At 64.3% G+C, this 225,562-nt stretch carries 209 protein-coding genes, 5 tRNA genes, 1 other RNA gene and 1 pseudogene (1 of these 216 cut by a window edge); 105 read left to right on the top strand and 111 right to left on the bottom strand.

The annotated features are described in order from the left end of the window. Positions 1–484, top strand: the 3' portion of a protein-coding gene (locus A6723_RS18730; protein ID WP_054910529.1) for an SDR family oxidoreductase. 407 nt of this gene lie to the left of the window's left edge; only the last 484 of its 891 coding nucleotides appear in the window; its start codon lies off the left edge, out of view; its stop codon occupies positions 482–484. 163 nt (positions 485–647) lie between these two features. Continuing rightward, entirely contained in the window at positions 648–1,187 is a 540-nt protein-coding gene (locus A6723_RS18725; protein WP_054910538.1) for a CbrC family protein, read from the top strand. Between the two features lie 13 nt (positions 1,188–1,200). On the opposite strand, the gene A6723_RS18720 is transcribed toward A6723_RS18725, so the two are convergent. Continuing rightward, positions 1,201–2,349, bottom strand: a complete 1,149-nt coding sequence (locus A6723_RS18720; protein WP_054910530.1) for an acyl-CoA dehydrogenase family protein — start codon at positions 2,347–2,349, stop codon at positions 1,201–1,203. Between the two features lie 75 nt (positions 2,350–2,424). Continuing rightward, positions 2,425–3,393, bottom strand: coding sequence for a transcriptional regulator FtrA (gene ftrA / locus A6723_RS18715; RefSeq protein WP_054910531.1), 969 nt, complete (start codon positions 3,391–3,393; stop codon positions 2,425–2,427). Positions 3,394–3,486: 93 nt separating this feature from the next. Between ftrA and A6723_RS18710 the strand changes: the two genes are divergently transcribed. After that, entirely contained in the window at positions 3,487–3,930 is a 444-nt protein-coding gene (locus tag A6723_RS18710; protein WP_054910532.1) for a rhodanese-like domain-containing protein, read from the top strand. Positions 3,931–3,977: 47 nt separating this feature from the next. Here A6723_RS18710 and recR read toward each other — a convergent pair whose 3' ends face one another. The 3 genes from recR to dnaX all read right to left on the bottom strand — a co-directional run bounded on the left by recR (position 3,978) and on the right by dnaX (position 7,367). Beyond that, complete coding sequence (recR, locus tag A6723_RS18705) at positions 3,978–4,577, bottom strand: recombination mediator RecR (RefSeq protein ID WP_024763918.1); 600 nt, start codon at positions 4,575–4,577, stop codon at positions 3,978–3,980. Between the two features lie 251 nt (positions 4,578–4,828). Further along, positions 4,829–5,155 carry a YbaB/EbfC family nucleoid-associated protein gene (locus tag A6723_RS18700; protein ID WP_017516839.1) on the bottom strand — a complete coding sequence of 109 codons (327 nt, stop codon included), beginning with the start codon at positions 5,153–5,155 and terminating at the stop codon, positions 4,829–4,831. A gap of 37 nt (positions 5,156–5,192) precedes the next feature. Next, entirely contained in the window at positions 5,193–7,367 is a 2,175-nt protein-coding gene (gene dnaX / locus A6723_RS18695; protein WP_054910533.1) for a DNA polymerase III subunit gamma/tau, read from the bottom strand. A 152-nt stretch (positions 7,368–7,519) separates the two neighbouring features. Between dnaX and A6723_RS18690 the strand changes: the two genes are divergently transcribed. The 3 genes from A6723_RS18690 to A6723_RS31370 all read left to right on the top strand — a co-directional run bounded on the left by A6723_RS18690 (position 7,520) and on the right by A6723_RS31370 (position 11,682). Further along, the gene (locus tag A6723_RS18690) at positions 7,520–8,242 is read left to right on the top strand and encodes an ABC transporter substrate-binding protein (RefSeq protein ID WP_054910534.1); all 723 of its coding nucleotides are present in this window, start codon (positions 7,520–7,522) and stop codon (positions 8,240–8,242) included. Positions 8,243–8,508: 266 nt separating this feature from the next. Continuing rightward, on the top strand, positions 8,509–9,879 hold the full coding sequence (locus A6723_RS18685; RefSeq protein ID WP_064979840.1) for a site-specific integrase: 1,371 nt from the start codon (positions 8,509–8,511) through the stop codon (positions 9,877–9,879). 306 nt (positions 9,880–10,185) lie between these two features. Beyond that, positions 10,186–11,682, top strand: a complete 1,497-nt coding sequence (locus tag A6723_RS31370) for a helix-turn-helix domain-containing protein (protein ID WP_175405562.1) — start codon at positions 10,186–10,188, stop codon at positions 11,680–11,682. Between the two features lie 475 nt (positions 11,683–12,157). Here A6723_RS31370 and A6723_RS31815 read toward each other — a convergent pair whose 3' ends face one another. Further along, on the bottom strand, positions 12,158–12,778 hold the full coding sequence (locus A6723_RS31815; RefSeq protein WP_054910409.1) for a zinc ribbon domain-containing protein: 621 nt from the start codon (positions 12,776–12,778) through the stop codon (positions 12,158–12,160). A gap of 210 nt (positions 12,779–12,988) precedes the next feature. Between A6723_RS31815 and A6723_RS32445 the strand changes: the two genes are divergently transcribed. The 3 genes from A6723_RS32445 to A6723_RS18660 all read left to right on the top strand — a co-directional run bounded on the left by A6723_RS32445 (position 12,989) and on the right by A6723_RS18660 (position 15,209). Then, on the top strand, positions 12,989–13,501 hold the full coding sequence (locus A6723_RS32445; protein ID WP_256235106.1) for a helix-turn-helix domain-containing protein: 513 nt from the start codon (positions 12,989–12,991) through the stop codon (positions 13,499–13,501). Between the two features lie 187 nt (positions 13,502–13,688). After that, on the top strand, positions 13,689–14,111 hold the full coding sequence (locus tag A6723_RS18665; protein ID WP_054910408.1) for a hypothetical protein: 423 nt from the start codon (positions 13,689–13,691) through the stop codon (positions 14,109–14,111). Between the two features lie 477 nt (positions 14,112–14,588). Continuing rightward, on the top strand, positions 14,589–15,209 hold the full coding sequence (locus A6723_RS18660; RefSeq protein WP_054910410.1) for a recombinase family protein: 621 nt from the start codon (positions 14,589–14,591) through the stop codon (positions 15,207–15,209). Positions 15,210–15,769: 560 nt separating this feature from the next. Here the strand turns inward: A6723_RS18660 and drt3b are convergent. From drt3b to ffs, 4 genes are all read right to left on the bottom strand, one after another. Next, positions 15,770–17,761, bottom strand: a complete 1,992-nt coding sequence (drt3b, locus tag A6723_RS31360; protein WP_139093014.1) for an antiviral reverse transcriptase Drt3b — start codon at positions 17,759–17,761, stop codon at positions 15,770–15,772. Further along, on the bottom strand, positions 17,746–19,029 hold the full coding sequence (gene drt3a / locus A6723_RS31355) for an antiviral reverse transcriptase Drt3a (RefSeq protein ID WP_175405561.1): 1,284 nt from the start codon (positions 19,027–19,029) through the stop codon (positions 17,746–17,748). Before drt3a ends, drt3b begins: the two co-directional genes overlap by 16 nt. Positions 19,030–19,458: 429 nt before the next feature. Further along, positions 19,459–20,541 carry a type I restriction endonuclease gene (locus A6723_RS18650; protein ID WP_054910406.1) on the bottom strand — a complete coding sequence of 361 codons (1,083 nt, stop codon included), beginning with the start codon at positions 20,539–20,541 and terminating at the stop codon, positions 19,459–19,461. Between the two features lie 293 nt (positions 20,542–20,834). Beyond that, positions 20,835–20,931, bottom strand: an RNA gene (gene ffs, locus A6723_RS18645) — signal recognition particle sRNA small type. Positions 20,932–21,172: 241 nt separating this feature from the next. Between ffs and A6723_RS18640 the strand changes: the two genes are divergently transcribed. Beyond that, the gene (locus A6723_RS18640) at positions 21,173–21,541 is read left to right on the top strand and encodes a hypothetical protein (protein ID WP_054910405.1); all 369 of its coding nucleotides are present in this window, start codon (positions 21,173–21,175) and stop codon (positions 21,539–21,541) included. 6 nt (positions 21,542–21,547) lie between these two features. Here the strand turns inward: A6723_RS18640 and A6723_RS18635 are convergent, their stop codons facing one another. The 6 genes from A6723_RS18635 to A6723_RS18610 all read right to left on the bottom strand — a co-directional run bounded on the left by A6723_RS18635 (position 21,548) and on the right by A6723_RS18610 (position 30,179). After that, positions 21,548–21,925 carry a hypothetical protein gene (locus tag A6723_RS18635; protein ID WP_054910404.1) on the bottom strand — a complete coding sequence of 126 codons (378 nt, stop codon included), beginning with the start codon at positions 21,923–21,925 and terminating at the stop codon, positions 21,548–21,550. A 75-nt stretch (positions 21,926–22,000) separates the two neighbouring features. Beyond that, positions 22,001–22,303 carry an HU family DNA-binding protein gene (locus A6723_RS18630; RefSeq protein ID WP_226046604.1) on the bottom strand — a complete coding sequence of 101 codons (303 nt, stop codon included), beginning with the start codon at positions 22,301–22,303 and terminating at the stop codon, positions 22,001–22,003. Positions 22,304–22,332: 29 nt separating this feature from the next. Beyond that, positions 22,333–24,720 (bottom strand): NAD-dependent DNA ligase LigA, encoded by a 2,388-nt coding sequence (gene ligA / locus A6723_RS18625; RefSeq protein WP_054910403.1) that lies wholly within the window; start codon positions 24,718–24,720, stop codon positions 22,333–22,335. A gap of 87 nt (positions 24,721–24,807) precedes the next feature. After that, positions 24,808–25,698 carry a cell division protein ZipA gene (zipA, locus tag A6723_RS18620; RefSeq protein WP_024763911.1) on the bottom strand — a complete coding sequence of 297 codons (891 nt, stop codon included), beginning with the start codon at positions 25,696–25,698 and terminating at the stop codon, positions 24,808–24,810. Positions 25,699–25,997: 299 nt separating this feature from the next. Continuing rightward, positions 25,998–29,486 carry a chromosome segregation protein SMC gene (gene smc, locus A6723_RS18615; protein ID WP_054910402.1) on the bottom strand — a complete coding sequence of 1,163 codons (3,489 nt, stop codon included), beginning with the start codon at positions 29,484–29,486 and terminating at the stop codon, positions 25,998–26,000. Between the two features lie 33 nt (positions 29,487–29,519). Then, entirely contained in the window at positions 29,520–30,179 is a 660-nt protein-coding gene (locus tag A6723_RS18610; protein WP_054910401.1) for a GntR family transcriptional regulator, read from the bottom strand. 183 nt (positions 30,180–30,362) lie between these two features. Between A6723_RS18610 and A6723_RS18605 the strand changes: the two genes are divergently transcribed. The 5 genes from A6723_RS18605 (at position 30,363) to guaD (ending at position 38,230) form a co-directional block, all read left to right on the top strand. Continuing rightward, a complete protein-coding gene (locus A6723_RS18605) occupies positions 30,363–31,499 on the top strand; it encodes an alkane 1-monooxygenase (RefSeq protein WP_054910400.1) in 1,137 nt (378 codons plus the stop codon). Positions 31,500–31,870: 371 nt separating this feature from the next. Next, positions 31,871–33,334, top strand: a complete 1,464-nt coding sequence (gene xdhA, locus A6723_RS18600) for a xanthine dehydrogenase small subunit (RefSeq protein ID WP_054910399.1) — start codon at positions 31,871–31,873, stop codon at positions 33,332–33,334. After that, a complete protein-coding gene (gene xdhB / locus A6723_RS18595; protein WP_045209061.1) occupies positions 33,327–35,717 on the top strand; it encodes a xanthine dehydrogenase molybdopterin binding subunit in 2,391 nt (796 codons plus the stop codon). Before xdhA ends, xdhB begins: the two co-directional genes overlap by 8 nt. A 192-nt stretch (positions 35,718–35,909) precedes the next feature. Next, a complete protein-coding gene (gene xdhC, locus A6723_RS18590) occupies positions 35,910–36,761 on the top strand; it encodes a xanthine dehydrogenase accessory protein XdhC (RefSeq protein WP_054910398.1) in 852 nt (283 codons plus the stop codon). Between the two features lie 164 nt (positions 36,762–36,925). Continuing rightward, a complete protein-coding gene (guaD, locus tag A6723_RS18585; protein ID WP_054910397.1) occupies positions 36,926–38,230 on the top strand; it encodes a guanine deaminase in 1,305 nt (434 codons plus the stop codon). Positions 38,231–38,488: 258 nt separating this feature from the next. On the opposite strand, the gene A6723_RS18580 is transcribed toward guaD, so the two are convergent. Beyond that, the gene (locus A6723_RS18580) at positions 38,489–38,911 is read right to left on the bottom strand and encodes a universal stress protein (RefSeq protein WP_054910396.1); all 423 of its coding nucleotides are present in this window, start codon (positions 38,909–38,911) and stop codon (positions 38,489–38,491) included. A 164-nt stretch (positions 38,912–39,075) separates the two neighbouring features. Between A6723_RS18580 and A6723_RS18575 the strand changes: the two genes are divergently transcribed. The 4 genes from A6723_RS18575 (at position 39,076) to A6723_RS18560 (ending at position 44,264) form a co-directional block, all read left to right on the top strand. Beyond that, positions 39,076–39,999, top strand: a complete 924-nt coding sequence (locus A6723_RS18575; RefSeq protein ID WP_037017040.1) for a LysR family transcriptional regulator — start codon at positions 39,076–39,078, stop codon at positions 39,997–39,999. A 163-nt stretch (positions 40,000–40,162) separates the two neighbouring features. Then, a complete protein-coding gene (locus A6723_RS18570) occupies positions 40,163–41,746 on the top strand; it encodes an MFS transporter (RefSeq protein WP_054910395.1) in 1,584 nt (527 codons plus the stop codon). Between the two features lie 11 nt (positions 41,747–41,757). Beyond that, positions 41,758–42,825 carry an HlyD family secretion protein gene (locus A6723_RS18565; protein WP_054910394.1) on the top strand — a complete coding sequence of 356 codons (1,068 nt, stop codon included), beginning with the start codon at positions 41,758–41,760 and terminating at the stop codon, positions 42,823–42,825. Further along, entirely contained in the window at positions 42,822–44,264 is a 1,443-nt protein-coding gene (locus A6723_RS18560; protein WP_054910393.1) for an efflux transporter outer membrane subunit, read from the top strand. The genes A6723_RS18565 and A6723_RS18560 overlap by 4 nt, the downstream gene beginning before the upstream one ends. A gap of 154 nt (positions 44,265–44,418) precedes the next feature. Here the strand turns inward: A6723_RS18560 and A6723_RS18555 are convergent, their stop codons facing one another. Next, complete coding sequence (locus A6723_RS18555; protein ID WP_054910392.1) at positions 44,419–45,195, bottom strand: GntR family transcriptional regulator; 777 nt, start codon at positions 45,193–45,195, stop codon at positions 44,419–44,421. Between the two features lie 394 nt (positions 45,196–45,589). Between A6723_RS18555 and A6723_RS18550 the strand changes: the two genes are divergently transcribed. Next, on the top strand, positions 45,590–46,936 hold the full coding sequence (locus A6723_RS18550) for an NCS2 family permease (protein ID WP_054910391.1): 1,347 nt from the start codon (positions 45,590–45,592) through the stop codon (positions 46,934–46,936). Between the two features lie 111 nt (positions 46,937–47,047). On the opposite strand, the gene A6723_RS18545 is transcribed toward A6723_RS18550, so the two are convergent. Continuing rightward, positions 47,048–48,844, bottom strand: a complete 1,797-nt coding sequence (locus A6723_RS18545; protein WP_054910390.1) for an ATP-binding protein — start codon at positions 48,842–48,844, stop codon at positions 47,048–47,050. 163 nt (positions 48,845–49,007) lie between these two features. Then, a complete protein-coding gene (gene uraH / locus A6723_RS18540) occupies positions 49,008–49,361 on the bottom strand; it encodes a hydroxyisourate hydrolase (protein WP_024763899.1) in 354 nt (117 codons plus the stop codon). Between the two features lie 408 nt (positions 49,362–49,769). Between uraH and puuE the strand changes: the two genes are divergently transcribed. From puuE to A6723_RS18515, 5 genes are all read left to right on the top strand, one after another. Beyond that, positions 49,770–50,705 carry an allantoinase PuuE gene (gene puuE / locus A6723_RS18535; protein WP_054910389.1) on the top strand — a complete coding sequence of 312 codons (936 nt, stop codon included), beginning with the start codon at positions 49,770–49,772 and terminating at the stop codon, positions 50,703–50,705. Next, positions 50,702–51,217: a 2-oxo-4-hydroxy-4-carboxy-5-ureidoimidazoline decarboxylase gene (gene uraD / locus A6723_RS18530; protein WP_054910388.1), complete on the top strand. Its 516-nt coding sequence runs from the start codon at positions 50,702–50,704 to the stop codon at positions 51,215–51,217. The genes puuE and uraD overlap by 4 nt, the downstream gene beginning before the upstream one ends. Before the next feature lie 69 nt (positions 51,218–51,286). Next, complete coding sequence (locus A6723_RS18525) at positions 51,287–51,793, top strand: ureidoglycolate lyase (protein ID WP_045209032.1); 507 nt, start codon at positions 51,287–51,289, stop codon at positions 51,791–51,793. 52 nt (positions 51,794–51,845) lie between these two features. Beyond that, the gene (locus tag A6723_RS18520) at positions 51,846–53,186 is read left to right on the top strand and encodes a urate hydroxylase PuuD (protein ID WP_054910387.1); all 1,341 of its coding nucleotides are present in this window, start codon (positions 51,846–51,848) and stop codon (positions 53,184–53,186) included. Between the two features lie 441 nt (positions 53,187–53,627). Next, the gene (locus A6723_RS18515) at positions 53,628–54,974 is read left to right on the top strand and encodes a nucleobase:cation symporter-2 family protein (protein WP_054910386.1); all 1,347 of its coding nucleotides are present in this window, start codon (positions 53,628–53,630) and stop codon (positions 54,972–54,974) included. 91 nt (positions 54,975–55,065) lie between these two features. Here the strand turns inward: A6723_RS18515 and A6723_RS18510 are convergent, their stop codons facing one another. Both A6723_RS18510 and A6723_RS18505 read right to left on the bottom strand, forming a co-directional pair. After that, complete coding sequence (locus A6723_RS18510; RefSeq protein WP_371914063.1) at positions 55,066–56,283, bottom strand: methyl-accepting chemotaxis protein; 1,218 nt, start codon at positions 56,281–56,283, stop codon at positions 55,066–55,068. A gap of 490 nt (positions 56,284–56,773) precedes the next feature. Next, positions 56,774–57,115: a hypothetical protein gene (locus tag A6723_RS18505; protein ID WP_054910384.1), complete on the bottom strand. Its 342-nt coding sequence runs from the start codon at positions 57,113–57,115 to the stop codon at positions 56,774–56,776. A 191-nt stretch (positions 57,116–57,306) separates the two neighbouring features. Here A6723_RS18505 and dusA point away from each other — a divergent pair, with 191 nt between their 5' ends. Together dusA and tal are read left to right on the top strand one after the other, a co-directional pair. Then, positions 57,307–58,311, top strand: a complete 1,005-nt coding sequence (dusA, locus tag A6723_RS18500; protein ID WP_054910383.1) for a tRNA dihydrouridine(20/20a) synthase DusA — start codon at positions 57,307–57,309, stop codon at positions 58,309–58,311. Between the two features lie 62 nt (positions 58,312–58,373). Continuing rightward, positions 58,374–59,294, top strand: a complete 921-nt coding sequence (tal, locus tag A6723_RS18495) for a transaldolase (protein WP_054910382.1) — start codon at positions 58,374–58,376, stop codon at positions 59,292–59,294. A gap of 64 nt (positions 59,295–59,358) precedes the next feature. Here the strand turns inward: tal and rssC are convergent, their stop codons facing one another. The 4 genes from rssC to A6723_RS18475 form a co-directional block, all read right to left on the bottom strand. Further along, positions 59,359–59,841 carry an anti-sigma factor antagonist RssC gene (gene rssC / locus A6723_RS18490; protein ID WP_017517513.1) on the bottom strand — a complete coding sequence of 161 codons (483 nt, stop codon included), beginning with the start codon at positions 59,839–59,841 and terminating at the stop codon, positions 59,359–59,361. Further along, positions 59,838–61,022, bottom strand: a complete 1,185-nt coding sequence (gene rssB, locus A6723_RS18485; protein ID WP_024763890.1) for a two-component system response regulator RssB — start codon at positions 61,020–61,022, stop codon at positions 59,838–59,840. The genes rssC and rssB overlap by 4 nt, the downstream gene beginning before the upstream one ends. A gap of 181 nt (positions 61,023–61,203) precedes the next feature. Further along, positions 61,204–61,908 carry a VacJ family lipoprotein gene (locus tag A6723_RS18480; RefSeq protein ID WP_054911029.1) on the bottom strand — a complete coding sequence of 235 codons (705 nt, stop codon included), beginning with the start codon at positions 61,906–61,908 and terminating at the stop codon, positions 61,204–61,206. Positions 61,909–62,077: 169 nt separating this feature from the next. Next, positions 62,078–62,794 carry a UTRA domain-containing protein gene (locus A6723_RS18475; RefSeq protein WP_054911028.1) on the bottom strand — a complete coding sequence of 239 codons (717 nt, stop codon included), beginning with the start codon at positions 62,792–62,794 and terminating at the stop codon, positions 62,078–62,080. Between the two features lie 112 nt (positions 62,795–62,906). Between A6723_RS18475 and A6723_RS18470 the strand changes: the two genes are divergently transcribed. The 3 genes from A6723_RS18470 (at position 62,907) to A6723_RS18460 (ending at position 64,570) form a co-directional block, all read left to right on the top strand. Next, positions 62,907–63,650 carry a phosphatase gene (locus A6723_RS18470; RefSeq protein WP_054911027.1) on the top strand — a complete coding sequence of 248 codons (744 nt, stop codon included), beginning with the start codon at positions 62,907–62,909 and terminating at the stop codon, positions 63,648–63,650. After that, the gene (locus A6723_RS18465; RefSeq protein WP_054911026.1) at positions 63,647–64,228 is read left to right on the top strand and encodes a phosphonate degradation HD-domain oxygenase; all 582 of its coding nucleotides are present in this window, start codon (positions 63,647–63,649) and stop codon (positions 64,226–64,228) included. Before A6723_RS18470 ends, A6723_RS18465 begins: the two co-directional genes overlap by 4 nt. 78 nt (positions 64,229–64,306) lie before the next feature. Next, positions 64,307–64,570 carry a DUF4404 family protein gene (locus tag A6723_RS18460; RefSeq protein WP_024763885.1) on the top strand — a complete coding sequence of 88 codons (264 nt, stop codon included), beginning with the start codon at positions 64,307–64,309 and terminating at the stop codon, positions 64,568–64,570. Between the two features lie 70 nt (positions 64,571–64,640). On the opposite strand, the gene queF is transcribed toward A6723_RS18460, so the two are convergent. From queF to A6723_RS18440, 4 genes are all read right to left on the bottom strand, one after another. Next, positions 64,641–65,471, bottom strand: a complete 831-nt coding sequence (gene queF, locus A6723_RS18455) for an NADPH-dependent 7-cyano-7-deazaguanine reductase QueF (protein ID WP_054911025.1) — start codon at positions 65,469–65,471, stop codon at positions 64,641–64,643. A 170-nt stretch (positions 65,472–65,641) separates the two neighbouring features. Next, positions 65,642–66,349, bottom strand: coding sequence for a copper resistance protein B (locus A6723_RS18450; RefSeq protein ID WP_054911024.1), 708 nt, complete (start codon positions 66,347–66,349; stop codon positions 65,642–65,644). A gap of 9 nt (positions 66,350–66,358) precedes the next feature. Next, positions 66,359–68,014 (bottom strand): copper resistance system multicopper oxidase, encoded by a 1,656-nt coding sequence (locus A6723_RS18445; protein WP_054911023.1) that lies wholly within the window; start codon positions 68,012–68,014, stop codon positions 66,359–66,361. Positions 68,015–68,029: 15 nt separating this feature from the next. Then, entirely contained in the window at positions 68,030–68,566 is a 537-nt protein-coding gene (locus tag A6723_RS18440) for a plastocyanin/azurin family copper-binding protein (RefSeq protein WP_054911022.1), read from the bottom strand. A 178-nt stretch (positions 68,567–68,744) separates the two neighbouring features. Between A6723_RS18440 and A6723_RS18435 the strand changes: the two genes are divergently transcribed. After that, positions 68,745–69,425: a heavy metal response regulator transcription factor gene (locus A6723_RS18435; RefSeq protein ID WP_024763880.1), complete on the top strand. Its 681-nt coding sequence runs from the start codon at positions 68,745–68,747 to the stop codon at positions 69,423–69,425. Next, positions 69,422–70,741, top strand: coding sequence for a heavy metal sensor histidine kinase (locus tag A6723_RS18430; RefSeq protein ID WP_054911021.1), 1,320 nt, complete (start codon positions 69,422–69,424; stop codon positions 70,739–70,741). Before A6723_RS18435 ends, A6723_RS18430 begins: the two co-directional genes overlap by 4 nt. Before the next feature lie 179 nt (positions 70,742–70,920). Here the strand turns inward: A6723_RS18430 and A6723_RS18425 are convergent, their stop codons facing one another. The 4 genes from A6723_RS18425 to A6723_RS18410 all read right to left on the bottom strand — a co-directional run bounded on the left by A6723_RS18425 (position 70,921) and on the right by A6723_RS18410 (position 74,161). Then, on the bottom strand, positions 70,921–71,700 hold the full coding sequence (locus A6723_RS18425) for an ABC transporter permease (protein WP_024763878.1): 780 nt from the start codon (positions 71,698–71,700) through the stop codon (positions 70,921–70,923). Beyond that, positions 71,697–72,629 (bottom strand): ABC transporter ATP-binding protein, encoded by a 933-nt coding sequence (locus tag A6723_RS18420; protein ID WP_054911020.1) that lies wholly within the window; start codon positions 72,627–72,629, stop codon positions 71,697–71,699. The genes A6723_RS18425 and A6723_RS18420 overlap by 4 nt, the downstream gene beginning before the upstream one ends. A 108-nt stretch (positions 72,630–72,737) precedes the next feature. Continuing rightward, positions 72,738–73,355, bottom strand: coding sequence for a glutathione S-transferase family protein (locus A6723_RS18415; RefSeq protein WP_054911019.1), 618 nt, complete (start codon positions 73,353–73,355; stop codon positions 72,738–72,740). A gap of 116 nt (positions 73,356–73,471) precedes the next feature. After that, the gene (locus tag A6723_RS18410; protein WP_054911018.1) at positions 73,472–74,161 is read right to left on the bottom strand and encodes a transglutaminase family protein; all 690 of its coding nucleotides are present in this window, start codon (positions 74,159–74,161) and stop codon (positions 73,472–73,474) included. Between the two features lie 233 nt (positions 74,162–74,394). Between A6723_RS18410 and A6723_RS18405 the strand changes: the two genes are divergently transcribed. From A6723_RS18405 to A6723_RS18390, 4 genes are all read left to right on the top strand, one after another. Next, entirely contained in the window at positions 74,395–76,887 is a 2,493-nt protein-coding gene (locus tag A6723_RS18405) for an acyl-CoA dehydrogenase (protein ID WP_054911017.1), read from the top strand. A 119-nt stretch (positions 76,888–77,006) separates the two neighbouring features. Beyond that, a complete protein-coding gene (locus tag A6723_RS18400; protein ID WP_054911016.1) occupies positions 77,007–77,423 on the top strand; it encodes a PA2816 family glutamine-rich protein in 417 nt (138 codons plus the stop codon). Positions 77,424–77,497: 74 nt separating this feature from the next. Further along, complete coding sequence (locus A6723_RS18395; protein WP_024763871.1) at positions 77,498–77,908, top strand: PA2817 family protein; 411 nt, start codon at positions 77,498–77,500, stop codon at positions 77,906–77,908. Positions 77,909–78,051: 143 nt separating this feature from the next. After that, positions 78,052–78,573, top strand: coding sequence for a DUF3592 domain-containing protein (locus A6723_RS18390; protein WP_054911015.1), 522 nt, complete (start codon positions 78,052–78,054; stop codon positions 78,571–78,573). Between the two features lie 55 nt (positions 78,574–78,628). Here the strand turns inward: A6723_RS18390 and A6723_RS18385 are convergent, their stop codons facing one another. The 6 genes from A6723_RS18385 to A6723_RS18360 all read right to left on the bottom strand — a co-directional run bounded on the left by A6723_RS18385 (position 78,629) and on the right by A6723_RS18360 (position 81,238). After that, positions 78,629–79,669: a TerC/Alx family metal homeostasis membrane protein gene (locus A6723_RS18385; protein WP_054911014.1), complete on the bottom strand. Its 1,041-nt coding sequence runs from the start codon at positions 79,667–79,669 to the stop codon at positions 78,629–78,631. Between the two features lie 55 nt (positions 79,670–79,724). Continuing rightward, on the bottom strand, positions 79,725–80,420 hold the full coding sequence (locus A6723_RS18380; RefSeq protein WP_082450919.1) for an HAD-IB family phosphatase: 696 nt from the start codon (positions 80,418–80,420) through the stop codon (positions 79,725–79,727). Between the two features lie 353 nt (positions 80,421–80,773). Continuing rightward, positions 80,774–80,849: transfer RNA gene (locus A6723_RS18375), tRNA-Gly, on the bottom strand. A gap of 74 nt (positions 80,850–80,923) precedes the next feature. Next, positions 80,924–80,999, bottom strand: a tRNA-Gly gene (locus tag A6723_RS18370). Positions 81,000–81,084: 85 nt separating this feature from the next. Next, positions 81,085–81,160 (bottom strand) — tRNA-Gly (locus A6723_RS18365). A gap of 2 nt (positions 81,161–81,162) precedes the next feature. Then, positions 81,163–81,238, bottom strand: a tRNA-Glu gene (locus A6723_RS18360). A gap of 215 nt (positions 81,239–81,453) precedes the next feature. Here A6723_RS18360 and A6723_RS18355 point away from each other — a divergent pair. Both A6723_RS18355 and A6723_RS18350 read left to right on the top strand, forming a co-directional pair. Then, positions 81,454–82,224, top strand: coding sequence for a hypothetical protein (locus A6723_RS18355; RefSeq protein WP_054911013.1), 771 nt, complete (start codon positions 81,454–81,456; stop codon positions 82,222–82,224). A gap of 39 nt (positions 82,225–82,263) precedes the next feature. Continuing rightward, a complete protein-coding gene (locus tag A6723_RS18350) occupies positions 82,264–82,926 on the top strand; it encodes a glutathione S-transferase family protein (protein WP_054911012.1) in 663 nt (220 codons plus the stop codon). A gap of 57 nt (positions 82,927–82,983) precedes the next feature. On the opposite strand, the gene A6723_RS18345 is transcribed toward A6723_RS18350, so the two are convergent. Continuing rightward, the gene (locus A6723_RS18345; RefSeq protein ID WP_054911011.1) at positions 82,984–83,466 is read right to left on the bottom strand and encodes a GAF domain-containing protein; all 483 of its coding nucleotides are present in this window, start codon (positions 83,464–83,466) and stop codon (positions 82,984–82,986) included. Further along, the gene (locus A6723_RS18340) at positions 83,463–84,359 is read right to left on the bottom strand and encodes an ATP-binding protein (protein WP_064979843.1); all 897 of its coding nucleotides are present in this window, start codon (positions 84,357–84,359) and stop codon (positions 83,463–83,465) included. Before A6723_RS18340 ends, A6723_RS18345 begins: the two co-directional genes overlap by 4 nt. A gap of 93 nt (positions 84,360–84,452) precedes the next feature. Here A6723_RS18340 and A6723_RS18335 point away from each other — a divergent pair, with 93 nt between their 5' ends. Beyond that, positions 84,453–86,819, top strand: a complete 2,367-nt coding sequence (locus A6723_RS18335; protein ID WP_054909670.1) for an ATP-binding protein — start codon at positions 84,453–84,455, stop codon at positions 86,817–86,819. Between the two features lies 1 nt (position 86,820). On the opposite strand, the gene A6723_RS18330 is transcribed toward A6723_RS18335, so the two are convergent. The 3 genes from A6723_RS18330 to msrB form a co-directional block, all read right to left on the bottom strand. Further along, positions 86,821–87,291 (bottom strand): MarR family winged helix-turn-helix transcriptional regulator, encoded by a 471-nt coding sequence (locus A6723_RS18330; RefSeq protein ID WP_054909671.1) that lies wholly within the window; start codon positions 87,289–87,291, stop codon positions 86,821–86,823. Next, a complete protein-coding gene (locus A6723_RS18325; RefSeq protein ID WP_017516977.1) occupies positions 87,291–87,773 on the bottom strand; it encodes a glutathione peroxidase in 483 nt (160 codons plus the stop codon). Before A6723_RS18325 ends, A6723_RS18330 begins: the two co-directional genes overlap by 1 nt. 223 nt (positions 87,774–87,996) lie before the next feature. Next, on the bottom strand, positions 87,997–88,392 hold the full coding sequence (msrB, locus tag A6723_RS18320) for a peptide-methionine (R)-S-oxide reductase MsrB (protein WP_037014221.1): 396 nt from the start codon (positions 88,390–88,392) through the stop codon (positions 87,997–87,999). 291 nt (positions 88,393–88,683) lie between these two features. On the opposite strand from msrB, the gene A6723_RS18315 reads away from it, so the two are divergent. The 3 genes from A6723_RS18315 to htpX all read left to right on the top strand — a co-directional run bounded on the left by A6723_RS18315 (position 88,684) and on the right by htpX (position 91,400). Further along, complete coding sequence (locus tag A6723_RS18315) at positions 88,684–89,895, top strand: pyridoxal phosphate-dependent aminotransferase (protein WP_024766955.1); 1,212 nt, start codon at positions 88,684–88,686, stop codon at positions 89,893–89,895. A gap of 18 nt (positions 89,896–89,913) precedes the next feature. Next, positions 89,914–90,354 carry a hypothetical protein gene (locus tag A6723_RS18310; RefSeq protein WP_054909672.1) on the top strand — a complete coding sequence of 147 codons (441 nt, stop codon included), beginning with the start codon at positions 89,914–89,916 and terminating at the stop codon, positions 90,352–90,354. 170 nt (positions 90,355–90,524) lie between these two features. Continuing rightward, positions 90,525–91,400, top strand: a complete 876-nt coding sequence (htpX, locus tag A6723_RS18305; RefSeq protein ID WP_054909673.1) for a protease HtpX — start codon at positions 90,525–90,527, stop codon at positions 91,398–91,400. A gap of 56 nt (positions 91,401–91,456) precedes the next feature. Here the strand turns inward: htpX and A6723_RS18300 are convergent, their stop codons facing one another. Next, positions 91,457–92,113, bottom strand: a complete 657-nt coding sequence (locus A6723_RS18300; RefSeq protein ID WP_054909674.1) for a thiopurine S-methyltransferase — start codon at positions 92,111–92,113, stop codon at positions 91,457–91,459. 11 nt (positions 92,114–92,124) lie between these two features. Further along, positions 92,125–92,295: a hypothetical protein gene (locus A6723_RS32160; RefSeq protein WP_157837676.1), complete on the bottom strand. Its 171-nt coding sequence runs from the start codon at positions 92,293–92,295 to the stop codon at positions 92,125–92,127. A gap of 274 nt (positions 92,296–92,569) precedes the next feature. Here A6723_RS32160 and A6723_RS18290 point away from each other — a divergent pair, with 274 nt between their 5' ends. Continuing rightward, positions 92,570–93,340 carry a class III extradiol ring-cleavage dioxygenase gene (locus A6723_RS18290; protein WP_054909675.1) on the top strand — a complete coding sequence of 257 codons (771 nt, stop codon included), beginning with the start codon at positions 92,570–92,572 and terminating at the stop codon, positions 93,338–93,340. Between the two features lie 157 nt (positions 93,341–93,497). On the opposite strand, the pseudogene A6723_RS18285 reads toward A6723_RS18290, so the two are convergent. After that, positions 93,498–95,233, bottom strand: a pseudogene (locus A6723_RS18285) (DEAD/DEAH box helicase). Between the two features lie 303 nt (positions 95,234–95,536). On the opposite strand from A6723_RS18285, the gene A6723_RS18280 reads away from it, so the two are divergent. From A6723_RS18280 to A6723_RS18270, 3 genes are all read left to right on the top strand, one after another. Then, positions 95,537–96,328, top strand: a complete 792-nt coding sequence (locus A6723_RS18280) for a crotonase/enoyl-CoA hydratase family protein (RefSeq protein WP_054909677.1) — start codon at positions 95,537–95,539, stop codon at positions 96,326–96,328. A 257-nt stretch (positions 96,329–96,585) separates the two neighbouring features. Then, positions 96,586–98,130 (top strand): collagen-like triple helix repeat-containing protein, encoded by a 1,545-nt coding sequence (locus A6723_RS18275; protein WP_064979838.1) that lies wholly within the window; start codon positions 96,586–96,588, stop codon positions 98,128–98,130. A gap of 87 nt (positions 98,131–98,217) precedes the next feature. Then, positions 98,218–99,885 (top strand): ShlB/FhaC/HecB family hemolysin secretion/activation protein, encoded by a 1,668-nt coding sequence (locus A6723_RS18270; protein ID WP_054909679.1) that lies wholly within the window; start codon positions 98,218–98,220, stop codon positions 99,883–99,885. A gap of 19 nt (positions 99,886–99,904) precedes the next feature. Here the strand turns inward: A6723_RS18270 and A6723_RS18265 are convergent, their stop codons facing one another. Further along, positions 99,905–100,666, bottom strand: a complete 762-nt coding sequence (locus tag A6723_RS18265; RefSeq protein WP_054909680.1) for a spermidine synthase — start codon at positions 100,664–100,666, stop codon at positions 99,905–99,907. 410 nt (positions 100,667–101,076) lie between these two features. Between A6723_RS18265 and A6723_RS18260 the strand changes: the two genes are divergently transcribed. Both A6723_RS18260 and A6723_RS18255 read left to right on the top strand, forming a co-directional pair. Next, positions 101,077–102,423 (top strand): class II 3-deoxy-7-phosphoheptulonate synthase, encoded by a 1,347-nt coding sequence (locus tag A6723_RS18260; protein WP_054909681.1) that lies wholly within the window; start codon positions 101,077–101,079, stop codon positions 102,421–102,423. A 130-nt stretch (positions 102,424–102,553) separates the two neighbouring features. After that, positions 102,554–103,315, top strand: a complete 762-nt coding sequence (locus A6723_RS18255; RefSeq protein WP_054909682.1) for a M48 family metalloprotease — start codon at positions 102,554–102,556, stop codon at positions 103,313–103,315. A gap of 34 nt (positions 103,316–103,349) precedes the next feature. Here A6723_RS18255 and A6723_RS18250 read toward each other — a convergent pair whose 3' ends face one another. The 3 genes from A6723_RS18250 to A6723_RS18240 all read right to left on the bottom strand — a co-directional run bounded on the left by A6723_RS18250 (position 103,350) and on the right by A6723_RS18240 (position 105,407). Next, positions 103,350–104,570, bottom strand: coding sequence for a winged helix-turn-helix domain-containing protein (locus A6723_RS18250; protein ID WP_054909683.1), 1,221 nt, complete (start codon positions 104,568–104,570; stop codon positions 103,350–103,352). A gap of 60 nt (positions 104,571–104,630) precedes the next feature. Then, positions 104,631–105,101 (bottom strand): DUF3291 domain-containing protein, encoded by a 471-nt coding sequence (locus tag A6723_RS18245; protein WP_054909684.1) that lies wholly within the window; start codon positions 105,099–105,101, stop codon positions 104,631–104,633. Positions 105,102–105,176: 75 nt separating this feature from the next. Next, on the bottom strand, positions 105,177–105,407 hold the full coding sequence (locus tag A6723_RS18240) for a DUF1127 domain-containing protein (protein ID WP_054909685.1): 231 nt from the start codon (positions 105,405–105,407) through the stop codon (positions 105,177–105,179). A 96-nt stretch (positions 105,408–105,503) separates the two neighbouring features. Here A6723_RS18240 and A6723_RS18235 point away from each other — a divergent pair, with 96 nt between their 5' ends. Further along, positions 105,504–106,355 (top strand): LysR family transcriptional regulator, encoded by an 852-nt coding sequence (locus A6723_RS18235; protein ID WP_024764539.1) that lies wholly within the window; start codon positions 105,504–105,506, stop codon positions 106,353–106,355. An 18-nt stretch (positions 106,356–106,373) separates the two neighbouring features. On the opposite strand, the gene A6723_RS18230 is transcribed toward A6723_RS18235, so the two are convergent. Beyond that, entirely contained in the window at positions 106,374–107,120 is a 747-nt protein-coding gene (locus A6723_RS18230; RefSeq protein ID WP_054909686.1) for a sulfite exporter TauE/SafE family protein, read from the bottom strand. 105 nt (positions 107,121–107,225) lie between these two features. Between A6723_RS18230 and A6723_RS18225 the strand changes: the two genes are divergently transcribed. From A6723_RS18225 to A6723_RS18215, 3 genes are all read left to right on the top strand, one after another. After that, positions 107,226–108,182 carry a LysR family transcriptional regulator gene (locus A6723_RS18225; protein ID WP_054909687.1) on the top strand — a complete coding sequence of 319 codons (957 nt, stop codon included), beginning with the start codon at positions 107,226–107,228 and terminating at the stop codon, positions 108,180–108,182. Positions 108,183–108,244: 62 nt separating this feature from the next. Next, positions 108,245–108,694, top strand: a complete 450-nt coding sequence (locus A6723_RS18220; RefSeq protein ID WP_054909688.1) for a MarR family winged helix-turn-helix transcriptional regulator — start codon at positions 108,245–108,247, stop codon at positions 108,692–108,694. Positions 108,695–108,866: 172 nt separating this feature from the next. Next, positions 108,867–109,295 carry an organic hydroperoxide resistance protein gene (locus A6723_RS18215; RefSeq protein ID WP_054909689.1) on the top strand — a complete coding sequence of 143 codons (429 nt, stop codon included), beginning with the start codon at positions 108,867–108,869 and terminating at the stop codon, positions 109,293–109,295. Between the two features lie 78 nt (positions 109,296–109,373). Here the strand turns inward: A6723_RS18215 and efp are convergent, their stop codons facing one another. Continuing rightward, positions 109,374–109,940: an elongation factor P gene (gene efp / locus A6723_RS18210; protein WP_045211459.1), complete on the bottom strand. Its 567-nt coding sequence runs from the start codon at positions 109,938–109,940 to the stop codon at positions 109,374–109,376. A gap of 42 nt (positions 109,941–109,982) precedes the next feature. Then, positions 109,983–111,110, bottom strand: a complete 1,128-nt coding sequence (gene earP / locus A6723_RS18205) for an elongation factor P maturation arginine rhamnosyltransferase EarP (RefSeq protein ID WP_054909690.1) — start codon at positions 111,108–111,110, stop codon at positions 109,983–109,985. Positions 111,111–111,271: 161 nt separating this feature from the next. Between earP and A6723_RS18200 the strand changes: the two genes are divergently transcribed. Beyond that, positions 111,272–111,361: transfer RNA gene (locus tag A6723_RS18200), tRNA-Ser, on the top strand. A gap of 412 nt (positions 111,362–111,773) precedes the next feature. Beyond that, entirely contained in the window at positions 111,774–112,025 is a 252-nt protein-coding gene (oprI, locus tag A6723_RS18195) for an outer membrane lipoprotei OprI (RefSeq protein WP_017517003.1), read from the top strand. 119 nt (positions 112,026–112,144) lie between these two features. Here the strand turns inward: oprI and A6723_RS18190 are convergent, their stop codons facing one another. The 3 genes from A6723_RS18190 to A6723_RS18180 form a co-directional block, all read right to left on the bottom strand. Next, positions 112,145–113,128, bottom strand: coding sequence for a L,D-transpeptidase family protein (locus tag A6723_RS18190; protein ID WP_024764534.1), 984 nt, complete (start codon positions 113,126–113,128; stop codon positions 112,145–112,147). Positions 113,129–113,201: 73 nt separating this feature from the next. Beyond that, a complete protein-coding gene (locus A6723_RS18185; RefSeq protein ID WP_054909691.1) occupies positions 113,202–113,480 on the bottom strand; it encodes a hypothetical protein in 279 nt (92 codons plus the stop codon). 87 nt (positions 113,481–113,567) lie between these two features. Next, entirely contained in the window at positions 113,568–114,173 is a 606-nt protein-coding gene (locus A6723_RS18180; protein WP_054909692.1) for an arylesterase, read from the bottom strand. Positions 114,174–114,183: 10 nt separating this feature from the next. Here A6723_RS18180 and A6723_RS18175 point away from each other — a divergent pair, with 10 nt between their 5' ends. From A6723_RS18175 to greB, 3 genes are read left to right on the top strand one after another with little or no spacing between them, the layout of a single operon-like run. Further along, positions 114,184–114,867 (top strand): ABC transporter ATP-binding protein, encoded by a 684-nt coding sequence (locus A6723_RS18175; protein WP_054909693.1) that lies wholly within the window; start codon positions 114,184–114,186, stop codon positions 114,865–114,867. Positions 114,868–114,880: 13 nt separating this feature from the next. After that, positions 114,881–117,382, top strand: coding sequence for an ABC transporter permease (locus A6723_RS18170; protein WP_054909694.1), 2,502 nt, complete (start codon positions 114,881–114,883; stop codon positions 117,380–117,382). 41 nt (positions 117,383–117,423) lie between these two features. After that, positions 117,424–117,921 carry a transcription elongation factor GreB gene (gene greB, locus A6723_RS18165; RefSeq protein WP_054909695.1) on the top strand — a complete coding sequence of 166 codons (498 nt, stop codon included), beginning with the start codon at positions 117,424–117,426 and terminating at the stop codon, positions 117,919–117,921. 114 nt (positions 117,922–118,035) lie between these two features. Here greB and A6723_RS18160 read toward each other — a convergent pair whose 3' ends face one another. Then, the gene (locus A6723_RS18160; RefSeq protein WP_054909696.1) at positions 118,036–118,356 is read right to left on the bottom strand and encodes a hypothetical protein; all 321 of its coding nucleotides are present in this window, start codon (positions 118,354–118,356) and stop codon (positions 118,036–118,038) included. Positions 118,357–118,538: 182 nt separating this feature from the next. On the opposite strand from A6723_RS18160, the gene thpR reads away from it, so the two are divergent. After that, complete coding sequence (gene thpR, locus A6723_RS18155; RefSeq protein WP_054909697.1) at positions 118,539–119,057, top strand: RNA 2',3'-cyclic phosphodiesterase; 519 nt, start codon at positions 118,539–118,541, stop codon at positions 119,055–119,057. On the opposite strand, the gene A6723_RS18150 is transcribed toward thpR, so the two are convergent. Further along, positions 119,043–119,960 (bottom strand): LysR family transcriptional regulator, encoded by a 918-nt coding sequence (locus tag A6723_RS18150; RefSeq protein ID WP_256234203.1) that lies wholly within the window; start codon positions 119,958–119,960, stop codon positions 119,043–119,045. The genes thpR and A6723_RS18150 overlap by 15 nt on opposite strands. A 75-nt stretch (positions 119,961–120,035) precedes the next feature. Between A6723_RS18150 and A6723_RS18145 the strand changes: the two genes are divergently transcribed. Further along, positions 120,036–121,064, top strand: a complete 1,029-nt coding sequence (locus tag A6723_RS18145; RefSeq protein ID WP_054909698.1) for a YeiH family protein — start codon at positions 120,036–120,038, stop codon at positions 121,062–121,064. A 67-nt stretch (positions 121,065–121,131) separates the two neighbouring features. Here A6723_RS18145 and A6723_RS18140 read toward each other — a convergent pair whose 3' ends face one another. Both A6723_RS18140 and A6723_RS18135 read right to left on the bottom strand, forming a co-directional pair. Next, positions 121,132–121,566, bottom strand: coding sequence for a DoxX family protein (locus A6723_RS18140; RefSeq protein WP_017517576.1), 435 nt, complete (start codon positions 121,564–121,566; stop codon positions 121,132–121,134). A gap of 142 nt (positions 121,567–121,708) precedes the next feature. Then, positions 121,709–123,133 (bottom strand): transglycosylase SLT domain-containing protein, encoded by a 1,425-nt coding sequence (locus A6723_RS18135; RefSeq protein WP_054909699.1) that lies wholly within the window; start codon positions 123,131–123,133, stop codon positions 121,709–121,711. Positions 123,134–123,357: 224 nt separating this feature from the next. Between A6723_RS18135 and A6723_RS18130 the strand changes: the two genes are divergently transcribed. The 5 genes from A6723_RS18130 (at position 123,358) to A6723_RS18110 (ending at position 128,420) form a co-directional block, all read left to right on the top strand. After that, a complete protein-coding gene (locus A6723_RS18130; RefSeq protein ID WP_054909700.1) occupies positions 123,358–124,158 on the top strand; it encodes a TatD family hydrolase in 801 nt (266 codons plus the stop codon). Positions 124,159–124,295: 137 nt separating this feature from the next. Next, positions 124,296–125,774: a methyl-accepting chemotaxis protein gene (locus tag A6723_RS18125; RefSeq protein ID WP_054909701.1), complete on the top strand. Its 1,479-nt coding sequence runs from the start codon at positions 124,296–124,298 to the stop codon at positions 125,772–125,774. Positions 125,775–125,889: 115 nt separating this feature from the next. Beyond that, positions 125,890–126,249 (top strand): Mpo1-like protein, encoded by a 360-nt coding sequence (locus tag A6723_RS18120; protein WP_054909702.1) that lies wholly within the window; start codon positions 125,890–125,892, stop codon positions 126,247–126,249. Between the two features lie 189 nt (positions 126,250–126,438). Further along, on the top strand, positions 126,439–126,843 hold the full coding sequence (locus A6723_RS18115; protein ID WP_054909731.1) for a molybdopterin-dependent oxidoreductase: 405 nt from the start codon (positions 126,439–126,441) through the stop codon (positions 126,841–126,843). Then, on the top strand, positions 126,843–128,420 hold the full coding sequence (locus tag A6723_RS18110; protein ID WP_054909732.1) for a diguanylate cyclase: 1,578 nt from the start codon (positions 126,843–126,845) through the stop codon (positions 128,418–128,420). The genes A6723_RS18115 and A6723_RS18110 overlap by 1 nt, the downstream gene beginning before the upstream one ends. Positions 128,421–128,431: 11 nt before the next feature. Here A6723_RS18110 and A6723_RS18105 read toward each other — a convergent pair whose 3' ends face one another. The 6 genes from A6723_RS18105 to A6723_RS18080 all read right to left on the bottom strand — a co-directional run bounded on the left by A6723_RS18105 (position 128,432) and on the right by A6723_RS18080 (position 135,038). After that, complete coding sequence (locus A6723_RS18105) at positions 128,432–129,232, bottom strand: acyl-CoA thioesterase II (protein ID WP_054909703.1); 801 nt, start codon at positions 129,230–129,232, stop codon at positions 128,432–128,434. Positions 129,233–129,344: 112 nt separating this feature from the next. After that, on the bottom strand, positions 129,345–130,115 hold the full coding sequence (locus A6723_RS18100; RefSeq protein WP_054909704.1) for a CHAD domain-containing protein: 771 nt from the start codon (positions 130,113–130,115) through the stop codon (positions 129,345–129,347). 69 nt (positions 130,116–130,184) lie between these two features. Then, positions 130,185–132,200, bottom strand: coding sequence for a DUF3488 and transglutaminase-like domain-containing protein (locus A6723_RS18095; RefSeq protein WP_054909705.1), 2,016 nt, complete (start codon positions 132,198–132,200; stop codon positions 130,185–130,187). Further along, positions 132,197–133,150 (bottom strand): DUF58 domain-containing protein, encoded by a 954-nt coding sequence (locus A6723_RS18090; RefSeq protein ID WP_054909706.1) that lies wholly within the window; start codon positions 133,148–133,150, stop codon positions 132,197–132,199. Before A6723_RS18090 ends, A6723_RS18095 begins: the two co-directional genes overlap by 4 nt. Before the next feature lie 10 nt (positions 133,151–133,160). Next, a complete protein-coding gene (locus A6723_RS18085) occupies positions 133,161–134,078 on the bottom strand; it encodes a MoxR family ATPase (protein ID WP_054909707.1) in 918 nt (305 codons plus the stop codon). A 99-nt stretch (positions 134,079–134,177) separates the two neighbouring features. Further along, entirely contained in the window at positions 134,178–135,038 is an 861-nt protein-coding gene (locus A6723_RS18080) for a LysR family transcriptional regulator (protein WP_054909708.1), read from the bottom strand. Positions 135,039–135,160: 122 nt separating this feature from the next. On the opposite strand from A6723_RS18080, the gene A6723_RS18075 reads away from it, so the two are divergent. Beyond that, a complete protein-coding gene (locus A6723_RS18075) occupies positions 135,161–135,610 on the top strand; it encodes a multidrug/biocide efflux PACE transporter (RefSeq protein ID WP_054909709.1) in 450 nt (149 codons plus the stop codon). Positions 135,611–135,766: 156 nt separating this feature from the next. Here A6723_RS18075 and pyrF read toward each other — a convergent pair whose 3' ends face one another. From pyrF to A6723_RS18060, 3 genes are all read right to left on the bottom strand, one after another. Next, the gene (gene pyrF / locus A6723_RS18070; RefSeq protein ID WP_024764511.1) at positions 135,767–136,465 is read right to left on the bottom strand and encodes an orotidine-5'-phosphate decarboxylase; all 699 of its coding nucleotides are present in this window, start codon (positions 136,463–136,465) and stop codon (positions 135,767–135,769) included. Positions 136,466–136,565: 100 nt separating this feature from the next. Then, the gene (locus A6723_RS18065) at positions 136,566–137,489 is read right to left on the bottom strand and encodes a response regulator (RefSeq protein WP_054909710.1); all 924 of its coding nucleotides are present in this window, start codon (positions 137,487–137,489) and stop codon (positions 136,566–136,568) included. A 2-nt stretch (positions 137,490–137,491) separates the two neighbouring features. Next, on the bottom strand, positions 137,492–138,793 hold the full coding sequence (locus A6723_RS18060; protein WP_054909711.1) for a sensor histidine kinase: 1,302 nt from the start codon (positions 138,791–138,793) through the stop codon (positions 137,492–137,494). A 317-nt stretch (positions 138,794–139,110) separates the two neighbouring features. Between A6723_RS18060 and eat the strand changes: the two genes are divergently transcribed. The 5 genes from eat to A6723_RS18035 all read left to right on the top strand — a co-directional run bounded on the left by eat (position 139,111) and on the right by A6723_RS18035 (position 143,779). Beyond that, the gene (eat, locus tag A6723_RS18055) at positions 139,111–140,475 is read left to right on the top strand and encodes an ethanolamine permease (protein WP_064979837.1); all 1,365 of its coding nucleotides are present in this window, start codon (positions 139,111–139,113) and stop codon (positions 140,473–140,475) included. 54 nt (positions 140,476–140,529) lie between these two features. Then, positions 140,530–141,909, top strand: a complete 1,380-nt coding sequence (locus A6723_RS18050; protein ID WP_064979835.1) for an ethanolamine ammonia-lyase subunit EutB — start codon at positions 140,530–140,532, stop codon at positions 141,907–141,909. A 6-nt stretch (positions 141,910–141,915) separates the two neighbouring features. Continuing rightward, complete coding sequence (eutC, locus tag A6723_RS18045; RefSeq protein WP_054909713.1) at positions 141,916–142,695, top strand: ethanolamine ammonia-lyase subunit EutC; 780 nt, start codon at positions 141,916–141,918, stop codon at positions 142,693–142,695. Positions 142,696–142,742: 47 nt separating this feature from the next. After that, positions 142,743–142,913 (top strand): DUF2897 family protein, encoded by a 171-nt coding sequence (locus A6723_RS18040; protein ID WP_064979833.1) that lies wholly within the window; start codon positions 142,743–142,745, stop codon positions 142,911–142,913. Between the two features lie 101 nt (positions 142,914–143,014). Then, positions 143,015–143,779: a CPBP family intramembrane glutamic endopeptidase gene (locus A6723_RS18035; RefSeq protein ID WP_054909714.1), complete on the top strand. Its 765-nt coding sequence runs from the start codon at positions 143,015–143,017 to the stop codon at positions 143,777–143,779. Between the two features lie 191 nt (positions 143,780–143,970). On the opposite strand, the gene A6723_RS18030 is transcribed toward A6723_RS18035, so the two are convergent. Beyond that, a complete protein-coding gene (locus tag A6723_RS18030; RefSeq protein ID WP_205896244.1) occupies positions 143,971–144,591 on the bottom strand; it encodes a TetR/AcrR family transcriptional regulator in 621 nt (206 codons plus the stop codon). A gap of 219 nt (positions 144,592–144,810) precedes the next feature. Between A6723_RS18030 and A6723_RS18025 the strand changes: the two genes are divergently transcribed. The 8 genes from A6723_RS18025 to A6723_RS17990 all read left to right on the top strand — a co-directional run bounded on the left by A6723_RS18025 (position 144,811) and on the right by A6723_RS17990 (position 156,654). Further along, the gene (locus A6723_RS18025; RefSeq protein ID WP_054909715.1) at positions 144,811–146,616 is read left to right on the top strand and encodes an acyclic terpene utilization AtuA family protein; all 1,806 of its coding nucleotides are present in this window, start codon (positions 144,811–144,813) and stop codon (positions 146,614–146,616) included. A gap of 97 nt (positions 146,617–146,713) precedes the next feature. Beyond that, positions 146,714–147,589, top strand: coding sequence for an SDR family oxidoreductase (locus A6723_RS18020; RefSeq protein ID WP_054909716.1), 876 nt, complete (start codon positions 146,714–146,716; stop codon positions 147,587–147,589). A 3-nt stretch (positions 147,590–147,592) separates the two neighbouring features. Further along, positions 147,593–149,209, top strand: coding sequence for a geranyl-CoA carboxylase subunit beta (atuC, locus tag A6723_RS18015; protein ID WP_054909717.1), 1,617 nt, complete (start codon positions 147,593–147,595; stop codon positions 149,207–149,209). Between the two features lie 191 nt (positions 149,210–149,400). Beyond that, a complete protein-coding gene (gene atuD / locus A6723_RS18010; RefSeq protein WP_038803742.1) occupies positions 149,401–150,561 on the top strand; it encodes a citronellyl-CoA dehydrogenase in 1,161 nt (386 codons plus the stop codon). Positions 150,562–150,687: 126 nt separating this feature from the next. After that, positions 150,688–151,485, top strand: coding sequence for an isohexenylglutaconyl-CoA hydratase (atuE, locus tag A6723_RS18005; RefSeq protein WP_054909718.1), 798 nt, complete (start codon positions 150,688–150,690; stop codon positions 151,483–151,485). Between the two features lie 68 nt (positions 151,486–151,553). Continuing rightward, a complete protein-coding gene (atuF, locus tag A6723_RS18000; RefSeq protein WP_054909719.1) occupies positions 151,554–153,542 on the top strand; it encodes a geranyl-CoA carboxylase subunit apha in 1,989 nt (662 codons plus the stop codon). A gap of 139 nt (positions 153,543–153,681) precedes the next feature. Further along, on the top strand, positions 153,682–154,503 hold the full coding sequence (locus A6723_RS17995; RefSeq protein ID WP_054909720.1) for an NAD(P)-dependent oxidoreductase: 822 nt from the start codon (positions 153,682–153,684) through the stop codon (positions 154,501–154,503). Positions 154,504–154,836: 333 nt separating this feature from the next. Further along, positions 154,837–156,654: a long-chain-acyl-CoA synthetase gene (locus tag A6723_RS17990; RefSeq protein ID WP_054909721.1), complete on the top strand. Its 1,818-nt coding sequence runs from the start codon at positions 154,837–154,839 to the stop codon at positions 156,652–156,654. Positions 156,655–156,792: 138 nt separating this feature from the next. Here the strand turns inward: A6723_RS17990 and A6723_RS17985 are convergent, their stop codons facing one another. From A6723_RS17985 to A6723_RS17950, 8 genes are all read right to left on the bottom strand, one after another. Next, the gene (locus A6723_RS17985; RefSeq protein WP_054909722.1) at positions 156,793–157,353 is read right to left on the bottom strand and encodes a hypothetical protein; all 561 of its coding nucleotides are present in this window, start codon (positions 157,351–157,353) and stop codon (positions 156,793–156,795) included. 126 nt (positions 157,354–157,479) lie between these two features. Beyond that, positions 157,480–158,187, bottom strand: coding sequence for a hypothetical protein (locus A6723_RS17980; protein WP_054909723.1), 708 nt, complete (start codon positions 158,185–158,187; stop codon positions 157,480–157,482). Next, complete coding sequence (locus tag A6723_RS17975; RefSeq protein WP_024764500.1) at positions 158,184–158,777, bottom strand: RNA polymerase sigma factor; 594 nt, start codon at positions 158,775–158,777, stop codon at positions 158,184–158,186. The genes A6723_RS17980 and A6723_RS17975 overlap by 4 nt, the downstream gene beginning before the upstream one ends. Positions 158,778–159,065: 288 nt before the next feature. Continuing rightward, positions 159,066–160,505, bottom strand: coding sequence for a PLP-dependent aminotransferase family protein (locus A6723_RS17970; protein WP_024764499.1), 1,440 nt, complete (start codon positions 160,503–160,505; stop codon positions 159,066–159,068). A 106-nt stretch (positions 160,506–160,611) separates the two neighbouring features. After that, positions 160,612–161,247 (bottom strand): response regulator transcription factor, encoded by a 636-nt coding sequence (locus A6723_RS17965; protein WP_054909724.1) that lies wholly within the window; start codon positions 161,245–161,247, stop codon positions 160,612–160,614. Positions 161,248–161,400: 153 nt separating this feature from the next. Continuing rightward, entirely contained in the window at positions 161,401–162,213 is an 813-nt protein-coding gene (locus A6723_RS17960) for an OmpA family protein (RefSeq protein WP_054909725.1), read from the bottom strand. Next, on the bottom strand, positions 162,210–162,554 hold the full coding sequence (locus A6723_RS17955; RefSeq protein ID WP_054909726.1) for a DUF4398 domain-containing protein: 345 nt from the start codon (positions 162,552–162,554) through the stop codon (positions 162,210–162,212). The genes A6723_RS17960 and A6723_RS17955 overlap by 4 nt, the downstream gene beginning before the upstream one ends. Positions 162,555–162,582: 28 nt before the next feature. Next, a complete protein-coding gene (locus A6723_RS17950; protein ID WP_054909727.1) occupies positions 162,583–163,410 on the bottom strand; it encodes an ABC transporter substrate-binding protein in 828 nt (275 codons plus the stop codon). 97 nt (positions 163,411–163,507) lie between these two features. Between A6723_RS17950 and A6723_RS17945 the strand changes: the two genes are divergently transcribed. After that, positions 163,508–164,458 (top strand): alpha/beta fold hydrolase, encoded by a 951-nt coding sequence (locus A6723_RS17945; protein WP_054909728.1) that lies wholly within the window; start codon positions 163,508–163,510, stop codon positions 164,456–164,458. 55 nt (positions 164,459–164,513) lie between these two features. Here the strand turns inward: A6723_RS17945 and fabV are convergent, their stop codons facing one another. The 7 genes from fabV to A6723_RS17910 form a co-directional block, all read right to left on the bottom strand. Then, positions 164,514–165,710 (bottom strand): enoyl-ACP reductase FabV, encoded by a 1,197-nt coding sequence (gene fabV / locus A6723_RS17940; RefSeq protein WP_054909729.1) that lies wholly within the window; start codon positions 165,708–165,710, stop codon positions 164,514–164,516. Positions 165,711–165,924: 214 nt separating this feature from the next. Next, positions 165,925–166,854 carry an electron transfer flavoprotein subunit alpha/FixB family protein gene (locus A6723_RS17935; RefSeq protein ID WP_064979831.1) on the bottom strand — a complete coding sequence of 310 codons (930 nt, stop codon included), beginning with the start codon at positions 166,852–166,854 and terminating at the stop codon, positions 165,925–165,927. Beyond that, positions 166,854–167,603, bottom strand: coding sequence for an electron transfer flavoprotein subunit beta/FixA family protein (locus A6723_RS17930; RefSeq protein ID WP_064979830.1), 750 nt, complete (start codon positions 167,601–167,603; stop codon positions 166,854–166,856). Before A6723_RS17930 ends, A6723_RS17935 begins: the two co-directional genes overlap by 1 nt. Positions 167,604–167,744: 141 nt before the next feature. Continuing rightward, positions 167,745–168,983, bottom strand: coding sequence for a CaiB/BaiF CoA-transferase family protein (locus A6723_RS17925; RefSeq protein ID WP_054909214.1), 1,239 nt, complete (start codon positions 168,981–168,983; stop codon positions 167,745–167,747). Positions 168,984–169,003: 20 nt separating this feature from the next. After that, positions 169,004–170,206, bottom strand: a complete 1,203-nt coding sequence (locus A6723_RS17920) for a 3-oxoadipyl-CoA thiolase (protein ID WP_054909215.1) — start codon at positions 170,204–170,206, stop codon at positions 169,004–169,006. 32 nt (positions 170,207–170,238) lie between these two features. Continuing rightward, positions 170,239–171,780 (bottom strand): 3-hydroxyacyl-CoA dehydrogenase, encoded by a 1,542-nt coding sequence (locus A6723_RS17915; RefSeq protein WP_054909216.1) that lies wholly within the window; start codon positions 171,778–171,780, stop codon positions 170,239–170,241. Beyond that, positions 171,777–172,553 carry an enoyl-CoA hydratase gene (locus tag A6723_RS17910; protein ID WP_023102390.1) on the bottom strand — a complete coding sequence of 259 codons (777 nt, stop codon included), beginning with the start codon at positions 172,551–172,553 and terminating at the stop codon, positions 171,777–171,779. The genes A6723_RS17915 and A6723_RS17910 overlap by 4 nt, the downstream gene beginning before the upstream one ends. Before the next feature lie 243 nt (positions 172,554–172,796). Between A6723_RS17910 and A6723_RS17905 the strand changes: the two genes are divergently transcribed. The 3 genes from A6723_RS17905 to A6723_RS17895 all read left to right on the top strand — a co-directional run bounded on the left by A6723_RS17905 (position 172,797) and on the right by A6723_RS17895 (position 176,272). After that, positions 172,797–173,663: an IclR family transcriptional regulator gene (locus A6723_RS17905; protein ID WP_064979828.1), complete on the top strand. Its 867-nt coding sequence runs from the start codon at positions 172,797–172,799 to the stop codon at positions 173,661–173,663. Between the two features lie 59 nt (positions 173,664–173,722). Further along, entirely contained in the window at positions 173,723–174,877 is a 1,155-nt protein-coding gene (locus A6723_RS17900; RefSeq protein WP_054909218.1) for an acyl-CoA dehydrogenase family protein, read from the top strand. Positions 174,878–174,994: 117 nt separating this feature from the next. Continuing rightward, complete coding sequence (locus A6723_RS17895; protein WP_054909219.1) at positions 174,995–176,272, top strand: MFS transporter; 1,278 nt, start codon at positions 174,995–174,997, stop codon at positions 176,270–176,272. A gap of 165 nt (positions 176,273–176,437) precedes the next feature. Here the strand turns inward: A6723_RS17895 and A6723_RS17890 are convergent, their stop codons facing one another. Further along, entirely contained in the window at positions 176,438–176,647 is a 210-nt protein-coding gene (locus tag A6723_RS17890; RefSeq protein ID WP_017518411.1) for a cold-shock protein, read from the bottom strand. Positions 176,648–176,938: 291 nt separating this feature from the next. Here A6723_RS17890 and A6723_RS32155 point away from each other — a divergent pair, with 291 nt between their 5' ends. Continuing rightward, on the top strand, positions 176,939–177,106 hold the full coding sequence (locus A6723_RS32155) for a hypothetical protein (protein WP_175405560.1): 168 nt from the start codon (positions 176,939–176,941) through the stop codon (positions 177,104–177,106). Between the two features lie 53 nt (positions 177,107–177,159). Here A6723_RS32155 and otsA read toward each other — a convergent pair whose 3' ends face one another. The 3 genes from otsA to otsB are packed head-to-tail and all read right to left on the bottom strand — an operon-like array spanning position 177,160 to position 181,159. Continuing rightward, on the bottom strand, positions 177,160–178,569 hold the full coding sequence (otsA, locus tag A6723_RS17885; protein WP_054909220.1) for an alpha,alpha-trehalose-phosphate synthase (UDP-forming): 1,410 nt from the start codon (positions 178,567–178,569) through the stop codon (positions 177,160–177,162). Continuing rightward, positions 178,551–180,350 carry a glycoside hydrolase family 15 protein gene (locus tag A6723_RS17880; protein ID WP_054909221.1) on the bottom strand — a complete coding sequence of 600 codons (1,800 nt, stop codon included), beginning with the start codon at positions 180,348–180,350 and terminating at the stop codon, positions 178,551–178,553. Before A6723_RS17880 ends, otsA begins: the two co-directional genes overlap by 19 nt. Further along, positions 180,347–181,159: a trehalose-phosphatase gene (gene otsB, locus A6723_RS17875; RefSeq protein ID WP_256233821.1), complete on the bottom strand. Its 813-nt coding sequence runs from the start codon at positions 181,157–181,159 to the stop codon at positions 180,347–180,349. The genes A6723_RS17880 and otsB overlap by 4 nt, the downstream gene beginning before the upstream one ends. Positions 181,160–181,592: 433 nt before the next feature. Here otsB and A6723_RS17870 point away from each other — a divergent pair, with 433 nt between their 5' ends. Together A6723_RS17870 and A6723_RS17865 are read left to right on the top strand one after the other, a co-directional pair. Then, positions 181,593–182,819, top strand: a complete 1,227-nt coding sequence (locus tag A6723_RS17870) for an EAL domain-containing protein (RefSeq protein WP_054909223.1) — start codon at positions 181,593–181,595, stop codon at positions 182,817–182,819. A gap of 395 nt (positions 182,820–183,214) precedes the next feature. Beyond that, a complete protein-coding gene (locus tag A6723_RS17865) occupies positions 183,215–184,087 on the top strand; it encodes a hypothetical protein (protein ID WP_054909224.1) in 873 nt (290 codons plus the stop codon). Between the two features lie 27 nt (positions 184,088–184,114). Here the strand turns inward: A6723_RS17865 and A6723_RS17860 are convergent, their stop codons facing one another. After that, positions 184,115–185,029, bottom strand: a complete 915-nt coding sequence (locus tag A6723_RS17860) for a LysR family transcriptional regulator (protein WP_054909225.1) — start codon at positions 185,027–185,029, stop codon at positions 184,115–184,117. Between the two features lie 105 nt (positions 185,030–185,134). Here A6723_RS17860 and A6723_RS17855 point away from each other — a divergent pair, with 105 nt between their 5' ends. Both A6723_RS17855 and A6723_RS17850 read left to right on the top strand, forming a co-directional pair. Beyond that, positions 185,135–186,136: a zinc-dependent alcohol dehydrogenase family protein gene (locus tag A6723_RS17855; RefSeq protein WP_054909226.1), complete on the top strand. Its 1,002-nt coding sequence runs from the start codon at positions 185,135–185,137 to the stop codon at positions 186,134–186,136. A 78-nt stretch (positions 186,137–186,214) separates the two neighbouring features. Next, the gene (locus A6723_RS17850; RefSeq protein WP_054909227.1) at positions 186,215–187,108 is read left to right on the top strand and encodes a LysR family transcriptional regulator; all 894 of its coding nucleotides are present in this window, start codon (positions 186,215–186,217) and stop codon (positions 187,106–187,108) included. Positions 187,109–187,141: 33 nt separating this feature from the next. On the opposite strand, the gene A6723_RS17845 is transcribed toward A6723_RS17850, so the two are convergent. Genes A6723_RS17845 through A6723_RS17835 form a run of 3 tightly spaced genes read right to left on the bottom strand, consistent with a single transcriptional unit; the run spans position 187,142 to position 189,551 of the window. Continuing rightward, positions 187,142–188,185, bottom strand: coding sequence for an NAD(P)-dependent alcohol dehydrogenase (locus A6723_RS17845; protein ID WP_054909228.1), 1,044 nt, complete (start codon positions 188,183–188,185; stop codon positions 187,142–187,144). Between the two features lie 21 nt (positions 188,186–188,206). Next, positions 188,207–189,211, bottom strand: coding sequence for an aldo/keto reductase (locus A6723_RS17840; protein ID WP_054909229.1), 1,005 nt, complete (start codon positions 189,209–189,211; stop codon positions 188,207–188,209). 10 nt (positions 189,212–189,221) lie between these two features. After that, positions 189,222–189,551: a carboxymuconolactone decarboxylase family protein gene (locus A6723_RS17835; RefSeq protein WP_054909230.1), complete on the bottom strand. Its 330-nt coding sequence runs from the start codon at positions 189,549–189,551 to the stop codon at positions 189,222–189,224. A gap of 258 nt (positions 189,552–189,809) precedes the next feature. Here A6723_RS17835 and A6723_RS17830 point away from each other — a divergent pair, with 258 nt between their 5' ends. Continuing rightward, entirely contained in the window at positions 189,810–190,793 is a 984-nt protein-coding gene (locus A6723_RS17830; protein ID WP_054909231.1) for an aldo/keto reductase, read from the top strand. Positions 190,794–190,835: 42 nt separating this feature from the next. Here A6723_RS17830 and A6723_RS17825 read toward each other — a convergent pair whose 3' ends face one another. Together A6723_RS17825 and A6723_RS17820 are read right to left on the bottom strand one after the other, a co-directional pair. Continuing rightward, positions 190,836–191,765, bottom strand: coding sequence for a carbon-nitrogen hydrolase family protein (locus A6723_RS17825; protein WP_054909232.1), 930 nt, complete (start codon positions 191,763–191,765; stop codon positions 190,836–190,838). Between the two features lie 29 nt (positions 191,766–191,794). Then, complete coding sequence (locus A6723_RS17820) at positions 191,795–193,039, bottom strand: MFS transporter (RefSeq protein ID WP_256233822.1); 1,245 nt, start codon at positions 193,037–193,039, stop codon at positions 191,795–191,797. A gap of 158 nt (positions 193,040–193,197) precedes the next feature. Here A6723_RS17820 and A6723_RS17815 point away from each other — a divergent pair, with 158 nt between their 5' ends. Then, positions 193,198–194,124, top strand: a complete 927-nt coding sequence (locus A6723_RS17815) for a LysR substrate-binding domain-containing protein (protein ID WP_054909234.1) — start codon at positions 193,198–193,200, stop codon at positions 194,122–194,124. A gap of 90 nt (positions 194,125–194,214) precedes the next feature. Here A6723_RS17815 and A6723_RS17810 read toward each other — a convergent pair whose 3' ends face one another. Continuing rightward, positions 194,215–194,454 carry a hypothetical protein gene (locus A6723_RS17810; protein WP_054909235.1) on the bottom strand — a complete coding sequence of 80 codons (240 nt, stop codon included), beginning with the start codon at positions 194,452–194,454 and terminating at the stop codon, positions 194,215–194,217. Positions 194,455–194,597: 143 nt separating this feature from the next. Between A6723_RS17810 and A6723_RS17805 the strand changes: the two genes are divergently transcribed. Beyond that, positions 194,598–195,296, top strand: a complete 699-nt coding sequence (locus A6723_RS17805; protein WP_054909236.1) for an MOSC domain-containing protein — start codon at positions 194,598–194,600, stop codon at positions 195,294–195,296. A gap of 1 nt (position 195,297) precedes the next feature. Here A6723_RS17805 and A6723_RS17800 read toward each other — a convergent pair whose 3' ends face one another. Next, a complete protein-coding gene (locus A6723_RS17800) occupies positions 195,298–196,248 on the bottom strand; it encodes a DMT family transporter (protein WP_054909237.1) in 951 nt (316 codons plus the stop codon). 137 nt (positions 196,249–196,385) lie between these two features. Between A6723_RS17800 and A6723_RS17795 the strand changes: the two genes are divergently transcribed. Beyond that, the gene (locus tag A6723_RS17795; RefSeq protein ID WP_054909238.1) at positions 196,386–197,300 is read left to right on the top strand and encodes a LysR substrate-binding domain-containing protein; all 915 of its coding nucleotides are present in this window, start codon (positions 196,386–196,388) and stop codon (positions 197,298–197,300) included. On the opposite strand, the gene A6723_RS17790 is transcribed toward A6723_RS17795, so the two are convergent. The 4 genes from A6723_RS17790 to A6723_RS17775 form a co-directional block, all read right to left on the bottom strand. Beyond that, positions 197,271–197,762 carry an HIT family protein gene (locus A6723_RS17790; RefSeq protein WP_054909239.1) on the bottom strand — a complete coding sequence of 164 codons (492 nt, stop codon included), beginning with the start codon at positions 197,760–197,762 and terminating at the stop codon, positions 197,271–197,273. The two genes, A6723_RS17795 and A6723_RS17790, sit on opposite strands and share 30 nt — an antisense overlap. 59 nt (positions 197,763–197,821) lie before the next feature. After that, positions 197,822–198,493, bottom strand: a complete 672-nt coding sequence (locus tag A6723_RS17785) for a class I SAM-dependent methyltransferase (RefSeq protein ID WP_054909282.1) — start codon at positions 198,491–198,493, stop codon at positions 197,822–197,824. 35 nt (positions 198,494–198,528) lie between these two features. After that, entirely contained in the window at positions 198,529–198,915 is a 387-nt protein-coding gene (locus A6723_RS17780) for a hypothetical protein (protein ID WP_054909240.1), read from the bottom strand. A 104-nt stretch (positions 198,916–199,019) separates the two neighbouring features. After that, positions 199,020–199,451, bottom strand: coding sequence for an Rrf2 family transcriptional regulator (locus A6723_RS17775; RefSeq protein ID WP_064979827.1), 432 nt, complete (start codon positions 199,449–199,451; stop codon positions 199,020–199,022). A 144-nt stretch (positions 199,452–199,595) separates the two neighbouring features. On the opposite strand from A6723_RS17775, the gene A6723_RS17770 reads away from it, so the two are divergent. The 3 genes from A6723_RS17770 to A6723_RS17760 all read left to right on the top strand — a co-directional run bounded on the left by A6723_RS17770 (position 199,596) and on the right by A6723_RS17760 (position 201,231). Further along, the gene (locus A6723_RS17770; protein WP_054909242.1) at positions 199,596–200,099 is read left to right on the top strand and encodes a GNAT family N-acetyltransferase; all 504 of its coding nucleotides are present in this window, start codon (positions 199,596–199,598) and stop codon (positions 200,097–200,099) included. 108 nt (positions 200,100–200,207) lie between these two features. After that, a complete protein-coding gene (locus A6723_RS17765) occupies positions 200,208–200,651 on the top strand; it encodes a nuclear transport factor 2 family protein (protein ID WP_054909243.1) in 444 nt (147 codons plus the stop codon). 67 nt (positions 200,652–200,718) lie between these two features. Continuing rightward, on the top strand, positions 200,719–201,231 hold the full coding sequence (locus A6723_RS17760; protein WP_054909244.1) for a thioredoxin family protein: 513 nt from the start codon (positions 200,719–200,721) through the stop codon (positions 201,229–201,231). A gap of 274 nt (positions 201,232–201,505) precedes the next feature. Here the strand turns inward: A6723_RS17760 and A6723_RS17755 are convergent, their stop codons facing one another. Next, positions 201,506–203,911: a TonB-dependent siderophore receptor gene (locus A6723_RS17755; protein WP_054909245.1), complete on the bottom strand. Its 2,406-nt coding sequence runs from the start codon at positions 203,909–203,911 to the stop codon at positions 201,506–201,508. A gap of 419 nt (positions 203,912–204,330) precedes the next feature. Continuing rightward, positions 204,331–205,239 (bottom strand): LysR family transcriptional regulator, encoded by a 909-nt coding sequence (locus A6723_RS17750; protein ID WP_054909246.1) that lies wholly within the window; start codon positions 205,237–205,239, stop codon positions 204,331–204,333. Positions 205,240–205,370: 131 nt separating this feature from the next. Between A6723_RS17750 and A6723_RS17745 the strand changes: the two genes are divergently transcribed. The 6 genes from A6723_RS17745 (at position 205,371) to A6723_RS17720 (ending at position 210,479) form a co-directional block, all read left to right on the top strand. Further along, entirely contained in the window at positions 205,371–206,105 is a 735-nt protein-coding gene (locus A6723_RS17745) for an SDR family NAD(P)-dependent oxidoreductase (RefSeq protein ID WP_054909247.1), read from the top strand. Positions 206,106–206,136: 31 nt separating this feature from the next. Further along, a complete protein-coding gene (locus tag A6723_RS17740) occupies positions 206,137–206,352 on the top strand; it encodes a 4-oxalocrotonate tautomerase family protein (RefSeq protein WP_045207268.1) in 216 nt (71 codons plus the stop codon). A 110-nt stretch (positions 206,353–206,462) separates the two neighbouring features. After that, positions 206,463–207,659, top strand: a complete 1,197-nt coding sequence (locus A6723_RS17735) for an MFS transporter (protein ID WP_054909248.1) — start codon at positions 206,463–206,465, stop codon at positions 207,657–207,659. 58 nt (positions 207,660–207,717) lie between these two features. Beyond that, positions 207,718–208,230, top strand: a complete 513-nt coding sequence (locus tag A6723_RS17730) for a DUF2938 domain-containing protein (protein WP_054909283.1) — start codon at positions 207,718–207,720, stop codon at positions 208,228–208,230. A gap of 51 nt (positions 208,231–208,281) precedes the next feature. Next, positions 208,282–209,979, top strand: a complete 1,698-nt coding sequence (locus A6723_RS17725; RefSeq protein ID WP_054909249.1) for a response regulator — start codon at positions 208,282–208,284, stop codon at positions 209,977–209,979. Positions 209,980–210,233: 254 nt separating this feature from the next. After that, positions 210,234–210,479 (top strand): hypothetical protein, encoded by a 246-nt coding sequence (locus tag A6723_RS17720; protein ID WP_054909250.1) that lies wholly within the window; start codon positions 210,234–210,236, stop codon positions 210,477–210,479. A gap of 105 nt (positions 210,480–210,584) precedes the next feature. Here the strand turns inward: A6723_RS17720 and A6723_RS17715 are convergent, their stop codons facing one another. Further along, positions 210,585–212,030, bottom strand: coding sequence for a SulP family inorganic anion transporter (locus A6723_RS17715; protein ID WP_054909251.1), 1,446 nt, complete (start codon positions 212,028–212,030; stop codon positions 210,585–210,587). Between the two features lie 100 nt (positions 212,031–212,130). Further along, positions 212,131–212,694, bottom strand: a complete 564-nt coding sequence (locus A6723_RS17710) for a TetR/AcrR family transcriptional regulator (RefSeq protein WP_054909252.1) — start codon at positions 212,692–212,694, stop codon at positions 212,131–212,133. Between the two features lie 170 nt (positions 212,695–212,864). On the opposite strand from A6723_RS17710, the gene A6723_RS17705 reads away from it, so the two are divergent. From A6723_RS17705 to A6723_RS17695, 3 genes are read left to right on the top strand one after another with little or no spacing between them, the layout of a single operon-like run. After that, positions 212,865–214,016 (top strand): MexC family multidrug efflux RND transporter periplasmic adaptor subunit, encoded by a 1,152-nt coding sequence (locus A6723_RS17705; protein WP_054909253.1) that lies wholly within the window; start codon positions 212,865–212,867, stop codon positions 214,014–214,016. Between the two features lie 21 nt (positions 214,017–214,037). Beyond that, the gene (locus A6723_RS17700) at positions 214,038–217,169 is read left to right on the top strand and encodes an efflux RND transporter permease subunit (RefSeq protein WP_054909254.1); all 3,132 of its coding nucleotides are present in this window, start codon (positions 214,038–214,040) and stop codon (positions 217,167–217,169) included. Positions 217,170–217,174: 5 nt separating this feature from the next. Then, positions 217,175–218,584, top strand: coding sequence for an efflux transporter outer membrane subunit (locus A6723_RS17695; RefSeq protein ID WP_139093015.1), 1,410 nt, complete (start codon positions 217,175–217,177; stop codon positions 218,582–218,584). A 154-nt stretch (positions 218,585–218,738) separates the two neighbouring features. Here A6723_RS17695 and A6723_RS17690 read toward each other — a convergent pair whose 3' ends face one another. Further along, on the bottom strand, positions 218,739–219,047 hold the full coding sequence (locus A6723_RS17690; protein WP_054909256.1) for an NIPSNAP family protein: 309 nt from the start codon (positions 219,045–219,047) through the stop codon (positions 218,739–218,741). Positions 219,048–219,362: 315 nt separating this feature from the next. On the opposite strand from A6723_RS17690, the gene A6723_RS17685 reads away from it, so the two are divergent. After that, positions 219,363–220,055 (top strand): MgtC/SapB family protein, encoded by a 693-nt coding sequence (locus A6723_RS17685; RefSeq protein WP_024765777.1) that lies wholly within the window; start codon positions 219,363–219,365, stop codon positions 220,053–220,055. 55 nt (positions 220,056–220,110) lie between these two features. Here A6723_RS17685 and A6723_RS17680 read toward each other — a convergent pair whose 3' ends face one another. Beyond that, the gene (locus A6723_RS17680; RefSeq protein WP_037014773.1) at positions 220,111–220,455 is read right to left on the bottom strand and encodes a cupin domain-containing protein; all 345 of its coding nucleotides are present in this window, start codon (positions 220,453–220,455) and stop codon (positions 220,111–220,113) included. Positions 220,456–220,698: 243 nt separating this feature from the next. On the opposite strand from A6723_RS17680, the gene A6723_RS17675 reads away from it, so the two are divergent. Further along, entirely contained in the window at positions 220,699–222,054 is a 1,356-nt protein-coding gene (locus A6723_RS17675) for an OprD family porin (protein WP_054909257.1), read from the top strand. A gap of 226 nt (positions 222,055–222,280) precedes the next feature. On the opposite strand, the gene A6723_RS17670 is transcribed toward A6723_RS17675, so the two are convergent. Both A6723_RS17670 and A6723_RS17665 read right to left on the bottom strand, forming a co-directional pair. After that, positions 222,281–222,997 carry an SDR family oxidoreductase gene (locus A6723_RS17670; protein WP_054909258.1) on the bottom strand — a complete coding sequence of 239 codons (717 nt, stop codon included), beginning with the start codon at positions 222,995–222,997 and terminating at the stop codon, positions 222,281–222,283. A 749-nt stretch (positions 222,998–223,746) separates the two neighbouring features. Then, positions 223,747–225,562, bottom strand: a 1,816-nt coding sequence (locus A6723_RS17665) for an efflux RND transporter permease subunit (RefSeq protein WP_139093011.1), incomplete at its 5' end; no start/stop codon positions are given.

Raw genomic sequence — 225,562 nt, 5'->3', positions numbered from 1 at the left:
CATCGTCAACGTTTCCAGCGTGTTCGGGCTGTTCTCCCAGCCGGGTATGAGTGCCTACAACGCTACCAAGTTCGCCGTACGCGGCTTCACCGAGTCGCTGCGCCAGGAGCTGGACATGGAGCGCGCAGGCGTTTCGGCCAGCTGTGTTCACCCCGGCGGCATCAAGACCAATATCGCCAAGACCGCGCGGATGAACGACAGCATGGTCAAGGTCACCGGGCAGAACGCCGAGCAGGCCCGCACCCAGTTCAACGACCAGTTGCTGCGCACTACGCCGCAGAAAGCTGCGCAGGTGATCATTCGCGGCGTAGAGCGTGATTCGCGGCGCATCCTGATCGGCCCGGATGCCCACGCCATCGACGTGATGCTGCGCCTGCTGCCGGTCTGGTACCAGAAGGTGGTCACCGGCAGCATGAAGCTGGCCAAGCGCTTCGCTCCGAAACCCAAGCGCAAGCCAGCCGCCGAGGGCTACGAGGCCAAGTAGCGGGCCAATCTCACGAGTCCCTTTTTCCCTGTCGGACCGGCGCCCATCCCCCTTACCCCCGGATGGGCGCCGTTTTTTTCCGTTGCCAGGCCGCCCCGTCATTCGCTTATCGCTGTTTATACTGGCAAGCCGCTGCCAAGGAACAACACCAGGGATGACGACCATGAGCCAGACACTGCCCGCCTTCCGCTACCACCCCGAACCGCTTTCCACCGGTAGCGTGGTTGCCTCGGCAGAAACCTGCCTGTGTTGCGGACAAAAGCGCGGCTACGTCTACACCGCCTCGGTGTACACACGACACGACCTGCCGGAAAACTGCCTGTGTCCCTGGTGCATCGCCGACGGCAGCGCTGCAGAGCGTTTCGAGGCCAGCTTCGCCGATGACTATCCGCTGCTGGACGCCGGAGTCCCTGATGCCGTGGTGCGCGAAGTCTGCGAACGCACGCCGGGGTTCGCCTCCTGGCAGCAAGAGCATTGGCTGAACTGTTGCGGCGACGCCTGCGCCTTCCACGGCGACGCCAGGCGGGAGGACATCATCGCCCTCGGCGCCGCCGAACTGGCCGGGCACTTCGCCGACTTCGGCTGGCCGGAAAAAACCTGGCTACAGGTGATCGAGCACTACGAGCCAGCGGGCAACCCGGCGATCTATCACTTCCGCTGCCTGCATTGCGGCAAGACGCACTACGGGATGGACTTCACCTGAGCCCCAGGGCATCTCAAAGCCCCATCTGCTTGGCGATGATTTCGTTCATGATCTCCCGCGTGCCGCCGCCGATGGAGAGGATGCGGTTGTCGCGGTACAGCCGCTCCACCAGGCTCTCGCGCATGTAGCCCATGCCACCCAGCACCTGCACCGCGTCGTAGGTCACCCGGTCGGCGATGTCGGTAGCGAAGTTCTTGGCCATGGAGATTTCCTTGATCACGCTCTTGCCCACCGCCATCTTCGCCGCCTGCCGATAGGTGAACTCTCGGGACACTTCGACCTGAGTGGCCATTTCCGCCAAGCGATGCTTGAGCACCTGGAACTTACCGATCGGCTTGCCGAACGCCTCGCGCTCGCGGCACCACGCCAGCGCTTCATCCAGGGCGAGCTGCGCAGTCATGTTGGCCATGATCGCCAGCGCCAGGCGCTCGCTCTGGAAGTTCGCCATGATGCAGGCGAAGCCCATGTTTTCGGCGCCGATCAGGTTTTCCGCCGGCACCTTGCAGTCGTCGAAGAACAGTTCGGCGGTGTCCGATGCCCACCAACCCATCTTCTTCAGCTTGCGGCTGACCGTGAAGCCGGGAGTGCCCTTCTCCACCAGCAGCAGGCTGACGCCACCAAAGCCGTCGCCGCCAGTGCGGACGGCCACGGTGTAGTAGTCAGCGCGCACGCCGCTGGTGATGAAGGTCTTGCTGCCGCTCACGCGGTAGTGGTCGCCATCACGCACGGCGCGGGTCTTCAGGCTGGCTACGTCGGAGCCACCGGACGGCTCGGTGACCGCCAGCGCCATGATCTTCTCGCCAGCCAGCACCTGCGGCGCGATGCGTTCACGCAGCTCCGGGCGGCCCCACTTGATCAAGGGCGGCAGGCCGATATCCAGCGAGCCCAGCCCCGCCACCAGCCCACCGGAGCCGCAGCGCATCAGCTCTTCGCTGGCTGCCACCTTGGCGAACAGATCGCCCTCGTGGCTGCCGCCAAGCGCCTCCGGATAGCCGATGCCAAGGATGCCCGCCTCGCCGGCCTTGCGGTAAAGCTCGCGGGGAAACTCCTCGGTCTCCTCCCAGTCAGCGACATGGGGCAGGATTTCCCGCTCGACGAAGCGCCGTACGCTGTCGCGGACCAGGCGGTGGCTGTCATCGAAGTACTCGGTGAACACGGACATGGCAAGGCTCCAGACGGTTTGCGTGAAACTTACCTAGCGCTTGCTTGGTTTACAAGGCGAGACACCCGCCATCGGCTAGGACAGATGCGCCGTCCCGAATCGCTCGCGGTAAATCGATGGTGCCACCCCGGCCGCGCCACGAAAGGCGTTGCGGAAGCTTTCCACGGTGCCGAAGCCGCATTGCTCGGCGATTCGCTCGACGCTGTCGGTGCTGCCTTCCAGCAGTTCACGGGCTCGCGCCATACGCTCGTGCTGCAACCACGCCTTGGGCGTCATGCCAGTGGCTTCGCTGAAGCGGCGCAGGAAAGTGCGTTCGCTCATCGCCACGCGGCTGGCCAGTTCGCCCACCGAGATCGATCGGTCCAGACGCTGGCGGGCCCAATCCAGCAGCCCGGCGAGATCGTGCCGGGGCGCCTGGGCCACGGGCGCGGGGATGAACTGCGCCTGGCCGCCGGCACGTTGCGGCGACATGACCAGCCGGCGGGCCACGTTATTGGCCACCTGTACGCCGAAATCCCGCGCCACCAGATGCAGGCAGGCATCGATGCCCGCTGCACTGCCGGCGGAGGTAATCACCTGTCCGGCATCGACATAGAGCACTTGCGCATCCACATCGATGCCAGGGAAGCGTTCGGCCAGTTCCTCGGCATAGCGCCAGTGCGTGGTGGCACGCTGGCCGTCGAGCAAACCGGTGGCTGCCAGGACGAAGACGCCCGAGCAGATCGACAGCAGCCGTGCGCCCTGGTCGTGGGCCTTGCGCAGCGCCTGTACCAGCTCGGCGGACGGCGCCTCGGCGCGGTCCCGCCAGCCCGGCACGATGATAGTGCCAGCCGTTTCGAGCGCCTCCAGCCCGCCATCGGCCAGCACGTGGATGCCGCCCATGGCGCGCATCGGTCCGGCGTCGACGGCAACGATGCGGTGGCAGTACCAGGGAAAGTCGAATTCCGGGCGCGGCAGGCCGAAGATCTCAACGGCGATGCCGAACTCGAAGGTGCACAGGCCGTCGTAAGCGAGAACGGCCACTGCGAGGGGATCGCGCTGCATTTGGCGGAAAACTTCCGATCACTGTCCAGCCCGCCACTTTAGCCGGCTTTCACGGCTGCATACAGTGGTCCCATCTTCCCCAGGAGCCTTGTCATGCCAAGCCTTGTCAGCCAATTCCCCGCCGCCCTGCCCGCCGACGCCCTTGTCCATTTCAGCCATCGGCTGGCCTTCGAGACCGACTGCTCGGACGTGAACGACGCCCTGCAGAACGGCGAGCAGGATTTCGTCCTGCTCGATGTGCGCAACGCCGCTGCCTTCGCCCGTGGCCATGTACCCGGCGCGCTGAACCTGCCAACACGGGAGATCGACGCACGACGCATGGCGCAGTTTCCGGCGGGTACCCTGTTCGTCGTCTACTGCGCAGGCCCGCACTGCAACGGCGTGCACCGCGCTGCCGCTAAGCTCGCAGCGCTGGGCCTGCCGGTGAAGGAGATGATCGGTGGCGTGACTGGCTGGCTGGACGAGGGGCTGGCGCTGGTTGGCGCAGTGGAGGAATCGCGGCGTGCCGACAGTCATGGCATCAGCTGCGCCTGCTGACTCCGAATGCAACAAGGCCGGAATCTCTCCGGCCTTGTTCGAATCTGTCAGTTGCTGATCGGCCGGCGTCCTGCCAGGGCGTGGGCCAGCGTGCCGCCGTCCACCAGTTCCAGTTCGCCACCCAGCGGCACGCCGTGGGCGATGCGCGACAGCACCAGGTCACCGCCGCCCAGCAACTGGGCGATGTAGTGGGCGGTCGCCTCGCCTTCCACCGTGGGGTTGGTGGCGAGAATGATCTCGCTGAAACTGCCGGCCTTGATTCGCGCCTCAAGCTCAGGAATGCCGATGGCTTCCGGGCCCAGGCCATCCAGCGGCGACAGGTGTCCCTTGAGCACGAAGTAGCGGCCGCGATAACCGGTCTGCTCGACAGCAAACACGTCCAGCGGCCCTTCCACCACGCACAGCAGGCTGTCATCGCGGCGCGGGTCGGTGCACTGCGGGCAGAACTCGTCTTCCGACAGCGTACGGCACTGCTTGCAGTGGCCAACGCCTTCCATCGCCTGGGTCAGCGCCTGCGCCAGGCGCAGGCCGCCGCTGCGATCACGCTCCAACAGCTGCAGCGCCATGCGCTGGGCACTCTTCTGCCCCACTCCGGGCAGGGTGCGCAGGGCGTCGATCAGTTGGCGGATCAGCGGCGTGAAGCTCATGGGGCGGTCTCGAATTTCGGGAGTATTAGAACGAAGGAACGCACGGTTCGCGCTCACATACTTGGCAAGCCGGAAGGCAAGTGCGTTCTCTTTTTGGAAAACAGGAAACGAAGAAGTCAGCCCACGGGCCGCTCAGGCCCAAGCAGGGCAAGGCGCCGTCGGGTGAGGAAGTGGAGTGTGCTGCAGCACATGAGGATTCCGAACCCGACGGCAACGCCGCCATGCACCGGGCATGGGCGGCACGATCAAACTCAGAAAGGCATTTTGAAGCCGGGCGGCAATTGCATGCCAGCGGTCATGCCGGACATCTTCTCCTGGTTGTTCTGCTCGATCTTGCGCACGGCATCGTTCACCGCGGCGGCGATCAGGTCCTCGAGGATTTCCTTGTCTTCCTGCATCAGGCTGTCATCCAGGGAGACGCGCTTGACGTCGTGGCGACCGGTCATCACCACGCTCACCAGGCCGGCGCCGGATTGACCGGTCACTTCGGCGTTGGCCAGCTCTTCCTGCATCTTCTGCATCTTTTCCTGCATCTGCTGGGCCTGCTTCATCAGGCCGGCCATGCCACCTTTCATCATGTCGAGTTCCTCGATTCGTTCAGTCGTCGACCCAGGCTCAAGCCTTGGCCTCCAGGGGTTCGATAGTACCGTCGCGGACGACCGCGGCGAACTGTTGCTTCATCTGTAGCACATAAGGGTCGGCGGCGATCGACGCCTCGGCCTGGCGCTGGCGCTCGGCGCGCTTGCGCGCGGCGGCCTGGGCCGGGGTTTCCTGCTCGGGCTTCTGCTGGGTCACCTGAAGGGTCAGCGTGCGGCCGTGGAACTGGTTCAGCGCATCGTTCAGGCGACGCTGCTGGGTCGCGTTGAACAGCGCGCTCTGGCCCGGATCCAGGTGCAGGTGCCAGGTATCGCCCTCGACGGCGACCAGCGTGCAGTTTGCGCCGATGCTGGCGGTCAGGCCGGCCAGGCCCAGGCGCGGGAACAGGTCCAGCCACTCGGCAGCCAGGCCGGTTGCCGGCATGGCAGCTGGCTCGGGTTCGGGCTCGGCCTGCTCCTGCGGCGCCTCGTTTTCGAGGTAGCCGTAGGACTCCATGTCGACTTCGTAGTAGTCCTCGGCGGGCGGCGGCTCGTCATCGCGGTCGTCGTCCTCGGCCGGAACTTCGGCGATCATCGGGGCCGGCTCTTCGACCTTGGGCGCAGGCGCTTCCGCCGGTGCCGGCGTGGCAACTGCAACTGCAGGTGCAGGTGCAGGTGCAGGTGCAGGTGCAGGTGCAGGTGCAGCAGTCTCGACTGGCGCTGGAACCGCGGCAACCGGTGCGGCAGGTTCGTCCCACGGCAGATCGATCGGCGCCTCGGCGACGGCTTGTTCCGGTTCGGCAACCGGCGCCGTCGGCTCGAGTTGCACGGCGGCTTCCGGCTCCACCGGAGCCGGCTCAGGCACAGGCACAGGTTGGACAACCGGAGTCGACGCAACGACAGGTTCGGCTTGCGCAGCCGGAGCCGGAGCCGGCTGAGGCGCGGCAACAGCAGGCACAACCGCAGCAACCGGCACTACCGGCACTACCGGTGCAGGCGCAACAGCCGGAGCAGCAATGGATGCAACCGGCGCCGCAACGGCGGCGCCGGCCACTGGGTTCTGGTTGGAATCAGCCGTGGCCTTGCTGATCCCCAGGTCCTTTAGTGGTGACCTCGGTGCGCCGTCGGCATCCGCCGGGCGGAACGCCAGCATGCGCAACAGGACCATCTCGAAGCCACCACGGGGATCGGGCGCCAGCGGCAGGTCGCGGCGGCCGATCAGGCCCATCTGGTAGTAGAACTGCACGTCCTCGGCTGGCAAGGCCTGGGCCAGCGCCAGCACACGGTCGCGGTCGCCCTGGCCGTTGTCCACCGCTTCGGGCAGCGCCTGGGCAATGGCCACGCGGTGCAACACGTTGAGTATCTCGGCCAGCACGCCGCCCCAGTCCGGGCCCTGCTCGGCCAGGTGGCGTACCGCCTCCAGCAACGCGCGGGCATCGCCTTCCAGCAGCGCATGAAGCACGCCGTAGACTTGCCCGTGATCCAGGGTGCCGAGCATGGCGCGCACATCGGCGGCCAGCACCTTGCCTTCGCCGAAGGCGATGGCCTGGTCGGTGAGGCTCATGGCGTCACGCATGGAGCCGTCGGCAGCGCGGCCGAGCAGCCACAACGCATCGTCCTCGAACGGCACGTTCTCGGCGCCCAGCACGTGGGTCAGGTGTTCCACCACGCGCTCCGGCGGCATGTTCTTCAGGGAGAACTGCAAGCAGCGCGAGAGGATGGTGACCGGCAGCTTCTGCGGGTCGGTGGTGGCGAGCAGGAACTTCACATGGGGCGGCGGCTCCTCCAGGGTCTTCAACAGGGCGTTGAAGCTGTGGCTGGAGAGCATGTGCACTTCGTCGATCAGGTAGACCTTGTAGCGCCCGCGGCTCGGCGAGTACTGCACGTTGTCGAGCAGCTCGCGGGTATCCTCGACCTTGGTGCGGCTGGCGGCGTCGACTTCGATCAGGTCGACGAAACGGCCCTCATCGATCTCGCGGCACACCGAGCACTGTCCGCACGGAGTGGAGCTGACCCCGGTCTCGCAGTTCAGGCACTTGGCCAGGATGCGCGCGATGGTGGTCTTGCCCACGCCGCGGGTGCCGGTGAATAGGTAGGCGTGGTGCAGGCGCTGATTGTCCAGCGCGTTGATCAGGGCCTTGAGCACATGGGTCTGGCCGACCATTTCGCGGAACGAGCGCGGACGCCATTTGCGGGCAAGAACCTGATAACTCATTGAAATCCATCGCGACAGGTGAGCAGAAGTGCGCTAATCCTAGCGAAGCGGACCGTAAATTGCACTCGATGTCCGCACCGGACGTTGTCGCATCTTGGCAAGGGCCGGGCTACACGGCATTGTGTCGTCGTTCTGCCATCAACGGAGCCTTGATGCGCTTCCTCGCCACCGCCCTGCTGCTGACCGCCACCCTCGCCCAGGCCGACGACCGTCCCCTGCGCTTCTCGGTGGTCGACAGCTGGGCGATGCCGCTGGCGCAGATCGAAAATGGCGAACTGACCGGCGGCATCCTGTTCGAGCTGTTCAACGAGACGGCACACGAGCTTGGACGGACACCAGCGTTCCACATCGTGCCCCGCGCCCGCATCGAACAGGCGCTGCTCACTCACTCCGTGGACGTGCGCTGCTACGTCTCGCGCACCTGGATCGAGCACGAGTTCAAGGACTACCGCTGGACGGCACCATTGATGTTGCAGCGCGACCTGCTGGTGGTCCGCGACGCCCCTGCGGACAACCTCGAAACCCTCCCCAGCCAGTCCATCGGCACGGTGCTGGGCTACCACTACCCACGCCTGCAGCCGCTTTTGGACAGCCACTGGCTGATCCGCGACGACGCGCGCAACCAGGAGCTGGTGCTGAAGAAGCTGCGCATCGGACGTTATCAATATGCGATCAGCAGTGAGTTCGCGCTGAACTGGTTCAACCGTGATCTGCCCGAGGCGGAGCGCCTGAGAACCGCCAGCGTGATCGAGGAGACCCCGCTGTCGTGCATGGTGCTGGACGCGCCCGAAGTCCGCGCCGAGGAGGTGCTCTCGGTGCTGGCGAAGATCAAGGCGTCGGGGAAGATCGAGCAGATCCTGGATCACTACCGCTGAGACGGGCAGCGCTCGACAGGACGCGAGGCGGGCCATTTTCCAGGCCCCGAAATGGAGGCGGCCCCGCCAGCCCTCGGCAGAGTATTTCCCGTTGTATTGGCTGAATATTTCCGATGCCATGTAAATGTGGAGATGCATCGCTGAAAGCCTTGTGGGGCGTGACCTTCAAGACTTTCCCATCCGAAGTTCGCGTAGAGAATCGGTCCTGAAAGCTATGGAGGTGGCTGCACTGTCACACCCTGCTGTACCACTCAGGTGTCATACCCATGGCTTTCATCCTCCGTCGCGGTGCCGTCTATTACCTCAATCTAAGGCTGCCCAAGCACCTACACCGCCAACGCAACACCATTCGAATTAGCCTCGACCTGAGAAGCAGGCGGGAAGCCTTGTTCAAGGCAAGCAGGATAGCCCAACGGGTTTACCTACACCTCGCTGCTAATCCCCTTAGCTCTCCCGAGGAACTGCGTCGATTGTGCATCGAATGGCGAGACGAGGTTCAACAGCACTCGGCCACTTCCGACCAATCGCTCTGCATTCCGCTCCCAATGCAGACCTTTGTACCGATGCCTGATCTGCCACGCCCTGCCACCACCCAAGGGGCACTGAGCGCGCTGTCGAAACTCTATATAAAGGAAGGTGAAACCAGTGGGGCCTGGAGAGAGGCAAACACACTAGACGTGCAAAGGGCGTTGCGAGATTTCTTCGAGCTGATGGATGACATGCCTGTTTCCGCTTTCGGCTCCGAGCATGCAAGGCTCTTAAAGCACCGGCTCAGCAGGCTGCCACAGTATTTCTCTCAACGCCCAGAATTCAAAGGCATGACCTTAAGGCAGATTGTCGATTCGACAATGACTTACCCAACCATCACCGCAGTGACGATCAACAATCGCTTACGGAAGCTCACGGCATTCTTCAACTGGTGCAAGTCCAACGGGTACATCAATCAGAATCCGCTCGCTGGTGTGAAGGTAATGATTGGTGCAGCCAAGGAAGCTCGCCTGTCCTTCGCCTCGTCCGACCTTTTGGTATTGCTGGACCTCAACACACTTCGCCGAGAGGCTAGGAAGCACCCATGGAGGTTCTGGCTTCCCCTACTTGGACGGTTCACGGGAGCCCGCCTAGAGGAAATCTGCCAGCTTCATATCGATGACTTCTGCTCGGTTCAAGGAACCTCTTGCATTCGAATAGATGATCGTCGCGACGGACAGAAGCTCAAGAACCGCAGCAGTCGAAGGATTATTCCTATCCATCCGATGCTCTTGGAGCTGGGCATCCAAACGTATATCGACTCGGTGCGAGCCTCTGGAGCCTCCCGAGTCTTCCCTCAGCTTGAAGCTGTGAGAGGAAAATACGGTTACGGGCCCTCAAAATGGTTTGGCCGGTATCGGAACAAGCTTGGGGTCAACGATCCGAAGAAAACATTCCATAGCTTCCGTCATACATTTGTAGATGACCTACGCGAGGCAGGAGTTCAGGACTCAATCATTAAGCAACTGCTTGGGCATGCTGATGATTCAGTAACGTTTGGGATTTATGGGAGTCGAGTACCAATTAAAGAGATGACTCGTGCAATCAAGAAAATCCCGGGCAGCATGACAAAGAAAGCAGCTCAACCAAGGATTGGCACTCCAAGATAATCACCTCCTGCCGTAGCGCTGGATGGTCATTCTTGATGCCTTGGAGAGCCATCCCGTGCGGCCTAGATAGTCGACGCCTGAGGTACCTTGGAGTTCTTTCAACTCTATTCCTTCCGTTGAGAGCCCCTGGATATTGACATCCAACTAAAACCCGAGTAATTTCGCCCTCCCCTCGATTGGCGGGGGGATAACTAACCGAAATGGTGAAGCGCAGTGAACATCAAAATTAACCAGCAAGCAGGGGGAACCTACAGCAAGCCATGAAGGCTTGAGTCTCCTTGTCTTGCAATGAGCAAGGAGAAAAATTTGAAAATCTGTAGCGCCCTCATCGCTCCTCCCGGGGCAGGTAAATCCCAATGGTTGATTAATCACATCGACCAGCATCGTAACGAACACTCCGTTCTAGCATTCCCTACTCTGCTTCTTTCTGAAGAGATTACTAAACGCCTCAAGTGCCTAGGTATTCCTTTCAATATCATCGACAGTGACAATGTTGAAGGGTCTGTTACTCAGGTGTTGGAAGAAGCATTGTGTAATCAGAATGATAATGTCATTATCTGCACACATGCTGCGTTACTGCTAATCCGACGTGATCTACTGTGCGGATGGAAACTATACGTCGATGAAGTTCCTACCACTTGGAACTGTTCCAGCCCATCCTTCCAAGACCTTCAATTTCAAAAGGTGTTTGATAACAGCATCATCACATTGGAACCTGTAGAAGGGAAGAAACACAAGGTGATGAAGGCAAGGCAAGATAAACTTGCACTAATCGAAACCTTATCAAAGGGCGGAGAAGGTAACGCTCATAGCGACGCAGCCACTTCAGTGCTTGAGAAGCTGCTTGATCCTCGTTATGTGATCGAAGTAGACGCACTTGAAAACAACCTTCAACGCACAGTAAGAATCATTGGTTTTCATGACTATCTATCTGTATTTGAAGCAGCAGATGAAGTTACTATCCTGTGTGCTGAGCTTGAGAAGTCATTGCTTGGTGTAGCCCTAAAAGGCGCAGGCTGGATCACCAACCCTATCGATTACGATCTAAAATTTAGTGGTTATGGTAACCCTGTAACCATCAAACCTTTTCTATCTGATAGAAGGTACTCAAGGACGGCAGCACTGGAGAAGGCAGGCAAGCCACAACTTGAATACACACAAGATTGTAATGCAGACAAGTGGTTGATGAAGGTGTTTAAGGATATTGGACGCCATAAAGCGATCATGGCTTCTCACAAATGGCTAAAAGTTGAGCTACCCCTAGACAGCAAAGGCTTAAGCAATATTTATCCTATCAAAATTGATAGTCGAGGAATTAATGATTATTCAGATCACACTATTGCCATCTGTCTTCAGCACGGCAATATAAATCCTATTGATGGTCGTAGCTTACCGACCCTTGCACATCTACTATCGACAGATGATATAGTAACAGAACAAGACATTAAGGATGCTGTGCAGTACGAAAGATTATATGAATCCACGCTTCAAACTGTATGTAGAACCGCACTCAGAGATAGAAGCAATCAGAACCCTGTTACTTTGTATGTGCAAGATATGCAGGTAGCAGAATTCTTAGCAGAGAAACTTGGTAACGCTGTTATTGATGACTCTCTGGCTATGAATCCTTATCGTGCTGAGACTAATGCCAAAGCTAACAGGAATGAACGTAAGGCTGAAGCCTTGAGGATGTATTCGCAGGGCGTAGCTATCAAAGCGATAGCCCAAGCTATTAGTAAGAGTGAACGAACTGTTAGAGATTGGTTAAAACCATACAGACAGCTTGAGCACGTTGCTGCATAGACACCTTGAAAAGTATGTGTATGGAAAATTTCTCTTAGAGAATTCTCTAAGGGATTTTTTCCACACCCATAGGTTGGCGAAATTTTCCTTAGAATACTCTCTAAGGAATTTTTCGCGTAATCATAGATACCTTACCAACACCTACTAGAACCTAAACTTTTAGAACCCAGAACACGATAATCAATCTGCGCCCAGCTCTTAGCTAAAAGTATCCTCAAGAATCAGCACGATTACACATCAGGATACTGGCGTAGCCAAAGCTTTGATTTTCACCGTGCAGACACGTGAGGCTTCTTGGCTTAGCACGTCAGATTCAGAGTTCTGCTCAAGTATTTTTTACTTGGGGCGTTGATCATCAGCCCCCTTCTCTTTCTGTGCTGAGACTTCGACTCCTCAAAAATAACTTGCAGGTGACAATGCCGTAGGCGCTATCCTGCAATACTCTTTCATATATCGCAAATCATTACCTACACGCTCAACCGTGAAGAGACGTCACTTCAACGCCCTCATCTGGAACTACCCAAAACTCTTCGATATTCCCATGCAAAGAGTTCTGCATGAGCTTCTGCAATATCCTCCCCGCTTCGTCCTTGACAGGGTAAGGCCCAACCCTAAGGAATCTGTCGGTTTCAGAATGGACCGGTATCCCCGTCAGAATCAATCCTTCCTTGACCTTTGCATACTCAGCTTTAGTGCTAAACGGCAATGCTACAACCCAATGCCGAATAAGACCGTCCTTGTTAGGAATCCTATTTAGCGGATCAACATAAATAGGCTCTTCAGCTTTAACCGGCTCAACATCAGAACCACAATGTTTACACTTAATAGCTTGATTTTTAATCAGCTCTGCACAGAAGGGACACTGACGCTCCCCCACGCTGACAGCATTGCTCTGTGACTTTCCTCCAAAGATCGCCATGAGGATGCCAGCTATGAAGAACAGTCCACCCAAAATGGTGTAGTTCTGTCGATCAGCCATCAGGCCAATATTATTGACCCTTCCCCCTCCCCCCGTCGCAACGGACACATCCATACTCAGGGCGGAGATGATCACAATAATCCCCACCACGATTGCAATTATCCCAAACTTGCGCATCACAGCTCCCTTGCAACTAATTAATATTAAGAATAAACCAAACCACTCGCGTCAATTGCCCCTAACCGAACTATAGCCTCTACTGGTCATACAAAGTTTGTAAGCTTCATCCTGCTTATTTTTGATATTCACCCCCTCCAGGAAGGAACCTCGGTAAGCGTAATCGGCTTCTTGAACATTGTTGGCCGTCATGCGGCAGTACGCGTCGTCTTGAGTACGCTCCTCATTTGTCACACCGTTCTTGACCATTTGGTACTGCGGCTGAGCTGCACACCCGGTAAACAGCATAGCAACCCCAGCCAATATCAAACCCCGCATTCCATCCCTCATCTCTGGTCCTTTCTATCATCGGCACAAACAGGCACAGCAGACGCCGCCCCGCACCAGCAGAATGTTGCATCGAATCGTCGAAAATTCCAAGTATACTGTGCAGACCTGAGCAATCGTCCAACCGACAGTTCCCTCTTTCGAAAGGGGATCGGGTTGGAAATTTCAGCGGCGTTCGGGGTAGTGCTTCGACGGAAGCAAAAGGAAGCAGGACTCTCTCAGGAGAAGTTGGCTGAGAAAGCCGATATCCAGCGGAACTACGTCTCGTTGCTCGAACGTGGGGAGTATCAGCCAACCATCGGCGTCATCTTCGCATTGGCAACAGCACTGGAGTGCTCCCCTTCAGCATTAATCATGGAGGTGGAAACAATGATGAAGGCACATCTGGCACAATAAGTCTTTGCTATTAAGCCAGCAACCCTAATAGAGAGCGAATGGATCGTGGAATCTTTTGCATTTGGCTCAGGTGCAGAAGGAATCCCCACGTCAGGTGTAGAACACTCTGCTATGGTGACCTCCTCCAACAGACTTGGAAAAGGGTAGCTTGTACGCAGCCTGCTCTTACCACGCAAGGATGATTAATATGGTCGAACGCACTCAGAGTGACGAATTGCATACGCTATACCTTGAAGCTCAGTCCCGCTTCGATCAATTCGTGATGGGGGCGACGCTGGCTGTATGTGCCTACCTAGCCCAGTCCAACCCCTACGAGAAACTTGGTTGGAATCTTCCAACGCTTTACTTTGCAAGCTTGCTATTGTTCGCTGCTGCTGCCTTGTGCGGCTTCAAACGGATCGAACAAGTTGTGCAAACTCTTCGGCACAACACAGATTTGCTAGAGGCCCAGGAAAAGGGCATCAAGGACAAAGTGAAAGAAGCTCGTGCAGCGAGCCATCGAGCCTCAAAGCAAACCCACTACTTCTACCTGGCTCGTAACACCTTCCTCTTCCTTGGACTTATCACCTACATCGCGGCTAAGGTTTTAGGGCCATACGTCAGCTCGTAATTACAGAAACTGCAATCATGCAGCCAAAAACTCCCACGCGGGCGCTTTCGGAGCTGCTGGAAAGGCTGCATTTACTCAAAGCTTGATCAGATAACTATTCAGTATCAATGGACTTTCCTCGCTCCGGCCTAGCACGCCGGGGCGTTTTTGTATGTGCGTATCTGTGCAAGCCCGCTATGCATCTGGCGTTCCGCAGGGAGGGCCTTAGCCGATAGCCCTTCACACTGATCAAATCCTCATTTCTCGTGGACATTCCCTCAGCCTCACTTCAATCAAGATAACTTCTCACTTCCCTCTGTTATCCAAGCCACCATTTCTGGTTGCTATTGCTCAGAGAAGTTGGGCCTCTCGTTTGAGTCTACTCATACAAGATGCCGATAACTGGTGCGCAAACCCTATCATTCACCAGTTGATAAATAGCCAAACGATAGATTATCATTTGTCTATTAATATCCATGACAAAGGATACAATTCATGATCAACGCCCATCTCTACCTTCGAGCTTCGACGGACGACCAAGACGCCAACCGAGCTAAGCAATCGTTAATCGCCTTCGCTCAAGAAAAGGAAATGGCCGTTGTCGATGTGTATGCAGAGAACATCAGCGGCACCAAGCTGGAACGTCCTGAACTGCTCCGCCTGCTAAACGCTGCTCACGCTTGTGACGTGCTGCTAGTGGAATCCGTAGATAGGTTGTCGCGTCTCTCTCAGGCCGACTGGGAGACTCTGAAGGGCGTTATCAAGTCAAAGGGCCTGCGGTTGGTAGTGCAAGACTTGGGCACGACCCATCAGCTTGTCACCGACCAGGGCATCACCGGGCAAATTATGGATGTGATCAACGGGATGCTGATTGATTTAATGGCAACGATGGCCCGTCTGGATCAAGAGAAACGAGTGGAACGCATCAAGCAGGGCCTTGAGAACAAGCGCCAGCGTGGCGAGAAGGTAGGTGGTAAGGGTAGGAATCAAGAGAAGTGGAACAAGGTTACTGACTTACTCAAGCGTAACGGCAACACGATGGAAGAGATTGCAAAGTTGGCTGATGTGGGCATTGCCACTGTCTACCGGATCAAGAAAGAGCTGTCAGAGGGTAAATGATCCTAGCCCCCCTATGAATCAACGGCACACCCTATAGGACGCTCTCTGTTCAACGCAAAGCGGAGAGCAGCATAACTACGCCATATTTTGAAAATACGCCAAAACGCATAATAAGGCCATCTGCGTTCAGCCTTAACCTCGCCCTACTGATGAGCAATATTTCTATTATCCCTATTAATTTGCCTTATCCCTCTCTAAACTATAGAAAATTTTGATTTTAGAGTTTCGCCCTTAAAACTGCATATTTCCAAACTTTCATAGAAGCAGTGAGAACAATAGCTAACGCGACGCATACAGGCTCCCGCATGCGCACTGCTTATGGTGACGACTAGAAAATTAATTACTAGAAATTTATATAAAAATATCGAACTTAATAGTGCAGGGTGTCCAGCCAGTATAGTGTGTGCGGTTGCCCGCCATTTCTAAACTAGCAAATTATCCCATCCTCTACCCACTGACTCGCTCATCCTGAACTGCAGCAGCAAATAGACTCCGGTTAGCCGACCATCAATGATAGCCGTAAAGCTGGCTGGTACACCCTACTCCTCAATACTACAAAATTAATACCCCTTCAGCAACTCTTTCTTCTCTAGAGCTGTCAGTAAATCTGCATCCTCCCACGAAACAAACCAAGGGTACTTACCCAAAGAAGACGCCAACTCTTCCTTCTGCTGCTCAGATGGCTCAGCCCCATTCATTTGCTTATACAGCTTTGACACAATCCCCTTTTTAATCCCGGAATCTATATATGGACAAGTCATAACATCTAAAAAAAGGTAAAGCCGCTCAGAGTTCATCCTTATGTCAGACAAATCAGAAAGAATCAATCTAACATTCTTCAGAACAAAACTCTTAATCGCCGAATATGACGAGTTATTTCCGATATAGTACAAGAGAACAATAACTTCAAAGTAGGACATTGACCTACCATTAGATATATTAATAATTGACTGAAGAATCTTTCGCGGCACGAGATAATCGTCACCCAACTCCTTTAAAAGGACAAGAAGATTTAGTGCCTCAAGCAGTGCATAGTCATTATTATCCGCAGCCATTTTTATATATTCACTACTTTCAAAAAAATCACGACACGAAACATAAACCTTACTTTTTATAGAATTCAACTCTTCGGGGAGATGCATCTCAAAGAACGAACAGGCAAGTGTGGAGGCGATGAAGATCTTAACCGACGATTTGTGCCCAGGACTTACAGTATAGAGATGGAACAATATATCGATAACTATATGGTAAAAATCAGAATACTCTCTAAGTCCCGCCCCCTCCTCGAACTTCTGCCCTATGCCTTTTTCCGTAACCTTTACTAGCAAATTGCCGAGCACCGATACAAGATACCCACAAACCATACTGTAGGAAGACACATCTTCAATACAAGCAGACTTCACATCATTAAGGAATCCAACAACAATATTTTTTCGATTAAATACGCGCCTCGGCGTGTATTTTTCAGCGTCATCACTTCCACTAGAAACAATTTTTTCAGACAAACGAGAAAACGCACTTTTTATCAGTCGAAGAGATTTCGTCTTCCTCGTTACAAATGGACGAGTCGCCTTGACCGTTTTCGCCTTATTAATATTGAATTTGTACTTTTTGGCGTGCCTTTCGATCACCTTATATATTGAATTGGTCATTTCATCTTTCGTAGAAAAAATGAATATATCATCCACATACCGACGAATTACATAATCCCGCCCAAAAATAATATCTTTACTCTCCAGCTCCTCCTCAACATCACGATCTATCTGCTGAAAAATAACTTCTGCAAATATCCTGCAAACTTCCGGACCAATTACAATCCCTGCCGTCTCATTATAATTTGACGCCTGCATCAATCGATCAAATACTGCCCCAAAAGTATTTTTAACGCTCGCATTAAACTTAGAAAACTCCTTAGACTTCAACGCCCAAGTAATCGAGTGAGTATATATACTATCAAAGAACTTAGAGATATCTAGCGTCCAGAACGAAGCATACTGGCGCTCTAGGCGCAAGAAATCATGAGAATCAAAAAAGCGGTATAGCCTAGTATATCCAGAATATGAAAAAAATGACGGCAAAAATTTATGCCTAGACTCACTTGAAGATATCGATATCGTATCGCTACGATATTTAATTATATTTTCATTTCCACTCTTAACAAAATACTTTCCAGCAACTTTCCCCGGTCGCCTAATGCTATAATTGCTCTTTGAGCAAGACAAGATTATTTGGTCACTGAATTTTTTATAGAACTCAATAAATCCATACTGGGCTCGGGGATGTAGCAACGATAAAGTCCTAAAAGAATCCTCATCTTTCCGAACCTTATACGACATGGGAACTGTATACTCTGAGCTTAAATCCCTGCAAAAAAGATATTCCATAACCTTAGGAAAAAGGCTACGACCAGCTTCATGTTTTTTCAAATGCCAATAGAAGCCCAAATTACTGAAAATAATAGGAACCTCGTATGGGCATGTCTCTGTTAAAACAACTCTGATTGAATCTTCTTTTTTTACCCGACGCATCCCCTTTTTCATTTGCGCCAGCACTCCTTAATCTTCTTCAAGGTGTCGTATTTAAAATAGTGAAATCTCCCATCGACAAACCCTGACTTAAAGCTATAGCCAGCTAGCTCCCTTCTTCTTTGGGCGGATAGAGCCTGTAGAATTTTTCGGGAAAACTTATGATTTGCTGAAAATAATAGACCGCGCAAAAAGACGTCCAACTCGTCCAACGCACAACCACCAACGAAATTTTTATGCACGTAGTTGTAATATATGCCCGTCTTTATCTCGACCCCGGTCATGGGATCAACAATATGATAATTCCCGGTAAGAGCCCTTATCCGATTCTTTAAAAGCATAAAATCCGTTGGGTACTGTAAGCTCGAAAGATAACTTGCGAATGAACTTATCAAACGCCCTTTAATTCTAGCGATCTTCTCTTTCGATATGTCACAGGTGACCCTTCTCCGGAAATGCCCACCTACGCTTTCCGTTGAGTGATCAGTATAAATCCTGACATGATAACCAAGGAAATCAAATCCATACACGTCCGCTACTTTTTCTTGTTCTTCTTGTTTATCATCCTTACTAGCCCTAGCAACTGGGTGAAATACACGCTTTCCAGCACGATGGAACTCCAATCCCTCTGGCAATAGCTCTTCTAGTTCAGCCTCAAACTTTGAACGCGCAATCTCACCAGACGTAACTATAAGGATATCGTCCACAAATCTGGCATAATAAAAAACCCCCGGAGCTGACTTTACTTTCAAATCAAATTCGTTCAAGTAAAACTCAGAAAGAGTCGCACTAATCCCAAGCCCCCTAGGTAGACCGATCACATTACTGGCATCGAGGACTTTAAAAAATTTGCTCAACAACACCAACGTCTGCCAAGAGCACCGTCCATCAGACATTAATTTATCGGAGAGTATTTTTCTATCTACACTTTCATAAAACTTTTTAATATCGAATCGATAAACATGAAAAGGACTACCCTCCTTAAACAGCGTAGTCGAATTCGAAATTATCGTCTGACGATCCGATTGCTTAATATAATAATTTGCTCGTATATTCTTAGAAACAAGTCTAGATACCAAGCTGGAGGATAAGTTATTAAACACATATCCCACATCCTTACCTAGATTTATTTGCCTAAGACACCCATTAAATACTGTACCCGCCTTCAAGAGCCCAAGCGCTGCACTCGCCGCGCTTGCTCTATGCGGCCTATTTTGCAGGAAAGGGTCTTTCATCACATCTTGAAACCCAATGCATTCCTCTAGCTTTTTATTTGTATAGGGTATTTCTATCATCACCATTCGCCATTGGATCACCGAAACTCAAAACGGGGGGCGCGCCACCCCCGGCCCTTCAATTAGCACTTACGAAACACAATATATTTGCAAAGCGAAGCCTGGCACGGCCTTTTCATGCTGAACTTTGATTGCAACGCCAACGACCATAAGTTCAGCACCTTGCACTTCATCTAAAAAATCCTTTAAACAGAAATCTTCAATCACTTCCCTTAAGCCCCATCCACCATATTTTTCATAGATACGATTATCAATGTAGCTTCAATCCTCCTCGGAGCCTTGCTTATTTAGGCCCACCGTGCCACAAGCTCCGTCGAACACGTAGATAACCGTTTCCATTTAACTTTCTCGCCAAATGAACACCAAATCGTTTCAACCAAGTCACCCAATGGCTAAAAAGCCCGCTATTAGCGGGCTTCTATATGCGGGTCATTCGTAGTAGGTGATGGCCCCTTTGAGTTGATCTGCAAAGGTGTAGATGTCATCCAAGGAAGCGATTGGGTGACGAGTTTCGTTCTTCTCTTGATCGAATAGCCCGATGTACTTCTGACTGCGATTAAAATGGAGCCTGCAAATCGGCTTCCGGTTGTTATCGTCCAGCAGCACACCGAAGTAGCTCTGAGTATCGCGATGCACGATACGCTTCGCGTCGACGACAGCCCGGACGATAGCCTTGACGATGTGGAATCCCTCCAACTCTTCCAGCGTGGTATGAACCCGGTCGTCGCCGGCATCACTTTCAGTTTCAGAAGCTGCGGCAGGCTCTGCTGGTGCCATCGTGATCGCTGGCTGAATCGCACCACTCATGGCCGACTTCAAGCGGTCATTGACCTGATCCCCCAGAAATTGAGCCGCAGCCTTTCGGGTCAGGACCCCAAACTGCTCTCGCACCTTCTGCGTGATGATTCCGTCGTAAACACGGGCAGCAAAGAACCTCACGAAGTCGTCGTCAGGCTGATTGAACTGATTGGCCATTTCCCGCTTGATCTGACTCACGTACTTCAGCTCACCAGCCGCACTGATGATCGAATCAACATCGAATGCAGCCTTGGTTAGCTTCTGGAGCTCGGGCAGTACGTGCTCATCAACATCCAGCAGATCAAGCTCCAGGAACGGCTTTTCGTCCATCTTGTTGGGAGCGTCCAGGTCCGTGAAGAACTTGTAGACCTGCCCGTTAGTGAGGATGGAGATTCGAGCACTTGTGACGTGGAAGTAGCGGAAAAGCTGGCTGGCATGATTGATGTGCAAAGGCTCTCCGATCTTCTTGCACTCAATCAGAATCTGAATCTGGCCATCCTTCAGAATGGCGTAATCGATCTTCTCGCCCTTCTTGGTGCCGATGTCGCAGATGTATTCAGGCGTCACCTCGGACGGGTCGAACACGTCGTAGCCAAGCACAGAGTTTATGAAGGGCATCACCAAGGCCGTCTTGGTGCCTTCCTCCGTCTGGATCGCTCCACTTTGCTGCCGAACCTTGGCTGAGAGTGCATTCAGTCGCTCTACGAATTCCATGTCACGCTCCTTGTTGAGAACGCATTCATCGTAGTAACAGGCGTCGATACTGGCAATTGGCAGGCACAGCCCACCAGTTGATCCAGCTCAAAGGCAGCAGCGAAGGCTTCGGAACGTACAGCAGAGCACCAGCTCTACCGCAACTCAGCGGTATGACGACCTAGATCAGAGAAAAGCAGACAGCTAGAATCGCCCTCACGGTGCACCACACAGGTGTACCAAGGCGCTGTCACACTCAGAGATTTTCAGGAGAGGAAGTCCTTTAGAATTAAGGACTTACGAAATGGAGGCGGCCCCGCCAGCCACACCCCGGCACACAATGTCCCCGCCTTGGCTGCTTCCTTCCGGACCTGACCAGGTAAGCGAGTAATCGTTGCGGGGGGACCGACAGGGCCACCATCGCGAGAGCTCGCCAGTCCGGCGAGCCGCGCCATTGTAGCGGCTTTAGCGCAACTTACAAGTACTTCAAGCACTTAGCGACATCCTTCGGGAAATTCCTGAGGCTAGTCACGTATTCGGCTATTCATTAAGAGAATCTGCCTACGAGACATTAAGAAATTTCTAGTTGCGCCGACGCTTATGGGAGAGCCGTCGATTAATGACGGACCCTGACCGAGCGAGGAATGCCCACATGTCCGCTGCCCTGCGATCCACCACTCTGATTGCGCTGCTCTTCTCCAGCCCGCTGATGGCCTACGACGGCATCATTCGCTTCAGCGGCGCCGTTGTCGAACCGACCTGCCAGGTCGGCCTCAGCGAAGTTACCGCCAGCAGCGCACGGGTGCATCTGAGCGGCTGCAGCCAGACCATGACGATGACGCTGAATGAGCCGCGCGGAGCGCTGCCCAGCGTGAGCTATCGCCTCACCGATACCCAGGGGAGATCACTGGGGCAGGAAATCACCGCCAACGGCGATGCCGAAAGCGTCATCCGCGAAATTGCCGAGGGCGGCATTTCCGCGGACAAGCGCAATGTCGTGCTGGTGGCCGAGTACCTGTAACCGGTCTCACTGCGCCTGCAACAGACCCTCGGGCCGGGGCTGGGTAGAAACTTCCAGGTTCGGCCCGATGAACAGGTCCATCTTGCTGTAGCCCGGACGGGTGCTGAAGGTGGAGTAGCGCTCCGCGCCCTGGTGGAACTGGAAGGCAACGCGATATTCCCCGGAACGCCACAGGCGCAGCGGGAAGGTTCGCGCGTCACCAGGCTTGATCTCGCCCGCGAGGGTTTCCTCGCCGTTTTCCTTGTAGCTGTAGCTGACCGCCGGGCCACCCTGCGCCTCGTAATGCAGGACGATCTGCGGGCGCTCGGTCCAGGCCACGTAAGCCCCGAACAACAGCACCAGTGCCCCTACGCCGAGCAGGCGCTGCTTTCTTGCCTTGTCCATCTCGCTCTCCGTCAACCAATGGAATGGCCCGTCCCGTCCTGCATCGCAACGCAGAAGCCGGAACGGGCCTGCCGATCAGTTCAGGCTGTCGACCAGGGCCTTGGCGGGCACCAGGCGCACGGCCTTCTTCGCGGCGATCTCGATGGTCTTGCCGGTCTGCGGGTTGCGGCCGGTACGGGCGGCGCGTTCGCTGACCTTGAGCTTGCCGATACCCGGCAGGGTCAGCTCACCGTCGTTCTCCAGGGCGTCCTGGGCGATCTGCGCCAGTTGCTCGAACACGCCGCGCACGGCGGCCTGGGTCAGGTCGAGGGATTCGGCGATATCGCGAACCAGTTGGTCCTTGGTCATGGGCATGGAATGACTCCTTGATGCGTTGATCTTGATTCTTTGATTGAAAGGAAGGCGTGTCAGGCGCCGATGCCGTGGTCGGCCAGCAGCTTGATCAGCTGCTCTTCGTCCATTACGGCGACGCCAAGTTCCTGGGCCTTGGCCAACTTTGAACCTGCTCCCGGTCCGGCAACGACACAGTGGGTCTTGGCGGAGACGGAGCCGGCCACCTTGGCGCCCAGGCCTTCCAGCTTTTCCTTGGCGACGTCGCGGCTCATGGCCTCCAGCGTGCCGGTGAGCACCCAGGTCTGGCCCGCCAGCGGCAGGCCTTCGACGACCTTGCGCTCGCTGCGCCAGTGCATGCCGAACTCCGCCAGCTGCGCCTCGACGGCCTTGGCCCGCTCGACGCGGGCGGCATCGGCGAAGTATTCGCGCACCGACTGCCTGGCCTTCTCGTTCACTCCTTTCAGGGTGCTGAGGTCCAGCCAGTCCTGGCTGAGGGCAACCAGCGCGTCGAGGCTGCCGGTGCGGTCCGCAAGCTTCTCGGCGCCAGTGGCGGCGATGAAGGGAATGTTCAGCTTGTCGATGAAGCCTGCCAGGGTGGCGACGGCGGCGAACTCGGCCGATACCTCGCCCTCGTCCTGCAGCTGGACGCCACGCTCCAGCAGTTGCTGGATCACGCTGCGGTTGTGCTCGTCATCGAAGAAATTGTGGATCTCATAGGCCACTTCACCGCCCACATCAGGCAGGTAGGTCAGCACCTCCGGCAGCGCCTTCTGGATGCGCGCCAGCGAGCCCAGGGAGCGTGCCAGCAGCTTGGCCGTCTCCTCGCCCACGTCCGGGATACCCAGGGCGAAGACGAAGCGCGCCAGCGCTGGCCTGCGGCTGTCGGCTATGGCAGCGAGCAGATTGCGCGTGGAGACTTCGGCGAAGCCTTCCAGCTCGATGACCTGCTCGAAGGTCAGGGTGTAGAGATCGGCCGGCGACTTCACCAGGCCCTTGTCCACCAGTTGCTCGACGATCTTGTCGCCGAGGCCGTCGATATCCATGGCGCGGCGCGAAACGAAGTGGATGATCGCCTGCTTGAGTTGCGCCTGGCAGAACAGTCGTCCGACGCAACGGTAGATGGCCCCCTCGCTGACCGACTCCTTGCCCTTGCTGCGCTTCACCAGTTGAGTACGTTCGACCTGCGAGCCGCATACCGGGCACTGGGTGGGGATTGCGACCGGGCGCGCGTCTGCCGGGCGGCGCTCGGTGACCACCTGCATGACCTGCGGAATCACGTCGCCGGCCCGGCGGATGATCACAGTGTCACCGATCATCAGGCCCAGGCGCGCGACCTCGTCCATGTTGTGCAGCGTGGCATTGGAAACGGTCACACCGGCCACCTGGACCGGCTTGAGGCGCGCCACGGGCGTTACTGCGCCGGTGCGGCCGACCTGGAATTCCACGTCCAGCAGCTCGGTGAGCTCCTCCCGCGCCGGGAACTTGTGGGCGATGGCCCAGCGCGGCTCGCGGGCGCGGAAGCCCAGCTCGCGCTGGAAATCGGTGCGGTTGACCTTGAACACCACGCCGTCGATTTCGTAGGCGAGACTGTCGCGGCGCGTCCCGATGTCTTCGTAATAGGCGCGGCAACCCTCCACACCCTTGGCCAGCTTCAGCTCGCGGCTGATCGGGATACCCCAGCCCTTCAAGGCCTCAAGGATCTCCACCTGGGTGCCTGGCAGCGTGCCGCCCTCGACCCGGCCAAAGCCGTAGCAGCAGAATTCCAGCGGGCGGCTGGCGGTGATCTTCGAATCCAGCTGGCGCAGGCTACCGGCGGCAGCATTGCGCGGGTTGGCGAAGGTCTTGCCGCCGGCTTCCATCTGCCGCTCGTTGAGCGCCTCGAAGCCGGCCTTGGACATGAACACTTCACCACGCACTTCCAATATCGCCGGCCAGCCCACGCCCTTCAGGCGCAGCGGCACGTTGCGGATGGTGCGCACGTTGACGCTGATGTCTTCGCCGGTGGTGCCATCGCCACGGGTGGCGCCGCGGGTCAGCACGCCATTTTCGTACAGCAGGCTGACCGCCAGGCCATCGAGCTTGGGCTCGCAGCTGTATTCCACCTCGGCTCCGCCGCCGAACAGATCGGAAGAAGGCAGCTGATCGGCCAGGCCCTCGCGCACACGGCGATCGAAATCGTTGAGATCCTGCTCCTCGAAGGCGTTGCCCAGGCTCAGCATCGGCACTTCGTGGCGCACTTCGCCGAAAGCCGAAGCGGCCGCGCCGCCGACGCGCTGGGTTGGCGACTCGGGAGTGATCAGCTGGGGATGCTCAGCTTCCAGCGCCTTCAGTTCGCGGAACAGGCGGTCGTACTCGGCGTCCGGCACGCTAGGCTCGTCGAGCACGTAATAGCGGTAGTTATGGTCGTCGAGTTCGCTGCGCAGCTGGGCGATGCGTTCGGCAGCGGTCTGGGAATCGGTCATGCGGGAATCTCGGCGGCTTTTTCTGCTTGAGGTAGAAATGCGAAGCCCCAAGGGTCGCTTGGGGCTTCTGTGCAGCGTGCTGAAAGCTTAGCGCTTCTGGGTCAGGGCGCGTCGTTCGAAATCGATGATGCGCTGACGGTAGTGCTCGATAGTCTGCGCAGTCATCACGCTGCGCTGCTCGTCCTTCAGCTCGCCATTGAGCTCCTGGGCCAGCTTGCGGGCGGCGGCGATCATCACGTCGAACGCCTGCTTGGGATGGCGCGGACCCGGCAGGCCGAGGAAGAAGCTCACCGCACGGGTGCTGAACTGGTCGATGTTGTCCAGATCGAAGGTGCCCGGCTTGACCGCGTTGGCCATGGAGAACAGCACTTCACCGTTGCCAGCCATGCTCTCGTGGCGATGGAAGATGTCCATCTCGCCGTAGCGCAGGCCGCTTTCCAGGATGTTCTGCAACAGCGCAGGCCCCTTGAAGCCACCCTCGTCACGACTGATGACGTTGATGATCAGCACTTCGTCGATCGGAGCCTGGGCCGCCGAAGAGGCGGCAGCCGGGGCAGCAGGAGCGCTACGCTCCTTGTCCTTCCTGCGCTCTTTCTTCGGCTTTTCCTGGGGCGCTTCGTCCAGCGGGTTCGGGAAATCTTCCTCGTCCAGCGGGCCGAGCAGGTTCGGGGCCGGGTCGTCCAGGTTCAGGTCGCCCTGGCGCGGTTCGCCACGGCGCTTGCCGCGCGACTCCTTGGCGCTGACCTTGGGCAGGTCTTCCTCGTCCAGTTCCGGCTCGCGGTGTTCGACCACCCGGGAAGGCCCGAGCAGTTCAGGAGTGCTTTCATCCCCGTCATCGGGCTGGTTGGCAAACTGGCGATCCAGTTTGAAACGCAACTTGCCCTTGCCACCCCGCATGCGACGCCAGCCGTCGAACAGAATGCCGGCGATCACGATAAGCCCAATGACGATCAGCCATTCGCGCAGACCGATATCCATCTAATCCCGTAGCCCCTGAACAAAAAATGATGATGAAGAAAAGGACATCCTATCCCTTGAAAACGTGGAGCCAACTTCATGTTCTGACTGATGTTTTCCACGCGATACAAAAGTGGGCATTAAGCTAACACGCTCTCACATAACTTTACACTGTCTATGGCGACACTCCGCCGCGCACTTTGCAACTTTTCATAGCGCTTCCCACCTTCGCTTTGAGAATGCGACCTATCCCAATCAAATCAATACCTTAGACACACAACACGGCACCTTGCCAGCATACTGCAAGTTCTGCCGCGCGATCAGGCTTCGGCCAATGCCACCGCCTCTTCCACATCCACCGCCACCAGCCTCGAACAACCCGGTTCGTGCATGGTCACGCCCATCAACTGGTCGGCCATCTCCATGGCGATCTTGTTGTGGGTGATATAGATGAACTGCACTTTCTCCGACATCTCTTTCACCAGTCGCGCATAACGGCCGACGTTGGCATCGTCCAATGGCGCGTCGACCTCGTCGAGCATGCAGAACGGTGCCGGGTTCAGCTGGAAGATCGCAAATACCAGCGCCAGGGCGGTCAGGGCCTTCTCGCCACCGGACAGAAGATGGATGGTGCTGTTCTTCTTGCCCGGCGGTCTCGCCATGATCGCCACCCCGGTATCGAGTAGATCCTCGCCGGTAAGTTCCAGATAGGCGTGACCGCCGCCGAAAACCTTGGGGAACAATGCCTGAAGGCCAGCATTGATCTGGTCGAAGGTTTCCTTGAAGCGGTTGCGGGTTTCCTTGTCGATCTTGCGGATCACGTTTTCCAGGGTGTCCAGCGCTTCCACCAGGTCGTCGTTCTGGTCGTCGAGGTAGCGTTTTCGCTCGGATTGCTGCTGGTATTCCTCGATGGCCGCGAGGTTGATCGGCCCCAGGCGGCCAATGCGCGTGGCCAGTTCTTCCAGGCGGGTTTCCCAGATCTTCTCGGCAGCATCGTGAGGCAGCGTGCCCAGCACGCCGTGCAGGTCGTAACCGTCCTCGTGGAGCTGCTCCTGCAACGACTTGCGCCGCACGCTCAGGGCCTGCCACTCCATGCGCTGCTGTTCCAGCTGGCCGCGTAACAATTGCGACTGCTGCTCGGCCTGGGTCCGGCGCTTCTCGGCGTCGCGCAACTGGCGGTCGGCATCTTCCAGGGCGAGACGCGCGTGCTTGAGTTCGTCCTCCACTGCCATGCGCCGGTCGAGCAGCTCTTCCAGCCGCATGCGTAATTCTTCCAGCGGCGCGGCGCCTTCCTCCAGGTTGAGGTTGAGCTGCTCGCAGCGCTCGACCAGGCGCACCGCCTGGCTGTCCAGGCGCTCCAGCGCCTGGCGGGTGGATTCGTGCTGGGCACGCAGGGAACCAACGCGCACAGCCAACTGATGGGCTTGGTCCTTGTGCTGGCGGGACTCCTGGCGGATGCGGTCGAGTTTCTCGCGCATGCCGTCGCGCTCGGCGAGCAGCGACTCGCGGCGCTCGGTATCCACCGCCATGGCGTCCAGTGCTTCCTGCAGGCTCAGGCGGGCTTCGCCCAGCTGCTCCTGCTCGATGGCGTGCTGTTCGGCCAGCTCGGCCAGTTCTTCGTCAAGACGGCGCCGGCGCAACGTCAACTGCTCGACCTTGGCCTGCTGCGCGGACAGTTGCGCCTTCAATTCACCCTGGCGGCGACCTTCGTCCTGCAGGCGGCGGCGCACCTGGTCACGACCGTCCTCTGCCTGACGCTGCTCGTCGCGCAAGCGCACCAGCTGCTCGTCGATCTCGGCGAGGCGCTGCTCCAGCGTCTCCCGCTCGACATAGAGGCGCTCAAGCTCCTGCCCACGCGCCAGCACGCCACCATCGGCGGATTCGCCACGGCGCACACGCAGGAAGTTGCGGCCGACCCAATAGCCGTCGCGGCTGACCAGGCTCTCGCCGTCGCCCAGCGAAGCGCGTTGGGCCAGCGCCTGGTCCAGGGTTTCAACCGGGCGCACGCGGCCCAGCCAGTAGCTCAGGTCGACGTTCGTCTCGACCTTGTCCAGCAGGCTGCCGGGACGGGAAACGGCGCCCGCGGCCAGATCGAGCAGTCGCAGCTCGCCCTTCTCCAGCGCGTCGAACGGCAGCCCCTTCACATCATCCAGCAGCACGCCATGCAGGTCGGCGCCGAGTACGGTTTCCACCGCCAGCTCCCAGCCCGACTGCACGCGCAGCCCTTCGGCGAGACGCGGGCGCTGTTCCAGGCCCTGTTGGCGCAGCCACTGCGCAGTGCCGTCGCCCGGATCAAGCGCGGCCTGTTGCAAGGCTTCCAGCGAGGCGATCCGGCCATTCAGGCGTTGCAGCTCGCCCTGCGCCTGGTGCTGTGCGGCGGTGCTTTCCTGCAGGGACTGGCGCACGCGCTCCAGGCGCTCGGCCAGCTCCTGCTCTTCGACCTGTGACTCTTCCAGCAGCAACTCGATGGCGGCAACCTGCTCGCCCAAATCGAGGATCGCAGCGTCTTCCGGGTCAGCCGCCAGTTGTGTGCGTTCGTCGTTCAATCGGCGCTGCCGCTCGGCCTGGCGCTCCAGGCTCTGCTCCAGGTGCTGGATGCGCGACTGCTGCACTTCGGCTTCGCGGCGCGGCTCGGCGCTCTGCTGGTTGAAGGCATCCCAGCGCTGCTGCCAGTCGTGCATGCGCTGCTCGGCCTCTTCCAGGCCAACGGTGGCCTCTTCTGCGGCGGCCGCGCTGATTTCCTGCTCCGGGGCCAGGCGCTCCAGCTCTTCGGCCAGGGTGGCCAGCAGCGTGCGGTCGTGCCCCAGGTGGGATTCGGTTTCCTGGCGGGTTTTCTCTGCCTCGCGCAGGTCGTCCTGCAACTGGCGCAGGCGCTGCTGGCCGTGCTGGATGCTCTGCTCGACGCGGGCGATGTCGCCGCCGACAGAATAGAAGCGGCCCTGCACCTGGTTGAAGGTTTCCGACAGCTCGTGGTGGCCGTCGCGCAGGCGCTCGATGCTGGCATCAGCGCTGCGCTGCTCGGCCACCAGCGCCTCGAAGGCCACTTCCTGGTCGCCGATCACCTTTTCCTTCTGCCCGACCTGCTCGTTCAGGTCGCGCCAGCGCAGGGCGCCGAGCTGGGCCTTGAGGGTACGTTCCTCGGCCTTGAACTCCTGGTACTTCTCCGCCGACTGGGCCTGACGGTGCAGACGTTCGAGCTGGCGTTCCAGCTCTTCGCGCAGGTCGGTCAGGCGCGCGAGGTTTTCCTGGGTGCGGCGGATGCGGTTCTCGGTTTCGCGGCGGCGCTCCTTGTACTTGGAGATGCCGGCGGCTTCCTCGATGAAGTTGCGCAGGTCCTCGGGCTTGGCTTCGATCAGCTTGGAGATCATGCCCTGCTCGATGATCGAGTAGCTGCGCGGCCCGAGGCCGGTGCCGAGGAAGATGTCGGTGATGTCGCGGCGCCGGCACTTGGTGCCGTTGAGGAAGTAGGTGTTCTGGCCGTCGCGGGTCACGCGGCGGCGAATGGAAATCTCGGCGTAGCTGGCGTATTCGCCCAGCAGGGTCTGGTCGGAGTTGTCGAAGATCAGCTCGATGGACGCCTGGGTCACCGGCTTGCGGGTGTTGGAGCCATTGAAGATGACGTCGGTCATCGATTCGCCGCGGAGATTCTTCGCCGAACTCTCACCCATCACCCAGCGAACGGCGTCGATGATGTTGGACTTGCCGCAGCCGTTGGGACCAACCACCGCCGCCATGTTGCTCGGAAAATTGACCGTCGTCGGATCGACGAAGGACTTGAAGCCCGCCAGCTTGATGCACTTGAGCCGCATGCGCCCTCCCCCCTTGTTCTTCTAGTAGCGAGCTTATCGTTCAGCCAGAGCGGCCAGGACCAGTTGGCTGTTGTGCCGACCGTAGTCGAGCAGCACCGCGCGGATGCCGGCTTCGTCGCGCCCGACCACCGCGCGCAGCAGGTCTTCGAAGCTGCCGATGAACTGACTCATCTCGCCTTTGCGGCGTTCCAGGGCCAGATGATAAGTGCGGCTGATGGCCGGCAGGAGATTTTCCACGGTTTCCTGCAGGTAGGGGTTGCCAGCGAACGGGAAAGCGGCGCGCATGATGTCGAAGCTGGATTCGACGAAGGCATTGATGTCGCCGCGTTCGAGGTTCTCCAGCAGGCGTTGCTGGATCGCCATGAAGGGCGCCAGGTCAGCCTCCTCGCGCCAGGTCCGGGCCACGCTGCTGGCGAGCATGATGTACAGCTCGATGACCAGCGAATACAGGCTTTCGACGTGCGCCGGGGACAGTTCGGACACCTGTGCGCCGCGCCGCGGCAGGATTACCACCAGGTGACGGCGCTCGAGGATCAGCAGCGCCTCGCGCACCGAGCCGCGGCTGACATTGAGGGTCTGGGTGACCTTCTGTTCCTGGATGCGCTCGCGCTCCTTGAGTTCGCCCCGGATGATGCGTTCGGCAAGGTGATGCGCGATCTGCTCAGCCAGGCTGTCCGGGGCCTTGAACGTCATGGTTGTCCTTAAGAATCGGGGCGCTTTCGAGGGGATGGTGCGGAGGCGAAGTGTAACACAGGGTGTTACCGCACCATCTCCCGTGCCGGGTGGACGACAGAACAAAGGTTGGTGCGTCCAGTGACAGGAACAGGCGCAGGATTGTCCGACAATCCTACACAAGAGACGTATCGGGAGTCGTCCATGTTCGCTTTTTTCCTTTCCCCTGCCTGGATGTTGCGTCTCAAGAAAGCCGGTTACTGGATCTGGCTGGTGCCGGTCTTCGGTATTCCGGTGAGCTACTGGTGGTCCTACGGCAGCAACTATCCCAATGCCTGGGCCTGGCTGGTGATCACCGTGGTGTTCGGGGTGATCCCGCTGCTGGACTTCGTGGTTGGCCGCGACCCGGCCAACCCGGATGAGATCGAGGAAGTCCCGCCCATGGAGCGCGAGGGCTATTACCGCTTCCTCAGCCTGCTGACGGTGCCGCTGCTGCTGGGCATGCTGGTGTACGGCGGCTGGGTGCTGGCCACTTATGACGCCTGGAACTGGGTCGGGCAACTGGGCTGGATTCTCTCGGTGGGCACGGTGATGGGCGCCATCGGCATCACCGTCTCCCACGAACTGATCCACAAGGACCCGGAGCTGGAACAGAACGCCGGCGGCCTGCTGTTGGCGGCGGTGTGCTACGCGGGCTTCAAGGTCGAGCATGTGCGCGGGCACCATGTGCACGTCTCGACACCGGAGGACGCCTCGTCCTCGCGCTACGGCCAGAGCCTCTACGCCTTCCTGCCCCACGCCTACAAGCACAACTTCCTGAATGCCTGGAAGCTCGAGACGGAGCGCCTCAAGCGCAAGGGCCTGCCGGCGCTGCACTGGCGCAACGAGCTGATCTGGTGGTACGTCATCAGCGCGCTGTTCCTGGTCGGTTTCAGCGCCGCCTTCGGCTGGATCGGCGCGGTCTACTTCATTGGCCAATCGGTCATGGCCTTCACCCTGCTGGAGATCGTCAACTACGTCGAGCACTACGGGCTGCACCGGCGCCGCCTCGAAACCGGGCGCTACGAGCGGACCACCCACGAGCACTCCTGGAACAGCAACTTCCTGCTGACCAACCTGTTCCTCTTCCACCTGCAGCGCCACTCCGACCACCACGCCAACGCCAAGCGCCGTTACCAGGTGCTGCGGCACTTCGACGAAAGTCCGCAACTGCCCAATGGCTATGCCGGGATGATCGTCCTGGCGCTGTTCCCGCCGCTCTGGCGCGCGGTGATGGACCGCCGGGTGCGCGCCTATTACGCCGGTGAGGAATACCAGCTGAGCGCTACCCAGCAAGCCTGATCGACGAGTTCCACGCCTTGGCGGCAAGCCCTACCCCGGCTTGCCGCCTTTTTTCTTTCTGCCGCCCTGCATCGGGCCGCTCCTCGTAGGATGGCGTGGAGCGCAGCGATACCCATAATTACCGTGCGAAGACAGCATGGGTATCGCTTAGGCTCCACCCATCCTACCGGCCTGACACGGTGCAGACCGGTCATTGCGGCGGTTCGCGAGCAAGCTCGCTCCTACGAAAAGCGGCTCCCCCATCACCATTCATCATCCCGGAAAAACTTTCTGACTATTCGGACAGAAATTTTATTGACTCAAAAGTCAGCTTTCCATAAATTCGCCATCCAGAGCCCTACCAAAAACAAGAATCAGCCTGGAGGCAAGCCTTGATCAGGTTCCTGCTCAATCGCGAGCTGCGCGTCGAAGACCGCCTCGATCCCAATCTCACCGTGCTCAACTACCTGCGCCAGACCCTGGGCAAGACCGGCACCAAGGAGGGCTGCGCCTCCGGTGACTGCGGCGCCTGCACCGTGGTGGTCGGCGAGCTGGTCGGTGAAGAAGGTGCCGAGCGCATCCGCTACCGCACCCTCAACTCCTGTCTCACCTTCGTTTCCTCGCTGCACGGCAAGCAGCTGATCAGCGTCGACGACCTCAAGCACCGCGGCGAACTGCACGGCGTACAGCAGGCCATGGTCGACTGCCACGGCTCGCAGTGCGGCTTCTGCACCCCCGGCTTCGTCATGTCGCTGTTCGCCCTGCAGAAGAACACCGCGGGCGAAACCGCCGACGAGCGCAAGGCCGAAGCCCATGAAGCGCTGGCCGGCAACCTGTGCCGCTGCACCGGCTACCGCCCGATCCTCGACGCCGCCGAGCAGTCCTGCTGCCAGAAGCAGCCCGACCAGTTCGACGTCGCCCAGCCGGAAATCATCGCCCAGCTCAAAGCCATCGCGCCCAACGAAACCGCCGAGCTCAACAGCGGCGACAAGCGCTGCCTGCTGCCGCTGACCATCGCCGACCTGGCCGACATCTACACCGCCAACCCGCAAGCACGCCTGCTGGCCGGCGGCACCGACCTGGCCCTGGAAGTCACCCAGTTCCACCGCGAACTGCCGGTGATGATCTATGTCGGCCATGTCGAGGAAATGAAGCGCGTCGAGGTTTTCGACGACCGCATCGAGATCGGCGCGGCGACTCCGCTGACCGACTGCTATGAAGCGCTTTCCCGCGACTACCCGGACTTCGGCGAGTTGCTGCACCGCTTCGCCTCGCTGCAGATCCGCAACCAGGGCACCCTGGGCGGCAACATCGGCAACGCCTCGCCCATCGGCGACTCGCCGCCGCTGCTGATCGCCCTCGGCGCGCGCCTGGTGCTGCGCAAGGGCGCCGAACGCCGCGAACTGCCGATCGACGAATACTTCATCGACTACAAGGTCACCGCGCGCCAGGAAGGCGAGTTCATCGAGCAGGTGATCATCCCCCGTCCGCAGGCCAGCCAGGCGTTCCGCGCCTACAAGGTCTCCAAGCGCCTGGACGACGATATTTCCGCCGTGTGCGCCGCCTTCAGCGTCACCGTCGAGAACTGCAAGATCACCGCGGTGCGCACCGGCTTCGGCGGCATGGCGGCGATTCCGAAGCGCGCCAAGGCCTGCGAGGCCGCGCTGCTAGGCCAGACCTTCAACAGCGCCACCTTCGAACGCGCCGCACAAGCCCTGAGCGAGGACTTCGCGCCGCTCACCGACTTCCGTGCGAGCAAGGAATACCGCCTGCTCACCGCGCAGAACCTGCTGCGCAAGTGCTTCCTGGAACTGGAAGCCCCTCAGGCCGTGACCCGGGTGACCCACTATGCATAAGCCCCAGAAGAGCCAGGAAGAACTCACTGCGCTGTTCCGCGCCGACCTGACCACCGGCGTCGGCCGCAGCGTCAAGCACGAGAGCGCGCCCAAACACGTCAGCGGCGAAGCGCAATACATCGACGACCGCCTGGAATTCCCCAACCAGCTGCACGTCTACGCTCGCATGAGCGACCGCGCCCATGCGCGCATCACCAGGCTGGACGTCAGCCCCTGCTACCAGTTCCCCGGCGTCGCCATCGCCATCACCAAGGATGACGTGCCCGGCCAGCTGGACATCGGCCCGGTGGTCGCCGGCGACCCGCTGCTGGCGGACGGCAAGGTCGAGTACGTCGGCCAGATGGTCATCGCCGTCGCCGCCGACAGCCTGGAAACCGCGCGCAAGGCAGCCATGGCCGCGATCATCGAGTACGAGGACCTGGAACCGGTGCTCGACGTGGTCGAGGCGCTGCGCAAGAAGCACTTCGTGCTCGACAGCCACCAGCACAAGATCGGCGATTCCGAGGCCAAGCTGGCCACCGCACCGAACCGCATCCAGGGCACCCTGCACATCGGCGGCCAGGAGCACTTCTACCTGGAGACGCAGATTTCCTCGGTGATGCCCACCGAAGACGGCGGCGTGATCGTCTACACCTCCACGCAGAACCCCACCGAAGTGCAGAAGCTGGTGGCCGAAGTGCTGGGCATCTCCTTCAACAAGGTGGTCATCGACATGCGCCGCATGGGCGGCGGCTTCGGTGGCAAGGAAACCCAGGCCGCTGCACCGGCCTGCCTCTGCGCCGTGATCGCGCGCCTCACCGGCCGCCCGACGAAGATGCGCCTGCCGCGCGTCGAAGACATGCAGATGACCGGCAAGCGCCACCCCTTCTACGTCGAGTACGACGTGGGCTTCGAGGATGACGGCCTGCTGCACGGCATCAACATCGAGCTGGCCGGCAACTGCGGCTACTCGCCGGACCTCTCCGGCTCCATCGTCGACCGCGCGATGTTCCACTCGGACAACGCCTACTTCCTCGGCAACGCCACGGTGAACGGTCACCGCTGCAAGACCAACACCGCGTCGAACACCGCCTACCGCGGCTTCGGCGGCCCGCAGGGCATGGTCGCCATCGAGGAGATCATGGACGCCGTCGCGCGCCATCTGGGCAAGGACCCGCTGGAAGTGCGCAAGCGCAACTACTACGGCAAGGACGAGCGCAACGTCACCCACTACTACCAGCAGGTCGAACACAACCTGTTGGAGGAAATGACCGAGGAACTGGAAGCCAGCGCCGAGTACGCCAAGCGCCGCGCCGAAATCCGCGCCTTCAACGCCAGCAGCCCGGTGCTGAAGAAAGGCCTGTCGCTGACTCCGGTGAAATTCGGCATCAGCTTCACCGCCACCTTCCTCAACCAGGCGGGCGCGCTGATCCACATCTACACCGATGGCAGCATCCACCTGAACCACGGCGGCACCGAGATGGGCCAGGGCCTGAACACCAAGGTCGCCCAGGTGGTCGCCGAGGTCTTCCAGGTCGATATCGACCGCGTGCAGATCACCGCGACCAACACCGACAAGGTCCCCAACACCTCGCCGACCGCCGCGTCCTCCGGTGCCGACCTGAACGGCAAGGCCGCGCAGAACGCCGCCGAAATCCTCAAGCAGCGCCTGGTGGAGTTCGCCGCCAAGCACTGGAAGGTGACCGAGGATGACGTCGAGTTCCGCAATAACCAGGTGCGCGTGCGCGACCTGATCCTGCCCTTCGAGGAGTTGGTACAGCAGGCCTACTTCGGCCAGGTATCGCTCTCCTCCACCGGCTTCTACCGCACGCCGAAGATCTACTACGACCGCAGCCAGGCGCGCGGCCGGCCGTTCTACTACTTCGCCTATGGCGTGTCCTGCTCGGAAGTGATCGTCGACACCCTCACCGGTGAGTACAAGATGCTGCGCAGCGACATCCTCCACGACGTCGGCGCCTCGCTGAACCCGGCCATCGACATCGGCCAGGTGGAAGGCGGCTTCGTCCAGGGCATGGGCTGGCTGACCATGGAAGAGCTGGTCTGGAACGCCAAGGGCAAACTGATGACCAACGGCCCGGCGAGCTACAAGATCCCGGCCATCGCCGACATGCCCATCGACCTGCGGGTGAAGCTGGTAGAAAACCGCAAGAACCCGGAGCAGACGGTGTTCCACTCCAAGGCCGTCGGCGAGCCGCCGTTCATGCTGGGCATCTCGGTGTTCTGCGCGATCAAGGACGCCGTGGCGAGCCTGGCGGACTACCGCGCCCAGCCGCAGATCGACGCCCCTGCCACCCCCGAGCGCGTGCTCTGGGGCGTGGAGCAGATGCGCAAGCTGAAGCTGGCGCAGGCCGAGAAAGCACCGGCTCAGGTCGAGCCGGCGTGATGTGACCATGGGGCACCGCTGGCAGGGAGAGACGTCCCCACTTCCGTCCTCCGCCCTGCCAGCGGCGCCCCACCCTGACTCCGAATTGTAGGAGCGAGCTTGCTCGCGAACCGCCCAGCCACAGAGCTGCCGGGAAACCCGTTCGCGAGCAAGCTCGCTCCTACAGAAAAGCCACCTCCGAGGTTCGATACGATGAACTGGATCAGTGCCCTCGCCGACCTGCAACAGCGCGCCGAAGCCAGCGTGCTGGTGACCATCATCGAAGAACGCGGCTCGACTCCGCGCAACGCCGGCTCGAAGATGGTCGTCAGCGCCGACAAGATCTACGACACCATCGGCGGCGGCCACCTCGAATTCAAGGCCATGGCCATCGCCCGCGAGATGCTGCTGGCCCGTGAGCGCGAGCCGAAGCTGGAGCGCTTCAGCCTCGGCGCCAGCCTCGGCCAGTGCTGCGGCGGCGCCACCGTGCTGCTGTTCGAACCCATGGGCCAACCCCAGGCGCACATCGCCGTGTTCGGCGCCGGCCATGTCGGCCGCGCCCTGGTACCACTGCTTGCCAGCCTGCCGTGCAAGGTGCGCTGGATCGACTCGCGTGAGGTCGAATTCCCCGGCCATATCCCCGAGGGTGTGACCCGAGTGATCAACGAGGATGTGATCGACGAGATCGACGAAATGCCCGCCGGCAGCTACTTCATCGTCATGACCCACAACCACGCCCTGGACCTGGAGCTGACCGCGAAGATCCTCGAGCGCAACGACTTCACCTACTTCGGCCTGATCGGCTCGGACACCAAGCGCGCCAAGTTCGAACACCGCTTGCGCGACCGCGGTTTCGCCGCCGACACCGTGCAGCGCATGCGCTGCCCCATGGGCATCAGCGAAGTGAAGGGCAAGCTGCCGGTGGAGATCGCCGTGTCCATTGCCGGCGAAGTCATCGCCACCTACAACGCCACCTTCGGTCAGGAGACCGGCAAGGGCGAGAACACCGTGGCCAAACTGTTACCCAACAGCCGCCGCGCGCGCACCGCCGAAAGCGGCGCCTGATAGCCCGATTGCCGGCCACGTAGGATGGGTAGCGCTTCGCTCTACCCATCCTACGGAGCGCCAAACAGATTTTCGTGGGATGGGTCGGGCGGCGCTCCGCGAGCGCCAGCGATACCCATCGAATAGCGTCCGACGACGCGTTAATTCCGATTTGCGAGAGATTGATGAGCACTCAAGCCAAAGCCTACCGCGCCAGCATCCTGCACAGCGTCGCCGACCCGGCCGAAGTCGGCGTGGAGGAGTCCTACCAGTATTTCGAGGACGGCATCCTGCTGGTGGAAGACGGCAAGGTCGCCCGCCTCGGCCACGCCGCCGAACTACTGCCGCAACTGGGCGGCGTGGAAGTGGTCGAGTACCGCGATGCGCTGATCACCCCCGGCTTCATCGACACCCACATCCACTACCCGCAGACCGGCATGATCGCCTCCTACGGCGAGCAGCTGCTGGACTGGCTGAACACCTACACCTTCCCCACCGAGAAGCAGTTCGCCGACCCGGCCCACGCCGCCGATGTGGCCGGTATCTTCCTCAAGGAACTGCTGCGCGCCGGCACCACTACCGCGCTGGTGTTCGGCACCGTGCACCCGCAGTCGGTGGACGCGCTGTTCGGCGCTGCGGAAAAGCTCGACCTGCGTCTGATCGCCGGCAAGGTGATGATGGACCGCAACGCCCCGGACTACCTGACCGATACCGCCGAAAGCAGCTACACCGACAGCAAGGCCCTGATCGAGCGCTGGCACGGCAAGGGCCGCCTGCTCTACGCCGTGACCCCGCGCTTCGCCCCCACCAGCACCCCGGAACAGCTCGACGCCGCCGGCCGCCTGCTCAAGGAATTCCCAGGCGTGTACATGCACACGCACCTGTCGGAAAACCTCAAGGAAATCGAGTGGGTCAAGGAGCTGTTCCCGGAGCGCAAGGGCTACCTGGACGTCTACGACCACCACGGCCTGCTCGGCCCGCGCTCGGTGTTCGCCCACGGTGTGCACCTGTGCGACGGCGAGTGTCAGCGCCTGTCGGAAACCGGCTCGGCCGTGGCCTTCTGCCCAACCTCCAACCTGTTCCTCGGCAGCGGCCTGTTCGACCTGGCGAAGCTGGAGAAGTACAAGGTGAAAGTCGGCCTGGGCACCGACGTCGGCGCCGGCACCAGCTTCTCCCAGCTGCAATCGCTGAACGAAGCCTACAAGGTCATGCAGCTGCAGGGCATCAAGCTCGACCCGTTCAAGTCGCTGTACCTGGCCACCCTCGGCGGCGCCCGCGCGCTGGAACTGGAAGACAAGGTCGGCAGCTTCGCCCAGGGCAACGAGGCCGACTTCGTGGTCCTCGACTACAAGGCCACCCCGCTGCTGGACTACCGCCTGCAGCAGGCAAAAACCCTGGAGGAGAAACTCTTCGCACTGGTCATCCTCGGCGACGACCGTACCGTGAAGGAAACCTTCGCGCACGGCCGCAACGTGCATCGCCGCGGTTGACCCCTTACGGCTTCGGCGCCGGGTCCTCGCTCAGGACCAACCCGGCGCCGGGGCCGCTTTTCTTTCTGTTTCGCACGCCCCTCTCCCACAGGGGTGCCGCACTCCCCGGCCAGCGCAGGAGCGGACTCTGTCCGCGATTGGCCTGTCGAGCGCTGCGTTGGGCGGGTTCGCGAGCAAGCTCGCTCCTACAGGTTCGTACTGATGCGCTCTTCGTAGGAGCGAGCTCGCGAACCGCACGGCACAGAGCCAACAGGCACGCTACTCCCGCACCTCGACCAGCACCGGACACGGCGCCCGCTCGATCACCCGCTGCCCCACCGATGGATCGAGCAAGCGCTCGATGCGCCCCAAATGTCGATGGCCGATCACAATCAGGTCGCACTCCAGCCGCTCCGCCTCGCGCAGGATCGCGCGCGCCGGATCTCCGGCCACCACCGCTCCCGTCGCCACACACAGCTGCAACTGCACCACGGCGTCATCCACCAGCGCCTGGGCCTCGTGCTGCTCCTGCTCCGCCGGCGGGTACTCCAGCGCATCCTGGCGCGGCATCGCGAAAGCGCGGTCCACGGCGCATACCACATGCACCACCGCATCACTGCACCGCGCCAGCTCGGCGGCGCTGGCAATGATTCGCGGCGACTGCGCCGCGCCGTCGATGGCCAGAAGAATCCGCTTGAACATGCCTTTCTCCTTCATGAAACGAAATCCGCCGCCATTCTTCGGGCCAGGGCGCGCACCGTAAAGGCACGCAAAACGTAATGAACCATTGCGTCAAACGCACGCTTGCCCATCGAGCCCGTCGCAATGGAACATGAATGGCAACGCGCCAATCCTTCGGAGTCACCATGGCCCTGCCCGATCTCAACCTGCTGGTCGCCCTCAACATCCTGCTCGAAGAAGGCAGCGTGGTCGGCGCCGCGCGGCGCATGCACCTCAGCCCGCCGGCGATGAGCCGCACCCTGTCGCGCATCCGCGAGGCGGTGGGCGACCCGATCATGGTTCGTGCCGGGCGCAACCTGGTGCCGACGCCTCGCGCACTGCAGTTGCGCGAGGAAGTCAGCGACCTGGTGGAACACGCCATGCGCCTGTTCAACGCCAAGGAAAACCTGCGCATGGACCAGCTTGAGCGCTGCTTCGTGCTGCGCTCCAACAACGTGCTGGTGGGCGGCTTTGCCTCGCGCATGCTGGCGGTGATGAAGGAAGAAGCGCCTCGCTGCAGCCTGCGCATTGCCCCGGAAGCGGACTTCGATGATGAAGCACTGCGGCAGAACCGCATCGACCTCTATATCGGCGCCACCTCGACGCTGGAGCCGGAAATCCGCACGCAGACGCTGTTCACCACCAACTTCGTCGGCCTGGCGCGGCGCGACCACCCGATCTTCGACGACGAGATCACCCCGGAGCGCTTCGCTTCCTTCCCGCAGATCAGCGTGTCCCGCCGCGGCCGAGCCATCGGGCCAATCGACGAGGAACTGGCGAACCTCGGCCTGCGCCGCGAGATCCGCCTGACCGCGCCGACCTTCCACTCCTCGATCTTCGCCCTGCTGGAATCCGACCTGGTACTGCCCATCGCCGAGCATTCGCTGTGGCGCCTGGACCGCCTGGGCTTCGCCCTGCGCCAGTTCGACATCCCGCTGCCGCTGAAATCCGTGGTGATCCTCCAGGCCTGGCACCCGCGCTTCGACAACGACCCGGCGCACAGCTGGCTGCGACAGACGGTGAAGCGTGTGTGCATCGAATTGCGCGAGAGCTCCGGCCTGCTGAGCTGATCGTGAGACCAGTGCGTCAAACGCACTGATTAGCTGCAATCATTTCAATTTCCACAGCTATCGACCTTCCCTAGACTCGGTCGCAAATACCCGAGTTGATTCCTATGCCTTGCACCGTACCGCCTACCGGCGGCGGCATCGGCCACCCCCGTGGCGGCCGGCCATGACCGCGCTCGCCCCGATTTCCGCCGCCACTCCGCAACCGGCCAAGCCCGCCACGCCAGCTGCTGCCCAGCCGTTCGGCCTGCGCATCGTGGTCGGCATGCTCGGCGTGCTGATCGCTTCCCTCAGCGCCGGGCTCAACGAGAAGGTCACGGACCTCGCCATGACCGACGTGCGCGGCGCACTGTCCATCGGCCATGACGAAGGCACCTGGCTGCTCGCCCTGTATTCGGCGGCGCAGGTCGCCGCCATGGCCTTTGCGCCCTGGTTCTCGGTCACCGTCTCGCTGCGCCGCTTCACCCTCGGCGCCATCGCCGCCTTTGCCCTGCTGGCACTGCTCTGCCCCTTTGCGCCGAACGTCGAGACGCTCTACCTGCTGCGCCTGCTGCAAGGCTTCGCCGGCGGCTGCATGCCGCCGATGCTGATGACCGTGGCGCTGCGCTTCCTGCCGCCGGGCATCAAGCTCTACGGCCTGGGCGCCTATGCGCTGACCGCCACCTTCGCGCCCAACCTGGGCATGCCCCTGGCGGCGCTATGGACCGAATTCGTCGGCTGGCACTGGGTGTTCTGGCAGGTCATTCCGCTCTGCGCCGTGGCGCTCGCTGCCGTCGCCTGGGGCATCCCGCAGGACCCGCTGCGCCTGGAACGCTTGCGTCAGTTCGACTACGTGGGCCTTTCACTTGGCCTGCCAGGCATCCTCATGCTGGTGATTGGCCTGTTGCAGGGCGAGCGCCTGGACTGGTTCGAGTCGGACCTGATCACCCTGCTGGTGATCGGCGGCGCCGGGCTGCTGGTGGCGTTCTTCGTCAACGAGTGGACACACCCGCTGCCGTTCTTCCGCCTGGACATCCTCAAGCGGCGCAACTTCACCCACTCGCTGATCACCCTCGCCGGCGTGCTGGTGGTGCTCGGAGCCTGCTCCGGCGTGCCGGCGTCGTACCTGGCCTCGGCCCACGGTTATCGCCCGCTGCAATCGGCGCCAATGGCGCTGCTGGTGGCGCTGCCGCAACTGATCTCGCTGCCGCTGGTGGCCGCGCTGTGCAATATCCCACGCGTGGATTGCCGCTGGGTGCTGGCCATCGGCATCAGCCTGTGCGGGCTCTCGGCCTTCGGCATGAGCCAGCTGACCAGCGAGTGGACGCGGGAGAACTTCTACGCCGTGCTGGCGCTGCAGATCATCGGCCAGCCGATGGCCATCGTGCCGCTGCTGATGTCCGCCACCAGCGTGGTTGCGCCCATCGAAGGGCCATTCGCCTCGGCCTGGTTCAACAGCGTGCGCGGCTTCTCCGCAGTGCTGGGCAGCGCCATCGTCTCGTTCCTCATGACCTGGCGCGAGCACTACCACTCCAACCGCCTGGTCGACCACCTGGGCAACGCCTCGCAAGCCCTCGGCCTGCGCCTTGAACAACTGGGCGGCGCCGAGAACGTTGGCCGGCTGGCCGGGCAGGTGCGCGGCCAGGCCGGCGTGCTCGCCGCGTCCGACACCCTGCTGGCGATGTCCTGGCTGGCCGCCGCCCTGCTCGTCCTGATTCCCCTGATGCCGCTGCGGGTCTACCCGCCGCGCTCCGTCGTCCCCACTCATTGATAGGTCTGCCCATGTCGAAACTAAGCTCCCGTCGCGGCAGTCTGGCCCTGGTTGCCGTGCTGCTCCTCGCCCTTGTCGTCTACCTGCTCCTGCGCCTGCTCGGCCCGAGCCGTGAGCAGAGCACGGACGACGCCTACGTCCATGCGGACTTCACCCTGGTGGCGCCGAAGGTCGCCGGATTCATCGAGGAAGTGCTGGTGGACGACAACCAGTCGGTGAAGGCGGGGCAGGTCCTGGCGCGCATCGACGCCCGCGATTACCGCGCTGCGCTGGCCGCTGCCGAAGCCGACGTGCTGGCCGCCGAGGCGCGTCACCACCACGTCGCTGCCGACCTGGAACGCCAGCAGGCAGTGATCGCCCAGACCGCCGCCCAGGTACAAGCCGACCAGGCCGCGCTGACCTTCGCCTTGCAGGAACTCAACCGCTACCAGCACCTCGCCAGCCAAGGCGCCGGCACCTTGCAGAACGCCCAGCAGGCGCGCTCGCACGTCGACTCGACAAAAGCCGTGCTCGACAAGAACAAGGCCGCCGCCCTCGCCGCCCGCAAGCAGCTCGACGTGCTGCTGGCCCAGCAGGCCGAAGCCCTCGGCGCGCTGAAACGTGGACAGGCGCAGTTGCAGCAGGCGCAACTGAACCTGTCGTATACGGAAATCCGTGCGCCCTTCGACGGCATGGTCGGCCGCCGCGCCGTGCGCGTGGGCGCCTACACCACACCGGGTAATGCATTGCTGGCCGTGGTGCCGCTGCAGGACGCCTATGTGGTCGGCAACTTTCAGGAAACCCAGCTCACCGACGTGCAGCCCGGCCAGATGGTCGAGATCAGCATCGACACCTTCCCCGGCAAGAAACTGCGCGGCCACGTCGACAGCATCGCCCCGGCCACCGGCCTGAGCTTTGCGCCGATCGCGCCGGACAACGCCACCGGCAACTTCACCAAGATCGTCCAGCGCATCCCGGTGAAGATCGTCCTCGACGCCGACCAGCCGCTGCGCGACAAGCTGCGCGTGGGTATGTCGGTCATCGCGCGGATCGACACCGGCAAGCACGCCGACGGTGAGCAGAAGGTGGCCGTGCAATGATCGCCGCACGCACGCCTCTCTTTCTGGCTCTGCTCGCACTCGGCGCCTGCAGCGTCGGCCCGGACTTCCAGCGCCCGGACGATGCCGACGCAGTGAACTGGTCTGCGCGGCGTGGTGATGCACCGAGCCAGGCACTCAATGCACCGCTGGAAGCGCAGTGGTGGACGCTGCTGGGCGACCCGCAGCTCAACGACCTGCAACGCCGAGTGGCGGATGCCAACCTCGACCTGCGCGAGGCCGATGCGCGCCTGCAGCAGAGCCGGGCGATCCGCCAGGCACTGGGCGGCGATGCCGTGCCCAACGTCGGCGCGGACCTGGGCTACCAGCGCAAGCGCAACAGCGAAGTCGGCCTGAGCGATCCGTCCGGCAAGGCGGGGAAGGACAACTTCAACCAGCTCGATGGCGGCTTCGATCTGTCCTGGGAGCTGGACTTCTGGGGCCGTGTGCGCCGCGAGCTGGAGGCCGCCGACGCCAACGTGCAGGCGACGGAGGAAAGCCGCCGCGACGTACTGGTCTCGGTGCTCGCCGAAACCGCGCGCAACTACCTGCAACTGCGCGCCGAACAGGACCTGGAAGCGATCACCCGCAGCAATCTCGATATCGCCCAGCGCAGCCTGGAGCTGACCCGCCTGCGCCGCGCAGACGGCGTCGCCACCGAGCTGGACGTGGCCGAAGCACTGACCCAGGTGGCCAGCATCGAGGCACGCCTGCCCGACAGCCAGAAGCGCCAGGCGCGACTGATCAACGCCCTGGGCTACCTGCTCGGCGAAGCGCCCGGCGCGCTGCAAGCTGAGCTCGCCCAAACCAAGCCGCTGCCGCAGCCGCCGCGCGGCGTGCCAGTCGGCCTGCCCTCGGAACTGGCCCAGCGCCGCCCGGATATCCGCCGTGCCGAGGCTACCCTGCACGCCGCCACCGCCAGCATCGGCGTGGCCAAGGCGGACTTCTACCCGCGCATCAGCCTCAATGGCAGCTTCGGTTTCCAGGCGTTGCAGCTGTCGAACTTCGGCGACTGGAACAGCCGCACCTTCGGCATTGGCCCGAGCCTGTCGCTGCCGATATTCGAAGGCGGCCGGCTGAAGGGCATGCTCGCCCTGCGCGAAGCGCAGCAGCAGGAATCGGCCATCGCCTACCGCCGCACGGTGCTCAACGCCTGGCGCGAAGTGGACGACGCGCTCACCGACTACGCCGCCGACCAGCGCCGCCTGGCCAGCCTGGACAGCGCTGCCGAACACGGCCGCACCGCCCTGGCCAACGCCCGCGAGCAATACAAGGCCGGCGCGGTGGACTTCCTCAACGTGCTCAGCGCCCAGCGCGAACTGCTGGCCACCGAGGAGCAGCAGGTGCGCGGCCGCGAAGCCGTGGCAACCACGCTGGTGCTGCTTTACAAGTCCCTGGGTGGCGGATGGCAGCAGGCCGAGGAAAGCGCCCAATCCCTGTAGGAGCGAGCTTGCTCGCTTCACTCTCCGGCGCAAGGCAGGTTCGCGAGCAAGCTCGCTCCTACGAAAAGCGCTTCGCGCCAGAACGAATACGAAAAGCGCCCCGTGCAGAAACGAAAAAGCCCCGCATCTGCGGGGCTTTTTTCTGGCTCGGCGATCAGGCCGCCGAGTCAGCGTCCGCCTTGCTGCGGCGGGGCTTCTTCTTGCCGGCCAGCAAATGCGAGAACACTGCGTGCAGATCGCCGGAGGCGCCGTCCACGTCCAGGTTCAGCTTGTCGTCGATGTGCGCCATGTGGTGCATCATCAGGGTCACGGCCTTTTCCTTGTCGCCCTTCTCGATGGCGTCGAGGATCTCGTTGTGCTCGTCGAACGAGCAGTGCGAGCGGCCGCCACTTTCGTACTGGGCGATGATCAGCGAGGTCTGCGACACCAGGCTGCGCTGGAACACCACCAGCGGGGCGTTCTTCGCCATCTCGGCCAGCTTGAGGTGGAATTCGCCGGAAAGGCGGATGCCCGCGCCACGGTCGCCACGGGCAAAGCTGGATTGCTCCTGCTTCACCATGTCGCGCAGCTCGGCCAGGGTTTCGCCGCTGGCGTTGTCCACGGCCAGCTCGGTGATCGCGCGCTCGACGGTGCGGCGGGCGAAGAGAATTTGCCGGGCTTCGTCGATGCTCGGGCTGGCCACCACGGCGCCACGGTTCGGGCGCAGCAGCACGACCTGCTCGTGGGCCAGGCGCGACAGGGCGCGACGGATGATGGTGCGGCTGACGCCGAAGATTTCGCCCAGGGCTTCTTCGCTCAGCTTGGTGCCGGGAGCCAGGCGCTGCTCGAGGATGGCATCGAAGATATGCGCGTAGACGATCTCGTCCTGAGTGCCGCTGCGCGCCTTGCCATTGCGCGGCTGCTTCCTGATCTGTTGCAACTGGTCGGTCATCGGAGTCGAACCCTGCTCAGCCGGTACGATCCGGCGCGAAATCCGTGGGGCGGGAGTGAAGCTGGCCGCGGGCCAGGCATGGCGCACAGTGTACACAAAGTGGCCACTATCGTGCAGCCGTCATGAGCGACTCGCCGTCAACCCCAAGGCCGCGCGGCGCAGGAGCTTGGCGAAGGTCAGCGTGCGACCATTCCGACGCTTTGCTTGTAAAAATCTTTCGCCAGGACACTAAACATTATTTGAACTTTTTGTACACAACTGCATAATCGCGGCGTGACTTCCTGACCCAAAGGTCAACATTCACACCCTCACAACTCTTTCCGTTAGCGCAAGGGACGCAGGTGAACCAGCCGACGGCAAGGGACCAACAACAAGAGCGTTGAGGAGTACCGCTGTGGAAAGCACCAAACAAGAACAACAAGCCTTTGCATCCAGTCCCCCCGCCACCGGCCTGCTCGAACGCCTGTTCAAGCTGAGCCAGCATGGCACCACCGTGAAGACCGAACTCGCCGCGGGTCTCACGACCTTCATCACCATGGCGTACATCATCTTCGTCAACCCCAACATCATGGCCGACGCCGGCATCGACCACGGCGCCGCCTTCGTGGCTACCTGCCTGGCTGCCGCGCTGGGCTGCTTCCTCATGGGACTGTACGCCAACTGGCCGGTCGGCCTGGCGCCGGGCATGGGCCTCAACGCCTTCTTCACCTACACCGTGGTCAAGACCATGAACTACAGCTGGGAGATCGCACTGGGTGCGGTGTTCATCTCCGGCATCATGTTCATGATCCTGACCTTCTCGCGCATTCGCGAATGGCTGCTCAACAGCATCCCGGTCAGCCTGCGCTTCGCCATGGGCGCCGGTGTCGGCCTGTTCCTTGGGCTGATCGGCCTGAAGACTGCCGGCATCGTGGTTGCCAGCCCCGCCACCCTGGTTCACCTGGGTGACCTGACCAGCCCCGGCCCGCTGCTCGCCGCCATCTGCTTCCTGATGATCGCGGTGCTGGAATACCGCCGCGTGTTCGGCGGCATCCTGATCAGCATCCTCACTGTCACCGTGGCCGGCATCGCCCTGGGCATCGTCAAGTTCGGCGGCGTGTTCTCCATGCCGCCGAGCCTGGCGCCGACCTTCCTGGCAATGGATATCTCCGGCGCGTTCAACGTGACCATGATCAGCGTGATCCTGGCCTTCCTCTTCGTGCACATGTTCGACACCGCCGGCACCCTGATGGGCGTCGCGCAACGGGCGCACCTGGTACGCGAGGACGGTCGCATCGAGAACCTGTCGAAAGCGATGAAGGCCGACAGCACCTCCAGCGCATTCGGCGCCGTGCTCGGCGTGCCGCCGGTGACCAGCTACGTCGAGAGTGCTGCGGGTGTCGCTGCGGGTGGCCGTACCGGCCTGACCGCCGTAGTGGTCGGCGTGCTGTTCGTCGCGGCGATGTTCTTCGCCCCGCTGGCCGGCATGATCCCCGCCTACGCCACCGCCGGCGCGCTGATCTACGTTGCGATGCTGATGATGGGCGGCATGGCCCACATTGACTGGAACGAGCACACCGAGACCATCCCGGCGATCGTCACCGTGATCATGATGCCGCTGACCTTCTCGGTCGCCGACGGTATCGCGCTGGGCTTCGTGACCTACGTGGCGATGAAGGTCTTCACCGGCCGCCACAAGGACGTGACCATCAGCCTGTACGCGCTGTGTGCGATCTTCGTGGCGAAGTTCATCTTCCTCTGAGTAGCCGCTGCGCCTGACAGAAACGAAGGCCCCGGCATCTGCCGGGGCCTTCGACTAAGCGTCTCCTCGAGCATGCCAGCATGCAGCAACCGTGCCCCCTCATCGGTTGCCTCAGGGAGCGGCGTCCGGGGCGATCACGCTGAAACTGATCTCGGTACCGACGCCCAGGCGGCTCTTGACGGATATATCACCGCCCATCAGGGTCACCAGGCTTTTGCACAGGGCCAGCCCGAGGCCCGATCCGCCCCTGCCGATGCGCTGGCCATCCAGATCGTAGGCAAAGGGCTCAAAGAGATATGCCTGCTCAGCGTCGGAGATTCCGACCCCGGTATCGATCACATCCACCTGAATCCGCACCATCCCCTTGCCCTGCCCCCTGGCAAAAAGACGCACGATGATCGAACCGTGCTCAGTGAATTTGACGGCATTCGCCAATAAATTCTGCAGCACCTGCCGCAGGCGCGTCGGATCTCCCCACACGCGCGGCTGTAGTGCCAGGTCGAAGTTCGTCTCCAGTTCGATTCCCTTCGCCACCGCAGACTCTCGCAGCGATTCGACCTGACGGCTGACCAGCGTTTTCAGGTCGATCTCTTCCATCGTTAACTGCAGGCGACCAGTCTTGGCACGATTGAGCGACTGCAGATCGTCCAGAACATGCAACAGGTTGCCGGCCACCAAACGGGCCACCGACAGCGGTTCGCGCTGGCGTCCGGGGTCATCCTGATTCAGTGCCAGGTCAATCATGGCGACAATACTTTGCAGGGGGCCCTGCATCTCGCCGCCCATCCCCGCGAGGAACTGTGTCTTGCCGCGACTGATCGTTTCGATACGAGCGTTGGCATTGCGTAAGGCACGGACCAGGTCATCCTGATCGGTGATATTGATCGCGCCGCAGACAGCGCCCAGCAGCGCGCCATTGCTATCGCGATAGGGGCGCACCCAATGGTGGAAGACCTTTCGGCCCTTGATCGTCCGCACCTCGACATCCGAATCGCGAGACTCGCCATTGGCGATTGCAGAAACCAGACGCTCGTGCATGAGATCAACCTCGGGCGTCTCGGTAAAGATGCCAAGCTCCCCCAACCACTTCCCGACCACCTCCTCCAGAGGGACGCCCAGAATGCGCTGAGCGGTCTGGTTGCAGAACAGAACACGACCATCGAGTGCCCGAATCGTCATGGGATAGGGCAATGCGTCCACCATTTGGCGCAGTTGGTCCAGCTCGCGCCGCTGCTCCATATCAAGTTCTGCTGCTGGAGATGTCTCCACCATCGTGCCGCCGCCATCCACCAGCCCGTGCCGCCGGCCGATATCAATCAGCTCCACCAGCGACTTCGCGTGCAGCTTCTGCATCAGGCGCACCTTGTAGGTGCTCACGGTCTTGTCGCTGATGGCCAACTGGTCGGCGATGGCGATATTGCTCAGGCCCTGGGCCAGCAATCGCAGCACGCTCAGCTCGCGCACCGAGAGGTCCTTGAGCAGGCCGCCATGCCCCGCTTCCTCCGCCGCATTCACGCTACCCAGGGCGTGGCTGGGAAAGTAGCTGTGCCCCTGGGCGATGGCTCGCACCGCTTCGCGCACGGCCTGCGGGTCTTCCTGCTTGCTGACGAAGCCGGCAGCGCCTGCGGTCAGGCAGCGGCCGGCGAAATACTCGGAGTCCTGCGAAGTGAGCACCAGCACCTTGACCGGCGACTCCTGCGCGATCAGGCGCTGCAGCACCTCCAGGCCGCCCAGCCGTGGAATCGACAGTTCGAGGATCATCAGGTCCGGCTTGCACAGGCGCGCCTGGTGCAACGCCTCGGGGCCGTTGTCCGCCTCGCCGACCACCTCGTGCCGGTCCGCCTCCATCATCAGGCGCAGCGCATGGCGAGTAACCGGCTGTTCATCGACGATCAGGATTCTGCTCATGCGACTTCTCACTAATTCGGTACCTCTCCTTCTAGTCCAACTACCACGCTTGCGCCCACAAATTGCATGCAAATTGCTGAATGACGGGCAAAAAAAAGCCCGCAGTGTGGGCGGGCCGAGGAAGACTCCACGAAGAGTCGGGGGGAAGACCTACGGGCGGGGACTAGCTGCCGCGATAGGTGGAATAGCTGTAGGGGGAGATCAGCAGCGGCACATGGTAGTGGTCGCTTTCCGAGGCGATGCCGAAGCGCAGGACGACCTGGTCGAGGAAGGCTGGCTGGGGCAATTCGACGCCGCGGGCACGGTAGTAGTCGCCGGCATTGAACAGCAGCTGGTAGACGCCGGCGCGGAAATCCTCGCCCTGCAGCAGCGGCTCGTCGCAGCGGCCGTCATCATTGGTCACGCGGGTGGCGATCAGCTCGAGCTGCTGGCCCTCGACACGGAACAGTTCGATCTTGATGCCATGGCCCGGGCAGCCGTGGGCGGAATCCAGTACGTGAGTGGTCAAGCGTCCCATGGGCTATCGGTGTCTGGCGGCGGCGCCGGCGGACACCTTCCTCCTCTGTCTTGTTGATCGATATCGGCGCACTGCTCCATTGAACAGCGCGCGGGTGCTTTTGGTCGGACCGAATATACCCAGCGACATGATCAATTGTATACAAAAAAGTGCTTCATCTCTGCAAAAAGCATCTTTTCCAGAACCAGTACCAGCGTGCAGAACCAGCCAGCGACCGGGCGTATGCCGCGCCATTACGCGGCATCCAGTGCATTCAAAGCCACCGCACGTGAGGCGAAGGGATTGAAACGACCGTTGCGCGGATTGTATTTACAGACCGCCTGACATTTTGTATACAATGCACACATCACGGCAGCGCACGGTCTACCGACCCGGCGCCGACCGCCAACCACAAGAAGGAACACTGCAGTGAGCGCTGACTATCCACGCGACCTGATCGGTTACGGCAACAACATTCCCCACCCGCACTGGCCGAACGATGCGCGCATCGCCCTCTCCTTCGTCCTCAACTACGAGGAAGGCGGCGAGCGCAACATCCTGCACGGGGATGCCGAATCCGAAGCCTTCCTTTCCGAGATGGTCGCCGCCCAGCCGCTCAAGGGCGAGCGCAACATGTGCATGGAATCGCTGTACGAGTACGGCAGCCGCGCCGGCGTGTGGCGCCTGCTCAAGCTGTTCAGGAAGTACGACCTGCCGCTGACCGTGTTCGCCGTGGCCATGGCCGCCCAGCGCCACCCGGAAGCGATCCGCCAGATGGTCGCCGACGGCCACGAGATCTGCAGCCACGGCTACCGCTGGATCGACTACCAGTACATGGACGAGGCGCAGGAACGCGAACACATGTTCGAGGCCGTGCGCATCCTCACCGAGCTGACCGGTCAGCGCCCGCAAGGCTGGTACACCGGCCGCCTGGGCCCGAACACCCGCCGCATCGTCCGCGAGGACGGCAACTTCCTCTACGATTCCGACACCTACGACGACGACCTGCCCTACTGGGACCCGGCGAGTACCGCCGAGAAGCCGCACCTGGTGATCCCCTACACCCTGGACACCAACGACATGCGCTTCACCCAGGTGCAGGGCTTCAACAAGGGCGACGACTTCTTCGAATACCTCAAGGACGCCTTCGACGTGCTCTACGCCGAAGGTGCCGAGGGCGCGCCGAAGATGCTCTCCATCGGCATGCACTGCCGCCTGCTGGGCCGTCCGGCGCGTATGGCCTCGCTGGAGCGCTTCATCCAGTACGTTAAAGGTCACGAGAAGGTGTGGATCACCCGCCGCGTCGACATCGCCAAACACTGGCACGAGAACCACCCGTTCAAAGCGCAGGAGAACCCGGCATGAGCCGCTTCCAGACCCTCACCCCGGCCAGCCTCGACCGCGCGGCCTTCGTCGCCGCCTTCGCCGACATCTACGAGCACTCCCCATGGGTCGCCGAGAAGGCCTATGACCTCGGCGTCGACGACAGCCTGAACGACATCGAACTGCTGCAGCAGCGCATGGCCGACATCCTCCTGTCCGCCAGCCACGACGCGCAGTTGGCCCTGATCAACGCGCACCCGGACCTCGCCGGCAAGGCCGCCGTCCGCGGCGAGCTGACCGCCTCCAGCACCGCCGAACAGGCCGGCGCCGGCATTCAGGACTGCACCGCCGAAGAGTTCGCCCGCTTCACCGAACTCAACGACGCCTACAAGGCCAAGTTCGGCTTCCCCTTCATCAAGGCTGTGAAGGGCAGCAACCGCCACCAGATCCTGGCCGCGTTCGAAGAGCGCATCCACAACACGCCGGAGCAGGAATTCCAGACTGCCCTGGCGGAGATCAACAAGATCGCGATGTTCCGCCTGCAGCAGCTCTGAGCCAGCGGACCTTCACTCCCCTTCCCACTGGAAGGGGCCCATGCGAACAACGATATAAGAAGACCAGCCATGCGTACCCTGAAGATCGAGCCGTTGACCAAGGAAGCCTTCGCCCCATTCGGTGATGTCATCGAAACCGAAGGCAGTGATTTCTTCATGATCAACAACGGCTCCACCCGCCGTTATCACAAGCTCGCCACCGTCGAAACGGCGCAGCCCGATGACAAGGCGATCATCAGCATCTTCAGCGCCGAATCACTGGAGATGCCCTTGCGCATCCGCATGCTGGAGCGTCATCCGCAGGGCAGTCAGGCGTTCATTCCGCTGCTCGGCAACCCGTTTCTGATCGTGGTCGCGCCCCTTGGCGATGTACCTGTATCGGGCCTCGTCCGCGCTTTCCTGTCCAACGGCAAGCAGGGCGTCAATTACCACCGCGGCGTCTGGCACCACCCGGTGCTGACGATCGAAAAGCGGGATGACTTCCTGGTGGTCGATCGCAGCGGTTCTGGCAACAACTGCGACGAGCATTTCTTCACCGAGGACGAACAGCTCCTCCTCGACCCCCAAGCGAACTAATAAGAGAGGCCCGCCTGCCGCGACGGCGGCACCCGGGCAAGAGGTAAAAACTGTGGAAGCACATCTCATCGAATGGCTGAACCTGCTGGTCCGCTGGGTCCACATGATTGTGGGCATTGCCTGGATCGGCGCTTCGTTCTACTTCGTCTGGCTGGAGAACAACCTCAATCGCGCCAACCCGCGCGAAGGGCTCTCCGGTGATCTCTGGGCGATCCATGGTGGCGGTATCTACCACCTGGAGAAGTACAAACTCGCTCCGCCGAAAATGCCGGACAACCTGCACTGGTTCAAATGGGAGGCCTACTCCACCTGGATGTCGGGCGTCTGCCTGCTGACCATCGTGTTCTACCTGAACCCGACCCTGTACCTGATCGCACCGGGCAGCGACCTCGCCCCGGCCGCTGCCGTGGCCATCGGCATCGGCTCGCTGATCGCCGGATGGTTCATCTACAGCACCCTGTGCGACTCGCCGCTGGGCAAGAAGCCCGCCCTGCTCGGCGCCATCCTGTTCGGCCTGCTGGTCCTCGCCGCCTACCTGCTGAGCCAGGTGTTCAGCGGTCGCGGTGCCTACCTGCACGTGGGCGCCATCATCGGCACCATCATGGTGGGCAACGTGTTCCGCGTGATCATGCCGGCCCAGCGCGCGCTGGTTAAGGCCATCGAGGAAGGTCGCGAGCCCGATCCGGTGCTGCCGGCCAAGGGCCTGCTGCGCTCGCGCCACAACAACTACTTCACCCTGCCGGTGCTGTTCATCATGATCAGCAACCACTTCCCGAGCACCTACGGCAGCCACTACAACTGGCTGATCCTGACCTGCATCGCGGCGCTGGCGGTGATCGTGCGTCACTATTTCAACACCCGCCACAATGGCAACGGCATGGCCTGGGCCCTGCCCGCCGGCGCCGTCGGCATGATCGCCCTGGCCTTCGTCACCGGCCCGAGCTGGCCGACCAGCGACGCCGCCTCCTCCACCGCGCAAGCTCAGAAGATCGAGTACCAGCCGCTGCCGGAAACCGCCGTTGGCGGCAAGACCCCGGCCGAGCGCGCCAAGGAAGAGGAAGCCGCCAAGGCCGCTGCCGCCCAGCAGGCTCAGGCCGCTCCGGCCCAGGCATCCGCCGCCGCGGGCTCGACCGAAGGCTTCGACAAGGTCCATCACGTCATCCAGGAGCGCTGCGCCGTCTGCCACTCGGCCAAGCCGACCAGCAATCTGTTCAGCACCGCGCCGGCCGGCGTGATGTTCGACACCCCGCAGCAGATCCAGCAGCTCGCCCCGCGCATCCAGGCGCAGGCCGTGGCTTCGCAGGTCATGCCGCTGGGCAACATCACGCAGATGACCCCGGAAGAGCGCAAGCTCGTTGGAGACTGGATCTCCAAGGGTGCCCAGGTTAATTGAGCCTGCGGCACGGCCAGAAGAACCGCACCTTCGGGTGCGGTTTTTTTATACCCACGAAACGCCGACACGCCCCCTGTAGGAGCGAGCTTGCTCGCGAACAGGACATCCGGCGCACCGGAGCGACAGGGAGCGTTTGCATTCGCGAGCAAGCTCGCTCCTACGAAAAGCGCCCCCTGAAACAAAAAATGTAGTCCACTCGACCAATGGCTACAAAAATACCGAGACCAGGAAACACGCGGCCTAGAGCCCTGCAGCACCAGGGAGACAAAACGTGACCGACTAGTTGTATACAAAAAACGATTGAACCCGATACACATCGAAGATATAAAGTCCCGCACCGCTTCACCCGCTCGGCCCCGGGGGTGAGATCGGCCAGTACTTCCCGGTTGTCGTGCCCGTCCGGCAACCAGCGACTGACAACAATAAAAACCGAGGTGTTGCATGTCCGTGGTAACTGAGCGCTCCCATACCGGCTCGCCCGTCGACCAGCGTTTGCCCTTGCTGCAACTGCTGCTGGTCGGCTTCCAGCACGTTCTCCTGATGTATGGCGGCGCCGTCGCCGTCCCGCTGATCGTCGGCCAGGCCGCCGGTCTCTCCCGTGAAGAAATCGCCTTCCTGATCAACGCCGACCTGCTGGTCGCCGGCATCGCCACGCTGGTGCAATCGCTCGGCATCGGCCCGGTAGGCATCCGCATGCCGGTGATGATGGGCGCCAGTTTCGCTGCCGTAGGCAGCATGGTCGCCATGGCCGGAATGCCCGGCGTAGGCATGACCGGCATCTTCGGCGCGACCATCGCCGCTGGCTTCTTCGGCATGCTCATCGCGCCCTTCATGAGCCGCATCGTGCGCTTCTTCCCGCCGCTGGTGACCGGCACCGTGATCACCTCCATCGGCATGTGCCTGTTCCCGGTGGCGATCAACTGGGCCGGCGGCGGCAAGGCAGCCGCCAACTTCGGCGCCATCGAATACCTCGCCCTGTCCTCCTTCGTGCTGGCAGTGATCCTGCTGATCAACCGTTTCCTGAAGGGCTTCTGGGTCAACGTATCGGTGCTGATCGGCATGTTGCTGGGCTACATCATCGGCGCCAGCATGGGCATGGTCAGCCTGGACGGCATCGAGCAGCGCCCGTGGTTCGACATCGTCACGCCGCTGCATTTCGGTGCCCCGGAATTCCACCTGGCTCCGGTGCTTTCGATGTGCCTGGTGGTGGTGATCATCTTCGTCGAGTCCACCGGCATGTTCCTCGCCCTGGGCAAGATCACCGAGACCGAAATCTGCCCCAACCGCCTGCGTCGCGGCCTGCTGTGCGATGCCGGCGCATCCTTCATCGCCGGCTTCATGAATACCTTCACCCATTCCTCGTTCGCCCAGAACATCGGCCTGGTGCAGATGACCGGCGTGCGCAGCCGCTACGTCACCGCCGCCGCCGCGCTGTTCCTGATCGCCCTGTCGCTGCTGCCCAAGGCCGCCTTCCTGGTCGCCTCGATTCCGCCAGCCGTTCTGGGCGGCGCCGGCATCGCCATGTTCGGCATGGTCGCCGCCAGCGGCATCCGCATCCTCCACGAGGCGGACATCGTCGACCGTCGCAACCAGTTGCTGGTGGCGGTGAGCATTGGCATGGGAATGGTGCCGGTAGTGCGTCCGGACTTCTTCGCTGCGCTGCCCCAGTGGATGGAGCCGATCACCCACAGCGGTATCGCGATGACTGCGATCTGGGCCGTGGTGCTGAACATCCTCTTCAATATCCTCGGCGAACAAGGCCGCGACGCCCTCTGCGGGCATCACTGAAACCCTTTCGCGGGCGCCTCCCGGACGCCCGCACCCAAGCCGCGTCCAACTCCTTCGCGGCTTTTTTTCGTCTGCAATCTGGAGCTGAGGTTCAGGCTTCCGGCCGGTAGCCCAAACGCAGGCCACCCCACTGGCGACCGCGCACATAGATCGGCACCGAGAGGTCGTGCATCAGCTCGCCGGTATCACGGCAGTAGGTCTGCAGCAGCATCGGCTGATTGTGGCTGCCACAGCGCACCCCGGTGCGGTCGTTGAACAGGCGCTTGCTGCGGCTCTTGAGCATGTCCACCTGCAAGTCGCCGCTGGGCGGATGGCTGAACGCCTGGTTATGCGTCGGCACATAACCCTCGGCAGTACAGGCGATGGCGAACACCAGCCCTTCATGGCGTTGCAGCAAGTCTTCCTGGATGCGCGGCAAAACTTCATCGGTATAACGGTCGAAACGCGTACGGAATTTCTGCGGTCGAGTGCCCGGCATCGGCTGGTAGTCGCGGTCGAACAGGTCCTCTGGGCCGATGCGGCCCGTGTCGATATCCGCCTCGAAACGCGCGCCGATGGCCTGCGCACCGGCGCGGGCAAGGTCATAGACGCGCTGGTGATAGTCGTCCAGCGCCACTTCGGCCAGGCGCTCGCTGATCATCTCCGCCTGGGTTTCCAACTGCACCGCTGCGTCCGCCAGCCGGTGCGTCTGCTCGTCGCTTGCGCGCAGGTCGCCGCGCACCTGCTCGACGGCGGCGAACAGACTGTCCAGCTGATTGCGGTTGATCTCTGCGCCCTCGGCAATCTCGGTGATCTGGGTTTCCACCGTAGCGGCGAGCCCGGCGATGTCCTGCAACTGCCGGCCAGTGCTTTCCACCTGGCTGACGCCCAGGCCCAGGTCATCGGTGAGCTGGCGAATCTGCTCCACCACCTCGCCGGTCTGGCGCTGGATGTCCTCGATCATCTGCCCGACTTCGTCGGTAGCCTCGGCAGTGCGCCCGGCCAGGCCCCGCACTTCCTCGGCAACCACCGCAAAGCCCCGGCCATGCTCGCCCGCGCGCGCCGCCTCGATGGCGGCATTAAGCGCCAGCAGGTTGGTCTGGCTGGCGATGGACTGGATCACCTGGGTCACGCGCTGGATGTCCTCGCTGCGCGCACTCAGCGTCTCGATCAGTGCGCGGCTGGCACTGGCGCGCTGGCTCAGCTGGCGCATGCAATCGATAGCGGCGTGCAACTCGCTGCGCCCGGCATCACTGCCGGCGCGGGCGAGCGTGGCTGCTTCCTTCGCCTGGCGGGCCAGGTTCGAAGTAGCTCGCTCGGTGTGGATCATCACCTCGGCGCTGCCGACGATCTGCTCCGCCGCCACCACCTGGGACTCCAGCTTCTCCACCAGGCGCTGCACCGAGAAGGACACTCCGGCGGCGGACAGCGCATTGCGACTGGTGCCCTGGGACAGCTCGCGGGTCAGCTCGGCGACATCCGGCAGCACCGCCAGCGCACCAGCCGAGGCCGACCGCTCGGGAACGAACCATGGCCCCCAGAGCAGCACCGCGGCCAGCAGCAGGCACAACGACAACGGCCAGCCGCCCAGCGCCTGGGCGATGAACAGCAGCACCAGGCCGCAAGTCTGCAGGGTAAGAATGAGGACGATACGCGGGCGCGCGATATCCATGGCGGCAGCTCTCTTCTGGCGGGCCCTACCGCTGCACAGCGCAGGCACGCTGCCGGGAGGCCCGATTATTCTTGTCAGAGCCATTAGGCCGCCTGCTGCACACGGCGGCTATCGTTCCTTAGTGGTAGACGAGGCGCTGCTTGAGTCGCTACAGGCAGCTGCGCGCAGCCAGGTTGATCGCATCGTCCGGGCTCGGCGCTTTGTGACGATACAGCACCACGTCGCTACCCTTGTCCGCTGCCGTGGTCTCCAGCAACGCCTCGGGGCTATCGCCCGATGTGGTCGGCATCAGCAGCCGGTAGCCAAAGCGGATTTCCTTCACGGCCGACGACGAGCGGATTGCCTGCCATTTCGGCAACAGGCAGGTCATATAGACCGAGGGCGACTTGCCACTTTCCAGCCGCAATGCCGAAGCATCCCCCTTCAGCTTGCCCGGCGAGGAACAGGCGGCCAACAGGATCAGCGGGAGCGTCAGCAATAGGGGTTTCATCGAATGAGATCCTTCTGTCAGGAACCCAGAGGGTAGCAGTTGCGCCGAGGCTGACCGCTAGGCCAGGTCAAGGCCAAGACAGACCGCCCGCCGGTTTCCGTGCGCAGAGCGGGCAACCCCGGTAAAATCTCCGCCCTTTCCGCGGTGCGAACGATTTCGCGCCCCCAAGCGAAGCCAGATACGAAGCACCGATGACCACTGCCGCTCCGACCGCCACTACCCACCCCGAGCCCTCCCGCCGCTTCTCCGTGGCGCCGATGATGGATTGGACTGACAGACATTGTCGGTTCTTCCTGCGCCAGCTCTCCAGCCACGCCCTGCTCTACACGGAAATGGTCACCACCGGTGCCATCCTGCACGGCGATGCCGCGCGCTTCCTGCGCCACGACGAGTGCGAGCATCCACTCGCACTGCAACTGGGCGGCAGCAATCCGGCAGACTTGGCTGCCGCCGCGAAGATGGCTGAAGAGGCCGGCTACGACGAAGTGAACCTGAACGTCGGCTGCCCCAGCGACCGCGTGCAGAACAACATGATCGGCGCCTGCCTGATGGGCCACCCGGCGCTGGTGGCGGACTGCGTGAAGGCCATGCGCGATGCGGTATCGATCCCGGTGACGGTCAAGCACCGCATCGGCATCAACGGGCGCGACAGCTACGAAGAGCTCTGCGACTTCGTCGGCCAGGTGCGCGACGCCGGCTGCCGCAGCTTCACCGTGCACGCGCGCATCGCCATCCTCGAAGGCCTGTCGCCCAAGGAAAACCGCGAAATCCCGCCGCTGCGCTACGACATCGCCGCGCAGCTCAAGCGCGACTTCTCGGAGCTGGAAATCGTCCTCAACGGCGGCATCAAAACCCTGGAGGAATGCCGCGAGCACCTGCAGGTATTCGATGGCGTGATGCTCGGCCGCGAGGCCTACCACAACCCCTACTTGCTGGCCCAGGTGGACGCCGCACTGTATGGCTCGCCAGAGCCGGCCATCACCCGTGCGCAAGCCCTGGCGCGGATGCGCCCGTACATCGAGCGGCACATTGCCGAAGGCGGCGCGATGCACCACGTGACCCGCCATGTCCTCGGCCTGGCGCAAGGTTTCCCGGGGGCGCGGCGCTTCCGCCAACTGCTCTCGGTGGACGTTCACAAGACCAAGGACTCCCTCGGGCTGCTTGATCAGGCCGGAGAACTTCTCGCCGGTCACTGAGTCCCGTTGAGTGGCGCATCGGCCTCGGGTAAGGTCGATGCACTCTCTACGGAAGACGCGCCATGACCTCCAAGCTGGAACAACTCAAGCAATACACCACGGTTGTCGCCGATACCGGCGATTTCGACGCCATTGCCCGCCTGAAGCCGGTGGATGCCACCACCAACCCTTCATTGCTGCTGAAGGCTGCCGCCCTGCCCCGCTACACCGAGCACCTGGCGCGTGCCACCGAAGGCGCGCAGGGTGACGCCGGCCTCGCCTGTGATCGCTTCGCCGTCGCCGTGGGCAAGGACATCCTGGGTGTGATTCCGGGGCGCATCTCCACCGAAGTGGACGCCCGCCTGTCCTTCGATACCGAAGCCACCCTGCAACGCGCCCACCGCCTGATCGACCTGTATGACCAGCAAGGCATCGGCCGCGACCGCGTGCTGATCAAGATCGCCTCCACCTGGGAAGGCATCCGCGCTGCCGAACAGCTGGAGCGCGAAGGCATCCAGACCAACCTCACCCTGCTGTTCTCCTTCGCCCAGGCCGCCGCCTGCGCCGACGCCGGTGTATTCCTGATCTCGCCCTTCGTCGGGCGTATCTACGACTGGTACAAGAAGGCCAATAACCGCGACTACGTCGGCGCGGAAGACCCAGGCGTGCAGTCCGTTTCGCGCATCTACCGCTACTACAAGGCCAATGGCTACGACACCGTGGTGATGGGCGCCAGCTTCCGCAACCTCGGCCAGATCGAGCAGCTCGCCGGCTGCGACCGCCTGACTATAAGCCCGGACCTGCTGCAGCAATTGGCCGATGCCCAGGGCGAGCTGCCGCGCGCGCTGCAGCCCGGTGGTGGCGAGGCGCGCCAGGTTCTGGACGAGAGCACTTTCCGCTGGCAGATGAACGAAGACGCCATGGGCACCGAGAAGCTGGCCGAAGGCATCCGCCTGTTCGCCCGCGACCAGGAAAAGCTCGAGGCGCTGCTCGCCAACCGCTGAAAACTGCGGACGAGCAAATGCAAACCGGCGCCCAGGGCGCCGGTTTGCATTTCAGCTCATCGAATCAGTGGCGCTCGAGCGCGCTCACCAGATCGTGGAAGGCCTCGCGGTTGGTCTCGTTCAGGCCCATCAGGATACGGTGGGCCTCGAGCACCTTGCCGCGCACTACCTCCTCGGACTGGTCCTGGGGAGGCAGATCGGTCAGGCAGTCCGAACACGGAATCGGGCGATCGACGATGTTGAACACCTGATCGAAGCCCATCGACTGCAGCAACCGGGTGATGTCCGCATTGGTGGTGACCAGCGTGGGCAACAGCCCGACCTTCTGCCGCGAGAGAATCGACAACTTCGCCAGGAGGCCCAGCGTAGTGCTGTCGATGCTCTGGGTTTCCGTGAGATCGATGATGATCGCCGAGAAATTCAACGCGGCGAAGATTTTTTCAATGGTGGCATCCAGCGCCGAACACAGGGTCAGTCGGACTTCGCCCACGAACTTCAGGACGAATGAGCCATCCTGCTCGGCGAACTGGATTTTACCGGTACTCATGCAAGGTTCCTGCTCAACACCAGCAAGGCAATATCATCCGGCATCTCGGACAACTTGGCCAGTCCGAAGACTTGACGCAGGCCATCCAGGGTTCCGCCGGCGGCGACGACCTGCTCGGGCAGGGCCGTCTCCTTTTCTTTCAGCGTAGCTCCCGGAAGGACGTCGAGAATGCCGTCCGAGAACAGGGAAAGGCTGAAGGATTTGGGAAGATCAAGGACATGATCCTCGTAAGTCGCTTCGTCGAACAGCCCTACCGGCAGGCCACGGCCTTCCAGGTAACGGGCTTCACCGTCGACATAGAGCACTGGCAGCGGCAGGTGCCCGCCGATGCTGTAGGTCAGGCGATCGGTATCCAGGTCGATCACGCCGCCGAGCATGGTCACGTGCTTGCCCAGGTTGCAGTTGATCAGCCCGCGGTTGATGTGACCGAGTACGTCCGACGGCTTGAATTCCGGCAGCATGTCGTTGCGCTTGGACTCGTACAGCAGCCGCGTGGTCATGAACTTCAGCAGCACGGTGACAAAGGCAGACGAAGCGCCGTGACCCGAAACGTCGGCGAGATAGAAGCCGATGCGGCGGGCGTCGACACGGAAGTAATCGACAAAGTCACCCGACAGGTACAGCGACGGGATGATCTGGTGGGAAAACGCCAGGCCCTCGGACTCCCACGGAGTCTCCGGCAGCATGTTCATCTGCACCTGGCGGCCAGCGTTCTGGTCTTCCTGGAGCAGGTTCAGGCTGGCCTGCAGCTCGCGGTTGGCGGTTTCCAGCTTTTCGCGATAGCGGCGGTTTTCCGAGCGCAGGAAGGCGCGGTCCAGGGCACGGCGTACCGAGTGTTCCAGGACGGCAAGATCTTCCAGCGGCTTGATCAGGTAGTCGGCGGCGCCCAGGCGCAGGGCCTCGACGGCATCGCTCATCACACCGGCACCGGACAGCACGATCACCGGGGTTTCCACCGCCATCTCGCTGACGCGACGGATCAGCTCGAGGCCGTCCATCTGCGGCATGCGCAGATCGCAGATCACCAGGTCGGGGAGTTGGTGTTCGAAGACCTTCAGGCCTTCCAGGCCGTTGGTGGCCTGTGTGACCTTGAATCCGCTGTCTTCCAGGTAGGCGGCGAGGCTTTCGCGGACGACGTCGTCGTCATCGATAATCAGCAGCGAGGCACTGGCTTTGTGCATGGGTCATCCAGGCAAACGGCGCCGGGGTTGTGGTTTGGCGCTCATTCTAGGGAACAGCGGCGCGGGTCGGTCGCGACAAGGCGCAGACAGTACTCCCATCCGCTCAAGGGTTCAAGCAGGCGCAGCCCGCGCCACGAACGGCGCGGGCTGGAGGACAGGAACGGTCTGCGGGCAAGGTGGATCAGAAGTCGTCTTCGACCTCGCCGTCCTTGACCTTGAACTCGCGGTTCTGCAGGTAGGCGTTGCGGATGAAGGTGTATTTGTCGCCGCTGATCAGCTTCTCGGACTTGAGCAGGTCGGCGCGGGTATCGACCACGTTGACACCACGCAGGCTGTTACGCACCGATACATTGTCGATGTAGGGATACGGGCCGGTATAGGCATCAGGGATCAGCGAAGGCGCATCGCGAAGGGTGCTCGGGCCCAGCAGCGGCAGCATCACGTAAGGGCCGCTGCCCACGCCGTAATGGCCGAGGGTCTGGCCGAAATCTTCGTCGTTGCGGCGCAGGCCCATGTGGGTCGCGACGTCGATGAAGCCGGCCAGGCCGAAGGTGGTGTTGAACAGCAGGCGGCTGGTATCGACGCCGGCATCGCGGAACTTCAGTTGCAGCAGGTCGTTGACCAGGTTGCGCACGTCACCGATGTTGCCGAAGAAGTTGTGCACGCCGTCCTGCACGACATTCGGCGTGACGTACTGGTAGCCCTGGGCCAACGGCTTGAGGGCGTAGGTGTCCAGGGTGTCGTTGAAGGTGAAGATCGGGCGGTTGATGCTTTCCCACGGGTCGTCTTCGCTGGCGGCCTGCGCCAGGAACGGGATCGTGGCCAGGCCGGCGACGGCGAGCAGGCTGAAGCAGCGTTTCGTCCATTGGACGCCTAGTGGGCGCATCGGGAATTCTCCAGTGAATGTCTTTCGGGCCAGCCATGGCGGCCCCGCTATGCGGGCAGATTATATAGAGGCCGAACGGTTTTGCGGACCCGAACCGATCTCAGAGGATTTCGATTCGTGGCCGCGCACTACCGTTTCGCTTGCTTCCAGCCGAAAGCATAGTGCCACTTCAGTCCGGATACCGTGCGTCGATGACAATTTCCAGCGCATCGGAGCGCCAGAACTCCTGGTCCCACTCCACCAGCCGGCCGTCGTCGACAAAGCTTGCGCGCTCCACATGCAGGCCCGGCGCGCCTGGCGCCAGTTGCAGCGGCGTCGCCCACGCAGCCACCAGCGCGGTGGAATGCATGGCAAGTTCGGAACGCGACAGGCTGAGGCCCAGCTCCTCGCGCAATACGCGGGTAAGCGAGGTGTCCAGCCCGTGATCGAGCAGCCCTGGGCACCAACTGGCGTCCAGGGTGATTTCCTCCAGCATTACCGGGCGTTCGTCGACCCAGCGTCGGCGCAGGATATGGAACACCTCGGCCCCTTCATCCAGCCCCATGCGTCGAGCGATAGCGGGCCCGGCGGTACGGCGTTCAGCGGCCAGCACTTCGGTACGCGGCACCCGCCCCTGGGCCTGGACGTAATCCATGAAGCCCGTGGTGCGGGTCGGGTTGTACCGGATGCGCGGCGGCGAGACGAACCAGCCGCGGCGATTCTCGCGGTAGAGCACGCCTTCTGTTTCCAGCTGTTGCAGCGCCTCGCGCAGGGTTACGCGGGTGCAGCCGAAGCGTTCGGCCAGCTCGCGCTCGGCGGGCAGGCGCTCGGTGAGGGTGGCGTTGGCGATGTCCTGCGCCAACTGCTCGCGAATGCGCAGGTAATGGGGCATGGGTTCGACCGGCATGGGTGTCTTCCGCAAAAAGGCGCGGCGATTATAACGGCACGCAAAGGGACTTCATCTGACCGTCACAATGGCCCGCTAGTCTGGCCTAGACCAATTATCAGAAAAGCCCGCCATGCCTGCGACTGCCGACCTTCCGCGCTTCACGACCCTGCTGTTCGGACTGTCCGGTGATCTGGTGGACTTCGGCGCAAGGACGCTGCCGGTTGCCCTGCAACGTATTTGCCCCGACTGTCCGCCGGAGCGCCTGACCTCCGCCCTCGCCCTGCCACCACAGCAGGCCCTGGATCTGGCCCTGGGCCACGATGCCGACGCCCCGGAGCGCGACCTGTTCCAGTCGGCCCTGGACGAAGCCGCCCAGGCCCACGCCGAGGCCACACCCGGCGCACTGGATGCCCTGCAGTCGCTGCACCAGCGCGGCGTTCCCTGTGCCTGGCTGGATGAGTTGCCGAATGCCACCACGCTGCACCTCGCCGCCGCGCTGGACGACCACCTTGCCACCGGGCTGGATATCGCCGGCCGCCAGTGGCCGGCGCCGGATTCCTGCTGGCAGGCACTGATGCAGCTTGGCACTCCATTGCTGGACGGCTGCGTGCTGGTCAGCGGCCAGCCGCGCCTGCTCCAGGCCGGGCTCAACGCCGGCCTGTGGACCATCGGCCTGGCAGCCAGCGGCCCCCTCTGCGGCCGAGCGCCCGGCGACTGGGATGCCCTGGGCAATCTCGACCGCGACCGCCTGCGCGCCCAGGCCACACTCGGCCTGTACCGCCTCGGCGTGCACTCGGTCATCGATCATCTGGGCGAGCTGGATTCCTGCCTGCAGGACATCGCCAGCCGCCGTCTGAAAGGAGAAAAACCATGAAGCACGAGCGCCACCGCTTCCTCGACGAGTTGGCCGAGCGTTTCGCCAGCCACGGCGCCGAGCCTTACGGCGAAGCCGTCAGCCAGGCCGAGCACGCGTTGCAGTGCGCCACGCTGGCCGAGCGCGCCGGTTGTTCCGACAGCCTGGTGATCGCCGCCCTGCTCCACGACATTGGCCACCTCTACGAGAACCCGGAGCTGATCGATGAACAGGACCTGCGCCACGAGGAGTTCGGCGCCAACCTGCTGCGCGAACTGCTGCCCGAATCCGTCTGGCAGCCGATCCGCCTGCACGTAGCCGCCAAGCGCTACCTCTGCGCAGTAGACCCGGCATACCACGCCGGCCTGTCCTGGGCCTCGCGGCAGAGCCTGGCGCTGCAGGGCGGGCCGTTCGATGAGCGCGGCTCCAGTGCCTTCCTCAACGCGCCGTTCTCCCAGGACGCGCTGACGCTGCGCCGCCTGGACGACCTGGGCAAGGACCCGGCCATGCGCACGCCGGAGCTGGAGCACTTCTTCCCACTGCTCGAGCGGCTCCTGCGCGTTGATCGGCATCAGGCAAGGGTGCGCGCGGCGAGTTAAGCTCAAAGGCATGGCGATGGACCTTTTCCCCGTCGGGCGAGGTCCATCTTTGGGTACGTACCGCAGAAGGACACCACCATGCCGACACAACGCCTCCAGGAAGAACTCCAGGCCCTGCGCGACCAGCTGGAGCGCCAGCCGCCGCTGAACGCGGAAGAGCGCGAATCGCTGCAAGCCTTGATCAAGGACATCGAATTGCAGCTGGCCAACGAAGAGGCGCTGGCCGACGAGACCCTGATGGACAACGTCAACCTGGCCGTCGAGCGCTTCGAGGCAAGCCATCCGACCTTGGCCGGCACGCTTCGCTCCATCGTGCAGAGCCTGGCGAACATGGGCATCTGAAGCTTCCAGACATGAAAAACCCGGCCAAGGCCGGGTTTTTTGTATCCGCGATTGACAGGCGCGCCAGCGACTACTGACGCACCAGCCGGCGATTGTCCGGCTGCACGGCTTCGCTGCTGCGGTACGGGTTGATGTCCAGCCCGCCACGGCGCACGTAGCGCGCGTAGACAGTCAGGCGGGTCGGCTGCAGCAGGCGTTGCAGGTCGAGGTAGATACGCTCGACGCACTGTTCGTGGAAATCCTGGTGCTGGCGGAAAGAAACCACGTAGGCCAGCAGGCTCGCGGCATCCAGCGCCGGACCGGCGTACTCGACCACCAGGGTGCCCCAATCCGGCTGGCCAGTGACCGGGCAGTTGGATTTGAGCAGGTGGCTGTAGAGCACTTCGTCGACGCGGCGGGTGTCGTCGCAGCGCAGCAGTTCCGGGCGCGGGTGGTCGTAGCTTTCTACCGCGACGTCCAGATCGTCGATACAGGTGCCCTGGATGACTGCCACGCCCTCGCCCGCCACTTCGTCCAGGCCGCGAACACGTACGCCCACCGGCGCGCCAGCGGCGGCGGACAGATCACGCTCCATCACCGCACGTACGGCTTCGGCATTGTCGAAGGCGGTCTGGTTCAGCGAGTTGAGGTAGAGCTTGAAGGACTTGGACTCGATGATGTTCGGCGACTGCGCCGGGATCGAGAACTCGCCGATGGCCACCACCGGCTTGCCCGACGCGGTCAGCCAGGACAGCTCGTAGCAGTTCCACAGGTCCACGCCCTGGTACGGCAGGGTGTCCGCGGTCAGGCCCAGTTCCGCCCACTTGGTGGTACGGGAGATCGGGAAGAGCAGCTCCGGCGCGTAGGTGGAGACGTATTCGCTGGATTTGCCCAGGGGCGAGTGTTCGGCGGGATGCTGCATGGGGAGGTCCTGCTGGATCGGCGATGCGGGTGGTAACGCGAGGCGGCGAGTGTATACAAATCCGCCGCCCCTTTCAGCAGCCGGCGGACGAGCCGGATATCCCGACGTATCCAGCATGCGCTTTTGTAGGATGGGTGGAGCGGAGCGATACCCACCCTACGCAGAGCCAGTCAGAACCACATCCGCACGCCCGCCACCCAATAGCCCTCCTCGTCGTCCTCGCCTTCGGCGCGGGCGATATCGCCGCTGCGGCCGTAGGTCTTGTTCCAGACGTAGCCGAAGTACGGTGCGAACTCCCGGCGCACTTCGTAGCGCAGGCGCAAGCCCACCTCAAGCTCGCTGCCGCCCGCGCCAACGCCGGCGTCGCGGTCATCGGCCAAGGCCAGGTTGTACTCCAGCGCGGGCTCCAGTATCAGCCGCTGAGTCAGCAGCAGCTCGTATTCGGTTTCCAGGCGCAACGACGGGTCGCCGCGCTCGCTGAGGAACAGGTTGGCGTCCACCTCGAACCACTGCGGCGCCAGCCCCTGGAGGCCGAGAACGGCATAGGTGCGTGACGGCCCCGGTTGATCGTCATGGCGCACGCCCACCTGCCAGTCCCAGAAGTCCGCTACCAGCCGCTGGTAAAGCAGCTGCACTTCGTTGTCGGTGGTAGGGCCGCCGGCGTCGCGCTCGCCCTCCAGCTTCAGGCGCAGCTTCTGGTAGTCGGTGCCGTACCAGCCCTGGGCTTCCCAGCCCAGCGCCTGGTCGTTGCCGTGAAAGCGGCTTTCCAGGCGCTGGATCAGCAGCGAGCCCATGGGCATGTCGTCCATCTCGGCGCTTTCTGCGGGCAAGGCCAAGCCCAGGGTCGCCGCGCAGGCCACCGTTGCAATGCGTTTCATGGCGGTTCCTCAGAGGCTGGCGCTGGCGGGGGCCGGCTCGACGATGACCTTGCGCATCATGCCGGCGGCCATGTGGTAGATCAGGTGGCAATGGAAGGCCCATTCGCCCAGCGCGTCGGCAGGCACGTCGACGTCCAGGGTGCTGCCCGGCGCCACGCTGACCACGTGCTTGAGCGGGTTGAAGCGGCCGTTGCCCTTGTCCAGCTGCATCCACATGCCGTGCAGGTGCATGGGGTGGGTCATCATGGTGTCGTTGACGAAACGGATGCGCACGCGCTCGCCGTAGGTCAGGCGGATCGGCTCGGCCTCGGAGTACTTCTTGCCGTCGATGGACCAGAAGTAGCGCTCCATGTTGCCGGTCAGGCGAAACTCGATGGTGCGATCCGGCGCACGATAGTCGGCGTAGGGACGCATGGCTTTCAGGTCCGCGTAGACCAGCAGGCGGTTGCCCGGCTCCGCCGGTTGCGGCGTCAGGCCGCTGCCGGGGGCGTAGTCGGACTTCGGCGCGGCGGCGCCCATGGCTGAATGATCCATGCCAGCCATCTTGGAGTGATCCATGCCCGCCATGTCCGAACCTTCCGGCTGCGCCATCGCCATGCTGCCGTGGTCCATGCCCTCGTGGCTCATGCCCATATCGGCCATGGTCAGCAACGGCCGCTCGCGCAGCGCCGGCACCTCGGCGACCAGCCCCTCGCGCGGTGTCAGGGTGGCGCGGGCAAAGCCACTGCGGTCCATGGCTTCGGCGAAGAAGGTGTAGGCGCGATCCTCCTGCGGCTGGACGATCACGTCGTAGGTCTCGGCCACGGCGATGCGCAACTCGTCCACCGTCACCGGCTGCACGTCGTTGCCGTCGGCCTGCACCACGGTCATCTTCAGGCCGGGGATGCGCAGGTCGAAGTAGCTCATGCCGGAGCCGTTGATGATGCGCAGACGCACGCGCTCGCCAGGCTTGAACAGGCCGGTCCAGTTCTGCGTGGCGTCCTGGCCGTTGACCAGGAAGCGGAAGCCGGCAATATCGGCAATGTCCGTCGGCGTCATGCGCATACCGCCCCAGTCCAGGCGGTCGCGCAGGGTCGCCAGGAAGCCGTTGGCGCCGGAGTCGGCGATGAAATCCCCCAGGGTTCGCTGGTTGTGGTTGTAGTAGTCGCTCTGCTTCTTCAGGTTGGCGAACACGGTTTCCGGCTCCGTGTCGTGCCAGTCCGCGAGCAGCAGGGTGTACTCGCGGTCATAGCGGTACGGTTCGCGCGCCTTCGGTTCGATCACCAACGGGCCATAGAGCCCCTCGATTTCCTGGAAGTCGCTGTGGGCGTGGTACCAGTAGGTGCCGGACTGCTTCACGGTGAAGCGGTAGGTGAAGGTCTCGCCGGGCTTGATACCCGGGAAGCTGATGCCCGGCACGCCGTCCTGGGTATAGGGCAGGATCAGCCCGTGCCAGTGCAGCGAGGTGTCGCGGTCGAGGGTGTTGGTGACGCGCAGTTCGACGTCCTCGCCCTCCTTGAAACGCAGCTCCGGCGCGGGCGTCCGGCCGTTCACCGTGAGCGCCTTGCGCACGCCATCGGACAGTTTCAACTCGCCCTCGCCAATCGTCAGGTCATACACGCCCGCCTGCACCGCCAACGGTGCCAGCAGCAGCGCCCCCAGAGCCCAATCCCTTGCGCGAATCATCTTGGCGCTCCCGGTTCAGGGCTTGACGGTCAGTTTGCCGACCATGCCGGCCTGGTAGTGCCCCGGAATGTTGCAGGCGAACTCCAGGCTGGTGGCCTTGCTGAAGGTCCAGGTCAGCTCGGCGGTCTTGCCCGGCTCCACCAGCACGCTGTTGGGATCGTCGTGCTTCATCATCTGGCCGTGGCCCATTTTCGAATGATCCATCTGGCTCATGTCGTGCTGCATGCCGGTCGGCGTGAGCATCCCGGCGTCCATCATCTGCTGCATTTCCTTCTGGTGGCCGGCGTGCATGGCGGCGCTGCCCAGGTTGAATTCGTGCAGCAGACTGCCGCTGTTGTGGATGATGAAACGTACGGTCTCGCCCGGCTTCACATCGATGTTCTCCGGCTCGAAGAACATCTCGCCCAGCTTGATCTCCACGGTGCGGGTGGCCTGGGCGGCCTTGGCCGGCTTGCCGAAGTCATAGGCGTGCCCGGCGTCGGCCAGGGCCGGCAGGCTGATGGCGGCGGCGAGGCCGAGGACGGAGGCACGGAACAGGTTGAGCGGGGACATGGCGTTTCCTCGATGGATTCGATTGCTTGCGGCCATGGTCGCCATCTGCGCCTGAGGCTTGCCTGTCGGGAAGATTACAAATGTGTCAGCTTGGCGCTGATCGGCGGCTGTCGCGGTATAAAGCGGCCAGCCACACTGACTGAAATCGGCGCGCACGCCCGAACGGAAGCCCCCGACCATGAAACTCCTGATCGTCGAAGATGAACCCCGCATCGGCCAATACCTGCAGCAGGGCCTGAGCGAGGCCGGCTTCGCCGTCGACCTGACCGCCGACGGCGACGAAGGCCTGCAACTGGCCCTGGCCGCCGAGCACGACCTGCTGATCCTCGATGTGATGCTGCCCGGCCGCGACGGCTGGCAGATACTCCAGGCGGTGCGCCAGGCCGGCAGCGCCGTGCCGGTGCTGTTCCTCACCGCCCGCGACGCCGTGGAAGACCGCGTGCGCGGCCTGGAACTGGGGGCCGACGATTACCTGGTGAAACCCTTCGCCTTCGTCGAACTGCTCGCCCGCGTCCGCACCCTGCTACGCCGCGGCGGCCAGCAGATCCAGGAAACCACCCTGCAACTGGCCGACCTCGAACTCGACCTGCTGCGCCGCCGCGTGCAGCGCGCCGGCAAGCGTATCGACCTGACCGCCAAGGAGTTCGCCCTGCTGGAGTTACTGCTGCGCCGCAGCGGCGAGGTGCTGCCCAAGTCGCTGATCGCCTCCCAGGTGTGGGACATGAATTTCGACAGCGACACCAACGTCATCGAAGTCGCCATCCGCCGCCTGCGCGCCAAGGTCGACGACGACTTCCCGCAGCGCCTGATCCACACCGTGCGCGGCATGGGTTACGTGCTGGAAGAGCGCGAAGCATGAGCGCCCGCCTCTCCCTCGGCCTGCGCCTGAGCCTGCTGTTCGCCGCCTGCACCGCCGCCGTGTCGTTGTTGGCCGGCCTCATTTTCAGCCGCGCCAGCGAGGCGCACTTCATCGAGTTGGACCAGCAGTTGCTGAGGGGCAAGCTGGCGATCTTCCGCGACGTGCTGAATGGTGTCGGCAGCGCTGAACAACTCGCCCCCCACGACGCCGAACTGCGCCGCGAACTGGAGCGCCATCCCGACCTCGGCCTGCGCCTGCAAGGCCCTGACGGCCAACGCTGGTTCTGGCAACTGCCCGCCATGAACATGGCCAGCGACGAAGCCCCCGCCTACCGCGAACTGCAAGCGCCGCTGGATGCCGGGAATCCGCAGGGTGCGCAGCTCACCCTGATCCTCGACATCACCCATCACCAGCACTTCCTGCAGCGCATGCAACGGCTGATCTGGATGACCATGGGCTTCTCCGCCCTGGCCACCGCGCTGCTTGGCGCCTGGGCGGCCCGCGCCAGCCTGCGCCCCTTGCGGCGCATGAGCGAAGTGGCGGCCCAGGTCAGCGCGCACTCGCTAACGACCCGCCTCGACGCCGGACAGATGCCGCAGGAGTTGCGCGGCCTGGCCGGCGAGCTGAACGCGATGCTGGCGCGCCTGGAAGAAGCCTTCCAGCGCCTGTCGGCCTTCTCCGCCGACATCGCCCACGAACTGCGCACGCCCCTGACCGGGCTATTGACCCAGACCCAGGTCGTGCTCTCGCGCTCGCGCGGCCTGGAGGATTACCGCGAAGCGCTGCACGGCAACCTGGAAGAGCTGGAACGGCTCACCGCGATGGTCAATGACATGCTGTTCCTGGCCAAGGCCGACCACGGCCTGCTCGCACCGAACCGCCAGGTTCTTGCCCTGGCCGGCGAAGTGGACGAACTGCTGGAGTTCTATGGGCCGCTGGCCGAGGAAAAATCCATCCGCCTGGAGCGCGACGGCGAGCTGTCGGTGCAGGGCGACCGGCCCCTGCTGCGCCGGGTCCTGGCCAATCTGCTGGACAACGCCCTGCGCTTCACCCCGGACGGCGGGCAGGTTCGCGTACGCCTGGAGCCGGGCCGCCTGAGCGTGGAAAACCCCGGCCGGGAAATTCCCGCCGAGCGCCTGCCGCGCCTGTTCGACCGCTTCTACCGCGCCGACCCGGCTCGCCGCGAAGGCCGGGGTGAGCATGCCGGGTTGGGGTTGGCGATCTGCCGCTCCATCGTGCGGGCCCATGGCGGGGAGATTCGCTGCGAGTCGGCTGGTGGATGGACGCGGTTCGTTATCGAGTTTCCGGACCTGTAGGAGCGAGGGGGACGCCCAGTCCTTGCTCGCGAACAGATTGACCGATAACTCCGGCGTTGGGCGGTTCGCGAGCAAGCTCGTTCCTACAAGATCAAGAGCCCCAGCGGCCATGTACCCAATACCCCGAAAAAGAATAAGGCCCCAACCGGGGCCTTTTCTCAATCATCGCAACGAGCCGCTCACTGCCGCATCCCGCGCCCACTCACCAGCAGGCGCACGCAGAACACGTAGAGCAGCACGGTCGCCACCAGCATGAAGATCACCGCGGTGCCGATGCGGATGTCCGACACGCCGAGGATGCCGTAGCGGAAGGCATTGACCATGTGCAGGATCGGGTTGGCCAGCGACACAGTCTGCCAGAACGGCGGCAGCAGCGTGATCGAGTAGAACACCCCGCCCAGGTAGGTCAGCGGCGTCAGCACGAAGGTCGGGATGATCGATATATCGTCGAAGTTGCGGGCGAATACCGCGTTGACGAAGCCACCCATGGAGAAGATCGCCGCCGTCAGCACCACCACCAGCACGGTGATGCCCAGGTGGTGGATCTGCAGGTCGGTGAAGAACAGCGACAGGATGGTGACGATCACGCCCACCGCCAGCCCGCGCAGCACGCCACCGCAGACGAAGCCGAGGAGAATGGTGTGCGGCGACACCGGCGACACCAGCAGCTCCTCGATGTTGCGCTGGAACTTGCTGCCGAAGAAGCTCGACACCACGTTGCCGTAGGAGTTGGTGATCACCGACATCATGATCAGGCCGGGCACGATGTACTGCATGTAGGTGAAGCCGCCCATGTCGCCGATCTGCCGGCCGATCAGGTTGCCGAAGATGACGAAGTACAGAACCATGGTGATCGCCGGCGGCAGCAGGGTCTGCGGCCAGATGCGCAGGAAGCGGCGGACTTCGCGGTAGACGATGGTGTTGAGGGCGACCCAGTTGGCGCGCAGTTCGTGACTCATACCGCCACCTTCGACAGATTCTTCTCCACCAGCGACACGAACAGCTCCTCCAGCCGGTTGCTCTTGTTGCGCAGGCTCAGGATCTGTACGCCCTGGGCATTGAGCTGGACGAACAGACCGTTGATCCCCAGGGATTTGTCCACCTGCACTTCCAGGGTGTGGTCATCCACCAGCCGCGCCGGATAGCCGTCGAGCCTGGGCGTCTCGCTGAGCGTGCCCTGCAGGTCGAGGTAGAAAGTCTCGACGTGCAGCTTGCTCAGCAGCTTGCGCATGCTGGTGTTCTCCACGATGGTGCCGTGGTCGATGATCGCGATGTTGCGGCACAGCTGCTCAGCCTCCTCCAGGTAGTGCGTGGTGAGGATGATGCTGATGCCTTCGCCGTTCAGCTCGGTGAGGAAGTTCCACATCGAGCGACGCAGTTCGATATCCACGCCAGCGGTGGGTTCGTCGAGGATCAGCAGGCGCGGCTCGTGGACCAGCGCGCGGGCGATCATCAGGCGGCGCTTCATGCCGCCGGACAGTTCGCGGGAGGCGGAATTGCGCTTGTCCCACAGGCCCAGTTGGGTCAGGTACTTCTCGGCTCGGCCCTTGGCGACGCTCATCGGGATGCCGTAATAGCCGGCCTGGGTGACGACGATGTCGAACACCCTCTCGAACTGGTTGAAGTTGAACTCCTGGGGCACCACGCCCAGGCAGCGCTTGAGGCCGTACGGGTCCTTGTCCAGGTCATGGCCAAACACGTTGACCGTGCCGCTGGTCTTGTTCACCAGGGTGGAAAGGATGCCGATGGTGGTGGATTTGCCGGCGCCATTGGGGCCCAGCAGGGCGAAGAAATCGCCTTCGGCGACGTCCAGATCGATGCCCTTGAGGGCCTGGAAGCCGTTGCCGTAAGTCTTCGTCAGTTGACGGATGGACAGCGCGGAACTCATGGGGATTCCCGTTGCAAGTCTTTGGAAGGTCGCAGGTCTTTGCAAAAAAGGCCTGCTTGATACTGGTCCGCCGCACCGATTGCAACCTTCTCGGCGCGCAGGCGGGCCTCAGGTCAGGTCGGTCATCACTGCGTCACGGTAGGCCGGGCGCGCCTTCAGGCGTTCGTACCAGGCCTTGAGATGCGGCTGCGCCGGGCGCTCGATGGGCATTTCGAACCAAGCATAGATGAAGCTGCCCAGCGGAATGTCACCAATGCCCAATTGTTCGCCGGACAGATACGGCTGCCTGGCCAGCGTAGCCTCGGGGATTTCCAGCAGGCGCACGCAGGTATCGATGGCGGCCTGGATGGCGGCGGCGTCGCGCTGCTCCGGCGGGGTGCGCAGAGTACCCCAGAACACGGTGCGGAACGGGCCCGCGAGGGATGAAGTCGTCCAGTCCATCCATTTCTCGGCACTGGCGCGAGCTTGCAGGTCCTGCGGATACAGGCCAGGTGCGTAGCGTGCAGCGAGGTAGCGGACGATGGTATTGGACTCCCAGAGGATGAAACCATCGTCATCCAGAGTCGGCACCACGCCATTGGGGTTCAGCGCGCGGTAAGGCGCATCGTTGACCACGCCGAACGCTCCGCCGGCGTCGATCCGCTCATAGGCAAGGCCCGCCTCCTCCGCACACCAGAGCGCCTTGCGCACGTTGGAGGAGTTCTTCCGGCCCCAGATCTTGAGCATGCTGCGCCTCTCTTGTTGTCGTCATCGGATGAAGGCACGGTCTGAAGGCGTGACTTCGGATGAAGGCACCCTACCGGCTTCGCGGCGAGGAAAAAAGTCGCATGTACTGATGGTGACTATCGATTGTTTTCATGCGGGCGATTGTGTTCATGCCTGGCCGCTTCGCTGCGCATGTCGCCGTCCAGCGGGGCGTCCTCACCGGTGAACAGGTGCGGGTAACACTGCTTGAGATAGCCGAAGAAGAACTCCTCGGGCACATCCGGGAACTGGCCGTGGTCGCGCAGGTACTCCATGTGCCGCTCGCCGTCGCGGTTGAACGGATGGAAGACGCTGTCGGTGCGCCCGTCGAACTCCAACGGCAGCACACCAAAGGCCTCGCACAGGCCGATATCGAAGGCCGGCGTGGCCTTCACCCAGCGGCCTTCAAGGAACAGCTCGGTGTAGCCGTGCATGGCGAATACCTCGCTGCGCAGCAACTCCAGCAGGCGCGGCGTGGCCAGGTGGTTCTTCACATCAGCCAGGCCAATGCGCGCGGGAATCCCGCAGTGCCGGGCGCAAGCGGCCAGCAGCGTGGCCTTGGGCACGCAGTAGGACTGCCCGCTTTCCAGGGCGTGGCTACCCTTGAGGGTCTGCGGGTCGCGGCTGAACACGTAGGGGTTGTAGCGAATCCCGTCGCGCACCGCGTAATAGAGCGCCACCGCCTGCTCCAGCGGCGTACCGCCGTCGCCCCGATGATTTAGAGCGAACTCGATTACCCCGGGGTGGTCACTATCAACGAAGCGGCTGGGCTTGAGGTACTGCTGCATGGCTCTGTCTCCGGGCTGGTCGTCCTTGATGGCGCCACCAGTCTAACCAGCCGGATCGGCTCCCCGACAAGGCGATCCGGCCAAGCTGTCCGGCCATGCGGCCATCGGCCTTCGCTCGGCCAGCTAAGCTTCCGGTGCATTCTGACGGGAGCCCGTCAGGTGCTTGCGCACTGTTCGTCACCAAGCCCGCTGCGACCGCTGTCGCCCTTGCGGGCTGTCATGGAGGAATCCGCATGCTGTTGCTCTGGTTACTCGTCCTGATTCTCGGCGTCGCCTGGCTTGCGCACCGCCGCGCTGCGCCGCTCAAGGCCCTCGGCATCGTCGCCGTGTACCTCGTGCTGATGAGCCTGTTCAGCCACGCCCACGGCTGGATGGTGCTGTTCTGGCTGATCTGGGCCGTGGTCGCGGTGACGATTCTCGCCACCGATCTGCGCCGCAGCCTGTTCACCTCGCGGCTGTTCGCCTGGTTCAAGAAGACCCTGCCGCCGATGTCCGAGACCGAACGCGAGGCTATCGAGGCCGGCACGGTCTGGTGGGACGGCCAGCTGTTCAGCGGACGCCCGGACTGGCATACCCTGCTCGCCTACCCCCGCGCGCAGCTGACCGAGGAGGAGCAGGCCTTCGTCGACGGCCCCACCGAACAGCTCTGCGCGATGATCAACGACTACCAGGTCGGCAAGGACATGGACCTGCCGCCCGAGGCCTGGGCCTTCATCAAGGACCAGGGCTTCTTCGGCCTGATCATTCCCAGGGAATACGGCGGCAAGGGCTTCTCCGCCTTCGCCCACTCCCAGGTGGTGATGAAACTCGCCACCCGCAGCGGCGACCTCGCCTCCACCGTGATGGTGCCCAATTCCCTCGGCCCGGCCGAGCTGCTGCTGCACTACGGCACCGACGCCCAGCGCCAGCGCTACCTGCCGCGCCTGGCCACTGGCGCAGAAATCCCCTGCTTCGCCCTCACCAGCCCGCAGGCCGGCTCCGATGCCGGCGGCATGACTGACATCGGCGTAGTCTGCAAGGGCCAGTGGGAAGGCCAGGAAGTCCTCGGCCTGCGCCTGACCTGGGAAAAGCGCTACATCACCCTCGGCCCCGTCGCCACCCTCCTCGGCCTGGCCTTCAAGTGCCATGACCCGGACCACCTGCTGGGCGAGGAAGAAGACCTCGGCATCACCCTGGCGCTGATCCCCACCGACACCGACGGCGTGCAGATCGGCCGCCGCCACGTGCCGCTGGGCGCCGCCTTCATGAACGGCCCCAACTCCGGCAAGGATGTATTCGTGCCGCTGGACTACATCATCGGCGGCCAGGAAATGATCGGCAAAGGCTGGATGATGCTGATGAACTGCCTGTCCGTGGGCCGCTCGATTTCCCTGCCGGCGGTGGGCACCAGCGCCGCCAAGGCCGGCAGCTACGTCAGCGGTCGCTATGCGCAGGTACGCGAGCAGTTCAACGTGCCGCTGTCGGCCTTCGAGGGTATCCAGGAGGCGCTCGCCCGCATCGGCGGCAACGCCTGGCTGATGGACAGCGCGCGCATCCTCACCGCCAACGCCGTGGACCTGGGCGAGAAGCCCTCGGTGCTCTCGGCCATCCTCAAGTACCACCTGACCGAACGCGGCCGCGAGTGCATCGCCCACGCCATGGACATCCACGGCGGCAAGGGCATCATCCTCGGCCCGAACAACTACCTGGGCCGCTCCTGGCAGGCCGCGCCGATCTTCATCACGGTCGAGGGCGCCAACATCCTCTCGCGCAACCTGATGATCTTCGGCCAGGGCGCCATCCGCTGCCATCCCTACGTCCTGAAGGAAATGGAACTGGCCCGCCGCGAGGACCAGGACCAGGCCGAGCGCGAGTTCGACGAACTGCTGCTCGACCACATCGGCTTCGCCGTCAGCAACGCCGCCAGCAGCCTGCTGCTGGGCCTGGGCTTCGGCAGCTTCGACCAGGTGCCGGGCGACCGCGTCAGCCGCCCGTACTATCGCGCGCTCAACCGTCTCGCCGCCTCCTTTGCCCTGCTTGCCGACTTCAGCATGATGATGCTCGGCGGTGAACTGAAGCGCCGCGAGCGCCTGTCGGCGCGCCTGGGCGATGCGCTGAGCCACCTGTACCTGGGCTCCGCCGCGCTCAAGCGCTACCACGACCTGGATAACCCGGATTACCTCCACCCGCTGCTGCGCTGGTCCATGGAGGAAAACCTGGAGAAGGCCGAAGCGGCGTTGGCCGACCTGATCGACAACTTCCCCAACCGTGCCTTCGCCTGCCTGCTGCGGGTGCTCGTGCTGCCGTTGGGCCGCCGCCACCGTGGCCCTGGCGATGCGCTGGATGCCGAGATCGCCGATATCCTCGGCCGCCCGCTGAGCGACCCGGCGCTGCAGGCGATCCTTGCCGGCACCTACCTGCCCAGCGGGGAGGACGATCCGGTCGCCAAGCTCACCACCGCCTACGACCAGCTCGCCGCCGCCGCACCGCTGCAGAAGAAACTGCACAAGGCCCTCAAGGAACACGGCGTTGATCCCAAGCCAGGCCAATCACCCATCGACGCCGCCCGCGAGGCTGGCGTGCTGGAGGCGACCGAGGCTGAAACCCTGCATGCCGCCGAGCGCGCCCGCCGCGCGGTGATCGATGTGGACGACTTCTCCAAGGAGGAACTGGCCGGGAAGACATCCGCCAGCGAGAAGTCGAACAAGGAGAAACCGGCGAGCAAACCGACCACCACCACAGACTGATCCACAGGCTTCACGCATAGGGCGCCTTCGGGCGCCCTTTTTCTTGTCCGACGCAAAGCAATGCCGAGCGCGATGATCAGGTGCACACTGGGGGCAACCCCGTCATGGAGATACCTCCCATGCGCCGACTCCTCCTTCCGCTGCTGGCGATCTTCCTCGTCGGCGCCGCCCAGGCCGATCCCTGGCTCTATCCCAGCCGCCCGCGCCCGGCCGCCACGCCCAGTCCGGTGATCGACCCCATCCAGCAACAGCAGGACAGCCTGCGCCGACAATCCCAATTAAGACAGAACGAACTGGACCGCCAGCGCCTGAACTACGAGGACCAGCGCCTGCAGATGCAGCAGGACAACCTCAAGCGCCAGCAGGACAGCCAGCGCCGCTGGGACGAGCAACGGCGGCAGAGCGACCAGATGATCCAGCGGCAGAAGAGCGAGCTGCAGCAGGACCAACTGCAACAGCAGCAACGCATCCTCGACCAGCAACGCCAGCAGATCGACAACCAGCGCCGGCAGATCCAGATGCGCCCGATCCGCTGATCATCCCCGGCGGCAGCAGGGGCGAAACCCGATATACTCCGCAGCCGTTTGAATACAGCTCCAGAGGAACTCCCATGGCCAGCGCCTATCTCGACCACCACATTGCCCTGCTCAACCACCTGCGCATGATCCTCGGCGCGCTGGGCGAAGCCGAGCAGGTTCCCGAGGACAACCACGGCCTGTTCTTGGAACGTTTCGACGAACTGATGCTGGAATTGCCGCGCGACCCCGAAGGCGCCCAATACCTGGGCCAGGACCTGATCAGCCAGGTCTTCCACCGTTACCCGCAGATCGCCCACCTGGTGCCGCGCGACCTGCTGTGGTTCTTCGGCGGCGACTGCCTGCACTTCATGCCCGACGAAGAACTGCAGATGTACCAGCAGCTCGACGAGCGCCGCTTCGAAGCAGAAGAAAACGGCGAACCCTTCGACTGGAACCGCGAGAAGCAGGTTCTTGCCCTGCCGGACGACTCGCCCAAGCACTGATCCCCGCCTGGCGCGGCGACTGCCGCCGCGCCACGGACGTTCTGTCCAGCGCCCAACGCGTGCGGTTGACAAACTGACAAGGACACCCGGGGTGCCCCGCCCGTAGCCTTTTGTTACTTATTCAAACAAAGGCAGGGAACGTCATGCTCAGCTTCAAGATCTCGCAAGGGGCCCACGACAAGGTCCGCCGCGTCTCCAGCATCATCTGCACCCTTTTCTCCATCGGCTTCGTCGTGGTGATGTGCCTTACCGCCATCGGCGACCACCTGCGCGCAAAACGCATCCTCGCCGACCATTCCGTGGTCAGCGCGCCGCTGGCGCTGGACGAAGTCACCGAGGAGCGCGGCCGTCGCGGGCGCACCAAGGAGATGTACCACTTCACCTACCAGTTCGAAGTGAAGGGCCAGCCCTATATCGGCCGCTTCGACGTGGCCGGTAGCAACGCCGACAAGTACCCCGAAGGTACCGTGCTGAAGATCGCCTACTCCAACGCCGACCCGGCGCACTTCGACCGCCTGGACCGCCTACAGGACCTCTCCGACACCGGCAGCATGTTCACCCGCCTGGGCGTGGGCCTGCTGGGGGCCGCGCTGATCGGCTTCATCATCCACCTGCTGGCCACCCGCCGCCTGTTCGTCCCCCGCGAGGAGCCAGCAGCAGCCTGAGCCGGCACAACGAGAAAAGCCCGCATTCGCGGGCTTTTTTTCATGCCGGGCAGGATCAGCGTTCGGAAGCTTCCCCCTCGACCTCCTCCTTCTGCGGGAACAGCAGGCTCGCCACACTCCCCAGCGCCAGGACTGCCAGCACGACCACCAGACTGGTGTTGGCATCGATGCTGTAGCCGTGATGGAACAGGGCATCCGTGGCATTCAGGCCCAACTTGGCGGCAATGAAGAACAGCAGCACCACCACCGACTTCTCCAGGTGCACAAGGTAGCGCTTGAGCGCTTCAAGCACGAAATACAGCGTCCGCAGCCCGAGGATGGCGAACAGCATGGCCGAGTAGACGATCAGCGGCTCGCGGCTCACTGCGATCACTGCCGGGACCGAGTCGAAGGCAAACAGCACGTCCGACACCTCGACCACCACCAGGCAGAGGAACAGTGGCGTGGCAAACAGCGCGCCCTTGGCGGCCAGGCTGAGGCCCTTGTGCTCCGGCTTGCACACTTCCACCTCGAGCTGCTTGCGCGCCACGAAGAAACGCCCGCCCAGCAGCTTCGGCCAGACCGGGAACAGCTTGCTGGCGAAGCGATAGGCCAGGTGCCGGGAATAGTCCTCCTCGCCGTCATCGTCACCGCCACCCCTGAGCATCATCACGCCGGTCCAGGCGACGATGGCGGCGAAGACGATCTCCACCCACGGGCCGAACGCCAACAACCCCGTACCGATGGCCACGAAGATGGCGCGGAACACGATGGCGCCGATGATGCCCCAGTACAGGACGCGGTGGCGCAGGCCATCCGGCACCTTGAACCAGGCGAAGATGGCGATGAAGACGAACAGATTGTCGACGCTCAGCACCTTTTCCAGCGCATAGCCGGTAAGGAACAGGCTGGCCACCTGGGAACCATGCTGGACGTAAAGGAACCCGGCGAAGCTCAGGGAAATGGCGACCCAGAAGATTGACCAGCCCGCCGCCCCCGCCAGGGAGATGGGTTTGTTGTCGCGGTGGTTCACCATGTCCAGCAGAAGGGCCGCCAGGGCAAGCCCGACAAAGACCGCCACGGTCAACGGGGGGAAACCAATATGTGTCTGTTCCACGATTGCGACTCTCGATAATGAAATGTCGGCCGGATCGATCCGGCCACCGTTCGGATCAGGTGGCGGGACGGGCTGCGCCGATCTTTCGCCGCCAGCGAGGATGGAAGGCCCGCCAATGCGGGTCCTGTGCGGCGCGCAGCAGCGCGTAGTCGCCCTGGGTGTCGCCCCAGGCGCGCAGCCGATAGGCCGTCAGGGGGCCGTACCTGGCCTGCAGGCGCAGCACCTTGTTTTCGGCGCGGCAATTGCCGCCGGCGATGCGGCCGGTGATACGGCCATCGACCACCTCCAGCTCGGTGCCGATCAGCCCTACGCCCAGGCGCTCGGCGAAAGGTCGCAGCACCAGCTCAGGCGACGCCGAGCAAAGAGTCACTTCAGCCCCGGATGCCAGTTCCGCGGCCACGCCGCGCAAACCTTCCGGACGCAGCAGGTAGCCCCAGATGAATCGGCAGTAGGCTTGCGCACGGTTCGCAAGCCACTGCGCATCGATGCCTCCGAGAAAAACCGCGAGGAGGCGCGCCTTGAGGTCATCACGGCTGATCCGGCCCAAGAGAAAAGCCAGGCTCGGCAGCACCATGGCGGGCAGGCGTCGGGCGAATCCAAGCGTGCCGAACGCGTACCAGAGGAACGGCAGGAAGCTGTCATGGCGGGTCAAGGTGCCGTCGAAATCGAATACCGACAGGACACCGCCTCTGCCCGCGCTCGACTGATGCTCATGGCGGCCAGACTCGGGGCGATCCACTGACTCCGACATCCGCGCATGCACCTCACCTCAACGCCCTGCAATCTCCGTCCTCGCCACCGACAGGCGGCACGAACGAGCCTGCTCCATCGCAAACCGATCGAGCGCAGGCATTCTCGGGTACCTGCCTGAGGCGACAAACGAGAATCCCCCCAGGGCTACGTCGGAATTTTCCTCAATACAGGCGCACGGGCGGATTTGCCGGCAGACAGCGAGAAAGCCGTGGGTTTCGGCAGAGCAATGAACGCGGCAGGTGGGACAGGGCTGGCAGCCAGAATTTAGCCCGTAGAGGGATGGCGTGCGGCGGCGGGAAGATTTTCATCGCGCAAACGAAAACGCCGCCCTGAAGGGCGGCGTTTCGATTCTGGAGCGGGAAACGAGACTCGAACTCGCGACCCCGACCTTGGCAAGGTCGTGCTCTACCAACTGAGCTATTCCCGCATCAACTTGCAGTAACCTTCAGCTTGCGCCGCAGGTTAACGAAAACGCCGCCTTGAAAGGCGGCGTTTCGATTTTGGAGCGGGAAACGAGACTCGAACTCGCGACCCCGACCTTGGCAAGGTCGTGCTCTACCAACTGAGCTATTCCCGCATCAACTTGTTGCAACCTTCAGCTTTCGCCGAAGGGTAACGCCATTTCATCTTTCGGTCACTGCCCGAGGCAATGATCGAGAATCTGGAGCGGGAAACGAGACTCGAACTCGCGACCCCGACCTTGGCAAGGTCGTGCTCTACCAACTGAGCTATTCCCGCAATGGCGTCCCCTAGGGGACTCGAACCCCTGTTACCGCCGTGAAAGGGCGGTGTCCTAGGCCACTAGACGAAGGGGACGCGGCCCGGAACTTAACATCTTTCCGACTTCGTCGCTCCGGCTTATTCAGCGTTTCGCGTCGAAGTGGCGCGCATTCTAGGGAGGCTTTGAAGGGTCGTCAACCCTTCAAAGAAATTATTTTTAAATCAAAGACTTCTGGGTAAAAACCGAGCTGCGGCTATCAGCAGTATCACTAAGACATTACACTCGCGGAAAACATCCGGAGCACTCCACGGTGTCGCCAATCGTCATTACGGTCCTGGTTCTCGTCGGTATCGCCCTGCTGGTCGCCATCGGCTACATCAACCATCTGGTGGAAAACCGCAAGCTGGAGCAGGCGCGCCTGAAGGCCGATCTGGCCGACCGCTGCCGGCGCTGCGCCGATGTTTCCGAGTCCCTGCCCGGCCAGTTCATGTCGCCGGCACTGAAGCTGCTGCTCAGCAGCTTCGAACTGAGCCTCAGCGAACGCCTGCTGGCCGTCGACAAGCAGAACGCGGCACTCAGGCAGCGAATAGATGAGCTGCGCGGCCTGGTGGCCAAGGGCGAGTCCATTCCGGTCAAGAATGCGCCACAACCGATCCTCACCGAGGCCAAGGCCAAGGACGTGCGCTTCCTCTTCGAAGCGCTGCATGCCCAACTGACCCGCTGCGCCCAGGACAACATGCTGCCTCGGGTGGAAGCACAGAAGTGGGTCAAGGAAATCCGCCACCTGCTCACCCTCCTCCATATAGAGTTCTTCGGCAATCTCGGCCAGCAGGCACTCCAGCAGGGCCAGCCCCGGCAGGCACGCCTGGCCTTCGAGCGCGGCGCACAGTACCTGCAGAAGCAACCGGAAATCGGCCGCTACCAGGCACAGCTCAAGCAGATGGAAGCCCAACTGGCCCACGCCAACGCCCTGGTACTGGAAACCTCCCAGCCTGCCGTGGATGAGCAGAGCGAACTGGGCGACGGCCTCAAGGCGCTGGATGAAGACGATATCTGGAAGAAGAAGAACCTTTACGACTGATCGACATCACCCCGGCCACCTTCGCCCTAGGAGCCTTGCATGAGCCTCGTCGTCTTCGGCGCCCCGCTGTCCCCCTTCGTTCGCAAAGTCCGCCTGTTCGCGGCCGAGAAAGGCTTCGACTACCAACTGGAGAACGTCAACCCGTTCAACCAGCCGGACTGGTACCGCGAACTCAACCCGCTGCGCCGCGTACCGGCGATCCGCGACGGTGATTTCACCCTCGCCGACTCCAGCGTCATCTGCCATTACCTGGAAGACCGTGACCCGCAACGCGACCCGCTGTGCGGCGCAGGCGCCGAGTCCCGCGCGCGGATCAACTGGCTGGAGAAGTACGCCGACTACGAGCTGGCGCCGCTGACCACTTTCACCGTGTTCCGCAACCGCCTGCTCAAGCCGCTGATGGGCAAGGTCTGCGATGAAGTGGCGGTGAAAGGCGCCATGCAGGAGAAACTTCCCGAACACTTCGACTACCTGGAGAAGTGCCTGGGCCAGCAGCAATGGTTCGTCGACGACCGTTTCAGCCTCGCCGACATCGCCATCGCCTGTCAGCTGGTAAACCTGCGTCACGGCGAGGAAGAACTGGATGCCCAGCGCTGGCCGAAGCTGGCCGCGCACTTCGAGCGCACCCTGGCCCGCCCTGCCCTCGCCGAGATCGTCCAGGGCGAGTTGCAGATCATCGCCAAGATCATGGCCAAGCGCTGATCTTCCTGCATGAACGAAAAAAGCCCCGCCTAGGCGGGGCTTTTTCATGGGCGCGGATCAGCAGTCGGAGAGACGCAGGAAAATCTCCACCAGGCGTTCGATACCCGCCTGGTCTTCCTCACTGAATCGACCAACGCTCGGGCTGTCCAGGTCCAGCACGCCAATCAGGCGACCGTCCTTCACCAAAGGCACGACCAGCTCGCTGTTGGAGGCGCTGTCACAGGCGATGTGGCCGGGGAATGCGTGCACATCTTCGACACGCTGGGTTTCCCGGGTACGCGCCGCAGCGCCGCACACGCCCTTGCTGAAGGGAATGCGCACGCAGGCGACCTTGCCCTGGAACGGGCCGAGTACCAGTTCCTCGTTGCGGTTCAGGTAGAAGCCGGCCCAGTTCAGGTCCGCCAACTCGTTGAACAGGAACGCGGAAAACTGCGAGGCGTTGGCGATGAAATCGCGCTCGTCGGCGAACAGCGACTCCGCCTGGGCGGCGAGCAGCGCGTAGCCGCCAAGGCCGGCACCGGCCTGTTGCAGATCGATCATGGGGTCTCTCCTTCCAGCAATTGTCTGCCCACCCAGTAGCGAGCGAATTGATAGGCACAGCGGCCATTACGGTTGCCGCGCCCGAGCGCCCAGCGGATGGCTTCCTTCTCCAGCGCCTCGTCCCAGGTCCAGGCAGCGAGCCCGGACTTCTGCGCGAGCACCTCGACCCAGTGGCGCACCACGCTGAGGAAGTGCTCCTGGGTGAAGGGATAGAAGGACAACCACAGGCCGAAACGGTCGGACAGGGCGATCTTGTCTTCGACGGCTTCGTTGGGGTGCAACTCGCCATCGACCATCTTCCAGTTCTCGTTGTCACTCTGTTTCTCCGAGACCAGATGGCGACGGTTGGACGTGGCGTAAAGCAACACGTTGTCCGGCGCCTGCTCCAGCGAGCCGTCGAGCACGCTCTTGAGGACGCGGAAATCGCCTTCGCCGGCGTCGAACGACAGGTCGTCGCAGAACAGCACGAAGCGCTGCGGCAGCCCCTGGATCTGCTCGACCACGCGCGGCAGGTCGGCCAGGTGGTCGCGTTCGATCTCGATCAGGCGCAGCCCTTCGCCAGCCAGCTCCGCCAGCAGCGCGCGGACCAGCGAGGACTTGCCGGTGCCTCGGGCGCCCCACAGCAGCGCATGGTTGGCCGGTTGGCCGGCGACGAACTGCCGGGTGTTGCGCGCGAGCTGCTCGCGCTGCCGGTCGACGCCCAGCAGGTCGTCCAGGCGCAGGTCGAGGCTGACCTTGAGCGGTTGCAGGTAGCCGCTGCGGCCGTCGCGATGCCAGCGCGCCGCCAGGCTATGCTGCCAGTCCAGCGTTTCGCGGACGGCGGGCAGCAATGGCTCCAGGCGCGCCATCAGCGCTTCGGCGCGGGCGAGAAAATCGTTCAGACGGGAATCCACGCGGGTCTCCATATTCTTCGACGCGGCTCTTCGGGTTAGGAGCCGGGAATTTCTTCGCCTTCGGGCTATCCCGACAGACGGTTCCGATGGGCTATGCTACGCCGCAGGAAAGCTTCTGCGAGGCGACGCTCCGCAACCATGGATATTGCGCTCACACATCGCCTCTCGTTCAAGCAGGCCAGCCTGACGGTGCTGGTGGCGTTCATCCTGGGCACCTTGCTGAGCCTCATCCAGGTAGGCGTCGATTATGCCAGCCAGGACGCCTCCATCAACCGCGAAGTGCGCGCCCTGCTGGACGTCAGCCACAACCCCGCCGCCCGCATCGCCTACAACATCGACGCCGAACTAGCCCAGGAGCTGGTCGTGGGCCTGCTGCGCTCGCCTGCGGTGATCCGCGCCGAGATCATCGATAACGCCGGCGTGCCCCTGGCCAGCGCCGACCGACCACCGGCGGAAAGCCACCTGCGAGGCCTGAGCGATTTCCTCTTCGGCCAGCAGCGCACCTACGAAGAACCGCTGTTCGTCGAGCATGCCCCGGCAGAATCGCTCGGCGTGCTGCGCCTGGAGATCGACACCTTCGTCTTCGGCAACGACTTCCTGCGCCGCGCCGGGATGACCTTCATTTCCGGCTTCATCCGCAGCCTGATGCTCTCTCTGATCCTGCTGGTGCTCTTCTACGCGCTGCTGACCAAGCCCCTGGTGAGCCTGATCGAAGCCCTGTCCCGCCACGACCCGCGCTCGCCCTCCCGCCTGCGACTGCCCTGCCCGCGCGGCCATGAGCGCGACGAGATCGGTGTGCTGGTGGAGGTCACCAATCGCCAGCTCAACCGCATCTCGGTGGAGATGGAACAGCGCCGCGAGGCGGAGGACCGCCTGACCCAGTACCTGGAAGAACTGGAAAGCATCGTCGCAGCGCGCACCGCCGAATTGAAGGCAGCCAACGCACGCCTGACCCTGTCCAACCAGGAGTTGGAGCAGGCACGCCAGAACGCCCTGGCCATGGCCCAGGCGCGCGGCAGCTTCCTGGCCAACATGAGCCACGAGATCCGCACGCCGCTCAACGGCTTGCTGGGCATGCTCGGCCTGGCGCTGGACGGCCCGCTCACCGCCGAGCAGCGCCAGCAGCTGTCCATCGCCCATGATTCGGGCAAGGTGCTGGTGGACCTGCTCAACGACGTACTCGACCTGTCCAAGTTCGAGGCCGGCCAACTGGAGCTGGAGCAGATCCCCTTCGACCTCGGCACCCTCGTGGAAGACACCGCCAGCCTGCTATCGCAGAACGCCGGCCCCGCCGTGGAACTCACCTGCCTGATCAGCCCGCAGCTGCCGGCCCTGCTTTCCGGCGACCCGACCCGGGTGCGCCAGGTAGTCAGCAACCTGCTGTCCAATGCCCTCAAGTTCACCCGCTTCGGCCGTGTGGATGTCCGCGTCGATCCTCTGGACCATGGCGTGCGCATCAGCGTCCGCGACACCGGCATCGGCGTGGCGCCCGAGGCCTTGCAGAAAATCTTCCAGCCCTTCACCCAAGCCGACGCCGGCATCGCCCGCCAGTATGGCGGCACCGGGCTGGGCCTGGCGCTGACGCGCAAGCTCTGTGAGGCCATGCAAGGCGAGCTGAGCGTCACCTCCGAACCGGGCCTGGGCAGCGAGTTCGCCGTCACCCTGCCCCTGACGACACTGGAACCCGCACAACCGCTGGCGCAGCTGAACGGCAAGCTGATCGTGCAGTGTGCCGCCAGCAGCGGGCTGGCCGCGCTGCTGCAGAGCTGGCTGCCGGCATGGGGTGTGGACTACCAGCGCCTGGACATCGACGCCAGCCTGGCCGGAGTTGAGCTGGACGCGCTGCTCTCGGATTGCCCGGACTGCCTGATCGGCCTGCGCCAGAACGTCACCAAGCCGGTGTTGCTGGTGACGGCCTACGGTAACTTCCTCGAGCCCGACATGGCCCAACGCCTGACGCCCTTGCGGCAGCTGGCGCGCCCGCTGTCACGCGCCGTGCTCTACCAGGCACTGAAACAGGCTTTCGAGCACCAGCCACTGCCCACGGCAAAAGCGCCGGGCACTGCGGCACCGGAGCAATTCTCCGCCCGCGTACTGCTGGTGGAGGACAACCCGGTCAACCAACTGGTCGCGCGTGGCCTGTTGCAGAAACTGGGGTGCCAGGTGGGCATCGCCAACAATGGCGAGGAGGCGTTGCAGCAGCTCGCCAGCGCCGAATTCGACCTGGTGCTGATGGACTGCAACATGCCGGTGATGGACGGCTATCAGGCCACCCGCGAGATCCGCGAGAGCGGCCGCTGGCCGGGCCTGCCGGTGATCGCCCTGACCGCCAATGCCCTGCCGGACGAGCGCGAACGCTGTCGTGCCGCCGGCATGGACGATTACCTCGCCAAGCCCTTCCACCGCGACGAGCTGGCCGCCATCCTCGAGCGCTGGGCCGGCCCCCGGTCGCGCGGCTGACTCAGGCGTCCAGCTGGGTCAATTGCCGCAGCAGGCCGTCCAACTGCTCGCGCAGGCCATCGGTGACGCTCAGGTCGATCCCACTGCGGCACAGCAGTTCCTCCCGCAGCGGCAGCACCTTCTCGCGCAATGCAGCCCCCTCCGCCGTCAGGCCCAGGTGCACCTCACGCTCGTCATGCTGCGCGCGACGGCGCTGCACCAGGCCCAGTTGCTCCAGGCGCTTGAGCAGCGGCGTGAGGGTGCCGGAGTCAAGCATCAGCCGCTCGCCCAGGGCCTTCACCGAAGGCTGTTCCGGCGGCTCGGCCTGCCACTCCCAGAGCACCAGCATGGCCAGGTACTGCGGGTAGGTCAGGCCGAGCGCTTCGAGCATCGGCCGGTAGCCACGGATCACCGCGCGGGACACGGCGTACAGGCGGAAGCACAGCTGGTTGTCCAGTTGCAGCTCTACGGGCAGCGATACCGCGTCTTTCATCACAGCAGCGCTTCGATCTCGGCGGATAGTTGCTCGGGCTTGGTGGTCGGGGCAAAGCGCTTGATCACCTTGCCATCCTGGCCGATGAGGAACTTGGTGAAGTTCCACTTGATGCCCTGGCTGCCCAGCAGGCCCGGCGCGCGCTTCTTCAGTTGCACATAAAGCGGGTGGGCCTCGGCGCCGTTGACGTCGATCTTCTTGAATAGCGGGAAGCTCACGCCGAAATTCAACTCGCAGAACTGGGTGATTTCCCCTTCGTTACCGGGCTCCTGCTTGCCGAACTGATTGCAGGGGAAACCGAGTACCACCAGGCCCTTGTCCTTGTACTGCCGCCAGAGCTTCTCCAGCCCCTTGTACTGCGGAGTGAAGCCGCACTGGCTGGCGGTATTCACCACCAGCAACGCCTTGCCGCCGAAATCGGCGAGGGTCTTCTGTTCGCCCTTGATGGTGGTCACGGGAATGTTCAGCAGTGCATCGCTCATTGGACATGGCTCCGGGGAAAAGTGGGAAATTCAAGAATAGTGATCAATTAAATTGCGTGCAATTCAATTGATCACGAACCATCCACTGAATGCCCCACCATAACCCTGTAGGAGCGAGCTTGCTCGCGAACGAATGTCCGGCGGCAATCGAACTGGGCGGGTTCGCGAGCAAGCTCGCTCCTACAAGAAGCAAAAAAAGCCCGCTCGGTGGCGGGCCTTGAGGTCACTCTTTAGGCACCAATTTCAACGATGCCGAATTGATGCAGTAGCGCAGCCCGGTCGGCCGCGGGCCGTCGGGGAAGACGTGGCCCAGGTGCGAATCGCACTTGCCGCAGCGTACTTCGATGCGGTGCATGCCATGGCTGAAGTCTTCCAACTCCTTCACCACCTCGCCGTTGACCGGCTGGAAGTAGCTCGGCCAGCCGCTGCCGGAGTCGTACTTGGCGTCGGAATCGAACAGCGCGGTACCGCAGCACACGCAGTGGTAGATGCCGGGTGTCTTGGTGTCGTGGTATTCGCCGGTGAAGGCGCGCTCGGTGCCGCCCAGACGGCAGACATGGAACTGCTCGTCGGTGAGTTCGTCACGCCAGGAATCCAGGGGCTTTTCCAGCTTTTCCATCGATCTGCCTCCATTAATGGAAAAAATGCCCGATGCCTCCTTTTCCGGGAATCGGGCCGCACGTATGATGCGCGTGGTTAACGTCAGGTTCAGAATCTGCCGCACAGAGACATTCTCGCGATAGAAAAGCCTTAAAAACTCTACTTTTTCGAGAAATTCACTGTTTTCCTGTCGATTTTCAGGGTCGATACCAGGGAAAAGCACTTCCGAACCCATCATTTGACGCCAGTCTGTCACCCGCGTTACAGCCTGCCAAGTCGCCGGCCGCGGACTATTTCGGAATCCCAGATCATGCAGGTCACCAAATCGAACAAGCTCGCCAACGTCTGCTACGACATTCGCGGGCCCGTGCTCAAGCACGCCAAACGCCTGGAAGAGGAAGGCCATCGCATCCTCAAGCTGAACATCGGCAACCCGGCGCCGTTCGGTTTCGAGGCGCCGGACGAAATCCTCCAGGACGTCATCCGCAACCTGCCCACCGCCCAGGGCTACAGCGACTCCAAGGGCCTGTTCAGCGCGCGCAAGGCAGTAATGCAGTACTACCAGCAGAAGCAGGTGGAAGGCGTCGGCATCGAGGACATCTACCTGGGCAACGGCGTGTCCGAGCTGATCGTCATGGCCCTGCAGGCGCTACTCAACAACGGTGACGAGGTGCTGATTCCGGCGCCCGACTACCCGCTGTGGACCGCCTCGGTCGCCCTCTCCGGCGGCAAGCCGGTGCACTATCTCTGCGACGAGCAGGCCGGCTGGTTCCCCGACGTCGCCGACATGAAGGCGAAGATCACCAGCAATACCAAGGCCCTGGTGCTGATCAACCCGAACAACCCCACCGGCGCGGTCTACTCGAAGGAAGTGCTGCTGGACATCGTCGAGCTGGCGCGCCAGCACAACCTGGTGATCTTCTCCGACGAGATCTACGACAAGATCCTCTACGACGAGGCCCAGCACATCTCCACCGCGTCGCTGGCGCCGGACGTGCTCTGCCTGACCTTCAACGGCCTGTCCAAGTCCTACCGCGTGGCCGGCTTCCGCTCCGGCTGGATCGCCATCTCCGGCCCCAAGCACAAGGCACAGAGCTATATCGAGGGCCTGGATATCCTCGCCAACATGCGCCTGTGCGCCAACGTGCCGAGCCAGCACGCGATCCAGACGGCGCTGGGCGGCTACCAGAGCATCAATGACCTGGTCTTGCCGGGCGGCCGGCTGCTGGAGCAGCGCAACCGCGCCTGGGAACTGCTCAACGACATTCCCGGCGTCAGCTGCGTGAAACCCATGGGCGCGCTCTACGCGTTCCCGCGCATCGACCCGAAGGTCTGCCCGATCCACAACGACGAGAAGTTCGTCCTCGATCTGCTGCTTTCCGAGAAGTTGCTCATCGTTCAGGGCACCGCCTTCAACTGGCCCTGGCCGGATCACTTCAGGGTCGTTACCCTGCCTCGACTCGATGACCTGGAACAGGCCATCGGACGTATCGGCAACTTCCTGAAAAGCTATCGCCAATAAATCATCGCCAGTGAACTGATGGATCTGCAGATCGACGACTTCTACAAGGACGCAGCCGGCGGCCTGCTGACGCTCTACCAGGCCTTCCCGCGCAAGATCGCCCTCTACGTCGAGGACCTGATCGGCCGGGAAGAGCCCGACGAATTCGGCCTGCCCAGCATCCGCCACCAGAGCTGTCTGGGCGCGCTGCTGTGGTTGGCCGAAGAAGGCTACCTGCGCTTCGAGGCAACCATTCGTTACGAAGCATTGGACCAGGCGGTGCTCAGCGAAAAAGCCTTCCTGCGCCTGACCCGCCTCGTCCCCCATGCCGTGCGCGACGACCAGGAACTGCCGCCCAGCGTGCGCCGCGACCAGGCCACGCTGGCCAACCAGTTGCGTGAAGCACTGGCCAGCCGGCACGGGGAACGCATCGCCCGGCTGACCCGTCTACTCTTCGAGAGCGACCTGGGGCGCCCGTAGCCCGGGCAGGCGACACAAGTTGAAATAGTCCCCGAGTTGAATCGCCTGGGGGCCATCCGTATATACCCCGCATACTATTCAGCGATCCCGAGCGCGTTGCGCCCGGCGATCCGGAAAGCCGCATTCCAAGGCGGCTTTCGCCCCGTCACCGTGAGGAGAAGCTTTACGCCATGATGCGCATCCTGTTGTTCCTGGCCACCAACCTGGCAGTTCTGGTGATCGCCAGCATCACCCTGAAATTGCTCGGCGTGGACCGATTCACCGGCCAGAATTACGGTAGCCTTCTGATTTTCTGTGCCGTCTTCGGCTTCGCCGGCTCCCTGGTTTCGCTGTTCATCTCCAAGTGGATGGCGAAGATGAGTACCGGCACCGAGATCATCAGCCAGCCACGCACCCGTCACGAACAGTGGCTGCTGCAGACCGTGGAAGAGCTGTCCCGCGAAGCCGGCATCAAGATGCCGGAAGTGGGTATCTTCCCCGCCTACGAGGCCAACGCCTTCGCCACCGGCTGGAACCGCAATGACGCGCTGGTCGCGGTCAGCCAGGGCCTGCTGGAGCGCTTCTCGCCTGAGGAAGTGAAAGCCGTACTCGCCCACGAGATCGGCCACGTGGCCAACGGCGACATGGTCACCCTGGCGCTGATCCAGGGTGTGGTGAACACCTTCGTGATGTTCTTCGCGCGCATCTTCGGCAACTTCGTCGACAAGGTGATCCTGAAGAACGAAGACGGCCCGGGCATCGGCTACTTCGTCGCGACCATCTTCGCCGAGCTGGTCCTGGGCATCCTCGCCAGCATCATCGTCATGTGGTTCTCGCGCAAACGCGAATACCGCGCCGACGAAGCCGGCGCCCGCCTCGCCAGCACCGGTGCGATGATCGCCGCCCTGCAACGCCTGCGCGCCGAACAGGGTGTGCCGGTGCAGATGCCCGACTCGCTGCAGGCCTTCGGTATCAACGGCAATCTCAAGCATGGCCTCGCCGGCCTGTTCATGAGCCACCCGCCGCTGGAAGACCGTATCGAAGCCCTGCGCGCCGCCGGCCGCTAAGCTTCGACGCGACAAAAAAGGGCGACCCTCGGGTCGCCCTTTTTCATACCTGCGATTCAGCCCCGACGGAGCGTGAACACCACTTCGTCCAGATGACCGACGCCACGCTTGAGAAACTTCGGGTTCTCCGCCAACACATCGAGGCGCTCCACCTCCGTCACCTCCCAGTCCTCGGCGAAGAGCTCGTGCACTTCCGTCGCCAGCACGGCGAACGGTGGGCCATCCATCTCGGCCTGCGGGTATTCCAGGGTCACCAGCAGCCCGCGCGAGCGAGGCGGCAGGATGCGCTGCAGATGGCCCGCATAGTCGGCACGCAGGCCCGGCGGCAAGGCGATCAGCGCCGCGCGGTCGTACAGCGCGCTGCACCCCGCCACCTGTTCAGCGGTGACATTGAAAAAATCGCCCTGGAGAATCTCCAGGCGCTCGAAGCTGTAGCGGCGCAGCGCGCCATCCTCGGTGACCTGCGGAGTGACACCCAGCTCGGTGAAGAAGTCGACGGCGGCGCGCTCGGCCAGTTCGACTCCCAGCACGCGATATCCCCATTGGGCCAGCCAGAGCATGTCCAGGCTCTTGCCGCATAGCGGCACCAGCACCTGCGACTCCTCGGGCAACCCCAGGCCCGGCCAGTTGCGCTGCAGGCCAGGGTTCACCGACTGCTGATGGAAACCGATTTCATTGCGCGCCCAGCGCGACTGCCAGAACTCATGCTGCATAGATCACCTGCTCAAACACTGCGCAAAGCGCGGGGCAACAGCCAGCGCCACCAGGCGCCGCGCCGCTCGCGCTGACTTTCTCCGGCCTCGAGGATCTTCAGCCGCACCTGATCACCGCGGACCCGCTGCACGCAGATTTCGGTGCCGTCCTCCAGACGGAGGCAGTCGCCGATCTCGAGCATCAGGACTTGTTCGCCTTGCTGCATAGCTGAATTCGCCATCTGTTTCGGAAATTTCCGCAAACTCTAACGCATAGTCCGACTGACATCCCCTCAAAGCGTCTTATGGCGGCTGGCTCCGCCACTCTGCAACCCAGTTGGCACTTTTGCAGCGAGGCATCCAGCGGGAGACACCGAGTTAAACATCGATTTTGGCGATCATTAAATTCAAAAACCTATACTGGATTTCGATCTTTGAGCGCGTGAACATAGAGGCATTCAAGTAGCGAGGTTCGCCATGCTCCCTGCCCTCTTCATCTCCCACGGCTCCCCCATGCTGGCTCTGGACCCCGGCGCCAGCGATGCCCCCCTGAAACGTCTGGCTCGCGAATTGCCGCGCCCCAAGGCCATTCTGGTGGTTTCCGCTCACTGGGAAACGCCCGACCTGCGCATCACCGCTTCGCCCATGCCGGACACCTGGCACGACTTCTACGGCTTTCCGCCCGAGCTCTACGCCGTTCAGTACCCGGCCGCCGGCTCGCCGGAGCTGGCGCAGCGGGTCGCTGAACTGCTGGCCGAGGCTGGCCTGCCTGCCACCCTGGACCCCGAACGCCCGCTGGACCACGGCGCCTGGGTGCCGCTGAGCCTGATGTACCCGGAAGCCGATATCCCCGTCGTGCAATTGTCCCTGCCCAGCCGCCTTGGCGCCCCCATGCAGCACCGGGTCGGCGCTGCCCTGCGCAAACTGCGCGATGAAGGCATCCTGCTGATCGGCTCAGGCAGCATCACCCACAACCTGGGCGAACTGGACTGGCACGCAGGCCCCGAGGTGATCACCCCCTGGGCCAAGGCGTTCCGCGACTGGATGGTGGCGCGGCTGGAAGCCGACGACGAAGCCGCCTTGTTCGACTATCGCCGGCAGGCTCCCTACGCGGTACGCAACCACCCACGCGACGAGCACCTGCTGCCGCTGTACTTCGCCCGTGGCGCCGGCGGTTCGGCGATGACGGTGGAGCACGCCGGCTTCACGCTTGGCGCGCTGGGGATGGATATCTACCGCTTCGACTAAGTCTGCAGCGCCTTTTGTAGGAGCGAGCTTGCTCGCGAACCGCCCAACTCCGAAGCTGCCGCGAGAAGCTCGCTCCTACAGATCTGAACCGGGTAAATACCGGAAACGAAAAAGCCCCGCCAAGGCGGGGCTTTTTCATTCACGAGTGACTGACGAATCAGTCTTCGCGATAACGACGCAGGCGCAGGGCCTTGCCGGCAACGCGGGTGTCCTTGAGCTTGGTCAGCAGACGCTCGAGGTTCTCTTCCGGCAGCTCGATCAGGCTGAAGGTCTCGCGGATCTGGATACGGCCGATGGCCTCGCGGGACAGGCCGCCCTCGTTGAGGATGGCGCCCAGCAGGTTCTTCGCCTGCACGCCATCACGGGCGCCCAGGGCGGTACGGCAGCGGGCCTTGCCTTCCGACGGCGGAGCCATGGTGCGGGGCGCACCGCTACGCTCCGGACGGTCGCCGCGCTCGGGGCGATCGCCACGTTCGCTGCGCTCGTAACGGTCACCGCTGCGCTCGCGCGGGGCGGCCGGGGTCAGCGGCTGTTCGCGGCGGACCGATTCCAGGTCCAGCGCCTTGCCTTCGGTGAGCTTGGCCAGCAGCACGGCGGCCAGGGTGTCCATGTCGGTACCCAGGCGGCGGCACAGCTCGTCGCGCACGGCGCCACGGTTGGCCACGGCGTTGGCCAGCAGCGGTTGCAGGCCGGTGGCCAGGCGATTCAGGCGGGCTTCCAGCACGGTCTCGGCGTCCGGCAGGCGAACTTCGCCGACCTTCTGCCCGGTCACACGCTCGATCACCTGCAGCATGCGGCGCTCGCGCGGAGTCACCAGCAGCAGGGCGCGACCCTCGCGGCCGGCACGGCCGGTACGGCCGATACGGTGCACGTAGGATTCCGGATCGTAGGGCATGTCCACGTTCAGTACGTGGGTGATGCGCGCTACGTCCAGGCCGCGAGCGGCAACGTCGGTGGCGATGACGATGTCCAGCGAGCCATCCTTCAGGGACTCGATCACGCGCTCACGCTGCGCCTGCGGCATATCGCCGTTCAGCGCGGCGGCACGGTAGCCCTGGCGCTCGAGCAGCTCGGCGATATCCAGGGTGGCCTGCTTGGTGCGGACGAAGCCGATCAGGGCGTCGAACTGTTCGACTTCCAGCAGACGCAGGATCGACGCCGGCTTCTGGTCGGCGTGGACCATCAGGTGCACCTGCTCGATGCGGGCGACGGTCTGGGTCTTGGCGGCGATGCGGACGTGCTTGGGTTCTTTCAGGTGGCGTTCGGCGATGCTGCGGATCGAAGCCGGCAGGGTCGCGGAGAACAGCACGCTCTGACGGCTGGACGGCATGGCTTCGAAGATTACTTCGAGGTCATCCATGAAGCCGAGCTTGAGCATTTCGTCCGCTTCGTCGAGGACCAGGCTCTTGACGGTGGACAGCAGATTTTCGTCACGGCGCAGGTGGTCGCACAGGCGGCCCGGGGTGGCGACCACGACCTGGGCGCCCTGGCGCAGGGCCTTGAGCTGCGGGCCCATGGGGGCACCACCGTAGACGGCAATGACGCCGACGCCCGGCATCTGCTTGGAGTAGGTCTCGAAAGCGGTGGCAACCTGCAGGGCCAGTTCGCGAGTCGGAACCAGCACCAGCACCTGCGGGACACGGCGGCTGGGTTCGATCTGCGAAAGCAACGGCAGCGCGAACGCGGCAGTCTTGCCGGTACCGGTCTGGGCCTGGCCGATCATGTCGTGGCCTTCGAGGATCACCGGGATCGACTGGGCCTGGATCGGCGACGGCTCTTCATAACCGACAGCGGCAATGGCAGCGAGAACATTGGGGTGAAGACCGAGCGCGGCGAAGCCGGCGGTTTCCTGGGTCATGGGTTTTGCCTCTAAGTACATCCGCAAAGACCCAATAGCCGAGCTGCGCATGCCCTGTACGACGATAAAGTCACCCAGGCAGCTGGAAGCGGGGATTTGCGAAATGAAGATTGGAAGAATGCGTCAAGGAAGTCCGCACAGCGGACGCACAGCCCGAGCGTGAAAGCTGCGGAAAAATGCGGGATCCGAAACGAGGCCAGCGTTTGGCCGGCGCGTATCATACCGGAAAATCCTGACCGATGTGTTTCTTTTCGGAACACGACCGGCGAACGGTCGTCCCGTGGACAACCCCGTCCCTGCCGGCTATACCGTGCAAGCCACCCGACCGGAGCCCGCCAATGACCGCCAGCAGCGAACCGCGCATCACTGTCGAACGCCATGAGCACGTCCTGCTGCTGGGCCTGAACCGGGTCGAGAAGCGCAACGCCTTCGACCTGGAGATGCTGACCCAACTGGTACTGGCCTTCGGCGAGTACGAGCGCGACGACGATCTGCGCTGCGCGCTGGTGTTCGCCCACGGCGACCACTTCACCGCCGGCCTGGACCTGGCCAGTATCGGCGAGACCTTCCGCACCGGCTGGAGCATGCCGGAAGGCTCGGCCGACCCCTGGGGTACCTTCGGCGGGCGGCGCCTGACCAAGCCTTTGCTGGTCGCCGCGCAGGGCTACTGCTTCACCCTGGGCATCGAATTGATGCTCGCCGCCGACATCAACCTCTGCGCCAGCAACGCGCGCTTCGCCCAACTCGAAGTGCAGCGCGGCATTTTTCCCTTCGGCGGGGCCACTTTGCGCATGCATCAGGTGGCCGGCTGGGGCAACGCGATGCGCTGGCTGCTGACCGGCGACCCCTTCGATGCGCACGAGGCCTATCGCATAGGCCTGGTGCAGGAGGTCACCGCGCCGGAAGAGCTGATGCCCCGCGCCCTCTGGCTGGCCCAGCGCGTTGCCGCCCAGGCACCGCTGGGCATCCGCGCCACCCTGGCCTCGGCTCGGAGAAGCCTCGACGAAGGCGAGGAGGCAGCTGCAAGACTGCTGCCGGCCATGGCCAGCGAACTGCTCTCCACCGAGGACGCGAAAGAGGGTTTGAATGCCATGCTGGAACGCCGCGAGGGTCGATTTCTGGGCAAATGAACGCTCGCGGAAAAAGCAAAACGGAACCATCGTGCGAAAAGCGCTATATCCAAGGTATTAAAATCCCCTGACGGGCGGTCCTAATCCTTTAGTTTTCACTTTGAAATCAGATAGTTAAAAGTCACAAAACGACTATATACAAGTTCCAATTTCGCGCCTGAAAACAAACCTCTAGAACTGACTCCAGAGCAGCTCAGCGACGCGCCGGATACCGACCGGGCAGCCCGCTGACTGACGTTCTCATGGAGGAACTTCTCATGTCAGGCCCGATCCGTGTTTTCGCGCTTTCCCTTCTCGTCGTTGCCCTCTCCCTGCAAGGTTGCAGCAGCAAGGGCGGCAGCAGCCACCACTCTTCCGGCAGCAGTTCCGAGCAACCCGCCGACAGCGGTTCCGGCGGCGATGGTTCCGGTGGCTCTGGCGGCACAGGCGGTACCGACGGCACCGGTGGTACTGGAGGAACCGGTGGCACTGGTGGCACTGGTGGCACCGACGGCACCGGAGGAACTGGCGGTACCGGTGGGACCGGCGGAACTGGCGGTGGCGGCACGGACGGAGGCGGTACCGATGGCGGCGGCACGACCACTCCGCCCGCCAGCAGCACCGGCAACATCCTGACCAACACCGGCGAAGCAGTCTCCAATGTCGGCGGCACCGTGAGCACCGTGGGGGGCGTGGTGAAAACCGTCGACCTGCCGATCCTGGGCAACGGTGTCACGCAGAATGCCGGCAACCTGGTCCAGGAAGTCGGGGCCGGGGTGGACAGCGTCGGCACCGGCGTCACCAATGGCCTCGGCCAACTGGGCAACAACCCCAACGCAGTGGGCACTACCGTGGCTGGCGTAACCGGCCTGGTGAGCCATACCGGCGGCGCCGTGAGCAGCCTGGGCGACACCGTGGCAGCCATCGGCGATGCGCCGGTGTTGGCCAATACCCCGCTCAACGGTCTGACCGGCCAGGTGGGCGGCCTGGTGGATGGTGTCGGCGGCAAGATCACCATGCTCGGTGACTCCCTCAGCGGCGCGGTCACCACCGGCCCGCTGAGCCAACTGACCACCCAGCTCAGCGGCACCACCGCCGGTCTGGTCGGCAACATCGAAGGAACCACTCGCGGCGTGGGCGCCGCCACCGGACTGGGAACGCCGGTGAACAACCTGTTGACCACCGTCGGCGGCGTTGTGACCCAGACAGGCAACCAGGTCGCCAGCCAGAATCCGGCGCTGGCCCCGGTCGGCGGAATCGTCAGCAATGCGGGTCAGGCAGTCAGTGCGGCCGGCGGCCTGGTCAACGGCAGCAACCCGGGCGGCGGTCTGCTCGGCGGTGTCACCGGCTCCCTGGGCGGCGCTACCGGCGGCAGTAATCCGGTGGGCGGCTTGGTCGGCGGTGTGACCGGCGCGGTCGGCGGCATCACYGGCTCCCTCGGCGGCGCTGCCGGCGGCAGCAATCCGGTCGGCGGCCTGGTCGGCGGTGTGACTGGCGCAGTCGGCGGCATCACCGGTTCCCTTGGCGGCGCTGCCGGCGGCAGCAACCCGGTCGGCGGCCTGGTCAACGGCGTGGCCGGAACCGTCGGCGGCCTGACCAGCGGCCTCACCGGTGGCGGCGGCCTGGTCGCCGGGGCAGGCGTGGGCATCGGCAGCAACGCCCAGGGTTCGGGCGTGGCAGTCGGCGCTGGCGCCGGTACGACTGGCGGCACCAGCGGCCAGGGAGGCCTGCTGGGCAATACGCTGGGCGCCGTGGGTGGCGCGCTGGGTGGTGTGACCGGCGGACTGGGCGGTGGATTGGCGATCGGTACGCACAAGCAATAATCCGATTTACGCCCATACTGTACTAACCAGGAGCCGCCCACGGCTCCTGGTCTTTTAATAAGAAGATCGGTCTCATGGAGGAGCCAGATGCGCAGACTCGCTGTCCTTCCCCTGTTGTTGGCTGCACCTTTCGCCTGGGCCGAGCGCCCGATCCAGCTTCCCGGCTCTGATATCGAACAGACCCTTCCCCGCCCCAACCTTCCTGGCGGCGACATTCGCCCCAAGGCCCCCAAGGTCACAACTCCAGAGCCTTCAGCCAGCCAACCCGGCCAGGTTCTCCAGCAGCGCATCCGCATCAAGCGCATCGAACTGGCCGGCGGCAAGCACTACCCCGTCGAGACCTGGAAACCGCTACTGGAACCACTGACCAAGCGCACCATCCAGGTCAGCGAGCTGGTGGCGGCGGCCAAGGCCATCACCCAGCGCTACCAGGATGACGGCTACTTCATCTCCTTCGCCTACGTGCCCAACCAGGACTTCGGTAGCGGCGTCGCGCGGATCGTGCTGGTCGAGGGCCACATCAGCCAGGTCCGTGCTGCGGGCGACCTGGGCGTGCACCAGATGCGCGTGGACCGCTGGATCGAGAAACTGAAAGCGGAAAAACCCCTGACCCGCGAAAGCTTCGAGCGCTTCAGCGTGCTGATGAGCCGGGTGCCCGGCATGCAGATGGCCATGGCGCTCAACCCGCCCACCACCAGCGACGGCGGCGCCGTGCTGGAGCTGGCCGGCAAGCAGAAGCGCTTCGACACCGGCATGAACCTCGACTCCCGCCGGGGCGAGCAGCGCGGGCTGTTCAACGCCGAGGTGATGTCGATGCTCGGCTGGGGCGAGCAACTGCAGTTCAGCTACCTCTACCCGCCGGGAGACGATCACGAGTACTACCGCGCCTGGAACTACAGCCAGCTGCTGGGGGACAACGGCCTGCAACTGCTCGCCGGCTACAGCAAGTACAACTCGCGCCCCGGCGAGAACCTGCGCCTGGCCAGCGGCCTGGAGTTCGAGCGCAAGCGGCAGAACGAGCGGGTCAGCGCCGGCCTGGGGATTCCGCTGGTGCTGCGCCGCGACCTGACCTGGGACCTGAACCTGCGCGGCTATACGGTGAACGACACCAGCCGCTACGACCTGGTCTACCCGGCCATTCCCTTCCGCATCGAGCAGAAGAGCAAGCTGCGCGTGGTGGGGATCGAAACCGTCGTCCAGCAATTCGCCGAGAAGCGCGTGCGAGCCGGCAGCGTGGCGGTTTACCAGGGCCTCAATGGCATGGGCGCGGAGACGCCGGACCCGATCAAGAAGAACTTCACCCGCCTGCTCGGCTACGGCGCCCAGCAGGACCAGTTCGGCTCCAACTGGCAGGGCGTGGTGACCGCCGCCTTCCAGTGGAGCGACGACGTGCTGCCGGACTCCGAGCAAGTCACCTACGGCGGCAGCAACTTCGGCCGCGGCTACCCCGACGACCAGGCCACCGGCGACAAGGGCTGGGGCGCCGCCTACGAGGTGAACTATTCCTTCCTGCGGCAGAGCGTGGTGCTCAACCAGATCCAGCCCTACTTCGTCGTCGACACCGCGCGCACCCGCTACAACCAGGACGGTCTGAACGAAGGCAAGCTCGGCTCCGCGGCGCTGGGCGTGCGCTTCTCCGACCGCAAGCACTACCTGGTGTCGATGGAAGTCGCCAAACCCTTCGGCGACCGGGCCCTGGACAACAACGAGCGCAGCCCGCGGCTGAACTTCGCCTTCAGCTACCAGATTCCCTGATGGATACCCATGCAGAGAGTCACTGCGCCGGGCGCAGTGACTCGATGTAGGCGCGCAGCGAATAGCCCAGCTTCGACTCAAGCTGGCCGACACGCTTCTTCAGGCCGCGCAGGTTCAGTTCCTGATCCAGTTCGGCGGGGACGAAGACGATCACGTTGCCTTCGGGCACCGGGCATTCCCAGTAATGCCGGTTGAAGCGTCCGCGCAGCAACGCGGCACCCAGGGGCCGGCCGTCGTCGGTGCTCCACTGGTTGATCACCAGCCAGCCACCCGGCCGCAGGCGTTCGCGGCAGGCGCCGAGAAAGTCCCAGCCGATGTGCGCCGGCGCAGGTCCGGTATCGGTATAGAGATCGAGGAAGATCAGGTCGGCCGGCTCGCACCCGGCCAGTTCCTGCACGGCATCGCCGATGCGCAGGTTCAGGCGCTCATCGTCCGCCAGGCCGAGGTGCTCGCGGGCCAGGCGCGGAATGGACGGACGCAGTTCGATGGCTTCCACTTCGTCCAGCGGCAGGTACTTCAGGCAGGCCTGGGTCAGGCTGCCGGCACCAAACCCGAGGAAGAGCGCGCGGCGCGGACGCGGATGGCACAGCGCGCCGACCAGCATGGCGCGGGAGTAGTCATACTCCAGCCAGCTCGGATCACCCATCAGCACGCAGCTCTGCTCGACCTCGTCGCCGAACTCCAGGTAGCGGAAGGCACCGCTCTCCACGACACGGATCACGCCGAAATCATCGCGCTCCTCGACGATCAGCAACTCTTCGCTCAACAGTTCCTCGCTCATCACTGGCTCCGGGAGGAAACTGCCATGGCAATGCGGCTCGCCGGATACGGCGAACGGCACGGATTGCCATTGAAATACAGGGGCTCGCGCACGCAATAATCCTTCGAATCAAGACGGCCACCCGCGACCGCCAGGTCGGCAAAGCCGCAAGAATAACAGCCCAAGAGGCACAACCAAGCATGCGCCAGCGTAGCGCCCTTCGCGAGTCCGCCAACCGTCACTGTCTTTCGTCGGTATTCCTGCGTCAGCGCACACCTGTGCGCTGCGCGGGCGGCTGATCGCCCACCAGTGTTCCCCAGGACAAGGATGTCCCTTCTTTTCCAGCGCAAACCGCCACGGCGACCTCGCGCGGGCCATATGCCGAGCTGATACCATGGGCGGATACCGTCCATAGCCGCGAAGACCCGCCAATGAGCCTGCCCTGGAGCCCCGATAGCTGGAGAAGCAAACCGATCCAGCAACAGCCCGCCTACCCCGACGCGAACCGCGTGAGCGAGGTCGAACGCACCCTCGCCAGCTTCCCGCCGCTGGTGTTCGCCGGCGAGGCCCGCGAGCTGCGCCGACAGTTCGCCGAGGTCACCGCTGGCCGCGCCTTCCTGCTGCAGGGCGGCGACTGTGCCGAGAGCTTCGCCGAGTTCTCCGCGGCGAAGATCCGCGACACCTTCAAGGTGCTGCTGCAGATGGCTGTGGTGATGACCTTCGCTGCCGGCTGCCCAGTGGTGAAGGTCGGCCGCATGGCCGGCCAGTTCGCCAAACCGCGCTCCTCCGGCGATGAAACCATCGACGGCGTGACCTTGCCGGCTTACCGCGGCGACATCGTCAACGGCATCGGCTTCGACGAGAAAAGCCGCGTGCCAGACCCGGACCGCCTGCTGCAGGCCTACCACCAGTCCACGGCCTCGCTGAACCTGCTGCGCGCCTTCGCCAATGGCGGCTTCGCCGACCTGCACCAGGTGCACCAGTGGAACCTCGACTTCATTGCCAACTCGGCGTTGTCCGAGCGCTACCAGCAACTGGCCGACCGCATCGACGAAACCCTCGCCTTCATGCGTGCCTGCGGCCTGGATACCGCGCCGCAACTGCGCGAAACCAGCTTCTTCACCGCCCATGAAGCGCTGCTGCTGAACTACGAGGAAGCCTTCATCCGCCGCGACAGCCTCACCGGCGGCTGGTACGACTGCTCCGCGCACATGCTGTGGATCGGCGATCGCACCCGCCAGCTCGACGGCGCCCACGTCGAAATGCTCCGCGGCGTCGGCAACCCCATCGGCGTGAAGGTCGGCCCGAGCATGGACAGCGAGGAGCTGATCCGCCTGATCGACATCCTCAACCCGGACAACGAGCCCGGCCGCCTCAACCTCATCGTGCGCATGGGCGCCGACAAGGTCGGCGACGGCCTGCCGCGCCTGATCCAGACCGTGCAGCGCGAGGGCAAGCAGGTGCTGTGGAGCTCCGACCCCATGCACGGCAACACCATCAAGGCCTCCAGCGGCTACAAGACCCGCGACTTCGCGCGCATCCTCGCCGAGGTCCGGCAGTTCTTCGAAGTACACCGGGCCGAGGGCAGCTACGCCGGCGGCATCCACATCGAGATGACCGGGCAGAACGTCACCGAGTGTATCGGCGGTGCGCGGCCGATCACCGAGGCCGGCCTGAGCGATCGCTACCACACTCACTGCGACCCGCGCCTGAACGCGGACCAGTCGCTGGAGCTGGCCTTCCTCATCGCCGAAACCCTGAAGCAGGTTCGCCGCTGAATCCGACACGGGTCTCAGAGCAGTCCTAAAACAACTTCCTGCAATTGACGGTACAGGGGCGCCTACCTAGAGTGGCGCCCCGCGCGGCAGCCGCCGCGCCATGGAAACCGTCAACCAAGGAAGATTCCCGATGCAACTGCACCGCTCCCTCCTCGCCCTGCTGATCGGCGCCAGCGCCGCGCTCTCCGGCTGCCAGAACATGAACACCGACAGCCTCGTGCAGTCGGGCATGATGGCCATGAAGGCCGCCACCCTCAGCGATGCCGAGATCAAGCAGGTCGCCGACGAAGCCTGTGCCAAGCAGGATGCCGAAGCCCAGATCGCCCCGGCCTCCAGCCCCTACGCGCAGCGCCTGGACAAGATCGCCGCCGCCCTGGGCAACCCGCTGACCGGCACCTCGATCAACTACAAGGTCTACCTCACCGAAGATATCAACGCCTTCGCCATGGCCAACGGCTGCGTACGCGTCTACTCCGGCCTGATGGACCTGATGAACGACAACGAAGTGGAAGGCGTGCTCGGCCACGAGATCGGTCACGTCGCCCTCGGCCACGTGAAGAAGGCCACCCAGACTGCCTACGCAACCGCCGCCGCCCGCGGTGCCGTCGCAGCGTCAGGGAATGCTACCGTCGCCGCCCTGTCGCAATCGCAGCTGGGTGAAATCGGTGAAGCGCTGGTCAACGCGCAGTTCTCCCAGTCCCAGGAGTCGGCGGCCGACGATTACTCCTTCGACCTGCTGAAGAAGCGCGGCATCGACCTCAACGGCCTGGCCAGCGCCTTCGACAAGCTGGCCAAGCTCAGCGGCGGCGAGGAAAGCAGCATGTTCGACTCCCACCCCGGCTCGCAGCAGCGTGCGGACCACATCCGCAAACGCATCGCCAGCGGCAAGTGATCACGGACGGGCCTCTGCAGAGGCCCGTTTCGTTTCAGGCCTGCGCCAGCAGCCCCTGCAGGCGCTCGCCCGAGGGCCGCTGGCAGTTCACCGCCACCCGCTGGAGCCCCAGCCAGCGCGCCATCTCGTTCAATTGCTGCGCCAACGCGGCGAGGCCCTCTTCACCCAATCCCTTTTCCTCTTCGTGGACGGCATGCACCACCAGCTTTCCCGCGGCGCGATCGGAGCGCAGATCGACCCGCGCGCCCAGGTGCTCGTTGAACAGAAAAGGCAGGACGTAGTAGCCGTAAACGCGTTTGTGCTGCGGCGTGTAGATTTCCAGGCGATAACGGAAATCGAACAGCCGCTCAGTGCGGGAGCGCTCCCAGACCAGTGAATCGAATGGCGACAGCAAGGCACTGGCGCGCACCTTGCGCGGAATGACCGGATCCGCCAGGCAATAGGCCGGCGCCTGCCAGCCCTGAACCTGTACGACCAGCAGATCGCCCGCCTCCACCAACTCCGCCAGCCGCGCCTTGCTGTCGGCAGGGTCCAGACGGAAGTAGTCGCGCAAGTCCTTCTCGGTGGCCACGCCCAGAGCCTGGGCGGAATGCAGCAGCAACTGGCGCTGCGCCTCGGCCTCGTCCAACTCGGGCTGCCGGAGCAGATCGAACGGCAGTACGCGCTCCGGCAAGTCGTACAGACGCTCGAAACCGCGCCGCCCGGCGACCGTCACCTCGCCTGCGGCGAACAGCCATTCCAGCGCATGTTTCTCATCGCTCCAGTCCCACCAGGGGCCGGCGCGCTCCTCTCGGGTAGTCAGGCTGCCGGCGCCCAGCGCGCCCTGCTCGCGAACGGCATCGAGCACCCGCTGGATCACCGCCTGCCGCTCACGCCCGAAGCGCGCCAGTTGTTGGTAGATGCCACGCCCTTCGGCCGCGCGGCGCATGCGCCAGCGCATCAGCGGATACAGCTCCAGTGGCAGCAACGAGGCTTCGTGCCCCCAGTATTCGAACAGGCGACGATGCCGCCCGCCGCTCCAGGCCGCCTCTTCCAGCAGCGTCGGCGAGTAGTTGCCCAGGCGCGAGAACAACGGCAGGTAATGCGAACGCACCAGCGCGTTCACCGAATCGATCTGAAGTACACCCAGGCGCTCCAGCAGGCTGCGCACATGGCGACGCTGCACCTCGCCGCCGGGCCTGCGCAGGGCAAAGCCCTGGGCGGCCAGGGCCAGGCGGCGGGCTTGCTTGAGGGACAGGGATTCTACGGTCGGCATCGTGGACTCCAGGACGGGGCAAGCCCTAGAGCCTAACGCCTATTGCCGCGCCTGGCTGCATCAGGCCGGCTCGGCCAACGATCCAGGCACCGGGAATGGTCGGGCGAAAGTGAAGACTTCCGGCGACGGCCCCTCCAGTTGCAGGCGCTCCAGGCGCTCGCGGGCCATAGGCACGTCCGGCAGGTCGCCTGCGGGCAGCCACCAGAGCGCAAGGCTTGGCGCGCCAAGGCGCTCCATCCAGTCACGCTTGTTGCGCAGTACCTGCAGGTGCTCGCCGCTGTAGACGTATTCCTTCAACGCCTCCACGGACTCCCAGACGGACAGGTTGACGATGATCAGCGGGTCGTCGAAGACGCGGATAGAGGTGGCATCGCCCTCCTCCGTCTGCAGCCGCCAGACGAAACCCGCGCTGCGCTCGGCAAGGGCATTGATGTGATCGAACTGGTCAACGAATCCCTTCATCAGGGGATGATCCAGCGGGGCGCGGGCCTTGGCGATGTTGACCTGGGCGAGGTGGTAGTGCGTGGACATGGGCTTCCTTGTCATGACGCTGATCAGACTTGCAAGAGCGGGCGACACGGTGAGGGTCCGTGCCGCCCGGCAGGCTCAACGACGAACATAGTCGGCCCAGAACGGGCGCTCGACTTCCTGCTGGATATCGGCGCGACTCAGGCCGATGTCCTTGAGCGCTTCATCGCTCATGGTCGCCAGCTCACGGCGCTGGCGGGCCAGTTCGTGCCAATGCAGGACACGTTGCACGGCGCGCTTCCACAGCGGTGCGGCCGCGATTTTGTGAACATGGTAGGACGCTGCTACGAAACCGATTTGACCTTTCATCTTGCTTCCTCCCTGTGGGGTTGGATGCAGTTTCCTGCTCGCGCTAAGATCAATCCAACGAATCATTCTTATACGACCCATCTCAGAGATTGATGAATGAGCAGCTTCCCCAGCATCGACAGCGAACTGCTGCGCACCTTCGTCGCCATCGCCGACCACGGCGGCTTCACCCGCGCCGCCGAGATGGTCAACCGCACCCAGTCGGCGGTGAGCATGCAGATGAAGCGCCTGGAGGAGGACGTGCTGGAACGCAGCCTGTTCGAGCGCGATGGCCGCCAGGTGCGCCTGACACCCGAAGGCCAGATCTTGCTGGGTTACGCCCGGCGCATCCTGCGGTTGCAGGGCGAGGTGTTCAACACCTTCCGCCAGCCGCACATGGTCGGCTCGGTGAAGATCGGCACGCCGGACGACTATGTAATGCGCTTCCTGCCCAGCATCCTCTCGCGCTTCGCCGAGGCCTACCCGCTGGTGCAGGTCGAGGTGCATTGCGACTCCTCGGCGCAATTGCTGATGCGCAACGACCTCGACCTGTCCATCGTCACCCGCGAGCCGGGCACCGAGATCGGTCAGTTGCTGCGCCAGGAAGACTTCGTCTGGATGGCCGCCGAGAGCTTCTGCCCGCAGGACCAGCGCCCGCTGCCACTGGCGATGTTCAACACCGCCTGCTTCTGCCGCGCCTGGGCCTGCAACGCCCTGGAGGCGATGGAAGTGGACTACCGCATCGCCTACAGCAGCCCGAGCCTGTCGGCCCTGTTCGCCGTGGCCAACGCCGGACTGGCGGTGACCGCGCAACTGCGCAGCCTGCTGACCGGCAACCTGCGCATCATCGGCGAGGACGAAGGCCTACCGGTGCTGCCCAACGCCAGCATCGTGCTACTGCGTGGGCAGAAGATGACGCCGGTGACCGACAAGCTCGCCGAGTACATAGTCGAGGGCTTCAAGTCCTGACTATCAACACGCTGGGACTCAGCGCACCGCCAGCAGCACCGCACAGACGATCAGGAAGGCACTGAAGGCCATGCGCAGCTGACGTTCTGGCAGCGCGTGGGCCAGCCGCACGCCCCAGGAAATGCTCACCAGGCCGCCCAGCGCCAGCGCGCTGCCCATGCGCCAGTCCACGTGGCCGTGCACCGCGTAGGTTGCCAGCGCCACGCCCGTGCTGGGCGCCGCCAGTGCCAGCGCGAGGCCTTGGGCGATCACTTGGGTCAGGCCGAACACCGAGGTCAGCACCGGCGTCGCCAGAACGCCACCGCCCACACCAAACAGGCCACCCAGCGAACCGGCCCCCAGCCCCAGCACGCCCATCCACGGCAGGCCGTAGCGCGGCGTGCTGCCACCCTGCGGCACACGCTGGAACAGCCGCACCAACAGGTACAGCGCCAACAGCACCAGGAAAACCACGAAGGCAGTGCGCATGCTGCGGGCATCCAGGTTGACGGCAATGCTGGAAGCGAAGAACGCGCAGACCAGGCCGGTCAGCGCCAGCACCCCGGCCTGGGCGAAATCGATGCGATTGCGCTGGTGATAGCGCCAGATTGCCAGCAGCACGTTCGGCACCACCATCACCAGCGCAGTGCCCTGCGCCAGTTGCTGGTCCAGCCCGAACAGCACGCCCAGCGCCGGAATCGCCAGCAGCCCGCCGCCGATACCGAACAGCCCACCCAGGCTGCCCAGCACGACGCCGAGCAGAAAGTCCACGACCAGATCCCACATCACGCACCTCCACAACAGTGCGTCCATGCTAGAAAAGCCCGGCTGGATGGGAAACGCAAAGCGCTGCACAATGGTTTTGCCTTTCTTGCATAGCCAATGAATGCCATGACGCCCTCCAATCTCGAAGATCAGCTCGATCTCTACCTGGACGTACTCGACAACGGCAGCTTTTCCGCTGCCGCCCGCCTGCGCCAGCTCACCCCTTCCGCCGTGGCGCGACGCATGGATTCCCTGGAGCAGGGGCTGGGATCGACCCTGCTCGTGCGCAGCACCCACAACGTGCGCGCCACGCCGGCGGGGCTGGCCTTCGCCGAGCGGGCACGACGGATCGTCAGCGAACTGCGTCAGGCGCGAGCGGAGGCCGTGTCCCTGAGCACCGCGCCGGAAGGCCTGATCCGCATCGACGCCCCGGTACCTTTCGGGCGTCGCCATCTCGCACCGGCGCTGGTCGACTTCCTTACCGCCAACCCCGGCCTGGACGTGCAACTGCGGTTGATCGACAGCTTCACCGACACCCGCGGGGAGAACCTCGGCCAGGTCGACCTGGTCCTGCGCATCGGCACCTTGCCCGACAGCCGCCTGGTCGCCACGCGCCTAGCCTCCATGCGGCGGATCGTCTGCGCCAGCCCCGCCTACCTGCAGCATCACGGCAGGCCTGCCTCCCCCCTGGAATTGCCGGAGCACATCGGCCTCGACTGGGAAGGCCTGGCACCCGCACTGGCGTGGCGCTTCCTCATCGACGGCAGGCTGCAGCAGCTTCGGCCGCGCCGCTTGCGCATGACCGCCAATAATGCGGAAACACTGGTGGAAGGCGCGCTGCAGGGCATCGGCCTGGCGCACCTGCCGACATGGTTGTGCAGTGAGTACCTGATCAGCGGCCAGTTGCTGCCTCTGTTCTGCGAGAACGGCCTCCCCGAGCCTGAGCCCGGCGTCATCCACGCGCTGCGCCTGCAACGCGGTACCCACCCGCGCAGCGAACGCCTGCTGGCGTTCCTGCTGAAACGCTTCGGTTTCCCTCCCCCCTGGGACACGGCACTGGAGGAAGCGCTGTTCAAGAATTAGCCACCGCGCTAAATTAATGCGCAATCACCTCTTCGCCTCGAGCGCTCAGCCGGGAGCACGCCATGACCAAGCCAGACCCGACTTGCGAAGCCCTCAAGCTGGATAACCAGCTGTGCTTCGCCCTCTACTCCACGTCCCTGCAGATGACCAAGGTGTACAAGCCATTGCTGCAGGAACTGGGGCTCACCTACCCGCAGTACATCGCCATGCTGGTGCTCTGGGAAGAAGACGGCATCACCGTGGGCGAGATCAGCTCGCGCATGCTCACCGACCCCGGCTCGCTCACACCGCTGCTCAAGCGGCTGGAAGCCGAAGGGCTGATCACCCGCACCCGCAGCCAGGCAGACGAGCGTGTCGTGCAGTTGCGCCTGACCGCCAAGGGCCGGGAACTGCGCCGACAGGCGGAGCGCATTCCGGCCTGCATCCTGGCCAGCAGCGGTCTAACGTTGGACAGTCTGAAGCGACTCCAGGAGGAGCTCGTGGACCTGCGCGGGCATCTGCAAGCCCCGTAAATCGGGGCTTATGCCCAAGCTGCAAGTTCCTTAGTCAGAAATCTTCCAACAATTATCTTGCGCACTAAATTAAATAGAACTAAATTTCACCTCACGAACTGCTTAGTGCACAAAATATTAAGCAGCAAGACATTCTCAACCAGACTTACCTGACAGCGAACCGGAGACCACCATGCAAACCATCAAAGCCCTCTACACCGCCACCGCTACCGCCACCGGAGGCCGCGACGGCCGTGCCGTTTCCTCGGACGGCATCCTCGACGTGAAACTGACCACCCCGCGTGAGCTGGGCGGCGCCGGCGGCGAAGCGACCAACCCGGAACAGCTGTTCGCCGCTGGCTACTCGGCCTGCTTCATCGGCGCCATCAAGTTCGTCGCCAGCCAGAGCAAGAAGCAGATCCCGGCGGACGCCTCGATCACCGGCAAGGTAGGCATCGGCCAGATCCCCGGTGGGTTCGGCCTGGAAGTCGAGCTGAACATCAACCTGCCGGGCCTTGACCAGGCCGAGGCGGAAGACCTGGTCGCCAAGGCCCACCAGGTCTGCCCCTACTCCAACGCCACCCGCGGCAACATCGACGTGCGCCTGAACGTCAGCGTCTGACTCCAGCGCCGACAATCCAGAACGCCAGAAACGAAAAAGCCCGGCATCAGCCGGGCTTTTTTGTGTCTCGAATCAGGCTCAGGCCTTGACGCGGGACTTGTACTCGCCAGTGCGGGTATCGATTTCGATCGAGTCACCGATTTCGCAGAAGGCGGAAACCTGGACTTCAGCACCGTTCTTCAGGCGAGCAGTCTTCATCACTTTACCGGAGGTGTCGCCACGGACGGCCGGCTCGGTGTAGACGATTTCGCGAACGATGGTGGTCGGCAGTTCAACGGAGATGACTTTCTCGTTGTAGAAGACCGCTTCGCAGACATCGGTCATGCCGTCTTCGATGAAGGTCAGCACGCCTTCCAGATCGCCTTTCTCGATCTCGTACTGGTTGAACTCGGTGTCCATGAAGACATACAGCGGGTCCGCGAAGTAGGAGTAGGTCACTTCCTTGCGATCGAGGATGATCGGCTCCAGCTTGTCGTCGGCCTTGAACACGGTCTCGGTGCCGGCACCGGTCAGCAGGTTCTTCAGCTTCATCTTGACGACCGCGGAGTTACGGCCGGACTTGTTGAACTCGGCCTTCTGGATGACCCAGGGGGCGCCATTGATGTTGGCAACCTGGCCAGCGCGGAACTCTTGTGCGGTTTTCATACGATTATCCGATTGGATTGGAGACAAAAATCAGGGGCCATATCATAGCCAATTTGTATAAAAACGCACCAGCCCCGCAGCAAGATCGGTTTGTTCGGTCAGTCGCCGTTGCCAATTGCCAATCCACGCGGACCACTCCGGCAGCCGGCTTTCCAGCGTCTGCCAGGCTACCCCGGCGTCATCCTGACCATTCCAGGCCATCCAGAACGCCATCAGCTCGGTCCGCAGCGGCTCGTCCATCCCGTCACTGAACAGGGCCAGGAATGCCTGCAATTTCTCCAGGTGAACATCGTCATCCTGCTGATAGATGTGCCAGACGAATGGCCGACCCGCCCACTGCGCCCGCACGAAGGAATCCTCGCCGCGCACCGCATTGACATCGCAACTCCACAGGAGCGGGTCATAGTCCTCTTGGCGGACGAAGGGCAGTACCTGCAGGCGCAGGGCGCCGCGCTGGAACTGCTCCCCTGCTTTCAACGTTCTCTGTGCCCAGCGCTCGACATCGGCCAGGACCCTGCCCTCGGGTACCAGCAACAAAGTGCTGTCGGAGCTGGCAGCCAATGCGTCGAGCCAACTGCCCAGCGCGGCATTTTCATAGGCGAACAGGGAGATGCGCCGCTCATGGGCATGCGGGTGCACGCCAAGACTTTCCAGGAATCGAAGGCTGGCCGCCGGGTCGGCCTGGAAAGCGTCGCGCCGGGCAATCAGATCGCTCTCGCGCAACAGCCCGCCGGTGGCCGGAGTGAAGCCGGGGAAGTAGAAGTACTTCTGCAAACCGCTGGCCTGCATCGATGGCAAGCCATGGCAGGACTCCACCCACGGTTCGGCGCTGAGATATTCCAGGTTCAGCCAGAGTGACGGCTGCCGGCGTTGTTTCATCGCTTCTATATAGGCAGGCGGAATTTCGCAGGCGAAGGCCTCGACCACTACATCCGCCGCGTGAGTGTCCTGCCAGGGCTTCGGCCACAGGCGTACCTCCACACCGGATTGGTGTTGCGATTCGGCCGCGCCATCGGCCGTCGGGCAGATGCGCACGAAGGCCGCCAGATCGTCGACCCATAGCCGAACCTGCTGGCCATGTTCGCCGGCCAGTTGGCGAGCCAGTCTCCAGGTGACGCCGATATCGCCATAGTTGTCGACTACGCTGCAGAAAACGTCCCAGCTGGCCATGCGCCCTCCCGAGGATCAGAAGGCGCCAGTGTACCTGCGATCCCGGCCGCGCTCCTTAAGCCGATGAATCCCTTGGAAAAAATTTTCAAAAAACATTTGCCAAGGAGGAAACCTTTGAGTAAAGTGCGCGCCTCGACAGACACAGCGCTGTCGAGAAATCTGGTGAGGTGTCCGAGCGGTTGAAGGAGCACGCCTGGAAAGTGTGTATACGAGAAATCGTATCGAGGGTTCGAATCCCTCCCTCACCGCCAGATTCATGAAAAAGCCCGGCTAAGCAATTAGCCGGGCTTTTTCGTTTTCCCCTTCACACTTTCTTCACCTGTTGCGACCTAGTTGCAAGTTGTCAGTTGGACAAATGCACAACGGCGATTAAACAGTTGTTCGACCATTGTCGACAGTCATCTGAGAGCTTGGTTCCACAGGCCGGAAAGCGGCCTCGGAGCTTGCCTGACGCACTTTGGAAACACTCCTTTGCCAGATTGGACAGTTTTTGCCCAAATCGGCCTCGCACTACTGCGAAGAGCGACCTAACATGAAAAAAAAGTGCCGTACTTGCGCTTGGTCAGTTTACTTACTACAAGTAATGAGTACTATGTAGTCCGGCTAATTTCCCAGTCATGGGAGATTGCTTTTAATGGAAATGTCCACCTTAAGGGGAACACGATGAACAACGTTCTGAAATTCTCTGCTCTGGCTCTGGCTGCTGTTCTGGCCACCGGTTGCAGCAGCCACTCGAAAGAAACCGAAGCACGTCTGACCGCTACTGAAGACGCCGCTGCTCGCGCTCAAGCCCGTGCCGATGAAGCCTATCGCAAGGCTGACGAAGCTCTGGCCGCCGCTCAGAAAGCCCAGCAGACCGCTGACGAGGCTAACGAGCGCGCACTGCGTATGCTGGACAAAGCCAGCCGCAAGTAATAGATCTTCGGATCTGTTCGAAAAAACCGACCCTCCGGGGTCGGTTTTTTTATGCCCGCAAGAAAGTAGCAGGCAAGAAAAAGCCCGCTCGCGGCGGGCTCTTTCACTGGCGCAGAAAGTTACTGCAGCGGCATCGCATCCTGGTCGACAGTGGCGGCAACCGAACCGCCTTGCTGCACCTGCTGCGGCTGGGCAATGGCAACCGGCAGGCCGTCTTCGGCGGCAACCACTTCACGCACCACGTTCCAGTCCATCTGCATCTGGCTGGCGATGTCTTCGCGCTTGAGCAGGGCGTTGATCACGGCGGTGTGCTTGTCGACGACCGACGGATCACCGTTGTCATCGATCGGCGCATGGGCCTCAAGGTAGATCTTGCCTTCGCTGCGACCGAACTTGTACGGCTCGTTGATGATGCGCACCTTGGTACCCACCGGGATCATCGAGAACAGCTGGGTCACGTCCCAGTTGTACATGCGGAAGCAACCGTGGCTGGTACGAGTACCGATGCCGAACTTCTTGTTCGAGCCATGGATCAAGTAGCCGTGGAAGCCCAGGCTCATCTTGTACGGCCCCAGCGGGTTGTCCGGGCCTGGCGGCACCACGGTCGGCAGCGGATCACCATCGGCGGCATGCTCGGCGCGGATCGACGCCGGCGGATACCAGGCCGGATCCTTGGTCTTGGCGATCACGCTGGTGCTGCCCACCGGCGAACCCCAGCCTTCACGACCGATACCCAGGGCGTAGGTGTAGACGACGTTCTTGTCCTTGGGGAAGTAGTACAGGCGGTATTCGGCGAGGTTGATCACCACGCCCTCGCGCGGGCCGGCCGGCAGGACAAAGCGGGTCGGAATGATGATCTCGGTGCCCACACCCGGCAGCCAGGCATCGACGCCCGGGTTGGCGGCGATCATCTCGGAGTAGCCGAGGCCGTACTTCTCGCCGAGGTCGGCGAAGGTGTCTTCGTACTTGGCCTTGATCACCTGGACCTGGCCGACGATATCGTCGCCCGGTGCCGGCAGCGGCAATTCAATGGCGGAAACAGGGCCGGCCGAGAGCAGCGCGGCGAGGGACAGCGAGCAGGCGGCAATGACGCGCGACAACATCCGAGGATCCTTGACGTGGGCAATGAGCAAAGGGTGATCAGTTTACCACCGCAAGCCCCGTCAACGGGAGATATCAGACGAGCCAGGAACTGCGCGCGCCGCGCTTTTCCTCTTCCAGTTGTTTCAGGCAGGCCGCGCAGATACGCCGGTCGCGCAGCATCGGCCTCTCGGCGCCGCGCCACAGAGGCTGCGCCGGCAGCAGGCTGCCGCACAGGGTGCGGTCGGCCGGGGTTCCCAGCTCCAGTTGGCGCGCAACCAGGTGCACCCGCACTTCGCGGCAGGCGAACAGGTCCAGCTGCTCATCGGGTTCGATCAACTGGTAGGCGAAGAGGGTCCAGGCGGGGCGCGACATAGGGGGTTCCAGAAGGGTGCGCAAACATAGCCGAAAGGCCGGGCGCGGGGAAGCCTCGATTCAGTGGTTTATTACTGCAACCGCCCATCACAGCAAGGGTTTGAGCGTCGGCCACACGTTGTCGAGCAGTTTAGGCTGTGCCGCAACCGCCGGATGAATACCGTCGGCCTGCATCATGTCCTGCACACCGCCGACTCCATCAAGGAAGAACGGTACCAGCGGAACCTTCTGCTCGCTCGCCACGCTGTCGAAGACCTTGGCGAATGCATCGGTATAGCGCTGCCCGTAGTTCGGCGGCAGGCGCATCCCCAGCAGGATGACCTTCGCGCCCGCCTGGCGCGACTGATCCACCATGGAGGCAAGATTCTGTTGCAATTGCGCCGGCGCCATCCCACGCAGGCCATCGTTACCGCCCAGTTCGATCACCACCAGCTTCGGCTTCTGCTCCGAAAGCAGCGCCGGCAGGCGCGCGAGGCCACCTGCCGTGGTATCGCCGGAGATCGACGCATTCACCACCTGGTAGTCGAAACCCTGCTCCTTCAAGCGCTTGTCCAGCAGGCTGACCCAACCCAGGCTGGTATCCAGCCCCAAACCGGCGCTGATACTATCGCCGACGACCAACAGCGTCTGCGCCGCGGCCTGCTGCGTGATCAGAAGCAACGCCAGGCAGCCGCCCATTAGCCATGCACGCATCGGATTCTCCATGAGCGAAAGCATTCTCACCGCGCGGAACCTTAGCAAGGTTGTTTCCAGCGCGGAAGGCAAGCTGACCATCCTCCACGACCTCTCCCTCGACCTCTCCCGCGGCGACAGTCTCGCCATCGTCGGCAGTTCCGGCTCGGGCAAGTCCACCCTCCTCGGCCTGCTGGCCGGGCTCGACCTGCCCAGCGGCGGCGAGATCGTCCTGCTCGGCCACACCCTCGGCAGGCTCGATGAGGACCAGCGCGCCCGCGTGCGTGCCGCTCATGTCGGCTTCGTCTTCCAGTCGTTCCAGCTGCTCGACAGCCTCAATGCGCTGGAGAACGTCATGCTGCCGCTGGAGCTCGATGGCCGGAAGGACGCCGGGCAGCGCGCCCGTGAACTGCTGGAGCGAGTCGGCCTCGGCCAACGCCTCACCCACTACCCGCGCCAGCTCTCCGGTGGCGAGCAGCAGCGCGTCGCCATCGCCCGCGCCTTCGCCGCCGAGCCGGACGTGCTGTTCGCCGACGAGCCCACCGGCAACCTCGACACCCATACCGGCGAGCGCATCAGCGACCTGCTCTTCGAGCTGAACCGCGAGCGCGGTACCACCCTCGTCCTGGTAACCCACGACGAGCGCCTCGCCCACCGCTGCCAGCGTCACATCCGCCTGGAAAGCGGCCACCTGATCGACCACGTCGAACCCTGACGGACGAGAGCCGATGAAGCCACTGTCGCTGCCTAACCTGTTCCGCCTGTCCCTGCGCCAGCTATGGCGCGAAGGGCGCAGCGGCGAACTGCGCGTGCTGTTCTTCGCCCTGCTGGTGGCGGTGGCGGCCAGCTCCGCCATCGGCTACTTCAGCGCTCGCCTGAACGGCGCCATGCTGGTGCGCGCCGCCGAATTCCTCGGCGCCGACCTGGTGCTCACCGGCACCCAGCCCGCGCGCCAGGAGCAGATCGACAGCGGCCTCAAGCTGGGCCTGCAGCACGCACAGAGCGTGGAGTTCTCCAGCGTGGTGGCCACCGACAACGGCATTCAGCTGAGCAGCGTGAAGGCCGTCGGCGACAGCTATCCCTTGCGCGGCGAACTGAAAAGCGCACCCGCGCCATTGCAGCCGGAGGTCGAAGGCGGACGCCCGGCAGCGGGTGATATCTGGGTCGAGTCACGCCTGCTGGCGAGCCTCGACCTGAAGATCGGCGACAGCGTCGACATCGGCCGCAAATCCCTGCGTATCGCCCGTGTACTGACCTATGAACCGGATCGCGCCGGCGACTTCTACAGCCTTACCCCGCGCGTGATGATGAGCCTGCAGGACCTGGGCGCCACCGGCGTGGTGCAGCCCGGCAGCCGGGTGCGCTACCGCGACCTGTGGGGCGGTCCGCACGAAGCCTTGCAGGCCTATCGTCAGGCCACTCGGAACACGCTGGCCGCCAACCAGGAGTTGCAGGACGCGCACCACGGCAACCGACAGATCGGCGATGCCCTGGGCCGCGCCGAGCGCTACCTCAACCTTGCCAGCCTCGCCGCCGTGCTGCTCGCCGGCGTGGCGGTGGCGCTGTCTGCCAACCGCTTCGCCACCCGCCGCTTCGACGCCAGCGCGCTGTTACGCTGCCTGGGACTGTCGCGCCGCGAAGCGCTGCTGCTGTATGGCAGCCAGTTGTTCGTGCTGGGCGTGGTCGCCAGCCTCTTCGGCGCCTTCCTGGGATGGCTGGCACAACTTGGCCTGATGCACCTGCTGGGTAACCTGCTGCCGCCGGAAATCCCCGACGCCGGCATCGTCCCGGCGCTCGCCGGCATGGCTACCGGGCTGGTCGCGCTGGCCGGCTTCGCCCTTCCGCCGCTGGCTGCCCTTGGCCGCGTACCGCCACTGCGGGTGCTGCGCAGCGACCTACTGCCGGTGCCGATGCGCACCTGGATGGCCTACGGCTGTGCGCTGCTCGCCCTCGGCCTGATCATGTGGCGGCTGAGCCTGGACCTGAAACTCACCCTCGCCCTGCTCGGTGGCGGCGCCATCGCCGCAGTGGTCCTCGGCTTTATCCTGCTGCTCGCCCTGCGCGGCCTGCGTAGCGCGCTGCAAGGGGCCAGCCTGCCGTGGCGCCTGGGCCTCGGCCAACTGCTGCGTTACCCGCTGGCAGCCGCCGGGCAGAGCCTCGCCTTCGGCCTGATCCTGCTGGCCATGGCACTGATCGCCCTGCTGCGCGGCGAGTTGCTGGATACCTGGCATTCGCAGTTGCCGCCCAATGCCCCGAACCATTTCGCGCTGAACATCCTGCCGGCCGAGAAAGACGGCTTCGAGCAGCGGGTGAAGTCGCTGTCACCCAATGCCGAAGACCTCTACCCGATGGTGCCCGGCCGCCTGGTGGCGGTGAACGGCAAGCCCGTCCACGCGATGAACGAGGACATCCGCAGCGAGCGCGCCCTGCAACGCGACCTGGGGCTGACCTGGTCCGCACGCCTGCCCGCAGGCAACCAGATAGTCGCCGGCGAGTGGTGGACGGCAGGCGAGAAGAACGAATTACCAGGCGTCTCGGTGGAAGAAAAGCTCGCCGGCAACCTCGGCCTGAAGGTCGGCGACCACCTGAGTTTCACCGTTGCCGGGCAGACCCGCGAGGCGCAGATCCGCAGCCTGCGCTCGGTAAAGTGGGACAACTTCCAGCCCAACTTCTTCATGGTCTTCGAGCCGGGCACCCTGACCGACCTGCCGGTGACCTACCTGACCAGTTTCTATTTGCCGGCCAGCCAGGAGCGCCAGTTGATCGAGCTGGCCCGCGCCTACCCCACCGTCACCCTGCTGCCAGTGGACGCACTGCTTGCGCAGCTGCGCAGCATCCTCGACCAGGTGACGCTGGCCGTGGAGTACGTGCTGGTATTCGTCCTTGCCGCCGGCTTCGTGGTGCTGTTCGCCGGTCTGCAGGCGACGCTCGACGAGCGCCTGCGCCAGGGTGCGCTGCTGCGTGCCCTGGGGGCCGAACGCAGCCTGCTGATGCGCACGCGGCGCAGCGAGTTCGCCCTGCTCGGCGCGGTCAGCGGCCTGCTGGCGGCACTGGGCTGCGAGCTGATCAGCTACCTGCTCTACCGGCTGGTGTTCGACCTGCCGTGGAGCCCGCACCCCTGGTTGCTGGCGCTGCCGTTACTGGGGGCGCTGCTGGTGGGTGGCGCCGGGCTGCTGGGGACGCGCCGCGCGCTCAACGTGAGCCCGTTGCGCCTGCTGCGCGAGAGCTGATCGGGTAGACTCGCCCGACCACTTTCGCCGCCCTGGATGCCATGAGCCGCTATCGCCCGCCCCGCCCCGCCGGTACCCCGCTGATCACTCCCGAAGGCGAAGCGCGCCTGCGCGCTGAACTGCATGAACTGTGGAACGTGCGCCGGCCACAGGTGACCCAGTCGGTCAGCGAGGCCGCCGCGCAAGGTGATCGCTCGGAGAACGCCGAGTACACCTACGGCAAGAAGATGCTGCGGGAGATCGACAGCCGCGTGCGCTTCCTGCGCAAGCGCCTGGAAAACTGCAAGGTGGTCAGCGAGCGCCCGGCCAATCCAAACAAGGTCTACTTCGGCGCCTGGGTCACTCTGGAAGACGAGGACGGCGAGCAGGCCCGTTATCGCATCGTCGGCCCGGACGAACTGGACCTGCGCAACAACCACATCAGCATCGACTCGCCGCTGGCCCGCGCCCTGGTGGGCAAGGAGCTCGACGCCGAGGTGATGGTGCACAGCCCCTCCGGCGAGAAGCTGTGGTTCGTAGTGGAAATCGAGTACCCCTGAGCAACGCAGGCACTGCACTTGTAGGAGCGAGCTTGCTCGCGGACCCGCCCTGCACCGGAGCTGCCGGGAAATCCGTTCGCGAGCACGCTCGCTCCTACAGGCTTAACCTGGAGCTCAGAGCGACGGCGGGCGACGAGTGATCAGACCCTGGCGGGCGACGCGGGTCAGCTCGTGGATGGCCGACTCCAACTGCTCGGCCACTGGCGACTGGACCACCGCGAAGTCAAAGCTGTCGGACGGGAAGCGCGCGAGATCGGCAAAGGTTTCGGCAAACTGGATCAGGAAGGTACGCGAGCCGTTCCAGCGCTTGGGCCAACCATCGAGGTAACGGACGAGGGTGGGCTGGTGATTGCCGCCCAGGAGAATCTTCGGATTGCGCCGAACCAGGCCGGTGGTGATCGGAGCCAGGCGCACATGGGGATTGGGACAGGTCATGGTGTCATGTCTTCCGCCTCTTTGGTCCAGCTGGACGCGGCGAGAGGCACACCGAACCAGCGCTTTAGCGGTATTTCGATGTCAGCCATCGCTGCATCCGCGCCCCGCAAGTTGCTACTTAAATCGGCGCTGTGCGGCATCCTAGAGAAGCCCCGGCAAAGCTGTCAAGGAGACTTCAGTCGATGACTACACCCCCCCTGCGGCTGTTCTTCGCCCTGCCCTGCCCGGCGCCGCTGGCAGCGCAAATCTGCGCCTGGCGCAATGGCCTGCACCTGGACGGCCAGCCCGTTGCCCAGGCCAACCTGCACCTGACCCTGGCTTTTCTCGGCTCCGTCCCGCGCGGCCGCAAGGCGGAATTGCGCGCCATCGGCGAACGCCTGCCGCGCCGGGGCTTCAACCTGGAGCTGGACCATATCGCGCGCTGGAGCAATGGCATCCTGCACCTGGCGCCGAGCAGCGCGCCGGCCGCCCTGCATGAGCTGGTGCATGCATTGCGCGAAGAGTTGCGAACAGGCGGATTCGAAGTCGAGCACCGCCCCTTCCATCCACACATCACCCTCGCGCGCCACGCCCACCAGACACCGGCGGCCACGGCGTCGTTTCTGCTGCCGGCCCAGGCCGTTACGCTGTTCAGCTCGGAGAACAGCCCTGCCGGCGTGCGCTACCGCGCCATCGGCGAGTGGCCGCTAGATAGCGTCTGATCGAGCCGCCCAGTCCTGGGCGTAATCGAGGAAACGTCGCAGGCCAGCCGTGGGGTACTTGTCGATGTGCAGCGCACGGAAAAAGGTGCGCCGCAGCGGCCCCAGCGGATTATCCAACTGCACCAGCTCACCGCGCGCGAGCTCCGCCTGTACGACACGCTGCGACAGGCAACCGATGCCGAAACCGCTCGCAACCAGCTGCTTGATCGCCTCGGCGTTGCTCACCTCCAGGGGCGCATTGACGCTGCCCAGGCGCGGCAGTACCTGCTGCTCGAAAGTCACCCGCGTGCCCGACCCGGATTCCCGCAGTACCCAGCGCGCCGCCGCCAGATCCTGCAAGGTGACGCTCTCGGCCGCCGCCAGGGGATGATCCGGCGCCACGACCAGTAGCAGCTCGTCCGCCATCCAGGGCGTCAGCTGGATCTGCGGATGCTGGATCGGCGCTTCGATGAAGGCCACGTCCAGGCGGAACTCGGCCAGCGCCTCGATCACCCCGCCGCTGTTGGCGACCTGCAACTCCAGGCGGCTCTCGGGCAATTCGCCGAGAAAGCCGGCCATCACCTGCGGCAGCAGGTAGCCACCAATGCTGCGGCTGGCACCAAGGCTCAGTTGCACCGGCGCTGATTCGAACAGGCTCTCCAGCTCGGCACTCTGCGCCAACAGCGCACTGGCCTTGGGATAAAAGGCGCGGCCATTGTCGTTCAGCGCCAGACGCTTGCCACTGCGGTCGAACAGGCGCGTGCCGAGTGCACGCTCCAGCTCCTGCAGCGCCTGGCTGGCGGCGGACTGCGAAAGCGCGATGCGTGCCGCGGCCTGGGTGACATTGCCCAGTTCGGCAATCGCGGTGAAGGTCGCCAACTGGCGAAGGGTGATGCGCGGGCCCATATCGATAAAACCGGTCATCCCAATAAGAACAATCCGTTTTTACACTAAGCGGCACCGCGGCACCATGGCTTCACCTTACACAAGGAGCCTGCAATGAACGCCCTCCGCCGCCTGCCCTACTTCGTCCCCGGCGCCCTGCTCTGCCTGGCCATCGCCTTCGGCTCGCGCCAGCTCATGGAAATTCCCGCACTGCAGCACCTGGGGCTCGGCAGCCTGACCCTGGCAATCCTCATCGGCCTGCTGGCCGGCAATTTGGGGCTCGCGCGCTTCGGCAGCATTCGCCCCGGCATCGACCTCTCTCGCCAGCAACTGCTGCGCCTGGGCGTTGTGCTCTACGGCCTGCGCCTGACCTTCCAGGACATCGCCGCCCTCGGCCCGGCAGCATTGATCATCGACGTGCTGATGGTCGCCAGCACCCTGACCGTCGCCTGGTGGATCGGCGAACGCTGGCTCAAGCTGCCGCGCGAAAGCGCCCTGCTGATCGGCGCCGGCAGCGCCATCTGTGGAGCCGCGGCGGTCATGGCGAGCAGCCCGGTACTCAAGGCGCGTGCCGAGCACACCGCCGTCGCGGTAGCTACCGTGGTGCTCTTCGGCACCCTGGCGATGCTGCTGCATCCGCTGATCTACGCCGCACTGCCCAATCTGTTCGGCAGCGAGCAGGCCTTCGGCGTATTCACCGGCTCGACCATCCATGAGGTCGCCCAGGTGGTTGCCGCCGGCCGCGCCATGGACCCGGCCGCCGCGGACGCCGCGCTGATCAGCAAGATGTTGCGGGTCCTGCTGCTGGCCCCGGCCCTGCTGATCCTCGGCCGTGTCGGTTGCACCGAAGCCGCCGAGCCGGGCGCGCGCCGCAAACTGCACGTTCCCGGTTTCGCCGTGTTCTTCCTGCTGGTGACCGGCCTGCGCTCGCTGGGCTGGGTGCCGGAAAGCTGGCTGGCGCCGCTGCAGCAACTGGATGACGTGATGCTCGGCATGGCGATGGCCGCCCTGGGCCTGGCCACCCGCCTGGGCGACCTGCGCAAGGAAGGCCCCAAGCCGCTGCTGCTGGGCGCCGGGCTGTTCGCCTTCCTGCTGGTGGGCGGCGGCCTGATCAACGGCGGCGTACAGTACCTGTTCCACTGATTCACGCAGGCAAACAAAAAGGGCGGGCACCTTGGGTGCCCGCCCTTTTTCGTTATCGCGTCGGCGATCAGCTGGACAGCTTGCGGTCCAGCGAGAACGGGCCGGCGCCGCTGATCAGCAACGCGACGCTGATCATGATCAGGGTGAAGGCGTATTCGAAGCCGTTGGCGGTGATGAAGAAGCCGTTGGCGAGGTGCACGCTGAACACCGCGACCAGCATGGCGACGATCAGCGGGATGCTGGCCAGGCGCACCAGCAGGCCAAGCACCAGGGCCAGGCCGCCGAAGAATTCGGCGCTGCCGGCCAGGGCAGCCATCAGGTAGCCAGGAGTGACGCCGAGGGATTCCAGCCAGCCCGCCATGCCTTGCAGACCCGGGCCACCGAAGGCGCCGAAGAGCTTCTGCGAGCCGTGAGCCATGAAGGTCAGGCCGGTGGTGATGCGCAGGACAGCGATGCCGGCGCCAGCGTTGGTGGTCAGAATGGATTTGATCAGCGAGTTCATGGTGCGTCCTTATGCGAGCTCTAGTGGGAGCGAAGGGTTGCGTAGGAAGTAGGTGACAACCGTGGTTGCTTGGCGACCAATATAACCAGTTTTTACGATATCAAAAGCGCAAAATCGCGCTGATAACTATCGAACAAACTGATTACTTCTTGATTGCCGCCACGCTCTCACGTGGCTCGAGGCCATCACGTTCCCGCTGATATGCAAGATAGTACTTGTTGACGCTACTGACGTAGTTCACCACGCCCATGCCCAACTGCTCGGCCGCCACGCGCTCGACCTGGAAGAACCACTGGTTGGGGTTCAGGCCCTGGCGCTTGGCCTCCGCACGCAGGCTTTGCACCCGCTCGGGACCGGCATTGTAGGCAGCCAGAACGAAGGCCATGCGGTCCCGTTCATTGATGCGCGAGCTGGAGAAGAAGCGCTTGCGCAGCATGGCCATGTAACGGCTGGCTGCCTGCACGTTGTTCTCCTTCTGGTGCACGGTATCCACGCCCACGGCGCGGGCCGCCGCCGGGGTGATCTGCATCAGCCCGGTGGCGCCGCCGGCGCCGCGCGCGCCGGCATTCAGGTTGGACTCCTTGAAGCCCACGGCGGCCAGGGCCAGCCAGTCGACCTTGCTCTGCTCTCCATAGCGTTGCAGGGTCGGGCGCACGGCTTCCAGGCGCTTGCGGTCGGGAACGAGCAGCGGGTTGCGCACCTGGTAGGCGCGGCGGTACAGGCGCTGGAAGGCTGCGTCCTGGTCCGCCGGGGCGCGATAGTCCTTGAGGAAGCGGTTGACGCTGGCGCGCAGCATTGGCGCGTCACGACGTACGTACCAGGCCATCGGCTCGCTGTTGTCCAGCACCAGATGACGATCGACGCGCAGCTTGGTGAAGACCTTGCTCCAGCGTTCGGCGATGGGCTGCTCGACCACGGTGTAATTGAAGATGCCGGCCTGGACCATCTCCAGCACGTCTTCCACCGCCAGGGAGGAATCGGTCCACTCCAGCACCAGAGGCGCCATGCGCTTCTGCACCAGGCGCTCGTTGACCTTGCGCACGGCCTCACCAGCGGCGCTACCGGCTGGCAGGGTGATGGTGCGGCCGGCCAGCTGCTCCAGGCGCACGAACTTGCGGTTGCCCTGCTTGGTCACCAGCACCAGCGGCACGTCGGCCTTCCACGGCAGGCTGGGGCTGACGTTCTGGCCATCGCGGGCCAGCAGGACTTCCCCGGGCGCGACCAGATCGCCTTCACCGCGCTGCAGCGCGCCGAGCAATTGATCCTTGGCCTTGGGAATGAACTTGATGGTGAGCGGCTTGCGCCCTGGGGCACTGTCGTTGAGGTATTGCTCGAAGGCGCGCAGGCGACGGTATTCGATGCCAATGGGTTCGCCCTTGATCTCACCGGAGCTGTTGCGGCTCTGGTTGACCAGAACCCGCAGGGTGCCGCCGGAGCGGATCGTGGCAAGGTCGCGGGCGTCGGTGTTTTCCTGCTCCCAGTTTTCCGGCTGGGCCGTCAGGCGCGCGGCCGCCGGCAGTGGCGTCAGGGCCACGAGGCACAGCAGTAGCAACAACAGTCGGGTCATCCAGCTCTCCAGGGGCTCGCACTCGGCGGCGGGCCGATTAGAGTGCGGTTTCGGTCGGGGGTTCCCGACCGCCAAGGGCGCGCAAGATTCTCACAGGAGGGGCTCATTACCAACCCGAAACTTCCGATATATCTTCGGAACAATCCGCAACCTGTTGTTTTTTAAGAATTTTCGTCTGAAAAGAGCGTTTTGCTATGCTCCGCATCCAGACAAAGGGAACAAAAATGCAACTGATCGACATCGGCGTCAACCTCACCCATCCAAGCTTCGAGCCGGAACGTGAAGCGGTCCTTGCTCGCGCGATCGAGGCCGGCGTCGCCCAGATGGTGCTCACCGGGACCAGCCTGTCCGACAGCGAACAGGCCCTGGAACTGTGCCGGCAACTGGACGAAGAACAGCGTCTTTACTGCACGGCCGGTGTCCATCCCCATGAAGCCAGCCACTGGGACAGCGGCAGCGCCAGGGCGCTGCGCGGCCTGCTGGCGGAGGACCGGGTAAAGGCCGTGGGCGAATGCGGCCTGGACTTCAACCGCGACTTTTCGCCGCGCCCGCAGCAGGAAAAGGCTTTCGAAGAACAACTGGGCCTCGCCGTGGAACTGCAACTGCCGGTGTTCATCCACGAGCGCGATGCCGGAGAGCGCCTGCTGGCGATCCTCAAGGACTTCCGCGACCGGCTCCCTGCGGCCGTGGTGCATTGCTTCACCGGCGAGCGCCGCACACTTTATTCCTACCTCGACCTCGACCTGCACATCGGCATCACCGGCTGGATCTGCGACGAGCGCCGTGGCACCCATCTGCAGGAGCTGGTGCGGGAAATTCCCGAAGGCCGGCTGATGCTGGAAAGCGACGCACCTTATCTGTTGCCGCGCACGCTGCGGCCCAAGCCCAAGAACGGCCGGAACCAGCCGGCCTACCTGCCCGAAGTGCTGACCTGCGTGGCCCAGCACCGTGGCGAGAGCGCAGAGCGCGTCGCTGCCCATACCACCGAGTGTGCGCGGCGCTTCTTTGACCTCCCGGAAATTTGAACCGGCTCTCAAGAATGCCCTTCCTCGGCCGATAAGTCGGGAGCGGAAGGTGGCTTGATTCCCATCAATGGCCACCTTCATCCCTTTTCACGACAATAATGGCGCCCTGCCACTATTCGACCGACAAGAAGACATCTATGGCCGCCTGGATCCGCGATATTTCCCTCAAGTACAAATTCTGGGCCGTCAACGCGGTCGCCTTCGTCACCACCCTGCTGCTGGTGCTGTTCGCCATGCACCAGGAGCTCGATGGGCGCAACCAGCAGGCACGCCAGGGTGCCGAAGCCCAGGCCCAGATGCTCAAGGGCTGGCCGGCGGGCTCGGCGCTGCCGACTTCGCCGAACCTCGTCAGCTTCGCCAGCGGCAGCGCACCGCAGATCGCTGGTGTTGACGGCTCGGCCCTCGCCCGCGCCAGCGGCTGGGTAGACCTGCAGGGTGCGCAGAACCGCAACGGCGCGCTGGCCGGCGCCTACGTGCAGGACATCGGCAACGGCCAGCGCGTCGCCGTGCTCGCCCCCGGCGCCGACTTCTGGAGCGTCTTCGAGGACCGCGCCCTGCCCTTCGCCGGCGCCGTACTGGTGCTGATGCTGGCCCTGCTGGCCGCCTCGCAATTGCTGATCCGCTTCATCCTCACGCACCTGCTGACCCTGCGCGACGTGATGCTGCACGTGGAAAAGAGCGGCGACCTGTCCGCCCGCGTGCCGCTGGAAAGCCGCGACGAAGTCGGCCAGATGGCCACTGCCTTCAACGCCATGCAGGCCGGCTACCAGCGCGTGGTCGGCACGGTTGCCCAGGCCGCCGGGCGCCTCGACGAAGGCGCGCGCAGCCTTGCCAACAGCATGGGCCAGGTGCGCCAGGGCATGCTCGGCCAGCAGAGCGAGACCGACCAGGCCGCCACCGCCATCAACGAGATGTCCACCACCGTCCACCACATCGCCCAGCACGCCGCCGATACCCGTGACCAGTCGCAGGAGGCCGATCGCCTCGCCGGCAATGGCCAGCAAGTCGTCGGCCGTGTTGGCCAGTCCATCGCCGGGTTGTCCCAGGGCGTGCAGCAGACCGCCGAGATGATCCAGCAGCTGGCCCAGGACAGTCACAAGATCAGCAGCGTGGTCAGCGTGATCCACGGTATCGCCGAACAGACCAACCTGCTGGCTCTCAATGCCGCCATCGAGGCCGCCCGCGCCGGCGAGATGGGTCGCGGTTTCGCCGTGGTGGCCGACGAAGTGCGCAACCTCGCCAAGCGCGTGCAGGACTCCACCGACGAGATCACCCAGATGATCAATGCGCTGCAGTCCGGCACCCGCGACGCCGTGGAATTCATGCAGGAAAGCTCGATCAAGGCCGATGGCTGCGTCGAGGAAGCCCGTGAAGCCGGCGAAGCCCTGGCGGCGATCGCTTCGGCAGTGGCGCTGATGCGCGAAAGCAATACCCAGATCGCCGTGGCCGCCGAGCAGCAGAGCCAGGTCGCCGAGGAAATGACCCGCTCGGTCGTCGGCATCCGCGACGTTACCGAGCACACCGTGCAGCAGACCGTGGACTCGGCCGGCACCAGCCACCAGTTGGCGGACCTCGCCGGCGAGCTCAGCCGCGCCATCCGCCAGTTGCGCCTGTAATCCCTATCGCCCGCATAGCCTGCGCCCATTGGCGCGGGCTTCGGGGCAGCACCTAGACTGCTGATATTCCGCCCGCCTGCGTCCAGGCGGGCTTTTCAGTCTCGGGAGCACCCACATGGGCAAACGTCATCCCAACCTCCTCGCCTGGCAGTGGCAGGGCTACGCCGCCAACCACCGCAACCCGACCAACCTGGCGCTGCACATCATCGCCGTGCCGCTGTTCATCCTCGGCGCCCTGACCCTGCTCAGCGGGCTGTTCGGCCTGAGCCTGTCGGCGATCCTGCTGGGCGTGATCGGCATGGTCGCCTCGCTGGCCATCCAGGGCCGCGGGCACAAGCTTGAAGAGCAGGCGCCCGAACCCTTTACGGACCGCAAGGACGCCGTCAGCCGTCTGCTGGTCGAGCAGTTCGTCACCTTCCCGCGCTTTGTTTTGAGCGGCGCCTGGTGGCGCGCCTGGCGCAATCGCCGGCACTGAGCCGACCATAAAACAGCAGGGCGCGGCATTCCGGCCATTCAAGTACCAGGCAGGTTCGCCGATATAATCGTCGAGATTTCGTCACGAGCTGTTGAGATGTCGGCTTTTCGCCATTTTATTGGCATTTTTACCTGCCTGTTTATTGTCACGACCGTGCACTCAGCCCCGCAACCGGCGGCCGAGCGCACCGTGCTGACCATTGCAGTGAAGGGCCAGCCGCAACTCCAGCGCCACTACAGCCTGCGCGAGCTTGAAGCGCTGCCGCAGAGCGAGCGTCGCTCGATGCTCCCGGACGAAACCCAGGTACATGACTGGCAAGGCGTGCGCCTGAGCACCCTGCTCGCCGGCTTCGAGCGAGGCGACGCCCAGCGCCTGCGGGTCGAGGCACTCAACGACTACTCCGCGCTGATTCCACTGAGCGACCTGGACACCTTCGACCCGATCCTCGCCTACCGCCGCGACGGCCAATCCATCGGTATCGCCGAGCGCGGCCCGCTGTTCGTCATCTACCCGATGCTCGATCACCCGGAGTTGCGGACCCAGGTCTATTTCAACCGCACCGTCTGGCAGGTAAGCCGCATTACCCTGGAGTGATCGCCGTGCCCCCGCAACTTCCCAGGCGGCGCTATCGCCGCCTGACCGTCATCATCCTCAGCGGCCTGATCGCGGCGCTGACCGCCGGCGCCGGCGCTGCACTGCTGATGGTGCACCAGCATGTCCGCCAGTTGGCCCATCCCGCCGCCCACAGCGAGCTGTGGCAGGCCTACCAGCTGCGGGCCGAGCTGGAGCGCTCGTTGAACAGCGCCCGGCAGGTACTCGCCGGAGAGAGCGACAGCGATGCCTTGGCAACGCGCGTCGAAGTGCTCGCCAGCCTCCTGCCGCCGCTGCGCACTACACCGGTCTATGGCTACCTGATGGTGCCTCGCCCGGAAGTGCAGGCGACCCTGGAAAATATCCAGCGCCTGAGTGACGCCTGGCTCAAGCGCGCGCCCTGGGGTAAACCGCAGGCCGCGAAGCTGCTGGCCGGCGAGATGCTGCGCGAGCTGCCGCCCCTGCTCGAACCCACGCACGAACTGGTAGTAGTCACCAATATCGCCCTGACCAATTACATGGACGCCGAGCGCCTGGATCTGCAGCGCGCCTTCAACCTGCTGGCCTGGGTGCTTTTCGGCCTCGGCTTGTGCAGTGTGCTGCTGGCCTTGCGGGTGATCGCCAACTCGCGGCGCAAGCTCCTGCTCACCCAGCGCCTGCACGACCTCAACCAGTCGCTGGAGCAACGCGTCGAACAGCGCACCCAGGAATTGAGCGAGCGCAAGTCGCTGCTGCGCTACATCCTCGACACCAGCCCCAGCGACGTAGCACTGCTCAGCGACGAAGACTCCCGCGCCCATTACGTCAGCCCGCGCTTGTTGCAGCGCACCGGCATCCGCCCGCACGAGCCCTTCACCCTGCATCGGCTGTTCGACGATCCCGACGAGGAAGCCCGCTTCCGCCAGTCCCTGGCTGACAACGGCCAACTCGACAGTTGGGAAACCCGCCTGGCGGGCAACCCCGCCTACTGGGCCATCGTCTGGGCACGGAAGATGGAAATAGACGGCCGACCGGCCTCGCTGGTGTGGAGCTTCGACATCAACCAGCGCAAGACCATGGAGCAGGAACTGCGCCTGCTGGCCACCACCGATCCGCTGACCGGCCTGCAGAACCGCCATGCCTTCGTCAAACGTGGCGTCGCCCTGCTCAAGAGCGCACAGCGCTACGACCGCCAGTGCTCGGCGCTGATGCTCGACATCGACTTCTTCAAGCCGATCAACGATACCCACGGCCACGCCTTCGGCGATGCCGTGCTTCAAGCCGTGGCGAAGGAGCTGACGCAGGGACTGCGCGAAGTGGACCTGCTTGGCCGCCTGGGTGGCGAGGAGTTCGCCGCGATCCTTCCCGAAACCGACTTGCCACAGGCGCTGCAAGTCGCCGAGCGGGTGCGCAACAGCGTGCAGGCGCTGTCCTTCACCAGCGAAGACGGCAGCCGCGTGCGCCTCACCCTGAGTATCGGCGTGGCGGCGCGACGCGAAGGCGAACTGCGCCTGGAAGACCTGCTCGCCCGCGCCGACCGGGCGCTCTACCGGGCCAAGGCCGGCGGCCGCAACCGCACGGAAACCGCACCCGGCATTTAGCGGGGGCAGCCCTAGCCGAAGATGGTCACCGTCTGCCGGCCGATCGCCAGGAGCTGGCCATCGGCCGACCAGGTCTGGGCGGCGATGTGCCCGTAACCGTCACGGGCATGCTCGATGGTCGCCAGGTACTGGCACCAGCCATTCGCGGGCATCGAGGGCAGCGGCTGGACGAACTCCACGGTCCAGGTCAGCGAGCTGGAAGGTGCTGGCGATTTCAGGTGCGGCAGGTTGGCCGGCGGCCAGGCGTCGATCAGCGCCAGCAGGTGGCTGATCTCCATCGGCTCCTCGCCCACGTCGTCGCCACGGAAGCGCATCCAGCCACCCATCTCGCGCTCGCGACTGGCCGAGAACGGCATATGCCCGACCGCCCAGCGCATGGCGATATTCTGGGTGAAGGCCGGCATCAACTTGCGAATGTACGGCAGCTCCTGGCAGTCCTCGATGGCCTTGAACACCGGCGGCGGCAAGCCCTCCATCTGCACAGTGGATTCACGCCCCACACCGAAGCTGCCTTGCGCCAGCAGCACCACCTGCCCGTTCTGCACCGCGCGGCAGAATACCTGGCTGACCGACTTGCCCTCCCGCAGCACTTCGGCCTCGAAGCTCACCGGCACTTCCACCTCGATGGGACCGACAAAAGTGATCGCCAGCGAACGCACCGGTCGTCCGGCCTCGGCCACCGCCGCCATGGCCTCGTAGGCCAGCGCCGCCACCAGGCCGCCGAAACTCGCGCGGCCCTGCGCCCAAGTGGCGGGGATGACAATGGACAGCGGTGCGGCACGCACCGCCCGGAGCATTTCGCTGAAGGACATGATCGGACTTCCCTGAGGCTTCTGGAAAATGGCAGCTGGTTGCGATCTTAGGGGCACCGGCAGCCCCGGCAAACCATCCAAAGCCTTGTCCCTTGCAGGAAATGCCCTGCCATCAATGAGCCCTATGCAACGCTTTCTGCAGGGCCTCCAGACTCTCGTCGGCGAGGCGCTCGGCGAGGTCGTGGCGGGCGTTCCAGTGCGGCTGCAAGGGCATCAGGTCCAACTCGCGCTCGCTGCGGATCAGCCACTGCTCGTAGTCATGCCAGTCGCCCAGCGCCGACTGCGCGTCCTTCAGCGGCGCCAGCAGGCGCTGCGGCACGGCGGACTCCTTCGGATAGGCCTCCAGCGAATAGCGCACCCGCTTGATCAGCAGGCGCAGGCGATGGCGGTCGTGGGTCGGGTCCTTCAGGGCCTCGCGAAGCTTCTGCCACTCCCTCGCCAGGCGCTTCTCCACCTTGCCGTGCAGCCCCTTGAGCACGCCGTGGCGCTCGGAGGTGCGCCACAACTGCGGCCAGCCATCCAGACGCATCATCAGGCGCTCCCACTGCGGACTGGCAAGCAGCGTGGCGTAGCCGGAGATCAGCGCCGGGCGCCGCAGCGCAGCCGCGCGCTCGTAGCCTTCAGCCTCAAGCACCGGCAGCAGCACTTCGAGATCGCGCAACGGGCCGCTGAGCCGGCCCATATCGCCCAACGCCTGCTCCAGTTCGTCGATACCCGGCATGCCCCGCACCGGGTGCAACAGGCTGCGCAGCCGGCGCACGGCGATGCGCAGGTCATGCAGCGCTTCGGGATCGGACTCGGCCTTCAGGCGGGAGGACGCAGAGAACAGCGCAACCTCCTGCTCGATCAGATGGCTTACCAGGTAATCGCAGAAGGAGGTCACGGCAGGCTCCACGCCAGAGGGTGAAATATCAGGTTAGCCCCCACCAGCACAGCGGCAAGGGCCGCGATGTCACGTTCCGTTTCTGCGCGCCGACCACAAGCGCCAGGGCAGTTCGCGACGCAGGCGCGCCAGGTGCGCGCGCAATTCGGTAGGTGCCGTGGCAGCTCCGCCATAGCGCTGCGCTTCGAAGGCTTCCAGGTAACTGCGGATCGCCTGGGCATGGGCCGGGAGGACTTTGCTCGCGCGCCGGCAGAAATCCCGCGCGCCCTCCCCCGGCTCGCGATGCACCCCCAGGGGCGCGAGCATCCTTTCGAAACGCTGGAAGCTCTGCAACTGCAGATCAGTGGAACGCCGCCAGGGCTTGAACAGCACCAGCGCAAGCAAAGCCAGCAACAGCGCGCCGCCGCCCACCAGCAGGGCGCCGATCCACTGCCGGTCCAGCCCGCCGAACCAGTTCTTCAGCATGTCGCCCTGTTGTTCGGCCTGGTAACCCAGCACCCAGCGCTGCCAGCCATAGTTGACGTCGTCCCAGGCCATGCGCAGTTCGTTGAGCAACGCGAAGTTCCGGTAGCGCAGGGGCGAAAACGGATCGGCCTCGAGGAAGCTGCCTTCCTGGCTCATGGACGCCTCCAGTCCTTGCTCGATCCGCTCGGGCGATACGGCGCCCGTGGGATCAACGCGCGTCCATCCGCGGCCCTGCTGCCAATACTCCACCCAGGCATGGGCATCGAACTGGCGGATCGCCAGGTAACCGCCCGATGCGCTGGCCTCGCCCCCCTGGTAGCCGGTGACCACACGGGCCGGAATCCCCGCCGCGCGCAGGACGAAGGTCATGGCACCGGCATAGTGCTCGCAGAAGCCGGCCCGGGTGTCGAACAGGAAGCCGTCGATGCGCTCTGCGCCAACATCCGGCGGACGGAGCGTGTAGCGGAAAGGCTGTTCGCGGAAGTGCCGGAGCATCGCCTGCACCAGCTCGGCCGGCTGTGGGTAGCGTTCGCGCAGTTGCCGCGCCCAGGCACGGGCCTGGGGATTGCCACCCTGCGGCAAGGCGAGGTTGATCCGTTGTGCGCGGGCGGAGTCGTCCGGCTCCAGCACAGCGTCCGGCCAGGAGGTGGCGCGGTAGAGCAGCCCCTGGCGGACCGGCAGGCGCCGCTCCAGGTGGAAGTCGCTCATCATCCGCGCATCGCCCAGGCTGGTCTGCGCCACATCCAGCGCGAACAGCCAGGGCCGACCGTTGGGCTCCATGATCACCTGGTACTGCAAGGGCTGCCCCTGCCGCTGCCACTGCGGCTCACGATCGCCACGCTGGAACACCGCGCTCCAGCGCATGCCGTCGAAGCGCTCCAGGGTCAGGGCGCGCCAGTACAGCTGCGAGCGCGGCGGCGGGCTGCCGTCGAAGCTCACCCGAAAGGCCAGCGCAGGAGACTGGCTCAGTTCCACCATGTCGCCGGGCGCCATGCTGTCGCTCAGCCCGGTCATGGATTTGTCGCCCGGCATTGGCAGTGACCACAGCGGCCCCATGCGCGGAAACAGCAGGAATAGCAGCAGCATCAGCGGCAAGGCTTGCAGCAGCAGACCGCCGGCCAGGCGCAAGGTCGGCATCGGGCGCGCGGCGAAGCCGCTCTGCTGCAGGCCGATGGCCGCCGCCAGCAGCGCCAGCACCGGCAGCACGCTGAAGGCGGCGGCGAGGATGTCGTCCTGGAACAGGTAACTGGTGGTGACCGCGAAGAACCCCAGCAGGATCAGTACCCAGGCATCGCGGCGAGTCTTGAGCTCCACCAGCTTGACCACGAAGGCCGAGATCAGCAGCACCACGCCGGCATCCAGGCCGAGTAGCGAGCCGCGGGAAAACCACACGCCCACCCCGGCCAACGCCACCAGCGCCAGCTTGGCGATGCCACTGGGGTAGTTGGCGCGCATGCGGAACACCTGGATGCGCCAGGCCGCGCAACCCAGCCAGAGGGCGACGATCCACAGCGGCAGGTGTTCCAGGTGCGGAATGATCACCACCGCCTGGGCCACCAGCAGCCAGGTCAGGGCCACCCGTGGAATGGGCTGGGAGGAAGTCGCGGTCGCACTGCTCATCGCTTCGTCCCGTACAACGCCAGTGCGCGCAGGCAGGCATCGCGATGGGCGTCATCCAGGCCGACCGCCAGTTGCGCATCCGGCAGGCGCAGGCCGAAGGGCTGCTGGCGCAGCGTGAGCTGCAGGACCCAGAAGCACAGGCGCGACAGGCGCCCCTCGGTGTCGCCGCCCAGGCTGTCGAACTCCAGCCAGACATTGCGCCCGGCCAGTGCGGAGAAATCCTTCACCAGCAGGCCCTGGCCACGGGAGTAGGCCTTCCAGTGCAAGCGCCGGCGCGAATCGCCCGGCTGGTAGGGCCGCAGGCCCTGGTAATCATCGACGCCGCGCCCGCTGGGCCGCACGCCTTCCTCATCGTTCTCCGCCGCCCCGCTTTCCAGTGGCAGGTCGCCGGGCTGCGGATGCGGGTAGACCAGCACCGACTGGTCCAGGTCAACCCAGCTCCAGGCAACCAGCAAGCCCAGCGGGAAGCGACTCTCCACCCGCAGGCGACCAGGGCGCAACCAGCCACGACGCTCGGCTGGCACGCTCAGCAGCAACTCTTCGGCATGGTCCGCCGTAACATCGGCGAACTGCATGCGCTCGGCTTCCCACCCCAGGCCGATGGCCTGCCGGTTGCGCCCTTCGCCTTCCAGGCGCACCCGGAAAGCTGCCTGCTCGCCGACGAACACTGGCTGCGCGCCGAGCGCCGACAGACGCAGGCCGCCCAGGTTGCGGTAGGTATGGAGGATGGCGACGATGAACAGCGACAGCAGCAGGAAGGTCAGGCCATAGGCCAGGCTGTTCTGGTAGTTGATCGCGGTCAGCAGCATCAGCAACAGCGCAACGCCGAACGCCAGGCCCTGCCGGGTGGGGATGATGAAGATGCGGCGCTGGTTGAGTTGCAGCGAAGGTGACGGCGGTATGCGCCGGGCTATCCAGCTTTGCCACAGCGGCCTGACCTTGACGAGCATGGCGTGCCCCTCAGAGAGCCGGGACTTCGCGCAACAACCATTGCACCAACGCACCGCCGCCATGCCCGGCCGGGTCGGCCTGGTCGCGCAGGCGGTGACCGGCCACCGAGGGCAGCACGGCCTGTACGTCCTCCGGGATGACGTAGTCGCGCCCGGCCAGCAACGCCCAGGCACGGGCCGCTGCCAGCAGCGCCAGGCTGCCCCGCGGTGACAGGCCCAGGGCAAAAGCCGGCTGGGTGCGCGTGGCTTCCACCAGGCGCAGCACGTAGTGCACCAGCGCATCGCTGGCGCGCACCGCCAGTACCTCACCCTGCAGCGCCTGCAGTTCCTGCGGGTTGAGCATCGGCTCCAGGCGCGGCAGCAGGTCGCGGCGAGCTTCGCCCAGCAACAACGCCTTCTCGGCGGCGCGGCCGGGGTAACCCAGGGACAGGCGCATGAGGAAACGATCGAGCTGCGATTCGGGCAGCGCAAAGGTGCCGCCCTGGGTCACCGGGTTCTGCGTGGCGATGACGAAGAAGGGTTCGGGCAGCGGTCGGGTTGCGCCCTCGATGGTCACCTGCCCTTCCTCCATCGCCTCGAGCAGCGCGCTCTGGCTCTTGGGGGTGGCGCGGTTGATCTCGTCGGCCAGCACCAGCTCGGAGAAGATCGGCCCGGGATGGAAGACGAACTGCCCGCTGTCCTTGTCGAACACCGAAGTGCCCAGCACGTCGCCGGGCAACAGGTCGGAAGTGAACTGGATACGCTGGAACCCCAGGCCCAGCACACGCGCCAGGGCATGGCTGAGCGTGGTCTTGCCCATGCCGGGCAAGTCTTCGATGAGAAGGTGACCGCGCGCCAGCAGGCAGGTCAGCGCCAGCCTTACCTGAACCTCCTTGCCGAGCAGGACTTCGTCAACTGCCTTCAGACAATTCTCCAGCTTGGCGCGCATCCTGACCTCACAATCTAGGAAAACTCCGATCCTACTGGTGTCGCGCCGGGCATCAAAGGCCCCGACACATTTAGTCCGGAAACTGTGATGCAGAGCGCCTCAACGGCCCAGCAGACGCTCCGCCAGCCAACTCGCGGCTGGCCCCAGGCGACGCTGTCGCGACCAGATCACGTCCACCGCCACCCGGCGCGGCCAGCCGGCGACCTTCAGCTCCTGCATACGCCCGCCGGCGAAGCGTCCTACCATCCAGCTGGGTAATTCGATCCAGCCAAAGCCCAGCACCGCCATGTCCAGCAGCAGCAGGTAGTTCGGTGCGCTCCAGCAGCGCCCGCCCAGCATCGGCGCGGCGTCGTCCAGGTAGGTATTCAGGCGCAACGCGCGGTAGGCCAGCAGGTCTTCGCGCTCCACCTGTTCGCGGCCAGCCAGCGGGTGGTCGCGGCTGACGAACAGGCCGAACTCCGCCTGTTCGCTCAAGGTCGCCGAGCTGATATCCGGCGCGTAATCCTTTTGAGCGGCAAGCAACCCCAGGCTGGCGCGCCCCTGAACAACCAGATCGAGCACATCGCTGTCCTCGGCGATCAGCCACTCGAACTCCAGGTCCGGGTAGCGCGCATCGATCTCCGCCAGCCGTGCCTCGAATTCGGCGGACTGATAGGTGTCCGACATCGCCAGGGTCACCCGCGACTCCAGTCCCCCAACGAGCTGATGGGCGAGCTGGCCGAGGCGATCGTTGGCCATCAGCACTTCCTCCACCCGCCCGAGCAGCGCGTGGCCGGCTTCAGTCAATTGCGGCTGGCGGCTGCTGCGGTCGAACAGGGTCAGCCCGAGATCGATTTCCAGTCGCGCGATGGCCTCGCTGACGGTCGACTGGCTCTTGCCCAGCTTGCGCGCGGCGGCGCTGAACGAGCCCTGGCATGCGGCCTCGGCGAAGGCCTGCAGGGATTCGGGGGAATATTGCATCGAGCGACACCTCTACCATCGGTTAAGCCGATGGTATCCAACTTATATCCAGCCGGTCGACCGATGATAATGGCGCCAGACCGACGGAGTCGGCCTGCCACTGCCTTATCTGGAGAAACCCCATGAGCCCGACTAAAACCCTAAAGGAACGGATGTTCCACGCCGGACTTTTCGAACTGCTGGCGGTCGTCATCTGCGCGCCGACCCTGGCCTGGCTGATGGACAAACCCCTGGGCCACATGGGCGCCATGACCCTGATGTTCTCGGCCATCGCCACCGTGTGGAACATGCTCTTCAACGCCGCCTTCGACCGCGCGCAGAACCGCATAGGCTTCAGCCGCACCCTGTCGGTGCGCGTGCTGCACGCCTCGCTGTTCGAGCTGGGCCTGATCGTCCTGCTGGTGCCGCTGGCCGCCTGGTGGCTGTCGGTGAGCCTGCTGGAGGCCTTCATCCTCGACATCGGCCTGGTGCTGTTCTTCCTGCCCTACGCACTAGTGTTCAACTGGGTGTACGACGTGCTGCGCGAGCGCTGGTTCGGCCGGACGACGTCAACCGCTCAAGTCCACGGCTGAGCCCTGTAGGAGCGAGCTTGCTCGCGAACCGCCCAGCTCATGTGCTGCCGGTAGATTTGTTCGCGAGCAAGGACTGGGCGCGCCCCTGGCTCCTACAAAAAGCAAAAACAAGAAAGCCCGCAGCGATGCGGGCTTTTTCATGCCTGGAGAAAGGCGTCAGGCCAGGCTGGCAGCGATCTCGGCGAGTGCCTTGGCCGGGTCGGCAGCCTGGCTGATCGGGCGGCCGATCACCAGGTAGTCGGAGCCATTGTCCAGCGCCTGGCGCGGGGTGAGGATGCGGCGCTGGTCGTCCTGGGCGCTGCCGGCCGGGCGGATGCCGGGGGTGACCAATTGCAGTGCCGGATGCGCAGCTTTCAGCGCCGGCGCTTCCTGGGCGGAGCAGACCAGGCCGTCCATGCCGGCCTTCTGCGCCAGCGCAGCCAGGCGCAGTACCTGCTCCTGGGGCTCGACGTCGAGGCCGATGCCGGCGAGGTCCTCGCGCTCCATGCTGGTCAGCACGGTCACGCCGATCAGCAGCGGCGACGGGCCATTGAAAGCGTCCAGGGTCTCGCGGCAGGCACTCATCATGCGCAGGCCGCCGGAGCAGTGCACGTTGACCATCCACACGCCCATCTCGGCGGCGGCGCGCACGGCCATCGCGGTGGTGTTGGGGATGTCGTGGAACTTCAGGTCGAGGAAGACTTCGAAGCCGCGGCTGTTCAGAGTCTCGACGATACCGGCGGCACAACTGGTGAACAGTTCCTTGCCCACCTTCACCCGGCACAGCTTCGGATCGAGCTGGTCAGCCAGCGCCAGCGCGGCTTCGCGGGTGGGGAAATCCAGGGCGACGATGATCGGGGTCTGGCAGGCGGACATGGGCTCTCTCGCGGGTATCGAAAAAATCGGCGCGCATTGTCGCAGAAACGCGCCGACTTCCGTAGCCCGCCCGGCAGGAATGCTCCGTCGCCGACGGCGATCAGGCACTCAGCCGCTCGCGCAGGCGGCCGAGCATGCCCAGCAGGCTGCCCACTTTTTCCCGCTCACGATCCTCGCGCGGCACCTCGGCGATGCGCGCGACCTTCTGCTCCGGCTGGGCGCGCCAGAGCAGCGCCTGCTCGGCGGCGGCCTTCAGGCCCTTCTCGAACAGGCCGCGGCGGATCGGCTTGGGCAGGTAGCGGAAGATCTGCGCCTGGTTGATCAGCGCCAGCAGGTCCTGGGTGTCGCGGAACGGCGTGACGACGATGCTCAGCAGGCGCGGATGAGCCTGGGCCAGGGACTTGAGCAGTGGCGCGGTGTCTTCGCCGGCCAGCTTGAGGTCGCTGACCAGGATATCGATGGGTTCGCTGTTCAGTCGCACGATGGCCTCGGCGAGGTTACGCGCGCGGTGCAGCTGATGGGTACCAGCGCTGCAGAACTCGCCGACACAGGCCAGGGTCTCGGCATCCTCGTCCAGCAGCAGCACGTTGAGCGGCGCAACGACGCGGCTGATCGCCTTGGTATCGATGGGCTCGGCCGGCGCCTGGCGCTGGGCGATTTCGGCCGCCTGGCGCAGGGTGAAGGCCATTTCCTGCGGGTCCCAGGGCTTGGTCAGGTAGCGGAAGATGCCGCCACTGTTTAGCGCATCCACCGCGGCGTCGAGGTCCGAGTAGCCGGTGAGCAGGATGCGCAGGGTGTCCGGGGCGATTTCCTGGGCCTGGGCGAGCAACTCGGCGCCGGTCATCTGCGGCATGCGCTGGTCGCTGACGAGAATATCGATGTGCTCTTCGCGCAGGCGCTGCAGGGCCTTGTGCGGATCGGTTTCCACCAGCACGTCGTAGTGACGGCGGAACTGCATCGCAAGGCTGCGCAGGATGCGTTCCTCGTCGTCGACGAAGAGGATGCGGACAGGCTGCTGACTCATGTTCAGGCGCTCCGTTTCAGTTCGCTGGCCTGCTGGATCGGCAGGCTGATGAGGAATCGTGTGCCGCGTCCGGGTTCGGATGCCACGCGGATGCGGCCGCCGTGGTCCTGAACGATCTTGTAGCTGATCGACAGGCCCAGGCCCGTGCCCTGCCCCACCGGTTTGGTGGTGAAGAAGGGGTCGAAGATGCGCGCGCGCACCTCCTCGTCCATGCCCTTGCCGTTGTCCTGGACCGAGAGGTGCACATGGGTTTCGTCCGCCCAGGATTTCACCTGGATCAGGCCGAACTTCTCCATGGCCTGGGCGGCGTTAGTCAGCAGGTTGAGCAGCACCTGGTTGATCTGGCTGGCGGCGCAGGCAACCTTGGGCAGCGCGCCCAGCTGGGTGGCGACCTCGGCCTTTTCCTTGATGCTGTTGCGGGCGATCAGCAGCGCGCTGCGCACGCAGTCGTTGAGGTCGACCTCTTCGCTGCGGGCGCGGTCCAGGCGGGCGAAGTCCTTCAGTCCGCCGACCAGTTCGCCGATCTGCGCCAGGCCGAAATCTGTGTCGCCGAACAGCTGGTCGAGATCGCCCACCAGTTGTTCCAGCGCCGCTTCTTCGCGGGCCTGTTCGAAGGCAGCGCGGGCGCGGGCCGTTTGCTCGGGGTCGCAGGCCGGGTCGTCCAGGCATTCGTTGAACAGGGCTTGGGCTTCGGTAAGGCCGAGCAGCGGGATCAGAAGCTCGCGCAGCAGTGCGACGTTGTTCTTCACATAGCCCAGCGGCGTGTTCAGCTCATGGGCGACGCCGGCGACCATCTGGCCAAGCGAGGCCATCTTCTCCGACTGCACCAGCTGCGCCTGGGACTCGCGCAGGTCCTGCAGCGTCTTGTTGAGCACGCGGTTGCGCTGGGCGACGCGCTGCTCCATGGCTTTCAGCAGATCGAGCACCGTGCCCAGGCCGAGGTAGAGCCCCTGCTCGTCTACCAGGACGAAGTCCTCGGTGATCGGGTAACTCAGTTGGGCGGTGACCTGTTGCGAGGCTTCTTCGAGGCTCAGGTCGGCGCGCACCTTCAATGGCTGCGCATTCATCACATCGCTGGCCGGGCGGCGGCCCCAGAGGTCGCGGCCGAAGCGCTGCATGAAGATGTCCTGCAGGCTGTTGCGGCTGACCAGTCCCAGCGGCAGCCCGGCCTCGTCCACCACGGGCAGCGAGAGGAAGGCGCGGTGCTCGGCATCGAGGAAGCGATCGGCGACATCGCTGATGCTCAACTCCGGGGCCAAGGGCGCAACCTGGCGCAACAGCTCGTGCAGGGCGCGGGTGGTCATCGGCGAATCTCCGGTCGCTGGAATGGGCGCCAGTAGACCAGCGGCAGATTGCCATCCTGTGACAGCCGTCGCGGCTCCGCGAAGCGTCACGCCGCGGTCATCGCCGTGCAACAAGCGCAGCCCCGCGCACCTGAACGAATCGCCGCGCCCCCATTCGATGCACGCAATGTGCCGCGAATGTTCACGAAACGACGCGAAACCACGCTTTGCGACCTGATTTCCGGGCATGGCACGGCCACTGCACGAATCAGCGGGTCGTGTTTTTCATCCTCGTTCGGACTTTCTCTTCTCTGACTTTCTCTTTCAGGAGACGTCGCATGAGCACGCAACTCAAACCCACCCTCGGTACCCTGCACCTGTGGGGCATCGCCGTGGGCCTGGTGATTTCCGGTGAGTACTTCGGCTGGAGCTATGGCTGGGGCGTGGCCGGCACCCTCGGCTTCCTCGTCACCACGCTGCTGGTGGCAACCATGTACACCTGCTTCATCTTCAGCTTCACCGAACTGACCACGGCGATTCCTCACGCCGGCGGGCCCTTCGCCTACAGCCGCCGCGCCTTTGGCGAAAAAGGCGGACTGGTGGCGGGCCTCGCCACGCTGATCGAGTTCGTCTTCGCCCCGCCGGCCATCGCCATGGCCATCGGTGCCTACCTCAACGTGCAGTTCCCCTCGCTCGACCCGAAGCATGCGGCGGTCGGCGCGTACCTGATCTTCATGACCCTGAACATCCTCGGCGTCAGCATCGCCGCGACCTTCGAGCTGATCGTCACCATCCTAGCTGTGGGCGAGTTGCTGGTGTTCATGGGCGTGGTCGCGCCGGGCTTCAGCTTCAGCAACTTCGTGCTCAACGGCTGGGCCGGCTCCGACAGCTTCGGCGGTGCGGCGATCAGCGGCATCTTCGCGGCGATTCCCTTCGCCATCTGGTTCTTCCTCGCCATCGAGGGCGCGGCCATGGCCGCCGAGGAAGCCAAGGACCCGAAACGCACCATTCCCAAGGCCTACGTCAGCGGCATCCTGACCCTGGTGGTGCTGGCCATCGGCGTGATGCTGTTCGCCGGCGGCGCGGGCGACTGGAAGGCCCTGTCGGGCATCAACGACCCACTGCCGCAGGCGATGAAGATGGTGGTCGGCGAGAACTCCGGCTGGCTGCACATGCTGGTGTGGATCGGCCTGTTCGGCCTCGTCGCCAGCTTCCACGGCATCATCCTCGGCTACTCGCGGCAATTCTTCGCCCTGGCACGCGCCGGCTACCTGCCTCGCGGGCTGGCCAAGCTGTCACGCTTCCAGACCCCGCACCGGGCAATCATCGCCGGCGGCCTGGTAGGCATCGCGGCGATCTACAGTGACGGCCTCATCGCCCTGCAGGGCATGAGCCTGACCGCAGCGATGATCACCATGAGCGTGTTCGGCGCCATCGTCATGTACATCATGAGCATGYTCAGCCTGTTCAAGCTGCGCCGCAGCGAGCCGSACCTGGARCGCAGCTTCCGCGCGCCGGGCTTCCCCGTGGTACCGGGCATCGCCCTGGCGCTGGCCGTGCTGTGCCTGGCGGCGATGGTCTGGTTCAACCTGCAGATCGCCGGGATTTTCCTGGCCTTCATGGCGGCGGGCTTCGTCTACTTCCAGCTCACCGCCGCCCATCGCGCCAGCGCCCCGGCGGACGCTATGCTGACGGGAGCCTGATCGCCATCCGTGCCCTGCCTTCGCGGCGGGGCGCGGGATAACCGGGACGCCCGCATGATCTACCAGACTACCGTCGGCAACCTGACCTACCGCTTTGCCGACCTGAAGACGCTGCTCGCCAAGGCCGGCCCGGCGCGCTCCGGTGATTCGCTGGCGGGCCTCGCCGCGGACAGCTACGAAGAACGCATGGCGGCGAAGATCGCCCTCGCCGACGTGCCGCTCAAGCGCTTCCTCGACGAAGCGCTGATCCCCTACGAAGCAGACGAAATCACCCGGCTGATCATCGACAGCCACGATGCCGCCGCCTTCGCGCCGATCAGCCACCTGACCGTCGGCGACTTCCGTGACTGGCTGCTGCTGGACAGCACCGACAGCGCCACGCTGGCCGCCACGGCGCGCGGCATCACGCCGGAGATGGCCGCCGCGGTGAGCAAGCTGATGCGCAACCAGGACCTGATCCTGGCGGCGAAGAAGTGCCGCGTGATCACCCGCTTCCGCAACACCATCGGCCTGCCCGGCCACCTTTCGGTGCGCCTGCAGCCCAACCACCCCACGGACGACGTGCGCGGCATCGCCGCGAGCATGCTCGACGGCCTGCTCTACGGCTCCGGCGACGCCGTGGTAGGCATCAATCCGGCCAGCGATTCGCAAGCCACGCTGATGCAGCTGTGGCAGATGATGGACGAGCTGCGCCAGCGCTTCGAGATTCCCCTGCAGAGCTGCGTACTCACCCACGTCACCTCGCAGATCCAGGCCATCGAGGCCGGCGCGCCGATCGACCTGGTGTTCCAGTCCATCGCCGGCACGCAGAAGACCAACCAGAGCTTCGGTATCGACCTCGCCCTGCTGCGCGAGGCCCACGAGGCGGCGCTGTCGCTGGGGCGCGGCACCCTGGGCGACAACGTCATGTACTTCGAGACCGGCCAGGGCAGCGCGCTGTCCGCCGGCGGCCACCACGGCGTCGACCAGCAGACCTGCGAGGCCCGCGCCTACGCCGTGGCCCGCGAGTTCCGCCCGCTGCTGACCAACACCGTGGTCGGCTTCATCGGCCCGGAATACCTCTACGACGGCAAGCAGATCATCCGCGCGGGTCTCGAGGAYCAYTTCTGCGCCAAGCTGCTCGGCGTGCCCATGGGCTGCGAYRTCTGCTACACCAACCACGCCGAGGCCGACCAGGACGACATGGACAACCTGCTGACCCTGCTGGGCGCGGCGGGCATCACCTTCATCATGGGCATCCCCGGCGCCGACGACATCATGCTCAACTACCAGAGCACCTCCTTCCACGATGCTCTCTACCTGCGCAGTACCCTGGGCCTGAAGCGCGCACCGGAGTTCGACGCCTGGCTGGCGAAGATGGCGATCACCGATCCCTCCGGACAACTGCGCCAGATCGGCCGTGGCCACGCGCTGCTGCGCGCCGGCAATCTCTGAGGAGCGATGACCATGGACCTGATCCAGAGCGACCCCTGGGACGAACTGCGTGCACACACCTCGGCACGCATCGCGCTGGGGCGCGTCGGCTCCAGCCTGCCAACCCGCGAAGTGCTCAAGTTCGGCCTGGCCCACGCCCAGGCGCGCGACGCGGTGCATCGCCCGCTGGATTTCGAGGCGCTGCAGCAGTCACTGGCGCAGGAGGGTTTTCGCGTGCTCCGCGTTCGCAGCGAAGCGCCGGACCGCCAGACCTACCTGCTGCGCCCGGACCTCGGCCGTGCGCTGCACCCGGACAGCCAGTGGCAGCTCAAGGGTGAGCATGCGGCGGAACTGGCGATCGTGATCGCCGACGGCCTCTCCTCTTTCGCCATCCAGCAGCACGCGCTGCCGCTGCTGACCGCTCTGCGCGAGCGCTTCGCCACTGATTGGCAGCACACGCCCGTGGTGCTCGCCGAGCAGGGCCGCGTGGCCATTGGCGACGGCATCGGCGAGGCGCTGGGGGCGAAGCTCGCGCTGGTGCTGATCGGCGAGCGGCCCGGCCTCAGCTCGCCGGACAGCCTGGGCCTCTACCTCACCTGGCAGCCGCGCGTGGGGCGCATGGACAGCGAACGCAACTGCATCTCCAACGTGCGCCCACAGGGTTTGCCCTACGCGCAGGCCGCCCACAAACTCGCCCACCTGCTGCAACAGTCGCTGCGCCTGCGCGTCAGCGGCGTGAAACTCAAGGATGACAGCGACCTGCCCGAAGCGATCAGTCTGAACCCGCGCGCGCCTGACAAGGTCTGAATCACAGCGTATCGTGATATTCCACTGCCACTGTCGGAGACGGGACCATGCCCTGGTATGCCTGGTTGATCATTGCCCTAGCCCTGGGCTCCATCGTCGGCGCGCTGATGATGCTGCGCGATACGGCGAAAAAGCTCCCGCTCACCCAGGAGCAGCTCAAGCGCATCCACGAGCGCAACGCCGAAATGGACGCCAAGGAAGCCGAGGACAAACGCTGAAAGCCGTCTAACTGACTGACGTTTCAGTCAAAAACTGGCAACAGCGATGGCCAGTGGCAGTCGAAATTGCCTAGACTGCGCCTCCCTGGATGGAGGAAAGAATGCTCAGGAAACTCCTGCCGCTGCTGCCAGTCTTTTTGTTGCTCTGCGGTTTTGCGCTCGGATTCGTCCAGCCAGTGGGGTTGCTGATCGGCGCGTTCTATGTCGCCTGGACTCTCTACGGCGAGACCCGCCTGCCCCACCTGCTGTGGTGGCTGGTCTGCCTCGTGCTCAGTATTGCCCTCGCCGCGCACCTGTTGCCGGGCACTACCTCGTGGACACTCTGGCCAGTGCGCCAGCTCAGCCCCGACGCTCCCGTCTATGCCCTCCACCTGTCCTGGGACAAGGCCCTGGTCGGTGCGACCCTGCTCGCCTGGTGGCTGCGCCGCGAACCGGTGCCCGAGGAAAAGCGCTCGCCGGACTTCGCCGCCATCGTCATCGTCACCACGCTGTTCGCCGTGCCATTGGTTGCTGTGGCCGGCGGCCTGGTGGTGTGGAACCCGAAATGGCCGCCGGGCTTCTGGCTATGGATGCTGGTCAACATCTGTGTGATCTCGCTGACCGAGGAAGCGTTCTTCCGCGGCCTGGTGCAGAGCGAACTGGTGCGCCGGTTCGGCGCCTTTGCCGGCGTGGCGGTCGCCAGCGTGCTGTTCGGCATGGTGCACTGGCCGATCAACCCGTTGTTCGCCGTCGTCGCCGGTATCGCCGGCCTGGGCTACGGCCTGGCCTTCTACTTCAGCGGCCGCCTGGCTGTCCCGGTGCTGCTGCACGCGGCGGTGAACTGCCTGCACCTGCTGTTGTTCAGTTATCCGTTGCGGATTATCTGAACGACACGGATATATCCCTGTAAGGCGCATAACCCGGCGCGGGTTATCCGCCGATGCCATGGCGGCGGATAACGCTGGCGCGTTATTCGCCCTACGCGCTAAGCCAGTAGCAGTCATGTGGGAGCGAGCTTGCTCGCGAACCCACCCGCTGCGGAGTCAGTTCGCGAGCAAGCTCGCTCCTACAAAGAGCCTCAGTCGCGCATCACCAGCAGCAACGCCTGCTCGGCGAGTTCGTCCAGCGTCAGGCTGCCCTCGGGGCGGAACCAGGTGATGGACCAGGACAGCGCCCCGGTGAGGAAGCGCCGCAGAATGAACGGATCGGCCTGAGTGAATCCGGCCACGCGCGCCTCTTCCAGCACTTCCAGCCACATCTGCTCGTAGATATCGCGCAGGCTGAGGATGTAGGCCTGGCCTTCTTCCGACAGCGAGCGCCACTCGTAGACCAGCACTGCCATCGCCTCGCCGGTTCCGCCGGTGATCGACTGCAGCTCGCAGCGGATCAGAGCCAGCAGGCGCTCGCGCAGGGTCGTGGCATCGGCCAGGGCGGCGCGCATCAGGGCGGTGTTGTAGAGGATGGTTTCCTCCATCACCGAGCGCAGGATTTCGTCCTTGCTCTTGAAGTGATGGAAGATGCTGCCGGACTGGATGCCGACCGCGCCGGCCAGGTCGCGCACCGTGGTGCGCTCGTAGCCCTTGCTGCGGAACAGGTGCGCGGCAGTCTGCAGCAACTTGCCACGGGCGCTCTCCGGGTCGGTGATCTGCCCGGTCCCGACCAGCTCCAGCATGACTTCGCGGGCTTTGCGGTCATCCACGCTTTCTCTCCCCATTGGTCCCATCTGGCCACCTTGCTCAGGGCAACTCATCGAATCGCCCCGCAAGTGCTTGTGTTGTCTGACGAAATGTAAGCCCGCGAGTGCCAACCAAGCAAGCGCTTGGCCATCCAATGGTTGGGGTAGCCATCGACTCGGGGCTTTTCAACCAAGCGCTTGCTTGGTAATGTCGATCCATCACTCAGCGTCACGGGCAGAACAATGACTAGAACCGTACGTATCGGCTGCGCCTCCGCCTTCTGGGGCGATACCTCCACCGCCGCCGCTCAACTGGTGCGCGGCGCGCAGCTGGATTACCTGGTGTTCGACTATCTCGCCGAGATCACCATGTCGATCATGGCCAGCGCGCGCCTGAAGAACCCCGAGGCAGGCTACGCCACCGATTTCATCGACGTGATGACGCCGCTGCTGGGCGACATCGCTTCGAAGCAGGTGCGCGTGATCAGCAACGCCGGCGGGGTGAATCCCAGCGCCTGCGCCAGCGCCCTGGCCAGCGCCTGCGAGAAGGTTGGTGTGGCGCTGAAGATCGCCGTGGTGCACGGCGACAACCTGCAGCCACGCCTGGGCGAACTGGCCAAGGCCGGCATCCGCGAGATGTTCAGCGATGCACCGATGCCGCCGATGTGCGTGTCGGTCAACGCCTACCTCGGCGCTCCCGGCATCGTCCAGGCGCTGGAGTCCGGCGCCGACATCGTCATCACCGGTCGCGTGGTGGACAGCGCGGTAGTCAGCGCCGCGCTGGTCCACGAATTCGGCTGGGCCTGGAACGACTACGACAAGCTGGCCCAGGCCGCGCTCGCCGGGCATATCATCGAATGCGGCGCGCAGTGCACCGGCGGCAACTTCACCGACTGGGAAAGCGTGCCGGACTACGAGCACATCGGCTTTCCCATCGTCGAAGTACAGGCCGGCGGCGAATTCGTCGTCACCAAGCCGCAGGGTACCGGCGGGCTGGTCACGCCGCTGTCGGTGGGCGAGCAGATGCTCTACGAGATCGGCGACCCGCGCGCCTACCTGCTGCCCGACGTGATCTGCGATTTCACCCAGGTCCAGCTGGCCCAGGTTGGCGAGAACCGCGTGGCCGTCAGCGGCGCACGTGGCCTGCCGCCGACCGGGCAGTACAAGGTCAGCGCCACTTACCCGGACGGTTTCCGTTGCACCGCCAGTTGCCTGATCGCCGGTATCGACGCGGTGAAGAAAGCCGAGCGGGTCAGCCAGGCGATCATCGCCAAGACCGAGGAAATCCTCATGGAACGCGGCTGGGGGCCGTACCGCGAGGTCAGCATCGAACTGCTCGGCAGCGAAGCCACCTACGGCCCGCACGGGCGCCGCGAGGACAGCCGCGAAATCGTGGTGAAGCTCGCCGTACGCCACAGCCGCAAGGAAGCCCTGGTGTTGTTCTCCCGCGAGATCGCCCAGGCCGCCACCGGCATGGCGCCGGGCCTGACCGGCATCGTCGGCGGCCGCCCGACCGTGTACCCGGTGATCCGCCTGTTCTCCTTCCTGATCGACAAGAACGCCTGTGAGTTGACCGTGGAGATCGACGGCGAGCGCCAGCCAGTCGCCCTGCCCGCCATCGACCACTTCGACCCGGCCGCGCTGGCCGATGACATTGCCGTGCCGGCCGCCGAAGGCCCGGCGCAGGCCAGCGTGCCCCTGGTGAAGCTGGCCGTGGCGCGCTCCGGCGACAAGGGCAACCACAGCAACATCGGCGTGATGGCGCGCCAGCCCGAATACCTGCCGTGGATCGCCGAGGCGCTGAGCGAAGGCTCGGTGGCCGAGTGGATGCAGCACGTGCTCGACCCGCAGGTTGGCCGCGTCAGCCGCTGGCACCTGCCGGGCAGCCACAGCCTGAACTTCCTGCTGGAGAACGCCCTGGGCGGTGGCGGTGTGGCGAGCCTGCGCATCGACCCGCAGGGCAAGGCTTTCGCCCAGCAGTTGCTGGAATTCCCGGTGGCGGTGCCGCAAGCCATCGCCGATGAATTCCTACAAAGAACAGAAACGTAGGGCGCATAACGCCAGCAGCGTTATCCGCCAATCGCAAACGGCGGATGAAGCGTTCCGCTTCATCCGTCCTACGGGATACCTCGGAGTCAGAACAACAATGAGCTACGACTCGATCTTCAAACCCGGCCTGTTCGATGGCCAGACCATCATCGTCACCGGCGGCGGCAGCGGTATCGGTCGCTGCACCGCCCATGAGCTGGCGGCCCTCGGCGCCCACGTGGTGCTGGTCGGGCGCAAGGCCGAGAAGCTGGAAAAGACTGCCGGCGAGATCATCGAGGACGGCGGCAGCGCCAGCTGGCACAGCTGCGACATCCGCGACGAGGAAGCGGTCAAGGCGCTGGTCGCTCAGGTCATCGCCGAGCGCGGTCCGATCCATCACCTGGTCAACAACGCCGGCGGCCAGTACCCCGCGCCGCTGGCCTCGATCAACCTGAAGGGCTTCGAGGCCGTGGTGCGCACCAACCTCGTCGGCGGCTTCCTGATGGCCCGCGAAGTCTTCAACCAGAGCCTGAGCAAGACCGGCGGCAGCATCGTCAACATGCTCGCCGACATGTGGGGCGGCATGCCCGGCATGGGCCACTCCGGCGCCGCCCGTGCGGGCATGGAGAACTTCACCAAGACCGCCGCCATCGAGTGGGGCCACGCCGGCGTGCGGGTCAACGCCGTGGCGCCGGGCTGGGTCGCCTCCAGCGGCATGGATACCTACGAGGGCGCATTCAAGGCAGTGATCCCGACCCTGCGCGAGCACGTACCGCTCAAGCGCATCGGCACCGAATCGGAAGTGGCGTCGGCCATCGTCTTCCTGCTCTCCCCCGGCGCGGCCTTCATCAGCGGCAACACCATCCGCATCGATGGCGCCGCCAGCCAGGGCAGCCGCGCCTTCCCGCTGTCGAAGGTGAAGCCGGGGCAGAGCCGTTCCTACAACGGTTTCCACCGCGCCTATCTTCCCGATGTGCTGAAGGACCAGGAGTAAGCCATGCCGGTGATCCAGTCGGAAATCGACGCCCAGGGCGAAGACTTCGCCCGCAACCGCGAGGCCATGCTGGCCGCCGTGGCGAGCTTCCGCGAGGTCGAGCAGAAGGTGCTCGACAAGGCCGCCGAGGCCAAGCCCAAGTTCGACAAGCGCGGCCAGTTGCTGCCGCGCGAACGCCTGAACCTGCTGCTGGATGCCGGTGCGCCGTTCCTCGAGATCGGTTCGCTGGCCGGCTACAAGCTGCATGACGACAAGGACGGCACCCAGGCTGGCGGCGGCATCATCTCCGGCATCGGCTATATCGCCGGGGTGCGCTGCCTGGTCACCGCCAGCAACAGCGCAATCAAGGGCGGCACCATCTCCCCCACCGGCCTGAAGAAGACCCTGCGCCTGCAGCAGATCGCCTTCGAGAACAAGCTGCCGGTGGTGGCGCTGACCGAGAGCGGCGGCGCCAACCTGAACTACGCGGCGGACATCTTCGTCGAGGGCGCGCGCGGCTTCGCCAACCAGGCGCGCATGTCGGCGGCAGGCATTCCGCAGGTCACCGTGGTGCACGGCTCGTCCACCGCTGGCGGCGCGTACCAGCCGGGACTGTCGGACTACGTGGTGGTGGTGCGCGGCAAGGCCAAGATGTTCCTCGCCGGCCCGCCGCTGCTGAAAGCCGCCACCGGCGAGATCGCCACCGATGAAGAACTGGGCGGCGCCGAACTGCATGCCCAGGTCGCCGGCACCGCCGAGTACCTGGCGGAGAACGACGCCGACGGCGTGCGCCTGGCACGGGAAATCCTCGCCGCGCTGCCATGGAACAACCAACTGCCAGCCCGCGCGAAACTGACGTGGGACGAGCCACTGTACCCGGCGCAGGAACTGCTCGGCGTGGTCCCCGCGGACGCGAAGAAGCCCTACGACGTGCGCGAGATCGTTGCGCGCATCGCCGACGGTTCGCGCTTCCTCGACTTCAAGAACGAATTCGACAGCCAGACCGTCTGCGGTCACCTGCACATCGAGGGCCACGCCTGCGGCCTGATCGGCAACAACGGCCCGATCACCCCACAGGGCGCGGCCAAGGCGGCGCAGTTCATCCAGCTGTGCGAGCAGAGCAACACGCCGATCCTGTTCCTGCACAACACCACCGGCTTCATGGTCGGCACCGAGTCCGAGCGCCTGGGCGTGATCAAGCACGGCTCGAAGATGATCCAGGCCGTGGCCAACGCCACGGTGCCCAAGCTCACCCTGGTCGTCGGCGGTTCCTACGGCGCGGGCAACTACGCCATGTGCGGCCGCGGGCTGGACCCGCGCTTCATCTTCGCCTGGCCCAACAGCCGCACCGCGGTGATGGGCGGAGCCCAGGCCGGCAAGGTGCTGCGCATCGTCACCGAGGAAAAGCACGCCAAGGAGGGCAAGGAAGCCGACCCGAAGATGCTCGACATGCTCGAACAGATGACCGCGCAGAAACTCGATGCCCAGTCCACCGCGCTCTACGGCACGGCGAGCCTGTGGGACGACGGATTGATCGACCCGCGCGACACCCGCGCGCTGCTGGGTTATCTGCTGGATATCTGTGCGGAGGCGGCCATGCGGCCGCTGAAGGGTAATAGTTTTGGGGTAGCGAGGTTCTGATCGGGAATTGGGAGAGTGGGCAAAAGACCCTCTCCCCCCGCCCTCTCCCGCAAGCGGGAGAGGGAGCCAAAGCGACCCGGCGTAATGCGAACCGTCCAGCCACTCCGGACAGCCCCCTCTCCCTTCAGGGAGAGGGTTGGGGAGAGGGCCAGAGGCGGGAAACCAGACCAGGCATCAGGAGAACAACAACAATGATCTTCACCCAGGAACACGAAGAACTCCGCCGCACCGTGCGCAACTTCGTCGAACGCGAGATCAACCCCTACGTCGACGAATGGGAAAAGGCCGGGCGCTTCCCCATCCACGAAGTCTTCAAGAAGGCCGGCGACCTGGGCCTGCTGGGCATCTCCAAGCCGGAGAAATTCGGCGGCATGGGCCTGGACTACAGCTACTCGGTGGTCGCCGCCGAGGAGTTCGGCACCATCCATTGCGGCGGCGTGCCGATGGCCCTGGGCGTGCAGACCGACATGTGCACCCCGGCCCTGGCGCGCTTCGGCTCCGATGAGCTGCGCGAGGAATTCCTCCGCCCGGCCATCGCCGGCGAGATGGTCGGCTGCATCGGCGTCTCCGAAGTGGGCGCCGGCTCCGACGTCGCCGGGCTGAAGACCACCGCGCGCAAGGATGGCGATGACTACGTCATCAACGGCAGCAAGATGTGGATCACCAACTCGCCGTCCGCCGACTTCATCTGCCTGCTGGCCAACACCTCCGACGACAAGCCCCACGTCAACAAGTCGCTGATCATGGTGCCGATGAAGTCCAAGGGCATCAGCATCAGCCCGCACCTGGACAAACTCGGCATGCGCAGCTCGGAGACCGCCCAGGTGTTCTTCGACGACGTGCGTGTACCGCAGCGCTACCGCATCGGCGCCGAGGGTTCGGGCTTCATGATGCAGATGCTGCAATTCCAGGAGGAACGCCTGTTCGGCGCCGCCAGCGGGATCAAGGGCATGGAGTACTGCGTCAACGCCACCATCGACTACTGCAAGGAGCGCAAGACGTTCGGCCAGGCGCTGATCGACAACCAGGTCATCCACTTCCGCATGGCCGAGCTGATGACCGAGATCGAGTGCCTGCGCGCCCTCACCTACCAGGCCACCGAACAGTACATCCGCGGCAAGGACGTCACCCGCCTGGCCTCCATGGCCAAGCTCAAGGTCGGCCGGCTGTCCCGCGAGGTCACCGACGCCTGCCTGCAGTACTGGGGCGGCCAGGGCTTCATGTGGGAAAACCCGATCGCCCGCGCCTACCGCGACACCCGCCTGGTCTCCATCGGCGGCGGCGCAGACGAAATCATGCTGGGCATCATCTGCAAGCTGATGGGCACCCTGCCGGGCAAGAAGAAGGGCTGATGAGGGACCGTAGGATGGGTGGAGGCGCGCAGCGACGATACCCATGCCGTGACGCATCGATGGGTATCGCTGCGCTCCACCCATCCTACGGTGATCGCAAGCAAACGGTTGAACGAGGAATCCGGCATGAGTGATTTGCCGAACTGCGAAACCCTGCTGCTGGAACGTGAAGGCGGCGTACTGCACGTCACCCTCAATCGCCCGGACAGCCGCAACGCCATGAGCCTGGCGATGGTCAGCGAACTGCGTGCCGTGCTCGCCGCGGTGCGCGACGACCGCGCGGTGCGCGCCATCGTCCTGCGCGGCGCCGGCGGGCACTTCTGCGCTGGCGGCGACATCAAGGACATGGCCGGCGCCCGCGCCGCCGGTCCCGATGCCTATGCCGCGCTGAACCGCGCCTTCGGCGGCCTGCTGGAAGAAGCCCAGGCACAGCCGCAGGTGCTGGTCGCTGCGCTGGAAGGTGCGGTGCTCGGCGGTGGCTTCGGCCTGGCCTGCGTCTCGGACATCGCCATCGCGGCGGCCGACGCGCAATTCGGCCTGCCGGAAACCAGCCTCGGCATCCTGCCGGCGCAGATCGCGCCCTTCGTGGTGAAACGCATCGGCCTGACCCAGGCCCGCCGCCTGGCCTTGACCGCCGCGCGCTTCGATGGCCGTGAGGCGCTGCGCCTCGGGCTCGTGCATCACTGCGCCGACAACGCTGAAAACCTCGGCGAGCAACTGGCGGAAACCCTTGACCAGGTCCGTCGCTGCGCGCCGGGCGCCAATGCCGCCACCAAGGCACTGCTGCTGGCCACCGAGACCGAAGTCCTCGGCCCGTTGCTGGACGGCGCTGCCCGCCAGTTCGCCGACGCGGTGACCGGCGCGGAAGGCGCCGAAGGCACCATGGCCTTCGTGCAGAAACGCAAACCGAACTGGGCGCAGTGACCCAACGCGCGCACCGAACAACCCCCTCTCCCTTCAAGGAGAGGGCTGGGGAGAGGGAAACAGCCAGCATGCCCAGCTTCGACAAGATCCTGATTGCCAACCGCGGCGAGATCGCCTGCCGGGTGATCCGCACCGCCCACGACCTGGGCTACCGGACCGTGGCCGTGTACAGCGAGGCCGACGCCGACGCCCGCCACGTGCAACTGGCCGACGAGGCCGTGTGCATCGGCCCGGCGCCGGTCGGCCAGTCCTACCTGAAGCCCGAGGCGATCCTCGACGCCGCGAAACGCACCGGCGCCGGCGCCGTCCACCCCGGCTACGGCTTCCTCTCGGAGAACGCCAACTTCGCCCGCGCCTGCGAGGCTGCCGGCATCGTCTTCATCGGTCCGGGCGTGGAAGCCATCCACCTGATGGGCAGCAAGCGCCTGTCGAAGATCGCCATGCTCGAAGCCGGTGTGCCCTGCATTCCCGGCTACGAAGGTGCCGATCAGGACGACGCCACGCTCAGCCGCGAGGCCGAGCGCATCGGCTACCCGCTGATGATCAAGGCCAGCGCCGGCGGCGGCGGGCGCGGCATGCGCCTGGTGACGCGCAGCGAGGACCTCGCCGAACAGCTGCGCACGGCGCGCTCGGAAGCGCAGAACGCCTTCGGCAGTGGCGAGCTGATCCTGGAGAAAGCCGTGGTGCAGCCGCGCCACGTGGAAATCCAGGTATTCGGCGACAGCCACGGCCATATCGTCTATCTCGGCGAGCGCGACTGCTCGGTGCAGCGCCGCCACCAGAAGGTCATCGAGGAAGCGCCCTGCCCGGTGCTGACCGAGGACCTGCGCGCCGCCATGGGCAGCGCTGCGGTGAAGGCCGCCGCCTCGGTGAACTACCTGGGCGCCGGCACCGTGGAGTTCCTGCTGGATGCCAGCGGCGCCTTCTACTTCCTGGAAATGAACACCCGCCTGCAGGTGGAGCACCCGGTCACCGAACTGATCACCGGCCAGGACCTGGTGGCCTGGCAGATTCGCGTCGCCGAGGGCCATCCGCTGCCGCTGACCCAGGAGCAGATTCAGCTCAAGGGCCATGCCATCGAGGTGCGCCTGTACGCTGAGGATGCCGGCAACGGTTTCCTCCCGCAGACCGGCCAGGTGCTGCGCTGGACGCCGCCGCAGCTGGACGGCATCCGCATCGATCACGGCCTGCGCGAAGGCCAGCCGGTAACGCCTTTCTACGATCCGATGCTGGCCAAGGTCATCGCCTTCGGCGCCACCCGCGACGAAGCCCGGCGCAAGCTGGTGCGCGCCGTCGAGGATTGCGTGCTACTGGGTGTGACCGGCAACCAGCGCTTCCTCGCCAACCTGCTCAGGCACCCGGAGTTCGCCGCCGGCAACGCCACCACGGCGTTCATCGGCGAACAGTTCGCCGGCGACCCGAGCCTGGCCCCGCGCCAGCCGCAGCCGCTGGAACTGGCCTGCGCCGCCGCCCTGCTCTACCAGGCTTCGGCCAGTGACCGAGCGCACCAGCCTGGTCTGTCCGGTTGGCGTAGCGCGGGCAGCGCACCCTGGCGTTTTGCGCTCAAGCATGGCGAGGAGAAATTCGCCGTCGAGCTGGAAGTCCTCGAGCACGGCACCCAGCCGGCGCTGCTGGCCCGCATCGGTGAGTCCGCCATCAAGCTGCGCCTGCTCGGCGAAGAGAACGGTGACGCGATCATCGAAGCCGACGGCGTTCGCCGCCGCCTGCCCTTCCACCGCGACGGCGCGCGCCTCTGGCTGTATGGCGCGGACGGCAATCTGGAACTGCTGGACGTCACCCACGAGCCCGTCAGCGCGGCTGGCGGCGCAGGCTCCGGCACGGTGAAGGCACCGATGGATGGCGCCATCGTCGACGTACTGGTGAGCGAAGGTACGCGGGTCAGCAAGGGCCAACTGCTGCTGGTGCTGGAAGCGATGAAGATGGAGCACCCGCTCAAGGCCGGCGTCGACGGCGTGATCCGCCGCGTGCAGGTAAGCAAGGGCGAGCAGGTGAAATCGCGGCAGTTGCTGGTGGAGGTTGAAGCCGAAGACGCCTGAGCCGCTTTTCGCTTTTCGTAGGAGCGAGCTTGCTCGCGAACCAGAGCCCTGCAGCGTGGGATTGTTCGCGAGCAAGCTCGCTCCTACAGACGCCGTCAGCTCCAACGCTGACGACCCATAACAAGAACAAGGAGCCCACATGTCCCTTTCCGGCAAAACCCTCTTCATCACCGGCGCCAGCCGCGGCATCGGCCGTGAAATCGCCCTGCGCGCCGCACGCGATGGCGCCAATATCGTCATTGCCGCCAAGAGCGCCGAGCCCCACCCGAAACTCGAAGGCACCATCTTCAGCGTTGCCGAGGAGGTCGAAGCTGCCGGCGGCAAAGCCCTCGCGCTGCAACTGGACGTGCGCGACGAGAACGCCGTGCGCGAGGCCATGGCCCGCGCCGCCGAGCACTTCGGCGGCATCGACGCGGTGGTGAACAACGCCGGCGCCATCAAACTGGTGGGCGTGGAGCGCCTGGAACCCAAGCGCTTCGACCTGATGTACCAGATCAACACCCGCGCCGTGATGGTCTGCAGCCAGGCCGCGCTGCCCTACCTGAAGCAGAGCAAGGGCCACATCCTCAGCCTGTCGCCGCCGATCAACCTGGCCGGCAAGTGGTTCGCCCAGCACGGCCCCTACACCGTCACCAAATACGGTATGAGCATGCTCACCCTCGGCATGCACGAGGAGTTCAAGAAGTACGGCATCAGCGTCAACGCGCTGTGGCCGAAAACCATGATCGCCACCGCCGCCATCGAATTCGAACTGGGCAGCCGCGACGCCTTCAAGCGTGCGCGTACTCCGGCGATCATGGCCGATGCGGCCTACGCCATCCTCTCCAGCAGCGAGCGCAGCGTCAGCGGGCGCCTGCTGATCGACGAGGACATCCTGCGCGAACAGGGCCAGAGCGACTTCGAGCAGTACCGTTTCGACCCGAACGGCGGCAGCCTGGTACCCGACCTGTTCCTCGACTGAGCACACTCACGGACCTTTTCGTAGGGCGCATAACGCGGAACGCGTTATCCGCCGCTTGCCACACCTGGGCTAACGGCGGATAACCACAAGCGGTTATTCGCCCTACCAACCCTCCCACCATGGGCACCGTGTCGCCATTTACCAATCGACACAATCCCGCCCTGGCCGTCCGGCCATCGCTCTCTAGACTGCGATGAACGCCTAGCCGATGCGTTTGCCGATCTGCCCTGCGCCACGCGCGCAACAGCCATAGGCGCACGTCGGACGACGACCTAGAGTCGCTCGCTAGCGTCTGCACGCCACAGACAACAATGACAATAAGGGCACGCGTCAATGAGCCACGCCGATATCATCACCCCGACCCGCTTCCTCGCCCACCTGCCGGCCACCCTCAGCCGCGTGCCACGCATGCTCCGCGGGCTCTACTACACCGGCATCCGCAACCGCGAGAAGAACCTGTCCCTGGGCTGGGCCCTGGAGCGCGCCGCGCGCCTCTATCCGGACAGCCCGGCGCTGATCGACGAACGCCGGCGCCTGTCCTACGCCTTGTTCAACGGCTGGGCCAACCGCCTGGCGCGGGCCTTCCAGGCCGAAGGCGTGCAACACGGCAGCGTGGTGGCGGTGATGCTGGAGAACCGCGCCGAACTGATGGTCGTGCTCGCCGCCCTGGCCAAGCTCGGCGCCATCGGCGCGCTGGTGAACACTACCCAGCGCGGCCAGGTGCTCAGCCACAGCCTCAACCTGGTCAAGCCCAGCCATTTCGTGGTCGGCGAAGAGTTGCGCGAAGCTTTCGAGGACGTCCGCCCGGCCCTGGAGAACAGCGGCGGTCGCTGCTACTGGATCGCCGATGGCGATGAAGCGGCACAAGCGCCCGCGGGCTGGCAAAGCCTCATGCGCCTCGCGCAGGAACAGGACTCCAACAACCTCGCCGAAACCGCCAAGGTGCGCCTGAAGGACGCCTGTTTCTACATCTACACCTCCGGCACCACCGGCCTGCCCAAAGCCTCGATCATGAGCCACGGCAAGTGGATCAAGGCCTACGGCGGCTTCGGCCATTCGGGCCTGGCGCTGACCAACAGCGACGTGCTTTACCTGACCCTGCCCTGCTACCACAACAATGCCGTGACCGTGTGCTGGAGCGCCGTACTGGCCGGCGGCGCGGCGATCGCCCTGCGCCGCAAGTTTTCCGCCAGTTCGTTCTGGAAAGACGTCCAGACCTACCAGGCCACCTGCTTCGGCTACATCGGCGAACTCTGTCGCTACCTGCTCAACCAGCCCGAGTGCGTCGAAGAGCGCGGCAATACCCTGACCTGCATGATCGGCAATGGCCTGCGCCCCTCGATCTGGAACGAGTTCAAGGAGCGCTTCGGCATCGAGCGGATCACCGAGTTCTATGCCTCCAGCGAAGGCAATATCGGCTTTACCAATGTGTTCAACTTCGACAATACAGTGGGCTTCTCCCCAGCAACTTACGCCATCGTCCGCTATGACCTGGAAAACGACCAGCCGGTACGGGGCGCCAAGGGGTTCATGGAAAAGGTCGACAAGGGCGAAGCCGGCCTGCTGATCAGCGAGATCAGCGACAAGTGGCCGTTCGACGGCTACACCGACCCGGCCAAGAGCGAGGCGGTGATCTACCGCAACGTGTTCAAGGAAGGCGATACCTGGTTCAACACCGGCGACCTGATGCGCGACATCGGCTTCAAGCACACCCAGTTCGTCGATCGCCTGGGCGACACCTTCCGCTGGAAAGGCGAGAACGTCTCCACCACCGAGGTGGAAAACGCCCTGGGCGCCTTCCCCGGCGTGGAAGACGCGGTGGTCTACGGCGTGGAGATCCCCGGCACCAACGGCCGCTGCGGCATGGCCGCGTTGCGCCTGGCCGACGGCGTCAGCCTGGATGCGACAGAGTTGGCGGCCCACCTGGACCGCGAACTGCCGGCTTACGCCGTACCACTATTCCTGCGCCTGCTGGTCCAGGTGGAGACCACCGGGACCTTCAAGTACAAGAAGACCGACCTCAAGCGCAACGCCTACGACCCCTCAGCCGTGACCGAGGCACTGTTCGTGCGGCTGCCAGGGGAGACAGCCTACCGGACGCTGGATGGCGCGCTGTTCGAAGCGATTCGCGGCGGTGCTCACCGTTTCTAAGGGCTGCCATAACAAACTGCTTCGCGAAGTCTCCCCTCTCTCCCGTCCTGGCTGCGCGCCCCGTTCGGAAGGGAGAGGGGAAAGCGCAGGCACGGCATCGCACAAGAAAACAGTCGGTCCTGGAGGGAGATCGAGCGATCAGTTGCGGAACTTGAACTGCAACTCGGCGCCACGGATGTCCGAGTGCCAACTGTCGTCGTTGGGTTCACGCTCGTTGGGCTCGCGCTGGATCAGCCGGCCACCGACCTCGAAGGGGCTCTGTCCGGCTTTTTCGCCGAACATCGGCGGCAGTATCGGCTTCTCGTCGATCACGGTGATCGTATCGTCCGGCTCCAACTGATGGACCAGGTCCCTGGGCAGACGCAGGTCCAGCTTCACCGCCGGCAGCGGCTGCTTGACCACCGGATCAACCGGTTTCTTCACCTGCGCCGGCGTCTTCGAGGGCGCCTTGGCCTCAGGCTTGATGGCGGCCTCGACCGCGGCGGACTTGGGCGACGCCACGACTTTGGCAGCAGCAGGCTTGGCCTCTTCCTCACGCGGCTGCTCGGCGGCAGGTTCCGGCGCAGGCGTGCTGGCAGGCGCAGTCACGGCTGGGGCAACAGCCGGGGCCGGAGCCACAGCCTTGTCCTTGTGCTCATCGCCACAGGCAGCGAGCAGCAGGGACAGACTGGCGACAACGAGGATTCGAGACTTCTTCATGGAGCGGACCGTCAGAAAAACCGCGCAATGCTGGCGCGAGTTGCCTTGCGGAGCAAGAGTCTTGCCATGACAAACCGTTACGTCATGCAGTCTGACAGACGCAGGCTGAACCCGGCCTGTCATTGATCAAGGGTTGTCAGGTAATTCCTTCAGAGCCTTGTCGATGTCCAAGCCGGGGAAACGCTGCCGGAGGCTCTCACGCACTTGTTCAGCCTCTTCCTTCCGCCCCTTGCCTTGCAAGTCGCGCAGGTGCAGCAGGCTGGTACGTGGCTCGTCGGCCTCCTCGGCGAATGCCTGGAGCTTCCCTTCGGCCGATACACCTGACCGCGCCTGTGCATCGGCAGATTCGCGGACTTCGTCCCTTGCCGCTGCAGCCGCCATTTTCTTGCTCATCGGCGCAGGCTTGGCGAGCTCCTGGACCGATGCCCCGGCAGCGGCACTGTCCATCTGCGGCGCGGCCATCCGCGGCTCCGCCACTGAGGGCGCAGCGGCCGGAGCCGCCGGTGGTGCCATGGCCGATGCGGGTGCTGGCGCGCGCATCATTGCCGGGGATACCGGCGCGTCAAAGCGCTCTGGCGCCTCTTCAAAGGTCCGCAGGGTCAGGCTCAGGCCAATGCCCAGGGTCGCCAGGCCCGCCACGGCAACGCCCCAGCGCTGGCGGCTGCCGGCACCCAGCAACCACTGGTGCAGGCGCTGGGCGAAACTCGCGGGCTTCTCCTGCACGGCGGCGCGAGCGGCGGCCAGGATGCGCGCGTCCAACTTCGCCGACGGCTGCGCTTCGCTATGCCGACGGTAGTGTTCGAGCAGCTCCTGCTCGTGCGGATCGCGGTTCATGGGTTCACCTCCTCGGCCACCGACGGGTCGGACAACAACCGACGCAGTTTCTGCATCGCATAGCGAAGTCGGCTCTTCACGGTTTCCGCCGGGGTCTTCGTGAGTTCGGCAATTTCATTCAACTCCAGATCGCCATGGGTACGCAGCAGGAACACTTCGCGCTGCTCCACCGGCAAAGACTCCAGTGCGCCCTGCAGGCGCTGCTGGTCGCGGGCAAGGCTCAGCTCGCGCTCGGGGTCGGTGCTTTCGCCGCCCAATGCATCGCCATGCAATTGCTCGTCGAAGCTCTCCTGGCGCCCCAGGTGCCGACCCAGCTTGCGCCAATGGTCGATCAGGCGGTTGCGGCCGATCTGGTACAGCCAGGTCTTGAAGCTGGCCGCGCCCAGTGGCTGGCTATCGCTGCGGATCAGGCTCAGCCAGGTTTCCTGGAACACTTCCTCGGCCTGGGCATTGTCGCCGCACAAGCCGCAGAGGAAGCGGAACAGGCCTAGGCGATGACGAGCGTAAAGCTCGCCGAACGCTTCGGCGTCGCCTTGCCGGTAACGCCGCAGCAGTGCGACGTCGTTTTCATCCGTGAGGGGTCTCTTCAACTCTCTCGATCCGTAGCGTTGCGGGTGGTGGCTGGCTTCTCGCCAGCGACCGGGTATCGCCGATGGCGCAGGCACGGGTGTAACGCAGTGGTCATCCGGCAGCGTAGCGATCGGCACGGCAGCGGTCTCGTCGAGGGATTCAACTTGCTTTGACGAGACCGTCTGAAGAAATGGGTTAGGCGGAAACAGGAACAAACAGGTGTTTTCGTAGGAGCGAACTCCGCCCGCAATGTCCTCCGGCGCGGTGCGGAGCTATCGCGGACGGAGCCCGCTCCTGCGACGGTACGATCACGCCGCGATCAGTTCCTCCTGGCACAGCTGGCAGGCCAGCATGCCGAGGGTCATGATCGCCCGCTCCGCCTCACGGTCCCACGGGATGCCGCAGGTCAGGCGCAGGCAGTTATTGAACTGCTCGGTGTTACTGAAGATCAGCCCCGGCGCGATGCTGATGCCCTGTTCCAGCGCGCGCACGTGCAGCTCCTTGGTGTTGACCTTGGCCGGCAGGCTGACCCAGAGGATAAAGCCGCCCTTGGGCCGGGTCATCTGCGTGCCTTCAGGGAAGTACTGCTGCACCGCCAGCTGGTAGGCCGTCATGTTCTTGCGGTACTCCTGGCGGATGTAGCGCAAGTGCCGGTCGTAGCCGCCATTCTCCAGGTAGGCCGCCACACCCATCTGGGTGACGGTGCACGCCGAATGCGTGGTGAAGGTCTGCAGGCGGCGGATTTCCTCCTGGTAGCGCTCGGCGATGATCCAGCCGATGCGCACTCCCGGGGAAATGGTCTTGGAGAAGCTCGAGCAGTACACCACGCGACCGTCACGGTCGTGGGCCTTGAGTGCCTTGGTCTGGCCCTGGTCGAACATCAGCTCGCCGTAGATATCGTCCTCGATCACCCCGATGTTGTGCTCAGCGGTGAGCTTGAGCAGTGCCTTCTGGCGATCCTCGGGGATGGTGCCGCCCAGCGGGTTGCTCAGGCGCGCGGTCAGCACCAGTGCCTTGATCGGCCACTGGTTGGCAGCCAGTTGCAGGGCTTCCAGGCTGATGCCGGTCAGCGGGTCGCTGGGGATCTCGATGACCTTCAGGCCGAGGATATCGGCCAGCTGGAGCAAGCCGTAGTAGCTCGGCGACTCGGTGGCGATCAGGTCGCCGGGCCGGGTCATCACGCGCAAGGCCATGTGGATGGCGTCCACGCAACCATGGGTGATGGTCACCTGGGTCGGGTCGACCACCACGCCGGCGTCACGCATGCGGATCGCCACCTGGCGACGCAGCGGCTCGTAGCCGGGGCTGAACATGTAGCTGAAGGCACGCGGGCTGGAGAAGCGGGTGACCTTGGCCAGTTGCTGGTGCAGCGCACGGACCGGGAGGTAATCCACATGCGGCACGGCGGCGCCCAGCGGGAACACGCCTTCACGGCGCGCCTCGGCGAGCACCTGGTTGATGATGCTGCTGCGGGTGACCAACCCCGGCCGCTCGACACGAGCGATGTCCGGCGTCGAGGCAGTCAGCGCCGGCGTGCGGTGCACGTAGAAGCCGGATTGCGGGCGCGCGCGGATCAGCCCCTGATCTTCGAGGGTGGCATAGGCCTGGAGCACCGTGGCGTGGCTGACGTTGAGCTGGGTGCTCAACTTGCGCACGGACGGCACGCGCTCGCCTGGCTGGTAGACACCACGACGGATGTCTTCCGCCAGTTGCTGGGCGATGCGCTGGTAGAGCAGCAGATTGGACATGACGGCCATCCCTCGGTCATTGAACCGAAACAGTAGCCAAAAAGTGAAAACTGTTCCAGAACAGTCGTCAGCATTCCGTCCGATACAGTTGCGCTGCCCTCTGCGCTCAGATCTCCCCGAGCCAGTCCAGCAACCCTGCCACCACCAGTTGCGCATCGGTGGTCAGGCCGAGCTTCTGCATGGCGTTGCGCTTGTGGGTACTGATGGTGGAGACACTGCGATTGGTCCGTTCGGCGATCTCGCCCACCGTGGCGCCATGGGCCAGCCGGCGGATGATGTCGACTTCCGTCGGGCTCAGCGGCTTGCCGGTATGTCGGGGCGGGCGGAGCATCGGGTCGATGTAGGTCTCGCCCTTGCGGATACGCGCGAGGGCGTCGTCCAGCAGGCTCAGCGGGTTGCGCTTGCAGACATAGCCCACGGCGCCGCACTTGACCGCCGCAGTCGCCAACAGCGGCGCCCCCATGACCGAATAGACCAGTACAGGCACCTGCGGGTGGTGGCGCTGCAGCCATTCGATCAGATGCACGCCGTCACGCCCACGGGCGCCGGGCAGCGCCAGCTCGACGATGGCGAGGTCGACCTCCGGATGTGCGTTGAGGACATCCAGCAGGCTGTCGGTGTCGCTGACGAAGGCTTTCACCTGCCCCAGTTCGCGCTCCAGCAGATAGCGCTCCAGGCCCCAACCGATCATTGGCTGCGGGTCCGCCACGATTACATTGAAAAGCTTCTTTTCCGATGACATCACATTCTCTCGTTTACAGCTCCCCAGAGGGGATTAGTCGCACCTGGCCATTTTCGCCAAGCTGCCACTCGAAAGATTTCGAGATGCCCCTGATGAAAAACCCCGGAGCCGAGGCTTCCGGGGTTTTCCTGTGACGGGATATTGCGAGTCGGATCAGCGTTCGGCGCCGAGCTGGCCCTTCTCGTCGGAGAAGACGATCTCCACCCGGCGGTTCTGCGCGCGCCCCAGCGACGAGGCGTTGTCCGAGATCGGATAGGCCTCGCCATAGCCTTGTACCTGGACGCGCTTCTGGTCCACGCCCAGGTCGGTCAGCGCATCCGCCACGGCCTGCGCACGGTCCTTCGACAGCTGCAGATTCTGCTCGCGGTCGCCCTCGGCGTCGGTATAGCCCTCGATGCGGATGATCCGCCGCGGATTGAGCTGGAGGAACTGCACCAGCTTGAGCACAGTGCGGTTGGCCGCAGGTTTCAGGTCGGCTTCGCCGCTGTCGAACAGCACGTCACCGAGGGTCAGCACCAGGCCGCGCTCGGTCTCGTTCGTCGCCAGGCTGACCATCTGCTGCTCCAGCCACTTGCTCTGCTCCTGCACGTTGAGCAGGCGTGCTTCGCGCATCGCCAGCTGCAGGCGTTCGCGTTCCATCTGCTGCTTGGCCAGGCGTTCCTGGTTCAGCGCGAGGTTGCTGTGCTCGCGGGCGATCTCGCTGTAGCGCTGGCTGAGGTAGGAGTACTGCAGCACGTCATCGCTGCTGCCCCAGTAGTTGGACAGGCGCTCGGCACGGGCCAGCGACTCGCCGGCACGGATCACGTCCTTGGGTGCGCTGCGCAGCACGGCGGAGTCTTCCTTCACCCCCTGGAACTGCAGGCGGGCCTGCTCCAGGGACTTTTCGCTGAGCTGGCTGTTGGCACAGCCGGCCAGCAGGACGGCACTCGACAGTGCAGCCAGACGCAACAGTTGCAGGGAAGTCATTGCACTTCTCCCAACTGTTTGCGCAGGCGGTTGATGCTCTTGCCCTGCTCGGCCAGTTGCTCGGCGCTCTTGCGCGTCAGCTCCTTGGCCTCCGACAGGCGGGCATCGAGTTCAGCCTGTTCGGCCAGTTGCCGGGCCTTCTTGTTCGAGCCGACCGCCAGCGCGCCCTTGGCGGCCTGGTACTTGTCCTCGGCGAGCTTGAGTTCGGCCACGTCATCGGTCGCACCCACGGCCTTGGCCTGTTCCAGCGCCTGTTCGGTCAGGCGCATCTGCTCGTTGGGTGCCGGGTCGTTCGTCGCACAGCCGGCCACTGCAAACAAAGCCAGGCCGGCGACCATCATCCGTCGATTGATCACGAAATCTATTGTCCTACTCGGTGGGAGTGCTGGCAGGCTGCAGTTGCTGGGCCTTCCAGCGGGCCAGATTGTCCTGCAGCAGGCGCTGCGGGACTCCGGCGGCCGTCAATTCTGTCATTTTTTTCGCCAGTTGTCCGCGCAGCCACGGGTCGTTGCAAGCCGAGTTGTGCGCGACAGTCAGGTACAGACCTTCGCTGGAGATCGGCGGTTCCAGCGGCTGCAGGTCATCGGCCATGCCGAGGGTATCGGCGACCGCAAGGCCGGGATAGTGCTCGTAGATCACATAATCCGAGCGCTTGAGCAGCAGCTTCTGGAACGCCTGGGTCAGGCTGGGCACTTCCTCCAGCGTCAGTTGCTCCTTGGCGAAAGTGTCGAAATCCGGGCCGAAGCTGTTGTTCACCAGGGTGCCGCCCTTCAGGCCCTTCAGGTCGTCGCGGCCGTTGTAGGTCACCACGGCATCCTTGCGCATCCAGACCACGTTATCGGTGGTAAGAAATGCCGGATGGATATAGTCCATCGTCTCCAGCCGTTCCGGCGTGAGGAACGCGCCAGCGATCAGGTCGACGCGCCCCAGCCGCGCCTCCTCCTGTGCGCGAGCCCAGGAACCGGTATAGATCACCCGGATATTCACCCCGACCGCCTTGCCGATCTGCTCCAGAAGGTCGGCGTTGGCGCCGATCAGGCGCTCCGGTTGTGCCGGGTCGCGCCACAGATAGGGCGGGTACTCCGGGTTACCCGTAGCCACCAGGCGCTCGCACTTGCCGGCCGCGAAACCGGCCAGGGGCATGGAGAAAGTCACCAGCAACAGCAGCGCACGGATCATCGTGGAGCAATCGGGCATCGGTAGTCTCGCTCGCCAGAAGAAAGAACGGCCCTGCTTAGAGCCGCAAAATGCTAGCGTAAAGCACACCGACCCGATTTGGTAATAAGGACTTCTCATGAAGAAAGCCCTTCTGGCCCTGCTCCTGGCGATAGCCGTCGCCGCTGGCGTGCTCTACGCCTTCCCCTCCACCCTGCTGGCCACCGCGCAGTACGTCGAGAGTGCTCGCGCCCGGCTGTCGACCAACAGCCTGCAGGTCGACAACCTGGACATCGCCTATTACGAGGGCGGCCCGGAGAAGGCCCAGACCATTCTGCTGATCCACGGCTTCGGCGCCGACAAGAGCAACTGGCCGCGTTTCGCCCGTTTCCTCACCCAGGATTACCACGTCATCGCCGTCGACCTGCCAGGCTTCGGCGACAGCAGCAAGCCTGCGAACATCAGCTACGACGTCGGCACCCAGGCCGAGCGCCTGGCCGACTTCATGCGCGAGCAGGGCATCGGCCGTTTCCACGTGGTTGGAAACTCCATGGGCGGGCACATCGCCGCGCTGCTGGCCGCGCGACATCCGCAGGAGGTACTGTCGGTTGGCCTGTTCGACAACGCCGGAGTCATGGCGCCGCACCAGAGCGAACTGTTCGAGCGCCTGCTCAAGGGCGGCGACAATCCGCTGGTGCTGCGCAGGGTGGAAGATTTCCCCGCCCTGCTCGACTTCGTCTTCGTGCAGAAGCCACCGCTGCCGTCGCGCCTGCGGGACTACCTGGCAGAACGCTCGCTGGAGCGCAGCGCGTTCAACGGCATGGTCTTCCAGCAGTTGCGCGAACGCTATATCCCACTGGAGCCGGAGCTGCCGAAGATCACCGCGCCGACCCTGCTGCTGTGGGGCGATCGCGACCGCGTACTGGACGTTTCCAGCATCGACGTAATGAAACCGCTGCTGAAGAAGCCCAGCGTTGCCATCCTGCGCGATTGTGGCCACGTGCCGATGATCGAGCGCCCGGAGGAAACCGCTCGCCTTTACCTGGATTTCCTCAAACAGAACCACGGGCCGGTCACCGCGACGAACTGATTGCCGGCGACAAACAAAAACGGCGCCCTCGGGCGCCGTTTCTGCTGGAGCGAACTCAGAGCTGGATCAGATTCGGAATCTGCACGTCCGGATTGACGTCCTGCTCGTAGTCCACGCCGGCGATCTCGAAGCCGAAGAGACGCAGGAACTCGGACTTGTAGCCGGTGAAGTCGGTCAGCTGGTACAGGTTCTCGTTGGTCACCTTGTTCCACAGATCCTTCACGGTGTCCTGCACGTCCGGCTGCAGCTCCTTGTAGTCGGCGCGCAGGCGGCCGTCGGCGTCCAGGTGCGGCTCGGCGCCGTACAGGCTCTCGCGGAACAGGCCGTCGACCTGCTCGATGCAGCCTTCGTGGGTGCCCTTCTCCTTCATCACCTTGAACAGCAGCGACAGGTACAGCGGCATCATCGGGATGGCCGAGCTGGCCTGGGTGACCACGGCTTTCAGCACGGAAACACGGGCGTCGCCGCCGGTGACGGCCAGCTTCTCGCGAATGCCCAGGACTTTCTGGTCCAGATCCTTCTTGGCGGCACCGATGGAGCCGTTCCAGTACAGATCGTGGGTAATCTCTTCGCCCAGGTAGGTGAAGGCAGTGGTCTTGGCGCCGTCGGCCAGCACACCGGCTTCCTGCAGGGCGTCGATCCACATCTGCCAGTCTTCACCACCCATCACCGCCACGGTGTTGGCGATCTCGGCCTCGGTGGCCGGCTCCATCACACTTTCCTTGATCACTTCCTTGTCGGTGTCCAGACCACGGAAGTTGACGCTCTTGCCGACCGGCTTGAGCACGGAGTTGAAGACCTCGCCGGTCTTCGGATGGGTGCGGCGCGGCGCGGCCAGGCTGTAGACCACCAGGTCGACCTTGCCCAGGTCCTGCTTGATGGTCTCGATGGTGACTTTCTTCACTTCATCGGAGAAGGCGTCGCCGTTGATGCTGCGCGCATACAGGCCCTTGGCCTTGGCGAACTTCTCGAAGGCAGCCGAGTTGTACCAGCCGGCGGTGCCCGCCTTGGTCTCGCTGCCGGGGCGCTCGAAGAACACGCCCAGGGTGTCGGCGCCGGCGCCAAAGGCGGCGCTGATGCGCGCGGCCAGGCCGTAGCCGGTGGAGGAACCGATGACCAGGACCTTCTTCGGACCGTTGGCGATGGGGCCGTGCGCCTCGACGTACTCGATCTGTTCCTTGACGTTGGCTTCACAGCCGGTCGGGTGGGTAGTGACGCAGATGAAGCCACGCACGCGCGGTTTGATGATCATGAAAACCTCGGTAGCCAGGTGTCGATTGAACACATTCAGGAACTGGAGACGTCGCGCATTGTAGATGAGACACCTTCGCCCGTGGACTTCTGCGCAAAGATTCGTGACCAATGGGTCATCAGTGCAGCGAAACGACCATTTCCCGAGGAAAATCAGGGACCTGAAATGAAAGAACCCGCCACGGGGGCGGGTTCCTTCACTGAGCGAAAAAGGCTTAGACGGCCTTTTCCAGCTCCGGTACGGCTTCGAACAGGTCGGCGACCAGGCCGTAGTCGGCGACCTGGAAGATCGGCGCCTCTTCGTCCTTGTTGATCGCAACGATCACTTTCGAATCCTTCATGCCCGCCAGGTGCTGGATGGCGCCGGAGATACCAACGGCCACGTACAGCTGCGGAGCAACGATCTTGCCGGTCTGGCCGACCTGCATGTCGTTCGGCACGAAGCCGGCGTCGACCGCGGCGCGGGAYGCACCGACGGCAGCGCCCAGCTTGTCGGCCAGGGAGTAAAGGATGCTGAAGTTGTCGCCATTGCCCATGCCGCGGCCGCCGGATACGACGATCTTGGCAGCGGTCAGTTCCGGACGGTCGGACTTGGCCAGCTCTTCGCCGACAAAGGCGGACTTGCCGGCATCGGCCGGGCCGGAAACAGCTTCAACAGCGGCGGAGCCACCTTCGGCAGCAACGGCGTCGAAGCCGGTGCCACGCACGGTGATCACTTTCACGGCAGCCGAGGACTGCACGGTAGCGATGGCGTTACCGGCATAGATCGGGCGCTTGAAGGTRTCGGCGCTGACRACTTCGATGATCTCGGAGATCTGGTCGACGTCCAGCAGGGCGGCAACGCGCGGCAGGAAGTTCTTGCCGTTGGTGGTGGCGGCGGCCAGCACGTGGCTGTAGCCCTTGCCCAGCTCAGCGATCAGCGGAGCAACGTTCTCCGGCAGTTGGTGAGCGTAGGCAGCGTTGTCGGCGACCAGCACCTTGGCAACACCAGCGATCTTGGCAGCGGCTTCAGCCACGCCACCGACGTTCTGGCCAGCAACCAGGACGGCGATGTCGCCACCAATCTTCTGCGCCGCAGCGACAGTGTTCAGAGTGGCAGCGCCCAGTGCGCCGTTGTTGTGCTCAGCGATTACCAGGATAGCCATCAGATTACTTTCGCCTCGTTCTTCAGTTTCTCGACCAGTTCAGCAACGGACTTGACCTTGATGCCAGCGCTACGGGCAGCCGGAGCTTCGACTTTCACGGTCTTCACGGTGGAAGCGGTGGAAACGCCCAGGGCGTCCGGGGTCACCACGTCCAGCGGCTTCTTCTTCGCTTTCATGATGTTSGGCAGCGACGCGTAGCGCGGCTCGTTCAGGCGCAGGTCGGTGGTGACGATTGCCGGCAGGTTCAGGGCAACGGTCTGCAGGCCGCCGTCGATTTCACGGGTGACGTTGACCTTGTCGCCAGCGACTTCGACCTTGGAGGCGAAGGTGCCTTGCGCGTAGCCGGTCAGCGCRGCCAGCATCTGGCCGGTCTGGTTGTTGTCGCTGTCGATGGCCTGCTTGCCGAGGATGACCAGCTGCGGCTGCTCTTTATCCACGATGGCTTTCAGGGCCTTGGCGACAGCCAGGGAATTCAGTTCTTCGTTGCTCTCGACCAGCACCGCGCGGTCGGCTCCCAGCGCCAAAGCGGTGCGCAATTGCTCCTGCGCGCCACTCGGGCCGACCGAGACCACCACGATCTCGCTGGCGACGCCTTTCTCTTTGAGGCGCACRGCCTCTTCCACGGCGATTTCGCAGAAGGGGTTCATSGACATCTTGACGTTGGCGAGATCRACGCCGGAGTTGTCCGCCTTGACGCGGACCTTGACGTTGTAATCGACCACGCGTTTTACCGCGACCAGTACTTTCATCAGGGATATTCCTTGGCTGGCGCCGTCATCCGGCGGCGCTGCGGTTGGTTTGGGTTCGCGAGCAAGCTCGCTCCTACAGGTGTGCACCGATTTGCTCTTCGTAGGAGCGAGCTTGCTCGCGAACGGATTCAGGCCAGGGCGTCAGGCCTCACCGAGCTGCTCGATCACACCCTCGGCCTTCAACTGCGCCAGGCGTGCGTCATCGATTCCCAGACGGCGCTTGAGCACCTCGTCGGTGTGCTCGCCGAGCATGGGCGCCGGGCGCTGGTATTCCACCGGCGTCTCGGACAATTTCAGCGGGCTGCCGACCATGCGGAACGCCGGGTTCTGCGCGTGGGGAATCTCCACCAGCATGTCGCGGGCGATCACCTGCGGCTCATCCAGCGCGCGACCGATATCGTTGATCACACCGACCGGCACCTTCATCGCATGGATGCGCTTCACCCAGTTGTCGGCGGTGTCGCCCTGGAAGTGCTCGGCCAGCTTGCCGACGATGATGTCGCGGTTGCGCACGCGGTCGGCGTTGCGGGTGAAGCGCGGGTCCTTGGGCAATTCCGGCAGGCCGATGGCATCGCACAGCGAAACGAACTGGCTGTCGTTGCCGCAGGCGATGATGAAGTCCATGTCCTTCGCGCTGAACACCTGGTACGGCACGATGTTGACGTGGGCATTGCCCTGGCGGCCCGGCGAGCGCCCGGTGGCGAGGTAGTTCTGGCTCTGGTTGCCGAGCATGGCGACCTGCACGTCGAGCAGCGCCATGTCGCAGTGCTGGCCGCGGCCGGTCTTCTCCCGCGCCAGCAGCGCGGCCTGGATGGCGACCACCGAGTAGAGGCCGGTCATCACGTCCGACACGGCGACACCGACTTTCTGCGGGCCGGCGCCGGGCACACCGTCCTTCTCGCCGGTGATGCTCATCAAGCCGCCCATGCCCTGGATGATGAAGTCGTAGCCGGGCTCCTCGGCGCGCGGGCCGGTCTGGCCGAAACCGGTGATGGAGCAGTAGACCAGGCGCGGATTCACGTTCGACAGGCTCTCGTAGTCCAGCCCGTACTTGGCCAGCGAACCGGCCTTGTAGTTCTCGATCAGCACGTCGCACTCGCAGGCCAGGGCGCGCACCAGCGCCTGCCCTTCTTCGGTGGCCAGGTTCAGCGCCACCGACAGCTTGTTGCGGTTAGTGGACTGGTAGTACGCCGCCTCGGAGCTGTCCGAGCCATCGGCGGCTTTCATGTAGGGCGGGCCCCAGCCGCGGGTGTCGTCACCCACGCCGGGCCGTTCGATCTTGATCACTTCCGCGCCCAGGTCGGCCAGCACCTGGCCGCACCAGGGCCCGGCCAGCACGCGGCTGAGGTCGAGTACGCGGTATCCGCTCAAAGCACCCATCTTCAACTCCTCTCTGGCGCTCAGGCGCGCTCGATAACCATGGCGAGCCCCTGGCCCACGCCGATGCACAGGCTGATCACCGCATAGCGTTGACCGCTGCGCTGCAGTTGTCGCGCCACGCTCAGCGCCAGCCGCGCGCCGGAAGCGCCCAGCGGGTGGCCGACGGCGATGGCGCCGCCATTGGGGTTGACCCGCGCATCGTCGAAATCGACACCCAGACCATGCAGGCAACCGAGCACCTGGGAAGCGAAAGCCTCGTTGATCTCGATGATGTCCATGTCGGCCAGGGTCAGGTTGGCGCGGGCCAGCGCCTTGTTGATCGCCTCGACCGGGCCGACACCCATGATGCGCGGCTCGACGCCGACTGCCGCCGCCGAAAGAATCCGCGCCAGCGGCTTGAGGTCGTGGCGTTCGCCCGCCGCTGCCGAGCCGACCAGCAATGCGGCAGCGCCGTCGTTGACGCCGGAAGCGTTGCCCGCTGTGACCACCCCGCCTTCGGACAGCGGCTTGAGGCGCGCCAATGCGGCTTCATCGGAAGACGGACGCGGATGCTCGTCCTGCTCGACCACATTCGGCGGCGTCTTGCGCCCGGTCGGCACGTTGACCGGGAGGATTTCCCCGACGAAGAAACCGGCCTGGCGGGCGGCTTCAAAGTTGGCCTGGGAACGGGCAGCAAAGCGGTCGGCCTGCTCGCGGCTGATGCCGAATTCGCGGGCTACGTTATCGCCAGTCTCCGGCATGCTGTCGTTGCCGAACCCGGCAACGATCTTCGGGTTGGGAAAGCGCGCACCGATGGTGCTGTCGAATACTGTCAGGTCACGGCTGTACGCCGCCTCGGCCTTGGCCATGACGAAGGGCGCGCGGGACATGCTTTCCACGCCGCCAGCGACGAACAGCTCGCCTTCACCACAGGTCACGGCGCGCGCTGCATCGATTACCGCCGCCAGACCACTGGCGCACAGGCGGTTCACCGTCTGGCCCGGCACGGTCACCGGCAGGCCGGCGAGCAGTGCGGCATGGCGGGCGATGTTGCGGCTGTCTTCACCGGCCTGGTTGGTGTTGCCGAGGATCACGTCCTCGATGGCTTCGCCCGGCACCTTGGTGCTGGCCAGCAGCTCGCGGATCACCTGAGCGATCAGATCGTCCGGGCGCACCGGCGCCAGGGCGCCGCCATGGCGACCGAAGGGCGTGCGCAGGCCGGCGTAGATATAAGCATTGAGCATCGGTATCTCCTTGAATCGGTAGGCGCCGGGCTTCAGCCCAGCGCAGGCTCGGCGTGGCGCAGCGACAGTCCCAGCGCAGCGCGGCGGCGCAGCCACGGGCCGGGGCGGTAGCGGGCATCGCCGGTCAGGTCGGTCATGCGTTCGAGAATGGTCAACAGGCGCCCCGGGCCGACGCTGTCGCCCCAGGCCAGCGGACCTTGCGGGTAACCCAGACCACGACGCACGCCTTCGTCGAGGTCGTCGACGCTGGCGATGCGCTGCTGCACGATGTCGCCGGCCAGGTTGACGATCAGCGCCAGTACCCGTTGGGCAACGAAACCGACGCTGTCATTAATCACGGTGACGCCTACGCCGTCAGCCGCCAGCAGCGCATGGGCTGCGTCGCGCATCGCCGGGGCAGTCGCCGGGTTCTGCATCAGGCAGCGGTGGCGCTGCAAGTCCAGCAGCAGGTCGATGCACAGGGTCCGCGCCGGGTCGGTGCCGAAGTTCTGGCAGGCCGTGGTTGCGTCCACGCCATAAGGTGCGAGCAGGCACAGCGCCTCGCTGCTGGATTGGGCGCCCTGCTCCAGGGTCGCACCGAGTTTCTTCAGCAGTTCGCCGAGCAACTCGCGGTCCTGGTCGTTCTCCGCACCGATCCACACCGGCGGCAGCGCAGCCACGCTCGGTACTGGTTGCGGCGCCGGCGGGTCGATCATCTTGCCGTCTGCGTAGCGATAGAAGCCGCGGCCGACCTTGCGACCGACGAAGCCGGCCTCGAGCATCTGCCGGGTCAGCGCCGCCGGGCGATAACGCGGTTCCTGGTAGAACTGGTTGTAGATGGACTCGATCACCGGGTGGGAAACGTCCAGCGCGGTGAGGTCGAACAGCTCCAGCGGCCCCATGCGGAAGCCCAGGCCATCGCGCAGGATGCGGTCGATATCGGCCGGTTCGGCGATGGCTTCCTTGAGCATCTGCAAGGCTTCGGTGCTGTAGGCACGGCCGGCGTGGTTGATGATGAAGCCGGGGGTGTCCTTGGCGCGGATGCCGCGATGGCCCATGCGTGCGGCCAGCGCCACCAACCTGTCGCCGACCAGCGGGTCGCTGGCCAGGCCGTCGATTACCTCGACCACCTTCATCAGCGGCACCGGGTTGAAGAAGTGGAAGCCCGCCACCCGCTCCGGATGCTGGCAGCCACGGGCGATGCTGGTGACCGACAGCGACGAGGTGTTGGTGGCGAGGATACAGTCGGGGCTGACCACGGCCTCCAGATCGGCCAGCAGCGCCTGCTTGGCATCGAGACGTTCGATGATCGCCTCGACCACCAGATCAGAATCGGCCAGCTCGCCCAGGGAACCGGCAACCAGCAAACGAGCCAGGGTGGCGTCGGCCTCGGCAGGAGTGATCTTGCCCTTCTCCGCCAGCTTGGCGAGGGTGCGACCGAGGTTTTCACGCGCGGTTTGGGCCGCACCGTCACGGGCATCGAAGAGTTTCACCTGGATGCCGGCCTGGGCGGCGATCTGGGCGATACCGCTGCCCATGACACCCGTACCGACGATGGCCATGCGCTCAATACCGAAAGAAAGGCTCATGCTCATTCCCCCAGGAAACTGGCTTTGCGTTTTTCGAGGAAGGCGGCCGCGCCCTCTTTCTGGTCTTTCGAGTCGAACAGCAACTGGAAGGCCTTGCGCTCGAGCGTCAATGCGCTGTCCAGCGGCAAGTCGGCACCAGCAAGCATCACTTCCTTGATCTGCGCCACGGCCAGCGGCGGCAGCGCGGCGATCTCAGCGGCCAGCTCCAGCGCGCGGGGCAGCGTGCGCGAGTCTTCCACCACTTCACTGAGCATGCCGATGGCCAGGGCTTCGGGCGCCTTGACCAGGCAGCCGGTCAGGGCGATGCGCATTGCCTGGAACTTGCCCACGGCGCGGATCAGCCGCTGGGTGCCACCGGCGCCGGGCATCAGGCCGAGTTTCACTTCCGGCTGACCAAAGCGTGCCGACTCGCCGGCGACGATGATGTCGCAGTGCATTGCCAGCTCGCAGCCGCCGCCCAGGGCAAAACCGTTCACCGCAGCGATCACCGGCTTGGGGCAACGGGAAATCGCTTCCCACAGCAGTTCGGTGTGGCGACGGTACATCTCGATGGGGCTGGCCTGGGCGAATTCACGGATGTCAGCGCCGGCGACGAAGCATTCCTCTCCGCCGGTCAGCACCACCGCGCGAACCTCAGGGTTATCGCTCAGGGCGCGGAAGTGCTCGGCCAGTTGCTGGCGCACCGCAGCATTGAGGGCGTTTTTGGCTTCCGGGCGGTCGATGCGGACAACCGCCACACCGTTAGCCTGGATATCGAGATGAACCACGCTGGTACTCATGAAAGCTGTGACCTCACTTTTGTTTCGCCTGACGAAACTACATTCCGTATTTCGATTTAATCATAGTGATCCTGGATCGCCGCTGTAAACGGTGATGAGCCAAATAGCCTTGAAAGCCCTTTAAAACCTGAGCCAGATATATTTTTAGCGGCACGCCTGTACTAACCAGTTCAGACCCATTACAATTTCGTCTGACGAAACTGAATTTTATTTTATTGATTTTCCGTGAATAGGGGTTCTACCATGCGCCGCAACAAGACGGAGATGGACTCGGCTGCGCCGACGAAAAACGAAGGTGAAATCGGCCTGCTGGAACGCGGCCTGTACGACCCGGCCACGGCACTGAGCGAAGAGGAAAACAGCGGCCAGTTCGTCACGGCGCTGGCTCGCGGCCTGGAGATCCTGCGTTGCTTCACGCCACGGGAAAACGTGCTGAGCAACCAGGACCTGGCCCGCAAGACCGACCTGCCCAAGCCGACGGTGACGCGCCTGACCAACACCCTGATGCGCCTGGGTTGCCTCAAGCGCGAGGTGCATTCGGGCAAGTACCAGCTGGATGTCGGCGTGCTGGGTTTCGGCTACGCGATGCTGTCGAACCTGTCGATCCGCGCGGTGGCCCATCCGCTGATGGAGGAACTGGCCAACCACGCCCAGGCGGCGGTGGCCATGGCCGCCCGCGACCGCCTGCAGATGGTCTACCTGGATGTGGTCCAGGGACAGGGAAACATGACGATGCGCCGGCAGATCGGCAGTTACCTGCCGCTGGCGGTGAGTTCGGTAGGCCGCGCGTGCCTCGCGGCGATGCCGGAAAACGAACGGGAATTCCTGCTCGACCACGTTCGCGAACGCGAACCGGACAACTGGCCGGCCATCCGCAAGGGTCTGGACCGCGCCTTCAGGGACTACACCGACTACGGCTACTGCCTGTCGATCGGTGAATGGCACCGCGACGTCAACTCCGTCGCCGTGCCCTTGGTACACCCGCAGTACGGCCTGCTGGCCTTCAACTGCGGCGGACCGAGCTTCCAGCTGACCCGCGAGAAGCTCGAGGACGACATCGGGCCCCGCCTGATCAACATGGTCAACAACATAGGTGCCGCCGCTCGCTGAATCTCGGGTGACGGTGCCTCGCCAGACTGGCCCGCTCGCGGGCCTTGTGAGGAGTGCACATGATCCGAGACCCAGAAACGCTGCAGATACTTCTGGACTCCATCCACCAGTTCGTCGGCGAAGTGCTGATCCCGCGGGAAAACGAGGTTGCCGAAACCGACGCGATCCCGCAGGACATCATCCAGCAGATGCGCGAGATGGGCCTGTTCGGCCTGACCATCCCCGAAGAGTTCGGCGGCCTGGGCGTGACCATGGAAGAAGAGGTGAACATCACCTTCGAACTCGGCCGCACCTCCCCCGCCTTCCGCTCCTACATCGGCACCAACAACGGCATCGGCTCCATCGGCATCCTGATCGACGGCACGCCGGAACAGAAAGCCGATTATCTGCCCAAGCTCGCCAGCGGCGAACTGCTCAGCGCCTTCTGCCTGACCGAGCCGGACTCGGGCTCCGACGCCGCCTCGCTGAAGACCACCGCCGTGCGCGATGGCGACTTCTACGTGCTCAACGGCACCAAGCGCTTCATCACCAACGCCCCGCACGCCGGCATCTATACCGTGATGGCCCGCACCAACCCGGCGATCAAGGGTTCCGGCGGCATCAGCGCATTCATCGTCGAACGCGGCACGCCAGGCATTTCCCTCGGCAAGCCGGACCACAAGATGGGCCAGAAAGGCGCGCACACCAGCGACGTGATCTTCGACAACGTGCGCATCCCGGCCAGCCAGCTCATCGGCGGCGTCGAGGGCGTCGGCTTCAAGACCGCCATGAAGGTGCTCGACAAGGGCCGCTTGCACATCGCCGCGCTGAGCGTCGGCGCCGCCGAACGCATGCTCGCCGATGCGTTGCAGTACGCCCTGGAGCGCAAGCAGTTCGGCCAGCCGATTGCCGAGTTCCAGCTGATCCAGGCGATGCTCGCCGACAGCAAGGCCGAGATCTACGCCGCCCGCTGCATGGTGCTGGACGCTGCGCGCAAGCGCGACGAGGGCCGCAACGTCAGCACCGAGGCCTCCTGCGCCAAGATGTTCGCCACCGAGATGTGCGGCCGCGTTGCCGATCGCTGCGTGCAGATCCACGGCGGCGCCGGCTACGTCAGCGAGTACGCCATCGAGCGTTTCTACCGCGACGTCCGCCTGTTCCGGCTCTACGAGGGCACCACGCAGATCCAGCAGGTGATCATCGCCCGCAACATGATCCGCGAAGCCCAGGCCTGACCCCCTCAGGCGGCGCGGGGCCACGCACCCCGCGCCTGCCAACCCAAAAGCACCTGCCACACGCTTACCGAGGACCGGCACGCCGGTCCGCCAACAACTACAACAGGTAATTCGTTCATGGAAAACACTGCTTCCGCTCCGGCGGCAACCGCCGCTACCCAGGACAAGACCTGGGTCCTCGTCTTCGCCTTCTGCTTCATCGGCCTGCTGATCGATGGCGCAGACCTGATGCTGCTCTCCTACAGCCTCACCAGCCTCAAGGCCGAGTTCGGCCTGAGCAACCTCCAGGCCGGCAGCCTGGGCAGCGTCACCCTGGCCGGCATGGCCTTCGGTGGGATCTACGGCGGCTGGGCGTGCGATCGCTTCGGCCGGGTCAAGACGGTGGTCTGGACCATCGTGCTGTTCTCCGTCGGCACCGCTGTTCTTGGTCTGACCCACAACTACTGGCAGTTCGCCGCGGCACGCTTCGTCGCGTCGCTCGGCCTCGGCGCCCTTTACGTGGCCTGCAATACGCTCATGGCCGAGTACGTGCCCACCAAATACCGCACCACTGTGCTGGGCACCCTGCAGGCAGGCTGGTCGGTCGGCTACATCGTCGCCACCCTGCTGGCCGGCTGGATCCTGCCGGACCACGGTTGGCGCTACCTGTTCTATATCGCCATCATCCCGGTGGTACTGGCCATCGCCATGCGCAAGCTGATTCCCGAGCCCGCCGCCTGGATCCAGGCGCAGGCCGAACGCCAGCAGCGCAAGGCCAACGCTCCTGCCGGAACGGTTGCCGCTCCACGGCAGAACGCCTTCCGCCAGATTTTCGCCGACCCGAAGGCCAGCCGCATGTTCCTGTTCTGGGCGCTGACCGCCGGCTTCCTGCAGTTCGGCTACTACGGCGTGAACAACTGGATGCCGTCGTACCTGGAAACCGAGATGGGCATGAACTTCAAGGCCATGACCGCCTACCTGGTCGGCACCTATGCCGCGATGATCCTCGGCAAGGTACTGGCCGGCGTCGCCGCCGACTGGTTCGGCCGCCGCACCGTGTTCTCCTTCGGCGCCCTGGGCACCGCGGTGTTCCTGCCGGTGATCGTGCTGTTCCACAGCCCCGAGAACATTCTGTGGATGCTGGTGGTGTTCGGCTTCCTCTACGGCATTCCGTATGGCGTGAACGCGACCTACATGACCGAGAGCTTCGCTGCGGCGTTCCGTGGCACAGCCGTGGGCGGTGCCTACAACATCGGTCGCATCGGCGCGGCTATTGCGCCGGCGGTGATCGGTTTCCTCGCCACGCAGATGTCCATCGGCGTGGGCTTCCTGGTGATGGGTGCCGCGTACTTCATCTGCGGGGTGATCCCCGCCCTGCTGATCCGCGACAAGCAGTTCGACCCGCAACAGGAGTGATCGGGAGCCAGTGAGCCGGCTTCGGCTGGCTCACCCCCTTCAAAACAAAAACGCCCGATGCACTGCACCGGGCGTTTTTTATTGCGCTGTCGAATGGCGCGGAGCAAATCGAACAGGCAAAAAAAAGCCCCGCCTAAGCGGGGCTTTCTTCGTCAGCGATGTCGATTAGACAGCGCGAACTTGTTCAGCTTGCGGGCCTTTCTGGCCGGCAGTCACAACGAAGCTGACCTTCTGGCCTTCGTCGAGGGACTTGTAGCCGTTGCCTTCGATCTGACGGAAGTGAACGAATACGTCCGGGCCGCTTTCCGGGGTGATGAAGCCGAAGCCCTTCTCAGCGTTGAACCACTTGACGATGCCGTTTTGACGATCGGACATGATGTTGTCTCCTAAAAATATGCTAAAGGCCGGCCGAAAGCCGACCGGCGATGAGCTGAATGCGTAGTGAAGAGGTGCCGAGGAGATGGAGCATCTTGTAGAAGAACATCAAGTCGCGGAACTCGTTACTGGGCAGGCAGCCCATGCAGAATACAAGGTTTGGCGCATATTCATAGCTTTTTTTCACGACCAGTGGTGATTTTGACAAATGGTCGAGCTATCCCGGCGCTTTGAACAAAACAGGTGTAGTCTGCCGGTGCCGGTTTGGCGCCCCAACGCATAGGTGACTTCATGACTGATTCACAGCTGATTCGCGAACGTTCGGAGCTTGATGAAAAGATTGCTGCCTTCCTCTCCCAGGGCGGTGAAATCCAGGAAATCCCCGTTGGCCAACTGGCGGTGAAGGTCGAGAAAAAATCGCAGTGGGCGAAGTCCGACAGCAAGAAACCAACCGCCTGAGCGCACCTGCCCGCTCGAAGAAAGCCCCGCCGAAGCGGGGCTTGTTGTTTGCGTCAGTGACTCAGGTAGTGATTGGACAACCAGTTCAGCGCCCTCCCCGGCCGGGTCAGCGCATCGATGAAGCTGGGCCCCCAGAAGCGGATGTCGTTGGCTTCCAGCACCGCGTACATGTCGCGGTGGCGCGCCTGGCGCTCCTTCAGCGGCATGCGCAGCGCCTGCGCCATGGCATCGGCCAGGGCGCCACGATCATGGGGATTGATGATCAGCGCGCCACCCAGTTCGGCGGCCGCGCCGGCGAACTGGGAAAGAATCAGCACGCCGGGATCGTCCGGGTCCTGGGCGGCGACGAATTCCTTGGCAACCAGGTTCATTCCATCGCGCAGCGGCGTCACCAGGCCGATCCGCGCGTGGCGCATGACCATGGCGATGTCTGCTCGCTGGTGGTTGCGCGCCACATAGCGCAGCGGCACCCAGGACACCGCGCCGAATCGCCCGTTGATATGCCCTACCCGCGCGCTGACGGCGGCGTCGATGTCGGCGTACTCGGGGATGTCCTGGCGGCTGCCCGGTGAAATCTGCAAGCAGGTGACGCGGTTGTGCCAGTCCGGATTGAGTTCGAGGAAGCGCTCGTAGCCATCCAGCCGGTTGACGATGCCCTTGGAATAGTCGAGCCGATCCACCCCCACCATCAGCGCACGGCCGCCCAGGCTCTCGCGCAGGTCTTCGGCGGCCTGGCTCTGTGATGCTTCCTCGGCGAGACGGCGGAAACCGGCGGCATCCACGCCCACCGGGAACACGCCCACGCGAAAATGCTGGTCCTCCAGGTGATAGCGCCGGCCATCGGGGGTCGCCGCACCAACCACACGCGTGAGGTAACGGGCGAAGTTGCTGGCGTCGTTCTCGGTCTGGAAACCGATCAGGTTGTATTCGGTGAGCGCGCGGATCAGTTCGTCGTGGTGCGGCAACGCGGTGATGAGGTCGGCCGGCGGCATCGGGATGTGCAGGAAGAAGCCGATGCGGTTGCCGTGCCCGCGCTGCCTCAGGGCCGAGGCCAGGGGGATCAGGTGGTAGTCGTGGACCCAGAGGACGTCGTCCTCCTCCAGTAGCGGGCTCAGGCGTTCGGCGAAGAATTCGTTGACGCGCTGATAACCGCCGAACTCGGCCTCGTTGAACTCGGCAAGATCCACCCGGTAATGCAGGATCGGCCAGAGCACGCGGTTGGCGAAGCCGTTGTAGTACTCGTCGAAATCCTGCGGGTGCAGGTCGGTGAGGATGTACTGCAGGTTGTCGCGCTGGACCACGGTCAGCGGGCCCGGCTCCTCGGCCTTCTCGCCGCTCCAGCCGAACCAGATGCCCTCGCGGTTGCGCATGGCGGCTTCCACCGCCACGGCCAGCCCGCCCGGCGCCGGGCCGTTCTCATCGGGAATCGCGACCCGGTTGGATATCACCACGAGGCGCGGCATAGGCCTTCCTCCCAGCCAATGGAAAGACGCATGGCCGAGTTGATCAGCCCCGCCATGGAATAGGTCTGTGGAATGTTCCCCCACAGCTCGCCGGTATGTGGGTGCAGGTCCTCGGAGAGCAGCCCGTAGCTATTGCGCGCGGCGATGAGCTGCTCGAACAGCTGGCGCGCCTCCTCGGTACGGCCGATGGCGGCCAGCGCGTCGAGGTACCAGAACTTCACCACCAGGAAGGCGGTTTCCGGCACGCCGAAATCGTCCGCCGCGGCGTAGCGCAGCATCTGGCCGTTGACGTTGAGCTCGCGGCCGATGCATTCGACGGTCGCGATAAAGCGCGGATCGTCAGCTTCGATGATCCCCAACTCGTTCATCAGCAGCACGCTGGCGTCGAGGTCGTCGTGGCCGAAGGCGCCAGTGAAGCACTGCTTCTTCTCACTCCAGGCCTTGGCGAGGATCTGTTCGCGCAGGTTGGCCGCCTTGTCCATCCAGCCAGCGGCTTCCTCGCTGCGCCCCAGGCGCCTGGCGATGCGCCCGACGCGGTCGCAGGCGACCCAGCAGAGCAGCGCGGAATGCGTATGGACACGCTGGCGGCCGCGGTACTCCCAGATGCCGGCATCCGGCTCGAAAGCGGCGTGCACGGCCTTGGCGGCGAGGTTTTCCAGCAGGTGCAGCATGCCCTCGCTGCTCGGGTTAGGCAGGCGCTCGTCGACGAAGCTCTGCAGGACCGCCAGGGCAACCGAGCCGAACACGTCGTGCTGGTTCTGCTCCACCGCCTGGTTGCCGACGCGCACCGGCGCGTGATTGAGAAAACCGGCGAGGTCCGGCTCGACGCGTTCGCTGGTGTCCTGGTTGGGAATGATCCCGTACAGCGGCTTGAGCTCGGCGTCGCCGCTGGCCACGGTGGTGATGAAGTCGATGTAGCCCTCCATGGTCCGCGTCGCGCCCAGGCGGTTGAGGGCGAGGATCACGAAGTAGGCGTCGCGCAGCCAGCAGTAGCGGTAGTCCCAGTTGCGCTGGGAATCCGGCGCCTCCGGTATGGAGGTGGTGGCGGCCGCGATGATCGCGCCGGTGTCCTCGAAGTTGCACAGTTTCAGGGTGATCGCCGAGCGGATCACCACCGCCTGCCACTCGAAGCAGATCGCCAGGCCACGCACCCAGTCGTGCCAGTGGTTCTGGGTGCGCTTGAGGTAATCGCGGACGACTTCGCCCGGAGCATTGTCCAGCGGTTCGTCGAGGCCGATCACCAGGCTCACGGGGTGGCGCAGGGCGAACGGTGTTTCGTGCTGGATGTAGGCCAGCGGCGCGTCAGTGGTCAGGCGCAGCGGCTCTTCGCCCTCCAGGTAGCGGATATGGCTGGAGCCCGTGACGCCCTGGCTGGGCTTGCCGTAGCCGTGGGTCGGACGCACCCGCAGGGTGATTTTCGGCACGCCTTCGATGGGTTCGACCAGCCGGCACAGCTGCGCCGGGCGATAGACGTGGCCGTGCTGCAGGAAGCGTGGGGCGAAGTCGGTGATGCGCACCGCGCCACCGCTGTCATCGCGCAGCACGGTGGTGATGATCGCCGTGTTGCGCTGGTAATCGGACGTCCTGCTGATCTGGTTCTCCAGCACCACATCGGCGAAACCTTTTTCGTCGTCCCCGGCCAGCAGCCGGGAGAAGGTCGGGTCACTGTCGAAATTCGGGTAGCACCACCAGACCAGTCGCGCCTGCGGATTGACCAGGGCGGCCACCCGGCAGTTGCCGATCAGGCCCAGTTCCAGAGCACCTTCGTGCCGGTTCGTCATCGGTGGTTTCCTCCTGCTTGCATCAGTGCATGACGGACTTGCTGCGCATCGCTGAAGACGGCGCTGGCGCCGGGCAACGCGCGCCCGACGGACAGCCCGAGGCCGCCCAGCGTCGGCATCAGCGCGATGGCGGGCTCGTCGGTGACGTCGTCGCCGATGTACAGCGGCAGGCGCCCGGCGAAGCCCGGCATTTCCAGCAGCCGCTGGACGGCGCGGGCCTTGTCGACGCCTTCGTTGACGACTTCGTAAACCTGCTTGCCATTGAGCAGCCGCAACCCGGTACCTGCCGGAGAGCGCAACAACGACTGCAACTCGACGCGCAGATCGGTGGCCAGCGAGGGTACGGAGCGGTAGTGCAGTGCAAGGCTGCTGCCCTTGTCCTCGACATGGATTCCGACATGCCGGTTCGCCAGGGCGTTCAACTGCACTCGCACGCTGGCGGGCAGGTCCCTGGTGGTACGACGCAACGGGCTGTCGCCGCTCTCGCGCCAGTGGGCGCCATGACCGCCGCTGGCGGCGAGACGCAGGGGGTGGAAGAGCCGGTCGAGTTCTTCGACCGGGCGGCCGCTGATCAGGGCCAGGGCACCATCGAGTCGGCGATGCAGGTGCGTGAGTGCATCGAGCAGCCCGGGCGGTACGACGACCGCGCCGGGTGATTCGGCGATGTCCAGAAGGGTTCCGTCGACATCCAGGAACACTGCGGTCTGCTGAGGTCGGCTGAGCCAGAGGTTCAGCAGCGCAGTGGCTGAGGCCTCGCTTTGCGGGACCATGGCCGTGTCGACAGGTCCCCTCGATGCGGGACGTGACATGAGCCATTTCTCCTTGTTCAGGGCGTGCCGCGCGGCCGTGGGTAGCCGGTGCGGACGTGAAAGGGAGCACAAGGACCCTAACATGGGAGGCCACCAGGGTCGACCTCGGATTGCCCTGGCTGCCCTGTCGGGAAGGCTCGAGCCAGCGCTGGCGACACCTGCGCCACATCGAACTGCCGCCGACCCTGCCGGTGGCCGCTGTGATCGGGGACGCTGGGCATTCGCCACCTCGACGGCGGTGCTGCCGGGAAGCGCCGGTCGATCGTGGCGTCGGTAGTGGCACTCAACCGCTTCCGCCAGGGATACGGAAGAAGCTGACAAACCGGAAGCGGTTCCGATGGGATTTCCCTGACAGAAGAACTGGAATCATCCGCCTCACATCAAGGGCAGCCTTCCTGAGAATACACAGGGCCAATCTTCCGTGAGAAAACCCATGCCTCCGCTCTCCGCGCTGGTACTCCAGGCTTCCGGCCTGCACCGCTCGACCGCTGTCACCGCACTGCATCATCTGGGCTACAGCTTCCTGTCGGAAGTTTCCAGCAACGCATTCGCACTGGATCGGCTGCGCAGCCAGGGGGGCGTCCACTTGCTGATCTGCGATGTGCGCATCGATCCGGTTGCCCGCCTGGAATTCCTTCAGACCGTTGCCCGCGAGCGCCTGGCCCACGGCGTGGTAGTCAGCGGGGAGATGGCCCCGGGCACCTGGAGTGCCCTCTCGTATCTCCTGCAATTGCAGGGCATGAAGGTCTTCTGGCTGGGTAACGATGCCGCCACTCTGGAGCGCCTGCGGGCGCTGCTCAGCGACTTCCAGCCATCGAGTGGCCAGCTCGGCCTGCCGCTGGCAGAGAGCAGCACGGCGGACGATGGCGAACCGGCAGGCCTGCCGGCGCGCGGTAAGCTGCGCGCCTACCTGCAACCCAAGGTCAACGTCGCCACGGCGCAGGTCTATGGATTCGAAGTGCTCGCTCGCTGGCAGCTGGAAGAAGGCACGGTGCTGCTACCCGCAGAGTTCCTGCCCGCCCTGCGCCGCGCCGGCAAGCTCGACGGCATGCTCTTCGAGTTGATGACCCAGGCTGTCGAAGCGCTGCGCGCCCAGGGCAGCAACGAGCTGAAGCTGTCCTTCAACCTGGAAGCCGAGCAGATCGCCCAGATCGATTTCGCCGCCACCGTGGAGAGGAATCTACGCGGGCTGGACATCGAACCCCAGCGAATCACCTTCGAGCTGACCGAATCCTCGCCGCTGCATGCCCCACCGCTGAGCCTGGAGAACGTGCTGCGTCTGCGCCTGCTGGGTTGCGGCCTGGCCATCGATGATTTCGGTTGCGGACACTCCACCCTGCAGCGCCTGATGGAGCTGCCCTTCACCGAGATGAAACTCGACCGCCACCTGTTGGCCGACGTGAACAAAGGCGACCCGCGCCGCCTGATCGTATTGCGCAATGCCCTGGCGCTGGGCCGCGAGCTGGGGCTGAAGGTCATCGCCGAGGGCGTGGAGAACGCCGTGCAGCTTCGCCAGCTGCAGCAACTGGAGTGCGATTGTGCGCAGGGTTATCTGTTCGGCAAGCCGATGGATGCCAGCCAGATCGGCACCTTCCTGCGCGGTGCACCACTGCGGCTACAGAAGCTGGAAGCGGTTCCGGCAATGCGTCCGGCGCAGTGAAGCACAGAAAAGAAAACGGCTGTTGCGAACTTCCTGTCCGCAACAGCCGTCTGGATTGTCCTCAGCAAAGGACACGGGAATTGTAGGCCATTGGCCATCAAGCCGTCTTCCCAGTTCTCCCGCATGGTCTGCAAATAGACACAAACGCGACAAAGAGCCGCAAATTACCCCTTCGATAGCCACCTATTCGCGGCACATTCGTCCCAATATCGTCGGTCATACAGCGATCGCTGCTGCGTTCCACCTTCACTGGCGTGACGCCCATCACCGCTTTTCGCCCTAGCCCGCCGATGAACTGTCTGGTTACCATGCCGGCCCGCACGCTGGACGCCAGGAAGGCACACAATCAAAAGGATCGCCCCAGCGCCGCCCACCTCTGTATTGGCAGCCGATACATGTCCCAGACCTCCGCGCGTCCGTCCCGTCGCCCGCTATTTCGCCTGGCTCTGACCGGTGCCAGTTTCGTCATCGCCGCCGCCGTGGCCTTCTTCGCCTGGCAGGACTTCTACCCTGTGCAGGCAGCCAATGGCTGGTCCGTCGCGGTTCTGCACCAGAACGTGCAGAAGGCTGCATCGCTGGTCCCGCTTGCCGATGGCGGCCTGCTGGTCAGCCAGGAGCTGAAGAAGGACAAGGGCAACATCCTGCGCATCGCCGCCGATGGCCAGCGCCGGGTCATGGTCGACGGGTTATCCAAGCCTGACGGCATGATCGCCGCACAGGGCGGCTGGGTGTTCAGCCAGGAGTCCGACGGCAGGCCGGTGCAATTGCTCAAGGATGGCAAGATCACCGACCTGTTCATGGGCCAGTCGGTACAGGGCCTGTGGGACGACGGCGAGAATCTCTACGCCATCGAGGACCGCCGCGAGGATGGCCGTCTGCTGCGTTACCGCTGGAGCGATGGCGAGCTGACCGTGCTGCGCGACAAGCTGCAGGAGACCGAATCCGTCACCCGCTGCACCGACGGCAAACTGCTCTACACCGAGAAGAAGAAAGGCGTGGTGCACCAGTTCAGCGATGACGGCAAGGACCCCATCCTGCTCTCGGGCCTGAACCAGCCGACCTTCCTGATGTGCGACGCCCGCGGCCTGTGGATCAGCGAAGACTCCACCCACCGTGCCCGCCTGCTGCTATGGGACGGCAAGGGGGAACCGCGCACCATCCTGTCGTTCCTCAAGGCCCCGCAATCCATCGTGCCGGACGGCAAGGGCGGCTACCTGCTCGCCGAAGGCGGCCGCGACCGCGTCCTGCAACTCACGCCGGGCAGATGACGCCGCCGGGCGGTCTCCAGGGCCGCCCTATTCCCGCCCCGCTGGCATGACCAGGCCGGGTATCACCTCGACCAGCGCATCGATCGCCAGGCGCACCTTGCGCGGCAGCTGAGTGGTCTGCAGCCACGTCGCGTGCACGTCGTAGAGAAAACCCGGCTGCCCTGGCAGCAACTCCTCCAGCGCGCCCTGCGCGATGACTTCCCGCACCAGCCAGTAAGGCAGCCATGCCAGCCCCATGCCGCGTGTGGCTGCATCGGCTATGGCGGCCAGGTCGTCGAAGCGCAACCGGGAGCTCGGCGCGAACTCTTCCGGCGACTGCCCCTCGCGAGGGAACAGCCAGGGGTTGATCCGCCCGGAGCGGTGGTAGACCAGCAGGCGGTGAGCCGCCAGCTCGGCGATGCCGTCCGGCCGTCCATGGACCGCCAGATAGGCTGGCGCCGCGCAGACCACCATGCGCTGCCGGCCGATGCGGCGCGCGATGATGCCGTCTCTGGGCTGCGGCTCGCCGGTGCGGATCGCCAGGTCGATCTGCTCTTCCGCCAGGTCCGTCAGCCGGTCGCTGAAACGCAGGTCCAGCTCCAGTTGCGGGTAGCGCTGCGCCAGCTCCAGCAGGACTGGCGCCACGCAGCGCCGGCCGAAATGCACTGGCATGGCCACCCGCAGCCTGCCGCGCGGCTCGGCCACTTCACCGGCGGCGAGGATGTCCGCCGCCTCGGCATCGGCCAGCAGCGCGCGACAGCGTTCGTAGTAGATCCGCCCGGCCTCGGTCAGGCTCTGCCGGCGCGTGCTGCGCAGCAGCAACTGGGCACCCAGGCGTTCTTCGAGAAAGCGCACATGCTTGCCCACCATGGGCGCGGACATTTCCAAGGCATCCGCCGCCGCCGCGAAGGACCCGAGGTCCACCGCGCGAACAAAGACTTCCATGCTGGTCAGACGATCCATTCGGAACTCCTGATTTCGACTGATTGTTTCTATACGCCATTTATTGGGCGAAACCCATGACTGATAGTCGCTTTACGTCAAATCAATTTCGTATGGGAGCATCACATGGAAAGCATCAAGACCCGCGCAGTGCGTTTCCACCAGTTCGGCGGCCCGGAGGTCCTGCGCATCGAACCAGTGGAGGGTCGCCAACCCGGCGTGAACGAAGTCAGCATCCGGGTCAAAGCCCTGGGACTGAACCGCGCCGAAGCGCTGCTGCGGACTGATCGCTACATCGAGAGCCCGCAGTTCCCCTCCGGGCTCGGGCTGGAAGCCACAGGCGTGGTCGAGGCCGTGGGCAGCGCGGTGCGCGGGTTCGCGCCGGGTGACGCGGTGAGTGTCCTGCCGCCGACCTCGATGCAGCAGGACCCTACCCACGCCGAGCGCCTGGTGGTCCCGCAAGCTCGCCTGGTGAAGAACCCGCCGGGGCAGGCCTGGAGCGACGCCGCGGCCACCTGGATGCAGTACCTCACCGCCTATGGCGCGCTGGTCCAGGTAGCCGGGCTGCGCGAGGGAGATTTCGTCGTCATCACCGCCGCGTCGAGCAGCGTCGGCCTGGCCGCCATCCAGATCGCCCGTCGCGCAGGCGCGGTGCCCATTGCGGTGACCCGCACGTCGGCCAAACGCGAAGCCCTGCTGCAGGCCGGCGCCGCCGAGGTCATTGCCAGCAAGGAGGAGAACCTGCGCTCACGCCTGCTCGATATCTCCGGCAAGGCCGGTGTGCGGGTGGTGTTCGACCCGGTGGGCGGCCCGATCTTCGAACCGCTGACCGCGGCCATGGCCGAAGGCGGCATCCTCATCGAGTACGGCGGCCTGAGCCCCGAGCCCACGCCCTTCCCCCTCTTCGAGGTGCTCAGTCGCTCGCTGGTCCTGCGCGGCTACCGGGTCTACGAGGTGCTCGAAGATCCGCTGCGCCAGCAGGAAGCCAAGGATTACATTCTCGCCGGCCTTGCCGATGGCTCGTTGCGCCCGGTGATCGCCCGCACTTTCGCCTTCGACGAGATCGTCGAGGCCTACCGCTACCTGGAGTCCAACCAGCAGTTCGGCAAGGTGGTGGTCACGCTGTAGGCGCGGCAGGCAACCAGGCGACTCGGATACACTGCATCGGGCGCGGCCCCCTGCCGCGCCCGATGCCGCGGAGCCGAGATGCCAAGGGAAAACTTCAACGACCTGATCGCCTTCGTCACCGTGGCGCGCGAAGGCAGCTTCACCAAGGCGGCGGCGCAACTGGGCGTCTCCCAGTCGGCGCTGAGCCACACCATCCGCGCGCTGGAAACCCGCCTGGGCCTGCGCCTGCTCAGCCGGACCACGCGCAGCGTCTCCCCCACCGAAGCCGGTGAGCGACTGCTCACTACCCTGGCTCCGCGCTTCGAGGAGATCGAGGCGGAACTAGCGGCCCTCAGTGACTTCCGCGACAAGCCGGTCGGCACCCTGCGCATCACCGCCGCCGAACACGCGGCCAGTACCGTGCTCTGGCCGAAGCTGTCGAAAGTGCTGCCGGACTACCCCGACATCAAGGTCGAGGTCAGCATCGACTACGGCCTGACCGACATCGCCGCGGAGCGCTTCGATGCCGGCGTGCGCCTGGGCGATCAGGTGGCCAAGGACATGATTGCCGTGCGCATCGCCCCGGACCTACGCATGGCGGTTGTGGCGAGCCCCGGCTATCTCGCGCGCAAGGGCCAACCAGCCGATGTGCCGGCGCTCGCCGGGCATGATTGCCTGAACCTGCGGCTACCGACTTACGGCGGGCTGATGGCCTGGGAATTCAGCAAGGACGGTCACGAGGTGAAGGCCCGCGTCGAAGGGCAACTGACCTTCAACAGCAGCCCGCACATTCTGCGCGCTGCGCTGGATGGCTTCGGCCTGGCCTATCTCCCCGACGACATGGTTACCGAGCATGTCGCCGCCGGGCGCCTGGCGAAGGTACTGGAAGACTGGTGCCCGACCTTCCCCGGCTACCACCTCTACTACCCGAGCCGACGGCAGAAGTCCCGCGCCTTCTCGGTGCTGGTGGACGCACTGCGCCACCAGCAATGAGCGCCGGCCGCCGAACGCGTCCGGCGCGGCGCCTCAGGCCAACGTCGCGAGATCGATGACGAAGCGGTAGCGCACGTCGGAGCGCTCCATGCGCTCGTAGGCGTGATTGATCTCGTCCATGCGGATCATCTCGCACTCCGGCAGGATGTTCTTCCTGGCGCAGAAATCGAGCATCTCCTGGGTTTCGGCAATGCCGCCGATGGGCGAGCCGGCGATGCGCCGACGTCCCAGCAGCAGCGGTACGGTGCTGATCTCGTCCACCGGACCGACCTGACCGACCAGCACCAGGGTGCCGTCGACGTCCAGCAGCGGCAGGTACGGCTTGAGGTCATGCTTCACCGGCACGGTGTCGATGATCAGGTCGAAGCCGTTGGCGGCGGCCTTCATCGCATCGGCGTCGGAGGACGCCAGCAGCGCATCCGCCCCCAGGTCCAGGGCATCCTGGCGCTTGTCCGCGGTGCGGCTGAGCACAGTGACGCTGGCGCCCAGGCCGACCGCCAGCTTCACCGCCATGTGTCCCAGCCCGCCGAGACCGACCACGCCCACGCGGCTGCCCGGCCCGACGTTCCAGGTGCGCAGCGGCGAATAGGTGGTGATGCCGGCGCACAGCAGCGGCGCGGCCTTGCTCAGGTCCAGGCCGTCCGGCACGCGCAGGACAAATTCCTCGCGCACCACAAGCTGCTTGGAGTAGCCGCCCTGGGTCGCCTCGCGAGTCACGCGGTCACGGTCGTTGTAGGTCTGGGTGTTGCCTTCGCGGCACAGCTGTTCCTCGCCCTTGCGGCACTGGTCGCACACCTGGCAGGAATCCACCATGCAGCCCACCGCCACGGCGTCGCCGACCTGGTAGCGGGTGACCTTCGAGCCGACGGCGCTGACCCGGCCGACGATCTCGTGGCCCGGCACCATCGGGTAGCGGCTGAAGCCCCAGTCGTTGCGCGCCTGGTGCAGGTCGGAGTGGCAGACGCCGCAGTAAAGGACATCCATTGCCACGTCATTGTCGCGCAGCGAGCGTCGTTCGAAGGTAAAGGGAGCGAGCGGGTCCTGCGGGTTCTGCGCAGCATATCCAAGGGTCTTCATCGGCATTGCTCCTCAAGGTCATTAACGGGCCGGGCGGCCTTCGACGGGATAGGCAGGATCGCTGTAGCCGGGAGTGGAGGCGTGGCCAGGCGGCACCAGGCTGTCCACCAGCGCCTCGTCTTCGGCGGTCAGTTGCAGGTCCAGTGCCGGCAGGTAGCCGTCCCAGTGCTCCTCGGTACGCGGGCCGGCGATGATCGAGCTGACCAACGGGTTGTTCAGCACCCAGGCCAGGGCGAACGCGGCCGGCGTGGTACCGCGGGCCACCGCGTGCTCGGCGATGCGCTGGGCGATCTGCAGGGATTCAGGACGCCATTCGGTCTGGTGAATGCGTTTATCGCCACGGCCAACGCGGGAGTCCACCGGCGGTTCGGCGCCGGGCCGGTACTTGCCGGTGAGGATGCCGCGGGCCAGGGGGCTGTAGGGCACCACTCCGATGCCGAAGTGACCGGCGACCGGCAGTTGCTCGACCTCCGCGGTGCGGTCCACCAGGTTGTACAGCGGCTCGCTGCAGATCGGCCGGTCCATTCCCAACTGGTCGGCCAGGCGTACCACCTCGGCGATGCGCCAGCCGCGGAAGTTGGACAGGCCGTAGTAGCGCACCTTGCCCTGGCGGATCAGCTCGCCCACCGCGCGCAGGCCCTCTTCCAGCGGCGCGGCGACGTCGGTGCGGTGGAAGTAGAGGATGTCCAGGTAGTCGGTGCCCAGGCGCCGCAGGCTGTCCTCCACCGACTGGTAGATCCACTTGCGCGACTGGCCGCGCTGGTTCGGGCCATCGCCCAGGGCATTGCCGAACTTGCTGGCGATCACCCAGTCATCCCGGCGGGCGGCGACCGCGCGGCCGACCACCTCTTCGGAACGGCCCTTGTGGTAGACGTCGGCGGTATCGATGAAGTTGACGCCCTGCTCCAGGGCCTTGTCGATGATGCGCCGCGAGGTCGGCTCGTCGGTCTCGCCGCCGAACATCATGGCGCCCAGGCACAGGGGTGAGACTTTCAGGGCGCTGCGGCCCAGGTAACGGTATTCCATGGAGTACTCCTCAGGCGGCATCGCGCTCGGCAAATACGCGGCGGGCGACGCCCAGTGCGGTGGAGGCCGTGGGCCAGCCGGAATAGAAAGCCAGGTAGGTGATGGCCTCGATCAGCTCCTCGCGGGTCAGGCCGTTGTCCAGCGCCTTGCCCAGGTGAAAATAAAGTTCGTTGGCCTGGTAGCGCGCCACCAGGCTGGCCACGGTGACCAGGCTGCGGTCACGCGGCGAGAGGCCGGGGCGTTGCCAGACATCGCCGAACAGCACCTGGTCGGTGTAGTCGGCCAGCGCCGGGGCGATGTCGCCGAAAGCCTTGTGGGCGGTAGAAGCTGGTTCGCTCATGGGGTTCTCCACTTCGCTGTTCGATAGGCGGACCATGCTAGGTCGCCGCGCACTATCGATTAAGAGGGGAAACGCGTTTGGACCTATGAAGGACTCTCATGAATGACCGGGCATAATCCATGAGCCACACTCATAGGCGAATGCGCTTCCAGCCGTCTAATCACACTGAAAGTCCTTGAGTAAAGTCCATTCCAGACGTTTCGCCGGGCAATACTGCCCTTCCCGCTTCAGGACTGACTTTCGATTGGAGAGACCTCGATGGACAAGCGCACACTGGGCCGCACCGGCCTGCAGGTATCGGCACTGGGCCTGGGCTGCATGGGCCTGAGCTACGGCTATGGCCCGGCGGTCGATCGCTACGATGGCATCCGTTTGTTACGCAGTGCCTTCGACAGCGGCGTGACCTTTTTCGACACCGCCGAGGCCTACGGCCCCTTCGCCAACGAAGAGCTGCTGGGCGAAGCCCTGGCACCGGTCCGTGACGACGTGGTGATCGCCACCAAGTTCGGCTTCGCGAGCGGTGACGTCGGCCTGGGCCTCGACAGCCGCCCGGAGAACATCCGCGCCGTGGCGGAGGCGTCGCTCAAGCGCCTGAAGACCGACCGTATCGACCTGTTCTACCAGCACCGCGTCGACCCGAACGTGCCCATGGAAGATGTGGCCGGCGCCGTCGGCGAGCTGATCCGCGAGGGCAAGGTCAAGCACTTCGGCCTCTCCGAAGCCGGCCCGGAATCCATCCGCCGCGCCCACGCGGTGCAGCCGGTGGCGGCGCTGCAGAGCGAGTACTCGCTGTGGTGGCGCGAACCGGAGCAGGAAATCCTCCCGCTGCTGGCCGAACTGGGCATCGGCTTCGTGCCCTTCAGCCCGCTGGGCAAGGGCTTCCTCACCGGCGCCATCGACGAGCGCACGCAGTTCTCGGCCAACGACTTCCGCAACATCGTCCCGCGCTTCTCGGAAGAGAACCGCAAGGCCAATGCCGGGCTGATCGAAGTGCTCGGCCGCATCGCCGACAGCAAGGGCGCGACCCGCGCGCAGATTGCCATTGCCTGGCTGTTGGCCCAGCAACCCTGGATCGTACCGATTCCCGGCACCACCAAGCTGCATCGCCTGGAGGAAAACCTCGGCGCGGCCACGCTGGCACTGGACTCCACCGACCTTGCTGCCATCGAAGCCGCGCTGCGACAGATCGAGATCGTCGGCGAGCGCTATCCGGCACACCTGCAGCAACGGGTCGGTCGCTGAGGCAGAGAAAGACCGGTGCCAGGTGGCACCGGGCATCGGCGATCAACCTTCGAAAGTGACCGGGCGCAAGGGCGCGGTGTTCACCTTCAGCTCGAACACGTCCGGCCGCGCGTAGTGGCCGCACACGTCGAAATCGAGGTTGCCCTGGTTGAGCTGGCCCATGTCGAGGTCGGCATAGAGCTCGGTTTCGCAGTCGAACACCGGCCCGGCCAGCACCTCGCCCAGCGGGCTGACGATCATGCTGCCGCCGCGCATCACGTAGTCGTCGTCCTTGAAGTCCAGGCCGAACGCCTCGCGGTGCTGCTGCGGATACTCGCCCAGGCGGATCGCCTGGCATGCGGAGAGCACGAACACTCGCCCCTCCAGGGCGATGTGCTGCATGGAGCTCGCCCACGACGGCCGATCATCGGCGGTCGGTGCGCAGTACAGCTCCACGCCCTGGGCGTACATGGCCTGGCGCAGCGCCGGCATGTAGTTCTCCCAGCAGATGACGCTGCCCAGCACACCGATCTCGCTGTTCACCGGCTCGATCGTCGAACCGTCGCCGAAGCCCCACACCAGCCGCTCCTGGCCCGTCGGCATGAGTTTGCGGTGGTAGCCGGCGATCCCACGCCCCGGCACCAGGGTAACGGCGGTGCAATACAGGGTGCGGCCGAAGCGCTCGATGATGCCAACCACGGTGATCACGCCGGTCTGTTCGACGAACTCGGCCAGCGTGGCCAGCTCGGGGCCGTCCAGCGCCACGGCGCCTTCGACGTAGCGCTGGTACAACTCGCGCCCGGCGCCGCTGCGGTTGCCGATCACGCTGCCGAAGCTGGCGCCCTTGGGATAGCCGCCGATGTAAGCCTCGGGGAAGACCGCCAGCCTGGCGCCCTGCTCCGCCACGCGGCGCAGGATGCCGCCGGCCTTCTCGACGCTGGCCATCGGCTCGTAGGGAACGGCGGCGGCCTGGATGATTGCTACACGGGTCATGGGGACTCCTGACTGCTGGTGAAAAGGGACTAGAAGCGGTTGATGTCGTTGTCGCGGGTTTCCGGCAGGGTCTTCCACAGCACCAGCAGGCACACCAGGGAAACCACCGCCAGATAGGCCGCGGGCAGGTTCGCGTCGCCGGTCTGGCGGATCAGCGCGGCGGCGATGAAGGGGCCGGGGCCGGCGAGTATGGCCAGCGCCAGGTTGTGGCCGAGCGCCGCGCCGGTGGAACGGATCGAGGCCGGGAATACTTCCACCAGCAACACCACGTCCATCACCGCGGTAATCGCCACCAACACGCCCATCACCGTCAGGCCGACGAGGATCGCCACCGGGTTGCCGGTGTTGAGCAGCAGGAAGATCGGATAGGCGAGAACCGTCAGCGCGGCAGCCGCGCCGAGCAACAGCTTGCGCCGGCCGATGCTGTCGCTGAGGCGACCGATCAGCGGGTTGACGATGACGTAGACCACCAGCGCGATGCTGCACAGCCACAGCGCACTGCTGCGCGGCAGGCCGACGGTGCTGACCAGGTGGTTGTTGGCGTAGGTGATGAAGTAGTACAGCGAGACGCCAAACAGCGCGGAGAAGGCGAAAGTGGTGATGAACGCGCGACGGCGCACGGCCTTGCTTGGCGCGTGGACCTGGTGCGAATCACGCTGGCGCACCATTTCCTCGTAGACCGGCGTATCGCCCAGTCTGCGACGGATGAACACGGCGATACCGGTCATCACGATGGACGCCACGAACGGCAGGCGCCAACCCCAGGCCGCCAGTTGCGCATCGTCGAGCGCCGAGGAAATGCTCGCCGCGGTGAAGGTGCCGAACAGGAAGGCCAGCCCCGCCGTACCGGTGATCACGCTGGCGGCGGTGGCGCGGCGGTTCGACGGCGCGCTCTCGACGATGTAGATGCCGGCGCTGGACCACTCGCCGCCGACCATCATGCCCTGGATGAAGCGCATGGCGATCAGCAGGATCGGCGCGGCGATGCCGATTGCCTCATAGGAGGGCAACAGGCCGATGATGGTGGTGCACACACCCATGCCGAAGACGGTGATGATCAGCACCGCGCGGCGGCCGAAGCGGTCGCCGACAGGGCCGAGGATCAGCGCGCCGAAAGGCCGCGAGAGGAAGCCGACGGCGAACACCGCCAGCGATGACAGCAGCGACACGCCCGGCGCGCTGGAGGGGAAGAACAGCATGCCGATCACGGCGGCGAAATAGCCGTAGATGGCGAAGTCGAACCACTCCATGAAGTTGCCGATGCCGACCGCCATGGCCCGCTTGCGGATGTCCGACTGCCCACCCCTGGTATGGATACTGCTAGCACCCACGCTTTGCGAAATCGCGTCCACAGGACTCTCCATCCCTTGTTATGTTTGTGTGGACGCCAGACTAGGAAGCCCCACGACCGCAGGGCAAACGATTAGGAAATATGAGCCGGATTAACGTACGTAATATCGCGCGGATCGACCTGAACCTGCTGCTGACCTTCCACTGCCTGATGACCGAGCGCAGCGCCACTCGCGCCTCGGCCATGCTGCACGTGACCCAGGGCGCGGTGAGCTCGGCCCTGCGCCGGCTGCGCGAGCACTTCGGCGATGAGCTGTTCATCCGCACGGCCTCCGGCATGCAGCCCACGCGCAAGGCGATGGAGCTGGCACCGAAGATCGCCGAGGCGTTGACGTCGATTTCCGGGGTGCTGGGCGCCGAACCGGATTTCTCGCCGCGCGATTCCAGCTACGTGTTCAATATCGGCCTGTCCGACGACATCGAGGCCTACCTCGCACCGCGCATCGTCAATGCCGCAGCCGCAGAAGGCCTGGGCGTGAGCTTCGCCTTCCACCAGAGCAACAGCTCGCTGTGGAAGCAATCGCTGAAGGACCCGGACATGGACCTGGTGATCTGCAGCGAACCCAAGGACTTCAACACCAGCTATTCGTCGCAGGTGCTGTTCTCCTCGTCCTACGCCTGCCTGTTCCGCTCCCGTGGCCGTGCGGCGGATGAGCCGATTGCCCTGGAGGAATATTTCGCCGCCAACCACGTGCGGGTGTCCTACGACGGCCGGCGCGGCTTCATCGACGACATGTTCGAAGCGGCAGGCTACGCGCGGCGCGTCACCGCCTCCTTCACGCATTTCAGTGGCGCACTGACCACGCTGATGAGCAGCGAGGTGATCGCCACCATCCCCAGCTTCGCAGCCGAGAGCTACGCGGCCATGACCGACCTGAGTGTCAGCCCGGTGCCGTTCCCGGTGCCCTCTTTCCGCTGTTTCATGGTCTGGGACATCGCCCGGCACAACAAGCCGCACCACGAGTGGCTGCGGCAGTTCATCGGCGAACTGGCGCAGAAGCTCGGCTGACGGGAGTTTTTGATCTCGCAGGAGCGAGCTTGCTCGCAATCAGTTCTCCCGACGACTCGGGCGTCAAGCGGTTCGCGAGCGAGCTCGCTCCTACAGCTTGTCCAACGCCAGGGGGCGATACAGCGGCTCGCTGCTCAGCACCTTGATGCCTTCGGGAGAACTCTCCAACAGGCGACGCTCGCTGTCGGCCACCAGCAGTTCCAGGCCATAACCCAGCTCGCCCAGACAACAGGCAATGCTGCTCACGGCCTCCTTCGCCCACGGCAGGTCGGAATCGAAATGGCCGAGCAACTGGCCATGGCGCTGGATGATCAGACGGTACTTCTGCATGGAAATCTCTCGACGAAGAATCGGACTGGAATGAATCTTGGTATCGAATCGAAACCTTGACAGAGCCTACCGATCTGGCAGATTTTGTCCAGGTAGTTTTTGATCGACACCATATTCACCGGCTTCACCAGGAGTGTTCCGCGATGAACCTGCCCTCCATTCGCCTCGATGCCCTTCTCACTGGCCGCGCCGTGCCTTTCACCCGACCAGGCTCGCGCAGCGCCATTGCCAAGCTGCCGCGCCAGGCGGCACTGAGGGTGACCAGGCTGGGCCTGGAAAGCGATGAACAAGGTGATCTGCGTGTGCACGGCGGGGTGGAAAAGGCCATTCACCACTACCCCCGCGAGCACTACGCCGACTGGTCTGCCGAACTGGGCGAACACCCGCTGCTGAGCCTGCCCGGCGCATTTGGCGAGAACTTCAGCAGCACCGGCTGGACCGAGCGCGATCTCTGCCTGGGCGACCGCATACGCGCCGGCACGGCGTTGCTGGAGGTGTCGCAGGGGCGCATGCCCTGCTGGAAGCTCAACGACCGCTTCGACGTGGTGCAAATGGCCCTGCGGGTGCAGGAGTCGGGACGTACCGGCTGGTACTACCGGGTACTGGAGGAAGGCACCGTGGCCGCCGGTGCGACACTGGAAGTGGTCGAGCGTCCGTATCCCGACTGGTCGCTACAACGGCTCTCCGCCGTGCTGTTCGACAAGCGTGTGGATGCCGATGTCCTGCGCGAATGCCTGGAACTGCCGCTACCGCCCAACTGGCGCCGCACCCTGTCGCGGCGCCTGGAGAACGGCGCGGTGGAAGACTGGAGCCCGCGCCTGGAAGGCGCGCCGAAAGCCTGACTCAGGACTCCATGGCACGAGCCGGAACCTGCGCCGGCGCGCGGTGCAGGCCGATGGCCCAGAGCACGCCAACGGTGAGCAGAACAATCGCCAGCGCCTCCATCGGACCGGGCAAGCGCTGCTCGTTGATGTAGGCATAGGCGCAGGCGAACAACGTCTCGAAAACGATCAACTGCCCGCCCAGGCTCATCGGCAAGCGGCGCGTCGCCGCGTTCCACAGGCCATTGGCGACCCAGGAACCAAACACGGCGAGGAACAGCGACACCCAGAGGAACGCCATCCAGCGCTCCGCGGAAATGCCACTGGGCACTGCCTGCGGCGCAATCAGCACGCCGACGCCCGCCAGCATCACGGCCATCACGCCCGTCACCACGCCGATCAGCGTCGACCATTCGTGACTGTTGAAGTGGCTGGCCTTCAGGTAACGCGCGTTGGCGCTGGCATACCAGGACCAGCAGGCTACGCCGCAGAAGCCGCAGACAATGCCGAGAATGCGCTCGCCCGAGGTACTGCCGGCCGCCATCAGGGCCGAAGGGTCGAGGTTGATGCAGAGGATGCCCAGCGCCACCAGGGCCAGCGGCAGCTTCATTCGCGACAGCGGCAGCGAATCATGTTCCGAACGGCTCTGGTAGGCGATCGCCAGCGGCATGATGCCGTTGATCAGCGAGGCCGCCGCCACGCCGGCGAACTGCACCGCCGCCGAGAGCAGCGCGAAGTACAGCAGGTTGCCGGCCAAGGACAGGCGCACCAGCATCGAAAGGTCTTCGCGGCTGACCCGGCGCAACAGGCCGAGGGCCACCGGCAAGGCGATCAGCAACGAGATGGCGCCATACAGCGCGAAACGTACGGAGCTGATCAGCAGCGGGTTGAATTCCGGCACCAGCGACGGTGCCAGGATCACGCCGCCCCAGATTGCGCCTGCCATGCCTGCGTAGACCACCCCGCGTTTCATCTCCAACGACCTCGATACTGCAATGAATGCCTAGAAAGTGCCGCCACGGTAGCGGCTGTGCTAGCTTCTGACCAAGGATAAATCCGCACCGAGACATTCCCCGGAGGAATGCCAGACGCTTTCACTGGAGCCCCGTCATCAGCCGATATCTGCGCACCCTGCCGCCGCTGGAGACCCTCATCACCTTCGAGGCCGTTGGCCGCTGCGGCAGCTTCACCCAGGCCGCCACCGAGCTGTTCCTCACGCAGAGCGCAGTGAGCAAGCAGATGCGGGCGCTGGAAAGCAGCCTCAAGGTGCCGCTGTTCGAGCGCAAACCGCGTGGCGTCACCCTCACCGCTGCCGGCGCGGAGCTGCTGAGCACCGTGGACATGCTGCTGGAGCGCCTGCAGCACAGCGTGCGGCGCATCCGCAACGTGCACCAGAGCAACGCCGTGTCGGTACTTGCGACCCACGCGATGGCGCAGTTCTGGCTGTTCCCCAGGCTGATCGAGTTCAACAAGGCGCATCCCGGCATTGCCGTGCATGTGCACGCGATCAACGAGATGGACGAAGCCAGCCTGGTGGATTTCGACCTGGGCATCCTCTACGGCGCAGGCGACTGGACCACACTGGACAGCCGCTTCGTGCTGCCGGAAGTGGTCTACCCGGTCGCCCGCCCGGACTTCGACGCTTCGCGCATCACCAACCTCGACCAGCTCGCCGCCGCGCCGCTGGTGCAGCTGGATACCTCGGCCTGGAGCTGCCTGGACTGGCACGACTGGTTCGGCCACTTCGGCAAGGATTACCAGCCGGCGGAAAGCGACCCGGTGTTCAACCAGCTCACCCTCGCCTACCGCGCCGTGCAGCAGGGCATGGGCATCGGCCTGGCCTGGGGCTTCATGGCCGACGAAGCGGTGGCCAGCGGCGAAATGCAACGGGTGACCGACCTGGCCATGGTCACCGAGCGCGGCGAATACCTGGTATCGCTACGCCATCGAGAGCTGTCGCCGGCAGCCCGGCTGTTCCATGACTGGTTGCTGGCATCACTGGGCCTGGATGAAGCGACCGCGTAGCAACTCGATCACCTGCCCGATCGACGGCCCCTGCACCGCTGGCGGTACGGGCGCCTCGCCGAACTCGCGCCAGACGAACAGGGTCAGCTCGGCGCCGTCGGTCTGGGTGGCGGCATCCTCGATATGGGCGAACTGGCTCAGCGTGCGATAGCGCTCATCGGCCCAGAACAGCTCCTCCACCCAGGCGTACACCGGGATGAAATGGAAGTGGATCGGAAAGCCCGGCGAGTGACCGAAGCGGCCGATGTACAGCCATTTGGGCTGCAGCGTCTGTTCGAGGATGCGCTGGACCTTCGCCATCAGCCCGCCCATTTCAGCCAGCGCGGCTTCCGGCAGGTCGGCCAGGGAGCCCACCGGCTGCTTCGAACCGAGCATCAGGTAACCCGGCAGGGCGGACGCCAGATGGTGGTTGAGCAGCCAGTGCTCGGTCTGGTGGATGACGTGGGAGGAAGGAATCTGCATCGACTGGCGTCCGGCGAAACGGGACGCCAATCTAGCAGACACAGCTCTTGCAAGGGCGCTCAGGCGAGCGCGACCCAGCCGCGGAAGGCGAAACCGACGTAGAAGACCTCGATGCGGCTGAAGCCGGCCTCCCAGAGCAGCGCTTCGTCCTGCTCGGGAGTGAGGATGTTCAGGTGCGCGTCCACGGCGCTGCGTGCCTGCTGGGCGTTGGCCGGCTCCATCCCCGAGCTGACGGCGAAATCGGCATAGCGCGACAGCCAGCGCGCCCGCTCGCCAGCGCCTTGCGGTACGCACAGATGCGCCATGACGAAGGCAGAGCCGGGCTTGAGCCGGGAGTGGATCTCGCGCAGCGTGCGCAGGCGCTCCGCCTCGGGCAGAAAGTGCAGCGTCAGCAGGCAGGCGCCACCGTCGAACGGGCCTGGCGGTGCGTCATCGATATAGCCCTGCAGCAGGTCGGCCCGGCGTGCGTGCGGCCCCAGCATCTGCGCGGCCACCGCGAGCATCTCGGCGGAAGGGTCTACGCCCGTGAAGCGCCAGGACGGCTGGGCCTCGGCGAAGGCCCGTAGCTCCATGCCGCCGCCCGCGCCGAGCACCAGCAGGTGGCTGTCGGGCGGCGCATTCTCGGCCAGCAGGATGGCGGCCATGCGGTGCAGGTCAAACAGGCCGGGGACGAAACGTGGCGGATTTTCCGCATAGCGCGCGGCGGCATCAGGATCGTGGAACGGGGCCATCAGTTCGGAGTGGTTCACGGCGAGTCCTTTCGACGTCATTCGGAGGCGAACAGCTTTTTCAGTTCCCGCTCGCGGACGGCCTTGGCCATGGCGGTGAGGAACACCTTGAACAGCAGGCCGCAGAACAGAGCGGTCAAGGCGACGGTGAAGAAGGTCGCCACCAGCCAGTCGACCGCCGCCCAGCCGCTGGCGATCACTACCGGACGGTAGACCAGGGTGCCGGCGATCACCACCCAATGGCTGAAGCAGTAGAAGCACTGGAACAGGTGGCCGACCTGCGGGTGGGCCTTCCAGGCCAGCGCGCGCAGGGGTGCGAAGAGTTCGGTCTGGGTGACGGTCATGGACAGGGCGGATGCGGCGATGGCCAGCGCCAGGCAGGTCCACAGCGCACCGGCCAGTGGCGAGTTCAGGAGGTCAATCATGGGAGGGTTCCTGGTGGGTTCGGATTCTTTCGTTACTTTTAAAGTATCTTGATTGAACACACAGGGTCAACGCTCGGTATCGAGCGATGTTCATCGAGGGAGGGTCAGCGGTCCTGCGGGTAAAGCGTGCTGAAACGCTCGGCGAGATCGGCCAGCGACACGGCGCCCAGGCGTTCCAGGAGGATCGCCGTGGCCTGCTCCATGGCGTCCTGCAGCGCGGCGTTGACCACCTTTTCCACCAGGCAGCCCGGGTGCGCGTTGTCGAAACCCATGGCGAACAGGCGTTCGCTACCCACCGCGCGGTAGACGTCCAGCAGCGTCACCTGGCCGAGGTCGCAGTCCAGCGTCCAGCCGCCGCCGTGGCCCTTCTCCGAGCGCACGTAGCCGGCCTCGCGCAGCCCGCCCATGGTCCGCCGGACCACGGCCGGGTTGGTGCCGAGCATCCGGGCGATGCGTTCGGAGGTCACGGGCTGGTCGTCGCGGGCCATGTGCAGCAGCACGTGGAGCATGCGCGAGAGGCGGCTGTCGGTTCTCACTGCGGAATCTCGAAGGGAAATGCGCTGGCATCATCGCACCCCGCCGCTGCGCGGTTCAAACCCGCCCGCCACTGGAATTGCCATGGGAATGGGCGACAATGGCGGTCACGCGCCCTCCTCCGACTCGCCGCGAGCCTCCCGACCATGAACGATCTTTCCATCCAGCTGGTGCAGGCCGGCCCCGAGCACCAGGACCTGATCCGCAATCTCTACCAGTACTACGCCTACGAGTCATCGGACTGGGAGGACGAGGACGTGGAGGTCGACGGCCGCTTCTACATCCACGAAGAGCACCTGGCGCGCTACTGGAGCGAGCCGGAGTGGAGCGCCAACCTGATCCTCGCCGACGGCTTCATCGCCGGCTTCCTGCTGGTGGAAGGCAGCGAGTTGCCCGGCATCGATGCGCTGGAGCTATCGGACCTGTTCGTCCTGAAGAAGTACCGCCGCCTCGGTATCGGCCGCGCGCTGGCCAACCAGGTGCTACTGGGCAATCCGGGGCCCTGGCTGGTGCGTTTCTACGCACAGGACGAGGTCGCGGCAGCTTTCTGGAAGGCCGTATTCGCCGACCTGCCACGCCCGGTGCAGAACGTCGAGCCAGGAGACGATCCGCAGTTGATGAGCTACCTGATCAACCCGGCCACGCACTGATGGGCTGTACGCCAGGATCAGTCTTCTGTCATTTCCGATCATTGAGCGACTCGCCAACCCGGCCGTATCGTCCTGAGTGAACAACAAGAACCCTCAGGAGGTATTCCCGTGACCGCACTGAACCTGCATCCCCAGGCCGCCGCTTCCCTGGCCAGCTGGCACCAGATGGTGGCTGCCAAGAACCTGTCCAACCTGCCGCAACTGCTGGCGCCCAACGCGGTGTTCCGCTCGCCCATGGCGCACACGCCCTACCCCGGCGCCCCGGTGGTCTCGACCATCCTCAACACCGTGCTGCAGGTGTTCGAGGACTTCACCTACCACCGCGAACTCGCCAGCGGCGACGGCCTGAACGTCGTGCTGGAATTCAGCGCCACCGTCAGCGGCAAGGAGCTCAAGGGCATCGACATGATCCGCTTCGACGAAGCCGGCAAGATCGTCGAGTTCGAGGTCATGGTCCGCCCGCTCAGTGGCCTGCAGGCCCTGGGCGAGGAAATGGGCCGGCGCCTGGCACCCTACCTGGCGGCAGCCAAAGCGCAGGCCGCGAAAGCCTGACGGACGGATTGCCGGCCACGGGGATTTCTGCTGGGATGAGCCCATCACCCGTTTCAAGGAAATCCCCATGGCCTCCTATGAGGAACTGTTCGCCATCGGCGAAGGCTTCGACGCCTTCGTCGCCCACGGCCTGCCCGACGAGATCGCTGGCGTCCGCAAGGTCCAGCAGCAACTGGCCAAGCCCGGTTCGATCAGCGCCGAAACCCTGCGCCGCATCCAAGCCGTCGAGGGCCGCTATCGCCTGCTGATCGCCGGCGAGATGTGGTGCCCGGACTGCCAGATCAACGTCACCGTGATGGACCATCTGCAGCGCCTGCAACCCCGTGTGGAGCTGGCCGTGATCACCAAGGGCCGCGCCGAGGACGATCTGCGCGAGCGCATGGCGCTGGACCGTATCCTGATTCCTGTGGTGCTGGTGCTTGATGGAAATTTCCAGCCAGTGGGGCGCTTCATCGAACGGCCGCTGGAGGTGGTGGCGGGAGGCGACGCGCTGAAGCCGGCTTACCGTGCGGGCGAGTATCTGGAGAGCACGCTGCGCGACCTGCTCGATCTGTTTGAAAAAGCCGAAGGCCGCGCCTGACCCCCTGCTTGCAGATAGGTAGGGCGGATAACCTGGAACAGGTTATCCGCCGGCACTTTGCGGCGGATAACGCTGGCGCGTTATCCGCCCTACGGAGCTGCCGGAAAGGCAATCGTAGGATGGGTGGAGCGAAGCGATACCCATCAACGGAGTTGCCGGCCAATCGATGGGTATCGCTTCGCTCCACGCCATCCTACAAAGGCACCGAAGGCCTGTAAGCCGAAAGCAAGAAAAAGCCCCGCAATGCGGGGCTTTTCCGTTCAGGCCAGGCGGCTCACATCGAGTACTTCACCGTGAACATCAGGTTGCGCGGCTCGCCGTAGTTGAGGTTGCCGAAGCTGATGCCGCTGTAATAGTACTTGTCGAAGATGTTGTTGAAGTTGATCCGGGTGTCGATGTTCTCGTTGACCTTGTAGCCAAGCATGGCGTTGGTCACCGTGTAGCCGCCCTGCTGGAAGCCAGTGGTGGTGTCCTCGGTCTGGCTCTGGGTCACCAGGTTGCCGCCGACGCGCCATTGGTGCAGTTCACCCGGCAGGGTGTAGCTGGTGGCGAGCTTGAACAGGTGGCGCGGCTTGCTCGGGTCGAACTGTTTGCCGACGTTATCCTCGTTGCTGTCGTGCTTGTACTTGGCGTCGACGTAGGTGTAGCCGGCCATGGCCTGCCAGTTCTCGGTGATGGCACCGCTGACTTCCATGTCCACGCCCTGGCTGCGCACCTTGCCCGAGGCGCGCGAGCAGTAGATCGAGGTTGGCGAACTGGGGCACGGCGAGGGGCCGCTGGTGTCGTCGGTCGCGCGGTTTTCCTGGTCGATCTGGAAGATCGCGAGCTGGGTATTCAGCGCACCGCCGAAGTGCTCGCCTTTCAGGCCGATCTCGTAGTTCTTGCCGGTGATCGGGTCGAGCAGGCTGCCGCTGGCGTCGAAGTTGCTCTGCGGCTTGAAGATGTCGGTGTAGCTGGCATAGACCGAGTACACGTCGTTCAGGTCGTAGACCACGCCGGCGTAACGGGTGACGTTGCGGGTGACCTTCTGGGTGCCGGTGTCGTTGTGCGGGTCGGCTTCGTACCAGTCCAGGCGCCCGCCGAGGATGACCTTCAGCGGGTCGGCGACGTTCAGGCGGGTGGTGACATAGGCGCCCTTCTGCTCCTGGTCGAGCTTCATGTTCCAGAGGCTCATGTCGATGTTCGGCTTCTGCACCGAGCCCGGGTCCCATTTCGTCGGGTCGAACGGGGTCACTGGCGAGCCATCGTTGTAGGTCAGGTCACCCCAGCCGCCGTGGCCGTCGAAGCGCTCTTCACGGTAGCTGCCGCCGAACACCAGCTCGTGCTCGCGGCCAAAGGCCTGGAACGGGCCGTTGGCGAAGGCGTCGTAGCTCTGGTGGTCGTCGGTGTAGGCGTATTTTCCCGGCCCCATGGTCATGGTCGGGCAGCCTTCGGTGTAGTAGCAGCTGTTGTACAGGCCGAGCATGTCGATGCGCGCCCACAACTTGTCGGCGGCGACCTTCATCTGCCAGCCGTTGTCGAAGCGGTGCACCACGTCGCCGAACAGGTGGGTCGTAGTGGTATCCCAGTAGGACCAGTCGGCGCCGTAGTAATCGGAGCGTTTGAGATCCAGGTGGCGGCCGCCGAGCGGCGCCGGCAGGCCCACCCAGTTGTCGTTCTTGTTGTCGTTCTGGTAGGAAGCGCCCAGGGTCAGGGTGGTGTCCGGGTTCAGGTCGGCTTCGGTGATGCCGTAGAGCACGCCGCGCTCGCCGCTGACCACGTCCTGGAAGCTGTCGCGGGTCTCGTAGGCGGCCACCGCGCGGCCGCGCAGGGTGCCTTCACTGTTCAGCGGGCCGGAGACGTCGACCTGGCTGCGGTAGCGGTCCCAGGTTCCGGCGCTGCCTTCCAGGCTCATGTGGAAGTCCTGGGTCGGGCGCTTGCGCACCATGTTGACGGCAGCCGCCGGGTTGCCGGCGCCCTGCATCAGGCCGGTGGCGCCGCGCACCACTTCGACGCGGTCGAACATTGCCAGGTCGGCGGCGCTGATGACGTCCTGGGTGTAGGTGGAAATACTGGTCGCCAGGCCGTCGTACATGATGTTGTCGACATCGAAGCCGCGCGCCGCGTAGCTCACGCGGGCCGGGCCGTACTGCTGCACGGTCATGCCGGTGACGCCGCGGATCGCGTCGTCGAGGTCCTGCATGTTCTGGTCTTCCATCTGCTGGCGGGTGACCACGCTGACCGACTGCGGCGTCTCGCGGACGGTCATGTTCAGCTTGGTGGAAGTCTGCATCACACCCGTGGTGTAGGAGCCGGTGCCTTCGGTGGTGCCGGGCGCCACGCTGGCGGCACCGACGATTTCGGTCGCGCCCAGGTCGACGCTGTCGTTGCCCGCCGCCTTGCTGCGCACGGTGCCGCTGACCTGCGCGCTGTTGCCGTCGACCGTGCCTTGCAGGCCGCTGTCCGCCAGCAGACGGTCGAGCGCCTCGCCCGGCTCCATGTTGCCCTTGAGTGCCGGCGCGCCAACCTTGGCGACCTGGGCACGATCATAGGAAATCCGCATTCCGCTTGCGGACTGCAATTGCTCCAGGGAAGCGGCCAGGGGCTGCTTGGGCAGGTCGATGGCCACGGGGGCGGCGACCGCGGAGAGAGCAAAGGTGGAGAGACCGAGCAGGAGCGCTCCCGACGCTACGTCTTTCATCTGCTGAAGGATCCTTGGTGCGAGGTTTTGCGCTCTGTCGGCGCAATGACTCGGGTTGGCGAATGCCAGCGTGGTGGGACGCCGGCGGGGAGCCAAAGTGTATGCAGATGTAAATTATCTGTAAATGCGAATTGTTTGTATCTTAAATCGTATCGACAACGCCCTGTCTTCGCCCTATCCGACGCTGCACCATCATGCAAAAACGCTGCGGCTCGGCACGGTGTGGGGGCGGACTCTTTCCGCGATGTCTTCGCCCAACTCGTGGTCGATCAGTGCGCTTGCTCTTCGATCGAGGACAGAGTCCTACACAGGTGACTCTGGGTGCTTGGCAATGCCCTCACCCCAGCCCTCTCCCTCCGGGAGAGGGCTGGGGTGAGGGGAAGTATCGGCACGGATTCACCGGAAGAAGACAGTTGCTCCTACGCACGCGTCTCCAGCATGAACTCGATGAAAGCCCCTACCCGCGACGGCACATGGCGCGCATGGGGGTAGATCAGCAGGAATGGCCGTGTCGTCTGGCCGTAGTCCTTCAGCACTTCCACCAGATCGCCGCGCCTGAGTTCCTCCTCCACGGTGAAGCGATAGGCCTGCATCAGCCCTCCCCCGCACTTAGCCAGGGTGGCGGTGGCCAGGTAGTCCTCCAGCACCGTGAGACTGCCGGACGTCTCGATCTCGACCGGCTTGCCGTCGACCAGGAACGACCAGGGCACGCGCCGCCCGGTACTGGGCAACTCGAACTGGATGCACTCGTGGTGAATCAGTTCCTCCGGCGTCTGCGGTGTACCGGCGCGTGCCAGGTACTCGGGCGTGGCGACGATCACGTTCTCCGCGTCTTCGAGGCGCCGCGCCACCAGGGTGGAATCCGCCGGGTCACGGCCACGGATGGCCAGGTCATAGCCCTCGTTGGCGAAGTCGATATTGCGGTTGCTGACATGCACATCCACCTGCACCTGCGGGAAACGCCGGCGGAACTCGGGCAGCAACGGAAACAGCCGGTAGTGCGCGTAGGGCGTGGGCACGCTGATGCGCAGGCGGCCGGACACGACGCTCTGGCCGCCGCTGACAGCGCGCTCGGCGTCCACTAGTTGGGTCAGCGCCTGGCGGCATTGCTCGAAGTAGTTGCGGCCGTCATCGGTCAGGCGCATCTGCCGCGTGGTGCGCACGAACAGCCGCGCGCCCAGGCGCTCCTCCAGCCGCGCCACCGAGCGGCTGACTGCCGCCGGGGTGATTCCGGCCTCGTTGGCGGCAGCGGTGAAGCTGCCGGTTTCCGCGGCAAGGCAGAACAACTCGATGCTGCCCAGTTGCAGATCGTCGAAGTGGCGCGTCATGGCACGGCTCAATTGATTACATGAAGTATCAATTCAAATGCCATGGGCCTCATTTTTCAAGCAGCGAATGCAGCCTAGATTGGCCTCCAAGACGCGGGCACACCGCCCGCCCCACTCTCGGAGAATCCACCATGAGCAAGACCGTCATCGTCACCGGCGCCTCCAGCGGCCTCGGCTTCGCCATCGCCAGCGCTTACCTGGAACGCGGCTACAACGTGGTCGGCAACGCCCGCACCCAGGCGCGCCTGGAGGAAGCGGCGGCGAAGCTGGGCAACCCGCACAACTTCCTCGCCGTGGCCGGCGACATCGCCCGGCCGGAAACCGCCAGCCGCCTGTTCGCCCAAGCCATCGAAGCCTTCGGCCGGGTGGACATCCTGATCAACAACGCCGGCATCTTCATCCCCAAGCCCGTCATCGATTACACCGAGGAAGAGGTCAACGCCATCGTCGGCACCAACCTGATGGGCTTCTTCTACCCGTCCCAGGCGGCCGCACGGCATATGTCAGCCAATGGTTCCGGGCACATCGTCACCATCACCGCGTCCATCGCCATGCAGCCCAACGTGAAGGTCCCGGCGTTGCTGCCGGTGCTGATCAAGGGCGGCCTGAACAGCGCGGTGCGCGGCCTGGCCCTGGAGCTGGCAGCGTCCCAGGTACAGGTCAACGCCGTGGCGCCGGGGATCATCGAGACGCCGCTGCACGCCAATGACGAAGGCTCCCACACCTTCCTCCGCAGTTTGTCCCCCAGTGGCCAGATCGGCAGCCCGCAGGATATCGTCGACGCCGTGCTCTACCTGACCGACTCGACCTTCGTCAGCGGCACCATCCTCAACGTCGACGGTGGCTCCACCACCGGCGTCTGGTAACTCGTCACTCGAACAACAACGGAGAACCGCAATGCCCTACGTGAACATCCAGGTCACCGACGAAGGCGTCACCGCCGACGAACGCCGCCAGCTCATCGAAGGCGTCACCGAATTGCTCGAACGCGTGCTGCGCAAGCCGCCGTCCACCACCTACGTGGTGATCCAGGAAATCGCCACCGACAGTTGGGGCGTGGGCGGCAAGACCGTCGCCGAGCTGAAGGCCCAGGGCAAGCACGGCAGCAGCTGACCCAGCGGGCACGCCGGGGGCTCGCCAGGGCCTCCGGTGCTTGCCATGCACCAAGCTGGTGCTGATAGGATCGGGAGCCCACCCGCTCCTCTCGACAGCCGAGGCATGGAATGCTCGCCGCCCTCAAGCGTTACCCGCTACAGGTCAACCTGCTGCTCGGCGGCACCTTCCTGCTGACCATGGGCCGGGCCATCACCCTGCCCTACCTGGTGATCTATCTCTCCACCCAGTTCGGCCTGCCGGTCAGTCGCATCGGCCTGATCATGGGTGGCGCATTGTTCGGCGGCTCGCTGCTCAGCCTCTATGGCGGCTTCCTGATCGACCGGATGCCCGGCTTTCGCCTGATCCTCGGCTTCGGCAGCTGCTTCGTCGCCGCCTTCGCCGGCATGCTGCTGACCAGCCAGCTGTGGCTGTTCTTCCTGTTCCTGCTGGGCTTCAACTTCGCCTACTCGGTTACCGACGTGGTGGTGAAGACCATCTTCGGCCGCCTGCTGCCCGCCGGCGAGCAAGGCCGCGCCTTCTCCATCCGCTACACGCTGATCAACCTCGCCTACGCCATCGGCCCCTTCATCGGCGCAGCCCTGGCGCAGTGGCACGCGCATGTTCCCTTCGTCGTCTCCGCAGCCCTGGGCGGCCTGTTCCTGCTGGCCTTCCTGCGCTACGGCGACCGTGGCATGCGCCCGGCGCAAGGGGTGGCGCCGCCGTCCTTCATCGCCGTGATGGGCGTGCTGGCGAAGGACCATCGGCTGATGTCCTTCACCATCGGCGGCGTGCTTACCGCCGTGGTGTTCGGCCAGTTCTCCGCCTACCTGTCCCAGTACCTGGTGGCCACCGGGACGGCGGAGTATGCCTACCAGGTGATCCAGACCCTGCTCGGGGTGAACGCGGTAACGGTGATCGCCCTGCAATACCTGCTGGGTAAGCGCATCGGCAACGAGCACCTGCAGCGCTGGCTGATCGTCGGCCTGGGGTTTTTCGTACTCGGCATCGCCGGCTTCGGCCTGTCCCACAGCCTCTGGCACTGGGGACTGGCGATGGTCGTATTCACCCTGGGCGAGATCATCGTGATCCCGGCCGAGTACATGTTCATCGACCGTATCGCCCCGGCGCACCTGCGCGGCGTGTACTACGGCACGCAGAACCTGGCCAACCTCGGCGGCGCCTTCGGGCCGATCCTGGTGGGCTGCTTCCTGGCGCTGTTCGCCCCGCACTGGGTGTTCGTCATGCTCGGCGCCTTCATTGTCGGCGGCGGGGTGTTCTATGTGATCGGCTCGAATCTGAGCCGACGCAGCCCCAGCGGGTCTTGACCTCAAGTCCACTTGAACCGGGATGCTGGGCTCCCTCGACTCGCTCAAGGAGCCCCGCATGCCCTACTCCCTCGTTACCCTGCTGCACATCGCCGCCATCGGCATCGGCGCCACACTGCTGATGGACGGCTGGAGCATCCTGCGCAAACGCCTGCTGGGCATGCCGTCGCTGGACTATGCGCTGGTCGGCCGCTGGGTCGGCCACATGCCGCGCGGGCAATTCCATCACGCCGCCATCGGCAAGGCCGAGCCGATCGCCGCCGAACGCGCACTGGGCTGGTTCGTGCATTACCTCACCGGCATCCTGTTCGCCGCGCTGCTGATCGGCGCCGCCGGCCGGGGCTGGCTGTGCGCGCCAACGCTGCTGCCCGCGCTGGTGCTCGGCCTGGCCACTGTCCTGCTGCCCTTCCTGCTGATGCAACCGGCGTTCGGCCTGGGTATCGCCGCCGCGAAAACAGCCCATCCCGGCAAAGCTCGCTTCCACAGCGCCCTCACCCACCTGATATTCGGCGCAGGGCTGTACCTGGCCGCGCAGATCGGCCTGCTGTTACCGGCTGCCTGCGCCAACTGAATCGCCGGACTACCCTTGCAGCGAACCTATCGCCGCGCAGGAAGCCAGCGAATGAGCCGAATCCTCATTGCCGATCCACAACCCTTCACCCGTGCCGCCCTGCGCCAGCGGCTGGTCGCGGCCGGGCATGAGGTGGTCGGCGAAACAGGCGACGGCCGCGAAACACTGGCACTGGTGCAGCGCCTGCACCCGGACCTGCTGGTGCTCGACCTGGACCTGCCGCGCCTGGGTGGTGTGGAGCTGCTACGGCGCTTCGGTGGCGCGGCGCCGCGGCAGAAAACGCTGGTGTTCACCAACCTCTCGGGGGCCTATTACCACAGCCTTTGCCTGCAAGCTGGCGCGTCCGGCTTCGTCCACAAGAGCGACCTGCCCGAAGAGTTCGACGAGGCGGTGAGGCTGGTGCTCAGCGGGCGCAAGGTGTTTCCCGCGCGATTACCCGACGTACTGGCCGACAGCGGCGGGCAGAGCATCACGGCGGAGAGCATCACCCCGCGCGAACTGACCGTGCTGAAGTACCTGGCGCAGGGTTATCGGGTCAAGGACATCGCCGAACAACTGGCGATCAGCGATCGAACAGTCAGCACCTACAAGACCCGCCTGCTGGAGAAGACCCAGACCGACTCGCTGATTGACCTGGTGCAGGCCGCCAGGCAGCGCGGCCTGCTGGACGACGGCGTGATTCGCGGCCTAACTGCCGCGCCGAGTACGCCGCCAGGCACGCCGGACGAATTGGTGCAGGTACTGGAGATACTGCCCAACGCCGTCAGCCTGTGGAGCGTCGAAGGCCGGCTGCTGGCCTGCAACCAGCGCTTCGCCGAAATTCACCAGCAGAGCGAAGCACAGTTGCTGGGAGCGGGCATCTTCGAGCAGGGCAAGGTCAACCCGCAGCGGGTCCGGCAGGCACGCCAGGAGTTCCTCAAGGGCGCCGCATCGGGGGAGCACTTCAGCCTGATCGTCGACCTGCAGGACGGGGAAGATCAGCGGATCATCCGCTTCATCGGCGTCCCCATGAAAGAAGCGTCGGGCAAGCTGATCGGCGTGCTCGCCTCCTATGTCGACATTACCGAGCATGAGCGCTACGTCGAGCGCCTGCAGGAGTCCAAGGCCTATCTTGAATCCCTCTATACCAGCCGATCGGGATTCCTGCTGTCCTCTGGCGAGGAGCTGCTCGCCGAAGTCGGGGCGCTCGACGACCTGCTGGCAACCAGCCGCGCCCGGTATCCGCAGGACCCGGAACTGAATCAGTCCTCGGCGCACATGGCCAGGATGCGCGACAAGATCGACGTGCTGCTCGAGCTGGTTCGGCTGGAGCAAGGCAGTGTGCTGACCGTCCCGCAGTCGGAGAATCTCAACAGCCTGACCCGAGACACCTTGCACGCCACCCACCCGCTTACGAGCCTGGTTCCCAGCGCCGAAGAACACTGGGGGTGGATCGATCCGAACCGCTATCGGCAATTGCTCAACGTCCTGCTGAGCTGTTTCGACACTGCCGGTTTGCCGCCGCTGAAGGTGATTGCCGACAGCTCCACGCTGCCCCACGGCGAAGTGGAATGGCGCCTGACGTTCACGGCCGAGCCGCACGCTGATGTGCAGCCGCAGCTGGTCGACCTCAATCGCCAGGCGCGGCTGCGTCTGGCACAGCGACTCTGCCAACTGCTCGGCGGTGAACTATCGGTCGGTAGCGAGACGCAGCAGGAAGTCGCGGGCTTGATCCAGCTCAAGCTTCCCAAGGGAACTCCCCGCTTCTAGTGCCCCCACTACAGCAGTATCAGTCGCCCCCCGATGGGGTGCACGAGTGCCTGGCCCGATGCTTGCGCCGTGGACTACCAGACCCTGCCAGTCTGACCGGCGGTCTCGGCATTCAGAAATCCTTCGATGGTGAGTGCCTCAGCCACGAAGGCATCCTGAGCATCAAGGTGGAATTCTGAACTTCAGCAGCCCGGCCAGCGAGGCGCCATCAAGGCGTCTCGCCACTTCTGTTCACTTTCAATTCGGAGAGCGTCATGCAACACCACGAAAGCAACATTCTGCGCACGGTGCGCACCTCATCCTTCAACAACGAGGTCGCCGCCGAACTGCTCCGCGAGCTGTGCTCCTGCAACGTCACCGACGAACAGGCCCGACGCATCCGCTGCGCCGCCCGCCAACTGCTGCTGGATGCCGACGCGCTCGAATGCGTCTGGCAGGAGCTCAACGGCAAGTCCGACCAGAATTGCCTCGTGAACCATCCTGCGCCGGCAACGCCTTGATCCTGCTCACGGTCACGTTCGCCCCTGCTGGTTCAGGCGTGCAGAAGCAGACTCCGGCAGCGATGGCCATCCGGCCGTGCCATGGTCGCCCTTCCGCCCCGCCACTCAGGCGTGCTGCGCGCCGGCTCGCTTGAGCAACTGCTTGCAGCGCTCGGACAGGTGCACCACGCGCAAATGCTTGCCGGCCTTGGCGTAGCGCTCGCGCAGGGTCATCAGCGCCGCGATGGCCGAGTAGTCGACGAAGCTCAGGTGCGCGCAGTCCAGGGTGACCTGCTGCGGGTCGTTCGCCGGGTCGAACTGGTTGAGGAAGGGCGTGGTGGAGGCAAAGAACAGCGTGCCGTGGACGCGGTAAAGCTTGCTGCCATCCGATTCGTCGTGGATATCCGCGTACAGCTCGCGGGCATGCTTCCAGGCGAAATCCAGTGCCGCCAGGATGATCCCGCAGAACACCGCCATGGCCAGGTCCGTGGCAACAGTGATGGCGGTCACCGCGACGATCACCAGCACATCGCTCAGCGGCACCTTGTTGATCACCCGCAGCGAAGCCCAGGCGAAGGTCTGCTGAGACACCACGAACATCACGCCCACCAGCGCCGCCAGCGGGATGCGCTCGATCAAGGGTGAGAGGAACAGCACGAACAGCAGGATCATCACCCCGGCGACCACGCCCGAAAGCCGGCCACGGCCGCCGGAGCTGAGGTTGATCACCGTCTGGCCGATCATCGCGCAGCCGCCCATGCCGCCAAACAGACCGGAAACGATGTTCGCCCCGCCCAGCGCCACGCACTCGCGGTCCGGGAAGCCACGGGTCTGGGTGATCTCGTCGGTGAGGTTGAGGGTCAGCAGGGTTTCCAGGATGCCGACCATGGCCATCAGGAAGGCATAGGGCGCGATGATCCGGAGGGTTTCCAGGTTCCAGGGGATGTCCGGCAGCGCGAACACCGGCAGGCCGCCGGCGATGTGCGCCATGTCGCCCAGGGTGCGCGTCGGCAGGCCCAGCAGGTAGACCAGCAGGCCAACCCCGAGGATCGCCACCAGCGCCGGCGGTACCGCGCGGGTCAGCTTCGGCAGCAGATAGACCACCGCCATGGTCAGCGCCACCAGGCCCAGCATCACGTAGAGCGGATTACCGCTCAGCCAATGCTCGCCGTCCTTGAAATGCTCCAGTTGCGCCATGGCAATGACAATCGCCAGGCCGTTGACGAAGCCGAGCATCACCGGGTGCGGCACCATGCGTACCAGCTTGCCCAGGCGCAATACGCCGAACAGGATCATCACCACACCACCGAGCAGCACCGTGGCCAGCAGGTACTGCACACCGTGCTGCACCACCAGCGCGACGATCACCACGGCCATCGAGCCCGCGGCGCCGGAGACCATGCCGGGACGGCCGCCGAACAGTGCGGTGAGGGTGCAGAGGATGAAGGCGCCGTACAGCCCCATCAGCGGGTTGAGGTGGGCGACCAGGGCAAAGGCGATGCACTCGGGCACCAGCGCGAAGGACGTGGTGAGTCCGGCCAGGACATCGGCACGCAGGCGGGCGGGTTTCATTTATCTACTCGGAACGGGGACTTCGAAGGGCCGGCAATGGTACGGAAAACCGCCCTGCCCAGCCACCCGCCAGTCCCGCGCCCTTCCCTGCACCGCAGGTTCAGATAGGGGTCTTGACCAACGCCCCGTTGAGGAACAACTGCTCCAGCACATGGGCGGAGCTGGAGCTGGCCGCGCGGCCATAGCGCTCGGCGTCGACCATGCCGTAGAGCATGGAGAGGAAGAGTTCGGTGAACACGGCGGCGGTGATGTCGATGCGGAACCTGCCGCTCTGCTGGCCGCGCAGGAAGAAGGCATCCACCGCCTCGGTGTAATAGCCCCAGCGCTCGGTGGTCGCCTGCATGTCGAGGTTTTCCGCGCGGTACTGGAACAGCAGGAAGTTCAGCATGTCGCGGTGCCGAAGGTGCTCGGCGATGAGTTGGCGCAGCGCCTCCAGGGGTTCTGCCTGTTGCAGCTGCGAAGCCTCGAGAATCTGCCGGATCACCACATGGCCATAGTCCTCGAGCATCTCCATCAACCCGTCGCGGGTACCGCAGAAGCGATGCAGCGTGGCCTTGCTCACCCCCGCCGATTCCGCCAGCTCCTTGAGCGTCGCCCGTGGGCGGTCGACGATGGCGACGGCCAGCGCCTTGAGCAGACGTTCATCGTGGGCGGAGAGAGTCATTCGGAGCCTCGTGTCAGGTGGCAGATCGTCTCATTGTGCAGAAAAAGACCTCTCTTTTGAAAGGTCATGACACATTTTATACACCATAGAAGCAAATGAGACATTATTGACTCATTTAGAGTTTGAAAGGATCATACGCACCTTTCCAGATAGACAGACCCGGGTGAATCATGGGCAGGTTGCGTGCAGTAGGGACAATCAGTGCGTTGGTGGCAGCGCTGGCGCTGGCGGGTTGCGGACAATCCGGCGAACCTCAGGCGGCCGCCGAAACGGCACGCCCGGTGGATGTGGTAGCGGTCGCGACCGAACCCCTCACCCTGACCTCGGAGTTGCCGGGGCGCATCGAGCCGATGCGCGTCGCCGAAGTGCGGGCGCGGGTGGCGGGCATCGTGGTGCAGAAACGCTTCGAGGAAGGCGCCGACGTCAAGGCCGGTGACCTGCTGTTCCAGATCGACCCGGCGCCGCTAAAGGCCGCCGTGTCCCGCGCCGAAGGCGAACTGGCGCGAGCCCAGGCCGCGCAGCAGGAAGCCCAGGCACGGGTGAAGCGCTACGAGCCGCTGGTGAAGATCGAAGCGGTCAGCCAGCAGGACTTCGACACCGCCACCGCCGACCTGCGCAGTGCCCAGGCGTCCGTGCGCTCGGCCCAGGCCGACCTGGAAACCGCGCGCTTGAACCTGGGCTATGCCTCGGTCAAGGCGCCGATCTCCGGGCGTATCGGCCGCGCGCTGGTGACCGAAGGGGCGCTGGTCGGCCAGGGTGACGCCACGCTGATGGCGCGTATCCAGCAACTCGACCCGATCTATGCCGACTTCACCCAGCCGGTGGCCGATGCCCTGCGCCTGCGTGAAGCGCTGAAGAGCGGCAACCTCCCCGCCGGCCAGAGCCAGGCGCTGAGCCTGCGCGTGGAAGGCACCCCGTACGAGCGCCAGGGCGAGCTGCTGTTCACCGACATATCGGTGGACCGCGGCACCGGCCAGGTTTCGCTGCGCGGCAAGTTCGACAACGCCGACGGCCTTCTGCTGCCCGGCATGTACGTGCGCGTCACTGCCCCGCAGGGTACCGACGCCAAGGCCATTCTCGTGCCGCAGCGCGCCGTGCAGCGCGCCACCGATGGTACCGCCCACGTGCTGGTGATCGGCGCCGAGAACCGTGTCGAGACGCGCCAGGTACAGACCGGCGCCATGCAGGGCGCGCGCTGGCAAATCAGCCAGGGCCTGGCCAGCGGCGACCAGGTGATCGTCGGCGGCCTGACCGGCCTGCAGCCCGGCGCCAAGGTCGAGGCCCGTCACGCCCCTGAGCAACAGCAGGCGTCGCGCCAGTAAGGCAGCGCCGAGGAATTCCCCATGTCACTGTTCTTCATCAAGCGCCCCAACTTCGCGTGGGTGGTGGCGCTGTTCATTTCCCTGGCCGGCCTGCTGGCGATTCCGCTGCTGCCGGTAGCGCAGTACCCCAGCGTGGCGCCGCCGCAGATCACCGTCACCGCCACCTACCCCGGCGCCTCGGCGCAGGTGCTGGTGGACTCGGTCACCAGCGTGATCGAGGAGGAGCTCAACGGCGCCAAGGGCCTGCTCTACTTCGAATCCACCAGCAACTCCAACGGCATGGCCGAAGTGGTGGTCACCTTCCAGCCCGGCACTAATCCCGAGCTGGCCCAGGTGGACGTGCAGAACCGCCTGAAGAAGGCCGAGGCACGCATGCCCCAGGCCGTGCTCACGCAGGGGCTGGAGGTCGAGCAGACCAGCGCCGGCTTCCTGCTGATCTACGCGCTGAATTACAAGGAAGGCTCGCAGCGCACCGATACCACCGCGCTGGGCGACTACGCCGCGCGCAACATCAACAACGAGCTGCGTCGCGTCCAGGGCGTCGGCAAGCTGCAGTTCTTCTCCTCCGAAGCCGCCATGCGCGTGTGGATCGACCCGCAGAAGCTGGTCGGCTACGGCCTGTCCATCGATGACGTGGGCAACTCCATTCGCGGGCAGAACGTGCAGGTACCGGCCGGCAGCTTCGGCGCCTCCCCCGGCAGCACCGAGCAGGAGCTGACCGCCACCCTCGCCGTGAAGGGCACCCTGGACGACCCGGCGGAGTTCGGCCGCATCGTCCTGCGCGCCAATCCGGACGGCTCCAGCGTGAAGCTGGCCGACGTGGCGCGCCTGGAAGTCGGCAGCGAAAGCTACAACTTCACCGCTCGCCTGGACGGCAAGCCCACCGTGGCCGGCGCCATCCAGCTCTCCCCCGGCGCCAACGCCCTGCAGACCGCCGCCCTGGTGAAGGAGCGCCTGGCCGAGCTGTCGGCAAACTTCCCCGACGACGTCGAGTACTCGGTGCCCTACGACACCTCGCGCTTCGTCGACGTGGCCATCGAGAAGGTCATCCACACCCTGCTCGAAGCCATGGTGCTGGTGTTCCTGGTGATGTTCCTGTTCCTGCAGAACGTGCGCTACACGCTGATCCCGGCCATCGTCGTGCCGGTGTGCCTGCTGGGCACGCTGACGATGATGTACCTGCTGGGCTTCTCGGTGAACATGATGACCATGTTCGGCATGGTGCTGGCCATCGGCATCCTGGTGGACGACGCCATCGTCGTCGTGGAGAACGTCGAGCGGATCATGGCCGAGGAAGGCCTGTCCCCGGCGAAGGCCACGGTCAAGGCGATGGGCCAGGTCTCCGGTGCGATCATCGGCATCACCCTGGTGCTCTCGGCGGTGTTCCTGCCCCTGGCCTTCATGGCCGGCTCGGTGGGCGTCATCTACCAGCAGTTCTCCCTGTCGCTGGCGGTGTCGATCCTGTTCTCCGGCTTCCTCGCCCTGACCTTCACCCCGGCGCTGTGCGCCACGCTGCTCAAGCCGATCCCGGCGGGCCATCACGAGAAGCGCGGCTTCTTCGGCGCCTTCAACCGTGGCTTCACGCGCCTGACCGAGCGCTACACGCGGCTCAACAGCGCGCTGGTGAAACGCGCCGGGCGCTACATGCTGATCTACGCCGGCATCCTCGCCCTGCTCGGCTACAGCTACCTGCGCCTGCCGGAATCCTTCGTGCCGGTGGAAGACCAGGGCTACATGATCGTCGACATCCAGCTGCCGCCGGGCGCCACCCGCGCGCGGGCCGACGTCACCGGGCAGGAGCTGGAGAAGTTCCTCGCTTCGCGTGAGGCCGTGGCCTCGTCCTTCCTGGTGATGGGTTTCAGCTTCTCCGGCATGGGCGAGAACGCCGCGCTGGCCTTCCCGACCCTGAAGGACTGGTCCGTGCGCGACCAGTCGCAGTCCGCCGAAGCGGAAACCGCCGCGGTGAACGAGCGTTTCGCCGGCATCAGCGACGGCGCGATCATGGCCGTGACCCCGCCGCCGATCGACGGCCTGGGCAACTCCGGCGGCTTCTCGCTGCGCCTGCAGGACCGCGCCGGCCTCGGCCGCGAGGCACTGCTGGCGGCCCGCGACCAGTTGCTCGGACAGGCCAACGGCAACCCGAAGATCCTCTACGCGATGATGGAAGGCCTCGCCGAGGCACCCCAGCTGCGCGTCGAAATCGACCGCGAGAAGGCGCGCACCCTGGGCGTCAGTTTCGAGTCCATCAGCAGTGCGCTGTCCACTGCCTTCGGCTCCTCGGTGATCAACGACTTCGCCAACGCCGGCCGCCAGCAGCGCGTGGTGGTGCAGGCCGAACAGGGTGACCGGATGACCCCGGAAGCCGTGCTCAAGCTCTACGTGCCCAATACCAGCGGCGAGCTGGTGCCGCTGTCCGCCTTCGTCAGCACCCGCTGGGAAGAAGGCCCGGTGCAGCTGGCGCGCTACAACGGTTATCCGTCGATCCGTATCGCCGGCGACGCCGCACCGGGGGTGAGTACCGGCGAAGCCATGGCCGAGATGCAGCGCCTGGCCTCCGAGCTGCCGGCCGGCATCGGCTACGAGTGGACTGGCCTGTCCTACCAGGAGAAGGTCGCCAGCGGCCAGGCCAGCCAGCTGTTCGCCCTCGCCATCCTCGTAGTGTTCCTGCTGCTGGTGGCGCTCTACGAGAGCTGGGCGATCCCGCTGTCGGTGATGCTCATCGTGCCCATCGGCGCCCTCGGCGCGGTATTGGCGGTGACGGTCACCGGGTTGCCCAACGACGTGTACTTCAAGGTCGGCCTGATCACCGTCATCGGCCTCGCGGCGAAGAACGCGATCCTCATCGTCGAATTCGCCAAGGAGCTCTGGGAACAGGGCCACAGCCTGCGCGACGCCGCCATCCAGGCCGCGCGCCTGCGCTTCCGCCCGATCATCATGACCTCCATGGCCTTCATCCTCGGCGTGGTGCCGCTGGTGGTCGCCAGCGGCGCCGGCGCGGCGAGCCAGCGCGCCCTGGGTACCGGGGTGATCGGCGGGATGCTCAGCGCCACGCTGCTGGGGGTGATTTTCGTGCCCATCTGCTTCGTCTGGCTGCTGTCGCTGCTGCGTCGCCAACCTAAACCTGCGCAACAACCGTCGGAGGTCGCGCAATGACCGCCCTGCATAAACCCGCCAGCGCCTTGCTGCTGGCGCTGAGCCTGGCCGGCTGCTCGATGGCGCCCACCTACGAACGCCCCGAAGCACCGGTGGCGTCGAGCTGGAACAGCCCCGCCGCGAAGACCGGCCAGGCCGCCAGCAACCTCGACTGGCAAACCTTCATCGTCGACAGCGAGCTGCGCAATCTGGTGGGCGTCGCCCTGGACAACAACCGCTCGCTGCGCCAGACCCTGCTGGACATCGAACAGGCCCGCGCGCAATACCGCATCCAGCGCGCCGACCGCGTGCCGGGGCTGAACGCCGCGGCCAACGGCAATCGCCAGCGGCTGCCGGGTGATCTGTCCAACACCGGCAGCTCGGCGGTGAGCAGCAGCTATCAGGTCGGCCTCGCGCTGCCCGAGTACGAGCTGGACCTGTTCGGCCGGGTGAAGAGCCTGACCGACGCCGCGCTGGAGCAATACCTCTCCACCGAGGCAGCCGCCCGCAGCGCGCAAATCGCGTTGATCGCCGAGGTCAGCCAGGCCTATCTCACCTATGACGGTGCGCAGCGCCGCCTGCAGCTCACCGAGCAGACCCTGGCCAGCCGCGAGGATTCGCTCGGCCTGATCAGCCAGCGGCGCTCGGCGGGTGCGGCCACCGCGCTGGACTACCAGGAAGCGCTGGGGCTGGTCGAGCAGTCGCGCGCCGAGCTGGAAAGCAATGCCCGGCAGAAACAGCAGGCGCTCAATGCCCTGGTGCTGCTGCTCGGTACCGCCGATGCGGCCAAGCGCATCCCGCAGCTGCCGCAGGACAAGCCCATGCTGATCCAGGACATCGCCCCCGGCACACCATCGGAGCTGATCGAGCGGCGCCCGGACATCCTCGCCGCGGAGCACGTGCTCAAGGCGCGCAACGCCGACATCGGTGCAGCCCGCGCGGCGTTCTTCCCGCGTATCAGCCTGACCGGCAGCTTCGGTACGTCCAGCGCGGAAATGTCCGGGTTGTTCGACGGCGGTTCGCGGTCGTGGAGCTTCGTGCCGACCCTGTCGCTACCGATCTTCGACGCGGGGCGCAACAGTGCCAATCTCGACCTGGCCAAGGTGCGCAAGGACTCCGCCGTGGCCGCCTACGAAGGCACCATCCAGACGGCGTTCCGCGAAGTCGCCGACGCGCTCGCGGCGACCGACACCCTGCGCCGCGAGGAGGCAGCGCGCCGCGCACTGGCCAACACCACCAACGAGACGCTGAAGCTGGCCAAGGCGCGCTACGAAGGCGGCGTGGACAGCCACCTGCGCTACCTCGACGCGCAGCGCAGCAACTTCGTCAACGAGTCGGCCTACATCGAGACCAGCACCCAGCGGCAGATTGCGCTGGTGGACCTGTTCCGCGCCCTCGGCGGTGGCTGGAGCGGCGAGGTAACGGCGCAGCGCTGATCCACCACCCTGGTTCCGCTCCACGTAGGGCGCATAACCCGGAACGGGTTATCCGCCGCCATGGCGGATACCGCCTCCGGCGTTATGCGCCCTACGATGCTGCTCCTCCGCCGGCGGACTTTGTCCGCACAGCTTGGTGAACCACGGCGGCCACTCAGCCGCCGAACACCGGCCGGAAGAAGCTCCGCTCGTAACTGAGGATGCAGCGGGTTTCCTCGGCGTAGCGGAACGCGGCCTGGCACTCGGCATCGTCCATGGATTGCTGCCGGTAGCGCTCGTAGTCGGCCAGGCTGGGGAAGGTGAACATCGCCAGGGCAATGTTGCTGGCCCCTTCGGAGGGCAGGAAGTAGCCGTGGTGCTGGCCGCCGAAGCGTTCCACCAGCGCGATCCACAACCGGCCATAGTGTTCGAATTCCTTGAGCTTGTACGGGTCCAGCACGTAGCGCAGGTAACAGGTGACCATCTTGCCAACTCTCGTCCAGTGAAAGGGACCGCCACTGTACCTATTCCTCACCTGATCGCCCAAACCGGTCGCATCCGCCACGTCGCGCTTCTGCAGGAGCGAGCTTGCTCGCGAACCGCTCAACGCCGGAGTCGCCGGCAGCAGCATTCGCGAGCAAGAACCAGGCGCGCCCAAGTTCCTTCAGGCTGCTGCCACCCTGCGCAACATCAGCCTGCAACACCGCGCGCCCCGGTAGACTGGCCGCATCTTCAACCATCGCAGGGGCACGCCCCCTCCCACGGGCGCCGGCGCAAGGCCGGCGCGGAGCACCACGGCATGTACTTCGACATCATCCTCGACCTCTTCGCAGCGCTCTGCTTCGGCGCGCTGATCGGCATGGAGCGCCAGTGGCGCCAGCGTTTCACCGGGGTCGCCACCCACGGGCTGGTCTCGCTCGGCGCCGCTACCTTCGCCACCCTGCCCTTCCTCATGGGCGCGGAAGACCAGGTGGTGCGCATGTCGGCGCAGGTGGTCACCGGCATCGGCTTCCTCGGCGCCGGCGTGATCATGCGCGACGGCCTCAGCGTGCGCGGCCTGAGCACCGCGGCGACGGTCTGGTGCACCGGGGCGGTAGGCGTGCTGGCCGGCAGCGGCTTCCTCGCGGCAGCGCTGGTCGCCACATTGCTGATCGTGCTGTGCAACCTGACGCTGCCCTCGGTGACACGCTGGATCCAGCGTCACGCGCCGATAGAACCGAGCAGCGAGCGCTACTACACGGTCGAGGCCGTCACCGAGGCTCACCAGGAAGCGCTGGTGCGCTCCACCCTGCTGCGCCGCCTGAGTGCCAACGGCCTGGCCCTGCAAAGCCTGGAGAGCCACGCGCGCAAGACCGGCGGCGAAGTGGAAGTGGCCGCGCTGGTACTCGCCCCCAGCGACAAGGACAGCCTGCTGGAAGCCCTGGTCGGCGAACTGGCGCTGGCGCCCTATGTATCGGCGGCCAGCTGGTCGGTCAGCGACGGCCCGCAGTAAGTCGCCCGGAACGCAGAAAGGGAGCCTGTCGGCTCCCTTTTTCATACCCGCCTGGTCAGGCGAAGACGAAGTACTTGCGCACCGTCTCCACCACTTCCCAGGTGCCCTTCATGCCCGGCTCGATAACGAATACATCGCCGGCGCGCAGATGGATTGGCTGCTCGCCCTCGGGGGTGATGACGCAGTAGCCGTCGAGGAAATGGCAGTACTCCCACTTCTCGTAGTTCACCTGGAACTTGCCGGGGGTGCAGATCCAGGTGCCCATGATCTTGCTGCCGTCCGCCGACAGGTAGGCATTGAGGTTGACGGTGTGCGGGTCGCCGCCGATGCGCTGCCACTTGGTGGCATCCAGCACGGGCGTCGGGCAGGTGTCGCGCAGCACGGTAATGAAATCGGACATGTCGGCTCCAGATCGTTTCGGTGAGGGTTCGCCACCCTAGGCATCGACCGCCAGGAACGATTGCCTGGTTCCGACATCGGTTTGCCTGCCAGCGCTGCCCCGCCGCTGGCTGACAGATTTGTCATCCGCCGCTCACCGGCTCGTTATCCACGCTCCTACACGATGCCCGTGGCCCTCGCCACGCCTGGGCGAAAACAACAACAGCAGGCGGTAACCGACCATCCTGCCCTTAGGAGCACATTCATGTATCGCACGCCTCGAAAATACCGACGCAAATTCCCGCTGGCGGCTTCGCTGCTGGCACTGGGCGTCGCATCGCCGACCGTCTTCGCAGAAGCGACAACCGAAGAGAAGCCCGAAGGCTTCATCGAAGGCGCCAGCCTGGAAATCCTCAACCGCAACCTCTACTTCAACCGCGACGCCCGCCATGGCCAGTCCGTACCGCCGCGCGGCAACGGCTACTCGGAAGTCTGGGCCCACGGGATCATCGGCAGGTTCGAATCCGGCTTCACCCAGGGCACGGTCGGCGTCGGGGTGGACGCCTTCGCCATGCTCGGCTTCCAGCTCGATACCGGCGCCGGCCGCAACGGCGCGGGCAGCTCGGTGGACGTATTGCCCACCGACAACGACGGGCGCACCGAAAGCGACTACTCCAAGGCCGGCGGCGCGGCCAAGGTGCGCCTGTGGGACACGGTGCTGAAGGTCGGCGACGTGTTCCCGGAGACACCCGTGGTGCACTACGGCGACTCGCGCCTGCTGCCCGAATCCTTCCGTGGTTTCACCCTGCAGAACACCAGCCTCGAAGGCCTGACCCTGCAGGGTGGCCGCCTGCACTCCATGAGCCAGCCGCAATCACGGCAGATGGACGACGGCTTCGCCACCTTCTACGCCGGCCCGGTGGATTCGTCCTGGCTTGCCTACGGCGGCGGTGACTACGCGATCAATGACAATGCCAGCGTCAGCCTCTACAGCAGCCGCCTGAAGGACGCCTGGAACCAGTACTACTTCGGCACTGCGTTGAACTTCCCGCTCAGCGAGGCAGTGGAGCTGTTCGGCGGGTTCAACTACTACAAGTCGCAGGACGAGGGGCGCGAGCTGCTCGGCGAGTTCAACACCAATATCTGGAGCGCCAGCGCCGGCGTGCACTTCGGCGCCCACCGCATCGCCGTCAGCCACCAGCGCAACAACGGCAACAACGACTTCGACTACCTGCGCCAGGCCGACTCGATCTACCTCGACAACTCCATCCAGTACAGCGACTTCAACTCGCCGAAGGAGCGCTCCTGGATGGTCCGCTACGACCTCGACATGGCCACCTACGGCGTGCCCGGCCTGAGCTTCATGACCCGCTACGCACGCGGTACCGACGCCGACTACTCCAATGCCAACGCCGTGTACATGCGCCGCGACGACAACGGCGACCCGCTGACCGACCAGAAACGCTGGGAGCGCGACATCGAGGCCAAGTACGTATTCCAGGAAGGCCAGCTCAAGGACCTGTCGCTGCGCGTACGCCAGGCGACGACCCGCGCCACCGCCTTCGAATCGGACCTGGACGAAGTGCGGCTGATCATCGAATACCCGCTGGCCGTGCTGTAAGGCCGGCGCCTGGCAGGCGGATGACGGAATTGTCAGCTGCGCATCAGCCTGCCGTTAGGCGCCCCTGGGTATAACGGAAGGCATCACCGCCCCCCAAGGCTTCTGGTGATGATTTCCCCCGCAAGACTGCTCCACTTCCTGGCGCTCCACGTGCCCCTTTGGAGGAAGAGGAACCCTCGGCGCCCGCAAGGGCGCCTTTTTTTCGTGGAGCCTGGAGGGTGCGATGTCAGAAGCGCTCGTCTCGAATCGCCGGCAGGACCAGTTCGCGGACGAACGAAGCTCCCGAAAGCTGCAACAACGCATCGACCATTCGCACCACATCATGCACTGGAACCTGATGGCCTCCTCCTCGGCGAGCAGCATCCGCCAGGGGCGTGGTCAGCGGATCATCGGTGTTCAGGTAACCCAGCTGGAGCACGCTCACCGCCAGCCTGCTGTCCCTGAAGCCCTCGCGCAGCGCATCGGCCATGCCATTGAGAGCAAACTTCGAAGCACCGAAGGTCACCTCGGGACGTCCGCTCTGGCGCAAGCCGGATGTCGACCCGGTCAGGATCAGTTGCGGCCGTGACGAGTCCAGCAGCCTGGGAACCAGGCGCCTGAGCAGGAACAGAGTGGCGGTGATGTTCACGTCGACCAGCCTGCCGATGGACTCGTCGGAATCGGTGAGGAAGCAATAGCCTTCGCTGAAGGCCTCCTCTTCCCAGATGCCGACATTGCAGATCAATACATCCAGCTCGGCAGGCGCCTGGGCTTCGATGGCTGATGCGGCCTCTCCGGCGACCGACAGGTCGGCTTCGATCCACTCGAGCTGGACGCCTTCAGCGGCCGCCAATGACTCCGGCCGCCTGCGCGATACGCCCACCACGCTATCGCCCGGCCGTCCCAGACCCTCGGCCAGCGCGCGGCCCAGCCCCCGGCTCGCGCCCACAATCATGATGTTCATCGAACGTCTCCCCGGCGCCTGCCTGTCCAGTGTGCTTTTGCGCAGGGGTGAATTCGCCACTGCGCAAAGGTTCGGGCCGGACTCTAAAACCTCAACCTAGCCTGAGGTCAATAGAAGCAATCGCCCAGAAATGGGCCGGAATCGCTGCGCGGAGTTCGTTGCTCCATTTGGAGCGATGAATAGGCTGGAAGACTGCCGCCCGCCTCGGCAGCCGGGCGCACGGGTGGACAACCGACAGAGAGCACGTCTCCGACTGCTAAGGAGAGGGCGAGCGGTAGCGCTGGAAATGACCTCCGAGCGCTGGCGGGCCGACACAGGGGGATTGATCCGTGCGATGCCTGGGGCGGGCATTTTCAGGGCCCCACACCAGGCATCCGCGACGGTTACCGCCGATCCTTCGAATCGTCCTCCGGGCGGTCGTTTTCCTCATGAGGCTCTTCGATCACGGGGCCTGGACGCGCAGGATCAGGCTCGTCCTTGCGCACTGGTGTCCTGGGCGGTCTTTCGCCCGGCTTGTCGTGCTCGGCGATCGGCCCCGGCCGAGGCTCGGGTACAATTTCCTCTTTCACGCTGCATCTCCCGGGACAGTACTGCCCCTGTACGCTGGTGGCTCGGGGCACAGGCAGGCGGCCAGAGCCGCTGCCACCCCTCTGCCGGACAGAGCGTCGGAGTGGCGGACGCTCCATCGATGGAAACACCCAGGCCGGGATAGTTCAGAGCATTTCCCGACCGTACATCCGCCCGGCTCGCTAGCGGCCGAGGCCAGTTCCCTCCCGCTGCACCCGGGCATCCTCATCCCGCCGATGCATCCACCGATAAAACGCCGGCAGCACCAGCAGCGTCAACGTGGTCGATGAGAGGATGCCGCCGATCACCACGGTCGCCAGCGGCCGCTGCACTTCCGCACCCGTGCCGGTGGCCAGGGCCATGGGCACGAAGCCCAGCGAGGCCACCAGCGCTGTCATCAGTACCGGGCGCAAGCGGGTCAGTGCTCCCTCGCGGATCGCCGCGTCGAGGCCACGCCCCTCCTCCCGCAGGCTGCGGATGAAGGAGATCATCACCAGGCCATTGAGTACCGCAACGCCGGACAGCGCGATGAAACCGACGCCTGCCGAGATCGACAGCGGGATATCCCGCAGCCACAGCGCGACCACGCCACCGGTGAGGGCAAAGGGAATCCCGGTGAAAACCACCAGCCCGTCGCGCACGTTGTTGAACATCATCAGCAGCAACGTGAACACCAGCAACAGGGCCACCGGCACCACGATCTGCAAACGCTGCGCCGCCGACTGCAACTGCTCGAACTGGCCGCCCCAGGTCGTCCAGTAGCCGGCCTGCAGCTTCACCTGCTGCTCGATGTTGCCGCTCGCCTCGGCGACGAACGAACCGATATCCCGCCCGCGCACGTTGGCGCTCACGACCACCAGGCGCTTGCCGTTCTCGCGGCTGACCTGGTTCGGCCCCTGCACCAGTTCCAGGCGTGCCACTTCGCCCAGGGTGATGAAGCCGATTCGCGAATCCGTGGCATTGGCCGGGGCCGGCACCGGGATGAGCATGCGCGACAGGGCGTCGATGTCGCTGCGCAGGCTTTCCGGCAGGCGCACGATCAGGTCGAAGCGGCGGTCGCCCTCGAACAGCGTACCCGCCTCGCGGCCACCGATGGCCACGGAGACGTTGTCCTGGATGTCGCCGACATTCAGCCCGTAACGCGCGGCACGCTGGCGGTCGATGTTCACGGTGAGCACCGGCAGGCCGCTGGTCTGCTCGACCTTCACCTCGGACGAGCCCTGCACCTGGCGCAGCACGCCGGCGATCTGCTCGGCGGTCTGGTTCAGGACCTCCATGTCGTCGCCGAAGACCTTCACCGCCACGTCGCTGCGCACCCCGGAAATCAGCTCGTTGAAGCGCAGCTGGATCGGTTGCGACAGCTCATAGGCGCTGCCCGGCACGTCGTTGGCGGCTTCCTGGATTTCCGCTTCCAGCTGCGCGCGGCTCTTCTTCGGATCGGGCCACTGCTCCTTGGGTTTCAACATCACGTAGGCGTCGGAGATATTCGGCGGCATCGGGTCGGAAGCGATCTCCGCAGTGCCGGTGCGGCTGAACATGCGTTGCACCTCCGGCACCTTGTCCAGCACCTGGCGCTCCAGGGCCTCCTGCATGGCCACCGATTGCGAGAGGCTGGTGCCCGGCGTGCGCAGCGATTGCAGGGCGAAGTCGCCCTCGCCCAGGCTGGGCACGAACTCGCTGCCCATGCGGCTGGCCAGCAGGCCGGAGAGCAGCACCAGCACCGCGGCGCAGGCGAACACCAGCGCGCGGCGCGCCATCACCCAGTCCAGCACCGGTTCATAGGCGCGGCGCGCGCCACGCATGAGCAGGTTTTCCTCTTCCTTCACCTTGCCGGTGATGAACAGCGCGATGGCCGCCGGCACGAAGGTCACCGAGAGGATCATCGCGCCCAGCAACGCCAGCACCACGGTGAAGGCCATCGGGTGGAACATTTTCCCCTCGACGCCGGTGAGGGCGAAGATCGGCAGGTACACCACCATGATGATCAGTTGCCCGTAG

Origin of the sequence: Pseudomonas sp. AU11447 (assembly GCF_001672555.2) — a bacterium.
GTDB classification, from domain to species: Bacteria; Pseudomonadota; Gammaproteobacteria; order Pseudomonadales; family Pseudomonadaceae; genus Pseudomonas; species Pseudomonas nitroreducens.
The sequence above is the reverse complement of the archived record's forward strand: the minus strand, read 5'-3'. Positions and strand labels throughout refer to the sequence as shown.

What these genes read in the sequence shown, in the direction of transcription:
- A6723_RS18145 (WP_054909698.1), top strand. Translation starts at nt 120,036, where the DNA reads ATGAACGCCCTCCGCCGCCTGCCCTACTTCGTCCCCGGCGCCCTGCTC.
- guaD (WP_054910397.1), top strand. Translation starts at nt 36,926, where the DNA reads ATGAGCACTCAAGCCAAAGCCTACCGCGCCAGCATCCTGCACAGCGTC.
- A6723_RS18310 (WP_054909672.1), top strand. Translation starts at nt 89,914, where the DNA reads ATGGATCTGCAGATCGACGACTTCTACAAGGACGCAGCCGGCGGCCTG.
- A6723_RS17770 (WP_054909242.1), top strand. Translation starts at nt 199,596, where the DNA reads ATGAACGATCTTTCCATCCAGCTGGTGCAGGCCGGCCCCGAGCACCAG.
- A6723_RS18480 (WP_054911029.1), bottom strand. Translation starts at nt 61,908, where the DNA reads ATGCGCCCACTAGGCGTCCAATGGACGAAACGCTGCTTCAGCCTGCTC.
- A6723_RS18525 (WP_045209032.1), top strand. Translation starts at nt 51,287, where the DNA reads ATGCGTACCCTGAAGATCGAGCCGTTGACCAAGGAAGCCTTCGCCCCA.
- A6723_RS17675 (WP_054909257.1), top strand. Translation starts at nt 220,699, where the DNA reads ATGTATCGCACGCCTCGAAAATACCGACGCAAATTCCCGCTGGCGGCT.
- A6723_RS17945 (WP_054909728.1), top strand. Translation starts at nt 163,508, where the DNA reads ATGAAGAAAGCCCTTCTGGCCCTGCTCCTGGCGATAGCCGTCGCCGCT.
- A6723_RS17730 (WP_054909283.1), top strand. Translation starts at nt 207,718, where the DNA reads ATGCCCTACTCCCTCGTTACCCTGCTGCACATCGCCGCCATCGGCATC.
- A6723_RS17910 (WP_023102390.1), bottom strand. Translation starts at nt 172,553, where the DNA reads ATGAGTACCAGCGTGGTTCATCTCGATATCCAGGCTAACGGTGTGGCG.
- A6723_RS18505 (WP_054910384.1), bottom strand. Translation starts at nt 57,115, where the DNA reads ATGAAACCCCTATTGCTGACGCTCCCGCTGATCCTGTTGGCCGCCTGT.
- A6723_RS18380 (WP_082450919.1), bottom strand. Translation starts at nt 80,420, where the DNA reads ATGTCGGAGTCAGTGGATCGCCCCGAGTCTGGCCGCCATGAGCATCAG.
- A6723_RS18025 (WP_054909715.1), top strand. Translation starts at nt 144,811, where the DNA reads ATGACTAGAACCGTACGTATCGGCTGCGCCTCCGCCTTCTGGGGCGAT.
- A6723_RS18215 (WP_054909689.1), top strand. Translation starts at nt 108,867, where the DNA reads ATGCAAACCATCAAAGCCCTCTACACCGCCACCGCTACCGCCACCGGA.
- A6723_RS18710 (WP_054910532.1), top strand. Translation starts at nt 3,487, where the DNA reads ATGCCAAGCCTTGTCAGCCAATTCCCCGCCGCCCTGCCCGCCGACGCC.
- atuF (WP_054909719.1), top strand. Translation starts at nt 151,554, where the DNA reads ATGCCCAGCTTCGACAAGATCCTGATTGCCAACCGCGGCGAGATCGCC.
- A6723_RS18425 (WP_024763878.1), bottom strand. Translation starts at nt 71,700, where the DNA reads ATGAGTCACGAACTGCGCGCCAACTGGGTCGCCCTCAACACCATCGTC.
- A6723_RS18040 (WP_064979833.1), top strand. Translation starts at nt 142,743, where the DNA reads ATGCCCTGGTATGCCTGGTTGATCATTGCCCTAGCCCTGGGCTCCATC.
- rssC (WP_017517513.1), bottom strand. Translation starts at nt 59,841, where the DNA reads ATGAGTACCGGTAAAATCCAGTTCGCCGAGCAGGATGGCTCATTCGTC.
- ligA (WP_054910403.1), bottom strand. Translation starts at nt 24,720, where the DNA reads ATGACCGATTCCCAGACCGCTGCCGAACGCATCGCCCAGCTGCGCAGC.
- A6723_RS18130 (WP_054909700.1), top strand. Translation starts at nt 123,358, where the DNA reads ATGCAACTGATCGACATCGGCGTCAACCTCACCCATCCAAGCTTCGAG.
- A6723_RS17705 (WP_054909253.1), top strand. Translation starts at nt 212,865, where the DNA reads ATGGGCAGGTTGCGTGCAGTAGGGACAATCAGTGCGTTGGTGGCAGCG.
- rssB (WP_024763890.1), bottom strand. Translation starts at nt 61,022, where the DNA reads ATGCACAAAGCCAGTGCCTCGCTGCTGATTATCGATGACGACGACGTC.
- A6723_RS18140 (WP_017517576.1), bottom strand. Translation starts at nt 121,566, where the DNA reads ATGAACTCGCTGATCAAATCCATTCTGACCACCAACGCTGGCGCCGGC.
- recR (WP_024763918.1), bottom strand. Translation starts at nt 4,577, where the DNA reads ATGAGCTTCACGCCGCTGATCCGCCAACTGATCGACGCCCTGCGCACC.
- A6723_RS18020 (WP_054909716.1), top strand. Translation starts at nt 146,714, where the DNA reads ATGAGCTACGACTCGATCTTCAAACCCGGCCTGTTCGATGGCCAGACC.
- A6723_RS17720 (WP_054909250.1), top strand. Translation starts at nt 210,234, where the DNA reads ATGCAACACCACGAAAGCAACATTCTGCGCACGGTGCGCACCTCATCC.
- A6723_RS18060 (WP_054909711.1), bottom strand. Translation starts at nt 138,793, where the DNA reads ATGACCACCCGCGCCCTGCACGAGCTGTTGCGCCAGGTTGCGCCCTTG.
- A6723_RS32155 (WP_175405560.1), top strand. Translation starts at nt 176,939, where the DNA reads ATGACTGATTCACAGCTGATTCGCGAACGTTCGGAGCTTGATGAAAAG.
- A6723_RS18225 (WP_054909687.1), top strand. Translation starts at nt 107,226, where the DNA reads ATGACGCCCTCCAATCTCGAAGATCAGCTCGATCTCTACCTGGACGTA.
- A6723_RS17855 (WP_054909226.1), top strand. Translation starts at nt 185,135, where the DNA reads ATGGAAAGCATCAAGACCCGCGCAGTGCGTTTCCACCAGTTCGGCGGC.
- A6723_RS18640 (WP_054910405.1), top strand. Translation starts at nt 21,173, where the DNA reads ATGTCCGCTGCCCTGCGATCCACCACTCTGATTGCGCTGCTCTTCTCC.
- A6723_RS18075 (WP_054909709.1), top strand. Translation starts at nt 135,161, where the DNA reads ATGAGCCCGACTAAAACCCTAAAGGAACGGATGTTCCACGCCGGACTT.
- otsA (WP_054909220.1), bottom strand. Translation starts at nt 178,569, where the DNA reads ATGCCGCGCCTCGTGGTGATATCCAACCGGGTCGCGATTCCCGATGAG.
- A6723_RS18300 (WP_054909674.1), bottom strand. Translation starts at nt 92,113, where the DNA reads ATGCAGCATGAGTTCTGGCAGTCGCGCTGGGCGCGCAATGAAATCGGT.
- queF (WP_054911025.1), bottom strand. Translation starts at nt 65,471, where the DNA reads ATGCAGCATCCCGCCGAACACTCGCCCCTGGGCAAATCCAGCGAATAC.
- A6723_RS18390 (WP_054911015.1), top strand. Translation starts at nt 78,052, where the DNA reads ATGCTCAGCTTCAAGATCTCGCAAGGGGCCCACGACAAGGTCCGCCGC.
- uraD (WP_054910388.1), top strand. Translation starts at nt 50,702, where the DNA reads ATGAGCCGCTTCCAGACCCTCACCCCGGCCAGCCTCGACCGCGCGGCC.
- A6723_RS18450 (WP_054911024.1), bottom strand. Translation starts at nt 66,349, where the DNA reads ATGAAACGCATTGCAACGGTGGCCTGCGCGGCGACCCTGGGCTTGGCC.
- A6723_RS18460 (WP_024763885.1), top strand. Translation starts at nt 64,307, where the DNA reads ATGCCGACACAACGCCTCCAGGAAGAACTCCAGGCCCTGCGCGACCAG.
- A6723_RS18265 (WP_054909680.1), bottom strand. Translation starts at nt 100,666, where the DNA reads ATGAGCGAGGAACTGTTGAGCGAAGAGTTGCTGATCGTCGAGGAGCGC.
- A6723_RS18610 (WP_054910401.1), bottom strand. Translation starts at nt 30,179, where the DNA reads ATGACGTTCAAGGCCCCGGACAGCCTGGCTGAGCAGATCGCGCATCAC.
- A6723_RS17820 (WP_256233822.1), bottom strand. Translation starts at nt 193,039, where the DNA reads ATGGCGGTCGGCATCGGCAACTTCATGGAGTGGTTCGACTTCGCCATC.
- A6723_RS17835 (WP_054909230.1), bottom strand. Translation starts at nt 189,551, where the DNA reads ATGAGCGAACCAGCTTCTACCGCCCACAAGGCTTTCGGCGACATCGCC.
- atuE (WP_054909718.1), top strand. Translation starts at nt 150,688, where the DNA reads ATGAGTGATTTGCCGAACTGCGAAACCCTGCTGCTGGAACGTGAAGGC.
- A6723_RS18440 (WP_054911022.1), bottom strand. Translation starts at nt 68,566, where the DNA reads ATGTCCCCGCTCAACCTGTTCCGTGCCTCCGTCCTCGGCCTCGCCGCC.
- A6723_RS18260 (WP_054909681.1), top strand. Translation starts at nt 101,077, where the DNA reads ATGAGCCTGCCCTGGAGCCCCGATAGCTGGAGAAGCAAACCGATCCAG.
- A6723_RS18125 (WP_054909701.1), top strand. Translation starts at nt 124,296, where the DNA reads ATGGCCGCCTGGATCCGCGATATTTCCCTCAAGTACAAATTCTGGGCC.
- A6723_RS18190 (WP_024764534.1), bottom strand. Translation starts at nt 113,128, where the DNA reads ATGTTGTCGCGCGTCATTGCCGCCTGCTCGCTGTCCCTCGCCGCGCTG.
- A6723_RS17950 (WP_054909727.1), bottom strand. Translation starts at nt 163,410, where the DNA reads ATGCCCGATTGCTCCACGATGATCCGTGCGCTGCTGTTGCTGGTGACT.
- A6723_RS17890 (WP_017518411.1), bottom strand. Translation starts at nt 176,647, where the DNA reads ATGTCCGATCGTCAAAACGGCATCGTCAAGTGGTTCAACGCTGAGAAG.
- A6723_RS18580 (WP_054910396.1), bottom strand. Translation starts at nt 38,911, where the DNA reads ATGTTCAAGCGGATTCTTCTGGCCATCGACGGCGCGGCGCAGTCGCCG.
- A6723_RS17740 (WP_045207268.1), top strand. Translation starts at nt 206,137, where the DNA reads ATGCCCTACGTGAACATCCAGGTCACCGACGAAGGCGTCACCGCCGAC.
- A6723_RS18430 (WP_054911021.1), top strand. Translation starts at nt 69,422, where the DNA reads ATGAGCGCCCGCCTCTCCCTCGGCCTGCGCCTGAGCCTGCTGTTCGCC.
- A6723_RS18465 (WP_054911026.1), top strand. Translation starts at nt 63,647, where the DNA reads ATGAAGCACGAGCGCCACCGCTTCCTCGACGAGTTGGCCGAGCGTTTC.
- oprI (WP_017517003.1), top strand. Translation starts at nt 111,774, where the DNA reads ATGAACAACGTTCTGAAATTCTCTGCTCTGGCTCTGGCTGCTGTTCTG.
- A6723_RS17680 (WP_037014773.1), bottom strand. Translation starts at nt 220,455, where the DNA reads ATGTCCGATTTCATTACCGTGCTGCGCGACACCTGCCCGACGCCCGTG.
- A6723_RS18035 (WP_054909714.1), top strand. Translation starts at nt 143,015, where the DNA reads ATGCTCAGGAAACTCCTGCCGCTGCTGCCAGTCTTTTTGTTGCTCTGC.
- A6723_RS17735 (WP_054909248.1), top strand. Translation starts at nt 206,463, where the DNA reads ATGCTCGCCGCCCTCAAGCGTTACCCGCTACAGGTCAACCTGCTGCTC.
- A6723_RS18240 (WP_054909685.1), bottom strand. Translation starts at nt 105,407, where the DNA reads ATGAAAGGTCAAATCGGTTTCGTAGCAGCGTCCTACCATGTTCACAAA.
- A6723_RS18555 (WP_054910392.1), bottom strand. Translation starts at nt 45,195, where the DNA reads ATGACCGACCAGTTGCAACAGATCAGGAAGCAGCCGCGCAATGGCAAG.
- A6723_RS18180 (WP_054909692.1), bottom strand. Translation starts at nt 114,173, where the DNA reads ATGCGTGCATGGCTAATGGGCGGCTGCCTGGCGTTGCTTCTGATCACG.
- A6723_RS18635 (WP_054910404.1), bottom strand. Translation starts at nt 21,925, where the DNA reads ATGGACAAGGCAAGAAAGCAGCGCCTGCTCGGCGTAGGGGCACTGGTG.
- A6723_RS18720 (WP_054910530.1), bottom strand. Translation starts at nt 2,349, where the DNA reads ATGTCCGTGTTCACCGAGTACTTCGATGACAGCCACCGCCTGGTCCGC.
- A6723_RS18290 (WP_054909675.1), top strand. Translation starts at nt 92,570, where the DNA reads ATGCTCCCTGCCCTCTTCATCTCCCACGGCTCCCCCATGCTGGCTCTG.
- A6723_RS18435 (WP_024763880.1), top strand. Translation starts at nt 68,745, where the DNA reads ATGAAACTCCTGATCGTCGAAGATGAACCCCGCATCGGCCAATACCTG.
- A6723_RS18560 (WP_054910393.1), top strand. Translation starts at nt 42,822, where the DNA reads ATGATCGCCGCACGCACGCCTCTCTTTCTGGCTCTGCTCGCACTCGGC.
- drt3a (WP_175405561.1), bottom strand. Translation starts at nt 19,029, where the DNA reads ATGATAGAAATACCCTATACAAATAAAAAGCTAGAGGAATGCATTGGG.
- dnaX (WP_054910533.1), bottom strand. Translation starts at nt 7,367, where the DNA reads ATGAGTTATCAGGTTCTTGCCCGCAAATGGCGTCCGCGCTCGTTCCGC.
- A6723_RS17870 (WP_054909223.1), top strand. Translation starts at nt 181,593, where the DNA reads ATGCCTCCGCTCTCCGCGCTGGTACTCCAGGCTTCCGGCCTGCACCGC.
- zipA (WP_024763911.1), bottom strand. Translation starts at nt 25,698, where the DNA reads ATGGATATCGGTCTGCGCGAATGGCTGATCGTCATTGGGCTTATCGTG.
- A6723_RS18410 (WP_054911018.1), bottom strand. Translation starts at nt 74,161, where the DNA reads ATGCAGCAGTACCTCAAGCCCAGCCGCTTCGTTGATAGTGACCACCCC.
- A6723_RS18475 (WP_054911028.1), bottom strand. Translation starts at nt 62,794, where the DNA reads ATGCCGGTCGAACCCATGCCCCATTACCTGCGCATTCGCGAGCAGTTG.
- A6723_RS18255 (WP_054909682.1), top strand. Translation starts at nt 102,554, where the DNA reads ATGCAACTGCACCGCTCCCTCCTCGCCCTGCTGATCGGCGCCAGCGCC.
- A6723_RS18085 (WP_054909707.1), bottom strand. Translation starts at nt 134,078, where the DNA reads ATGCGCGCCAAGCTGGAGAATTGTCTGAAGGCAGTTGACGAAGTCCTG.
- A6723_RS17800 (WP_054909237.1), bottom strand. Translation starts at nt 196,248, where the DNA reads ATGAAACGCGGGGTGGTCTACGCAGGCATGGCAGGCGCAATCTGGGGC.
- A6723_RS17895 (WP_054909219.1), top strand. Translation starts at nt 174,995, where the DNA reads ATGGAAAACACTGCTTCCGCTCCGGCGGCAACCGCCGCTACCCAGGAC.
- A6723_RS17995 (WP_054909720.1), top strand. Translation starts at nt 153,682, where the DNA reads ATGTCCCTTTCCGGCAAAACCCTCTTCATCACCGGCGCCAGCCGCGGC.
- A6723_RS18445 (WP_054911023.1), bottom strand. Translation starts at nt 68,014, where the DNA reads ATGATTCGCGCAAGGGATTGGGCTCTGGGGGCGCTGCTGCTGGCACCG.
- A6723_RS17810 (WP_054909235.1), bottom strand. Translation starts at nt 194,454, where the DNA reads ATGCAGAAGTACCGTCTGATCATCCAGCGCCATGGCCAGTTGCTCGGC.
- A6723_RS18605 (WP_054910400.1), top strand. Translation starts at nt 30,363, where the DNA reads ATGTTCGCTTTTTTCCTTTCCCCTGCCTGGATGTTGCGTCTCAAGAAA.
- A6723_RS17715 (WP_054909251.1), bottom strand. Translation starts at nt 212,030, where the DNA reads ATGAAACCCGCCCGCCTGCGTGCCGATGTCCTGGCCGGACTCACCACG.
- pyrF (WP_024764511.1), bottom strand. Translation starts at nt 136,465, where the DNA reads ATGTCCGCCTGCCAGACCCCGATCATCGTCGCCCTGGATTTCCCCACC.
- A6723_RS18250 (WP_054909683.1), bottom strand. Translation starts at nt 104,570, where the DNA reads ATGCCGACCGTAGAATCCCTGTCCCTCAAGCAAGCCCGCCGCCTGGCC.
- A6723_RS18345 (WP_054911011.1), bottom strand. Translation starts at nt 83,466, where the DNA reads ATGATCGATCTGCAACAGGCCGGTGCCGGCCTTGGCGGCTACGCGCTG.
- uraH (WP_024763899.1), bottom strand. Translation starts at nt 49,361, where the DNA reads ATGGGACGCTTGACCACTCACGTACTGGATTCCGCCCACGGCTGCCCG.
- A6723_RS18725 (WP_054910538.1), top strand. Translation starts at nt 648, where the DNA reads ATGAGCCAGACACTGCCCGCCTTCCGCTACCACCCCGAACCGCTTTCC.
- smc (WP_054910402.1), bottom strand. Translation starts at nt 29,486, where the DNA reads ATGCGGCTCAAGTGCATCAAGCTGGCGGGCTTCAAGTCCTTCGTCGAT.
- tal (WP_054910382.1), top strand. Translation starts at nt 58,374, where the DNA reads ATGACCTCCAAGCTGGAACAACTCAAGCAATACACCACGGTTGTCGCC.
- A6723_RS17925 (WP_054909214.1), bottom strand. Translation starts at nt 168,983, where the DNA reads ATGGGTGCTTTGAGCGGATACCGCGTACTCGACCTCAGCCGCGTGCTG.
- A6723_RS18160 (WP_054909696.1), bottom strand. Translation starts at nt 118,356, where the DNA reads ATGACCTGTCCCAATCCCCATGTGCGCCTGGCTCCGATCACCACCGGC.
- A6723_RS18570 (WP_054910395.1), top strand. Translation starts at nt 40,163, where the DNA reads ATGACCGCGCTCGCCCCGATTTCCGCCGCCACTCCGCAACCGGCCAAG.
- A6723_RS17825 (WP_054909232.1), bottom strand. Translation starts at nt 191,765, where the DNA reads ATGACCCGTGTAGCAATCATCCAGGCCGCCGCCGTTCCCTACGAGCCG.
- A6723_RS17780 (WP_054909240.1), bottom strand. Translation starts at nt 198,915, where the DNA reads ATGATTGACCTCCTGAACTCGCCACTGGCCGGTGCGCTGTGGACCTGC.
- A6723_RS18405 (WP_054911017.1), top strand. Translation starts at nt 74,395, where the DNA reads ATGCTGTTGCTCTGGTTACTCGTCCTGATTCTCGGCGTCGCCTGGCTT.
- A6723_RS18325 (WP_017516977.1), bottom strand. Translation starts at nt 87,773, where the DNA reads ATGAGCGATGCACTGCTGAACATTCCCGTGACCACCATCAAGGGCGAA.
- A6723_RS17685 (WP_024765777.1), top strand. Translation starts at nt 219,363, where the DNA reads ATGTACTTCGACATCATCCTCGACCTCTTCGCAGCGCTCTGCTTCGGC.
- A6723_RS17905 (WP_064979828.1), top strand. Translation starts at nt 172,797, where the DNA reads ATGCGCCGCAACAAGACGGAGATGGACTCGGCTGCGCCGACGAAAAAC.
- earP (WP_054909690.1), bottom strand. Translation starts at nt 111,110, where the DNA reads ATGGCCAGCTGGGACGTTTTCTGCAGCGTAGTCGACAACTATGGCGAT.
- A6723_RS17865 (WP_054909224.1), top strand. Translation starts at nt 183,215, where the DNA reads ATGTCCCAGACCTCCGCGCGTCCGTCCCGTCGCCCGCTATTTCGCCTG.
- A6723_RS18565 (WP_054910394.1), top strand. Translation starts at nt 41,758, where the DNA reads ATGTCGAAACTAAGCTCCCGTCGCGGCAGTCTGGCCCTGGTTGCCGTG.
- A6723_RS17850 (WP_054909227.1), top strand. Translation starts at nt 186,215, where the DNA reads ATGCCAAGGGAAAACTTCAACGACCTGATCGCCTTCGTCACCGTGGCG.
- A6723_RS18135 (WP_054909699.1), bottom strand. Translation starts at nt 123,133, where the DNA reads ATGACCCGACTGTTGTTGCTACTGCTGTGCCTCGTGGCCCTGACGCCA.
- A6723_RS17790 (WP_054909239.1), bottom strand. Translation starts at nt 197,762, where the DNA reads ATGCAGATTCCTTCCTCCCACGTCATCCACCAGACCGAGCACTGGCTG.
- A6723_RS31815 (WP_054910409.1), bottom strand. Translation starts at nt 12,778, where the DNA reads ATGCGCAAGTTTGGGATAATTGCAATCGTGGTGGGGATTATTGTGATC.
- A6723_RS17860 (WP_054909225.1), bottom strand. Translation starts at nt 185,029, where the DNA reads ATGGATCGTCTGACCAGCATGGAAGTCTTTGTTCGCGCGGTGGACCTC.
- A6723_RS17785 (WP_054909282.1), bottom strand. Translation starts at nt 198,493, where the DNA reads ATGGCCCCGTTCCACGATCCTGATGCCGCCGCGCGCTATGCGGAAAAT.
- A6723_RS18175 (WP_054909693.1), top strand. Translation starts at nt 114,184, where the DNA reads ATGAGCGAAAGCATTCTCACCGCGCGGAACCTTAGCAAGGTTGTTTCC.
- A6723_RS17745 (WP_054909247.1), top strand. Translation starts at nt 205,371, where the DNA reads ATGAGCAAGACCGTCATCGTCACCGGCGCCTCCAGCGGCCTCGGCTTC.
- A6723_RS17840 (WP_054909229.1), bottom strand. Translation starts at nt 189,211, where the DNA reads ATGGAATACCGTTACCTGGGCCGCAGCGCCCTGAAAGTCTCACCCCTG.
- A6723_RS18400 (WP_054911016.1), top strand. Translation starts at nt 77,007, where the DNA reads ATGCGCCGACTCCTCCTTCCGCTGCTGGCGATCTTCCTCGTCGGCGCC.
- A6723_RS18245 (WP_054909684.1), bottom strand. Translation starts at nt 105,101, where the DNA reads ATGTCCACGCACTACCACCTCGCCCAGGTCAACATCGCCAAGGCCCGC.
- A6723_RS18415 (WP_054911019.1), bottom strand. Translation starts at nt 73,355, where the DNA reads ATGCTCAAGATCTGGGGCCGGAAGAACTCCTCCAACGTGCGCAAGGCG.
- xdhC (WP_054910398.1), top strand. Translation starts at nt 35,910, where the DNA reads ATGAACTGGATCAGTGCCCTCGCCGACCTGCAACAGCGCGCCGAAGCC.
- eutC (WP_054909713.1), top strand. Translation starts at nt 141,916, where the DNA reads ATGACCATGGACCTGATCCAGAGCGACCCCTGGGACGAACTGCGTGCA.
- A6723_RS18690 (WP_054910534.1), top strand. Translation starts at nt 7,520, where the DNA reads ATGCGCTTCCTCGCCACCGCCCTGCTGCTGACCGCCACCCTCGCCCAG.
- A6723_RS18080 (WP_054909708.1), bottom strand. Translation starts at nt 135,038, where the DNA reads ATGCAATATTCCCCCGAATCCCTGCAGGCCTTCGCCGAGGCCGCATGC.
- A6723_RS17970 (WP_024764499.1), bottom strand. Translation starts at nt 160,505, where the DNA reads ATGTCCAATCTGCTGCTCTACCAGCGCATCGCCCAGCAACTGGCGGAA.
- A6723_RS17920 (WP_054909215.1), bottom strand. Translation starts at nt 170,206, where the DNA reads ATGCTCAATGCTTATATCTACGCCGGCCTGCGCACGCCCTTCGGTCGC.
- A6723_RS18395 (WP_024763871.1), top strand. Translation starts at nt 77,498, where the DNA reads ATGGCCAGCGCCTATCTCGACCACCACATTGCCCTGCTCAACCACCTG.
- A6723_RS17880 (WP_054909221.1), bottom strand. Translation starts at nt 180,350, where the DNA reads ATGACGAACCGGCACGAAGGTGCTCTGGAACTGGGCCTGATCGGCAAC.
- A6723_RS18170 (WP_054909694.1), top strand. Translation starts at nt 114,881, where the DNA reads ATGAAGCCACTGTCGCTGCCTAACCTGTTCCGCCTGTCCCTGCGCCAG.
- A6723_RS17750 (WP_054909246.1), bottom strand. Translation starts at nt 205,239, where the DNA reads ATGACGCGCCACTTCGACGATCTGCAACTGGGCAGCATCGAGTTGTTC.
- A6723_RS18230 (WP_054909686.1), bottom strand. Translation starts at nt 107,120, where the DNA reads ATGTGGGATCTGGTCGTGGACTTTCTGCTCGGCGTCGTGCTGGGCAGC.
- A6723_RS18235 (WP_024764539.1), top strand. Translation starts at nt 105,504, where the DNA reads ATGAGCAGCTTCCCCAGCATCGACAGCGAACTGCTGCGCACCTTCGTC.
- A6723_RS17830 (WP_054909231.1), top strand. Translation starts at nt 189,810, where the DNA reads ATGGACAAGCGCACACTGGGCCGCACCGGCCTGCAGGTATCGGCACTG.
- A6723_RS18575 (WP_037017040.1), top strand. Translation starts at nt 39,076, where the DNA reads ATGGCCCTGCCCGATCTCAACCTGCTGGTCGCCCTCAACATCCTGCTC.
- A6723_RS17755 (WP_054909245.1), bottom strand. Translation starts at nt 203,911, where the DNA reads ATGAAAGACGTAGCGTCGGGAGCGCTCCTGCTCGGTCTCTCCACCTTT.
- A6723_RS18515 (WP_054910386.1), top strand. Translation starts at nt 53,628, where the DNA reads ATGTCCGTGGTAACTGAGCGCTCCCATACCGGCTCGCCCGTCGACCAG.
- A6723_RS18185 (WP_054909691.1), bottom strand. Translation starts at nt 113,480, where the DNA reads ATGTCGCGCCCCGCCTGGACCCTCTTCGCCTACCAGTTGATCGAACCC.
- A6723_RS18065 (WP_054909710.1), bottom strand. Translation starts at nt 137,489, where the DNA reads ATGAGTCAGCAGCCTGTCCGCATCCTCTTCGTCGACGACGAGGAACGC.
- A6723_RS17710 (WP_054909252.1), bottom strand. Translation starts at nt 212,694, where the DNA reads ATGACTCTCTCCGCCCACGATGAACGTCTGCTCAAGGCGCTGGCCGTC.
- A6723_RS18330 (WP_054909671.1), bottom strand. Translation starts at nt 87,291, where the DNA reads ATGAAAGACGCGGTATCGCTGCCCGTAGAGCTGCAACTGGACAACCAG.
- A6723_RS17955 (WP_054909726.1), bottom strand. Translation starts at nt 162,554, where the DNA reads ATGATGGTCGCCGGCCTGGCTTTGTTTGCAGTGGCCGGCTGTGCGACG.
- xdhB (WP_045209061.1), top strand. Translation starts at nt 33,327, where the DNA reads ATGCATAAGCCCCAGAAGAGCCAGGAAGAACTCACTGCGCTGTTCCGC.
- A6723_RS17670 (WP_054909258.1), bottom strand. Translation starts at nt 222,997, where the DNA reads ATGAACATCATGATTGTGGGCGCGAGCCGGGGGCTGGGCCGCGCGCTG.
- A6723_RS17760 (WP_054909244.1), top strand. Translation starts at nt 200,719, where the DNA reads ATGGCCTCCTATGAGGAACTGTTCGCCATCGGCGAAGGCTTCGACGCC.
- A6723_RS18510 (WP_371914063.1), bottom strand. Translation starts at nt 56,283, where the DNA reads ATGATCCACACCGAGCGAGCTACTTCGAACCTGGCCCGCCAGGCGAAG.
- A6723_RS18270 (WP_054909679.1), top strand. Translation starts at nt 98,218, where the DNA reads ATGCGCAGACTCGCTGTCCTTCCCCTGTTGTTGGCTGCACCTTTCGCC.
- A6723_RS18105 (WP_054909703.1), bottom strand. Translation starts at nt 129,232, where the DNA reads ATGTCCTTCAGCGAAATGCTCCGGGCGGTGCGTGCCGCACCGCTGTCC.
- A6723_RS18090 (WP_054909706.1), bottom strand. Translation starts at nt 133,150, where the DNA reads ATGCTCGTCAAGGTCAGGCCGCTGTGGCAAAGCTGGATAGCCCGGCGC.
- A6723_RS18650 (WP_054910406.1), bottom strand. Translation starts at nt 20,541, where the DNA reads ATGGAATTCGTAGAGCGACTGAATGCACTCTCAGCCAAGGTTCGGCAG.
- A6723_RS17900 (WP_054909218.1), top strand. Translation starts at nt 173,723, where the DNA reads ATGATCCGAGACCCAGAAACGCTGCAGATACTTCTGGACTCCATCCAC.
- A6723_RS17980 (WP_054909723.1), bottom strand. Translation starts at nt 158,187, where the DNA reads ATGAACCGCGATCCGCACGAGCAGGAGCTGCTCGAACACTACCGTCGG.
- atuD (WP_038803742.1), top strand. Translation starts at nt 149,401, where the DNA reads ATGATCTTCACCCAGGAACACGAAGAACTCCGCCGCACCGTGCGCAAC.
- efp (WP_045211459.1), bottom strand. Translation starts at nt 109,940, where the DNA reads ATGAAAACCGCACAAGAGTTCCGCGCTGGCCAGGTTGCCAACATCAAT.
- A6723_RS17725 (WP_054909249.1), top strand. Translation starts at nt 208,282, where the DNA reads ATGAGCCGAATCCTCATTGCCGATCCACAACCCTTCACCCGTGCCGCC.
- A6723_RS17700 (WP_054909254.1), top strand. Translation starts at nt 214,038, where the DNA reads ATGTCACTGTTCTTCATCAAGCGCCCCAACTTCGCGTGGGTGGTGGCG.
- ftrA (WP_054910531.1), bottom strand. Translation starts at nt 3,393, where the DNA reads ATGCAGCGCGATCCCCTCGCAGTGGCCGTTCTCGCTTACGACGGCCTG.
- A6723_RS18150 (WP_256234203.1), bottom strand. Translation starts at nt 119,960, where the DNA reads ATGACCGGTTTTATCGATATGGGCCCGCGCATCACCCTTCGCCAGTTG.
- A6723_RS17690 (WP_054909256.1), bottom strand. Translation starts at nt 219,047, where the DNA reads ATGGTCACCTGTTACCTGCGCTACGTGCTGGACCCGTACAAGCTCAAG.
- A6723_RS18420 (WP_054911020.1), bottom strand. Translation starts at nt 72,629, where the DNA reads ATGAGTTCCGCGCTGTCCATCCGTCAACTGACGAAGACTTACGGCAAC.
- A6723_RS18350 (WP_054911012.1), top strand. Translation starts at nt 82,264, where the DNA reads ATGAGCCTCGTCGTCTTCGGCGCCCCGCTGTCCCCCTTCGTTCGCAAA.
- greB (WP_054909695.1), top strand. Translation starts at nt 117,424, where the DNA reads ATGAGCCGCTATCGCCCGCCCCGCCCCGCCGGTACCCCGCTGATCACT.
- dusA (WP_054910383.1), top strand. Translation starts at nt 57,307, where the DNA reads ATGACCACTGCCGCTCCGACCGCCACTACCCACCCCGAGCCCTCCCGC.
- A6723_RS17965 (WP_054909724.1), bottom strand. Translation starts at nt 161,247, where the DNA reads ATGTCATCGGAAAAGAAGCTTTTCAATGTAATCGTGGCGGACCCGCAG.
- A6723_RS17960 (WP_054909725.1), bottom strand. Translation starts at nt 162,213, where the DNA reads ATGACTTCCCTGCAACTGTTGCGTCTGGCTGCACTGTCGAGTGCCGTC.
- A6723_RS17985 (WP_054909722.1), bottom strand. Translation starts at nt 157,353, where the DNA reads ATGAAGAAGTCTCGAATCCTCGTTGTCGCCAGTCTGTCCCTGCTGCTC.
- A6723_RS17990 (WP_054909721.1), top strand. Translation starts at nt 154,837, where the DNA reads ATGAGCCACGCCGATATCATCACCCCGACCCGCTTCCTCGCCCACCTG.
- A6723_RS18545 (WP_054910390.1), bottom strand. Translation starts at nt 48,844, where the DNA reads ATGAGCAGAATCCTGATCGTCGATGAACAGCCGGTTACTCGCCATGCG.
- fabV (WP_054909729.1), bottom strand. Translation starts at nt 165,710, where the DNA reads ATGATCATCAAACCGCGCGTGCGTGGCTTCATCTGCGTCACTACCCAC.
- A6723_RS18665 (WP_054910408.1), top strand. Translation starts at nt 13,689, where the DNA reads ATGGTCGAACGCACTCAGAGTGACGAATTGCATACGCTATACCTTGAA.
- atuC (WP_054909717.1), top strand. Translation starts at nt 147,593, where the DNA reads ATGCCGGTGATCCAGTCGGAAATCGACGCCCAGGGCGAAGACTTCGCC.
- A6723_RS18315 (WP_024766955.1), top strand. Translation starts at nt 88,684, where the DNA reads ATGCAGGTCACCAAATCGAACAAGCTCGCCAACGTCTGCTACGACATT.
- A6723_RS17805 (WP_054909236.1), top strand. Translation starts at nt 194,598, where the DNA reads ATGAACCTGCCCTCCATTCGCCTCGATGCCCTTCTCACTGGCCGCGCC.
- A6723_RS18120 (WP_054909702.1), top strand. Translation starts at nt 125,890, where the DNA reads ATGGGCAAACGTCATCCCAACCTCCTCGCCTGGCAGTGGCAGGGCTAC.
- htpX (WP_054909673.1), top strand. Translation starts at nt 90,525, where the DNA reads ATGATGCGCATCCTGTTGTTCCTGGCCACCAACCTGGCAGTTCTGGTG.
- A6723_RS18280 (WP_054909677.1), top strand. Translation starts at nt 95,537, where the DNA reads ATGACCGCCAGCAGCGAACCGCGCATCACTGTCGAACGCCATGAGCAC.
- thpR (WP_054909697.1), top strand. Translation starts at nt 118,539, where the DNA reads ATGACTACACCCCCCCTGCGGCTGTTCTTCGCCCTGCCCTGCCCGGCG.
- A6723_RS18685 (WP_064979840.1), top strand. Translation starts at nt 8,509, where the DNA reads ATGGCTTTCATCCTCCGTCGCGGTGCCGTCTATTACCTCAATCTAAGG.
- A6723_RS18700 (WP_017516839.1), bottom strand. Translation starts at nt 5,155, where the DNA reads ATGATGAAAGGTGGCATGGCCGGCCTGATGAAGCAGGCCCAGCAGATG.
- A6723_RS17845 (WP_054909228.1), bottom strand. Translation starts at nt 188,185, where the DNA reads ATGAAGACCCTTGGATATGCTGCGCAGAACCCGCAGGACCCGCTCGCT.
- A6723_RS18470 (WP_054911027.1), top strand. Translation starts at nt 62,907, where the DNA reads ATGCCTGCGACTGCCGACCTTCCGCGCTTCACGACCCTGCTGTTCGGA.
- A6723_RS17815 (WP_054909234.1), top strand. Translation starts at nt 193,198, where the DNA reads ATGAGCCGGATTAACGTACGTAATATCGCGCGGATCGACCTGAACCTG.
- A6723_RS18335 (WP_054909670.1), top strand. Translation starts at nt 84,453, where the DNA reads ATGCTACGCCGCAGGAAAGCTTCTGCGAGGCGACGCTCCGCAACCATG.
- A6723_RS17915 (WP_054909216.1), bottom strand. Translation starts at nt 171,780, where the DNA reads ATGAGCATGAGCCTTTCTTTCGGTATTGAGCGCATGGCCATCGTCGGT.
- A6723_RS32160 (WP_157837676.1), bottom strand. Translation starts at nt 92,295, where the DNA reads ATGCTCGAGATCGGCGACTGCCTCCGTCTGGAGGACGGCACCGAAATC.
- A6723_RS18220 (WP_054909688.1), top strand. Translation starts at nt 108,245, where the DNA reads ATGACCAAGCCAGACCCGACTTGCGAAGCCCTCAAGCTGGATAACCAG.
- A6723_RS18095 (WP_054909705.1), bottom strand. Translation starts at nt 132,200, where the DNA reads ATGAGCAGTGCGACCGCGACTTCCTCCCAGCCCATTCCACGGGTGGCC.
- otsB (WP_256233821.1), bottom strand. Translation starts at nt 181,159, where the DNA reads ATGTCACGTCCCGCATCGAGGGGACCTGTCGACACGGCCATGGTCCCG.
- msrB (WP_037014221.1), bottom strand. Translation starts at nt 88,392, where the DNA reads ATGGAAAAGCTGGAAAAGCCCCTGGATTCCTGGCGTGACGAACTCACC.